Source organism: Desulfuromonas sp. CSMB_57, assembly GCF_020194955.2.
Classification (GTDB): domain Bacteria; phylum Desulfobacterota; class Desulfuromonadia; order Desulfuromonadales; family Syntrophotaleaceae; genus JAFCIY02.
Genome location: NZ_JAFCIY020000023.1, coordinates 114202 through 344887, shown reverse-complemented (window position 1 = coordinate 344887; position 230686 = coordinate 114202). Strand labels below are relative to the sequence as shown.

Annotated in this window: 217 protein-coding genes, 1 tRNA gene and 1 other RNA gene (2 of these 219 running past the window's edge); 117 read left to right on the top strand and 102 right to left on the bottom strand. The window is 60.1% G+C overall.

Features of this window, described 5'->3' with window-relative positions; translation table 11 throughout:
• The 6 genes from lnt to JQN68_RS07675 all read right to left on the bottom strand — a co-directional run.
• Positions 1-79 carry the beginning of an apolipoprotein N-acyltransferase gene (gene lnt / locus JQN68_RS07700; protein ID WP_225072273.1) on the bottom strand. 1454 nt of this gene lie to the left of the window's left edge, so 79 of the gene's 1533 nt are visible here — the first part of the coding sequence; it begins with the start codon at positions 77-79; its stop codon lies off the left edge, out of view.
• Positions 76-939 carry a hemolysin family protein gene (locus tag JQN68_RS07695; RefSeq protein ID WP_225072272.1) on the bottom strand — a complete coding sequence of 288 codons (864 nt, stop codon included), beginning with the start codon at positions 937-939 and terminating at the stop codon, positions 76-78. Before JQN68_RS07695 ends, lnt begins: the two co-directional genes overlap by 4 nt.
• A 299-nt stretch (positions 940-1238) precedes the next feature.
• Complete coding sequence (locus JQN68_RS07690; protein WP_225072271.1) at positions 1239-1943, bottom strand: diacylglycerol kinase; 705 nt, start codon at positions 1941-1943, stop codon at positions 1239-1241.
• Positions 1940-2410: an rRNA maturation RNase YbeY gene (ybeY, locus tag JQN68_RS07685; RefSeq protein WP_225072270.1), complete on the bottom strand. Its 471-nt coding sequence runs from the start codon at positions 2408-2410 to the stop codon at positions 1940-1942. Before ybeY ends, JQN68_RS07690 begins: the two co-directional genes overlap by 4 nt.
• Positions 2307-4673, bottom strand: a complete 2367-nt coding sequence (locus JQN68_RS07680) for an HD family phosphohydrolase (RefSeq protein WP_225072269.1) — start codon at positions 4671-4673, stop codon at positions 2307-2309. The genes ybeY and JQN68_RS07680 overlap by 104 nt, the downstream gene beginning before the upstream one ends.
• Positions 4651-5658 (bottom strand): PhoH family protein, encoded by a 1008-nt coding sequence (locus JQN68_RS07675; RefSeq protein ID WP_225072268.1) that lies wholly within the window; start codon positions 5656-5658, stop codon positions 4651-4653. The genes JQN68_RS07680 and JQN68_RS07675 overlap by 23 nt, the downstream gene beginning before the upstream one ends.
• Positions 5659-5857: 199 nt before the next feature.
• On the opposite strand from JQN68_RS07675, the gene eno reads away from it, so the two are divergent.
• Positions 5858-7147, top strand: a complete 1290-nt coding sequence (eno, locus tag JQN68_RS07670; protein ID WP_225072267.1) for a phosphopyruvate hydratase — start codon at positions 5858-5860, stop codon at positions 7145-7147.
• A 110-nt stretch (positions 7148-7257) separates the two neighbouring features.
• Here eno and ftsH read toward each other — a convergent pair whose 3' ends face one another.
• The gene (gene ftsH / locus JQN68_RS07665) at positions 7258-9186 is read right to left on the bottom strand and encodes an ATP-dependent zinc metalloprotease FtsH (RefSeq protein WP_225073555.1); all 1929 of its coding nucleotides are present in this window, start codon (positions 9184-9186) and stop codon (positions 7258-7260) included.
• 220 nt (positions 9187-9406) lie between these two features.
• On the opposite strand from ftsH, the gene tgt reads away from it, so the two are divergent.
• Positions 9407-10528: a tRNA guanosine(34) transglycosylase Tgt gene (tgt, locus tag JQN68_RS07660; RefSeq protein ID WP_225073556.1), complete on the top strand. Its 1122-nt coding sequence runs from the start codon at positions 9407-9409 to the stop codon at positions 10526-10528.
• A 133-nt stretch (positions 10529-10661) separates the two neighbouring features.
• On the opposite strand, the gene JQN68_RS07655 is transcribed toward tgt, so the two are convergent.
• From JQN68_RS07655 to JQN68_RS07590, 14 genes are all read right to left on the bottom strand, one after another.
• Positions 10662-10865 (bottom strand): hypothetical protein, encoded by a 204-nt coding sequence (locus tag JQN68_RS07655; RefSeq protein ID WP_225073557.1) that lies wholly within the window; start codon positions 10863-10865, stop codon positions 10662-10664.
• A gap of 78 nt (positions 10866-10943) precedes the next feature.
• Positions 10944-11705 (bottom strand): septal ring lytic transglycosylase RlpA family protein, encoded by a 762-nt coding sequence (locus JQN68_RS07650; protein ID WP_225073558.1) that lies wholly within the window; start codon positions 11703-11705, stop codon positions 10944-10946.
• An 82-nt stretch (positions 11706-11787) separates the two neighbouring features.
• The gene (accA, locus tag JQN68_RS07645; RefSeq protein WP_225073567.1) at positions 11788-12747 is read right to left on the bottom strand and encodes an acetyl-CoA carboxylase carboxyl transferase subunit alpha; all 960 of its coding nucleotides are present in this window, start codon (positions 12745-12747) and stop codon (positions 11788-11790) included.
• A gap of 62 nt (positions 12748-12809) precedes the next feature.
• Complete coding sequence (gene dnaE, locus JQN68_RS07640; protein WP_225073559.1) at positions 12810-16283, bottom strand: DNA polymerase III subunit alpha; 3474 nt, start codon at positions 16281-16283, stop codon at positions 12810-12812.
• 205 nt (positions 16284-16488) lie between these two features.
• Positions 16489-17073 carry a Maf family protein gene (locus JQN68_RS07635; protein WP_225073560.1) on the bottom strand — a complete coding sequence of 195 codons (585 nt, stop codon included), beginning with the start codon at positions 17071-17073 and terminating at the stop codon, positions 16489-16491.
• 105 nt (positions 17074-17178) lie between these two features.
• On the bottom strand, positions 17179-17490 hold the full coding sequence (locus tag JQN68_RS07630) for a hypothetical protein (RefSeq protein WP_225073561.1): 312 nt from the start codon (positions 17488-17490) through the stop codon (positions 17179-17181).
• A 68-nt stretch (positions 17491-17558) separates the two neighbouring features.
• A complete protein-coding gene (locus JQN68_RS07625; protein WP_225073562.1) occupies positions 17559-18584 on the bottom strand; it encodes a helix-turn-helix transcriptional regulator in 1026 nt (341 codons plus the stop codon).
• 4 nt (positions 18585-18588) lie between these two features.
• Positions 18589-20151, bottom strand: coding sequence for a glutamine-hydrolyzing GMP synthase (gene guaA / locus JQN68_RS07620; RefSeq protein ID WP_225073563.1), 1563 nt, complete (start codon positions 20149-20151; stop codon positions 18589-18591).
• Positions 20152-20221: 70 nt separating this feature from the next.
• Entirely contained in the window at positions 20222-21697 is a 1476-nt protein-coding gene (guaB, locus tag JQN68_RS07615) for an IMP dehydrogenase (RefSeq protein ID WP_225073564.1), read from the bottom strand.
• Positions 21698-22043: 346 nt separating this feature from the next.
• Positions 22044-23114, bottom strand: a complete 1071-nt coding sequence (locus JQN68_RS07610; protein ID WP_225073565.1) for a M42 family metallopeptidase — start codon at positions 23112-23114, stop codon at positions 22044-22046.
• A gap of 54 nt (positions 23115-23168) precedes the next feature.
• Positions 23169-23852: a histidinol phosphate phosphatase domain-containing protein gene (locus tag JQN68_RS07605; RefSeq protein WP_249621095.1), complete on the bottom strand. Its 684-nt coding sequence runs from the start codon at positions 23850-23852 to the stop codon at positions 23169-23171.
• The gene (gene miaB / locus JQN68_RS07600) at positions 23849-25240 is read right to left on the bottom strand and encodes a tRNA (N6-isopentenyl adenosine(37)-C2)-methylthiotransferase MiaB (RefSeq protein WP_502799352.1); all 1392 of its coding nucleotides are present in this window, start codon (positions 25238-25240) and stop codon (positions 23849-23851) included. Before miaB ends, JQN68_RS07605 begins: the two co-directional genes overlap by 4 nt.
• A gap of 47 nt (positions 25241-25287) precedes the next feature.
• Entirely contained in the window at positions 25288-25812 is a 525-nt protein-coding gene (locus JQN68_RS07595) for a hypothetical protein (RefSeq protein WP_225073907.1), read from the bottom strand.
• On the bottom strand, positions 25809-27116 hold the full coding sequence (locus JQN68_RS07590) for a M48 family metallopeptidase (protein WP_249621093.1): 1308 nt from the start codon (positions 27114-27116) through the stop codon (positions 25809-25811). Before JQN68_RS07590 ends, JQN68_RS07595 begins: the two co-directional genes overlap by 4 nt.
• 213 nt (positions 27117-27329) lie before the next feature.
• Here JQN68_RS07590 and typA point away from each other — a divergent pair, with 213 nt between their 5' ends.
• From typA to JQN68_RS07570, 4 genes are all read left to right on the top strand, one after another.
• Positions 27330-29138, top strand: coding sequence for a translational GTPase TypA (typA, locus tag JQN68_RS07585; protein WP_225071592.1), 1809 nt, complete (start codon positions 27330-27332; stop codon positions 29136-29138).
• 128 nt (positions 29139-29266) lie between these two features.
• On the top strand, positions 29267-29833 hold the full coding sequence (gene amrA / locus JQN68_RS07580) for an AmmeMemoRadiSam system protein A (RefSeq protein ID WP_225071593.1): 567 nt from the start codon (positions 29267-29269) through the stop codon (positions 29831-29833).
• A gap of 534 nt (positions 29834-30367) precedes the next feature.
• Positions 30368-30700, top strand: a complete 333-nt coding sequence (locus JQN68_RS07575) for a hypothetical protein (RefSeq protein ID WP_225071594.1) — start codon at positions 30368-30370, stop codon at positions 30698-30700.
• 186 nt (positions 30701-30886) lie between these two features.
• Positions 30887-32317, top strand: a complete 1431-nt coding sequence (locus tag JQN68_RS07570; protein WP_225071595.1) for a sigma-54-dependent transcriptional regulator — start codon at positions 30887-30889, stop codon at positions 32315-32317.
• A 34-nt stretch (positions 32318-32351) separates the two neighbouring features.
• On the opposite strand, the gene JQN68_RS07565 is transcribed toward JQN68_RS07570, so the two are convergent.
• The 11 genes from JQN68_RS07565 to JQN68_RS07515 form a co-directional block, all read right to left on the bottom strand.
• Positions 32352-33419: a hypothetical protein gene (locus tag JQN68_RS07565; RefSeq protein WP_225071596.1), complete on the bottom strand. Its 1068-nt coding sequence runs from the start codon at positions 33417-33419 to the stop codon at positions 32352-32354.
• A gap of 280 nt (positions 33420-33699) precedes the next feature.
• A complete protein-coding gene (locus JQN68_RS07560; RefSeq protein ID WP_225071597.1) occupies positions 33700-34155 on the bottom strand; it encodes a chemotaxis protein CheX in 456 nt (151 codons plus the stop codon).
• A 15-nt stretch (positions 34156-34170) separates the two neighbouring features.
• Positions 34171-34542 (bottom strand): response regulator, encoded by a 372-nt coding sequence (locus JQN68_RS07555; protein WP_225071598.1) that lies wholly within the window; start codon positions 34540-34542, stop codon positions 34171-34173.
• Positions 34543-34595: 53 nt separating this feature from the next.
• The gene (locus JQN68_RS07550) at positions 34596-35060 is read right to left on the bottom strand and encodes a chemotaxis protein CheX (protein WP_249621092.1); all 465 of its coding nucleotides are present in this window, start codon (positions 35058-35060) and stop codon (positions 34596-34598) included.
• An 11-nt stretch (positions 35061-35071) separates the two neighbouring features.
• On the bottom strand, positions 35072-35443 hold the full coding sequence (locus tag JQN68_RS07545) for a response regulator (RefSeq protein WP_225071600.1): 372 nt from the start codon (positions 35441-35443) through the stop codon (positions 35072-35074).
• 14 nt (positions 35444-35457) lie between these two features.
• Positions 35458-36324 (bottom strand): HDOD domain-containing protein, encoded by an 867-nt coding sequence (locus JQN68_RS07540; RefSeq protein ID WP_225071601.1) that lies wholly within the window; start codon positions 36322-36324, stop codon positions 35458-35460.
• 8 nt (positions 36325-36332) lie between these two features.
• Positions 36333-36821 carry a chemotaxis protein CheD gene (locus tag JQN68_RS07535; protein ID WP_225071602.1) on the bottom strand — a complete coding sequence of 163 codons (489 nt, stop codon included), beginning with the start codon at positions 36819-36821 and terminating at the stop codon, positions 36333-36335.
• Positions 36818-37879 (bottom strand): protein-glutamate methylesterase/protein-glutamine glutaminase, encoded by a 1062-nt coding sequence (locus JQN68_RS07530; RefSeq protein WP_225071603.1) that lies wholly within the window; start codon positions 37877-37879, stop codon positions 36818-36820. Before JQN68_RS07530 ends, JQN68_RS07535 begins: the two co-directional genes overlap by 4 nt.
• A gap of 12 nt (positions 37880-37891) precedes the next feature.
• Positions 37892-38767: a CheR family methyltransferase gene (locus JQN68_RS07525; RefSeq protein WP_225071604.1), complete on the bottom strand. Its 876-nt coding sequence runs from the start codon at positions 38765-38767 to the stop codon at positions 37892-37894.
• Positions 38760-39239, bottom strand: coding sequence for a chemotaxis protein CheW (locus JQN68_RS07520; RefSeq protein ID WP_225071605.1), 480 nt, complete (start codon positions 39237-39239; stop codon positions 38760-38762). Before JQN68_RS07520 ends, JQN68_RS07525 begins: the two co-directional genes overlap by 8 nt.
• A gap of 87 nt (positions 39240-39326) precedes the next feature.
• Complete coding sequence (locus JQN68_RS07515) at positions 39327-41966, bottom strand: chemotaxis protein CheA (RefSeq protein ID WP_225071606.1); 2640 nt, start codon at positions 41964-41966, stop codon at positions 39327-39329.
• Between the two features lie 548 nt (positions 41967-42514).
• Between JQN68_RS07515 and JQN68_RS07510 the strand changes: the two genes are divergently transcribed.
• The 70 genes from JQN68_RS07510 to JQN68_RS07165 all read left to right on the top strand — a co-directional run bounded on the left by JQN68_RS07510 (position 42515) and on the right by JQN68_RS07165 (position 106252).
• Positions 42515-44893: a tetratricopeptide repeat protein gene (locus JQN68_RS07510; protein ID WP_225071607.1), complete on the top strand. Its 2379-nt coding sequence runs from the start codon at positions 42515-42517 to the stop codon at positions 44891-44893.
• Between the two features lie 34 nt (positions 44894-44927).
• Entirely contained in the window at positions 44928-45335 is a 408-nt protein-coding gene (gene flgB, locus JQN68_RS07505; protein ID WP_225071608.1) for a flagellar basal body rod protein FlgB, read from the top strand.
• Between the two features lie 52 nt (positions 45336-45387).
• Complete coding sequence (gene flgC / locus JQN68_RS07500; protein ID WP_225071609.1) at positions 45388-45819, top strand: flagellar basal body rod protein FlgC; 432 nt, start codon at positions 45388-45390, stop codon at positions 45817-45819.
• Positions 45820-45827: 8 nt separating this feature from the next.
• Positions 45828-46124 (top strand): flagellar hook-basal body complex protein FliE, encoded by a 297-nt coding sequence (gene fliE, locus JQN68_RS07495; protein WP_225071610.1) that lies wholly within the window; start codon positions 45828-45830, stop codon positions 46122-46124.
• Between the two features lie 68 nt (positions 46125-46192).
• Positions 46193-47743, top strand: coding sequence for a flagellar basal-body MS-ring/collar protein FliF (gene fliF, locus JQN68_RS07490; protein ID WP_249621091.1), 1551 nt, complete (start codon positions 46193-46195; stop codon positions 47741-47743).
• An 83-nt stretch (positions 47744-47826) separates the two neighbouring features.
• Positions 47827-48849 (top strand): flagellar motor switch protein FliG, encoded by a 1023-nt coding sequence (gene fliG, locus JQN68_RS07485; protein ID WP_225071612.1) that lies wholly within the window; start codon positions 47827-47829, stop codon positions 48847-48849.
• Positions 48836-49528 carry a FliH/SctL family protein gene (locus JQN68_RS07480; RefSeq protein WP_225071613.1) on the top strand — a complete coding sequence of 231 codons (693 nt, stop codon included), beginning with the start codon at positions 48836-48838 and terminating at the stop codon, positions 49526-49528. The genes fliG and JQN68_RS07480 overlap by 14 nt, the downstream gene beginning before the upstream one ends.
• Positions 49528-50829 (top strand): FliI/YscN family ATPase, encoded by a 1302-nt coding sequence (locus JQN68_RS07475; protein ID WP_225071614.1) that lies wholly within the window; start codon positions 49528-49530, stop codon positions 50827-50829. Before JQN68_RS07480 ends, JQN68_RS07475 begins: the two co-directional genes overlap by 1 nt.
• A gap of 45 nt (positions 50830-50874) precedes the next feature.
• Complete coding sequence (gene fliJ / locus JQN68_RS07470; RefSeq protein WP_225071615.1) at positions 50875-51315, top strand: flagellar export protein FliJ; 441 nt, start codon at positions 50875-50877, stop codon at positions 51313-51315.
• Positions 51312-51830 (top strand): MotE family protein, encoded by a 519-nt coding sequence (locus JQN68_RS07465; RefSeq protein WP_225071616.1) that lies wholly within the window; start codon positions 51312-51314, stop codon positions 51828-51830. Before fliJ ends, JQN68_RS07465 begins: the two co-directional genes overlap by 4 nt.
• Before the next feature lie 73 nt (positions 51831-51903).
• Positions 51904-53751 (top strand): flagellar hook-length control protein FliK, encoded by a 1848-nt coding sequence (locus JQN68_RS07460; protein ID WP_225071617.1) that lies wholly within the window; start codon positions 51904-51906, stop codon positions 53749-53751.
• 18 nt (positions 53752-53769) lie between these two features.
• Complete coding sequence (locus JQN68_RS07455) at positions 53770-54426, top strand: flagellar hook assembly protein FlgD (protein ID WP_225071618.1); 657 nt, start codon at positions 53770-53772, stop codon at positions 54424-54426.
• Positions 54423-54797, top strand: a complete 375-nt coding sequence (locus tag JQN68_RS07450; RefSeq protein WP_225071619.1) for a TIGR02530 family flagellar biosynthesis protein — start codon at positions 54423-54425, stop codon at positions 54795-54797. Before JQN68_RS07455 ends, JQN68_RS07450 begins: the two co-directional genes overlap by 4 nt.
• 72 nt (positions 54798-54869) lie before the next feature.
• Positions 54870-56111 (top strand): flagellar hook protein FlgE, encoded by a 1242-nt coding sequence (locus JQN68_RS07445; protein WP_225071620.1) that lies wholly within the window; start codon positions 54870-54872, stop codon positions 56109-56111.
• A gap of 338 nt (positions 56112-56449) precedes the next feature.
• The gene (locus JQN68_RS07440; protein ID WP_225071621.1) at positions 56450-57220 is read left to right on the top strand and encodes a motility protein A; all 771 of its coding nucleotides are present in this window, start codon (positions 56450-56452) and stop codon (positions 57218-57220) included.
• A 9-nt stretch (positions 57221-57229) separates the two neighbouring features.
• A complete protein-coding gene (locus JQN68_RS07435; RefSeq protein ID WP_225071622.1) occupies positions 57230-57985 on the top strand; it encodes a flagellar motor protein MotB in 756 nt (251 codons plus the stop codon).
• 17 nt (positions 57986-58002) lie between these two features.
• Complete coding sequence (locus tag JQN68_RS07430) at positions 58003-58491, top strand: flagellar basal body-associated FliL family protein (RefSeq protein ID WP_225071623.1); 489 nt, start codon at positions 58003-58005, stop codon at positions 58489-58491.
• A 10-nt stretch (positions 58492-58501) separates the two neighbouring features.
• On the top strand, positions 58502-59500 hold the full coding sequence (locus JQN68_RS07425) for a flagellar motor switch protein FliM (RefSeq protein WP_225071624.1): 999 nt from the start codon (positions 58502-58504) through the stop codon (positions 59498-59500).
• A 215-nt stretch (positions 59501-59715) separates the two neighbouring features.
• Positions 59716-60024 carry a flagellar motor switch protein FliN gene (gene fliN, locus JQN68_RS07420; RefSeq protein WP_225071625.1) on the top strand — a complete coding sequence of 103 codons (309 nt, stop codon included), beginning with the start codon at positions 59716-59718 and terminating at the stop codon, positions 60022-60024.
• Positions 60025-60032: 8 nt separating this feature from the next.
• Positions 60033-60416 carry a flagellar biosynthetic protein FliO gene (fliO, locus tag JQN68_RS07415; RefSeq protein ID WP_249621090.1) on the top strand — a complete coding sequence of 128 codons (384 nt, stop codon included), beginning with the start codon at positions 60033-60035 and terminating at the stop codon, positions 60414-60416.
• Positions 60413-61156: a flagellar type III secretion system pore protein FliP gene (gene fliP / locus JQN68_RS07410; RefSeq protein ID WP_225071627.1), complete on the top strand. Its 744-nt coding sequence runs from the start codon at positions 60413-60415 to the stop codon at positions 61154-61156. The genes fliO and fliP overlap by 4 nt, the downstream gene beginning before the upstream one ends.
• A 10-nt stretch (positions 61157-61166) precedes the next feature.
• Positions 61167-61436: a flagellar biosynthesis protein FliQ gene (gene fliQ / locus JQN68_RS07405; RefSeq protein WP_225071628.1), complete on the top strand. Its 270-nt coding sequence runs from the start codon at positions 61167-61169 to the stop codon at positions 61434-61436.
• A complete protein-coding gene (gene fliR, locus JQN68_RS07400) occupies positions 61436-62212 on the top strand; it encodes a flagellar biosynthetic protein FliR (protein WP_225071629.1) in 777 nt (258 codons plus the stop codon). Before fliQ ends, fliR begins: the two co-directional genes overlap by 1 nt.
• 9 nt (positions 62213-62221) lie before the next feature.
• Positions 62222-63277: a flagellar biosynthesis protein FlhB gene (gene flhB / locus JQN68_RS07395; RefSeq protein ID WP_225071630.1), complete on the top strand. Its 1056-nt coding sequence runs from the start codon at positions 62222-62224 to the stop codon at positions 63275-63277.
• Between the two features lie 151 nt (positions 63278-63428).
• The gene (gene flhA / locus JQN68_RS07390) at positions 63429-65513 is read left to right on the top strand and encodes a flagellar biosynthesis protein FlhA (RefSeq protein WP_225071631.1); all 2085 of its coding nucleotides are present in this window, start codon (positions 63429-63431) and stop codon (positions 65511-65513) included.
• Complete coding sequence (flhF, locus tag JQN68_RS07385) at positions 65503-66804, top strand: flagellar biosynthesis GTPase FlhF (RefSeq protein WP_225071632.1); 1302 nt, start codon at positions 65503-65505, stop codon at positions 66802-66804. Before flhA ends, flhF begins: the two co-directional genes overlap by 11 nt.
• 11 nt (positions 66805-66815) lie before the next feature.
• Positions 66816-67724: a MinD/ParA family protein gene (locus JQN68_RS07380; RefSeq protein WP_225071633.1), complete on the top strand. Its 909-nt coding sequence runs from the start codon at positions 66816-66818 to the stop codon at positions 67722-67724.
• A complete protein-coding gene (locus tag JQN68_RS07375) occupies positions 67721-68488 on the top strand; it encodes a FliA/WhiG family RNA polymerase sigma factor (protein WP_225071634.1) in 768 nt (255 codons plus the stop codon). The genes JQN68_RS07380 and JQN68_RS07375 overlap by 4 nt, the downstream gene beginning before the upstream one ends.
• Before the next feature lie 9 nt (positions 68489-68497).
• Positions 68498-68872, top strand: a complete 375-nt coding sequence (locus JQN68_RS07370; RefSeq protein ID WP_225071635.1) for a hypothetical protein — start codon at positions 68498-68500, stop codon at positions 68870-68872.
• Positions 68873-68947: 75 nt separating this feature from the next.
• Positions 68948-69685, top strand: coding sequence for a flagellar hook-basal body protein (locus tag JQN68_RS07365; RefSeq protein WP_225071636.1), 738 nt, complete (start codon positions 68948-68950; stop codon positions 69683-69685).
• A gap of 37 nt (positions 69686-69722) precedes the next feature.
• The gene (gene flgG, locus JQN68_RS07360) at positions 69723-70508 is read left to right on the top strand and encodes a flagellar basal-body rod protein FlgG (protein WP_225071637.1); all 786 of its coding nucleotides are present in this window, start codon (positions 69723-69725) and stop codon (positions 70506-70508) included.
• Between the two features lie 9 nt (positions 70509-70517).
• The gene (gene flgA, locus JQN68_RS07355) at positions 70518-71249 is read left to right on the top strand and encodes a flagellar basal body P-ring formation chaperone FlgA (RefSeq protein ID WP_225071638.1); all 732 of its coding nucleotides are present in this window, start codon (positions 70518-70520) and stop codon (positions 71247-71249) included.
• A 1-nt stretch (position 71250) separates the two neighbouring features.
• The gene (locus JQN68_RS07350; protein WP_225071639.1) at positions 71251-71943 is read left to right on the top strand and encodes a flagellar basal body L-ring protein FlgH; all 693 of its coding nucleotides are present in this window, start codon (positions 71251-71253) and stop codon (positions 71941-71943) included.
• A gap of 140 nt (positions 71944-72083) precedes the next feature.
• Entirely contained in the window at positions 72084-73181 is a 1098-nt protein-coding gene (locus JQN68_RS07345; RefSeq protein WP_225071640.1) for a flagellar basal body P-ring protein FlgI, read from the top strand.
• Between the two features lie 23 nt (positions 73182-73204).
• Positions 73205-73549: a rod-binding protein gene (locus tag JQN68_RS07340; protein WP_225071641.1), complete on the top strand. Its 345-nt coding sequence runs from the start codon at positions 73205-73207 to the stop codon at positions 73547-73549.
• Between the two features lie 210 nt (positions 73550-73759).
• Positions 73760-74050 (top strand): flagellar biosynthesis anti-sigma factor FlgM, encoded by a 291-nt coding sequence (flgM, locus tag JQN68_RS07335; protein ID WP_225071642.1) that lies wholly within the window; start codon positions 73760-73762, stop codon positions 74048-74050.
• On the top strand, positions 74050-74409 hold the full coding sequence (locus JQN68_RS07330; RefSeq protein ID WP_225071643.1) for a hypothetical protein: 360 nt from the start codon (positions 74050-74052) through the stop codon (positions 74407-74409). The genes flgM and JQN68_RS07330 overlap by 1 nt, the downstream gene beginning before the upstream one ends.
• A gap of 1 nt (position 74410) precedes the next feature.
• Positions 74411-75790 carry a flagellar hook-associated protein FlgK gene (gene flgK, locus JQN68_RS07325; RefSeq protein ID WP_225071644.1) on the top strand — a complete coding sequence of 460 codons (1380 nt, stop codon included), beginning with the start codon at positions 74411-74413 and terminating at the stop codon, positions 75788-75790.
• 3 nt (positions 75791-75793) lie between these two features.
• Positions 75794-76684, top strand: coding sequence for a flagellar hook-associated protein FlgL (gene flgL / locus JQN68_RS07320; protein ID WP_225071645.1), 891 nt, complete (start codon positions 75794-75796; stop codon positions 76682-76684).
• Positions 76685-76765: 81 nt separating this feature from the next.
• Complete coding sequence (gene csrA / locus JQN68_RS07315) at positions 76766-77005, top strand: carbon storage regulator CsrA (protein ID WP_283775423.1); 240 nt, start codon at positions 76766-76768, stop codon at positions 77003-77005.
• Positions 77002-77424 (top strand): flagellar assembly protein FliW, encoded by a 423-nt coding sequence (locus JQN68_RS07310; protein ID WP_225071646.1) that lies wholly within the window; start codon positions 77002-77004, stop codon positions 77422-77424. Before csrA ends, JQN68_RS07310 begins: the two co-directional genes overlap by 4 nt.
• A gap of 4 nt (positions 77425-77428) precedes the next feature.
• Entirely contained in the window at positions 77429-78763 is a 1335-nt protein-coding gene (locus JQN68_RS07305; protein ID WP_249621089.1) for a motility associated factor glycosyltransferase family protein, read from the top strand.
• Positions 78748-79035 carry a hypothetical protein gene (locus JQN68_RS07300; protein WP_225071648.1) on the top strand — a complete coding sequence of 96 codons (288 nt, stop codon included), beginning with the start codon at positions 78748-78750 and terminating at the stop codon, positions 79033-79035. The genes JQN68_RS07305 and JQN68_RS07300 overlap by 16 nt, the downstream gene beginning before the upstream one ends.
• An 11-nt stretch (positions 79036-79046) precedes the next feature.
• Positions 79047-81539 (top strand): motility associated factor glycosyltransferase family protein, encoded by a 2493-nt coding sequence (locus JQN68_RS07295; RefSeq protein ID WP_225071649.1) that lies wholly within the window; start codon positions 79047-79049, stop codon positions 81537-81539.
• 421 nt (positions 81540-81960) lie between these two features.
• Positions 81961-83031 (top strand): UDP-N-acetylglucosamine 4,6-dehydratase (inverting), encoded by a 1071-nt coding sequence (pseB, locus tag JQN68_RS07290; RefSeq protein ID WP_225071650.1) that lies wholly within the window; start codon positions 81961-81963, stop codon positions 83029-83031.
• Positions 82992-84131: a UDP-4-amino-4,6-dideoxy-N-acetyl-beta-L-altrosamine transaminase gene (gene pseC / locus JQN68_RS07285; RefSeq protein ID WP_225071651.1), complete on the top strand. Its 1140-nt coding sequence runs from the start codon at positions 82992-82994 to the stop codon at positions 84129-84131. The genes pseB and pseC overlap by 40 nt, the downstream gene beginning before the upstream one ends.
• Positions 84128-84988, top strand: a complete 861-nt coding sequence (locus tag JQN68_RS07280; protein ID WP_225071652.1) for an N-acetylneuraminate synthase family protein — start codon at positions 84128-84130, stop codon at positions 84986-84988. The genes pseC and JQN68_RS07280 overlap by 4 nt, the downstream gene beginning before the upstream one ends.
• Complete coding sequence (locus tag JQN68_RS07275; RefSeq protein WP_249621088.1) at positions 84981-85781, top strand: SDR family oxidoreductase; 801 nt, start codon at positions 84981-84983, stop codon at positions 85779-85781. Before JQN68_RS07280 ends, JQN68_RS07275 begins: the two co-directional genes overlap by 8 nt.
• Before the next feature lie 5 nt (positions 85782-85786).
• Positions 85787-86719 carry an aldo/keto reductase gene (locus tag JQN68_RS07270; protein WP_249621087.1) on the top strand — a complete coding sequence of 311 codons (933 nt, stop codon included), beginning with the start codon at positions 85787-85789 and terminating at the stop codon, positions 86717-86719.
• The gene (locus JQN68_RS07265) at positions 86716-87444 is read left to right on the top strand and encodes a cytidylyltransferase domain-containing protein (protein ID WP_225071654.1); all 729 of its coding nucleotides are present in this window, start codon (positions 86716-86718) and stop codon (positions 87442-87444) included. The genes JQN68_RS07270 and JQN68_RS07265 overlap by 4 nt, the downstream gene beginning before the upstream one ends.
• Entirely contained in the window at positions 87444-88490 is a 1047-nt protein-coding gene (locus JQN68_RS07260; protein WP_225071655.1) for a PseG/SpsG family protein, read from the top strand. Before JQN68_RS07265 ends, JQN68_RS07260 begins: the two co-directional genes overlap by 1 nt.
• Entirely contained in the window at positions 88483-89175 is a 693-nt protein-coding gene (locus JQN68_RS07255; RefSeq protein ID WP_225071656.1) for a class I SAM-dependent methyltransferase, read from the top strand. The genes JQN68_RS07260 and JQN68_RS07255 overlap by 8 nt, the downstream gene beginning before the upstream one ends.
• A 33-nt stretch (positions 89176-89208) precedes the next feature.
• Positions 89209-89403, top strand: coding sequence for a hypothetical protein (locus JQN68_RS07250; protein WP_249621086.1), 195 nt, complete (start codon positions 89209-89211; stop codon positions 89401-89403).
• Between the two features lie 325 nt (positions 89404-89728).
• Positions 89729-90889: a class I SAM-dependent methyltransferase gene (locus JQN68_RS07245; protein WP_225071657.1), complete on the top strand. Its 1161-nt coding sequence runs from the start codon at positions 89729-89731 to the stop codon at positions 90887-90889.
• Positions 90890-90958: 69 nt separating this feature from the next.
• A complete protein-coding gene (locus tag JQN68_RS07240; protein ID WP_225071658.1) occupies positions 90959-92152 on the top strand; it encodes a polysaccharide pyruvyl transferase family protein in 1194 nt (397 codons plus the stop codon).
• Between the two features lie 303 nt (positions 92153-92455).
• Positions 92456-93262, top strand: a complete 807-nt coding sequence (locus JQN68_RS07235) for a transketolase (RefSeq protein ID WP_225071659.1) — start codon at positions 92456-92458, stop codon at positions 93260-93262.
• 2 nt (positions 93263-93264) lie between these two features.
• Positions 93265-94239 (top strand): transketolase family protein, encoded by a 975-nt coding sequence (locus tag JQN68_RS07230; RefSeq protein WP_225071660.1) that lies wholly within the window; start codon positions 93265-93267, stop codon positions 94237-94239.
• Entirely contained in the window at positions 94236-94979 is a 744-nt protein-coding gene (locus tag JQN68_RS07225) for a 3-oxoacyl-ACP reductase family protein (protein WP_225071661.1), read from the top strand. The genes JQN68_RS07230 and JQN68_RS07225 overlap by 4 nt, the downstream gene beginning before the upstream one ends.
• The gene (locus JQN68_RS07220) at positions 94972-96207 is read left to right on the top strand and encodes an ATP-grasp domain-containing protein (RefSeq protein ID WP_225071662.1); all 1236 of its coding nucleotides are present in this window, start codon (positions 94972-94974) and stop codon (positions 96205-96207) included. The genes JQN68_RS07225 and JQN68_RS07220 overlap by 8 nt, the downstream gene beginning before the upstream one ends.
• On the top strand, positions 96204-96881 hold the full coding sequence (locus JQN68_RS07215) for a PIG-L deacetylase family protein (RefSeq protein ID WP_225071663.1): 678 nt from the start codon (positions 96204-96206) through the stop codon (positions 96879-96881). The genes JQN68_RS07220 and JQN68_RS07215 overlap by 4 nt, the downstream gene beginning before the upstream one ends.
• Complete coding sequence (locus tag JQN68_RS07210; protein WP_249621085.1) at positions 96878-97822, top strand: methionyl-tRNA formyltransferase; 945 nt, start codon at positions 96878-96880, stop codon at positions 97820-97822. Before JQN68_RS07215 ends, JQN68_RS07210 begins: the two co-directional genes overlap by 4 nt.
• Positions 97819-99798 (top strand): polysaccharide deacetylase family protein, encoded by a 1980-nt coding sequence (locus tag JQN68_RS07205; RefSeq protein WP_225071665.1) that lies wholly within the window; start codon positions 97819-97821, stop codon positions 99796-99798. The genes JQN68_RS07210 and JQN68_RS07205 overlap by 4 nt, the downstream gene beginning before the upstream one ends.
• 227 nt (positions 99799-100025) lie before the next feature.
• Positions 100026-100874, top strand: a complete 849-nt coding sequence (locus JQN68_RS07200) for a flagellin domain-containing protein (RefSeq protein WP_225071666.1) — start codon at positions 100026-100028, stop codon at positions 100872-100874.
• 270 nt (positions 100875-101144) lie between these two features.
• Positions 101145-101990: a flagellin domain-containing protein gene (locus JQN68_RS07195; RefSeq protein WP_225071667.1), complete on the top strand. Its 846-nt coding sequence runs from the start codon at positions 101145-101147 to the stop codon at positions 101988-101990.
• Between the two features lie 80 nt (positions 101991-102070).
• Complete coding sequence (locus JQN68_RS07190; RefSeq protein WP_225071668.1) at positions 102071-102415, top strand: flagellar protein FlaG; 345 nt, start codon at positions 102071-102073, stop codon at positions 102413-102415.
• Positions 102416-102432: 17 nt separating this feature from the next.
• Positions 102433-103764 (top strand): flagellar filament capping protein FliD, encoded by a 1332-nt coding sequence (gene fliD / locus JQN68_RS07185; protein WP_249621084.1) that lies wholly within the window; start codon positions 102433-102435, stop codon positions 103762-103764.
• 84 nt (positions 103765-103848) lie between these two features.
• Positions 103849-104286, top strand: a complete 438-nt coding sequence (gene fliS, locus JQN68_RS07180; RefSeq protein ID WP_225071670.1) for a flagellar export chaperone FliS — start codon at positions 103849-103851, stop codon at positions 104284-104286.
• Positions 104283-104702, top strand: coding sequence for a hypothetical protein (locus JQN68_RS07175; RefSeq protein WP_225071671.1), 420 nt, complete (start codon positions 104283-104285; stop codon positions 104700-104702). Before fliS ends, JQN68_RS07175 begins: the two co-directional genes overlap by 4 nt.
• A gap of 76 nt (positions 104703-104778) precedes the next feature.
• The gene (locus JQN68_RS07170; protein ID WP_249621083.1) at positions 104779-105459 is read left to right on the top strand and encodes a PilZ domain-containing protein; all 681 of its coding nucleotides are present in this window, start codon (positions 104779-104781) and stop codon (positions 105457-105459) included.
• 97 nt (positions 105460-105556) lie between these two features.
• Entirely contained in the window at positions 105557-106252 is a 696-nt protein-coding gene (locus JQN68_RS07165; protein WP_225071673.1) for a hypothetical protein, read from the top strand.
• A gap of 14 nt (positions 106253-106266) precedes the next feature.
• Here the strand turns inward: JQN68_RS07165 and JQN68_RS07160 are convergent, their stop codons facing one another.
• Positions 106267-107238, bottom strand: a complete 972-nt coding sequence (locus JQN68_RS07160) for a diguanylate cyclase (protein ID WP_225071674.1) — start codon at positions 107236-107238, stop codon at positions 106267-106269.
• Positions 107239-107375: 137 nt separating this feature from the next.
• Here JQN68_RS07160 and fliK point away from each other — a divergent pair, with 137 nt between their 5' ends.
• Together fliK and JQN68_RS07150 are read left to right on the top strand one after the other, a co-directional pair.
• Positions 107376-108395 carry a flagellar hook-length control protein FliK gene (fliK, locus tag JQN68_RS07155; RefSeq protein WP_225071675.1) on the top strand — a complete coding sequence of 340 codons (1020 nt, stop codon included), beginning with the start codon at positions 107376-107378 and terminating at the stop codon, positions 108393-108395.
• A 4-nt stretch (positions 108396-108399) separates the two neighbouring features.
• Positions 108400-108681, top strand: coding sequence for an EscU/YscU/HrcU family type III secretion system export apparatus switch protein (locus JQN68_RS07150; RefSeq protein ID WP_225071676.1), 282 nt, complete (start codon positions 108400-108402; stop codon positions 108679-108681).
• A 130-nt stretch (positions 108682-108811) separates the two neighbouring features.
• On the opposite strand, the gene JQN68_RS07145 is transcribed toward JQN68_RS07150, so the two are convergent.
• Positions 108812-111199 carry a Cache 3/Cache 2 fusion domain-containing protein gene (locus JQN68_RS07145; RefSeq protein ID WP_225071677.1) on the bottom strand — a complete coding sequence of 796 codons (2388 nt, stop codon included), beginning with the start codon at positions 111197-111199 and terminating at the stop codon, positions 108812-108814.
• A 207-nt stretch (positions 111200-111406) separates the two neighbouring features.
• On the opposite strand from JQN68_RS07145, the gene ssrS reads away from it, so the two are divergent.
• Positions 111407-111586: non-coding RNA, 6S RNA (ssrS, locus tag JQN68_RS07140), on the top strand.
• Positions 111587-111673: 87 nt separating this feature from the next.
• On the top strand, positions 111674-112858 hold the full coding sequence (locus JQN68_RS07135) for a TraB/GumN family protein (protein ID WP_225071678.1): 1185 nt from the start codon (positions 111674-111676) through the stop codon (positions 112856-112858).
• A 135-nt stretch (positions 112859-112993) separates the two neighbouring features.
• On the opposite strand, the gene JQN68_RS07130 is transcribed toward JQN68_RS07135, so the two are convergent.
• Together JQN68_RS07130 and JQN68_RS07125 are read right to left on the bottom strand one after the other, a co-directional pair.
• Entirely contained in the window at positions 112994-114706 is a 1713-nt protein-coding gene (locus JQN68_RS07130) for a L,D-transpeptidase family protein (protein ID WP_249621102.1), read from the bottom strand.
• A gap of 181 nt (positions 114707-114887) precedes the next feature.
• Complete coding sequence (locus tag JQN68_RS07125; RefSeq protein ID WP_502799351.1) at positions 114888-116246, bottom strand: NAD-dependent succinate-semialdehyde dehydrogenase; 1359 nt, start codon at positions 116244-116246, stop codon at positions 114888-114890.
• Positions 116247-116533: 287 nt separating this feature from the next.
• Between JQN68_RS07125 and JQN68_RS07120 the strand changes: the two genes are divergently transcribed.
• From JQN68_RS07120 to JQN68_RS07105, 4 genes are all read left to right on the top strand, one after another.
• A complete protein-coding gene (locus JQN68_RS07120) occupies positions 116534-117340 on the top strand; it encodes a rhomboid family intramembrane serine protease (RefSeq protein ID WP_225071681.1) in 807 nt (268 codons plus the stop codon).
• A gap of 23 nt (positions 117341-117363) precedes the next feature.
• Positions 117364-117849 (top strand): Cys-tRNA(Pro) deacylase, encoded by a 486-nt coding sequence (gene ybaK / locus JQN68_RS07115; RefSeq protein ID WP_225071682.1) that lies wholly within the window; start codon positions 117364-117366, stop codon positions 117847-117849.
• 45 nt (positions 117850-117894) lie between these two features.
• A complete protein-coding gene (locus JQN68_RS07110; RefSeq protein ID WP_225071683.1) occupies positions 117895-119358 on the top strand; it encodes a nicotinate phosphoribosyltransferase in 1464 nt (487 codons plus the stop codon).
• A gap of 167 nt (positions 119359-119525) precedes the next feature.
• Complete coding sequence (locus JQN68_RS07105) at positions 119526-120038, top strand: peptidylprolyl isomerase (RefSeq protein ID WP_225071684.1); 513 nt, start codon at positions 119526-119528, stop codon at positions 120036-120038.
• 20 nt (positions 120039-120058) lie between these two features.
• Here the strand turns inward: JQN68_RS07105 and JQN68_RS07100 are convergent, their stop codons facing one another.
• The gene (locus tag JQN68_RS07100) at positions 120059-121258 is read right to left on the bottom strand and encodes a class I SAM-dependent rRNA methyltransferase (RefSeq protein ID WP_225071685.1); all 1200 of its coding nucleotides are present in this window, start codon (positions 121256-121258) and stop codon (positions 120059-120061) included.
• Positions 121259-121428: 170 nt separating this feature from the next.
• On the opposite strand from JQN68_RS07100, the gene JQN68_RS07095 reads away from it, so the two are divergent.
• Entirely contained in the window at positions 121429-122082 is a 654-nt protein-coding gene (locus JQN68_RS07095) for a hypothetical protein (RefSeq protein ID WP_225071686.1), read from the top strand.
• 157 nt (positions 122083-122239) lie between these two features.
• Complete coding sequence (locus tag JQN68_RS07090) at positions 122240-123070, top strand: class I SAM-dependent methyltransferase (protein ID WP_225071687.1); 831 nt, start codon at positions 122240-122242, stop codon at positions 123068-123070.
• Between the two features lie 42 nt (positions 123071-123112).
• Here JQN68_RS07090 and JQN68_RS07085 read toward each other — a convergent pair whose 3' ends face one another.
• The 7 genes from JQN68_RS07085 to JQN68_RS07055 form a co-directional block, all read right to left on the bottom strand.
• Positions 123113-123529 (bottom strand): secondary thiamine-phosphate synthase enzyme YjbQ, encoded by a 417-nt coding sequence (locus JQN68_RS07085; RefSeq protein WP_225071688.1) that lies wholly within the window; start codon positions 123527-123529, stop codon positions 123113-123115.
• Positions 123530-123612: 83 nt separating this feature from the next.
• Positions 123613-125061 (bottom strand): HD domain-containing protein, encoded by a 1449-nt coding sequence (locus tag JQN68_RS07080; protein WP_225071689.1) that lies wholly within the window; start codon positions 125059-125061, stop codon positions 123613-123615.
• Between the two features lie 66 nt (positions 125062-125127).
• Complete coding sequence (locus tag JQN68_RS07075) at positions 125128-125475, bottom strand: histidine triad nucleotide-binding protein (protein ID WP_225071690.1); 348 nt, start codon at positions 125473-125475, stop codon at positions 125128-125130.
• Complete coding sequence (locus JQN68_RS14630) at positions 125450-127558, bottom strand: ATP-binding protein (protein WP_283775422.1); 2109 nt, start codon at positions 127556-127558, stop codon at positions 125450-125452. Before JQN68_RS14630 ends, JQN68_RS07075 begins: the two co-directional genes overlap by 26 nt.
• A complete protein-coding gene (locus JQN68_RS07065; protein WP_225071691.1) occupies positions 127555-128661 on the bottom strand; it encodes a metallophosphoesterase family protein in 1107 nt (368 codons plus the stop codon). The genes JQN68_RS14630 and JQN68_RS07065 overlap by 4 nt, the downstream gene beginning before the upstream one ends.
• A 97-nt stretch (positions 128662-128758) precedes the next feature.
• Positions 128759-129517, bottom strand: a complete 759-nt coding sequence (locus JQN68_RS07060) for an SAM-dependent methyltransferase (protein ID WP_225071692.1) — start codon at positions 129515-129517, stop codon at positions 128759-128761.
• Positions 129514-130242 (bottom strand): TlyA family RNA methyltransferase, encoded by a 729-nt coding sequence (locus JQN68_RS07055; RefSeq protein ID WP_283775421.1) that lies wholly within the window; start codon positions 130240-130242, stop codon positions 129514-129516. Before JQN68_RS07055 ends, JQN68_RS07060 begins: the two co-directional genes overlap by 4 nt.
• A 513-nt stretch (positions 130243-130755) precedes the next feature.
• Here JQN68_RS07055 and JQN68_RS07050 point away from each other — a divergent pair.
• Entirely contained in the window at positions 130756-132519 is a 1764-nt protein-coding gene (locus JQN68_RS07050; RefSeq protein WP_249621082.1) for a putative bifunctional diguanylate cyclase/phosphodiesterase, read from the top strand.
• Positions 132520-132553: 34 nt separating this feature from the next.
• Here JQN68_RS07050 and purT read toward each other — a convergent pair whose 3' ends face one another.
• From purT to JQN68_RS14625, 3 genes are read right to left on the bottom strand one after another with little or no spacing between them, the layout of a single operon-like run.
• Positions 132554-133747, bottom strand: a complete 1194-nt coding sequence (gene purT / locus JQN68_RS07045; RefSeq protein ID WP_225071695.1) for a formate-dependent phosphoribosylglycinamide formyltransferase — start codon at positions 133745-133747, stop codon at positions 132554-132556.
• Positions 133748-133764: 17 nt separating this feature from the next.
• The gene (locus tag JQN68_RS07040; RefSeq protein WP_225071696.1) at positions 133765-134655 is read right to left on the bottom strand and encodes a phosphoribosylaminoimidazolesuccinocarboxamide synthase; all 891 of its coding nucleotides are present in this window, start codon (positions 134653-134655) and stop codon (positions 133765-133767) included.
• Positions 134652-136586 carry a SurA N-terminal domain-containing protein gene (locus JQN68_RS14625; protein WP_283775420.1) on the bottom strand — a complete coding sequence of 645 codons (1935 nt, stop codon included), beginning with the start codon at positions 136584-136586 and terminating at the stop codon, positions 134652-134654. Before JQN68_RS14625 ends, JQN68_RS07040 begins: the two co-directional genes overlap by 4 nt.
• A 206-nt stretch (positions 136587-136792) precedes the next feature.
• On the opposite strand from JQN68_RS14625, the gene JQN68_RS07030 reads away from it, so the two are divergent.
• The 14 genes from JQN68_RS07030 to mdh all read left to right on the top strand — a co-directional run bounded on the left by JQN68_RS07030 (position 136793) and on the right by mdh (position 154049).
• On the top strand, positions 136793-137836 hold the full coding sequence (locus JQN68_RS07030) for a rod shape-determining protein (RefSeq protein WP_225071697.1): 1044 nt from the start codon (positions 136793-136795) through the stop codon (positions 137834-137836).
• 90 nt (positions 137837-137926) lie between these two features.
• Positions 137927-138745: a rod shape-determining protein MreC gene (mreC, locus tag JQN68_RS07025; RefSeq protein ID WP_225071698.1), complete on the top strand. Its 819-nt coding sequence runs from the start codon at positions 137927-137929 to the stop codon at positions 138743-138745.
• Entirely contained in the window at positions 138742-139260 is a 519-nt protein-coding gene (mreD, locus tag JQN68_RS07020) for a rod shape-determining protein MreD (protein WP_225071699.1), read from the top strand. Before mreC ends, mreD begins: the two co-directional genes overlap by 4 nt.
• The gene (mrdA, locus tag JQN68_RS07015) at positions 139257-141215 is read left to right on the top strand and encodes a penicillin-binding protein 2 (protein WP_225071700.1); all 1959 of its coding nucleotides are present in this window, start codon (positions 139257-139259) and stop codon (positions 141213-141215) included. The genes mreD and mrdA overlap by 4 nt, the downstream gene beginning before the upstream one ends.
• Positions 141216-141220: 5 nt before the next feature.
• Positions 141221-142318: a rod shape-determining protein RodA gene (gene rodA, locus JQN68_RS07010; RefSeq protein WP_225071701.1), complete on the top strand. Its 1098-nt coding sequence runs from the start codon at positions 141221-141223 to the stop codon at positions 142316-142318.
• Between the two features lie 28 nt (positions 142319-142346).
• Entirely contained in the window at positions 142347-143252 is a 906-nt protein-coding gene (locus tag JQN68_RS07005) for an HDOD domain-containing protein (protein WP_225071702.1), read from the top strand.
• A 107-nt stretch (positions 143253-143359) separates the two neighbouring features.
• The gene (locus JQN68_RS07000) at positions 143360-143536 is read left to right on the top strand and encodes a hypothetical protein (protein ID WP_225071703.1); all 177 of its coding nucleotides are present in this window, start codon (positions 143360-143362) and stop codon (positions 143534-143536) included.
• Between the two features lie 46 nt (positions 143537-143582).
• Complete coding sequence (locus tag JQN68_RS06995) at positions 143583-145925, top strand: DNA internalization-related competence protein ComEC/Rec2 (protein ID WP_225071704.1); 2343 nt, start codon at positions 143583-143585, stop codon at positions 145923-145925.
• A gap of 55 nt (positions 145926-145980) precedes the next feature.
• The gene (locus tag JQN68_RS06990) at positions 145981-147363 is read left to right on the top strand and encodes a GGDEF domain-containing response regulator (RefSeq protein ID WP_225071705.1); all 1383 of its coding nucleotides are present in this window, start codon (positions 145981-145983) and stop codon (positions 147361-147363) included.
• Positions 147364-147595: 232 nt separating this feature from the next.
• Positions 147596-148834 carry a histidine--tRNA ligase gene (gene hisS / locus JQN68_RS06985; protein ID WP_225071709.1) on the top strand — a complete coding sequence of 413 codons (1239 nt, stop codon included), beginning with the start codon at positions 147596-147598 and terminating at the stop codon, positions 148832-148834.
• Positions 148835-148948: 114 nt separating this feature from the next.
• Positions 148949-150739: an aspartate--tRNA ligase gene (gene aspS, locus JQN68_RS06980; protein ID WP_225071706.1), complete on the top strand. Its 1791-nt coding sequence runs from the start codon at positions 148949-148951 to the stop codon at positions 150737-150739.
• Positions 150740-150827: 88 nt separating this feature from the next.
• Positions 150828-151478, top strand: a complete 651-nt coding sequence (locus JQN68_RS06975; RefSeq protein WP_225071710.1) for a LysM peptidoglycan-binding domain-containing protein — start codon at positions 150828-150830, stop codon at positions 151476-151478.
• A gap of 100 nt (positions 151479-151578) precedes the next feature.
• Positions 151579-152988, top strand: a complete 1410-nt coding sequence (gene icd, locus JQN68_RS06970; protein ID WP_225071707.1) for an NADP-dependent isocitrate dehydrogenase — start codon at positions 151579-151581, stop codon at positions 152986-152988.
• A gap of 101 nt (positions 152989-153089) precedes the next feature.
• Positions 153090-154049 (top strand): malate dehydrogenase, encoded by a 960-nt coding sequence (gene mdh / locus JQN68_RS06965; RefSeq protein ID WP_225072894.1) that lies wholly within the window; start codon positions 153090-153092, stop codon positions 154047-154049.
• Between the two features lie 267 nt (positions 154050-154316).
• On the opposite strand, the gene JQN68_RS06960 is transcribed toward mdh, so the two are convergent.
• Positions 154317-154655, bottom strand: coding sequence for a transcriptional regulator (locus JQN68_RS06960; protein WP_225072893.1), 339 nt, complete (start codon positions 154653-154655; stop codon positions 154317-154319).
• Positions 154656-155045: 390 nt separating this feature from the next.
• On the opposite strand from JQN68_RS06960, the gene nifJ reads away from it, so the two are divergent.
• The 6 genes from nifJ to JQN68_RS06930 all read left to right on the top strand — a co-directional run bounded on the left by nifJ (position 155046) and on the right by JQN68_RS06930 (position 162447).
• Positions 155046-158603 (top strand): pyruvate:ferredoxin (flavodoxin) oxidoreductase, encoded by a 3558-nt coding sequence (gene nifJ / locus JQN68_RS06955; protein ID WP_225072892.1) that lies wholly within the window; start codon positions 155046-155048, stop codon positions 158601-158603.
• Positions 158604-158673: 70 nt separating this feature from the next.
• Positions 158674-159171: a 5-(carboxyamino)imidazole ribonucleotide mutase gene (purE, locus tag JQN68_RS06950; protein ID WP_225072891.1), complete on the top strand. Its 498-nt coding sequence runs from the start codon at positions 158674-158676 to the stop codon at positions 159169-159171.
• Positions 159172-159471: 300 nt separating this feature from the next.
• Positions 159472-159663: a 4Fe-4S binding protein gene (locus JQN68_RS06945; protein ID WP_225072890.1), complete on the top strand. Its 192-nt coding sequence runs from the start codon at positions 159472-159474 to the stop codon at positions 159661-159663.
• Positions 159664-159839: 176 nt separating this feature from the next.
• On the top strand, positions 159840-160973 hold the full coding sequence (locus tag JQN68_RS06940) for a 2-oxoacid:acceptor oxidoreductase subunit alpha (RefSeq protein WP_225072889.1): 1134 nt from the start codon (positions 159840-159842) through the stop codon (positions 160971-160973).
• A gap of 2 nt (positions 160974-160975) precedes the next feature.
• On the top strand, positions 160976-161791 hold the full coding sequence (locus JQN68_RS06935; RefSeq protein ID WP_225072888.1) for a 2-oxoacid:ferredoxin oxidoreductase subunit beta: 816 nt from the start codon (positions 160976-160978) through the stop codon (positions 161789-161791).
• A gap of 107 nt (positions 161792-161898) precedes the next feature.
• On the top strand, positions 161899-162447 hold the full coding sequence (locus JQN68_RS06930) for a 2-oxoacid:acceptor oxidoreductase family protein (RefSeq protein WP_225072887.1): 549 nt from the start codon (positions 161899-161901) through the stop codon (positions 162445-162447).
• A gap of 32 nt (positions 162448-162479) precedes the next feature.
• On the opposite strand, the gene JQN68_RS06925 is transcribed toward JQN68_RS06930, so the two are convergent.
• Positions 162480-163433 (bottom strand): class 1 fructose-bisphosphatase, encoded by a 954-nt coding sequence (locus JQN68_RS06925; protein WP_225072886.1) that lies wholly within the window; start codon positions 163431-163433, stop codon positions 162480-162482.
• A 118-nt stretch (positions 163434-163551) separates the two neighbouring features.
• Between JQN68_RS06925 and JQN68_RS06920 the strand changes: the two genes are divergently transcribed.
• A complete protein-coding gene (locus JQN68_RS06920) occupies positions 163552-163911 on the top strand; it encodes a hypothetical protein (RefSeq protein WP_225072885.1) in 360 nt (119 codons plus the stop codon).
• A gap of 64 nt (positions 163912-163975) precedes the next feature.
• Here JQN68_RS06920 and JQN68_RS06915 read toward each other — a convergent pair whose 3' ends face one another.
• The 5 genes from JQN68_RS06915 to JQN68_RS06895 all read right to left on the bottom strand — a co-directional run bounded on the left by JQN68_RS06915 (position 163976) and on the right by JQN68_RS06895 (position 169812).
• Entirely contained in the window at positions 163976-164197 is a 222-nt protein-coding gene (locus JQN68_RS06915; protein ID WP_225072884.1) for a hypothetical protein, read from the bottom strand.
• A 233-nt stretch (positions 164198-164430) separates the two neighbouring features.
• Complete coding sequence (locus JQN68_RS06910) at positions 164431-165162, bottom strand: TorF family putative porin (RefSeq protein ID WP_225072883.1); 732 nt, start codon at positions 165160-165162, stop codon at positions 164431-164433.
• Positions 165163-165218: 56 nt separating this feature from the next.
• Positions 165219-166571: an ammonium transporter gene (locus tag JQN68_RS06905; protein WP_225072882.1), complete on the bottom strand. Its 1353-nt coding sequence runs from the start codon at positions 166569-166571 to the stop codon at positions 165219-165221.
• 34 nt (positions 166572-166605) lie between these two features.
• Positions 166606-166944 carry a P-II family nitrogen regulator gene (locus tag JQN68_RS06900; protein ID WP_225072881.1) on the bottom strand — a complete coding sequence of 113 codons (339 nt, stop codon included), beginning with the start codon at positions 166942-166944 and terminating at the stop codon, positions 166606-166608.
• Between the two features lie 450 nt (positions 166945-167394).
• Positions 167395-169812: a Lon protease family protein gene (locus JQN68_RS06895; protein WP_225072880.1), complete on the bottom strand. Its 2418-nt coding sequence runs from the start codon at positions 169810-169812 to the stop codon at positions 167395-167397.
• A gap of 225 nt (positions 169813-170037) precedes the next feature.
• Here JQN68_RS06895 and JQN68_RS06890 point away from each other — a divergent pair, with 225 nt between their 5' ends.
• The 5 genes from JQN68_RS06890 (at position 170038) to lat (ending at position 175049) form a co-directional block, all read left to right on the top strand.
• A complete protein-coding gene (locus tag JQN68_RS06890) occupies positions 170038-170757 on the top strand; it encodes a DedA family protein (protein WP_225072879.1) in 720 nt (239 codons plus the stop codon).
• A 78-nt stretch (positions 170758-170835) separates the two neighbouring features.
• Complete coding sequence (locus tag JQN68_RS06885; protein WP_225072878.1) at positions 170836-171861, top strand: agmatine deiminase family protein; 1026 nt, start codon at positions 170836-170838, stop codon at positions 171859-171861.
• A complete protein-coding gene (locus JQN68_RS06880) occupies positions 171858-172748 on the top strand; it encodes a carbon-nitrogen hydrolase (protein WP_283775418.1) in 891 nt (296 codons plus the stop codon). Before JQN68_RS06885 ends, JQN68_RS06880 begins: the two co-directional genes overlap by 4 nt.
• Before the next feature lie 130 nt (positions 172749-172878).
• Positions 172879-173529 carry an HAD family hydrolase gene (locus tag JQN68_RS06875; protein WP_225072877.1) on the top strand — a complete coding sequence of 217 codons (651 nt, stop codon included), beginning with the start codon at positions 172879-172881 and terminating at the stop codon, positions 173527-173529.
• A 158-nt stretch (positions 173530-173687) separates the two neighbouring features.
• Positions 173688-175049, top strand: coding sequence for an L-lysine 6-transaminase (gene lat / locus JQN68_RS06870; protein ID WP_225072876.1), 1362 nt, complete (start codon positions 173688-173690; stop codon positions 175047-175049).
• Between the two features lie 54 nt (positions 175050-175103).
• Here lat and JQN68_RS06865 read toward each other — a convergent pair whose 3' ends face one another.
• The 5 genes from JQN68_RS06865 to JQN68_RS06845 all read right to left on the bottom strand — a co-directional run bounded on the left by JQN68_RS06865 (position 175104) and on the right by JQN68_RS06845 (position 179474).
• The gene (locus tag JQN68_RS06865) at positions 175104-176432 is read right to left on the bottom strand and encodes a B12-binding domain-containing radical SAM protein (protein ID WP_225072875.1); all 1329 of its coding nucleotides are present in this window, start codon (positions 176430-176432) and stop codon (positions 175104-175106) included.
• On the bottom strand, positions 176417-177745 hold the full coding sequence (locus tag JQN68_RS06860) for a B12-binding domain-containing radical SAM protein (RefSeq protein ID WP_225072874.1): 1329 nt from the start codon (positions 177743-177745) through the stop codon (positions 176417-176419). Before JQN68_RS06860 ends, JQN68_RS06865 begins: the two co-directional genes overlap by 16 nt.
• A 4-nt stretch (positions 177746-177749) precedes the next feature.
• Entirely contained in the window at positions 177750-178466 is a 717-nt protein-coding gene (locus JQN68_RS06855; RefSeq protein WP_225072873.1) for a hypothetical protein, read from the bottom strand.
• A 151-nt stretch (positions 178467-178617) separates the two neighbouring features.
• Positions 178618-178884, bottom strand: a complete 267-nt coding sequence (locus JQN68_RS06850) for a hypothetical protein (RefSeq protein ID WP_225072872.1) — start codon at positions 178882-178884, stop codon at positions 178618-178620.
• A 92-nt stretch (positions 178885-178976) separates the two neighbouring features.
• Entirely contained in the window at positions 178977-179474 is a 498-nt protein-coding gene (locus JQN68_RS06845) for a TspO/MBR family protein (RefSeq protein ID WP_225072871.1), read from the bottom strand.
• A gap of 902 nt (positions 179475-180376) precedes the next feature.
• On the opposite strand from JQN68_RS06845, the gene JQN68_RS06840 reads away from it, so the two are divergent.
• Positions 180377-181948 (top strand): sensor domain-containing diguanylate cyclase, encoded by a 1572-nt coding sequence (locus tag JQN68_RS06840; RefSeq protein ID WP_225072870.1) that lies wholly within the window; start codon positions 180377-180379, stop codon positions 181946-181948.
• A 141-nt stretch (positions 181949-182089) separates the two neighbouring features.
• Entirely contained in the window at positions 182090-182302 is a 213-nt protein-coding gene (locus JQN68_RS06835; protein ID WP_225072869.1) for a hypothetical protein, read from the top strand.
• A 122-nt stretch (positions 182303-182424) separates the two neighbouring features.
• Here the strand turns inward: JQN68_RS06835 and JQN68_RS06830 are convergent.
• The 41 genes from JQN68_RS06830 to JQN68_RS06630 all read right to left on the bottom strand — a co-directional run bounded on the left by JQN68_RS06830 (position 182425) and on the right by JQN68_RS06630 (position 227807).
• Positions 182425-182511 (bottom strand) — tRNA-Leu (locus JQN68_RS06830).
• 21 nt (positions 182512-182532) lie between these two features.
• On the bottom strand, positions 182533-183387 hold the full coding sequence (locus tag JQN68_RS06825; RefSeq protein ID WP_249621081.1) for a menaquinone biosynthetic enzyme MqnA/MqnD family protein: 855 nt from the start codon (positions 183385-183387) through the stop codon (positions 182533-182535).
• Positions 183384-184913, bottom strand: a complete 1530-nt coding sequence (locus JQN68_RS06820; RefSeq protein ID WP_225072867.1) for a TolC family protein — start codon at positions 184911-184913, stop codon at positions 183384-183386. The genes JQN68_RS06825 and JQN68_RS06820 overlap by 4 nt, the downstream gene beginning before the upstream one ends.
• Before the next feature lie 157 nt (positions 184914-185070).
• Positions 185071-186408, bottom strand: a complete 1338-nt coding sequence (accC, locus tag JQN68_RS06815; protein ID WP_225072866.1) for an acetyl-CoA carboxylase biotin carboxylase subunit — start codon at positions 186406-186408, stop codon at positions 185071-185073.
• Between the two features lie 120 nt (positions 186409-186528).
• On the bottom strand, positions 186529-187020 hold the full coding sequence (gene accB, locus JQN68_RS06810) for an acetyl-CoA carboxylase biotin carboxyl carrier protein (RefSeq protein ID WP_225072865.1): 492 nt from the start codon (positions 187018-187020) through the stop codon (positions 186529-186531).
• 81 nt (positions 187021-187101) lie between these two features.
• On the bottom strand, positions 187102-188178 hold the full coding sequence (locus JQN68_RS06805) for a M24 family metallopeptidase (protein ID WP_225072864.1): 1077 nt from the start codon (positions 188176-188178) through the stop codon (positions 187102-187104).
• A gap of 20 nt (positions 188179-188198) precedes the next feature.
• The gene (aroQ, locus tag JQN68_RS06800) at positions 188199-188651 is read right to left on the bottom strand and encodes a type II 3-dehydroquinate dehydratase (RefSeq protein WP_225072863.1); all 453 of its coding nucleotides are present in this window, start codon (positions 188649-188651) and stop codon (positions 188199-188201) included.
• The gene (locus JQN68_RS06795) at positions 188648-189007 is read right to left on the bottom strand and encodes a roadblock/LC7 domain-containing protein (protein ID WP_225072862.1); all 360 of its coding nucleotides are present in this window, start codon (positions 189005-189007) and stop codon (positions 188648-188650) included. Before JQN68_RS06795 ends, aroQ begins: the two co-directional genes overlap by 4 nt.
• Complete coding sequence (locus JQN68_RS06790; RefSeq protein ID WP_225072896.1) at positions 188997-189785, bottom strand: tetratricopeptide repeat protein; 789 nt, start codon at positions 189783-189785, stop codon at positions 188997-188999. The genes JQN68_RS06795 and JQN68_RS06790 overlap by 11 nt, the downstream gene beginning before the upstream one ends.
• Positions 189786-189787: 2 nt before the next feature.
• On the bottom strand, positions 189788-190894 hold the full coding sequence (gene aroB / locus JQN68_RS06785) for a 3-dehydroquinate synthase (protein WP_225072861.1): 1107 nt from the start codon (positions 190892-190894) through the stop codon (positions 189788-189790).
• A 248-nt stretch (positions 190895-191142) separates the two neighbouring features.
• Entirely contained in the window at positions 191143-192303 is a 1161-nt protein-coding gene (gene aroC / locus JQN68_RS06780; protein ID WP_249621080.1) for a chorismate synthase, read from the bottom strand.
• A gap of 96 nt (positions 192304-192399) precedes the next feature.
• A complete protein-coding gene (locus JQN68_RS06775) occupies positions 192400-194685 on the bottom strand; it encodes a type IV pilus secretin PilQ (protein ID WP_249621079.1) in 2286 nt (761 codons plus the stop codon).
• A gap of 1 nt (position 194686) precedes the next feature.
• Complete coding sequence (locus JQN68_RS06770; protein ID WP_225072858.1) at positions 194687-195223, bottom strand: pilus assembly protein PilP; 537 nt, start codon at positions 195221-195223, stop codon at positions 194687-194689.
• Positions 195220-195825 (bottom strand): type IV pilus inner membrane component PilO, encoded by a 606-nt coding sequence (locus JQN68_RS06765; protein ID WP_225072857.1) that lies wholly within the window; start codon positions 195823-195825, stop codon positions 195220-195222. The genes JQN68_RS06770 and JQN68_RS06765 overlap by 4 nt, the downstream gene beginning before the upstream one ends.
• On the bottom strand, positions 195822-196400 hold the full coding sequence (locus tag JQN68_RS06760; RefSeq protein WP_225072856.1) for a PilN domain-containing protein: 579 nt from the start codon (positions 196398-196400) through the stop codon (positions 195822-195824). The genes JQN68_RS06765 and JQN68_RS06760 overlap by 4 nt, the downstream gene beginning before the upstream one ends.
• Positions 196397-197461: a type IV pilus assembly protein PilM gene (pilM, locus tag JQN68_RS06755; RefSeq protein ID WP_249621078.1), complete on the bottom strand. Its 1065-nt coding sequence runs from the start codon at positions 197459-197461 to the stop codon at positions 196397-196399. The genes JQN68_RS06760 and pilM overlap by 4 nt, the downstream gene beginning before the upstream one ends.
• 476 nt (positions 197462-197937) lie before the next feature.
• The gene (locus JQN68_RS06750; RefSeq protein WP_249621077.1) at positions 197938-198738 is read right to left on the bottom strand and encodes a prepilin peptidase; all 801 of its coding nucleotides are present in this window, start codon (positions 198736-198738) and stop codon (positions 197938-197940) included.
• Positions 198739-198980: 242 nt separating this feature from the next.
• On the bottom strand, positions 198981-199865 hold the full coding sequence (locus JQN68_RS06745) for a hypothetical protein (RefSeq protein WP_225072853.1): 885 nt from the start codon (positions 199863-199865) through the stop codon (positions 198981-198983).
• Complete coding sequence (locus tag JQN68_RS06740) at positions 199862-200674, bottom strand: ABC transporter permease (protein WP_225072852.1); 813 nt, start codon at positions 200672-200674, stop codon at positions 199862-199864. The genes JQN68_RS06745 and JQN68_RS06740 overlap by 4 nt, the downstream gene beginning before the upstream one ends.
• On the bottom strand, positions 200671-201414 hold the full coding sequence (locus JQN68_RS06735; RefSeq protein WP_225072851.1) for an ABC transporter ATP-binding protein: 744 nt from the start codon (positions 201412-201414) through the stop codon (positions 200671-200673). Before JQN68_RS06735 ends, JQN68_RS06740 begins: the two co-directional genes overlap by 4 nt.
• A gap of 22 nt (positions 201415-201436) precedes the next feature.
• A complete protein-coding gene (locus JQN68_RS14620; protein ID WP_349632302.1) occupies positions 201437-202018 on the bottom strand; it encodes a type IV pilin protein in 582 nt (193 codons plus the stop codon).
• Between the two features lie 152 nt (positions 202019-202170).
• On the bottom strand, positions 202171-202770 hold the full coding sequence (locus tag JQN68_RS14850) for a type IV pilin protein (protein ID WP_283775416.1): 600 nt from the start codon (positions 202768-202770) through the stop codon (positions 202171-202173).
• Between the two features lie 260 nt (positions 202771-203030).
• The gene (locus JQN68_RS06720) at positions 203031-204416 is read right to left on the bottom strand and encodes a sigma-54-dependent transcriptional regulator (RefSeq protein WP_283775415.1); all 1386 of its coding nucleotides are present in this window, start codon (positions 204414-204416) and stop codon (positions 203031-203033) included.
• A 500-nt stretch (positions 204417-204916) separates the two neighbouring features.
• Entirely contained in the window at positions 204917-206554 is a 1638-nt protein-coding gene (locus tag JQN68_RS06715; RefSeq protein WP_225072895.1) for a two-component system sensor histidine kinase NtrB, read from the bottom strand.
• A 5-nt stretch (positions 206555-206559) separates the two neighbouring features.
• A complete protein-coding gene (locus tag JQN68_RS06710; RefSeq protein ID WP_225072849.1) occupies positions 206560-207777 on the bottom strand; it encodes a type II secretion system F family protein in 1218 nt (405 codons plus the stop codon).
• 317 nt (positions 207778-208094) lie between these two features.
• The gene (locus tag JQN68_RS06705) at positions 208095-209219 is read right to left on the bottom strand and encodes a type IV pilus twitching motility protein PilT (protein ID WP_249621075.1); all 1125 of its coding nucleotides are present in this window, start codon (positions 209217-209219) and stop codon (positions 208095-208097) included.
• Positions 209220-209366: 147 nt separating this feature from the next.
• On the bottom strand, positions 209367-211067 hold the full coding sequence (pilB, locus tag JQN68_RS06700) for a type IV-A pilus assembly ATPase PilB (RefSeq protein ID WP_225073686.1): 1701 nt from the start codon (positions 211065-211067) through the stop codon (positions 209367-209369).
• A 149-nt stretch (positions 211068-211216) separates the two neighbouring features.
• Positions 211217-212101: a shikimate dehydrogenase gene (aroE, locus tag JQN68_RS06695; RefSeq protein WP_225073685.1), complete on the bottom strand. Its 885-nt coding sequence runs from the start codon at positions 212099-212101 to the stop codon at positions 211217-211219.
• Positions 212098-213081 (bottom strand): bifunctional riboflavin kinase/FAD synthetase, encoded by a 984-nt coding sequence (locus tag JQN68_RS06690; protein WP_225073684.1) that lies wholly within the window; start codon positions 213079-213081, stop codon positions 212098-212100. Before JQN68_RS06690 ends, aroE begins: the two co-directional genes overlap by 4 nt.
• Before the next feature lie 21 nt (positions 213082-213102).
• Positions 213103-215217 carry a ribonuclease R gene (gene rnr / locus JQN68_RS06685; protein ID WP_225073683.1) on the bottom strand — a complete coding sequence of 705 codons (2115 nt, stop codon included), beginning with the start codon at positions 215215-215217 and terminating at the stop codon, positions 213103-213105.
• A gap of 220 nt (positions 215218-215437) precedes the next feature.
• Entirely contained in the window at positions 215438-216787 is a 1350-nt protein-coding gene (locus tag JQN68_RS06680) for a DUF1015 domain-containing protein (RefSeq protein WP_225073682.1), read from the bottom strand.
• 154 nt (positions 216788-216941) lie between these two features.
• On the bottom strand, positions 216942-217340 hold the full coding sequence (locus JQN68_RS06675) for a type IV pilin protein (RefSeq protein WP_225073681.1): 399 nt from the start codon (positions 217338-217340) through the stop codon (positions 216942-216944).
• 13 nt (positions 217341-217353) lie between these two features.
• Entirely contained in the window at positions 217354-220836 is a 3483-nt protein-coding gene (locus JQN68_RS06670; protein WP_249621074.1) for a pilus assembly protein, read from the bottom strand.
• A 25-nt stretch (positions 220837-220861) separates the two neighbouring features.
• Complete coding sequence (locus tag JQN68_RS06665) at positions 220862-221194, bottom strand: hypothetical protein (protein WP_249621073.1); 333 nt, start codon at positions 221192-221194, stop codon at positions 220862-220864.
• 58 nt (positions 221195-221252) lie between these two features.
• Positions 221253-221765 (bottom strand): pilus assembly PilX family protein, encoded by a 513-nt coding sequence (locus JQN68_RS06660; RefSeq protein ID WP_249621072.1) that lies wholly within the window; start codon positions 221763-221765, stop codon positions 221253-221255.
• 8 nt (positions 221766-221773) lie between these two features.
• A complete protein-coding gene (locus JQN68_RS06655) occupies positions 221774-222868 on the bottom strand; it encodes a PilW family protein (protein ID WP_249621071.1) in 1095 nt (364 codons plus the stop codon).
• Entirely contained in the window at positions 222865-223344 is a 480-nt protein-coding gene (pilV, locus tag JQN68_RS06650) for a type IV pilus modification protein PilV (protein ID WP_225073741.1), read from the bottom strand. Before pilV ends, JQN68_RS06655 begins: the two co-directional genes overlap by 4 nt.
• Positions 223335-223877 (bottom strand): GspH/FimT family pseudopilin, encoded by a 543-nt coding sequence (locus JQN68_RS06645; protein WP_225073740.1) that lies wholly within the window; start codon positions 223875-223877, stop codon positions 223335-223337. The genes pilV and JQN68_RS06645 overlap by 10 nt, the downstream gene beginning before the upstream one ends.
• 195 nt (positions 223878-224072) lie before the next feature.
• Positions 224073-224630, bottom strand: coding sequence for a GspH/FimT family pseudopilin (locus JQN68_RS06640; RefSeq protein WP_249621070.1), 558 nt, complete (start codon positions 224628-224630; stop codon positions 224073-224075).
• A gap of 124 nt (positions 224631-224754) precedes the next feature.
• Entirely contained in the window at positions 224755-226122 is a 1368-nt protein-coding gene (locus tag JQN68_RS06635) for a sigma-54-dependent transcriptional regulator (RefSeq protein WP_225073738.1), read from the bottom strand.
• A gap of 185 nt (positions 226123-226307) precedes the next feature.
• Positions 226308-227807, bottom strand: a complete 1500-nt coding sequence (locus JQN68_RS06630) for a sensor histidine kinase (RefSeq protein ID WP_225073737.1) — start codon at positions 227805-227807, stop codon at positions 226308-226310.
• Between the two features lie 276 nt (positions 227808-228083).
• Between JQN68_RS06630 and JQN68_RS06625 the strand changes: the two genes are divergently transcribed.
• Together JQN68_RS06625 and JQN68_RS06620 are read left to right on the top strand one after the other, a co-directional pair.
• Positions 228084-229265, top strand: coding sequence for an MFS transporter (locus JQN68_RS06625; protein ID WP_249621069.1), 1182 nt, complete (start codon positions 228084-228086; stop codon positions 229263-229265).
• Positions 229266-229462: 197 nt separating this feature from the next.
• Entirely contained in the window at positions 229463-230002 is a 540-nt protein-coding gene (locus JQN68_RS06620) for an HD domain-containing protein (protein ID WP_225072021.1), read from the top strand.
• Positions 230003-230203: 201 nt separating this feature from the next.
• On the opposite strand, the gene JQN68_RS06615 is transcribed toward JQN68_RS06620, so the two are convergent.
• Complete coding sequence (locus tag JQN68_RS06615) at positions 230204-230374, bottom strand: hypothetical protein (RefSeq protein ID WP_225072017.1); 171 nt, start codon at positions 230372-230374, stop codon at positions 230204-230206.
• Positions 230375-230609: 235 nt separating this feature from the next.
• Positions 230610-230686 carry the 3' end of a bifunctional aconitate hydratase 2/2-methylisocitrate dehydratase gene (locus JQN68_RS06610; RefSeq protein WP_225072016.1) on the bottom strand. It continues 2455 nt past the right edge of the window, so the window shows 77 of its 2532 coding nt (coding positions 2456-2532); the start codon falls outside the window, past its right edge; it ends in the stop codon at positions 230610-230612.

Here is a 230686-nt window from a genome sequence, read left to right as displayed (position 1 = left end):
GACGGGGAAAGGCCAGCGCCAGGAGCAGGCCGGACAGCAGGCTCCAGAGCAGGGTTCGGTCAGAAATCCGAAATTTCATGACGGACCGGCCGCTTCCTGTTCCTCGGTCGGCGGCGGCAGGATGCGAATCTTGTGTATTTTGCGTTCGTCGCATTGCTCGATAAGCATCCGCAAACCGCAGGCGGGGATTTCCTCGCCCTTCAGAGGTACCCGCCCCAGCAGGTGACAGAGCCAGCCACCGACCGTGTCGAAACGCTCCCGGGGAATCCGCACCTCGAAATAATCTTCGAAATCGTCGATGTTGAGCCGACCATCGACCAGGATCCCCACCGCATCTTCCTGCAGCCAGTCCTCCTCAAGGTCGTACTCGTCCTGGATGTCGCCGACGATCTCCTCGATGAGGTCTTCAATCGTCACCAACCCGGAGGTGCCGCCGTACTCGTCGATGGCGATGGCCATATGCATCCGCCGGTCCCGGAATTCCTTGAACAGTTCCTCGATCTTCTTGGTCTCCGGAACAAAGTAGGGATCGCGCATGATATCCGCAATCTGCACTTCGGATTCGGGCCGACCCCAATATTTGAGAAGGTCCTTGGCGTATACCAGGCCGATGATCCGATCGGCGCTGCCCTCGTAGATGGGAATGCGCGAATGTCCGGAGGAGATAATCGCTTCCAGCACCTCCGGCACCGACGCCTCGGTACTGCAGCAAATCATGTCGGTTCGCGGCACCATGATTTCCCGAACAATGGTTTCACCAAACTCGAAGATGGACTGCAGCATCTCGCCCTCTTCCTCGTTGATGATGCCTTCCTCTTCATACTCGTCGATGACATCCTGCAGTTCCCGCTCGCTGCGAACCCGGCGCCGGCCCGCCAGCAAACGCTGGAGAACAAGACGCCACCAAGGGGATTTGTCACCGCTACTGTCGCCGTCCAAACACTACCTCCCTGTCAACCCGGCTCTGCCGCCGCGAACCGACCGGTGTTTCCATGCCCCCTTACAAAGGTAGGCCCGGAAACCCGCCGCAACGAAGTTCGCCAAACCATTAACAATACCGCGTCTCCGGCATCGATTTCGTGGTGAAAAGGGTGAAACGCAACCCGACTCAACCTTGCTGGACCAGCCAATTCGAATCGTCATGCCCGGGTGCTTCAGTCGGGCCTCCATGATTTCAAGACATTACAGGCTGGATTCCGGTCAAAAACACCTTGGGAATGACTTTTTTGCGAGACCGCTCAACCGCTGAAGATGAAATAAAACAACCAGGTGACCCCGGCGCCGAGGAACCCGCCGGCGATGACCTCCTGCAGGTTGTGGATCCCCAAATGAATCCGGCTATGGCCAATGATAGCCGCCAAAGCAAAAGTAAACAAGGCCACGATGGAACCGGCCGGAGACAGCTGCACGGCCATGGCCACGGCGAAGGCGAAGGCCGTGTGGCCGCTGGGCATGCCGCCCCGCAGGGGAGAACCGTGCCCCACCCAGGCTTTGAGCAGCACCGTCAGAATGACGACTGTCAGCACGCTGAACACCGCCAGTTCTCCGGGTGGCCGGGCTATTTTCTGCAGATCCTCGACGGTGGTGGGAAAAACCCGACCGGCAAGGGCCAAATAGCCCATGATGGCCGCACCGACACTGGCCAGCAAGACCGCTCCGGCCGCCACGTCCTTGGCGCGTCGGGCCAGGGGATGAAATGCCGGGCTGGCGAGATCCACCACCGCCTCGAGGGCGGTATTGATCAATTCAGCGAAGAACACCAGCACGATGGCGAACACCAGCAGGACGAATTCCAGCGCCGATACCCGCAGCAGCAACCCGGTCAGGACCACCAGCACCGCGGCCAGGCAGTGAAAACGCATGTGACGTTGGGTGCGCACCGCCCAGAGGATGCCTTCGATGGCGCAGTTGAAACTGTGCACCAGTCCGTTGCGGGCTCTCATGATGCGGCGGTACCGTCCAGGAACTCGGCTTTCACCACGTCGAAGAGATCCTCCTCCCGGGCTTCCATCTGCGCGGCCTGCTCCGCGCTGCCACGCTCATGGTCATAACCGAGCAGGTGCAGGATGCCGTGCAACAGCAGAAAATACAACTCGCTTTCAAATCCCAGGCCGGCTTCGGCCGCATCCCTGGCGGCGGTTTCCGCGGAAATGACCACATCCCCCAGCAGGTTCGGATGGAGTCCGGCCTGTTCGCCTTCCTGCATGGAAAAGGAGATGACATTGGTGGCACGGTCGCGCTGCAGGTAATCCCGGTTGATGATCCGAATCGCGGCATCATCCACGATGAGCACCGACAGTTCTCCGTCAGGACATCCCGAGGCGTTTAAGATCGTCTGTGCCACCTTTGCCAGAACCGCCGTCTCTATCTTTTGGCTCTTTTGCCGGTTCTCGATGTGAATCGTCACCATTCTTCCTTTTGTCGCCGGCCCGTTCCTTGTAGACCGGCTCGGGGTAATCGATGCGATGATGAAAAATTCCCGCCAGAATGCGATTGAAGCTCTTGGCGATATTGTGCAGATCCTTCAAGGTCAATTCACATTCATCGAGCTGACCGTCGATGAAGATGTTGTTGATGATTTTCTGCACCATCCCCTGAATCCGCGCCGGGGTCGGATCGGTCAGGGTGCGACTGGCCGCCTCGATGGCATCCGCCAGCATGATCAGAGCCGCTTCACGGGTCTGGGGCTTGGGGCCCGGATAGCGATAATCGCGCTCGTCGACCTGATGCACGCCGGGATCCGCCTGGTTTTTCGCCTTGTCGTAAAAGAACTTGATCAGCGCGGTGCCATGATGCTGGCGGATGATATCCACCAAGGTCTGGCCAAGCTTGTGCTCCCGCGCCATGTCTACCCCTTCCTTGACATGGGACATGAGGATCAGGGCGCTCATGGAAGGCGCGAGCTTGTCGTGACGGTTCTCCTGAGCGCCGATATTTTCAACGAAATACAAAGGCTTGCGGATTTTTCCGATATCGTGGTAGTAGGCGGCGACCCGGGCCAGCAGCGGGTTGGCGCCGATGGTCTCCGCTGCGCATTCGGCCAGATTGCCGACGATGATGGAGTGATGATAGGTGCCCGGAGCCTGGATCATCAGTTCCCTGAGCACCGGAGTATTCATGTTGGCCAGTTCCAGCAGCTTGATATTGGTGGTGTATTTGAACAAGGATTCGATCAGGGGCACCAACCCCGTTACCAGCAGGGCACTGATGAAGCCGCCCGCCACGGCGAAACCGGCCTTGTAGAACAATTGCTCGTCGAAGGGCCGGCCGGCCAGGAACTGGATGGCCAGCACCATCAGGACATTGGCCAGGGACAGCCACATGCCGGCCTGGTACAGGGTATTGCGTTCACAACAGTGCCGCACCCAGTGCGCCGCCGACAGGCTGCCGACCAGAACGTACATGGTCATGGGCAGGTTACTGCCGAACAGCAGCCCGACGGCCACGGCAAAAACGATGCTGAACAGCAGCGCAACTTCGGAATTCAGGGCGATGCGGACCAGCATGGCGCCGGCGGCAAAGGGAATGGCGTAATAATAACTGGTGGAATCGATGTACGGGAAGGCCCCTTCAAGGGCATTGCACATGAAGATGGCCAATTTGACCAGCACAAACAGGGTAAAGCAGGCCGAGGCCAAAAACAGCAGATCCCGCATCCGGGTACGGTATTTGCTGATGTTGCGGACGGCAAAGCGATGGCCGGTGAAGACCAGCAGCAGCATGGCCAAAGTCAATCCGGCCGCCAGCCGCAGAACCCCGAGATCGCCTCCCAAATCGCGAAAAGCGTTGAGTTTGGCAAGTTGTTCCTCGGTCACCCGTTCGCCCTCGCGGATGATCATCTCGCCCTTTTTGACTTGGAAGAGGACCGGCTTGACCGCCTCTTTCGCCGCCTGCCGGCGGTTTTCCGTCTCGTTGATGTTGAAGCTCAGGCTGGGCCGCAGCAGCTTGCGGGCCAACTCCAGCAGCGCCTGGCGGTGGCGGGCCTGCAGGCCATCCGTGGCGGCCAACTCCTGGCGCAACAGATCCAAAGCGTCATGGATGCCGATGACGGAGTCCAAGTCGACCAGGGTGCGTTCCTGTTGCGCCGTCAGATCCCGGATAACGATGCCGCGCTGGCCGCTGGTTTGAAAAAGCTGCAGATTGCCGACGACCTGTCCTTGAGCAGCCTGCTGCAGCAAACGGCTGAAACGCGCCGCCACCTCCGGCCGATGGGCGAGATAGCGCAGGGCCTCCTCGTCTTCTGCGGCCAACCCCACCCCAAGCAGGTTTTCCAGGGCGGCGCGATCCGGATCGGAGCGCTGCCCCTGGCGCAACTGCTGTAATACCTGATTCAAACGTTCGGCCGCATCCCGCCCGGCGCGAGGATCGAAATCGTACAGCGGCAACACGGCGTCGGCGGCCTCCTGACGCTTCTTTTCCGTCAGGACCTGATCGGCCACCAGCAGATCGCGGGGCGCCTTGACATTGCGCGAGGCCACATCGCCGGGCCGATAATACCCCGGCATGAAGCCCCCTTTGGGCAGAATGACGAAGGTCAGCAGCAAACTGAGAGCCACCAGCAGCAGACTGCGCTGACCGAATTCGCCGAGGGCAAGCTGCCGTTTCCAGAAAATGGCCCGTTGGCGAGCTTTGCGGGTGCCGTTTTCGCCTTTACGTTCCGTCTTGCCGGTCATGGTTTCCTGTCGCCGCCGCACCGGACGCCTGGGCCCGATCATAGGCCTGCACAATGGCCTGCACAATCGGATGCCGCACCACGTCACGGTCGGTGAAATAATTGAACCGGATCCCCTCAACGCCGCGAAGGATCCGGACTGCATCCATCAGCCCCGACGGCCGCCCGGTCGGCAGATCGATCTGGGTGATGTCGCCGGTGATCACCGCCCGACTGCCAAAGCCGAGACGGGTCAGGAACATCTTCATCTGTTCGACCGTGGTGTTCTGGGCCTCGTCCAGGATGACAAAAGCGTCATTCAGGGTACGGCCGCGCATGAATGCCAGGGGCGCCACTTCGACCACCCCTTTATCAATCAGGGCCTGGCCGCGTTCGTAATCCAGCATGTCGAACAGGGCGTCGTACAGGGGCCGCAGGTAGGGATTGACCTTTTCGGCGATATCCCCCGGCAAAAAACCCAGCTTCTCCCCTGCTTCCACCGCCGGCCGCACCAGAACGATGCGGGCCACCTGTTTTTTGAGCAGGCAGGCCACCGCCATGGCCATGGCCAGGTAGGTTTTGCCGGTACCGGCCGGACCGATGCCGAACACCACGTCACAACTGCGGATGGCATCGATATAGCTCTTCTGGGCCAGGCTCTTGGGGGCGATGACCTTGTTGCGGGCGGAGACGCAGACGGTGTCGAGAAAGATGTCGCGCAGGCGGGCCTTACGATCGGCACCGAGGACGCGCACCGCATAATCCAGATCGGCCGGATAAAGGGTATAGCCCTCCTTGAGCAGTCCGTACAGCTCGGACGTCACGCGCTCGGCCAGACGGACCTGCTCGGCGTCACCCTCAAAGGACAGCTCATACCCCTTGGAAGCGATGCGGATGCCGAGCAACTGTTCGAGCTGCTTCAGATTTCTGTTGGCCTCACCGAAAAGGAGGTTCGCCAGCTCCTGGTTGTCAGCGGCAAACCTCCCCTGGGTTGTGCTTGGTTTCAAAAAAGGTTCCTTTGATGGTGTGATCTGTCTTCTCTCATACCACTGTCGTCGGGTAAAAATCAATCTCTTTCCGAGTCTCGGCATACGCCTCGAGTGCCAAAAAAAAGGTTTCAAATCCGGGGCAATGTGCTATAAAAAGGGCGGCCGCAAGGCCGTGGTGAAGCTGTACTAATTTCAACCTTTCGCCAAAGGGAATGTCATGAGCGAGATTGTCGATGTCTATGCCCGGGAAATCCTCGATTCGCGGGGAAATCCCACCGTCGAGGTGGAAGTTTTTCTGGAAAGCGGCATCATGGGACGCGCCGCGGTGCCCAGCGGCGCCTCTACCGGAGAGCGGGAAGCACTGGAACTGCGGGACGGCGATGCCGGCCGCTATCTGGGCAAAGGCGTGCTCAAGGCGGTGGACAACGTCAACAGCGTGATAGCGGATGAACTGATTGGCTGGGAAGTGTCGGATCAGGCCGGCATCGACCGCAAACTGCTGGAACTGGACGGCACCGAGACCAAATCCAACCTGGGCGCCAACGCCCTGCTGGGGGTTTCCCTGGCCTGCGCCAAGGCCGCCGCGGAAGAAGCCGGACTCGGCCTGTTCCAGTACATCGGCGGTGCCAACGCCCGGGAACTGCCCCTGCCCATGCTCAATATCCTCAACGGCGGCGCCCATGCCGACAACAACGTGGATATCCAGGAGTTCATGATCATGCCGGTCGGTGCCCCCTCCTTCCGGGAAGCCCTGCGCATGAGCACGGAAATCTTCCACAGCCTGAAAAAGGTTCTCAAAGGACGCGGATACAGCACCTCCGTCGGCGACGAGGGTGGTTTCGCGCCTAACCTGAAGAGCAACGAGGAAGCCCTGGAAGTCATCATGGAAGCCATCAGCGCCGCCGGCTACCGACCCGGCGAGGACGTGCTGCTGGCCCTCGACGTCGCCGCCAGCGAACTGTACAAGGATGGCAGCTATACCCTCGCCAACGAGGCCCAACCGGTCAAGACCCCGGCCGAGTTGGTGGCTTTCTATGAGGACCTGGTCAACCGCTACCCGATCATCTCCATCGAAGACGGCATGGCGGAAAACGACTGGGACGGCTGGAAACTGCTCACCGAGCGCCTTGGCCGGCGCATCCAGATTGTCGGCGACGATCTGTTCGTCACCAACACCGTCATTCTGAAGCAGGGCATCGAGCGCGGCATCGCCAACTCCATCCTCATCAAGCTCAACCAGATCGGCACCCTGACGGAGACCCTGGATGCCATCGAGATGGCCAAGCGCGCCGGCTATACGGCGGTGGTCTCGCACCGCAGCGGTGAAACCGAGGATACCAGCATCGCCGATTTGGTGGTGGCGACCAATGCCGGCCAGATCAAGACCGGCTCCGCCTGCCGCACCGACCGCGTCTGCAAGTACAACCAACTGCTGCGCATCGAAGATGAACTGGGCGATACCGCCCGTTTCAATGGGCGCGGGGTGTTTTATAACCTCAAAGGCTGAAGGCTGAAGGCTGAAGGCTGAAGGCTGAAGGCTGAAGGCTGAAGGCAAGTGTATAGAAACCCGGGATGCGGTGCCAGCATCCCGGGTTTTTTTGATCGGGCCAATACTGGTCAGGAACCGGCCGGTGCCACTTCGGCCTTTTCCATTCCCAATGATGGTCGTTCCGGGGCCGGCGGCCCGGCCAGGCCGACCTCGGCCAACACCTGCTTGATACGTTCCCGATCCATGACTTCCTCCTCCAGCAGCGTATCCGCCAAGCGGTCGAGGGCAGCTCGATGTTCGGTGATGATCTGGTCGGCCCGGCCTTCGGCCTGCTTGATGATCTTCTCGATCTCCTGATCGATAATCCAGGCCATATGCTCGCTGAAACTGTTGTCGCTGGCCAGCTTGCGCCCCAAAAAGGGATGTTCTTCGCCGCGATCGAAGGTCATGGGTCCGATACGTTCGCTCATGCCCCATTGGCAGACCATCTTTTCCGCCAATTCGGTGGTTTCCTTCAGGTCATTCTGTGCCCCTGTGGACAGATCGTCGAACACCGCCCGTTCCGCGGCCCGTCCGCCGAGGTTGACCGTCAAGCGGGTCATGAGGTAGGAACGGGAATAGTGGTAGCGATCATCCACCGGCAACTGCTGAGTGACCCCCAAGGCCCGGCCCCGGGGAATGATGGATACCTTGTGCAGGGGATCGGCGCCGGGAGCCAGCCAGGCCAGCAGGGCATGGCCCGCCTCGTGAAAGGCGGTGATGCGCTTTTCCTCGACGGACATCATCAGTTTCCGTTCGGTACCCATCAGCACCCGATCCTGGGCGCGCTCGAGGTGCGCCATGTTCACCAGTGACGCATCTTCCCGCGCCGCGATGAGGGCCGCCTCGTTGACCAGGTTGGCCAGGTCGGCGCCGCACATGCCGGGAGTGCTGCGCGCCACCAGCCGCAGGTCGACATCCTCGGCCAGGGGCACCTTGCGGGTATGCACCTTGAGGATCGCCTCCCGGGCGCGCCAGTCGGGCCGTTCCACCATCACCTGGCGATCGAAGCGACCCGGCCGCAGCAGCGCCGGATCCAGTACATCCGGCCGGTTGGTGGCCGACATGACGATGACTTCGTCGTGGGGATCGAACCCATCCATCTCCGACAGCAACTGGTTGAGGGTCTGTTCCCGCTCGTCGTTGCCGCCGCCGAGCCCGGTACCGCGGGAGCGGCCGACGGCATCCAATTCATCGATGAAGATGATGCTCGGCGCATTGCGCTTGGCATTGCTGAACAAATCCCGAACCCGGCTGGCGCCGACCCCGACAAACATCTCGATGAACTGCGAAGCCGAAATGGAATAAAATGGCACCCCCGCCTCGCCGGCCACCGCGCGCGCCATCAGAGTTTTGCCGGTGCCGGGCGGACCCACCAGCAGCACACCACGCGGCGCCTTGGCACCCAGGCGCGTAAACCGCTTGGGGTTGCGCAAAAACTCGACAATCTCCATCAATTCCTGCTTGGCTTCTTCGAGCCCGGCCACATCCTGAAAGGTGACCTGGGAACGTTCCCGGGTATAGAGTTGGGCGCCGGATTTGGCGAAACCGCCCATCAGTCCGCCGCTGCCGGGACCCTGCCGGGTTCGCAGGTTGCGGAAGACGAACCACCAGACGGCGATGATCATCACCCAAGGCAGCAGATACAGCAGAGCCGTGGTCCAGGGGGAAGGTTTTTCTTCCGGAGTCACTCGAATCACTACCTTGGCCGCCTGCAGGAGGTTGAGCAGATCCGGATCGGCCACCGGCGGCAAATGGGTGCGGAAGGCCAGAAACCCCTCATCCGGAGCACGTTGAACCTCCTCCAGGTGGATGCGTTCCCGAAACTGGCCGGTCACCGTCTGGTCGGCAAAGGTCACCTCCTGGATATTGTGGTCGCTGAGTTCCTGACGAAACCGGCTATAACTGAGTTCGGCCACCGGGTCGGGCGTCTGTGGCTTGGCCAGGAGAAACAGATAGTTGAACATCACCACGACGGCCAACATGGCCAAGGCCTGCCACCAAAGATTTCGATTCATGCCGCCATCCCTTCCCGGGCTGCGCCGCCATCCCGGGGCCAAGGTTTAACCATCTAATTTTATTTGATTATACCAACCGCCTTACGGCTGGCAAGTCGGCGCTGCAAGACATCGTCGGCCGGTGGTTGCTTTCACCGGGGGCTTCTGTTAAAGTCCGGCATACAAACCATGCCGGTCCGGCTCCGCACTCCAAGTTCTCCTTGCAAGGATACCTCGCATCATGTTCGAATTCCAACTGCTGGCCGTCGATGCCGCAACGGCGGCCCGTCGCGGCCGTCTTACCACCCCCCACGGTGTCATCGAAACGCCGATTTTCATGCCCGTGGGCACCCATGGCGCCCTCAAGGCCCTGACTCCGGCCCAGGTGGAGGAGGCGGGCGCCCAGATCATCCTGGCCAACACCTACCATCTGCACCTCTCCCCCGGTGAGGGTCTGGTGGAGAAGGCCGGCGGCCTGCATCGTTTCATGCACTGGAACCGTCCCATCCTCACGGACAGCGGCGGGTTCCAGGTGTTTTCCCTGCCGAAGAAAAAGATCACCGAGGACGGCGTGTTTTTCCGCCATGAACTGACCGGCGAGGAAATCTTTCTGGGCCCCGCCGAAGCCATGGCCATCCAGAATACCCTTGGTGCCGACATCATCATGGCTTTCGACGAGTGCATCCCCTACCCCGCAACCCATGATTACGCCGCCCGCTCCATTCGCAAAACCCTGCGCTGGGCGGAAACCTGCCTGAAACAGCAACAGCGGCCCGACCAGGCTCTGTTCGGCATCGTGCAGGGCAGCGTCTACGAAGACCTGCGGCGCGACTGCGCCATGGCCCTGGCTGCCATGGACTTCCCCGGTTATGCCATCGGCGGGGTCAGTGTCGGGGAAGGGCTGGAATTGCTGAAAAAGGTGGTGGACTATACCGCCCACCTGCTGCCGGAGCACAAACCCCGCTATCTCATGGGCGTGGGGCTGCCCGAAGACATTCTGGAAAGCGTCGAACGCGGCATGGACATGTTCGACTGCGTGATTCCGACCCGCTACGCGCGCAGCGCCACCCTGTTTACCCGGCGCGGCCGCATCCGCCTGACCCATCGCCGCTACCGGCGGGATTTCTTCCCGGTGGACGCCTCCTGCGACTGCTACTGCTGCCGCAATTTCAGTCGCGCCTATCTGCACCACCTGTTCAAATCCAACGAAATCCTGTCGGCGACCTTGTCGGCCATTCATAATGTGCAATTCTATCTGAACATGATGGCCCAGGCCCGACAGGCCATCGAACAGGGGACCTTCAGGGAATTCAAGCAGGAATTTCTGGCGGAATACGGCAGCGCCGACGCCCCCCAGGACTGAGTACCAAAAAAATACGGGCTGACGGCATTGCAACCTTCACCCGCAAAGAATGGACTCTGCCCGCAAGAGAAACGTCCCAAAAAGCAGGGGGATGAAACCCTCTCATCCCCCTGTTGCCTTCAGCCTTCAGCCTTCAGCCTTCAGCCTGCCCCAACACCTTTCTTATTGCCTGATAGACATCCTCCTCGTCGATCCAGAGGACGAAACCGTTGCCATCGGCATCGCTGCCGGCCAGGTAGCCGACCCCTTCCGACTCGCCGCCGCAGGTTTTGCAGGACGAATGGACAGTCAAGGGCGTATTCGGCGCCATTTTCACGACAAACTGCTTTCGGTTCATCAATACCCTCCCGTTGGAAAATACGCAGCCCCTGCCTGTTGCTGACCGCAAGCAAGGGTTTGTCTGCCGACAATTGTATCAATCCACCGCCACGATATAGCAGTTGGCATAACCCGACCGGGCGAATTGGCCCATGGCACTGCGCGCCTCATCCAGAGAGGGGTATTTTCCTACCCGGACGCGATGAAACAGGGTGCCCCGGACATAACCGGTGGCAATGTCCGCCCACCCATGGCGCAGGCGCATATCTTGGGCCAGGCGCTGGGCATTGTCGGCGACGGCGAAGGAACCGATCTGCACGGCAAAGGGGCCGGCCGCATAGCGTGCCGGTCGGTAGACGACCCGCCCGGCGGCATCCAGTTCGCGAAAGCCAAGGGCTTCGATGCGCACCGGAACGGTGCCCGGGCCGACCACGCTCAGTTCCCGGGCCGCCGTATAGGACAGATCGATGACCCGGCCGGCCACGAAGGGCCCGCGGTCGTTGATGCGCACCACCGCTTCCCGGCCATTGTCGACATTGACCACCCTGACCCAGGTTCCCATGGGCAGGGTCTTGTGGGCCGCGGTCATGGCATACATGTCGTAGGATTCGCCATTGCTGGTCGGGCGGCCGTGAAAATCGGCGCCGTACCAGCTCGCGAGTCCCTGTTCGACAAAACCTTCGGCATCCAGAAGCGGCCGATAAAGTTGGCCGTTGATGACATAGGGTTTCTGATGTCCCTTGAGTCCGGCGGTTGCCGGGCTGTCCAGCACCCGGCTGCGATAGCCGCCGCTACAGGCCGGCAACAGCAAGGACAGAACCAACACTGGCAGGAGCGGGCGCAAAGCGGAAAAGGTCATGGTCGTCCTCCGTCGTGTTCGCGTCTGAGCATGGCGCTGGCAGGGGATGACGGCAATGGTCCGGCACGCAGGCTGCCGGGCGTTATTCCTGAACGATGGTCATGGCACGCAGTTTTTGGTAGCGCTGCTCCAGCAATTCGTCCGGCGAAAGCGCCTGCAAATCGGCCAGATGTTTGCGCAGGCAGAGACGGACCTGCTCGGCAGCAGCCTTGTGATCCGTATGGGCGCCGCCCATGGGCTCGGGAATGACCTCGTCGATGACGCAGCCCAGCTGACGGATATCCTCCGCCGTCAGCTTCAGAGCCTCGGCCGCCACTGGTCCCTGGCTGCCGTCCTTCCAGAGAATGGCGGCGCAGCCTTCCGGAGAAATGACCGAATAGACCGCATACTGCATCATCAGCACCCGGTTGCCGACGGCAATGCCCAGGGCTCCGCCGGAGCCGCCCTCGCCTGTCACCGTAGCGATGATGGGCACCTTGAGGGCGGCCATTTCCCGGAGATTGCGGGCGATGGCTTCGGCTTGGCCGCGTTCTTCGGCGCCGATGCCGGGAAAGGCGCCGGGCGTGTCGACAAAGGTGAAAATCGGCAAACCGAACTGCTCGGCCATCTGCATGACGCGCAGGGCCTTGCGATAGCCCTCGGGGTTGGGCATGCCGAAGTTGCGGTAGACCTTTTCCTTGGTGTCGCGGCCCTTCTGGTGGCCGATGACGGCGCAGGGCCGGCCCTCGAAGCGGGCAAAACCGCAGACCAACGCCGGATCGTCCCGATACAGGCGGTCGCCGTGCACCTCGAACCAGTCGGTAAAAATCTGCGCGATGAAATCGAGGGTAAAGGGGCGGTTGACATGACGCGCCAACTGAGCCACCTGCCAGCGGGTCAGATTGGAGAAAATTTCCTGCCGCAACTTCTCGGCCTTTTTCTCCAAGCGCAGAATTTCCGCTGTAAAATCCACCTGGTCGGTGGAAAAGCCCCGCAGTTCAAAAATTTTCTGTTCCAGTTCAACCAGGGGTTTTTCAAACTCCAGGTAATGATGCATGCGTATCTCCTGATCCGCCGCCCGGGCTCCGGATAGGCCCGGCACAGCTGGGGGGAAGCCCCGAAAGCCTAATCGAAAGTGACGACATTGTAGCCGAACAAGCGTTCGGTGTCTTCCAACATTTCATCGCTGGGGGCGATCTTCGTGCTTTCCGCCAAGCGCAAAACGGTTTCGCTGCGCCCGGGAATGACCAGATGCAACTGCACCGCGCAATTGCCGCGGTGGCGTTGAAAAATTTCCCGCAAGGCCCGTAATTGATCGGCTTCCAGACCCGGGGCCGTAAGCCGGAAATGAATCCGGCGGGTTTCGCGATGACTGACTTCCTGCAGCGCGACGATCTCCCTGGGCATGAGCTTCCGGTTCTCTTCGGCCACATCCAGAGTCCCGGAAACCAACAGGGGCTGGTCGCTGTGCAACAGTTCCGCGGCGCTGCGGTAGACTTCGGGAAACACCACCATTTCGACGAAACCGCTGAGGTCTTCGAGGGTGACAAAGGCCATCCGCTCGCCTTTTTTGGTCATCAACTCCTTGATGCCGCTGACCATGCCGCACACCTTGACCTCTTCCTTGTCGCTCCGTTCCGCCAGTTCCGCCGTGCTGCAGCTGGCAAAGCGGCGGATGGCATCCAGGCAACGATCCAGGGGATGGCCGGTGATATAGAAGCCGAGGGCTTCCTTTTCCATGGCCAGGCGGATCTTGTCGGGCCATTCCTCCAGTTCGGGCAACTGCCCGTAACTGGTGCCGCGCGGCGAGACAATCTCCTCGGTGCCGAACAGGGAAGCCTGGCCGTCGGCCTTTTCCCGCTGCAGCTTCTGACCCATTTCCATGGCTTCCTCCAACACCGCCAGGTACTGGGCGCGGCGGCCGCCGAGAGAATCCAGGGCGCCGCACTTGATGAGGGCCTCGACCACCTTTTTGTTGACCTTGCGCAGGTCGACCCGCTCGCAGAAATCATGCAGATTGCTGAAGGGTTGTTCCTGGCGGGCTTCGAGGATCGCTTCCAGGGCCGCGCTACCGACCCCCTTCACGGCGCCGAGCCCGAAGCGGATGGCCCGGTCATGCACCGTAAAGGAATTGCTGCTGGCATTGATGTCCGGCGGCAGCACCTCGATACCCATGGACCGCACCTCGGCGATATTTTTGATCACCTTGTCGGTGTTTTCCATGTCCTCGGTGAGCAGGGCGGCCATGAACTCCACCGGGAAATGGGCCTTGAGATAGGCGGTGTGATAGGCCACCAGAGCGTAGGCGGCGGAGTGGGATTTGTTGAACCCGTACTCGGCGAACTTGGCCATCAGGTCGAAGACGCCTTCGGCCTTTTTGGCGTCGAGCTGATTGTCGCGGGCCCCGGCAAGGAAGCTCTCCTTCTGTTTGGCCATTTCCTCGGCCTTTTTCTTGCCCATGGCGCGCCGCAGCAGATCGGCGCCGCCCAGGGTATAGCTGGCCAGCACCTGGGCGATCTGCATGACTTGTTCCTGGTAGACGATGACCCCGTAGGTATCCTTCAGGATCGGCTCCAGTTGCGGAAAATCGTAGACGATTTCCTTCTTGCCGTGTTTGCGCAGGATGAAGTCGTCGACCATGCCCGAACCCAGGGGGCCGGGCCGGTAGAGGGCGCAGACGGCGATGATGTCCTCGAAACAGTTGGGCTTGAGTTTGACCAGCAATTCCTTCATGCCCGACGATTCGAGCTGGAAGACGCCGGTCGTTTCCCCCGCCGACAGCAGCTGGTAGGTTTCCGGATCATCGTCCCGCACCAGTTTCAGATCGAAGTCGGAGTTTTTGCCCTGGCGGACCAGGCGCACCGCATTGGCGATGACCGTCAGGGTCTTGAGGCCGAGAAAATCGAATTTGACCAGGCCGATCTTCTCCACGTACTTCATGGGGAACTGGGTGACCTGGCCGCCGGACTTGGGATCGGTATAGAGCGGCAGGTATTCGGTCAGGGGCCGCGGCGTCACCACCACGCCGGCGGCGTGAGTCGAAGCATGCCGGGTAAGCCCCTCCAGGGCCAGGGAGATATCCAGCAACTGCTTGATCTGGCTCTCCTTGTCGGCCAGTTCGCGCAACCGCGGCTCCTGCTCCAGGGCTTCCCGCAGCTTGATATTGAGCACCGCCGGCACCAACTTGGCGATCTTGTCCACGTCGCCATAGGGCATGCTCAGGGCCCGACCGACATCCCGCACCACGCCTTTGGCCATCATGGTACCGAAGGTGATGATCTGGGCGACGTTGTCGGCACCGTATTTGCGCCGTACGTACTCGATGACCTCCTCCCGCCCGTAGATGCAGAAGTCGACATCGATATCCGGCATGGAAACCCGCTCCGGATTGAGAAAACGTTCAAACAGCAGGTTGTAGGGGATGGGATCGATGTCGGTGATGCGGATGGCGTAGGCCACCAGGGAGCCGGCGGCGCTGCCGCGCCCGGGGCCGACGGGGATGCCGTGATCCTTGGCCCAGTTGATGAAATCGGCAACGATGAGAAAATAACCCGGGAACCCCATGCTGTTGATGGTCTGCAGTTCCGTGGCCAACCGCTCCCGGTAGGCCGTTTCCTGCGCGGCGGAAAAATCGGGACGGATGCGCCGGATTTCCTTCAGCCGCTCCTCAAGGCCCTGGTGCGCCTGTTCCTCCAGGACCTCGGCGAGGGTTTTCTCGGCCGGTTTTTCATACTGGGGGAAATGATAGGTCTTGAAATCCAACTCCAGGTTGCAGCGGTCGGCTATGGCCAGGGTATTGGCCAGGGCCTCCGGCACCTGAGCGAACAGGGACTGCATCTCGGCCGGGGTCTTGACGTAGAATTCCTGGTTGGCAAACCGGAACCGATCGGGATCGTCCATGGTCTTGCCGGTCTGCACGCAGAGCAGGACCTCGTGGGCGGCGGCGTCCTCCCGGGTCAGATAATGGCAGTCGTTGGTCGCCACCAGGGGCAGCCCGGTTTCGCGGGCCAGGGTCAGCAAGCCGTCGTTGACCAGTTTCTGTTCCGGCAGATGGTTTTCCTGCAACTCCAGAAACAGCCGCTGCCGGTCGAAAACCCGCGCCATCTCCAGCAACCGGGTCCGCGCCTCATCCGGACGCTGCAGCTTCAACAGGGTCGGAATTTCCCCGCCCAGACAGGCGGTGAGGGCGATGAGTCCGGCATGGTGCTGCCGCAGCAGGTCCCAGTCGACGCGTGGTTTGTAATAGAAACCTTCCCGGTAGCCGGCCGACACCAGGCGACAGAGATTGCGATAGCCTTCCAGATCCTGGCACAGCAGAACCAGATGATAAGCGGCTTCCGACGACCCGCGGGCGTTGGTTTTTTCGAACCGGGAACCGGGCGCAACATAGACTTCGCAGCCGATCAGGGGCTTGATGCCGGCATCCTTGGCCTTGCTGTAGAATTCCACCGCCCCGAACATGTTGCCGTGATCGGTAATGGCCAAGGCCGGCATGCCGCAAGCGGCCGCATGTTTGACCAGATCGCCGATCTTGATGGCACCGTCCAGAAGGCTGTATTGGGTATGCAGATGCAGATGAACGAAGTCGTTGAGTGCCATGCCCTACCAGATCAAAGTTGCCGGCAAGCCTTCATGGCTGCGGCGGAAAACAAAAAGACCGATATCGCAACGTTCGGAAAAAGTGCGTACCGGTCAGCCGGAAATAAGTGCGTCACTGTAGCATTTTCGGAGCAAAAGCGTCAAGCATGCCCCGGCCGCCAAGCATCCCCGATTATCGGGCGGGAAGCGGGTGGAGATACACCGCCTATTGAAGGACGTGAACTCCGAAATAGGCGAGAAAGTCGGTGAGCTTGATGAGCGGCAATCCTATCAGGGAGGTATAATCCTCGCCTTCCAGGCGACTCATGAGGGCGATGCCCAACCCTTCGATCTTGAAGGAACCGGCACAATCGACGGGATTTTCCCGCCGCAGGTAGTTTCGAATCTGCTCCTCGCTCAAAGGCCGCAGGGTCACGCGATAGGTGACGAAATCGGTCAGGGCTTCGCCGCTGATGCTGTCATAGACGGACAGGCCGGTAAAAAAGGTATGGGTCTTGCCGGCCATGGAGCGCAGCTGCCGCACCGCCGTTTCGAAATTGCCCGGTTTGCCGAGGATGTGCCCCTGGCTGTTGACGAACACCTGGTCGGCACCGATGATCAGGGCATCCGGGTAACTCTCCGCCAGGCTGCGGGCCTTGTGGCCGGCCAGGTGTTTGACCAGCAACTCCGGCGCGATGGCCTGATCGATATGCTCCTCGAACTGGGGCGCGGCCACGTGAAAGGGAAAGCCCAACTGCCGCAGCAACTGCATCCGGTATGGGCTGGTCGAAGCCAGTACCACCATTTTCATGGCCGCTCTCCTGGAAGGAATTTGTCTCTTTTTACTGGAATTCAGGGGCAAAAGCAATGCCCTGGAACCCGTTCCGGGAGTTGTTGGGTGGTTGACCGGCGCTCGTCAGGCCGCCCAGGCCGACAGCTCACCATGGGAGGAAACATGGCGCACCGCCGTCACCAGGGCTTCGCGCAACCGTTCACGCCCCAGGCGCTGAAACAATTCGCCGATTTGCGGTCGGCCGAGCCATTCATCGGCAAAGGTGACTTCCGATTTTTCGCCGACCTCGACCAGCACCTCGCCCTCGTACCAGCCGTCGCCGAGCAGGCCGGAAACCGCCCAATGCGGCTTGTCCCGCTCCTGACGCCATTCCAGGTGATGGATATCGAAATAGATGGTTTCGCCGCTTTGTTCGCCCAGGGTCATGACCAGCATAAGTCGCCTCCTTTGACTGTGGAAGGGATCCGCAGTGTCAGGATACAGGACGACCGTGACAGAATATGTCACAAACCGGAAAGGTCCTTTTGCAGGGCCTGTTGCAGACCGTCGGCAAAGGACCGGCGCAACCCCTCGGGCGCCAGCACCTGCAGGTGCGGCAGCCAGGAATAAAGCCAGGCCAGGACTTCCTTTTCGCCGCCGGCCTGCATGGTCAGGATCAGGGAACCGTCGGCCTGGTCGTCGAGTTGCTGACTGGGATGCCAGAGTCGCTCGCGAACCAGATGAGCGACTTCGGCCAGAAACCGGATCCGGATCACCTCGGGCTGCTCGTCAACCAGGCCGAAAGCCGCCTGATGAACGGCAGCGGCGCTGAAGTCCTCCGGCATGTCGAACCGTTCGCCGCTGACGGTCACGGCTTCGATGCGGTCCACCAGCAGCCGGCGCAGGCCGCCGCGATTGTGGGCGAATACCAGCAGATAAAGGGCATCCTTGTAGAACAGCAGGCTGTAGGGATCGCAGAGATAGTCGGCCGCCGGCCGGCGGGCCGGCGCATAACGAACCGTGCAGCGGTACTGGTACAGCAGGGCCTGGCGCAATTGCTCGAGAATCTCACGTTGCCCCCGGTAATCACGCACCCCCTGGAAGCGCGGCGTCACGGCTTCGGCCAGACGCTCCAGGTGGGCGACGCTGCGCGGCGGCAGGCCGGCACGGATGCGGCCGAGAACGGCATCGAGGTCGTCAAGAAAGGGGGTACCCTGCAGAAAGCCGAGCTGACCTCGGCACAGGTAGAGGGTCATCAGTTCGGGCAGGGAAAAGGTGATGGGGGGGATGCGGGAGAAGCCGGTCAGAAATCGATACACAACCCGGCCGCGTTCGTCGCCGGCCGGCTCCCGCATCAAGGGGTAGCCGGCCGCTTCGATAGCCTGCAGATCGCGATAGACGGTACGACGGGTGACGCCGCACTCTTCGGCCAGTTCTTCGACGGTGGCACCGTTGCGGGCCTCCAGCAGCCGGATCAGGTCATGCAGCCGCCCCGCCTGGCTATAGCGGCGGGACGGACGACCCGCAGGGCGCGACGGGCGGTTCGCCACCGCCTCACTCCCACTCGATGGTCGCCGGCGGCTTGCTGGAAATGTCGTAGACCACCCGGTTGACGCCCTTGACCTCGTTGATGATCCGGTTGCTGATATAGGCCATGTCGGCGTAGGGCAGCGGGTACCAGCCGGCGGTCATGAAGTCCTTGGTTTCCACCGCGCGCAGAGCAATGACGTACTCATAGGTGCGGCCATCACCCATGACACCGACGCTGCGCACCGGCAGGAACACGGCGAAGGCCTGGCTGATCTTATCGTAATGGCCGGTACGATAGAGTTCCTCGATGTAGATGGCGTCGGCGCGGCGCAGAATATCGGCGTATTCCAGTTTGACTTCGCCGAGAATGCGCACGCCGAGGCCGGGTCCCGGGAAGGGATGACGGTATACCATCTGGTGCGGCAGGCCCAGTTCCTCGCCGATGGCCCGCACCTCGTCCTTGAACAGTTCGCGCAGGGGCTCCAGCAGCTTCAGCTTCATATGCTCCGGCAATCCGCCGACGTTGTGGTGACTCTTGATGTTGTGCGCCTTGCCGGTCTTGGCGCCGGCGGATTCGATGACGTCGGGATAGATGGTGCCCTGGGCCAGCCAGCGGGCATCCTCGATGCGGGCCGATTCCTCCTCAAAGATCTGGACGAACAGGTTGCCGATGATCTTGCGCTTGCGCTCCGGATCCGTCTCTCCGGCCAGGGCACCGAGAAACCGCTCCTCGGCATTGACCCGGATTACGTTGACGCCCATGTTGGCGGCAAAGGTGCGCATCACCTGATCGCCTTCGCCAAGCCGCAACAAGCCGTTGTCGACGAACACGCAGGTCAGCTGGTCGCCGATGGCGCGTTGAATCAAAGCCGCCGCCACCGAGGAATCGACGCCCCCGGACAGACCAAGGATGACCCGCTCGGAGCCGACCTGCCGGCGGATGCGGGCAATGGCGTCCTCGATGATATGGCCCGGCGTCCACTGACCGCTGCAGCCGCAAATCTGGCGCACAAAGCTATCGAGCAGCTGTTCGCCGTGGGGAGTATGGTTCACTTCGGGATGGAACTGCACTCCGTAGAGGCGGCGGGCGACATCCTGGATGGCGCAGACCGGGGCGTTTTCGGTGCGCGCCACCACCTCGAATCCGGCCGGGACTTGGGAAACATGGTCGCCGTGACTCATCCACACCGGGCTCTTGCCCTCGATGAAAAACTCTTCGAACAGCGGTCCCGGCCGACCCACGGCGTGCAACTCGGCGTGGCCGTATTCGCGCTTGCCGGCGGGCACCACCTCGCCGCCGAAATGGCGGGCCAGCAACTGCATGCCGTAGCAGATGCCGAGCACCGGCACACCGAGTTCGAACAGGGCCTCGGCCACCGCGGGAGCGCCCTCGTCATAGACCGACTTGGGCCCGCCGGAAAGGATGATGCCGCGCGGTGCGAAGGCCCGGATCGCCTCCAGCTCCATATCGAAGGGATGCAGTTCGCAATAGACATGGGCTTCGCGCACCCGCCGGGCGATGAGCTGGGTATACTGGGAACCGAAATCGAGGATCAGTATCTTTTCGCCGTGAATATCCTGGGACATGGAATCTCCAAAAAACGGTTCGGGGCCGGTGCGCCCCGCGACCCGTTGGTGAGCAGTGACTGCGCGCAGTCTAAAAACTGCGCTCCACCCGATAGTTGGGTGCCTCGTGGGTGATGGCCACGTCATGCACATGGGATTCCCGCAGGCCGGCGTTGGTGATGCGAATGAAGCGGCCGTTGTCCTGCAGTTCCCTGAGGGTGCGGCAGCCGGTGTAGCCCATGCCGGCCCGCAGCCCGCCCAACAATTGATGAACGTTTTCCGACAGGCTGCCGCGGAACGGCACCCGGCCTTCAATGCCTTCCGGCACCAGTTTGACCTCCGACTCCACCTCGCTCTGGAAATAGCGGTCCCGGCTGCCCTGCTTCATGGCGCCGAGGCTGCCCATGCCGCGATAGGACTTGTAGGTGCGGCCCTGGTAGAGAATGGTCTCGCCGGGAGATTCCTCGGTGCCGGCGAACAGGGAGCCGATCATGATGACGTCGGCGCCGGCGGCAATGGCCTTGGGCAATTCCCCGGAATATTTGATGCCGCCGTCGGCGATGAGGGGCACACCGGCCTTGCGGGTGACCCGGGCCACATTCATGATGGCGGTGATCTGCGGCACGCCGACTCCGGCCACCACCCGGGTGGTACAGATGGAACCGGGACCAATGCCGACCTTGACGGCGTTGACGCCGGCTTTGATGAGGGCCTCCGCGGCTTCGGGAGTGGCGATGTTGCCGGCCACCAATTGCAGATCGGGATAGGCGCGGCGAATATCGACCAGGGCATCCAACACGTATTGGGAATGACCGTGGGCGGTATCGATGACGACCAGATCGACTCCGGCCCGTACCAGGGCCTCGATGCGTTCTTCCCGATCGGGCCCGACACCGACGGCGGCGCCGACCCGCAAGCGGCCCAGGTCGTCCTTGCAGGCGAAGGGATATTTGCGCACCTTTTCGATGTCCTTGATGGTGATCAGGCCGCGCAACTGGTACTGGTCATCCACCACCAGCAGCTTTTCGATGCGGTGCCGATGCAGGTGGCGCTTGGCTTCCTCGAGGGTCGTGCCGGGCGGCACGGTGACCAGGTTTTCCTTGGTCATGACATCGGCAATGGGTTGATCGAGACGGGTTTCAAACCGCAGATCGCGGTTGGTCAGAATGCCGACCAGCTTCCCGGCACTGGTGATGGGCACGCCGGAAATACGGTATTTCTCCATCATCTCCAGGGCCTCGTAGATTTTCTGTTCCGGCCGCATGGTGATGGGATCGACGATCATGCCGCTTTCCGACTTCTTGACTTGGTCCACCTCGATGGCCTGCTCGGCGGGCGACATGTTTTTGTGAACGATCCCCAACCCGCCCTCGCGGGCCATGCCGATGGCGGTGCGGGCCTCGGTAACAGTATCCATGGCGGCGGACAGCAGGGGCACGTTGAGCTGGATGCTCGGGGTAAGAAATGTCGTCAGATCGACTTCCTTGGGGAGCACTGTGGAATGCGCCGGAAGAAGCAGCACATCATCAAAAGTCAAACCTTCGGAAATCTCGCCGGGAGCCTGCATCGCCGTGCCTCCTTGTCCAGGGGAAAAATATTAATCGCGCATTCTGACTGAACCGCCTGGTCGCTGTCAAGACTTATCGGGCGCACCAAAACCAAAGTCGGGTACACGCGGTGCACCGACCCTGGAGGAACCGTTCAGCAGTCGTGGAGCCGAGCCTCATGCCCCGTCGGCGAACTGATTTGTTCCTAGCGTCCCGTGCGGTTAGTCCTGTCTTCAAATTCCGGCCCTTTTGGTCGCCGGCTGCGTTCCGCCTTCTCGGCTTAACTCTGGCTAGGCCTGCGGCGGCGCGCCTTGCCGGCAACCAAAATTTCTCAGAATTTCTTGACACAACTAACCGCACGGGACACTAATTGGGGATGAAGCTGAAATCACGACTCAGGCGTTGCACCACCGCCACCAGCAGACGGATGGTGGCCTCGATATCGGCCAGGGACAGCACCTCCACCGGCGAATGCATGTAGCGCAGGGGAACCTGCAGCAGTGCCGTGGCAACCCCGGCACGGGACAGTTGCATGGCGTTGGCGTCGGTGCCGGTGCCGCGCGGCGACCCCATGATCTGAATGGCGATGTTCTCGTCCCGGGCCGTGGCCACCAGCAGGTCGAACAGCGCCGGATTGATGTTGGCGCCGCGGGATACGATGGGCCCGCCGCCGACCTTGAATTCTCCCAGCTCCTTCTTTTCCACCCCCGGACAGTCGCTGGCGAAACCGACATCGATGGCGATACCAACGTCCGGATTGACGCCGTAGGTACTGGTGGTGGCACCGCGCAGACCAACCTCTTCCTGGACCGTCGACACTCCGTACAACTCAACCGGCGGCGCGCCCCGGCGCCGCACCTCTTTGAGCACTTCGGCGACGATGAAGGCGCCCATCTTGTCGTCGAAACCGCGGGAGGAGACCAACTCGCCCTGCAGACGCTGGAATCCGGCGGCGAAGGTGATGGGATCGCCGACGGCAACCAACTCCCGGGCCGCCGCGCCGTCGGCGCAGCCGATGTCGATGAACTGGCTGGTCAATTTGACCACGGTTTCGCGGTCCTTGGGTTCCATGAGATGGATGGGTTTCTTGCCGACCACCCCCGGTACGATGCCCCCGGCAGCATGGATCTGAATCCGTTGACCGGGCACCAGGTGGGCATCGATACCGCCGATGGGAGCAAAGTAGATGAATCCGGCATCGTCGATATAGCGGACCATGAAGCCGATCTCGTCGCAATGGCCGGCCAGCATGACCCGCAGGGCATCGGCGGCCCCGGATTTCAGGCAGGCGATGACATTGCCCATGACATCGGTGTGCAGTTCATCCGCCACCTCGGCCAACTCGTGCCGGATGAGGCGCTGGACCGGCTGTTCAAAACCGGACGGGCTCGGGGTTTCCACCAGTGCCTGCAAAAAAGCGATGCTGCGTTCTTCCATATGGTTGATGTCCTTGTGGTGTTTTAGGCTGAAGACTGAAGGCTGAAGGTAGCCCTACTCTCGGCTTGGCGGGTTTGCCGGCCATTCCTGGCCGGTTATCCGGCGCACCAGCTGCTCGGCGTTGCGGCGGGCCTGTTCGAACTGGGCGGGGCTGAGGCCGGCGCCCAGGGCGATGCGGCGGGCCCGGTCCAGGGGCGTCAGATCGCCGGGCGCATGGCTGTCCGTATTGACCACCAGCGAGGCGCCATGCTGCAGCGCCAGCTTGGCGACATGGCCGTTGCACAGGGAGTGGCCGCCGCGGGTGGTAATTTCCAGGCAGATGCCGCGCCGGGCCGCCAGGACCACCTCGTCCGGTTCAATCAGACCAGGATGGGCGAGAATGTCGATATCCGCTTCCAGAGCGGCGCGGTTGGTGCCCGGCGCCACCGGTTCGACGATGGTTTCGCCGTGGCAGACCACCAGTTGGGCACCGAGACGGCGGGCTTCGGCGGCCGCAGCGGCAATCATGGCCGGCGGCACATGGGTCAGTTCGATGCCCGGCACCACGGTCAGGCCCCAGGCCGCACCCAACTCGGCGGCAACCCGAACCAGGCGCGGGATAATCAGATCCATGTTGGAAAAATCGCCGTGATCGGTGATGGCCATGGCCCGGTAGCCGGCCACTGCGGCGCGCCGCGTCAGTTCGGCCGGGATCAGTTCGCCGTCGCTGAAAATGGAATGGGTATGCAGATCGATCATAAGGAACCAGACTGAAGGCTGAAGGCTGAAGGTTGAAGGCGGTGCTCACATGCGGTACTGCATGGCACCACTTCGCCGATGTGAGAGTTGCGCTGGGCGGCGGTGAGTCGCACCGCAACCATCCGGCCGATGAGGGCCGGGTCACCGTCGAAGTTGACGATGCGGTTCCAACCGGTGCGGCCGAACAGTTGGCCGGCACCCTGGCGACTGGCGCCTTCGACCAGAACCGGGACCACACGCCCCAGGTCCGCCTCCCGATAGTCGCGACTGATCTCTTCCTGACGGGCGACCAGGCGCTCGAAACGGGCCTGGTGGTCCGCTTTCGGCGTTGCATCCTTAAGGCGGGCGGCGGCCGTCTCGGGCCGGGCCGAATAGAGAAAGGAATAGATTTCGGCGAACCGGGCCTGTTCCAGCAGATCCATGGTCTGTGCGAAATCCTCGGCCGTTTCCCCGGGAAAGCCGACGATGATATCCGAGGTAATGCGGATATCCGGACAGGCCCGGCGCAGGCGGGCCACCCGTTCGAGGTACTGGTCCCGTCCATAGCCGCGCCGCATGGCGGTCAGGATGCGATCGGAGCCGGCCTGCACCGGCAGGTGGATATGGTTGCAGAGCTTGGCCAGATCACCGAAGCAATCGATGAGTTCATCGGACAAATCCTTGGGATGGGAGGTGACGAAACGCACCCGCTCCAGCCCGGCGATGTCTTCGACCCGGCGCAGCAGTTCGGCGAAAGAGATCTCCCCCGCTTCCTTTCGACCGTAGGAATTGACGTTCTGACCGATGAAGGTGACTTCGCGCACCCCCTGTTCGACCAACTGCACCACCTCGGCCAGAATTTCGCCGTGGGGGCGGCTGACCTCGCGGCCGCGCACGTAGGGCACGATGCAGTAGCTGCAGAAATTGTCGCAACCCTGAATGACCGTGACGAAACGGGTGATGCTGTCCGTGGCAACGCGCCGCGGAAATAGCCGGCGTCGGGTTTCGGGGTCGAGAAATTCCACCGCTACGGGCCGCGCACGACGACTTTCCACCTGCCGGACCATTTCCGCCAGCCGGTGAACATTGTGGGTGCCGAAAACCATATCGAGATAGGGCACCTTCTGCAGCATCCGGGCCCCTTCCTGCTGGGCGACGCAACCACCGACGGCCAGGATCAGCTCGGGATTGCGCTCCTTAAGGGGCTTGAAACGGCCCAGATGTCCGTAAACCTTGCGTTCCGCCCGGGCTCGGATGGAACAGGTATTGAGCAGAATCAAGTCGGCAGCGGCCGGTTCCGACACCGACCGGTAGCCCAGTTGCCGCAGTTGATCCTCGATCTGCTCGGAATCAACCACATTCATCTGGCAACCGAACGTTTCCAGGTAATATTTTTTCATTTCGAACAGAGTCTTTGTTAGGAAAAGGGACAAGAGGGGTGAAGGATTGATGGTAATCAAGGGCCGGGCGCAGTGTCAATGTTTTTGTCCCGGGCCGCAGGCAGATTGTCCTGCAAGTGCCGCAGCAATCCCTGGGGGCCCTCCAGACACAGCAACTGCAGGGAACGGCTCGCGGCACGACCATGCAGCCGCAATGTAACCACCTGACCGGCAACCGGCAGCACCCTCCAACCGGCCAGGTCCTGGAGCAACAACTCCTCCCGGCGCCGCAAGGGCCAGCCACGGCTCACCTGCAGGCGGCTGCCGAACAGCACATACCGCACCCCGGACCATTCCAGCCGGGCCTGAAGCAACTGACCCAGACTGCCGTAGCCCGCTGCCAGCAGCGCCGGCAGCCAGCAGAAAAACATCGTCGAGGGAAATTCAGCGGTCGCCCTTGGCGCCAGGAAGAGCAGCCCGGCAAACGCCGGCAGGCTCGCCACGGACCAACGCCAGTGGCGGAAAGTAAAGGCCCGCGGCGCCGGGCAACCCTGCCAGAGCACCGGCTCCGCCGTCGCCGCGGGACTGGTTTTGGTCATCATCTGCGCTCCAACTCGCCGATGCGCTTGGCCGCCGCCTGACCGTATTGACCGCGCGGATCGGCCTCGGCCACCGCCTTGTACAACTCCAGAGCCTTGGTGCGATTACCCTGCTTCTCGTAAGCCCCGCCCAAAATATATCCGGCCTGGGTGGTCGGCATCAGTTCCATGCTGGCTTCCAACTCCCGCACGGCGTCCGCTACCCGATTCTCCTTCAGATGAATGAAACCGAGGCCGAAACGGGATTGAAAATAGCCGCCGTCCAGTTGCACGGCCCGTTGCAGATGGGGGCGGGCGGAGGCAACATTGTCGGCCCGCAGATAAGCCATTCCGAGTCCGGTCAGGATCAGGGGTTCGTCGGGCAAGGCCGTTGCCGCCTGCTGGTAGGTGGCAATGGCCTGGCTGAGCTGACCGCTGCGTTCCAGTTCCCGGGCCTTATCGTAAAGGTCATAGGCCGGCTTGGTCTGGCGCAGACGCGTCGTTGCCGAGCGAAAGGCATCCGTGTTCATGACGTAGCGCGGATTGTTGCGGGTATGGGCATAGCTCTGCTGGATATAGGCCTGCACGTTGTCCATGCGTTCCTTGGAAAAGGGATGGGTGCGGAACAATCCGGCCAGCCACATGGGCTCGGCGCCGCCTTCCAGTTTCCGGTAAAAGAATTCCTGGAGTTGCACTCCGCCCTGCGGGTCGTATCCGGCCTGCACCATGTAATCGATACCCAGTCGATCCGCCTGGCGTTCCTGTTCGCGGCTGTAGGAATTTTCCAGCAACCCGGCCGCCAGGGCGCCGGCCTGTTGGGCCAGGGCGCCATAGGCAGCCTGGCCGGTGGTCGCGCCCAAGACCGCCAGACCGATACCCATGAGAGTGCCGCGCTGCATGGCCTGCACCGAATCCCGCGCCGTCACATGACCTATTTCATGGCCCAGTACCGATGCGAGCTGGGCCTCGTTTTCCATGTTGACCAACAGCCCGCGGGTGATGGCAATGCTGCCCCCCGGCAAGGCGAAGGCGTTGGGGGTGGAATCGTTGACCACTTTGAACTGATAGGGCAACTCCGGCCGCTGGGACACCTGCCCCAGTCGCTGGCCGACCCGATCGACGTACTGCTGCAGGGCCGGATCCCGGAATTCACCGCCCATCTGCTGTACTGCCTTGGGAAACGCCTGCTGGCCGAGGGAGATTTCCTGGCTGGCGGAAACGGAGAACAGCGCCAACTCCTGCCGCCCGGTAACCGGGTTCACCGCACACCCGCTCGCCACCAGCATGCCGACCGAGGCTATCAGCAGTCCTAAGGATAACCGTGCCATGGCTTCCTCCTTGAAGGTTGCGGGCCGATGTAGCCACACGGCCCCGGGAAAGGTTCCGATTGTCAATCATAAATCCTCCCGGACCGGCATGCAAGCCATGGCTTTTTCAAGGGTCTGCATTTTTTCTTTGGTCCTGGGCGCGAATTTAATATAAAGTGCGAAGGTTTTGGAATTAATCCTCCGCATCACACTGAGACAGGAAAACATCACACTATGCCGCACAACATTCGCAACATCGCCATCATCGCTCACGTCGACCACGGCAAGACCACCCTGGTGGATGCCATGCTCAAACAATCCGGGGTCTTCCGGGAAAACCAGGCCGTGGCCGAACGGGTCATGGACAGCAACGACCTGGAACGGGAACGGGGCATCACCATCCTTTCCAAAAATCTCTCCGTGCATCACGGCGACCTCAAGATCAACATCATCGATACTCCCGGGCACGCCGATTTCGGCGGCGAGGTGGAACGCGTCCTGAAAATGGTCGACTCGGTGCTGCTGCTGGTCGACGCTTTTGACGGCCCCATGCCCCAGACCCGTTTCGTCCTGAAAAAATCCCTCGATCTGGGACTCAAGCCTATTGTCGTCATCAACAAGATCGACCGCCCCGGCTGCCGCCCCACCCAGGTGGTGGACATGGTCTTCGACCTGTTCTGCGAACTCAACGCCGACGAGGAACAGCTCGACTTTCCCATCGTCTATACCAACGCCAAGGCCGGCATCGCCAAGGGGGACCTGGCCGATGACAGCCAGGATCTGCAGCCCCTGTTCGACATGATCGAAAAGCGGGTGGCACCGCCGACGGGCGATCCGGAGCAGCCGTTCCAGATGCTGGTCAGCAACATCGATTACAACGACTACCTGGGCCGCATGGCCACCGGCAAAATCACCCATGGCCGGGTCGTCAACGGCGAGACCGTCGCCCTGATCAAGCGCGACGGCAGCGTGAAAAGGGGCCGCATTTCCAAGCTCATCGGCTACCAGGGATTGAAGCAGGTGGAGATGCCCGAAGCTCTGGCCGGCGACATCGTCTGCATCGCCGGCTTCGACGAAGTCGGCATCGGCGAGACCTTCGCCAGCACCGAATTTCCCGTCGCCCTGCCCTATGTGGCCATCGACGAACCGACCCTGGCCATGAATTTCATGGTCAATACCTCGCCGTTTGCCGGCCAGGAAGGCAAATTCGTCACTTCGCGCAACCTGCGCGAACGCCTGGACCGGGAACTGCGCACGAATGTCTCCCTGCGGGTCGAGGATACGGACAATACCGATTGTTTCAAGGTATCCGGCCGCGGTGAGCTGCACCTTTCCATCCTGATTGAAAACATGCGCCGCGAAGGCTATGAGTTGGCCGTGTCCAAACCGGAAGTCATCTTCCGCGACATGGACGGCCAGCAATGCGAGCCCATGGAATACCTGGTCATCGATGTTCCCGAGGAGTTTCAGGGCACGGTCATCGAGAATCTCGGCGGGCGCAGGGCGGAGATGCTGGCCATGCATCCCATGGAGGGCATCAATCGCCTGGAGTTTCTGATTCCGGCCCGCGGTCTCATCGGTTTCCGGACGGAATTCCTCACCGACACCCGTGGCACCGGCATCATGAGCCACACCTTCCAGGACTACGCGCCCTACAAAGGTCCCATCCAGGGCCGCAAGAACGGCGTCCTGATCGCCATGGAGGATGGCGAAACCGCTGCCTACGCCCTGTTCAGCCTGCAGGAACGGGGCGCCCTGTTCATCGGACCTGGAGTCAAGGTCTATGAAGGCATGATTATCGGAGAAAACGCCAAGCAGGACGATATGGTGGTCAACCCCTCCAAGGGCAAGAAGCTGACCAACGTCCGCGCCTCGGGCAGTGATGACGCCATCCGCCTGACTCCCCCCCGGCAACTGAGCCTGGAGCAGGCCCTGGAATACATCAACGACGACGAACTGGTGGAGGTCACCCCCCAGTCCATCCGGCTGCGGAAAAAGCTCCTCAACGCCAACGATCGCAAAAAGTTCGAGAAGAAAAAATAAAGGCAAACGGGGTTCGGCAGACCCGAAAACGTGCCGGCCGGACCCCGGCCGGCCTTCTTAATCGAAGCGGTTGTCACGGTCCGCTGTTGCGTTTATATTCTTGCCATGCAGGAAAAACGGGAGGGATCATGAATACGCCATGCCTGAATGACCGGGAAAAGGATATCCTGTTGGGGATTGCCCGCAAGGCCATCGAACGGGGTGTGCGCAGCGGCGAATTGTATATCGAGCCCCGGGAAGAAAAGGCCCTCAACATCCGCCAGGGGTGCTTTGTCACCATCAAGCAGAATCATCAACTGCGCGGCTGCATCGGCAATTTTCAGTCCAGCCTGCCCCTCTATCGTGAAGTGGCGGAGATGGCCCTGGCCGCGGCGACCAGGGATCCGCGTTTTTACCCCATGAAAGAGCTGGAACTGGGGTCCTTCCGCCTGGAAATCTCCGTCCTTTCACCCCTGCAACGCATCGACACCATTGAGGAAATCGAGGTCGGACGACACGGAATCTATCTGGAGAAAGGGTTTTACCGGGGCGTCCTGCTGCCTCAGGTGGCAACGGAACATGGGTGGGATCGGCTGACCTTTCTGAAACAGACCTGCCTCAAAGCCGGCTTGCCCACCGACGCCTGGCAGGCGGAGGATGCCGAGCTGTATATTTTCAGCGCCCAGATTTTCGGCGAGCAGGCGGATTGTCCGTAGCTGGTCGGATGCGGCTTCGGTGGAACCATGAGGCCCGAATGGGGCCACCTCTCTGCCCCGCTGTGGACAACCTGTTGATGCCAAGCCTTTGGTGTAACCCGACACGCTAAACAGGGCGCCATTTGCAGCCTTTTGTCGGCGACACCCCGTGCCCGGAACGTGACCGACGCATACCTTCCCGAGTGTTGAGGCCGCCTGCCGCAAGCTTAAGAAACCAGCAAACCAAGCCCATGAAACAGGCTTTCCAAAGCATATGGGCACAACAAAACAAGTTTACCAGAACCTGACACATTCTGCACATTATCCGTGCAATTTGCTAACTTGCTTGCCTTTTTCAACAGTTAAGCACCATCGACGGGCCCTTTACCGACAGTTCTCCACAACCGCTGTGGAAAAGCGCGGCCCGGGCAGCCTGATCGCACAGCTTCGAAGCGTCGAAATTATTCCATTGCCTGACTGTCTTCCTTCGGATATGCTTGAGGAAGACCAAGAAAAATCCTCCGGAAAACCCCATCATTCAGGTTTGGCGACGCCATGATCGACCCTCAGCGTCTCACCATCCAAATACCGGCCGACGCCACCTTGGCCCTGCAACAGGGCCGGAGCCCGGCACGCCCGGTGCTCGATAAGGATGCCTGCGGTACCTCCGACCGCATCAGCCTGTCAAATCAGGCCGTGCAACTCTCGGAACAAAGCCGGCAAGAAGCGCCCTCGCCGGCGCGGTATCCACTGGTGGCGGTCCGACAGACCCCTTCCACCGAAGAATCGCCTTCCATCCGCCAGACCGTGCGGCGGGTTTACGGGATGCCCTTCGAATGCCCCGCCGGCCCTCAGCGCCCCGGCAGCCGCCTGCATGTCATCGCCTGACAGCACCAAACTGGAACCCTGCGCCGCAAGGTGGAACATTTTTTCATCCCCCTGTTCCGTAATTATCCTTTATCTCCCCCAGCGATTTTGCTAAGATGTGCCGGCACCGGGCATTAAAATTTCACAATTGCCGCCAGGTGACAATTCAACCCGGTGGTACCGGGGGATTCTTTTGAGAAGGTGAACATGTTTTATTCCTTACGCAGCGTCCTGTTGGTCAATGACAATGAAGTCGAACGCAACCAGTTGGCCGGAGCCCTTCGCAAGGCCATCGACTGCACGGTCCTGGAAGCCGACAGCCCGGCCCAGGCCCTGGAAATCCTGGCGGAAGAGGATGTCTCCATCCTGCTCACCAACCTCTTCCCGCCGGATAACGCCGGCCTGCAACTGCTCCAGGATACCGCCAAACTGAATGCCCAGGTGGTGGTCATGGTCGGAGTGCCGGCCACGGATCGCCAAATGGCCCTGGAAGTCCTCAAATGCGGCGCCTTCTTTTCCCTCAACATGCCCTACTGCCAGGAAGAGGTCATCATCGCCGCCAGCCGCGCCCTGCAGTTTCACGACCTGATGACCAAGGGCGAGGTGCGGGGCCGCAAACTGCGCAAATCGGATGGATTCCACGGCATCATCGGACAATCCACCCGCATGCGAAAACTGTTCGGCTATATCGAGAAACTTGCCAGCGAGGGGGACACCTCCGTCCTCATCCTGGGCGAGAGCGGCACCGGCAAGGAGCTGGTGGCGCGCGCCATTCATGCTCACGGACCCCGCAGCCAGAAAAATTTCGTTCCGGTCAACTGCGCCGCCATCCCCGAAGATCTCCTGGAAAGCGAGCTGTTCGGCTACGTCAAGGGCGCCTTTACCGGGGCCAACCAGGCAAAAATGGGGAGGGTTCAGTATGCCGACGGCGGCACCCTGTTTCTGGATGAGATCGGCGACATGAAACCGGCCCTGCAGGCCAAACTGCTGCGGGTTTTGCAGGAGAAGGAATATGAACCGGTGGGGGGCATCAAACCGGTACCGGTCGATGTCAGGATCCTGGCCGCCACCCATCGCGACCTGGAAAAAGCCGTTGCCGAGGGCGCCTTCCGGGAAGATCTATATTACCGTCTGAACGTCATTCCCTTGCGGATTCCGCCCCTGCGTGAGCGTCGCGACGACATTCCCCTGCTCATCGAGCGCTTCATCACCATTTTCAACCGCAAGAAGAAGCAGGGGTTTCATGGTTTCGAGCACAACGCCCTGGAGGCCCTGTTGCGCTATCCATGGCCGGGCAACGTTCGCGAACTGGAAAACCTGATCCAGCGCATGGCCATCTTTTTTCCCGGGCAGAAAGTCGCCTTGGACGATCTTCCGGAAAAATATCGGCCGGCCGACTACCAGACGGCGCCTCAGGAAGAAACCGATGCCTCGGGGCCTGCCGTGGTTCTCGATGACAACGGCATCGACTTTAACCGGGTGGTCAACCATTTCGAGAATCAGTTGATTCAGCAGGCCCTTGATCTGACTGCCGGCAACAAGCGGGAAGCAGCCCGGTTGCTCAATCTGAAACGCACCACCCTGATCGAAAAGTTAAAGCGGAAAAACCTGCTGCTGACCGGCGAAACGGACTTCTGAGCCGCGCCCGTGGGAATGCGGGCGCCGGGCGCCCTTACCTGTCTGCCAGGAAATGCCGCTGCAGCAAAGCGGCAATCTCCTCGTGCGTTGCCGGCAGCAGAAGAATATCGCGAACGCCGTAACGGGCCGCCTGCAGCACTTGACTCTTGGTCCAACTGGCGCCAACCGCAATCAGCGGCAGCACCTCACCGAAGGTGGACCGAGCCTTGATAATCGCCGCCAGCCCCTGTTCCTTGCTCTCATCCATGACCAGCAAAATGCCCTGCAACGGTTGGTCCGGTTTCCTGGCCGACTGAAAGTCCCCCTGAAACGGCAGCAGCAGGCTCTGCAAGCCGGCGGTTTCCGCCTGCGCGGTGAGCATGGCCATGGCTTCCTGATTTTCCCCGACGATGAGCACACGCGGCCGAGGCGGCTCTACCGCCTTTGGCGGTTCCTCCGGCGGAACCGCGGGTTCCGCCCGCGGGGGTTGCGCCAACGGTGGCGGTTCGACGGAAACAGGCTCCGCAACCACCTCGGGCTCGACCTCGATGCGTGGCTCGACTCCGAAACAGGCAGGAGGGAACAGCAGATCGAGACTCTGCAGATCCTGGCCATCCATCCCGAGAACATAGGACAGCTGAAAATAGTCGGCGGCGGGAATCGGCTCGGCACTGTCCGGATCGACCTTTCCGGGGACCACCACCTGCTGCCCGAGTTTGCGGAAATGCAGCTTATCCGGAAATCCCTCTTCGAAGGCAGCGTTCAATTCGCCGGAGACAATGTTGCCGATTTCATTGTAGGCATCGGCCTCGTCTTCGGCGAACTCCTCCTTGGCGACCTTTTTCTCCAGTTCTCCCGGCGGCAGCATGATCAGGGTGCCGCCCAGAAGAATGGCATCCTTCAGGTGGCAGAAGATATACAGGGTCCCTTCCTTGCTGCCGCTGAGAGCCATGTCGGTCATGACCTGCTTCTTGCGACAGTGGAGGAAAAAGTCCTGCTTGGTGGTCAGTTGCCACCGAACCGGTGTCGTCGTAATGGAACAGCCCAGCAACTCGCTCAGACCGGTGCCGATGCGCTCGCCGAGGTTTTCCAGGAGTCTGTCAATGATGGGCTTTGAATACATCGCCAATCCGGTAATGCTGTGACATGGTTTTCAAACGATAATCATAGACCGAACACCGGCCCATAATTCCATACCGATCCACTTTGGGATTATTCCATCTTCCCCAGGCCGGTGCTCTGCACCGGAATTCTATCGGAGAAAGCCTTCGGAAAGCAATCTTTGTGGTCCCGCACCAGTGAAAAATGGGGCCGCACAGAGCGGCCCCATTGTCATCCCGGTATTTTTCAGCCCGAAATTCCCGGTTTTCAATCGGGGATGATTCCGGCTCTGGTCAAGGAGGCTATTTTTGCAAAAAGCACTCCACGAGAAATTCACCCCCCTCCAACTGGAAGGGCACCACGACACCGTCACCATCGGCCAGGCACTCGACCTCGTATTCGCGGCCGCAGACGGCCGACGGAATGGCGAGTTTAACATCTTTACCGTTATCCGTCAGCATGGATTTTACGCTGCCGGCCAACATATTGGCCAGTTCTCCGATGGCATCCTTGACATCATCGTCAATGTCCTCGACCTCGATGCAAAGGAAGGTGCTGGTGATGTTTTTGGCGATGGCGTTGGGGACATGAATGGCCAGCATGCCGCGATACAGACCGGCCATGCCCACCATGCCGCTGACCGTGTCGCGAAACATCTTCTGTCGCTCGACCAAGGGCGCGCCGGGCTGCACCTCGAAGGCCAGCATCGATTGGAAGATCTCCTGGGTCGCTTCGGAAATACAATTCATGAGGTCCATGATAAAGGCTCCTTCTTATAAAAATTTCCCCAGGACTTCCTGCACCTGCTCGGCGGTGAAGGGCTTTTTGATGGTTCCGACCGCGCCGAGTTCCATCGCCTCCCGCAGCACGTCGGTCCCCGCTTCGGTGGTGATCATGACCACCGGGATGCCCTTGATTTGGGCATCGGCATTTTTCTGGCGCAAAAATTCGATGCCGTCCATGACCGGCATATTGATGTCGCTCAGCACGATATCCACGGCTTCTCCGGCCAGCAGATCCAGCGCCGCCTGGCCGTCGGGCGCCTCCAGAACTTTTTCAAATTCAAAACCAGCCTGCCGCAGGGAGCGGGCGACGATTTTCCGCATGGTGTTCGAATCATCGACTATCAGAACTTTTTTTTCCATCTGTTAAACCTCCAAGGAACTGCGGACCTGGGTCCGCAACAAGATATCCAAGCCTAGCCGGCGAAAAAACCGTCACCCACCAAGGTCAGAACCAGGCCCTGGTCCTCGATCTGCAAGTTCCAGGCGCGGCTTTGCCCCTCGGAGCAATCCGGCAGGTCCCAACCGACTTCAGGCAATCCCAACCGATAGGACTGACTCTCCGGCAGATATTCCGTCAGCAACCGCCCGCCGATGGTGTTCAGCAATTCGCCGAGCATGTCGGACAGCATCGCCTCGACGACCGCCTCGTCGGGAAAGGCATGGACCACTTCAATGACATTGCGCAGCAACGCCGTAGTCGCCGCCAACTGAACTTCACCCTGGAAAGGCTCGAGCACCAGCATCCTGGCCATCATGCCGTTGTCCGAGGTCGGCACCTCGGTATCGGCCTGCACGGGTGCGATTTCCATGAAAGCCATGTTTTCCAGGGTCACGGCAATCGCCTGCCCGACCACCTGGTTCAATCTGTCTGCCATCATGCCCCCCTCTGTCACTGCATCAACGGTTCGAGTGTTTTCAACAAGGTTGCCGGAGAAATGGGTTTGTTCAGCACGGCGAAGGCGCCAATGGTGGTCAACTCCACCTCTTTGGCCGGATTGCCGGCGCTGGTCACGATGACCACCGGCAGATCCGTCAGGCGCGGGCTGCCCTTGACCCATTTCAACAGGGTTTCGCCGTCCATGACCGGCATATTCAGATCGGTGACCAGCAAATCCGTCGGTTCTTCCTTGAGGCGATTCAATGCTTCGCGGCCGTTGGGAGCCTCGACCATGTCGGCCTCACCCAACCCGATGATTTCCAGGCAGCGTCGAATGACCATCCGGGCCGTAGCCGAATCATCGGCAATGACGATGCGTTTCACGTGCGCAACCTCCTTTATTCAACGGCAAGCGATGCTTCCGCTTTTTTGAAGTGTTCCTCGGCATCCAGCATGATAACCGCCAGATCCTGGGAAGAAACATCGAAATATTGGGCATAATCGCCGTCCAGCTGATATTGCATGCCGTCGCTGCCCGTATCGGCACCGGCCATCATGGCCAGCATGTCGCCCAGATGGACCGCGTAGCTCAGCATTCGGAACTGTTCCGGAGCAAGCCCGGGAGCATGATGATAGCGTATGGCGGCCTGCAGGGCCTCGGGAAATTGCCAGTGCCGCGCCATGGCGAAGCCCACTTCCGCATGATCCAGGCCGGCCAGCAACTGTTCGGCCTGCAGATAATCGGTCACCTGGCCCTGCTCGATGCGCTCCAACGCCTCACCGGACGCCGCCGCCCAAAAGGGGGAGAAGACAAACTTGCCGATATCATGCAGAAGACCGGCAGTGAAGGCAAGTCCCGGTTCGCAGGCCAACCGTGCGTGTCCCGCCATCTCCCGGGAGGCAAAGGCACAAAACAGATCATGACGCCACAGGGCGCTCTGCTGCGCATCATAGCCGGGCAGCGGGCGGGTGAACATGTCACCGCACTGATCCGCCAGCACGATGCTGATGATGACCCGTTCCCCCAGATAGGAGATGGCCCGCTCCAGGGAGGTGACCGGATTCAACAAGCCGAAGACCGGGGAGTTCACCGTACGCAAGACCCTGGCGGTCAGAGCCGCGTCGTATTTGATGATCTGAACCACGTCGTCAATCTCATAACCGTCCCGGGCCAGAGTCTGCAGCAGTTGGGTCACGCTCGGCGAGAGCAGCGGCAGAACTTCGATGGCCTGCCGCACGGCCTGGCTATCCACCTTGGGGGTCATAGGCACCTCTATATTTCCCACTGCCCGCGCCCCGGACAGGATATGGTGATGAGTCCGCTGTCGACGGACATGGTTACGGTACGACTGTAATTGGCCCCCACATCTTCGGCGATGGCACCCATGCCCAGGGACCAGAGGGAGCGTTTCACCGCCAGGATATTGCGCTTGCCGATATTGAAGGTATCGTTGTGGCCCATGACGGAGGCACCCCCGGCGAGCTTGACGATGATTCCCCGCCCATTGCCGGGGCAACCCAGGCGCACCATTTCCCGCAACAACAGGGGTACCCCCAAATCGGCAAAATACCCGGGACAGGACTGCCCCTTGGCCGGATTGATGCTGGACTCGGGCAAGGCGACATGTACCATGCCGACGGCCCGCGTCTTGGGGTAGAGCATCATCACCGCAACGCAGGACCCCAAGGCATAGGTTTTGACCACCTCGCCCGGGGTGTTGGAAGCCCCCAAATCGCCGATGCCCAGGACGACCTGTCTCATATCTTTCGCTCCCCAAGCAAATCGACGATACGTCCAGCCATATGGTCGAGAGACACCAGGCTCTCCGCGCCGCCCAGTTCATAAGCGACCCGCGGCATGCCGAACACCACGCAACTGGCTTCGTCCTGGGCGATGTTGCGGGCGCCGGCCTTGCGCATGGCCAGCATGCCTTCGGCGCCGTCCGAACCCATACCGGTCAACATCACCCCCACGGCGTTGGCGCCGACATGACGGGCCGCCGAGTGCATCAGCACATCCACCGACGGACAGTGGCCCTTGACCGTCGGGCCCGCTTCGCAGCGCACCTGGTAATGGCCCCCGGAACGCGTCACCTCCATATGCAGGCCGCCCGGGCCGATGAGAATCCGGCCGGGCATGATCCGATCCCCGGAAACCGCTTCCTTGACTTCCATGGCGCACAACTGGTTGAGGCGCTCGGCGAACATGCGGGTGAAGCCGGCGGGCATGTGCTGAACGATCACCACCCCGGGCATGGTCTCCGGAAAGCGGGTAATGATTTTTCGAATCGCCTCGGTACCCCCCGTGGAAGCCCCGATGACGACAACCTTGTCCGTGGATTCGGCCAGGGCCCGCCGCTCGATGGTGCGCAACTGGGAGGTGACGGCGCGCCGATCCGCCTTCCAGTGAGCAACATTGGCCGTTGCCGCCATTTTGATCTTGGCCCGCAGTTCCTGCAGCATGTTTTTGAGGCCCTGAGCCATATCGGTGGTGGGCTTGGAAACGAAATCGACCGCGCCGGCATCCAGGGCATCCAAAGTGATCTGCTTGCCCTTCTGGGTCAGGGAACTGACCATCACCACGGGCAGAGGATACTGAGGCATCAAGCGTCGCAGAAAATCCACGCCGTCCATGCGCGGCATCTCCACGTCCAGGGTCAGCACGTCGGGCTGCAGGCGAACGATTTTGTCCCGGGCGATATAGGGATCTCCGGCACTGCCGACCACCTCGATGGCCGGATCCAGGGCCAGCCCCTGGGTGAGGATCTGCCGCACCAGAGCCGAATCATCGATGACCAGAACTTTTATCTTGGCTGTCATAGGCGTATCAAATCATTTCTTCTGGTACACAGCCGGACCCAGATAATGGAACAGGCTCTGGGCCCGGCCCAGGGTTTCGGAGTGACCGAGGAAAAAGTAACCGTTCGGCGCCAGATGTCGATGAAACTTTTCCACCAACCGGCGACGCGTCGGTTCGTCGAAGTAAATCATGACGTTGCGGCAGAAGATCACGTCAAAGGGTTTTTTGAAGGGAAAGGTTTCGTTCATCAGGTTGAAGCGGCGAAAGGTCGCTTCCTGACGCAATCCATCCACAACCGACCAGGTCCCGTCCGCAAGTCGCCGAAAATAGCGTTGCCTCAAGGATTCCGGGAGCATCCGCACCCGCTCGTCGGGATAAGTCCCCTGGCGCGCGATATCCAGCACCCGGGAAGAAATATCCGTGGCCAGCACGCCGGCATCCCAGCGGGCGTACTCGGGTCCGAAAAATTCATGCATCAGCATCAGCAGCATGTAGGCTTCTTCGCCGCTGGAGCACCCCGCGCACCAGACCCGCAGATCGCGACTGTTGGCCGTGCGTAAACGGGCGGATACGGCCGGCAGGACGGTTTGGGAAAAGAAATCGAAATGCGATTTTTCCCGGTAAAAATAGGTATGGTTGGTGGATATCCGATCCACCAGTTTGCTGAGAGCCGTTTCCGTCGGATCGCTGATCAGGCTTTCGTAGTAGTGCCGAAAGGACTGGACCCCCGCCTGGCGCAGAACCTTTTGCAGCCGCCCTACCAGCAGGGAACGTTTCTGATCCGTCAGATTGATGCCGAACCGATCGTAGATCAACCGTCGCAGAAGGTCGAACTCCTCGTCGCTGATCGCCATCATCACCCCGCTGTCGGGGAAGGCTTTCGGCATCGTCGGCAGGGACTCAGGCATGGAACAACCGTCCGACATCGAGCAGAATTTTGACTTCGTCGCCGACCTTGCCGATGCCCTGCACAAAATTCCCGGCTTGTCCGGCGGTGCGGGCCGGCGGCGGCTCGATGTCGGCCTGGGGAATTTCCGTCACTTCCTTGACTTGGTCGATAATCAGACCGGAGGTCTGCTCGCCGACCTGCACGACGATGATGCAGGTCCGCTCATCGTATTCGCGCGCCGGCAGACGGAACCGGGCGCGGATGTCCATCACCGGAATCACCCGCCCGCGCAGGTTGATGATGCCCTTCATATAGCCGGGCAGATCGGGGACCTCGTTGATTTTCTGAATACCGACGATCTCCGTCACGAACCGGATCTCGATGCCGTACTGTTCATTGCCAACCTGAAAGATCAGGTGCTTGCCCTGCATGGTATCTTCGGACATCTGGCTGTCGTCAACGGCCAGCCCGGTGCTGTACGGAATGCTCATAATCCACCTCTTTCTGGATGTTTTATTTTTCAACCCCTTCGGTATCCATCGGACCCGGGTCATGCATTGGGGTGCATCGTGAAAGGATTAAGCTCCCTGGGCCTGCAGCATGACCCGTCCGGCGGATTCCTCCACCAGGGTCGCCACATCCAGGATCAGACACACCTCCCCGTTGCCGAGAATGGTGCAGCCCGATGCGATACGTACGGTGCCGATAAAGTCGGACAGCCCCTTGACCACGGTCTGCTGCTGGCCGAGGATTTCATCCACCAGCAGACAGAGATGATTGTTCTGATATTCAAGGACCACCAGCACCCCGTCGGTAATGCCCTGATAATCGGCAGGCTCCTGCAGGATCCGGTCCAGATAGCGCACGGGGTAGAAATTGTCCCGAACCCGGACCAGTTCCTGGCCGTCGGGCATGATGGTGACGGCATCGGGGCTGGGCCGGAAAATCTCGCGGATGGACAGCAACGGCACGATGCATTTGGCTGTACCGATGCGCACCAGCATGCCGTCGATGATGGCCAGGGTCAGGGGAATGCGCAGCAGAATACGGGTACCGCGCCCCGGCACGCTGGTCACTTCGATTTTGCCCTTGATCTTTTCCAGGTTCTTTTTGACCACGTCCATGCCGACGCCGCGACCGGATACGTCGGTGATCTGATCGGCAGTGGAGAACCCGGGCTGAAAGATCAGGTTGTAAACCTCCTTGTCGCTGAGCTGCTCGCCGGTGCCCCGAATCAACCCCTTGCTCCTGGCCTTGGCAATGATTTTTTCGCGGTTCAGACCTCGGCCGTCATCCTCGACTTCGATCCAGACCTCGCCCTCCTGGTGGCGTGCCGACAACTTGACCGTCCCCTTTTCGGGCTTGCCGGCCGCCAGCCGCTCCTGGGGCGGCTCCAGGCCGTGGTCGAGGGAGTTGCGCAGCAGATGAACCAGAGGGTCGGAGATCTGCTCGATGACCGTCTTGTCCATCTCCGTATCCTGGCCGAACAGCTGCAGGTCGACCTTCTTGCCCGATTTCAGGGACAGATCGTGCACCAGTCGGATCATACGCCGGAACAGGCCCGATACCGGGACCATGCGGATGACCATAGCCATTTCCTGTAGATCCCGCACCAGCTTGCTCATCTGCTGAGCGGCCTTGTTGAAGTTGTCCAGCTGCAGCCCTTCCAGATCCGGGCTGCGCAACAACATGTTTTCAGCGATGACCATCTCGCCGATGAGGTTGATGAGATCGTCCAGTTTGCTCAACTCGACCCGGATATCCTGACGGTTGACCGCAGCCGTGTTCTTGGCGGCTTCGCCGCCGGCGGGCTTGACCGGCACCGGGGAACGTTTCTGCCGTGCCAGGGCTTCGTTTAACTGCTCCGGCTGGACCTTGCCCTGCTCCACCAGAAGTTCGCCGATGGGTTTGCGCTGGCATGCCAGGGCGGCATCCACCGCAGCAGCATCCACCATGCCCTCCTCGACCAGAATCTCCCCCAGCAGTCGATCATCGAGTTCCGCCGCTTCCTCGACCGCCGGATCCGCCCCGTCCGACTCCATCGGTATTCCTCCCGGAGCCGGCTCCGATGGCGGAGCACTGTCGAAAGCCGCGGCCGGGCCGGTCCCGGTCGGTGCGACCTCCGTCGCCTCCTCGTTGCCGGCATCGAGCAGATGCGCCGCCAGGTCGGCCAGGCGCTGGTCCAGATCGGCGATGGTTCCGGCGCCGCCCTGGGCGACCTCGGCTACCGCATCGCGCAGAAGATCGACGCACTGCAGCAGGGTCTCCGCCGGGTGCCCGCCGCGAAAGGGGCGCTCTTCCTTGGCCCAGTCGAGCACCGTTTCCATCTGGTGACTGAGCTTTTCCATGGCCTTGTAGCCAAAAAATCCGCAATTGCCCTTGAAACTGTGAACATGGCGAAACAATTCTCCGATGCCCTCGGCTTCCAGGGGACCGCTGGTCCAGGCCAGCAAAGCCTGTTCGGCATGCTGCAGCAATTCATCGGCTTCCTGAACGAAACGCTCCAGCATCTCCGGCGAGACCAGCATCTTCAAAAAAGCATCGTCGTCGACGGCTGGCTCCGCGGCCGGGGCCTCCGCTTTGGCGGCCGGCTCTGTCCCCCCGGCCACCTGCCCCAGCAGGCGGGCCAAGGCCGCATCGGCGGCTTCAGCCAGCATTCCGGCGATGTTGTCGGCGGCTTCCTGCATGGCCGTATCTTCCAGGCTGTTTTCAACCTGTTCCATGGCTTCGCGGGCAAAGTCGCAACTCTGGCACAACAAATTGACATGTTCGGAACGCAGGGCGATTTTTCCGGAGCGAATCAGATCGAGGAGGCTTTCGGCGGCATGAGCCACCCGGGAGATGTTGTCCAGTTCGAGAAATCCGGCACTGCCTTTCATGGAATGGAACAGCCGAAAAATGGCGTTCATGGTTTCCCCGTTGCCATTGGTGCACTGGAAAACCTGACAGGACCGGCACTCCTCGGCGGAGGAGGCATGCACACAGGTCTGCAGACCGTTCTCGATATAGCCGATCTCCAGCCAGCAAGGCATTTCAAGGGATTGACCATGCCGCGAACAGTCAACATTACCGCATCCCGTCGTGGCCCAACAGTCGACATTTTGACAACTCTGGCCCAACTCGATTATCGCCGGCTCCAACTGATCCAGCATTTCCCGGCTTTCCAGGAGGAATTCATTGATGATTTCAGCCTGTTCGGACATCAAATCCATACTCATCGGTGCCCCTTTGATTTGGTGGTACACATGCCGCCGGTTGCTGCGCAGCGGGCCGTTCATGCCGCGCCGGCCCGATTCTTCGTCAATTCAGCCAGAAACCGGCCCGGCCGAGAAATTAATGACGTTCCTGCCATCCGGGCTCGGCGTCGCCCGCCCCATCAGGCGCACAACCATCCTTCATCGCAATGGACCAATGCGACGGTGCGGCTGTCCCTGCAACCTATTTCAATTTTCAAGCCACATCCGGACCCATAGCGGTTTTTTTTGATGTCCGATCCGGCCGGTCCGCGACAACGCCCCATTGCAGGCCAGCTGACGCCCTCCCCCAGCTGGTGATGCCCGGAGCCAACGCCTCCCCCGCGGCGACACGACTGTTCCGAACCGCCGCTGTTTCCATGTCAAAACCTTGTCCGGACCGCCTCCTGAACCCTTTCAGGGATATTTCTTTCCCTAATTTCAAATGGATGCTCATTGGCACGCTAATCGCACATCTCAGTATCCGAGTTTTTTGACACCTCCTTCAACTCTTTGTCCCAGGTTCCCGACCCATGCGCATTGGTGCCTTGCTGATCATGTTGCTATTGTTGACCGGTCTCGGCCAGGTCGAAGCGGCAACGCCGCAACTGCAGCGTATGACCAAAAAGGACGAACTGGCGGTCAGCCGCATCCGCCTGCAATGCTCCGCCTTGCCGGAATTCCGCGTCGAGACCAACGGCCAGCGGATCGACGTTTTGCTGATGGGAACTTCCCTGGCACCCAACCTGTCCCTGCCTCCGGAAGACGACAAAATTGTCCGGGTTCTGCTCGCCAACAAACCCGGGGAACTGCTGATTTCCATCCTGGTGCACAGAATACCCCATCGGGTCGTGGCGACCCCCAAGACGGCCCTCTCGGAGATCGAGTTGGAAATCACCTGGCAGGAGCGGGGTCCTCGGCGACCGGCCATCGCCCGGCAACTGAGCGGTCAGCCGCTGCCCGGCAGCGAAGCCTGGCGCGCCACTCCTCGCCAGACTTCCGCTTATACCGGACGTTGGAGGGACTTTTTCAGCGACTTTGAGGTGCCGGTCGAAATTCGCATTCCGCTGCGTTATTCCTTTCCGGTTTTGCCGCCGCCGCGGGGAGAAAATGCAACGGAGAATCGCCAACCGGCCCTGCGACTGGCCGCTGCCGGACACTGGCAAGCTGCCATGGCCTGGCTCGAAGCCCGTCCGGGGGCCCTCTCCCAGAACCTGGAACGGACTCTGCGCGCCGAAGCGCTGCTACGCCTGGGTCAGGTTCGCCGCGGCCTGTCGGCCCTGCCTCCCGCCGGCGCAGACCTGCATCCGGAACTGCTGCAGCGCAGCGCCTATTTGCGCGGCCTCGCCCAGGCCACTCTGCAGCAACCCTACCAGGCGCGCATCACCCTGACTCCCCTGCTGGCCGCACCGGCCGCCCAGGGCCCCATGGGTCCGGCAGCCCGTCTGCTGGCGGCCGAACTCATGCTGACCATCGGCAAACCGGAAGCGGCCGGCAAGCTGCTGGCCGAGCACCCCTGGCCGACGCCCCTGCGGAACATCGCGGCCTTGCGCCAGGCCGAGATCCACACCCGCCTGGGTCGCGGGCCACAGGCGGCACCGGCGTTCCGTCAGTTTCTTGACCGCGACTTTCATCCGGCAAGACATCCGGCATCGCGCCTGCGGGCCGCTCAGTCCCTGTTTGCCGCCGGCGATTTTGCCGCCGCCGAGCAGCTGTTTTCCCAACTGGCGGAGCAACTGCCGCAACCCGGCGATCAGAACAAAGCCCGGTTCAGTGCGGCTCTGGCCGCCTATCGCCAGGGTAAACACCAGGACGCCATGCTGATCTGGGAGGAACTCCAGAGCGATGCGGCCGTCAGCGAGGCCGGGTTTCGGGCCGGGGGCAAAATCCTCGATCACCGCATGCTGCAGGATGAAGCCGAGGCTCGGCAGGAAATCGCCGACGGCTACGGGCATATCGCGCGCCGCGCGCCGCTGCGGTCCTTGCGTGAGGAAGCCGCCTTCAAGCAGGCGCTGGTCCATTACTTGCACGGGGAACAGAGCCAAGCCGCGGAACTGCTCAGCGCTTTTCGCCGGAACTTTTCCGCCGGGCCGCTGCGACCCGAAGCCGATGCCCTGCTGGTGGAACTGTTGCCGCCGTTGATCGGGCAACTCATCGCCGCCGGCGACGACCGCAAGGCCGCCGCCTTGGTGGAGATCAACCGCCATTTGCTGCTGAACGGCACCATGAACTGGGCCTTCCTGCCCGATCTGGCCGGTGCCTTCGTCCGCCTCGGTTTGTGGGACAAGGCCTGCAACAGCTACCTGTTCCTGCTCGACCAGCAGCGCGGCCGGGACACCGAACAGCATTATTACCTGCCCCTGGTCCAACTGCTCTACGATCGGGCGCAATACGACATGGCCGCCGAATTTGCCGGCCGTTACCGGCAGCGTTTCCCCCGCGGCGAAGATCGCTTCGACCTTTACCGGTTGCAATTGGCGGCGTTGCAAAGAGCCGGGCGACTGGATGATGCGGACGCCTTGATGAAACAGCCGGGTCAGCCCACGGATCAGGAAATTGCGCAGGTTGCAACCCATATCGGCTGGCAGCGCCAGGACCTATCCCAGGTCATCCGGGAAGCGGAGCGGCTCGACAAAACCGGCCAAGCGCTGCCCGCGCAAGGCATGCTGCTGCAGGCGGAAGCACTTTATGGCACCGGGCAGACACAACGGGCCCTGCCCCTTTACGAACAGTTGTTGAACGATACCACACACCGGGAACAGGCCCTGTTCCGCTGCGGGCAGATCAAACTGGCCCTCGGCGACCGGCGGGCCGCTCGTGAATTTTTCCAACAACTGGTCGATAAGGGGACCAATGCCCGCTGGCGGCGCCTGGCGCAGGATGCCCTGGCGGAATCGGCCGCCGGCCGCTGAAAAGGTCCGGATACCGGAGGAGGAACATTCAGCCATGTCCGAAATGATGATTTTCGACCGCACCATTGCGGTCCTCGGCAAAGCTCTGGACCTGCGCCACCGGCAGCAGACCGTCCTGGCTTCCAATATCGCCAATGCCGAAACCCCGGGCTACAAGCCGCAACGCCTCGAGTTCGAAGCGGACCTGCGCCAGGCTCTGCAGACGCCCGCCGGTGCAGGCCACCGCGTGACCGGCGGCAGCGGACCCCGGACGGCCCTGGCGCGGGTCGAGGGTCGCCTGCGGGAAGCACCCGATCGTGCCGTTCGCGCCGACGAAAACGGTGTCGATCTGGATCGGGAACTCATTGCCCAAGCCGAGAACCAGTTGCTTTACGAAGCCGCCGCGCAGATGCTCAACAAAAAACTGGGCCTGCTCAAGTACGTATCCCAGGATGGTCGCTGACCCGCCGTCGGCATTCCATCCGTTCTGAACCGATGGATTGAGGAGGAGATTCATGGACATATTCACCGCCATCCAGGTCAGTGCTTCGGCCCTGTCGGCCCAGCGCACCCGGCTCAACGTCATCAGTTCCAACCTGGCCAACGTCGGCACCACCCGCACCCCGGAAGGCGGCCCCTACCGCAAGCAGGACGTGGTCTTCCGCAGCAGCGAAAACATCTTCGACCGCCAGTTGCAGGGCGCCATGCAAGCGGGCGTCAAGGGCGTGGAGGTCGCTGAAATCCGGCCCAACGACCGCAGCTTCCGGACCATCTACCAACCCGGCCACCCTGACGCCGACGCCAACGGCATGCTGGTCCTGCCAAACATCAATGTGATGGAAGAGGTGGTCGACATGATGACAGCCACCCGTACCTATGAAGCCAACGTTTCCGCCATCAAATCCGCCCAGCGCATGGCTCTGAAAGCCCTGGAAATCGGGCGTTGAGGATTATCATGAAACCAATCGCTCCCCTTTCGTCCCTGAACTCCGCCGCCGCCACCGCGGCAACCGGCCCCCGCCAGAATGCCGCCGGAGGTTTCGGCAAAATGCTCGGCGACGCCATTCAACAGGTCAACGAGAATCAGGTGCAAGCCGACCGGGCCGTCGAAAAGCTCCAAACCGGCGAGGCCCGCAATATTCACGAGGTCATGATCGCCCTGGAAAAGGCCGATATCTCCATGCGCCTCATGGTGCAGATGCGCAACAAGGTCATCGAAGCCTATCAGGAAGTGATGCGCATGCAGGTCTAAGCGCCCTGCCGCTCAGGTTGATGTTACGCTTCGAGGCTTAATCTTCTGCGATGGAAAGGCACCTCCCGATGGCTGAAAAACCTTCGGCAACTTCGGTAAAGCATATGGTCGACGCGGTCCGCCAATGGCCCCGCAAACGGCAACTGACCCTGGCGGCGGCGACCCTGGTCAGCGTGGCCTTTTTCGCCGCCATCATTCTTCAGTCCCGACAGGCCGATTACCAACTGCTGTTCGGCAACCTGGACAGTGCCGACGCGGCCACCGTCATCGAACGCCTGAAGGAACAAAAGATCCCTTATCGCCTGGAAAAGGGCGGCCAAGCCATTCTCATCCCCGCCAACCAGGTCCATGAAACCCGCCTCAATCTGGCCGGATCCGGTCTGCCCCGCGGTGGCGGCATCGGCTTTGAGGTGTTCGACAAGCAAAGTTTCGGCATGACCGACTTCGCCCAGAAAATCAATTACCAGCGCGCCCTGCAGGGGGAACTGGCACGAACCATTGCTTCCCTCGAACCCGTGGAGGCGGCCCGGGTTCACTTGGTGTTGCCGGAAAAACGCCTGTTCCGCGAACAGCAGCAGAAGGCCAGCGCCTCCGTCATCCTGCAACTGGCGCCCGGCCAGAATCTGCGTGACAGCCAGATCACCGGCATTCTCAACCTGGTCGCCGGCAGCGTCGAAGGTCTCGACGCCGAACAGGTCGCCGTCATCGATTCGAGCGGCCGGGTGCTCTCCAGCCCGACGGGCGAACCGGCCGCCGGAGGACTTTCGCCGGACATGCTGACCTACCAGCAGAACATCGAGCGCAACCTCGAACTGCGCGCCCAGGCCATGCTGGACCGCGCCCTGGGCATGGGCAACTCCATGGTGCAGGTGACCGCCAGCGTGGATTTTTCCCAGCGGGAACGGGTGGAGGAAACCTTCGATCCCAATACCACGGCGGTGCGCAGCGAACATACGGTTTCCGAGCGGGGCAGCAGCAGTTCTACCCAGGGCGTGCCCGGCGTCCAGGCCAACCTGCAGGGCAATCCGGCCACCGCCACCACCACTCCCAGCAACCGCTCGGAGGAAAGTGTCAGCTATGAAATCAGCAAGGTGGTCAGCAAGCAGATCGATCCCGTGGGCCGGCTGAAAAACCTGTCCGTAGCGGTCCTGGTGGCGGACAAACCGAATCCCGAAAGTAAAGCCGACACTCCGGCCTATGTGCCGCGCAACGCCGCGGAACTGGCCGCCATTGAAAAGATGGTCAGCAACGCTTTGGGCATCGATCGGGAGCGCGGCGACCAGATTGCCGTGGTCTCGCGTCCCTTCGAGGCGGCCTTCAGCAGCGAACCGCCCATGACGGTGCCGACCTGGAATCGCGTCTATCAGGCCTTGCCCTTCATCAAGTATCTGCTCATGATCCTGGCCCTGGCCCTGTTCTATTTCCTGGTGTTCCGGCCCCTGCTGCAGATTCTGCGACAGGACGGCCGGTTGGTGGAGCATTACAAAACCGTCGAACAATTGGAATCGGAAATAGCCGGCCTGGAAGGACAAACACCACCCTTGCAGCTGCCCGGCGCACCGGGCATGGCCCAGACCGATCCGGCCCAAATCATCAAGGCCTGGCTGAAACAGAACTGAGGAACTCGGCATGAATACCTTCTCTGCCCATATACTCCCCTTCAGCCTTCAGCCTTCAGTCTGAAGTTACTGGTTTTGCCATTATGAATTTCAGTAAAATGACCGGACCGGAAAAAGCCGCCGTTCTGCTGCTCTGTCTGGGCGAGGAGGCGACGGCCAAGGCTTTCGAAACCCTCTCGGATGGTGAAGTGCGGGAAATCAGCCGCTGCATGTTGGCCATCGAGCATATTCCGGCGGATATTTCCCGTCAGGTGCTGGAGGAGTTTTCCCAGGCCCAACAGCAAAATTCCGGGATTTTCGTCCGCAGCAACGAGTTTGTCAAAAAGGCCATCGCCAACAGCGGCTCCCAGGACCGGGTGCAAAAACTCATGGAGCAGATGGCCCTCGGCCTCGACGGCGCGGAATCCGGCTACCGCCCCCTGGAAACCATCACCATGATGGAACCGCGCATGGTGGCCAGTCTGCTCGGCAGCGAGCATCCCCAGACCATCGCCGTGATCCTGTCCACCCAGCGCGTCGACCATGCAGCCAAGATCCTCAGTTTCCTGCCCGAGGACGCCCAATCCGACATCATGTACCGGGTGGCCAAAATCGACAAGGTTTCGCCGGAAATCTTCACCCAGATCGAGAGCGCCCTGCAGCAGGAAATCCGGGTCGTGGCGCACAAGGAACAGCATAAAATCGGCGGCATCGGTCGAGCCGTGGACATCATCAACCATCTTGGTCGGGGCGCCGACCGCACCATCCTGTCCAACATCGAGAAAAACGATCTCGAACTGGCGGAAAACATCCGCAAGCAGATGTTCACCTTCGAGGACATGGCGAAAATGGACGGCCGCACCCTGCAGTTGCTGCTGCGGGAGGTCAACAACAGCCAGCTGACCCTGGCCCTGAAATCGGCATCAGAATTGCTAAAGGAAAAGATATTCGACAACATTTCCGAACGTGCTGCGGAAATGATCCAGGACGACCTGGAAGCCATGGGGCCGGTCAAATTGTCCGAGGTGGAGATGGTTCAGCAGGAAATCGTCAAGCTGGCCCTGAAGCTGGAGGAGGAAGGCAAGATCATGATCCCCGGACGCGGAGGACAGGATGCTCTCGTCTAAAGTGCTGCGCATCAACGACCTGCAGGATCTCAAGCGCATCCAGTTCCGCGAATTCGGCAGCGAAGGCGCGGACGAGCAATCCTGGGTGGTCGCCGAACCGGCCGGCGCCGGTCATCCGGAAACCGCCGAGGAGGCTTTTCCGGCCCAGGATGCAGTGCCCGTGGCAACCCCGCCGGATCTGGAGGAACAGCTGGCCGTCGCCTACCGCCAGGGCCGCGAAGCAGCACTGCAGGAGGAGCGGGAACGCCTCGGCAGCGCGGCGGACATGCTGGCCCAGGTCCTGGACGAGGTCACCCGGCTGCGAGGTTCTCTGCTGCGCAACAGCAGTCACGACATGCTGCGCCTGGTCATGTCCGTGGCACGGCAGGTCATCCACTGCGAAGTCCGCTCCGATCCACAGATCATTCTGACCACCATCGAGCGCGCCATGCGTGCCGCCGTGCAGGCCGACAGCTATCACCTCCGGGTGCATCCGGACGATCTGGCCCGGGTGGCCGAACACAAACCCCTGTTTCTGGCGGGCATCAGCGGCCTGCAAAATCTGACCATGCAGGGCGATCCCGCCATCGCCCGGGGCGGCTGCCTGGTCGAATCGGAGTTCGGCGAGGTGGATGCCACCATCGACAGTCAACTGGAAGAAATCCGCCGCAATCTTCTCGCTACCCTGGACCAGCCCTGATGGATCGCCTGCTGCGCTGCTTCGACAATCTCAGTTCCTTTCAGGTCAGCGGCAAGATCACCCAGATCGTCGGCCTGGTGGTGGAAGGCTATTGTCCGGCGGCGACCGTCGGTACCCTGTGCGAACTTTTCCCCCGGGACGGCGGCCTGCCGATTCCGGCCGAGGTGGTCGGTTTCCGCGATTCCCGGGCTCTGCTCATGCCCCTCGGAGAACTGCGCGGACTCGGACCCGGCAGCCGCATCCGGGTGGTCCGCAACTGCGCCTCCCTGCCCGTCGGCAATGCGCTGCTGGGGCGGGTGGTGGATGCCATGGGTCAGCCCCTCGACACCGGGGAGGTGCCGGTCATGGACACGGAACTGCCCCTCTATGCGTTGCCGGCCGGTCCCATGGAACGGGACAATATCGATGCCCCCCTGGATCTCGGCGTCCGTGCCATGAACGGCCTGTTGACCTGCGGCCTGGGGCAGCGCATGGGCATCATGGCCGGCAGCGGCGTGGGCAAAAGCACTCTGCTGGGGATGATTGCCCGCCACACCCGGGCGGACATCAATGTTATCGCCCTCATCGGCGAACGGGGCCGGGAGGTGCGGGAATTCATCGAGCGGGATCTGGGCCCGGAAGGGCTGGCCCGTTCCGTGGTGGTGGTGGCCACCTCCGACCAGTCCCCCCTGCTGCGCATGCGCGGCGCCTTCGTCGCCACCACCATCGCCGAATATTTCTGCGGCCAGGGGCAAAACGTGCTGTTGATGATGGACTCCGTCACCCGCTTTGCCATGGCCATGCGCGAGGTCGGCCTGGCCATCGGCGAGCCGCCGACCACCAAGGGCTACACCCCCTCGGTGTTCGCCAGCCTGCCCAAGCTGCTGGAGCGGGCCGGCCGGTTTCGGGAGGCCGGCAGCATCACCGGCCTGTACACGGTGCTGGTGGAGGGGGACGACATGAACGAGCCCATCGCCGACGCGGTCCGCTCCATTCTCGACGGCCATATCGTGCTGTCCCGTCGCCTGGCGGCCCGCAATCACTATCCCTGCATCGACATTCTGCATTCGGCCAGCCGAGTCATGAACGCCGTCGTGGATCCGGACCATCGCGATCTGAGCGGCCGATTCCGGGAGGTGCTCGCCACCTACCAGGAGGCCGAGGAACTCATCAACATCGGGGCTTACAAAAACGGCAGCAATCCCCGCATCGACTTCGCCCTGTCCCGCATCGATGCGGTCAACGCCTTTTTGCGGCAGAGCGTCGACGAAACCGTCGATCTGGCCGGCACCGTCGAGCAGCTGCGCGGCTTGGACCTGTAACGACGGTTTGGACCTTTCGATTCCCTGCAACATGAGGCTTGCGTCATGACCCCGGCATTCAAACTCCAACCCCTGCTCAACTACCGTGTTCTGCTGGAAAATCGCGCCCGGCAGGAATTGCTGGAAACCCTCGCCCAGGAAGCGGAACTGGAGCGCACCATCAGTGCCGGCCGGCACGCTCTGACGGCACAGCAGGCGGAATTTGAAACCCGGCGGGATGACGGTATCGGGCTGCAGGAACTGCTGCTGTATGAAAACAGCCTGCGGCGCCAGGCCGAACAGCTGAAAAAATTGCTGGGCCAGGCCGAAAAATTGCGCCACACCATCGAACAGCGGCGCCAATCCCTGGTGGAAGCCAGCAAGGATCGCAAGCTGTTGGAGAAGCTCCGGGAAAAAAAGGCAGCAGAACATCGGCAGGAATTGCTGCGGCAGGAAATGGTGCAACTGGACGAACTGGCCCTGCGCCGCGACAAGGAGGTATTATGAACCACCGTCCCCTGGCAGTCCTCATGTTGGCCGGCGCCCTGTTGCTGAGCGCCCGCACCACCGCCTTGCAGGCGGACAATGCCGCTCCCGGTACCGCCGGCGGCATCGCCAACACCGCCGTGGCCGAGCGCCGCATGGATGTCGCCATCCGCACCGAACTGGAACGCCTCCGCCAGCGTGAACAGGCCCTCGATCAACGCGAATTAGAGCTAAAGACTTTATCCGCCGAAGTCGATAAGAGGTTAAGCGAGCTGGAAAAGGTTCGAGAGGAAGTGTCCCGGTTGACCCAGCGCAAAGATGAGCAGGAAGCCGGCAAAATCAAACTTCTCAGCCAGATGTACGAACGCATGGAGCCGGCCAACGCCGCCGCCGTGCTGGCCAAACTCGAACAACAGCTCGCCGTGGAAATCCTGCAGGGCATGAAGGTCAAGGCCGCGGGCCGGATCCTGGACAACATGGACCCCGCCTCCGCCGTGACCCTGAGCCGCTCCTTCCCCGCTCTGGCGCGGGATTAGGAGGCCGAGCCGAGCACCCGCCTGCTGCCTGGATTTTCACCTGCCAACTCCGTTTTGCGAAGGTGATCGATCCATGCAGATGCTATCCGCCATCCTGGCGCCCGTTGCCAACCCGGTTTCCCAAGGCGCCCAGCCTGCCGCTGCAGCGGAGGCCGCCGTCGATTTCGGCGCGCTGCTGAACGGGATACAGCAGGAAACAACTCCTGAGCCGACTCTGCAGGCGGAGCAGAGGCCGGTGGCCGCCGATTTCCCATCTGGTGCGGTTCCTGACGCGGGGTCCCATGGATTCCGGAAAAATCCGACCGGCACCTCGTCCGACAACGATCAGCGGCTGTCGCAAGCTCTCCCCGCGCAAGCCCGAACAAACAAGCAACCCCCTTCTCCGGAATCGGCCGGCGAGATGGCTTTCGGCCTGTTCCCTCCGTCGCCCGCACCGGCGCCGACGGCCACTCTGCCCGAAGAGGAAGCATGGACCGCCACCAAAAACGGCGATCCGGAACGTCTCCACCTGCCTGAGGGACAGACTCTCGCCCCGACCTGGGTAGAAAACAACTATCCGGCACCGGATGTCGCGACCGCCCCGCCAACCGCCGACCAGTCGTTCTCCACCTTGGACGAATCCCATAGCATGCCGTCCATACCGGCTGTCGCCGAAGTCCGGCCACGAGCCGCCGAACCTATCGCCGCGCCGGCAATCGGACCGCCCTCTGCCACAACGGAGTCCACAACGGAGTCCACAACGGAGGCCACAGCGTCCACAACGTCCACAACACCCCCGACAGCACCCTCCCTCGCCGAGGGCCGGTCCGGCGCCGCGATGGGCGCAACCGCCCAGCATTGGCCGACTTCCCGGGCAGCGGGCGCCGTTGCCGCCCCTCCCGCATTTCAAGATCAGGCCGCCGGCACCAAACAGGCCGCAGCTTTGGAAAGCAGCGGCAGCAACTCCCGGCCTGTCGCACCGCAATCCGTGGGTCTGAGCGACACCGGATCCGCCATCTCCCGCGACACCTCGGTCACGCACCTTCACACGGACGCAAGCCCCGCCGCGCCCCAAACTACGGCAGCAGAACCCCCGCCGGCGGTCATGACGATCATGGTCAACAACCCGGCGCCGTCGCAACCGGCCCGCCCCGGGACCCGTCCATCGGAGTTGTCCGAGACCCGTTTTGAGCAACTCCTGCAGGTCTCCCGCCCCGAGGCGGCCAGAGGCAACTCAGGACCGGCAGCAACGGATCTGCAGCCGTCCCCCATGTTCCCGGGTAGCAGCGCCGCCCCGGCTTTAATGACCGAAGCGGGTTCTCTCCAGGTCTCAGCTGCCATGGAGCAGGAACTCGGCGAAACGACGGGTTCCGTTGCCGCCGCCTCTCCCAGGGGGGATGTGGCCTGGCCGCTGCCGACCGGCCTCCGCCAGGCCGACGGTCCGGTTCCAACCCGTGAATCCGTACCGCCCCCATCGGCAGGAACCCCTTTCATGGCCGAACAGGAAATCCTGGATCAGGTCGTTCAGCGTCTTTCCCTGCGTTCTTTCCAGGGCGGCCAGAGATTGACCATGGACCTGCAACCGGCGGAACTGGGCCAGGTGCACCTGGAGCTGATTCAGGAGCAGGATCGCATCCAGGTCCGTCTGCTGGCCCAGAGCAGCGAGGTCCAGGGCGTCCTCGAACGCTCCCTGCCGCAATTGCAGGAAGCCTTGCAACAACAGGGGCTGCGCCTGGACAGCATTCAGATCGGCATCGATCAGCGGCAGGCCAGCGCCCACGGCCAGCAGCAGTTTCAGCAGCAATTCCAGCAGCAGGGCTCCGCCCACGGCCAAGGCCGCGGGTCCCGAGAACAAAGCGAGGGGAACCTACAGGCGCTCGCACCGGTTGCGGCGGCCGCCAACCCCTCTTCGACCGTCAGCGGGCTGAGCCTGCGAATCTAGAGAAAGGTCGTCAAAGCCATGACAGCCATCAATTCCGTGACCAGCACATCCAATGCCCTCACCAGCAGCGTCAGCGCCCTGGGCAAGGACGATTTCCTGCTGCTGCTGGTCACCCAACTGCAGAACCAGGATCCCCTGAACCCCAACGATCCCACGGAGTTCACGGCGCAACTGGCCCAATTCAGCACCCTGGAACAGCTGTTCGCCGTTAACAGCCAGTTGCAAAGCCTGGAAAGCGGCCAGGCCAACATGCTGCAGATGTCCGCGCTGTCCATGATCGGCAAACAGGTGGCGGTTGAGACCGGCCAGGTTACCCTGGGCGCCGCCGATACCCGGCTCGGCTACTATCTGACCGGTGCGGTGGACCAGGTGGAGTTGGTGGTGCGCAACAGCCATGATCAAATCGTTGCGGTTCTCGAAGGCAGCAATCTCAAAGCCGGCCAGCACTTTTTCTCCTGGGACGGCACCGACGGCAACGGCAAACCCCTGGCCGCGGGCAATTACCAACTCGAACTCCAAGCCTGGCTGGGCGGCGAGCGGGTCAGCGGCGGTGCCCCCCTGGTGCGAACCACGGTGAGCGGGGTCGACCTGACCGGTCTCGACGGCCAACTCACCACCGCCGCCGGCGCCTTCAGCATGAGTGCCCTGGCCACCGTCAGTGCAGTGAGCCAATGACCGGTCCCATCCGCATCCTGCCGCAGCCGCTGCTGCCGACCGCCGCCAAACCGACCGCAGGCGGCAACCAGAAGAACGGCGGCTTTGCCGAAATCTTGGAGCGGCAACTGGAAAGCAAGGCCGTGGGATTCTCCCGCCATGCCCGGGAGCGCATGGATGGTCGCGGCATCCACCTGAACGACACGGACCTGGCCCGCCTGGACGGAGCCGTGGACCGGGTGGCGGCCAAGGGCGGGCGGGAGGCACTGGTACTGCTGGACGACAAGGCCCTGATCGTCAGCGTCAAACATCGCCAGGTGGTAACCGTGTTGGACTCGACCCAGCTCAAAGAAAACGTTTTTACCCATATCGACAGCGCCATTATTGCCTAGCCGAACCGGTCCTCTCGAGGAGGTTCGCGGACCGCCGACCGACCGACGCGGTCCCCACAAGGAGCGAACGACATGTCCCTTTCCAGCGCACTGTACAGCGGCATCAGCGGCATGAACACCAACGGCACCGCCATGTCCGTCATCGGCAACAACATCGCCAACACCAACACGGTCGGCTTCAAGTCCAGCCGCACCATCTTTTCGGACCTGCTGGCCAGTTCCGTCAACGGTTCCGGCGGCGCCTCCCAGGTCGGTCGCGGCACCGGCTTGGCCAAGGTCGACACCCTCTTTGCCCAAGGCACCTTCGAAACCACCAAATCGGATACGGACCTGGCCATCGAGGGAGAAGGCCTGTTCGTGGTGCGGGAAGCGGGCAGCGAAAACCTGCTCTTTACCCGGGCCGGTTCCTTTCGTTTCGACGGCAATGGCTACCTGATCACCCCGGAAGGCTACCGGATGCAGGGCAAACCCTACAACAACGGGGTGCTCTCCACCGGCGGTTCCACCGACATCCGGGTGGATATCAATGATGGTATCCCGGCCAAGATGACCGGCACCATCAATCTGTCCACCAATCTCGACGCCAATGCCGCCACCGTTACCGGAACCTTCGATCCCGCCGATCCGAGTACCTACAACTATGCCCACTCGACGGACGTCTACGATTCTCTGGGCAACACCCATCTGCTGACCACCTACTTTTCGAAAACGGCGGACAATAATTGGGACTGGCACGTGGTGGACGCGAACAACACCACGGTGTTCTCCTCCGCTACGGACGGCGGCTCCCTGGTGTTCGACACCAGCGGCCGGCAAGCCGCCGGCGGCACCACCACCCTCGGCCCCCTCAGCCTCGGTGCCGGCACCGCCCCCCAGAGCATCAATTTCGCCCTGCAGAACACCACCCAGTACGCCAACGATTCGCAAGTCATTTCCCATTCCCAGGACGGCTATGGTGCGGGCAATCTGACCAACATCAGCATCGACAATTCGGGCAACGTGCTGGCCAAGTATTCCAACGGCCAGCAGGTCAGCGTGGCGCGCATGGTGCTGGCCAAGTTCTCCAACTTCGGCGGCCTGCAGAAGGAAGGCAACAACCTCTACTCGGCCACCACCGAATCGGGTTCGCCGCGCATCGGCCTGCCCGGCAGCGAACTGGGCAACATCTTCACCAACGCCCTGGAGCAGTCGACGGTGGATCTGGCGGCGGAATTCGTCAAGATGATCACCACCCAGCGCGGTTTCCAGGCCAACTCCAAAGTCATCACCACCACCGATGAAATGCTGGCGGAACTGATCAATCTCAAGCGTTAGTGTCCCAAGCTGGATCAGTCAAAATATTGCCTCATAAAAATGCCCCGATTTTCGGGGCATTTTTTTATAATCAGAGGCCATTTCCGGCGCCACTTCCCCATTCGTGGTTCAATCCCCAATTCCATGAGTCAATTTTTCGACAAATGCCACCTTCTGCCGGCTTGCAAGAAACAGGACTCTCTTTATGGGCCCTGCTCGAAGCCTGCGAAACGGCCTTATCACGGCCTCCGGACAATTACCCGCGACGGTTGGCAAACATGGCACAATCCTTGCCAATCCTAGGCACCGACGGAACAACCCCATAGCGAATCAACAGCTGCTTGATTTCGAGGACACCCATGGACCTGTCAACCATAGTCGGCATACTGGCCGCTTTCGCTCTCATGAGTATCGCCATCATGCAGGGCGGCGCCTTTTTCATTTTCGTCAACATCCCGTCCGCGGTCATCGTCATCGGTGGCACCATCGGCGCCACTCTGGTGCATTATCCCTTCAAGGAGATGCTGGGCACCATCAACGTCATCAAGAAGGCGTTTTTCACCCATCACTTTTCCGCCGCCGAACGCATCGAGCAGCTCATCCGCTATGCCGGCAAGGCCCGCAAGGAAGGCATCCTGTCCCTGCAGAGCGTAACCCAGGAGGTCAGCGACCCGTTCTTTCTCAAGGGCCTGCAGATGGCCGTCGACGGCCATGAACCGGAGAAGCTCAAAGAGGTCCTGGATCGGGAAATCGAATATCTGGAGGACCGCCACGATCAGGGGGCGGACATCATGGTGGCCATGGGCACCTATGCGCCGGCCATGGGCATGATCGGCACCCTCATCGGCCTGGTGCAGATGCTGCAGACCATGAACGACCCATCCACCATCGGCCCGGCCATGGCCGTCGCCCTGCTGACCACCTTTTACGGTTCGGTCATCGCCAACGTGCTGTGCCTGCCCCTGTCCGGCAAGCTAAAGTCTCGTTCCCAGCAGGAACGCCTGGACAAAACCCTGATTGCCGAAGGTCTGCGTTCCATCCTCGAGGGCGAAAATCCGCGCATCCTCGAGCAGCGGCTGCACGCCTATGTTGCCCCCAAGGAACGTCATTCCCACTTCGGCAAGCGTTAGGAACCGATCATGGCCGACACCCCTCGTCGCAGACCCAAAAAGAAAGCGGATGCCGGAGCCCCGGCCTGGATGGTCACCTACAGCGACATGGTCACCCTGCTGCTGACCTTTTTCGTGCTGCTGTTGTCCATGGCCAACCTCGACAAACGCAAATTCTTCGATGCCCTCGGCTCTTTGAAAGGCGCTTTTGGCTTCCTGCAGAGTTCCTCCGTCAGCGAGGTCAACAAACCACAGCTGATCAGCTACGCGCCCATGGACGACGACTATGTCAGCCGCCTCTACAACCGAATCCAGACCATGCTGACCCGGCTGCGCATCGATCGGGATATCGACCTGGTCAAGGATCGGGGCGCCGTGGTCTTACGGGTCAAGGACTCGGTGCTCTTCGACCTGGGACAAACCCAACTTAAACCCGAGGCCCATCCCGTCCTCCGGGAAATCGCCAATCTGGTGCGACCTTTGCCCATGCTGCTGCGCATCGAAGGCCACACGGACGATCTGCCCACCGGCAACCCCCAGCTCACCAACTGGGACATATCGGTGCAGCGGGCCGTTTCGACCCTCAAGTTTTTTGCCGCGGAGGGCCTGCTGCCCCTGGATCGGCTGTCCGCCGTCGGCTATGGCGACCAGCGACCCGTGGTCCCCAATACCGGTCCCGGCGATCGGGCCGTGAACCGACGGGTCGAATTTGTTCTGGAAAACCTCAATGATTACCGGGAAAAACTGCCTTATCTCATCGACGCTGCCGATCAGATGCCATTTTGACAGAGAGGGAAAATACCATGGCGGAAAAAAACCCCTTAGCTGAGGACGCCGCCGGCCGCGGCAAGAAGAAAATACTGCTGTTCGTCGTCATCGGCCTGCTGCTGTTGGCCGGCATCGGGGCCGGCGTGTTCTTCTACACCCGTTCCAAAACCCCAACGGAGGGCGAGGAGGCCGGCGCAACAGGTAAGTCGGGCAAAACCCGCTCCGGCCTGATGGTGGAAATCGAACCCTTCATCGTCAATATCCTGGATATCGAGGGTACCCGCTATCTGAAGGCGGCCATCACCCTGGAGGTGGACGGCAACGAGGCCATCAAGGAAGCCAACGAGCGCATGCCGCAGATCCGCGACGGCATCCTGCTGCTGGTCAGCAACAAGACCTTTGGCGAAGTCAGCGACCTGCAGGGCAAGCTGCAGCTGCGTGCGGAACTCATCAACGAGGTCAACAGCGCGCTGCGCCGGGGCAAGGTGCAGAAAATCTATTTCACGGAGTTCGTCGTCCAGTAGGGAGCCCGTCGTGGAACGTATTCTGTCCCGGGAAGAGATTGCCGAACTGCTGTCGGCGGTGCATGGCGGGGACCTCCCCGCCAAGACCGAAGAACCGTCGCCAAGCCAGGCCGGCGAGCGCCGCATCACCCGCCTCGACCTGGTTTCGCAACAGGGGCCGCGTCACTACAAGCTCGAAAACCTCGATCTGACCCTGGACGCATTTGCCCGCAATTTCGGCATTTCCCTGACCAATCGCCTGCAGCGCAGCGTTGCGGTACGCCGCGACGGCATCGAGGTGCATGACTTCGATGCCTATCTGGACCAACTGTCCGGAAGGGAAGCGCTGGCCGTCATCCGCCTCGATCCCCTGCGCTGGCGTGGCCTGATCATTCTCAGCGAAAACCTGTCCTTCTACATCATCGAGCACCTTCTGGGAGGGGTCCGGGATTCGGGACCCATCCTGCCGGGACGGCCCTTGACGGTAATTGAAACCAACCTGCTGCGCGGCGCCATCACCGATGCCTGCCTGGACCTGGACAAGGCCTTCCATCCCCTGGAAAACCTGGAGTGCTCGGTGGTGAAGATCGAAAGCTCGCCGCGCCTGGTCAACATCGTGCCGGCCGACGCCGCGGTACTGGCTTTGCGGTTCAGCGTCTCCGGGGAGTTCCGCACCGACGGCCTGACCCTGCTCATTCCCCAGGCCGCCATGGAACCCCTGAAGGAAAAGATGCGCGCCCGCAATGCCGCCTTTCCCGAAACCCAGGATCGGCCCTGGCAACTGCACCTGGAACAGGAAATCAAACAGATGGACATCGGCCTTTCGGCGCGCCTGACCACTCTGAATCTGACCGTGCGGGATATCCTCAATTTCCAGGAAGGCGACGTGCTGGACCTGGGATGCACGGTGAACGCGCCCCTGCAGGTTCTTGCCGAGGGCCAGAAAAAGTTTCTCGCGGCCGCCGGTGCCCACCAGGGTAAAAAGGCGGTGCGCATCATCGGCCGCGCCGGCCTCAACGGTCCGACCTGATGCTTCGGCTTGGTACCTGTTCGGCAAAGGGTCTCGGGGCCCCCGCACCGAGGGTGTCTGGCGCCCGGATGGCGCCGGTCAAGCCCCAGGGATGGGTTCATGCGGCCCTCGGCGTGGGGGTCGCGAGACCCTGCTCTCAGGTTGCTGAACAGTTGCTCGGATTCATTGTTTTCCCCGGATGCCCCTGACGGGTATTTTCATCCAACGAGGTACTCATGACCAACAGCCCGGACCAAACCAAAACCGCCGCCCAGGATCGCGAAGTCCGCGAGCTGGGTTTTCTGCTGGACATTCCCCTGGAGGTGTCCATCGAAATCGGCCGGACCCGCATTCTCATCAAGGACCTGCTGCAGTTGCAGGAGGGCACCATCATCGAACTGGACAAGCTGGCCGGGGAACCCCTCGATCTCTACGTCAATTCGCGCCTCATTGCCCGCGGCGAAGCGGTCATGGTCAAGGACCGCTACGGCCTGCGCCTGACGGACGTGGTCAGCCCGGCCGAGCGCCTGGAAAACCTGGGCTGAGGACGCCGATGATGGCGAGATGTCTGTTACTGTTTCTGCTGCTGGTGCCGACACCGGCCCGGGCCGCCGTCGAGTCGGCCGGCGGCGGCACCCTGTCCGCCGGTCTGCGCCTCTGGGGCGCCATGCTCCTGGTACTGGCCCTGATCCTGCTGCTCTACGCCGCCAGTCGCCGCTGGATGAAATGGCTGCCCGGCAATCGGGAAGCGACCATCCGGATCCGCGAGACCCGCCCCCTGGGACCGCGCAAGGCCCTCTGCCTGGTGGAAGTTCGCGGCCGGGAACTGCTGCTGGGGGTAACCGCCGAGCGCATCGAGTTGCTCTGTCGGCTGGACGACTCCCAGCCGGGTTCCTTTGATCAGACCCTGCAACAACACCTGGACCTGCCATCGTGAAACGCTCATTTTTCTACAGCCTGCTTTCGCTGCTGCTCCTGCTGCCCGCCACGGCCTGGGGCCAGAGCCTGGCCACCATCTCCATCGGCGTCGGCGATGCCGCCGGTCCGGGCCAACTCTCCACCACCATGCAGATTCTGCTGGCGCTGACCATCCTCTCCGTCGCGCCGGCCATCCTGCTCATGACCACGGCCTTCATCCGTCTCATCGTGGTGCTGTCCTTCCTGCGTCAGGCCATGGGCACCCAGCAGATGCCGCCCAATCAGGTGGTGGTCGGGCTGGCCCTGTTTCTGACCTTTTTCATCATGGCGCCGGTTTTCAACCAGGTTCATGAAACCGCCCTCAAGCCTTTTTTCGCCCAGCAGATCAACCAGCAGCAGGCCCTGGAACGGGCGGTCGTGCCCCTGCGCGAATTCATGTTCCGCCAGACCCAGGAAAAGGAATTGGCCCTGCTGATGGAAATCTCCGGGCAACCGGAACCCAACGGCCGCGAGGACGTACCGACCATGACCCTGATTCCGGCCTTCATGCTGTCGGAACTGAAGCGGGCCTTCATGATCGGCTTCATGGTCTACATCCCCTTTTTGGTCCTGGACATGATCGTGGCCTCAGTACTCATGTCCATGGGCATGATGATGCTGCCGCCGGTCATCATCTCCCTGCCCTTCAAATTGCTGCTGTTCGTACTGGTGGATGGCTGGACCCTGATTGTCAGTTCCCTGGTGCAGAGCTTCGGTTAGGAAAGAGACCATGTCCCCTGAATTCGTCGTCACCCTGGGCCGCCAGGCGGTGGAAACGGTCCTGCTCCTGTCTGCCCCCCTGCTGCTGTCCGGCTTGGTGGTCGGCCTGGTGGTAAGCATCTTCCAGGCCGCCACCCAGATCAACGAACAGACCATGACCTTCATTCCAAAGATCGTCGCCGTGTTCGTCACTCTGATCATTTTCGCCCCCTGGATGATCCGGGTCATGGTCAATTTCACCGCCCAGATCTTCCGGGGCATCGCCACGGTTGGCGGTTGATGCGCATCGAATTGTTCGAGATCGGCAGCATCCAGGGTTTTCTGGTCTGCGCCACCCGCATCGCCTCCCTGATCGGCACCATGCCGGTGTTCGGCAGCCCGCAAATACCGATTCGCATGCGCATCGGCCTGGCCCTGGCCGTGGCCCTGGCGATCTTTCCGGTACTGGCGCCAGGTCTGCCGACAGGCCCCCTGCCCCCCTTCGGCCTGTCCCTGCTGGTAGCCCAGGAAAGTCTGGTGGGTTTGATGATCGGCTTTGTCGCCCGCCTGGTTTTCAGCGCCGTGGAACTGGGCGGCTCCGTCATCGGCTACCAGATGGGCTTCGCCGCCGCCAACGTCCTCGATCCCCAGAACCAGCAGCAATCGCCCCTGATTGCCCAGTTCCAGAATGTTCTCGCCCTGCTCATCTTCCTGGCCCTGGACATGCACCACCTGTTCTTGCGGGTGATTGCCGATTCCTATCGGCTGTTGCCGGCCGGCACCCTGTCCCTGGGGGGCGGCGCGGTGCCCTTCATGATCAATCTGACGGGCGCCATGTTCAGCCTTGCCATCCGCTTCAGCGCCCCGGTTCTGACGGTACTGCTGCTGTCGGGCCTGGTGCTGGGTCTCATGGCCCGGGTGTTTCCCCAGCTCAACGTCTTCATGCTCTCCTTTCCCGTCAACATCGGTATGGCCCTGGTTGTCATGGGCTTGACCATGCATCTCATGGCGCAGATGCTGACCGTGGAGTTCGCCGCGCTGCAGAATCGCTTTCTGCAGCTGCTGAGCCTCCTGTAGGGAGAGGCCATGGCGGATACCGACCAGGAAAGAACCGAACAGGCCACCGCCAAGCGACGACAGGATTTTCGCGAAAAAGGCCAGGTGGCCCAGAGCAAGGAGATCAACAGCGCCGCACTCATGACCGCCACGGTCCTGCTGTGGCTGTTTTACGGCCCCATCTTCTGGCGGCGGCTGAGCAGCTTCATGGCCGGCTGGTGGCGGCGCGCGGCCTTTTTCGAGGTGACCGCCGTCTCCGTGGTGCGCCTGACCGTCGACCTGGTGAGCGAAATGGCCCTGCTGCTGGCGCCGGTGCTGCTCATGACCCTGGTGGTGGGCTTCTTCGCCAGTTACCTGCAGATCGGCTGGCTGCTGACCAGCAAACCCCTGGAGCCGGATTTCACCAAACTCAATCCCCTGCCGGGCATGGCCCGGCTGTTTTCCAAGCGCTCCCTGGTCGAAGCGACCAAGTCCGTGCTCAAGGTATTGCTGGTCGGCGTCGCCGCCTACAAGGTGGTGGCGGCCAATTTCGACCAGGCCCTGGACCTGGTGGCCATGGATGTGCCCGATACCGTGGCCTTCCTCGGCCGGGTGGCGCTGCGCATCCTGATGCAGACCTGCGGCATCATGATTCTGCTCGGCCTGTTCGATTTTCTGTTCGTGCGCTGGGAAATGGAACAGAAAATGAAAATGACCAAACAGGAGCAAAAAGAGGAATTCAAGGAGAGCGAAGGGGACCCCATGGTCAAGTCCCGCATCCGCTCCCTGCAGCAACAGGCCGCCCGACGACGGATGATGGCCGAGGTACCCAAGGCGGACGTGATCATTACCAACCCCACGCACCTGTCCGTGGCCCTGGCCTACGATCGCTCGCGCATGAACGCCCCGCAGGTGGTGGCCAAGGGCGCCGACGCCGTCGCTCTGCGCATCCGGGAAATCGCCCGCGAAAACCGGGTGCCCCTGGTCGAGAACGTCCCCGTGGCCCGCGCCCTGTTCAAGGTCGACCTGGGCCGGGAAGTGCCCGAAGAGATGTTCCAGGCCGTGGCCCAGATTCTGGCCTATGTGTACGGCTTGAAGAAAAGATAACTGCAGATAGAAGACTGAAGGCTGAAGGCTGAAGGCTGAAGACTGAAGGAAATCCCCAGGCAGACGTCCTGCTTTCGACATAAAGGGCAGTTCTAAGTCCTTAACTTCAGCCTTCGGTCTTCAGCCTTCAGCCTCCATTAAAGGACTTACAATGCCGACCACCAGCCTGCCCAACGATTGGAAATCCCTCCTGCTGCGCAGCGACGTCGTGGTCGCCGTGGGCCTGGTGGCCATCCTGATGGTCATGATTTTGCCCATGCCGTCCTTTCTGCTGGACATATTTCTGTCACTCAACATCACCGTCTCCCTGCTGATTCTGGTCATCTCCCTGTATACGGCCAAGGCCCTCGATTTCGCCATGTTTCCGTCGGTGCTGCTGGCCACCACCCTGTTCCGGCTGTCCCTCAACGTCTCCTCCACCCGCCTCATCCTGCTGCGCGGCAACGAGGGACCGGCGGCGGCCGGGTCCGTCATCCAGTCCTTCGGCCAGTTCGTGGTCGGCGGCAATTACGTGGTCGGCGTGGTGGTGTTCGTCATCCTGGTCATCATCAACTTCATGGTCATCACCAAGGGCGCCGGCCGGGTTGCCGAGGTGGCGGCACGCTTCACCCTGGACGCCATGCCCGGCAAGCAGATGGCCATCGACGCCGATCTCAACTCGGGATTGATCAACGAAAGCGAGGCCCGCACCCGTCGTCAGGAAATCGCCGGCGAGGCCAGTTTCTACGGCGCCATGGACGGCGCCAGCAAATTTGTCAAGGGCGACGCCATCGCCGGCATCATCATCACCGTCATCAATATCGGCGCCGGCTTCATCATCGGCGTGGTGCAAAAGGGCATGGCCGCCGGCCAGGCGGCGGAGACCTACACCATCCTGACCGTCGGAGACGGTCTGGTGGGCCAGATTCCGGCCCTCATCATCTCCACCGCCGCCGGCATCCTGGTGACCCGCACCGCCGGGCAGGAGGATTTCGGCAGTGCCCTGAAAAACCAGTTCACGGTTCATCCGCGGGCCTTGTGGGTGGTGTCCGGCATCCTGCTGCTGTTCGCCCTGATTCCCGGCCTGCCGCACATCCCCTTCTTTCTGCTGTCCGGCGTTCTGGCCTGGCTGGCCCATGTGGTGCAGAAACAACAGACGGCGGCCGCCGACGACCAAAGCCTCGAGGCGGCCCGGGCCCAGACGCCGAACGAAGACAATTACGAGGAAATGCTGTCCGTCGATCTGCTGGAACTGGAGGTCGGCTACGGCCTGATTCCCATGGTGGACGCCAATCAGAACGGCGAAATGCTGCCGCGCATCCGCTCCATCCGCAAGCAGTTCGCCCTGGACATGGGCTTCATCATTCCGCCCATTCACATCAAGGACAACCTGCAGCTGCGACCCAACGAATACGCGGTGCTGCTCAAGGGCACGCGCATCGCCGGCGGTGAGATCATGCCCGGCTATCACCTGGCCATGAATCCGGGCATCGCCACGGAGCCGTTGAAGGGGGTGGCGACCACGGAACCGGCCTTCGGTCTGCCGGCCACCTGGATCACCGAGGATCAGAAGGAACGTGCCCAGATCGCGGGTTACACCGTGGTCGACGGCACCACCGTGGTCACCACCCATATCAGCGAAATCATAAAACGGCACGCTTACGAGCTGATTGGCCGACAAGAGGTACAGAACTTGCTATCACAGCTTGGCAAGAACTATCCGAAGCTGGTCGAAGAATTGACGCCGAACCTGTTGCCCCTGGGTATCATCATGAAAGTACTGCAGAATCTGCTGCGAGAACAGGTTTCCATCCGCGACTTGCGGAGCATCCTGGAAACCCTGGCCGACTGGGCCGGCGCCACCCAGGATGCCGATCTGCTGACCGAACAGGTTCGGCAATCCCTGGCCCGCGGCATCAGCAGCCGCCTGGCAGCTGACGGCGAGACCTTGGAACTGCTGACCCTGGAGCGTTCCCTGGAGGAAACCATCGAAGAATCGGTCCACCGCACCAGCGACGGCAGTTATCTGGCCCTGAATCCGGCCACCGCCCAGGCGTTTCTGGAGAGCCTGGCGCGCACCCTGCAGAACGGCCACGGCGGCACGGCGCCCATCCTGCTCTGTCCGCCAACGATTCGTCCGCATGTCAAGCGATTGACCGAGCGTTACCTGCCCAACCTGATCTGCCTGTCCCACAACGAAATCGCGCCGCATCTCAAAGTGCGTTCCACGGGAACTGTGAGCATCCATGCTGGTTAGAGTCTTTGAAGCCGACACCATGACCGCGGCGCTGAAGAAGGTCAAGGAGGCCCTTGGCCCCGATGCCCTGATCCTCTCCACCCGCACGGTGCGGAAAAACGGCCTGGGCATGTTTCGCAAACCGATCTGCGAAATTACCGCCGCCATCGACGATCCCGCCGAAGCAGGCCGGGCCGCAGGTACGCCGCAACCGGAATCGCCGGGCGGCCCGCAAGCGGCCGTCCCGCCGGTGAATCTGGCGACCAGAGCGGATGCCGAGGCCCCGGAAGACACCCTGACCTACCAGGATCTGTGGCGGCAGCGCCGGGTCATCGACCCCTTGGAAGAGGAGGTCCGGGAACTCAAGCAACAGGTGAACGGCAACGGTCTGGCGGCGGTGCGCAGTGAAATCGACGAACTCAAGGCCATGCTCAGCCAATTGGCGCGCACCCATGTCCCGGCCGAAACCGCCTCACCGGCCGCTCCGGTTGATATCCCGCGCCCGGCGTCCCGCAGCGGCGCCGAGGTCCAGGAGATGGCCCTGCTGCAGGGGACACTGGCGCGGCTCGGCATCAGCGGCGAGGCGGCGGCGCAATTGGAGCAGTTCGCCTGGGAGCAGCTCTCCCCCCGGCAGCTGGCCGATCCCCAGCGCATCGAAGAGTTCCTGGCCGGTGCCGTGGCCCAGCTGATCCGGGTCACCGGCCCATTGCAGTCACGTCCCGGCCGTCAGCGCTGCATCGCCCTGGTGGGACCGACGGGGGTCGGCAAAACCACCACCATTGCCAAGATCGCCGCCGGACAGCGCATGGCCGGGCTGCAGCGCATCGCCCTGCTGACCATCGACACCTATCGCATCGCGGCGGTGGAGCAACTGAAGGTGTACGGCGAGATCATGGGCCTGCCCGTCGAGGTGATCCTCAACCCCGAGCAATTGCAGCAGGCCTTGCTGCGCCATGCGGACAAGGATCTGATCCTCATCGATACCGCCGGCCGCAGCCCCCGGGACGAAGCCAGCCTGGCGGAACTGGAACTGTTTCTCGGCCCTGAACGGGGCACGGAAAACTGCCTGGTCCTGTCCGCCACCACCCGCGATCTGGAACTGCGGGAGACCGTCCGCCGGTTCGGCCGTCTGCCCCTGCACAGCCTGATTTTCACCAAATTGGATGAGTGCGAACAGTGCGGCACCCTGCTCAACATCGCGGTGCAGCAGCGTTTGCCTCTGTCGTTTCTGACCAATGGCCAGCGGGTGCCGGAAGACCTGCTGGTAGCGGAACCGGGCGCCATCGCCCAATTCATCACCGGAGCCCAGTGAGAGAATCTGCCATGAATGTCCAATTCGATCAAACCGACCAAGCCGAAACCCTTCGCACCATGCAGGATCCGGCCGGCCAACCGAGGGTGTCGGCCGCGGCCGAAGCGCCGTGCCGGGTCATCGCCGTTTCCAGCGGCAAGGGCGGCGTGGGCAAAACCGCCATGGTGGCCAATGTCGCCATGGCCCTGGCGCAAATGGGCAAACGGGTACTGATCATCGATGCCGACCTGGGCCTGGCCAATATCGACGTGGTGTTCGGACTCAACCCGCCCTTCAACCTGAATCATTTTTTCGGCGGTCAGAAAAGCCTGCCGGAAATCATGGTGGAAGGTCCCCACGGCATCAAGATTCTGCCCGCCGGTTCCGGCGTTCAGCAGTTCACCCAACTCGAACCCATGCAGCGCATGCGGTTCATCGAGGACCTGGATGCCCTGCATGAAGACTTCGACGTCGTGCTCATCGATACCGAAGCCGGCATCTCCGAAAACGTCACCTACTTTACCGTGGCGGCGCAGGATATCGTCATCATCACCAGCCCGGAACCGACGGCCATCACCGACGCCTATGCCCTGATGAAGCTGCTGTCGACCCGCTATCACCAGAACCGGTTCCTGCTGGTGGTCAATTCGGTTGCCAATGTGGAGGAAGGGCTCGACATCTACCAGAAGCTGACCACGGTGGCCAACCGCTACCTGTCCATTTCCATCGAATATCTGGGCTGCATTCCCTTCGACAAGCGCATGCGCGAAGCCATTCAGCGACAGAGCCCGATGATGCAGCTCTATCCGGCCAGCAAGGTCGGGGAGTCCTTCATCAGCTTCGCCAAGAACTTCATCAGTCAGGGCAACGAGCCGCAAGCCAAGGGAACCTTGCAATTTTTCTGGAAGCGACTGCTCTCCTTCAATTCCAAGGACACATGATGAATCAGCTGCCGGTATACGAAACCCTGCGCGGGGACGACAAGGACCGCCTGATCAAAAGCCATCTGTACATGGTCAGCTTCATCAGTGAGCGCATGGTCAGCCAGGTGCCGTCCTTCATGAATCGCGAGGATATTGCCAGCGCCGCCATGGTCGGCCTGGTGGACGCGGCCAACCGTTTCCGGCCGAGCCTCGGCATCCTGTTCAAGACCTTTGCCGAAAAACGCATGCGCGGCGCGGTACTGGACGAGGTGCGGCGCATGGACTGGTTTTCCCGCACCCTGCGACAGAAGCAGTCCCGCCTGGCCGCCGTCATGGAAGACCTGGAGGGCAAGCTCGGCCGGCCCGCCGAAGAGGAGGAAGTGGCCGCCGCCATGCAGATGCGCCTGGAGGAGTACCGCGACCTGCTCGCGGAGGTCAGCTGCCTGGGCTGCATCAGCCTGCATGAAACCATCGACGACAGCGACAGCAGTCCGACCCTGATGGACAGCATGGTCGATCAGCAGAGCAAAAACGCCTTCGAGATGCTGGAAGAAAGCGAGCTGACCCGGGAACTGGCGGCCCAGATCGAACGTCTGACGGAAAAGGAGCGGCTGGTGGTCTCCCTCTATTATTACGAGGAACTCAGCCAGAAAGAGATCGCCGAGGTGCTGGAACTGTCGGAAGGCCGGGTCTCCCAACTCCACAGCCAGGCCCTGCTGAAGCTGAAGGTCGGCTTGGGACGCGAACGCAAACGGGCCGCCGCCGGCCGCAACCAGCGCTGAGGTTTCGCCATGAGCCTGCATCTGACCTCTATCCTGGCCGCTTTTTTCGCGGTGGCGACCCTGCTGCTGGCCCTGCGGCTGCGGCAGCTGGAAAAGCACCTGACCCGCCTGCAGCCGGCTTCCATGGCTGGCAAGGAGGCCCGCTCCGCCGTTCACGACCTCCGGGCCTTTGACGGTCCCCTGCTGCAGGCGGCCCTGCAACAACGACTGCAGCAGAATGGCGAACAGCGGCAGCCGCCGGAAATCTACCGTCAGGCCGCCGAACTGGCAGGCCGGGGTCTGTCGGCGGAGCGCATCAGCGAATTGCTGCAGTTGCCTGCGGAACAGGCCCGTCAGGTGGTGCGACTGCGGCGGCATTTGAGCTCCGGCCCGGAGCGGACCTGAACAATCCGGGCTAAAGATAAATCCTCCGCCTGCCGACATGGGAACTGTAGCGAAATTCCACCGACGAGGTTCAGCATGAGCTCAGGTACTTACACCGCCCTTTCCGGGGCCCTGGTTCGGGAGCGGCTGATGGATACCATCAGTCACAACCTGGCCAACAACCAGACGGTCGGTTTCAAAAAAGGCCAGGCGGTTTTCAAAACGGTGCTCGAACAGGCCAGCAACGGCCGCACCATCGAGCGCATCAATCTGGCGGAAATCGTGGAGGGCTTTACCGACTTCTCCCAGGGCACCCTGATGCCGACCCAGATCTCGACCCACTTGGGCATCGACGGGCCGGGCTTTTTCAAGGTGCAGGACGAAGCGGGCAACCTCTATTACACCCGGCAGGGAAACATGCGCCTCGACGACCAGGGCCGGATGATCAACAGCCAGGGCATGCTGCTGCTCGGCGAGGATCAGCGGCCCATCGTGCTGCCCGATCCGGAGGTCACCATCGGCCAGGACGGCACGGTCCTGCTGGCCGACGGCCAGACCCGCCGCATCCCCCTTTACACCTTCGAGGACATGTCCGTGCTGCAGCGCAACGGCGGCAACCTGTTTCAGGTTGAGAACGGCCGGGAAGACCAGCTCGAGGTGCGGGTCGCGGATCCGCAAATCCATCAGGCTCACCTGGAAAACGCCAATATCAACCTCATGGAGGAAATGAGCCGCATGGTCGAAGCGACCCGGGTTTTCGAAGCCTGTCAGAAAATGCTCAAGACCTACCATGCCCTGGCCGAAAAGGCCAACCAGCTTGGCACCTTGAGCTGACCTTTTACCTTACCCCGCAGCAAGGAGCAGATAAATCATGATCAGGGCACTGTGGACCGCCGCAACCGGAATGGAAGCCCAGCAGATCAACATGGACGTCATCGCCAACAACCTGGCCAACGTCAACAGCGTCGGCTTCAAAAAGAGCCGGGCCGACTTCCAGGATGTCCTCTACCAGACCATCAAGGTGGCGGGCACGGACGCCGCGGGCGGGGCCGAGCAACCGACCACCATCCAGGTCGGTTTGGGTTCGCGCGTGGCCGCCATCCAGAAGGTTTTTTCCACCGGCGATATTCAGCAGACCGGCAACAGCCTGGATCTGGCCATCGAAGGCGCGGGCTTCTTCCAGGTGCGCATGCCCGACGGCGAACTGGCCTATACCCGCGCCGGGGCCTTCAAAAAGGACGGTACCGGCCGCCTGGTGACCTCCAACGGCTACCCCCTGGAACCGGAGATCGTGATTCCGGAAAACGCCACCAGCATCGCCATCGGCCGCTACGGCACCGTCGAGGTGCTGCTCGACGGCCAGAGCGAACCGACTCAGGTCGGCACCATCACCCTGACCCGCTTCGCCAACCCCGCCGGCCTCATGGCCCAGGGCAGCAACCTCTACACCGAGACGCCCACCACCGGAGCGCCGGTGACGGGAAATCCCGGCGAGGAGGGTTTCGGCAGCCTTGCCCAGGGCTACCTGGAAGGCTCCAACGTCAGCATCATGGAGGAAATGGTCAACATGATCGCCGGTCAACGAGCCTATGAAATCAATTCCAAGGCCATCAAGACCGCCGACGAAATGCTGCAGATGACCAACAACCTGGTCTAGGACGAATTGATGAATACCCCCCTGCACCGGATTCTGCGCCGCGGCCTGCTGTCCCTGCTGCTGGTGCTGGCTTTGAGCCAGGCGGCCGGCGCCACCGGCGGCACCACGACCATCGGGCCGGAACGCATCCGTCAGGTTCTGAACAATTACCTGCGGCAGCAGCAGCCCCGCTTTCCCGGCGCCGACCTGCGGTTTCGGGAGATACAGACCCTGCCGCCCTTCACCGTTCCGGCCGGCCGTTTGAGTTGGGAAGTGACCCCCGGCCACCCCAACATCCTCAGCAGCCAACGCTTCAACGTGATCCTGCGGGCCGACGGCCAAGTAGTAAAAAACATCTCCCTGCGGGCGGTGCTGGAAGCCCTGGCGCCGGTGGCGGTGGCCCGTACCGACCTGCCCCGCGGCGCCATCATCGGCCCCGACGATTTCGACATGGTCACCATGGAAATCGGCAGTCTGCGCCAACCCTGCCTGGATGAAGATGCCTTGGTGGGCAAGAAACTGCGCCGCGGCATGACCATGGGCAGTGTCTTTTCCCAAGCCATGTTGGAAATCCCGCCCCTGGTCAAACGCGGCGAAATGGTCACCATCCAGGCCCGCAAAGGCCCGCTGCTGCTCACGGCCCGGGGCCAGGCCCAGGAAAACGGCCGTGACGGGGATGCCATCCGGGTGAAAAACCTTTCTTCCAACAAGGAAATCATCGCCACGGTTACCGCCCCATTGGCCGTGCAGGTGGAGTTCTGACATGATCCGAGGCTTCCTGTTTTTGACTCTGACAGTCGGCCTGCTGCCCACGGGCTGCACCGCCATTCCTCCCAAAACCCGCGATCCGGCCGCGTCGGCGGCCATCGCCCGGCAGGTACCCATCGAGCGGCCGGCCACCGCCGGCTCCCTGTGGACGGAGAATCGCGGCAGCCTGTTCCGGGATACCAAGGCCCGCCAAATCGGCGACCTGGTTACCGTCGCCATCTATGAGCAGGCCAGCGCCAGCAAGCAGGCCGCCACCTCCAGCGCCCGCAACAGCAGCAATGCCGCCGGCATTACCAATTTCTTCGGGCTGGAAAGCAACCTGAGCAACCTGGGCGGCGCCATCGATCCGACGAAACTTGTCAATACCAGCTACAGCAACAGTTTCGACGGCAGCGGCAGCACCTCGCGCAAAGAGGACCTGGTCGCCACCCTCACCGCCCAGATCGTGGAGGAACTGCCCAACGGCACCTTCCGCATCGAGGGCGGCAAAACCGTCACCGTCAACAACGAGGACCAGATCATCGTCCTGTCCGGCATCGTCCGGCCTACGGACATCAGCGCCCAGAACATCGTGAACTCCCGGCACATCCTCGACGCCGACATCAGCTACCGTGGCAAGGGGGTGATCAGCGACAAGCAGCATCCCGGCTGGATGACCCGCATCCTCGATCACGTGTGGCCGTTCTAGAAAAGCAGGCTGAAGGCGGATAAAAGACAGGCTGAAGACTGAAGTCCGAAGGCTGAAGGTAGGTCAAATGCTTTGATTTTAAAGATTTTTCTTCAGTCTTCAGCCTTCGGACTTCAGCCTTCCCTTTAAAGGAATTTTCCATGCTGCAACGCGTTCTGACCATAATCTTCGCTTTACTCCTGATGGCCCTGCCCTTCTCGGCCCAAGCCACACGCATCAAGGATATCGCCCAATTGCAGGGGGTGCGCAGCAACCAGCTGGTGGGCTACGGCCTGGTGGTGGGTCTGAACGGCACCGGTGACAGCGCCAGCACCCAGTTCACCACCCGCTCCCTGGTCAGCATGATGGAACGGCTGGGGGTCAATGTGGATGGCAACGTCAAGGTCGACAATGTGGCGGCGGTCATCGTTACTGCCGAGTTGCCGCCTTTCGCCAAGGCCGGTTCCAACATCGACGTGCTGGTTTCCTCCATCGGCGATGCCGACAGCCTGGCCGGCGGCACCCTGCTCATGACGCCCCTCAAAGCTCCCGACGGCAGCACCTACGCCGTCGCCCAGGGTTCCCTCATCGTCGGCTCTTTGGCCTTTGGCGGCAAGGCGGCCACGGTGCAGAAGAACCATCCCACTTCGGCCCGCATCCCGGGCGGCGCCATGGTCGAGCGCGAGGTGGCCTTCGCCCTGGATCCGGGGCAGGATCTCATCTACCAGCTGACCAGCCCCGACTTCACCACCATCAGCCGCATGAGCGCGGCCATCAACAACCATTTCCGCGCCCCCCTGGCCCAGCCCCAGGACAGCAGCAGCCTGCGCATCCAGGTACCGGAGCAGTTTCGCGGCCAGTTGGTCAACTTCATCGCCGGCCTCGAGAATCTGCCGGTGCAGCCGGATGCCGTGGCCCGTATCGTGGTGAACGAAAAAACCGGGACCATCGTCATGGGCGAAGGGGTTCGCATCGCCACGGTGGCCGTCTCCCACAGCAACCTGAATCTGGTGATCAGCGAGCGGGATCAGGTCTCCCAGCCGGCCCCCCTGTCCAAGGGGCAGACCGTGGTGGTGCCGGATACGGAGATCGAAATGACGGAGGAGGCGGGCAACCTGGTGGTGATGGAGATGGGCGTCAACATCGGCGACGTCGCCAAGGCCCTGAACGCCATCGGCGCCACCCCCCGCGACCTCATCGCCATCTTTCAGGCCATCAAGGCCGCAGGCGCCCTGCATGCGGAACTGGTGATTTTGTAAAAAGCTTTTTACAAGGAAATGCCATGAACTCCCCTATCCGACCCACCCTTACCACCGCCCCCGCTGCCAGCGAACGCAACACCGAAAAGGAGCGGCTGCAAAAAGCCTGTCAGGATTTTGAAGCCATCATGCTCAAAAGCCTTCTCAAGGAGATGCGCGCCAGCGTGCCCCAGGACGGTCTGCTGGGCACCGACAGCGGCCGCGAGATGATGCAGGATCTGATGGACCAGGAAGTGGCACTGCAGATGGCCCGCACCCAGGGCATCGGCATCGGCGACCGTCTTTACGAAACCTTCCGGCGCCACCTCGGCGCGACGGCGCCGCAACCGGCCACCCTGCCGCCCGCCGACTCCCCAAAGGATAAATAATCGCAGCTTGATCAGATACCGCATTGGCGCCGCTCGCCGTGCAGCCTGCCGGGATATTATCTCTGGACAGCCCATCCAAAAAACTTCTAAACTTTCCCGGCATACCCGCCGATATGGTGCCTAAGGGGGAATTTCTTCCGTAAGGATTCGCCCTTCGCTGCCCCGGCAGATGGCAGCTGAACATGGAAGTTCAAACCGCAGGGGACGAACATGACGATTAAAATTTACGGCAATAACGGCTTGGGCCCCATCCAGCAGATCAAACACGGCAAGAAGGCCCAGGGCAGTTCGCAGACGGAGAGCCAGAGCACCGACCGGGTGCAGTTCTCCTCGGTCATCAACGAGACCCTGCGCGCCCGCGAAGCGGCGCCGACCCAGGAAAGCCGGCGCTCGGAAAAACTGCAATCCCTCAAAGAGCAGATTGCCGAAGGCAGTTATAAGCCCGATGCCAACAAAGTCGCCGCCAGTCTGCTCAAATTCCTGGCTGAAAGTCAAAGCTGATGAACGCCTCGGCCCTGACCCGGCAACTGCAGCAGCTGCATGAGCTGATCCTCGAGGAGCGCGAGCACGCCAAAGCGCTGCGCGTCACCGAGATGCTGGCCGTCGCCGAGGTCAAGGAACAATTGCTGCAGCGGATCGAGTTGGCCGAGCCCGACGAACTGGATGGCGAGGTGCGGCAACTGGCCACGACGGTGCGCGAGGAAAACCGCCGTAACGCCTATCTGTTCTGGGCCGCCCTGAACTGGCTGCGGGAGCTGATGGGATTTTTCCGCCAGCAGGCCGCGCCGCCTGCCTATGGCTGCGGTGCCGTGCCGGTGCGCGCCGACAATCCCGGTTTGCTGCTGTCCGGGAGGATCTGATATGAGCGGGCTCTCCAGCGCCCTCAACCTGGGCAAAAGCAGTCTCGCCACCCATCAGAAGCTCATCGAGGTGGCGGGCAACAACATCGCCAACGTCAACACCCCCGGCTACTCCCGCCAGGTCGCCAACCTGGCTACGGTACCGGCCCTGAACATGCGCGGCTTTCTGGTCGGCCAAGGGGTCACGGTCAGTTCCGTACAGCGCGAGCAGGACGTGTTTTTGACCCGCCAGTTGCGGGACAAGAACGCCGCCCTGGGCGAGCAGGCCGCCAAGACCTCCCATCTGACTGAGCTGGAACGCATCTTCGATATCGGCGACAATAGTCTGAGCGGCCGCATCAACGAGTTTTTCGATGCCTGGCAGCAATTGTCGGCCAATCCCGGCGGCTCTGTGGAACGCAATGCCGTTTTGCAGCAGGGCGCCCTGGTGGCCGACGGTTTCCAAACCGCCCAGAAGGATCTGCAGCGCCTCGGCAGCCAGATCGATGACACCCTGGCTGCCAAACTCGGCGACATCAACCTCAAGCTGCAGCAAGTCGCCGACTTCAACCAGCGCATCAGCACCGTCGAAGCGACCGGCGTGAGTGCCAACAGCGACCGCGATCAACGGGATCTGCTGCTGCAGGAACTGTCCTATACCCTCGGCGTCCAGGCCTACGAGAACAGCAACGGTACCGTTTCCGTGCAACTGGGCAACGGCCTGCCACTGGTGGAAGGCAATCGGGCCATGTCCCTCGAAGCCGGCCAGGATGGCGACAAGATGACCTTCGCCGTCAATCTCGGCAGCACCACTCGACCCCTGGACGGCAACAGTCTGGGGGGCGAATTCAAGGGCCTGCTGTCCCTGCGGGACGAACTGATTCCCCAGGTTCAGGGGCAGCTCGACCAACTGGCCCATGCCCTGGTCACAGAGGTCAACGCTCTGCATGCCGCCGGTACCGGCCAGGACGGCTCCACGGGCGTGCTGTTTTTCCGGAACCTGACCAATGCTTCCGGTGCGGCGGCCGGCATCGGCGTCGCCATTACCGACAGCCGGCAGCTGGCCGCCGGTCAGAACGCCGGCGAGGGCGACAACCGCAACGCTCTGGCCATGGCCGCCCTGGCGGAAAGCAAGGTACTGGGAGGCACGGACACCTTTACCACCTTCTACGGCAACCTGGCCTCGCGGGTCGGCCTGGCCGGCGCCCAGAACCGGCTCTCCCAGACCGGCCTGGAAGATACCCTGGTGCAGCTGCAGAACCTGCGCGACAGCAAGGTCGGCGTCTCCCTGGAAGAAGAGATGATCAACCTGATCCAGTTTCAGCGCGGCTTCGAAGCCTCGGCCAAACTTTTGACCACCGTGGACGAAATGATGGAAACGGTGCTGTCCATCAAGAGGTAAGCCATGCGAACCACCCTGACCGCCACCTACCGCTCCCTGCAGGCCAACCTGAACCGCTCCGGCGTGCGACTCCAGGATCTGCGCCTGATGGCGGCCAGCGGCCGCAGGATCAACCGCCCCTCGGACGACCCGGCGGCCATCGCGCCCATGCTGCAGACCCAGGATCGCCTGCGCGCCGCCGGGCGCTACCAGTCCACCATCAGCACCACCCTGGGGCGCATGGACAATCTAGACAGCCGCATGGAGCAACTGGAAAATCTCATGGTCCAGGCCAAGGAGATTGCCATCGCCGCCGGCAACGGTTCGGCCAGCGAATCCGACCGCGCCAGCTACGCCCAACAGATTCAGTTGCTGCGCGAGGAGGTGTACCATCTGGCCAATGCCCAGGAGGACGGCAAGTACCTGTTCGCCGGTTATGCCCAGGGCAGCAAGCCCTTTCCGGATGCCGACGACCCGCTGACCTATGCCGGCGACGACGGCATCATCGAGATGGAGATCGGGCCCGGGGAAAAGGTCCGCACCAACCTGACCGGCGCCGAACTGTTTCAAGGCGCGGGCGGCGGCGTCAATCTGCTTGCCGTGCTGGCGGAACTGGAGCAGAACATCACCGCCGGCGATGCGAGCGCCCTGAGCAACCAACTCGACCGTCTCGACCAGGCCGCCGACCAGGTCCGCAGCCAGCGCAGTCTGATGGGCACCCTGGCGCAGCGGGTGGAACGGGCCGGCGACCGCATGGCGGATTACAAGGACGACATGACGGCACTGCTGTCCAATTACCGAGACGCCGATCTCATCGAAACCTATTCCCAACTGGCGCAGCAGGAGCAGGCCTTTACGGCCGCCCTCAGCGTCACGGGCAAAATCAGTCAACTTTCCATTCTCGACTACCTGTAAGGGGAGACGTTCCGGACCTCGGTTTTTAACCGCCATCAAGAATATCCCCATACCAGCGTTTCATCTGCCAGGGAGGGCGCCATGCTGGTTCTGACCAGAAAACCCGGTGAAGGCATCGTCATCGGGGACGACATCACCATCACCATCATCGAAGTCAAGGGCGGCGGCATTCGTATCGGCATCGACGCGCCGAACGACAAGAAGATCTTCCGCCAGGAAATCTATCAACGCATCTGCAGCGAAAACCGGGAGGCCAGCCAGTGGAACCTTGCCGATCTGGACATTTTGACCCATGCCATGGCGAAAAAGGAGCAACCGTGAAGCGCATCATCAAAAGCCGCTTTGGCGACATCGAATATGACCCGGCCAACACCCTGCACTTTCCGGAAGGGCTCATCGGCTTTGAAAACCTGCGGGACTTCATCGTCATGCCCAACCAGAAGCAGGGGCCGTTGTTCTGGATCCAGAGCGTCGACGACCCGGACATCGCCTTCGTCCTCACGGATCCGACCAACTTCTTCCTCGATTACCGGGTGCTGCCGGATCGCCGCGAGCGGGCCAAATTGGATATCGCCGACGGCGACGAGGTCCACTCCCTGGCCGTGGTCACCGTGCCCCCCGATCACAAGGTGACCCTGAATCTCATGGCGCCCATCCTGTTCGCCCCGGCCACCAACCGCGCCATCCAGGTGGTGCTGGAAAACAGTCCGTGGCAGACCCGGCAGCCGCTGCCGGCGTGAGGGGATGTTGACGATGCCGCCGACGGCACCCGGGTCCGCGCCGACCACCGATTACCTGGCAGCCAACTATGCCTCCCTCGCCCGCCGTTGGCCGCGCGTGGCCGCCGCCGTCGAAGCGGCCATCGGCAACCTGCCGGAGTTTGCGTGGCTGGAGAAGCCGTGTCCGACCCTGGTGATTGAGGGCATCCAACTGACCAGCGCCCATGATCGCGACAAGGAGGCGACGCTGCAGGCCACGCGGATACCCGCCGGAAGCCGCAGCGCCCGGGTCTACGGCATGGCCTTGGGGGACGTGCCCCGGTTGCTGTTGCAACGCCCGGAACTCCGGGATTTGCAGGTCGTGCTGTTCAACCCCGGCGTGGCTGCCCTGAGCCTGTACTTTTTCGACCATCGCGACTGGCTGGACGATCCGCGCGTCAGCCTGGTGGTTGCCGGACCCGACGATACCCTGCAGCAACCCTATGCCGCCCTGCCCGCCTGCCTGCACCTGGCCGACGATGCTGCCAGCCGACTGCGCGACCTGATCTGCCTGGATCTGGCCACCCCCTTTATTCGCAAACGCCATCAACCGGACAATCCGCACCTGCGGCAACGTCTGACGGACAATGCCGCTTATGTGGCGCAAGACCCGTCCATCGAGGCCCTGTGCGGTACCTTCCCGGGTCGGACGGCGGTGGTCGCCGGTGCCGGTCCGACCCTCAGCGACCATTACGGCTGGCTGAGAGACAGCAAACCGGGACCGCTCATCGCCGTCGACGCCGCGGTCCGTCCCCTGCTGGCCGCCGGCATCATCCCGGACGTGGTGGTCGGCATCGACGGGCATGCCGATATTTTCGACCTGTTTTTCAAGGATTTGGATCTGACCCTGTTGCGCCGCAGTGCCCTGGTCTATTTCCCCGTCGTGCAACCGGAACTCCTGAAATACTGGCCGGGCCAACGCCATGCCGCCTATTCCGATGCCCCCATATATTCGGAACTGGCGGTCCGACACCCCAAAGAGCGGCTGTTCTCATCCGGCAGCGTCATCCATCCGGCCACGGATCTGGCCACCCGACTGGGGGTGGAGCGAGTTCTTTTCGCCGGCGCCGACTTCTCCTTCCCCGGCGGCCAGAGCCATGTCGCCGGCTGCAGCCAGGCCCGCCCGGCACAGGGCAGTCATTGGGTCCTGAACGGTCACGGTGAACGCCTTCCGACCCTGCCCAATCTGCGCGCCTATCTGCGGGACCTGGAGGAATTCATCGCCGGGAAAACCGGCATTCAATTTCGCAATGCCGGCAGTCGCGGCGCGGCCATCCGCCATGCGCCCCTGCTTGAGGATCCGCCATGGACGGAAATTTGACACTCACGGCGTCAGGGCTGGTCGCCATCGCCGATGCCTTGCGAATGGGATTGGAGGCCGAAGGCAACGAACGCCTTGCGCAGCAGTACGAAATTCTCGCCCGGAAACTGGCGGACATTCCGCCTGGTCATCAAGCCGGCTTCACCGCCCTGCTGCAGAAGATCCTTGCGGCTCAATCCCGCCAGGATGTCATCGGTTTGGCCGACCTGTTGGAATACGAATTGCTACCACAATTGCGAATCCTTCAACTCCTCGCCGAAACCACTCAGTAAAAGAGGTTACCGTGGAATCCATCGCGCCCAACGATCTTGGTCCCATCGTCAGCAACGAATTCGGCGATCGTTACCTTTTTTCCATCAATCGCTACACGTTCCGGCAAACGGACGCCCACACCCTGTACAAGAAACAGTATGGCGATGGCATCTTCCAGGAAAACACCCTGCATATCCTGGTCGGCATGGATTCAGGTCTGCTCCTCCAATACCTCCACCGGATCGGCATTTCTCCGACATCCCGTTATGTCATAGTCGAACTGCCGAAAACCTTGGAACGGCTAAGGCAGGAAGGACTGCTCGACGCATCTCACGAGCGCGTCGCCTGCGTAACTGTTGACGAATTGCCGGCCATCGCCAAGAAGTTCGAGTTTGCCAACTATCTTTACACGGAAAAGATCAACATCTGGAAATCCTTTGCCGCGCTGGACGCCTTTCTGCCCGAATATGCCGAGTTGCACTTTGCGGCCAGGGATTTCATTGAAGCCTTTGCCTGGCAAATCAAGATCCAGCTAGGGAACGATGCCTTCATCGCCCGCCAACTGGAAAACCTCGCAGACAACCGCCACTCGGCGTCCTGTCTGATTGATCTTTTCGCGGGAAAAACTGCAGTACTGCTGGCGGGGGGACCTTCATTGGACCATATTCTTCCCTGGGTTCAGGAACACCGCTCGCAACTGGTCGTGCTTGCCGTCTCCCGCATCGCGAGGCGCCTGAAAGATGTCGGTTTAATCCCGGACATTTTTTTTTCCATCGATCCCCAGGAAGCCAGCTATGAGGTCAGTAAGGAAATGCTCTTTGGGGGCGAACGAACCTTGTTCGTCAACAGCTACCATGTCGTTCCGAGATTACTGAGCCAATGGCAGGGGCCTTCGGTTTTTGTCGGGCCCCGCTGGCCTTGGCCGGATGATGCCGACGAGATTTATCTGGACACTCCCGGACCCACGGTAACCAATACCGCTTTTGCGGTTGCTGTGGAAATGGGCTTTTCGCAAATCATTCTTGGCGGCGTGGATCTTTGTTTCAGCCCGCAGGGGGACTCCCACGCGCTCGGCAGTTATGAGCGACAGGCTGGCCCTCAGTTCGCCCTCTATGACACTCAAGTCGAAACCAATCTGGGGCAAAAAGCATTTACGACCCGGGCCATGGCTGAAGCGGTTACATCCTTTGCCCACCTGGCAACAATGGCTTTGGAAAAGGGTTGCAGAACCATCAACCCTGCTCCAACAGCAGCAATCATTCAGAATGTCGAGCATCTATCATTAGACAACCTGAGCTGGTCCCCCTTAGAACAACCTGCATGGGAAATAATTACCCAAGCTTTACCCTATGAAGATTGCCAAACTCGTATTGCTTACTATAAAAATACCCTTGAAAAACTGAATATTGCAGAAAAGGCGGTTAAAAAAATCAAAAAATTGGCTCAAAGTGGGCTCAAGTTCAATGATGGCCTGTTCGGCCGAAAAGGAATAAAATCTGATTTTAAATATAAGTACGCCATGGAAAAGATAGAAGACACTCTGCAACATCCTTCGTTTATCAACTACGCTACTGTTTTGAAAAAAGTCGGATTGCAGCATTTCATCAAAATTGCACGCCCCGATCAGGACAAGGAATGGAACGACCGTCAAATAGAAGAAACCGGCCGAATATATTATAAGGCTTATGAAGAAAGTGCTGAAACAATGCTGCAGTATTTGACTTTGGCAACTCATCGACTACAACTACGGTTAGCCGAAGAGAATCCTGATTCAGTACCAAGTTCCCTCTTCAAGGCTTGGGAAAAAGGTGGTGAAATCGGTCGCATCCTGATCTGGAAAAATCGCTGCGGGAAGGAGTTGCCAAATGAATCAGATGAAATTTCACTGCGTATCAAGGATTTGGAGTCCAGGTTCCGGAAAAGCTTGACCGAAAAGGCAGAATATCTTGCCGCAGGCTCAAAAGCCGGCAGCAGTCCCGAAATTGCCCATCATCGTATTCGATCGCTCTTTAATCATCGTGACAACGACACCTTATCAGGCCTTGTCAAGGGTATGGAAGGTTTAGAGCAAGAAGAAATGAAGCCTGTCTATTTTCTATCCTCCGGTTTTCTGGCTGAACTGGAAGGAGATTATGCAACCGCACTGGAGAAATATCAAAAAACACTCGAACTCGATTCAAATTCCATCAAAGAAGATGCCTTGAAAAGAATAGCTTCCCTGTCCCTAAAACTCGAAGATCTTGATAATTCATTTTTGGCACTGGATTGCTTGACGAACTTTTCTCCTCTATATTTCAAACAATATGGTGACCTTGCCAAAATAATGGGGAAAACCCATGTGGCCCTGGATGCTTATGCCGATTACCTGGAGCACTTTCCAAATGATTCTGTAGTTCTTCTAAAAGTGGGGCAACTTTACCAACAAGCAGGTGAAAATCGGTTTGCTTCAACAATCTATGAACACCTCCTGAAGATCGATCCCCATAACTCGATTGCCAAAGAGTTTCTTGCAACAATGAATTAGAGTGGCCATTCAAAAACCAGGAAAACAATTCTTTCAAAATATTGACCAAATAGGTATGCAAAATATCCAGAGATTCTATGATATTTCAGCATCTTGTTAAAATATAAAAAATTTCATATAAATTTGATTTTCGACCCTCTGTGATGCGACCATTTTCTTGACAAAATATTGACCATTTCATCGTATTTGATAGCCAAATCATGTCACGAAATGCCAATAGCAGGACATAACACCACTACCTTTCCCACAAAAAGCAGAACCGTTGAATTTCTAAACCCCCGATGACAGCATATTTGACTGCAGAGTTTCTGCATTTCTTGCCATCCTGGCTTCCTTATTGCAATAGACCCTCGCAATAACAGTTCAACCGGGCGCCAAAGCCGGATCGGATCATTCGATTTAATTCCGGAAGGAAAATCCCATGCTCAATGGCAAATGCGTGCTTATCACCGGCGGAACAGGTTCCTTCGGACGTGCGTTAACGCGCACCATCCTGGATCGCCACCCAGATATCCGCCGATTGGTAATCCTTTCCCGGGACGAACTGAAACAGTTCGAAATGGCCGAAGACTTCCCTCGCGAACGCTTTCCGCAGTTGCGGTTTTTTATCGGCGACGTGCGCGACAGCCATCGCCTGAAACGAGCCCTGGAAGGCGTTGACATCGTTGTCCACGCCGCCGCCATGAAACAGGTTCCGGCCGCCGAATATAACCCCTTCGAGTGCATCCAGACCAACGTCCTCGGCGCCCAGAACGTTATCGACGCCTGCTTCGACACTCAGGTGAAACGAGTGGTCGCCCTGTCCACGGACAAGGCCGCCGGACCCATCAACCTGTATGGCGCTACCAAGCTTTGTTCCGACAAGCTGTTCGTGGCCGCCAACAACATGCGCGGCAGCCGAGACATCCGCCTCTCGGTGGTTCGATACGGCAATGTCATGGGCAGCCGCGGCAGCGTCATCCCTTTCTTTCTGAAAAAGAAGCAGGCCGGCGAGCCCTTGCCCATTACCGATGAACGCATGACCCGTTTCAACATCAGCCTGCAGGAAGGCGTCGACCTGGTTCTTCGTGCTTTGGAGGATATGTGGGGCGGCGAAATATTCGTTCCCAAAATCCCCAGCTATCGCATCACGGATGTGGCCAAAGCCATCGCCCCCGAGCTTCCTACCCGTATCGTCGGCATCCGCCCCGGAGAGAAAATCCACGAGGAAATGATCACCGAAACCGATGCTTACAACACCATCGAACTCGAGGATTATTTCGTCATCCTGCCCTCCATGAAGCTCTGGGACGTCGATGCATTCATGGCTCATTTCAATGGCCGGCCCTGCCCGGAGGGCTTCCGCTATTGCAGCGGCACCAACACCCGCTGGCTGAGCGTGGAGGAATTGCGCGCCCTGACCCAGTCCTTCATCTGCTCCAAAGGCCAAAAAGACCAGGAAGCGTCGACCTCATGGACCAGCCCTTCATTCCCTATGGCCGCCAGCATATAGACGAAGAGGACATCGCCGCCGTCGTCGAAGTACTGCGCTCGGACTGGCTGACCACCGGCCCGGCCGTGGAACGCTTCGAGGAGGCGGTGGCCGCAACCGTCTCCGCCCCTTACGGCGTGGCCCTGTGCAACGGCACCGCGGCCCTGCACGCCACCATGTTTGCCTTGGGCGTCTGCCCCGGCGACGAAGTGATCGTCCCGCCCATGACCTTTGCCGCCACCGCCAACGCCGTCCTCTATCAGGGTGCACGGCCGGTATTCGCCGACGTCCATCCCGACACCCTGCTTCTTGATGCCGCGGCCGTGGAAAGTCTTATCACCGGCCGCACCCGGGCCATTATCGCCGTGGATTACGCCGGCCAGCCTTGCGACTATGACGCCCTGCGCGCCGTCGCCGACCGTTACGGCCTGAAGTTGGTCGCCGATGCCTGCCATTCCCTCGGTGCCGCCTGGCGCGGCCGCCCCTGCGGCGCCCTGGCCGACGCGACGGTGTTCAGCTTTCATCCCGTGAAGCCGGTGACCACGGGCGAAGGAGGCATGGTCGTCACCGGCGATGCTCATCTTGCGCAACGCCTGCGCACCTTTCGCAATCACGGCATCGGCAGCGATCATCGGCAACGGGCCGCAACCGGCGCCTGGCACTACCAGATGCTGCACCTCGGGTTCAACTATCGCCTGACGGACATACAGGCCGCCCTGGGTCTGGCACAACTGTCCAAACTGCCGCGCTTCACCAATCTGCGCCGCGACATTGCTGCACGTTATGATGCCGCCTTTAGCGATCATTCTCAGATATGGCCTCTCACCTGCCGGCCCGAAGCCAAACATGGTTACCACCTCTATGTGGTGCGGGTACCGCAACGCGACCGGGTATTCCAAAGGCTGCGTCAGTCTGGTATCGGCGCCAATGTTCATTATGTTCCCGTCCATTTCCACCCCTACTACCGGCAGCATCTCGGCACCGGGGAAGGTTTGTGTCCCAGCGCCGAGACTGCCTATCAGGAAATTCTGTCCCTGCCCATCTTTCCGGATCTCAGCACCGCTGATCAGGAACGCGTCATCAACGCCCTGTACGCGGCTGTTACCGAGGAGAACCCATGAAACCGGCCTTCATCGCCGAGGTGTCAAGCAACCACCACCGCGACCTCCAGCGCTGCCTAAATTTTATCGACTGTTCGGCCGACATAGGTTGCTGGGGGGTAAAGTTCCAGCTGTTTCGCATCGACGAACTGTTTGCCCCGGAAATCCTGGCCAACAGCGAACTGCATCGCCGGCGCCGTAACTGGGAACTCCCCGATGACTTCATCCCCCAGTTGGCCCGCCACTGCCGCCGGCGTGGCATAGCCTTCGGTTGCACGCCGTTTTACCTGCAGGCCATCGAGGTCCTGGCGCCGCATGTCGATTTTTTCAAGATCGCGTCCTATGAACTTCTGTGGACCGAGCTTCTGCAAAATTGTGCAGCCACCGGCAAGCCGGTGATTCTTTCCACGGGCATGGCCACCATGGATGAAATTGGCGATGCGGTAAAATGCCTGAAAAGTTCAGGCTGTACAGACCTTACCTTGCTGCATTGCGTTTCCAGCTATCCCTCCCCCGCCGCCGAATGCAACCTGGCGGCCATGGAGACCCTGCGTAATGCCTTTGGCTGCAAGGTCGGCTGGTCGGATCACAGCGTATCGCCGGGGGTGATCAGCCGAGCCGTACATCGCTGGCAGGCTTCCATGATCGAATTTCATCTCGATCTGGACAGTCAGGGCGAAGAATTTTCGTCCGGCCACTGCTGGCTGCCCGAGCAGATGGGACAAGTTATCCGGGACATGGAACAGGGTCTGTGCGCGGACGGCGACGGCCACAAACATCCGGTGGCCAGCGAATTGCCGGACCGTGAATGGCGGGCCGATCCATCGGATGGCCTTCGACCTTTCAAACATCTTCGACAAGGATATGGTCATGCCTGAAATGCAACAAGGCAGGCCCGTCAAGGATCTTTTCTGCCTTAAAGGGCGCGTGGCACTGGTCACCGGCGGCACCGGCAACGGCTACGGATCCCAGGCCGTGGCTGCGCTGGCGGAGGCCGGCGCGACGGTGTTCATCACCTCCCGCGACCAGCTCCGGGCACAGCAAACGGCTGCAATCCTGCGCGACAAGGGCCTGGATGTTCGCGGCCTGGCCCTCGATCTGGAAAGTGAACCAAGCATTGCCCAAGTTGTCGAGACCCTTGTCGGTGAAACCGGACGCATCGACATTTTGGTCAACAACGCCTGCAGCAATCACTTTGAATCATTCGAAACCATTTCACTGCAGGACTGGAACCAGGTACTGGCGGTCAACATGACCGGCACCATGCTGATCTCGCGGGCCACCGCCCCTCACATGTTGAAAAACGACGGTGGAGTCATGGTCAATCTCTCCAGCATTTACGGTGTGGTGGCCCCCGACCAACGCATTTACGGTGAGAGCGGCACCAACAGTCCCTTGGTGTACGGCATGACCAAAGCCGCCCTCATCCAGATGACGCGCTATCTGGCAACCTTCTGGGCACCCCGAATCCGGGTGAACTGTCTGACCCCCGGCGGTCTGTTCAACCACCAGGATGAGCAGTTCATCGGCCAGTATGTAGCCAAGACGCCCCTCGGCCGCATGGCCGGGGCCGACGATCTGAAAGGGGCGATCCTGTTCCTGGCCTCGGACGCATCGGCGTGGGTGACCGGCCAGAACCTCGTGGTGGACGGCGGTTGGACGGCATGGTGACCGCCATGGAATACCTGGAAATTCCTCGAGCCGGACTGCGCGTCTCCCGCATCGCCCTGGGCACCGTGGAATTCGGCATGGAATATGGCCTCTGCGCCCCCGGCAAAATCAACCGCCCCCAGGCGGCCGAGGCCGAAGCCATTCTCGGAACCGCGCTGGAACATGGCATCACTCTTCTGGATACGGCCCCGGCCTACGGCGAAAGCGAAATTTTCCTGGGCAAGGCCCTACAGGGATTGGGGCAACCCGAAGTCCATATCGCCACCAAGATCGGCCCCTTCGGCGAGGATGCCATCCGCGCCGATGCGGTGAGACAGAGCCTGGAACGCAGTCTTCGCAACCTGGGCCGCGAGCGCCTCGATCTGGTACAGATTCATAATGCAACCGCAAGCCAGCTGTTCAATTCGCCCCTGCTGGAGATTCTGGCGCAGGCCCGCGAACAGGGGACGATCGGCGCCGTCGGGGCTTCGGTCTATGGCGAAGAGGCGGCACTGGCGGCTTTGAACCATCCGGACATCGCCACCCTGCAGATCGCCTACAATCTTCTGGACCAGCGCATGGCCGACCGGGTGCTACCTGCCGCCAAAACCCGCGGCATTGCCGTTTTGGGCCGGTCGGTCTTTTTGAAAGGAGCTCTGACCTCGCGCCGCCGGTATCTACCGGAGAGATTGAACAAGCTCAAGGAACATGCCGAAACCGCCGCCAACTGGGCAGAGCACCATGCCCTTACCCTACCTGAGGCGGCCCTACGCTTTTGCCTGGCGGAAGAAGCTCCGGGTTCGGTGCTGATCGGCGTATCCTCGCTGCCGGAGCTGCAGGCTGCCTTGGCCGTGGCCGGCCGTGGTCCTTTGTCGGCCGAGCAACATGCCGAAGCAGCCGGACTCGCCGTAGCCGAGGAAGAAATAATCGACCCACGCTTTTGGGGGATAAACGGATGACCAACCCTGCCACCGCCACTCCGAAAAAGGTTGTTGCCATCATTCAGGCCCGCATGGGCTCGAGTCGGCTGCCGGGCAAAATGATGGAACCGATTATGGGGCAACCGCTCATGTATCACATTATCGCCCGCGCTTTGCAAATCCGTTGCGCCCAAGCGGTCTACCTCGCCACCACCGACCAACCCATCGATGATCCGCTGGTGGAAATTGCAGAGGCCATGGGGTTGAAGGTGGTAAGAGGCTCCGAAGACAACGTCATGCAGCGATTCTTCCTCGCCATCGATGATGCCGACGCCGATTACATCATTCGCATTTGCGGCGATGCGCCCCTATTCGACCCGGATTTCATGGATCAAACCACGGCTGCCATCGTGGATCAGGAGGCGGACTGCATCCGCCCGACCTGCAATGGACCTTCGGCCTATCAGGGTGCGGGCCCCATCTCGCGCCGAGCGTTGGAATGGTCACGCAAGGTTGCGCCGGACGATCCCCGTACCTACGAACATGTCACGGCTTACGCTTACGATCACATGGACCGGTTGAAAACCGTGCCGTTCCATATCGCCCCGGACTTTCAGGGGGAATATAAATTATCCATCGACACTCCGGCCGATCTTGAATTCTTCCGTGACCTTTATGCGCATTTATATAAACCCGGAAAGATCGTATCGCTGGAAGAAGCCGTGCAATTTATTAAACAATCAAAACCGGTGACGATAGGCTGATGTGCATTTTGACACCTCAAAACAATATGGACATCCTGATCCGGTGTGATGGTTCCGCCCAACTCGGTCTGGGACATATCATTCGCTGTTTAGCTCTGGCGTGCGAACTGCGTGATACGCACCAGATGCAGATCGGGTTTGCCACGATGCGCAGCGACGTAGCCGAAACCCTGATCACACGGGAAAATTTTCCCGTGTTTATAAAACCGGACGATTTTGAGGAAGCTCAGTGGATCGACTCCCTCCTGACAAACCAGTCCCCCAAAGGTTTGATCCTGGATATTCGCACTGAACTTTCCGCTTGCGAATTGCTTCGCTGGCGCAATTCCGGGATAACGGTCGCGGTTATCGATGATCCCAGCGACCGTCGTCAGGCTTCCAATCTTGCCTTCTATCCGCCGGTGCCCCAAATGACCAATGCTGATTGGAGCACATTCACCGGGCAAGCCTTTATCGGATGGGACTATATTCTGCTACGAAAAGAATTCAGCCATCCCCGGCTTCGCCCAAAGAACCCGATTCCGGTGTTGCTTGTTACCATGGGAGGGAGTGATCCTGGAGGGCTGACCATATTGTCCCTAAACGCATTGAGGCAACTGGATGAGGAGTTTCGTGTCAAAGTCGTGTTGGGTCGAGCGTTTATGCATAATGAGGAACTCGATCACATGCTATCTGAGTTGTCGGATAAGTACGAGTTCCTTAAAGATGTGACCGACATGCCATCATTAATGGCCCGTTGCGACTTCGCCATTGCAGCATTTGGCGGCACTGCCTACGAACTTGCAGCGGTTAATGTACCATCCATTCTTCTTGGGTTGACGCTTGACCATGCACGTTCAGCCGAGGCATTGGACAATGCTGGCATGGCCATCAATATGGGATATTACCAACACATATTGACCGAAAATCTGGCGACCACTATACGCTCCCTACTAAAGTCAACACATCGACAATTACGCATGTCCTCAGCCTGTAATACATTGGATGGCTTAGGTGCAAAGAGAATTGCCCGCATTATTTTTGAAAGGATCAATTTTCATGTCTGAGCACCGACAGTGGCAACAACACCTTGGTCTTTTAATAGACACGAAGGATGGCTTCGATATTATCGATTGTTCGGCCTGTGGTTTCCGACATATAGTGCCTATCCCCACCGACGAGGAACTTGAAAATATATACCGTAACGAATATTACAGTATTGAAAAGCCCATGTGCTTGGAAGGAATTGCACGCGACCTATCGTGGTGGAATCTGGTATTCCAGGATCGTTATGAAGAATTCGAACGCTTACTTCCTCCCGGGCGTCGTCGCCTGCTGGATGTCGGCGCCGGATCCGGATTTTTTCTTCAACATGGCCAACAGCAGGGATGGGATGTAAACGGCATCGAACCATCAAAGGAGGCCGCTACCCATGCTCGGAACCTCGGCCTTGATATCTATGAAGGCATGCTGGATAAAACCAGTGCGAAAAATTTGGGTCCTTACGATGTCGTGCACTTAAACAACGTTATGGAACATATTCCAGATCCCACGGAAATGCTGAATATTTGCCACGACTTGCTCGATCCTGACGGCATCCTCTGTGTAGGCGTACCAAACGACTACAGTCCATTTCAACAGGCCCTGCACAAAACCTGCGGTTATGAGCCTTGGTGGGTCACGACGCCATATCATATTAATTATTTTAATTTGGACAGCCTACACAGCATCATGGAACGCAATGGATTCTAGATTTTCCTGCGCGAAGCAACCTTCCCAATCGATATGTTTTTACTGATGGGGGACAACTATATCGGCGACAATACGCTGGGACGGGCCTGCCATGTCAAACGAATGACCTTTGAGCGTAATCTTGCAGCAGCAGGTCTCAACGGTATCAAACGGAAGATGTACCAGTCTCTGGCGGAATTGGGGTTGGGACGCGAGATCGTACTATTTGGACAAAAACGTAAAAAATAAGCCTTTTTCGCAGAATTTTCACTGTGGATACGTTCCATGGTCCCTGTTCGAATCGCGGCAACACACAAGGTTACCAGACTAAATACCTACATATCACGTCGCTCCGGTGTCTAAAAAACCGATGGTACACGGCTAAAAAAAAATTAGGATTCAGATCATGCCACGAATATGGGGACTATAAAAAAAGAATGCTAACTTGTTCTTGAAACGTGGGGACAAATTTTTACTATTGTGGTCAAAAAAAAGTCGAAATATAAGTTGTGTCGTTTAGGGAGAGAAAATTCTTTTAATATTCCATTACTATTGCAGACAATTGGGAACTACAATGATAAGACGTTGCGCCTTATGTTCATCTACACTTCAAATTCTTGCGCAGGATCAATGGCATATTCCTGGTTTGGGTAAGAAAATCATTGGATTTTCCCACTGTCCGGATTGCGGTATGATACAGCAAAGCCCAACGGTAACTCCGGATGAAATGACGCATTTCTATAAAACCACTGCAGTCTACAATTGTTTTTCTGACAACTATAAGCCGACTGAGGAGAAAATAATTAGCGTTACACGCAACATTAACGACCTACTTGGACTCGCCGGAAACGTGCCAAAAACGGTTTTTCAGGTGGGATGCTCTGATGGATATACCCTCAGTCGTTATCAGGAAGCAGGAGCTGACTCTGTATTAGGGATTGATCCTAGTGAGTTCAACCGAAAGATAGCCAAAATTTTTTATAACATCGATTCAGTCTGTATGGAGTTTGAAGAATTTGAAACAGATCAACGCTACGATCTTGCAATTCTTACTCATGTTCTTGAACATCTCTATGATCCAAAATTAATTTTGACGAAATGCAATGAGTTCCTCCATCCAGGTGGGTGGTTGCTCGCAGAAGTCCCCCTTTTGGAGAAAGAAGAATATTTTCCAACCGGATACCTGTCATTTGAACATATAAATTATTTCACAGCTGACTTATTCACTCAGATGATCGAGGCATGCGGTTTCGAGATACAATTACAGACTAAATTATACAAAGCCTGTCGTTACCCCGTTGTGACCGTTATTGCTAAAAAATTTAAAAGTCCTAACTTTCAGTATAAATATCGCCAAGACAGAAACAGCGCAGGAGTTATTAATAGATTTTTGAATTTCGATAAGTCGGAATGGTTGCGGATAAACAATCATTTATTGAAAAACATAAAAATAGGTTCAGACATTTTTTTATGGGGGGCCGGCATCCATACGAGCCAGCTATTATGTAATACAGATATTAAGAAAAACTACAACATTAGGTATATGCTTGATAACAGCGAGACCAAGTGGGGAAAAGAAATAGCCAACATTGAGTGTCGAAAACCAAGCTTAAATATTTTTAAAAATGGTGACATTGTAGTTATTTCCACGCGCGCCTCTGAAGAAGAGGTGTATCAGGCCCTATACAATCAATATGGGGATACCATAGAATTGATAAAGCTTTATAATTTGTAAGCAGAAAAAATTTCAATTCAATCGAATCGGAAATGGAATTTTTCAATCCTAACTTCGGAGAAGATCGACATGAGTAGGCCTTATTTCGTCTTGGCCGGTGGATATGATACCAAAAACGTTGGCGACTACGCCATGTTATCCTTTTTGCAAAGTATCCTTGATAATCGTGGATACGATGTAAAAATTCTTTCACGCCACCGCCATCAACACCTAGTTGATACTTATAGCGCATCAGAATTGATTGATAATTTTGAGTTTAATACCCGTGCCGAAAGCCTGGGAAAATTTTTCAATGGATTCAACTATGCGGACAACCCAGAGCATCTTCACAGGTTGCGCCAGCAATTGGAAGGGTCGAAGGGTTTAATTATCGGCGGTGGAAGATTACTTATCGACTTCAGCCTTGATGTAATGCGGGGCCCATTGATGTACTTCGCCACCTTGGTAACTTTGTGTCGGTTTTTAAATATTCCCGTTTATATCTATGCGATGACCATCGTGCCTAACAAAACGCGCGAAGGCGAGATGTGGCTTCGGTATATTGTCGACAATTCCGTACGCGTAGCAGTAAGGGATGAAGGTTCATCAAAATGCCTGCTGTTGGCTGGTTGCAATCAAAAAAACATTACAATTTTACCTGACCCTGCCTACGGTCTGGATTGGAGAAGAAACGAAGAGCCCAACACCACCATGCGTGCGGGACTTACCGTCAGATTAATCAACAACCGATGGGGAGGGGTGCCTGAGGAAGTATATCTTAAAAATATGGCAACGGTAGTCCGTTTGCTTCAAGAACGGAACGTGGAAGTGATTGGCATTCCACACCAATACTATGGCATAGATAATCCCAACTATGATGATCGAACAATTTTTGAAAAAATAAACAAGCTAATTTCGTTTCAGTATATTGATTATGAAATTTTAGATATTAGAGATTACGAAAAATTATATCGAAGTTTAAGGCTTTTGGTAGGTATTCGACGTCACTCTTTCGTATTCGCAGCACTAGCCGGTGTTCCAATTTTTCCTTTTTCAGAAAACCCAAATGCTTCGAGAGTTTGCGAAGAACTTGACACCATAAAGCCGCTTTCGTTAGATTGTGACTTAGAAATTCTTCCAAAAAACCTGGACATTTTTCTCGATAACTTAGATCAACACTTGCTTAGACAGGACATGGCATTAAATAATTCCTCCTTTAATCTACAAGAGCGCTACGCAAATTGGTTATTCTGTGAAGCAGAAGTTACCAGAGATATAATATAAGAAACTTAAAACAAAAATTTTTAAATAATTTATATTTTTTTATTTTTTCAAACTACCCTAGTAGCTTCCTCACACTTCGTTCGTTTCCGATGTTTCTGCTCTTTAATATTTTTAAAGTAGTAATTTATGAGGCAGAAGCCAGTGAAATTTGGATTAAACCTAGATGGTCTGTACTGATATAAAAAATATGCGGAACAAGTTGCTCACTAGAGGGTAACCTAAATTGAATTTTATTGAATTATTTTTTGTCGAATAATTTTCGTTTTCGTGATTTTTTAACAATTGATAAAAGAGAGAGGGATCATGATTGATTTGCATAATTGCGCCCGAAAGATTCGTAAACTAGCCATTGAGGCAATTTATCATGCCCGCTCCGGCCACCCCGGTGGCAGTCTGTCCGTAGCAGATATCCTTGCCGTACTCTATTTCCGTGAAATGCAGGTAGATCCCGCCAATCCTTTCTGGCCGGAACGAGATCGACTTGTGCTGGCAAAAGGCCACGCCTGCCCCGCTCTCTATGCAGCCTTGGCGCTTAAGGGTTTTTTTCCCCCAAAAGAAACCATCGGTTTGCGAAAGATCGATCACTTTCTTGAAGGACACCCAGATGTACGCATTCCCGGAGTTGATGCTCCTTCTGGGTCTCTAGGCATGGGCCTATCACAGGGATTGGGCATGGCGCTCGGGTCTCGCTATACGGGGAGGAATTTCCGCACCTATGTCATTTTAGGAGATGGAGACATGCAAGAAGGCAGCACTTGGGAAGCCTTCATGGCGGCCGGCCATCACAAGGTAGGGTCACTAACCGCTATCCTCGATTCAAATGGCCTACAGGGAGAAGATACGGTGGCAAACCAGATGAACTTTTCTCCGCTAGCCCCCAAGTTATCCTGCTTTGGATGGCAGGTCCTGGAAGTAGACGGGCACGACATGGGGCAGCTTTGCTCCGCTCTTGACAGCGCCAGAGAATCTGCGGATAAGCCATCGTTCATCCTGGCCCACACAACCAAGGGCAAGGGTGTACCTTTTATGGAAAATCAACAGATATGGCATGGCAGTTCCACCCTCACCGATGAGCAATTGCATCAATCGCTGCACGCTTTGGAGGCTTAGTGATGTCTGAATTGTCCTATTGGAACCTGGGTGAATCCATCTCCCTACGTGACGCCTTTGGCCGTGGATTGACGCATCTGGCCGGGAAACGGGACGATTTCGTCCTATTCGATGCTGACGTTGCGGGGGGTACCGGTGCCAAACCCTTCGTAAATGCGTTCCCGGAGAAAACCATCCAATTCGGCATTGCCGAACAGAACATGGTGGCAGCAGCCGCCGGTTTCGCCGATACAGGTATCATTCCGGTGGTGACAACCTTTGCCGCGTTTGGCGTCATGAGGGCGCACGAGCAGTTTCGCACCGCCATTGCCTACGCGGAGCGCAACGTCAAACTGTGCTGTTCACACTTGGGACTTGATGTCGGTCCGGACGGCGCCACCGCGCAGATGTTGGAAGACTTGGCTACCATGCGAGCCATCCCGAATGTAACCGTCGTTGTGCCGGCAGATGCCAATCAGTTGATGCAGGCATTGCCTGCCATACTGGATCACAAAGGCCCCGTATATATGCGTATCGGGCGCAGCCCGGCACCAATTATTACCGAACCTGCCGCAGGCTTTGCCATAGGCAAAGCCTACCGAATCAAAGAAGGAAATGATCTAACTTTGGTGGCCACCGGCGTCATGGTAGCCAGAGCCCTTGAAGCAGCCGAAAGGCTCCAACAGGAGGGTATCACAGCGCGAGTTATCAATCTGGCGACCATCAAGCCGCTGGACCGCAATGAATTATTTGCTGCGGCTCGTGAAACTGGAGCGATTTTGACTGCGGAAGACCACAACATGCTTGGAGGCATGGGCAGTGCTGTAGCCGAGTTGCTTTGCCAGACAATTCCGGTCCCGATGAAAATCGTAGGCGTTCAGGATCAATTCGGCAAGTCTGGTGAACCAGAGGAATTAGCCGAACGATTCGGTCTTACCGCCCGCCACCTGACATCAGCTGCCAAAGAATTACTCAAGCACAAGAAGAGCCCTCAATGAACAATAAACGTAACCACATTGTCCTAGTAACTGGCGGCAGTAGGGGAATAGGTTATGGTATTAGCCGACGCTTCCTACAGGATGGGTTTTCCGTTGCAGTGGGTTATTGCCATCATCCGGAGGGAGCGGAGAAACTTGCGCTTGAATTCCCTAACGCCCTCCCTGTACAGATCGATCTTGAAGAACGCAAAAGCATTCGCTCCGCTCTGGCTCGCATTCGCGAACATTTCCGAGCGCAAGTCGGGATTTTAGTCAACAATGGCGCTATCGCACAGGAAAAGCCGTTTTTGACCATTACCGATGAGGACTGGGACCGGATGCTAAAGATCAATCTGGCAGGCCCCTTCGCCCTAACACAAGAGACATTGCCATCCATGATAGAAGCCGGCTGGGGAAGAATTATCAACATCAGTTCTATCGGTGGCCAATGGGGAGGATTCAACCAAGTGCATTACGCGGCGGCCAAGGCGGGACTAATCAGTTTTACCCGTTCCATGGCCAAAATTTATTCTGCCGATGGCATCACCAGCAATGCGATCGCTCCCGGCTTGGTTGAGACGGACATGTCCTCCTCGGAACTGGCGACCCTTGCTGGCCAGGAAAAGGTCAAACTGATCCCATCCCGCCGTCTCGGCAACGTGGAAGAGGTCGCTGCCGCGGTTGCGTTTCTTGCCTCCGACGAAGCCGGGTATATTACCGGACAAACTTTAAACCTTAACGGGGGAATGTACTTTGTCTGAATATGCAGGCAAAACGTTGCTTTTTGTCGGCGGTGGCATGGAAGCTCTGCCGGGGATCGAAAAAGCCCGTGAACTCGGTTTGCACGTGGTGGTCAGCGACATGAATCCGCAGGCGCCGGGACTGCAGGCGGCCGATGGGCGTTTGATCGCCAGCACCTACGACGTCGGGGCCACCCTTACCGAAGCCCGGCGCTATAACCGGGAAGTCCGGCCGATCGACGGTGTCATGTGTCTGGCCACCGATGTACCGTTGACCGTCGCCGCGGTCGCCGCCGACCTCGGCTTGCCCGGCATCCCCGTCGAAGTGGCGGCCCGCGCCATGGACAAATTGGCCATGAAGGAAAAATTTGCCACCGACGGCGTGTCCATCCCCTGGTTCAGTGCGGTGGAATCGGCAGAGCACCTGCAAACCCTGGTGAAGGAACGGGGCTTGCCGTTGGTGCTTAAACCGGTCGACAGCCGCGGGGGGCGCGGGGTACAGCGTTTGACCCCGGAGGTCAATTTGGTTTCTGCCTATGAACGTGCCATCGTTCAATCGCCAGGCGGTCGGGTCATGGTCGAGCAGTACCTTCCGGGACCGCAGATCAGCACCGAAAGCATCGTACTGGACGGCATCTGTCATACGCCGGGTTTTGCCGATCGCAACTACGAATTTATCGATCGTTACGCCCCCCATTTCATCGAAAACGGCGGCACCATGCCGAGCTTTTTACCGGGTGAAGCGCGTGAATCGGTGCGCGATCTGGTGCAAAAGGCGGCGACCAGTCTTGGCGTTACCCGAGGCGTGGTCAAGGGCGATATGGTGCTCAGCGACGGCAAGCCCTACGTTATCGAACTGGCGGCACGGCTTTCCGGTGGCTGGTTCTGTACCCATGAAATCCCCCTCAATGTCGGTGTCGATCTGGTTCTGGCCATGATCCGCCTGTCACTGGGATTATCCGTAGAGGAAAAGGCTTTGCAACCGCAATTCGAACAGGGGGTGGCCTTGCGGCTGATTTTCCCGGAACCGGGACGCGTTATCGCCATCGAGGGCGAAAATACGGCCCGCGCCTTGCCGGGCATAGCCATGGTACGTCTGACGGTCAACCCGGGTGACATCGTGCGCTTGCCGACTGATTCCAACGCCTCGGCCGGATTGGTTATCGCCGTCGCGGACAACAGGGAAGAGGCAATTCGCCGTGCCGAAAAGGCGGTGAATGCTATCACCGTAAAAACCGAGGGCCTATGAACGTATTGGTGATTGCCGCCCATCCCGATGACGAAGTTCTCGGCGCCGGCGGGGCCATCGTTCGCCATGTTGCGAAGGGCGACAGGGTCAGCGTGCTGATCCTCGGCAGCGGCCTGTCTTCCCGGCTGGCCAATCCGCAAGAAATGGATCAGCGTGACTTGGCCGCCCTGCGCCGGCATGCCGAGCAAGCCTCGGCCATCCTCGGCGTTACCGATCTGCGTTTGCTCGATTTCCCCGATAACCGCTTTGACGGGGTGGACCTGCTCGATATCGTCAAAGCCATCGAGGCGGTTATCGGCGATGTTCAACCAGGAATCGTCTACACCCACCACCCTGGTGACCTCAACATCGATCATCAGCGCACCGCCATGGCCGTCCTGACCGCCTGCCGGCCGCTGCCGGCAAGTTCCGTGCAACGCATTCTGGCCATGGAAGTACCCTCCGCAACCGGCTGGGGCGATCCGGCGCTGCCGTTTGTACCGAATGTCTTCCTGGATATCACCCACGTGATAGCAAAAAAGCTCGAAGCCATGTCGATCTACCATGGAGAACTGCGCGACTTTCCCCACGCCCGTTCCCTGGAATCCCTGGAGGCGCGGGCCAAAGCCTGGGGCAGCCAGGTCGGCGTCAAAGCCGCCGAGCCCTTTGTTCTGCTACGCGAGATCCTTTCATGAAACCGGACTTCAGGAAGGTGCGCATCGTCTATGTAGGCGCCCGCATCGTCGGCCGTCGCTGTCTGCAAGCCCTGCTGCAGGCCGGCGCCCACATTGCCGGGCTGCTGTACCTGGATGAATCCAAAGCCGGAATCACCGTCGCCCATTGTGCCTTTGATGACCTGGTGCGGGACTACCGACTCAATGCGCGCCCTTTTACCACACTGCACGATCCTGAGATTCTGACCTGGACACAGAAGTGCCGTCCCGATGTCGGCATGGTGATCGGCGTTTCTCAGTTAATCGGAAAAGAGTTGCTGGCCGCACCACGCCAGGGTTTCATCGGCATGCATCCGACCCTGCTCCCCGAAGGCCGTGGCCGCGCTCCCATCCCCTGGACGCTGATCAAGGGCCTGGAGCGTACCGGCGTCAGCCTGTTCTGGTGCAGCCCCGAAGCCGATACGGGCGATATGCTGTTGCAGGAGGCCGTGCCCGTCCATTACGAGGATACCGCCGGGGTCCTCGGGGCGCGCACCGACGACGTGGCCGCCCGGTTGCTGGTGCAGAGCCTGCCGCTTCTGGCTTCGGGGCATCCGCCACGGATACCTCAGGATAATGACAGAGCAACGGTCTGGCCCCGGCGACAACCTGAGGACGGCCTGCTCGACTGGTCCTGGTCCCCACGCCGGATTTATGACTGGGTGCGGGCCTTGTCCCATCCCTATCCCGGCGCTTTTACCCTGGTCGACAACCGCAAACTCTTTATCTGGGCCTGCCGCGAATCCCAGGATCGCCGCCGGGCCACCCCGGGCACCGTCATCGACGTTTTGCCCCATGGGGTTCTGGTGGCTTGCGGTGAGGGCACCGTGCTGCTGACCAGCCTGCAGTGGGAACAGGACCAGGCAGTCCCGGACGCCATGGCAAGCCTTCCCGTCGGAAGCCGTCTAGGCAGGCCGACATGAAGCCTCTTGGGCTGTACTCCATCTTCCACCTCAACCTGATGTTCTCGTCCATCGAGGCCGAGCAGCGAGCGGAAGTGATTGCGCGCTGCTACTGGCCCCTACTTAAGCTGATCCGGCAGCGGCAACTGCCTATCGGCATTGAAGCGACCGGATATACGCTGGAAACCATCGCCGCCATCGATCCGGCCTGGCTCGTCGAACTACGCTCCCTGTGCCACTCTGGCCCGGCCGAGTTTATCGGCAGCGGCTACGCCCAGATCATTGGCCCCCTGGTGCCGGCCAGAGTCAACCAGGCCAACCAGCGCCTCGGCCTGCGGACCTACGAAAAACTGCTTGGTTTGCAGCCGCAATTGGTGTTTGTCAACGAACAGGCATTTTCAGGCGGACTGGTTCCCATCTATCTCGAAGCGGGCTACCAGGCCCTCATCATGGAGTGGGACAATCCCGCCAGCAATCATCCCGAATGGCCGGCGAACTGGAGATACCTGCCTCAATACGTCGAAGGGCCGGATAGTTCGGTCATGCCCGTGATCTGGAACAAATCCATCCCCTTCCAGAAATTTCAGCGATATGTGCATGGCGAAGTTGAACTGGAAGAGTACCTGGAGTTTCTGGCCGGCCACCATAGCGCCGAAGCACGCACCTTCGCCCTCTACGGCAATGATGCCGAAATCTTTGACTTCCGCCCCGGCCGGTTTCACACTGAAGCGGCCCTGGCGGAGCAGTGCGAGTGGCAGCGCATCGACGGACTCTATGCCGCCCTTCTTGCCGACCAGCGCTATTTCCTGCTCAAGCCAAAGGCCATCCTTGACTATCTACGGCTTCCTGGGGCAGGCAACCGACTGCGCCTGGAATCGGCGGCCCAACCGATTCCGGTAAAGAAGCAGGCCAAATACAACGTGTTGCGATGGAGCGTCAGCGGCCGTGATGACCTGGCGATCAACAGCGCCTGTTGGCGGATCTTCGAAACCATGGATGCAACCGGGAATGCCCGTGACGAAGACTGGAAAGAGCTCTGCTACCTGTGGAGCAGCGATTTCCGTACTCACATCACCTCCCGGCGTTGGCAGGCCATGCGCGTCCAACTGGATGCGATGCAACGCCGTATAGCACCCTTGCCGTTACCGGATGATTTGCCCACACCGACACCCCAGCCCGCGGATATTCGATTCTGGCATGAGGGCCATTTGCTGGTGGTTGAGACTCCGGCGCAAAAACTTCGTCTGAACCTGCGGCGAGGTTTGGCCATCCACGACTGGTGGGACAAAAAATTGGGCTCCATCTCCTTGTTTGGCACTTTGCCGCACGGCTATTTCGACGATATCCGCTTCGGCATGGACTACTACACCGGACACTTCGTCCTGGAAGTGGCCGGGCAGCACAAAACCACCGATCTGGTCCCCGTAAGCCCGGAGATAACCTTTGGCCGGGATGAAATCTGCATCAGGGCCGAAATCCAAACCCACCTGGGAGTCGTGAGAAAAACCATCCGAGCCAATCGAGCCATGGCCTTGCTTTCCATCAAATACACCTTTAATTGGCCCTCCTGCCCCCTTGGCACCCTGCGTTTGGGGCACGTCACCCTCAACCCCGAAGCCTTTTGCAAAAAATCGCTGTTCTTTCGCACCCATAACGGCGGACCGACACCTGAGACTTTCCATGTCAACGGCCAGGACATCAACCACCTGGCTCCGGTATCCACCCTGGTCTCCGCAACCGGTGCTCTTGGCATGACCTCGGGAATGGTGGAAGTCGGTGACCGCGAGCACTGGATCAGAATCGAAACGGACCAGGCTTCAGCGACTCTCTCTGGGCATATCCTGCATGCCCAGGTCAATGAAGGTTATCTGTACCGGGTGGTACTATCCGCCATGGAAATGGACGACACGGCCTGCAAGGTGAAAGAAAGGGACTGTTTCAACAATAGTTCCGTACGACTCACCCTGTCCTCTCATACGCCTTCGACAAGGGACTAAAGCTCCTTTCCCGCCCAAGAGAGAAATATCCTTCCTGGATTTGCAGTCTCAGGGACAACCGATCCCCTTCTTAAAAACCTTCCTCAAAAAAAATCTTCTAAAGTTTCCTCTGATGCAGTCGATATGAATACTGAACCCGGGGAACATCGTTCAGATCACCATATCGCAGCACCAATTTTTCCGGCAGGGCAAGGATGCCCGCGCCCCAACTTTCACGGAGGAAAACCATGGCTATCACCATTAACACCAACGTCCAGTCCCTCAACACCCAGCGTCACCTTGGTAAAGCTCAGGCCAACCTGGCCAATTCCATGCAGCGCCTGTCTTCAGGCCTGCGCATCAACAGTGCCAAGGACGATGCCGCCGGCCTGGCCATTTCCGACCGCATGACCTCTCAGATTCGCGGCATGAACCAGGCGGTACGGAATGCCAACGACGGCATTTCGTTTGCCCAGACCGCCGAAGGCGCCCTCGGCGAAATGGGTAACATCCTGCAGCGCATGCGCGAACTGGCCGTGCAGTCCGCCAACGGCAGCAATGCCACCGCCGACCGCACCGCCATTGATGCCGAATTCGGCCAACTCCGGGAAGAAATCGACCGCATCGCCAGCACGACCGAATTCAACGGCATGAAACTTCTGACCGGCGGATTTGAGACGACCGGCGCCAAGTTCCAGGTTGGAGCGAATGCCGGGACGGACGCACAGATTGAAGTCAAAATCGCCAAGGCCACGACCTCGACCCTGGGCGCCGCCGGCAATAAGCTGAGCTCCCTTTCCGTGGCCACGGATACCGGCGCTTCCACCGCCATTTCCAGCCTGGACGATGCTCTCAAAACCATCAATGACACCCGCGGCGAACTGGGTGCCAAGCAAAACCGCCTGGAATCCACCATCGCCAACCTGAACAACGTCTCGGAAAACCTCTCCGCCGCCCGCTCCCGAATCCGCGATGCGGACATCGCCACGGAAACCTCGGAGATGACCAAGATGAACATCCTGCAACAGGCCGGTGTGTCCATCCTGGCCCAGGCCAATCAGAGTTCCAGTCTGGCCCTGTCCCTGCTGCAGGGATAATCGGGCACCGTTCTGGCGGTTTCGGGGGCGGGCTCGTTGTACCACACTAGAATGACACTTGGTTCTTTGAAAGTTGTATTGCGAGCCACATCCGGGCTGTCCGCTGCTTTACCGCAGCGGCAACCCGGGGTTCGATAACCTTTATCGAAGCCCCCTTGCTCGCCATGGAAAGGGGGTGAAACCGGCAACGATATCTTAATCGCTTAACGGTTCTTCGCAGCAAAACCTTCGGGCACGGAAGCCCGGAAACACCTTTCATGGAGGATTACCATGGCATTAACCATCAATACCAACGTTCAGTCTCTGAACGCCCAGCGCAACCTGGCCAAATCCCAGTCCTCGCTGGCAAACAGCATGCAGCGTCTGTCTTCGGGTCTGCGCATCAACAGTGCCAAGGACGATGCCGCCGGTCTGGCCATTTCCGACCGTATGAGTTCCCAAATTCGCGGCATGAACCAGGCGGTGCGTAATGCCAACGACGGCATTTCGTTTGCGCAAACCGCCGAAGGCGCACTCGGCGAAATGGGCAACATCCTGCAGCGCATGCGCGAATTGGCCGTGCAGTCCGCCAACGGCAGCAATGCCACCGCTGACCGCACCGCCATCGATTCTGAATTCGGCCAGCTTCGTGACGAGCTCGATCGTATCGGGCAAACCACCGAATTCAACGGCATGAAACTGCTCACCGGTGATTTTGCAACCACTGGCGCCAAATTCCAGGTTGGGGCCAATGCCGGCACGGATTCGCAGATCGAAGTCAAAATCTCCAAGGTTACGACCTCGACTCTGGGCGCCACCGGCAACAAACTGAGCTCCCTTTCCGTGACCACGGCCACCGGTGCTTCTACGGCCATTTCAAGCCTGGACGATGCTCTCAAAACCATCAACGATACGCGCGGTGAACTGGGCGCCAAGCAAAACCGTCTGGAATCCACCATCGCCAACCTGAACAACGTTTCGGAAAACCTCTCCGCCGCCCGTTCCCGGATTCGCGATGCGGACATCGCCACGGAAACCTCGGAGATGACCAAGATGAATATCCTGCAACAGGCCGGTGTGTCCATCCTGGCGCAGGCCAACCAGACCCCGCAGCTGGCTTTGTCACTGCTCGGCTAAATCCATAACTTAACCAGGCGGGGGTGAGTTTCTCACCCCCGCCGCCATGCTGCCTGCGGGCAGGCCTTGAGGAGGACGACATGAGTGTGGAAATGACCGCCATCGGCAGCGCCAGTCCCAATCCGGCTCCGTCTCCGGCGGAAAATGTCGAGCGCAACCGGCATAAAATGGCCAGCGAGCCGGAACCGGCGGATCTGGAAAAGAAAATCAACCCCGAAGAGGTACTGGATAAAATCAAGGCTTTGACGGAAAACGGGGTTTATAGCGTCCGTTTTGAAAATGATGAGCGGAATGAAAAACTGGTGATAAGCCTGGTGGATGCGGATTCCGGCGAAGTGATCCGGCAGATTCCGCCCGAGGAAATCATGAGTGCCGGCGAGCAGTTGCAGAGCCTGCGCGGCAGCCTCATCGACGCGCGCACCTGAGGGTTGGGGAGGACAGCATGTCTTCAGTTAATTTCGGCGGGCTGGCCACGGGCATGGATACGGAAAGCATCATCACCCAGTTGATGAAGCTGGAACGCAAGCCCCTGGAGCGTCTGGAAAGCGACCAGACCTTCTGGAAAAGTCGTCAATCCGCCTTCAACACCCTGGACACACGACTCAAGACCCTCCTCGAGAAGTTCCAGGCGGTCGACACCAAGGGCGAGGTGAATGCCTATAAAGCCACCGCCGCTTCCAGCGACTACTACACCGCCACCGCCAAAGGCACGGCCGGTGCGGGCAGCTACAACATCGAGGTGCAGAGTCTGGCCCGGCAGCAGAAGGATGTCAGCGACGCGTCCTATGCCAGCAGTAGTGAAAAAAACTTTGTCAGCGGAACGCTGATGATCGGCGACACCGAGATCGCTATCGACAACGATTCCCTGAGCAGTCTGCGGGACAAGATCAATGCCGCCAACACCGGCGACAATCCGTCCGGGGTGGCGGCCAGCATCATCAACGACGGCAACGGCTTTCGCCTGGTGTTGACCGGGACGGATGCGAGCAAGCCCTTTAACGTCAGCATGACTGACGGGGTCACCGCCGAAGGATACGAACCGTTGGCTTTCAGTACCACCCAGACCCAGTCCCTGGCCACCATCGTCGTGGATGGAATCACCATCACCAGCGGCAGCAATACTTTTGAGAACGCCATCCCCGGCGTGACCCTGACCGTCACCAAGCCCCATGCCACGGCTGGAGACAGTACCTCCCTGACGGTGGAAGCGGACCGCGATGCCGTTAAGACCAAGATCAAAGATTTGGTGACGGCCTACAACAGCATCATGTCCTTCATTTCGGAGCAGAAGACCAGCGATTGGGGCCGGGATTCGAGCCTGACGGGTGTCCGGCGCAATCTCCAGAGCTTGCTGACCACCCCCGTCGCCGGCAGCGACAACTTCGCCACCTTGTCCCAATTGGGTCTGAAGACCCAGCGCGACGGCACTCTGGTGATCGATGATGCAGTGCTGAACAAGGCCATCGACCAAGACTTGGCTGGTATCGACCGTCTGTTGGCCGGCAGCGATGGAACCGATGGCGCAGCAGCAAATTTTATCAACTTCCTGAAGCAGGCCACCGACCGGGGCACCGGGTTGGCCGCAACCCGCCAAGCCGGCACGGACCGTACCCTAAAAAGCATTGGCGACAATATTTTGCAACAGGAAGCCCGCCTGGAAAAACGGGAGACCATGCTGCGGGCCCAATTTACCGCCATGGAAAAGATGGTCAGCAGTCTTAACAGTCAGGGAAATTATCTGTTGCAACAATTAAGCTTATTTTCCTTAAAGTAAACAAGTCGATTTGCCTGTCATGGCAAACAACTTGATACGCAATTGAAAAATCGGGAACCTCAACCAGGGAAGGATTGAGCCCATATGAACGCCTATTACAACCAATACCAAAGCAACCAGGTCACCACCGCATCGCGGGAGCAGATCCTGCTCATGCTCTACGATGGTGCCATCCGCTTCACGCGCCAGGCCCTGGAGGGCATCAGCAGCGGCGATCGCGGCGCCAAGGCGGAAGGCATCCGGAAGGCCATGGCCATCGTCATGGAGTTCCGCAACACTCTCGATCACAAGGTCGGCGGAGAGATCGCGGCCAACCTGGATGCCCTGTATGACTACATGATCCGGGAAATGATCCAGACCAACACCAGCAACGACCCCCAACCCCTGAGCCGGGTTGAGGGCATGCTGTGCGATCTGCGCAATACCTGGAAACAGGCCATCGACATCGCCCGCAACGAAACCCAGCCGGTGCCGGCGGCGGTGCCCGGGGCCGCCTACCAGCCCATGAAGGCCTGTCTGTGACGGCGCCGGGGCCGGACAGCGTTGCCCTGATGGCGGCTTCGGTGGCTGCCTACGCGGAACTGGAGGAGAGTCTGCAAGAGGTCGCCAGAGCCATGGAGACGGATCGACCGGAGGACTTGATCCAGGCTCAGGAACGCTGGCTGGCCCTGCAGGATCGCACCCGGGACCTGGATGCCCGGTTGGCCGGGTGCTGGCAGCAGGACCAGGAACTGCTGCGCCGTCGGCCCGAATTCAGCCGCCGGCTGGAGCTGATGGCGGCCATCGTCCGCCAATGCCGCGAACTGGAGGAACAGGCCCGCACCCGCAAGGCGCTCATCGGCGAGGAACTGCAGCGCCTGCAACAGGGACTGACGGCCCTGGGAGGATATAAGACCAGCCAGGAAGAAAAGGTTTCCAGAATTGTTGGCAGCTGGTAATATCGGCGCAGTATTCACCCGGATGCCCGGTACTCCGTGCATCGGGTCCCATGAACCCCTGAACTGTGCCTTGCTCATGGAAAGTATATCGGAGACCATGGAACACTTTCGCGACGGCCGCACCGTGCGCATCATGCTGCCTGCCACGGAGAACGGCTCAGCCACCATCGATGTCATGGTCCGCTATCGCAGCGGCAACCTGTTGGAAGTAGCCTTGCCGACCAGCCGTTCCTGGCATCACCAGTTTCACCGCCATGCCGAATGCCTGCTGCTGTACGGGGTGCAGGGCCGCCCCTTCAAGCTGCAGACCCGCATCGAAAAGATTTTGGGGCCCTGCGACCTGCTGGTCAAGGCCCTGGCCCCGCCCAAACCCTTGCGGGAACGGGAGTTCTTCCGGGTCGACATGGAAATGGAGGTCGGCTACCGCCCGGTGGCGCCGGATCAAGAGGAACCGCCGCCGTTCCAGATCCTCAGGACCATGGTCAACCTCAGCGGTTGCGGCATCCGCTTGCCCCTGCCCGAGGAATGGAGCCGCTTCGACCAGCTCGAGTTGCAGCTGCAGTTGCCGGCCTCCGGGGAGGTGCTGACCTGCCGGGCCGAGGTGGTGCGCACCTGTTACGGCGAGGACGGGGTGCTGCAGGTAGCCCTGCAGTTTTACGAACTGGCCTCCGCCGACCGGGACAAAATCGTTGCCGGTTGCCTGGCCCGTCAGCGGGAAATACTGCGCAACAAGGTCCGGACCCGTGAGTGGCATTGAATCGGGTCCATCCGCCGCTTCCATGAGATGAAAAAGCGCATCCCTGGCAGGCACCGGCGGTTTTCACCAGCCGTAAAAGGGGGCATCTGTCAAATCCATGACTTGGCCTGAAACCCTGCGCCCCATCTTCGATGACTGGCATCTGGTGGAAATCAGAGTGCCGACGGACGAGAAATCACCCATGGTGGTGGATGGCCTGGCCCGCAAACTGGGTGATGGCCAGATGGACGTCCAGATCTTCCCTCTCATGTGGCCGATTCCCGGCCTGGACCCCAACGGCGAGTGGCAGTTGCACTGCGAGCAGGGCATGCAGTATCTGTCCCTGAAGGGTCGGGCCCTGTCCCTCTCCCATCCCCGTCAGATTCGCCTGCAAATCCTCTCCAGCCAGTCCGGCACTCATACCCGTAACAACCTGCGGGTCGACACGGAAATCTATCTGAGCTGTCGGCCGAACGCTGACCGGCCTGCCGCAGCCCGGGTCCGGCCACCGGTGCGGCGACGGGTGAGTCTGAGCAGCAACGGCCTGGGTTTTTTCAGCGAGGAGTGTTTCAAGCTGGAAGAGCAGGTGCGGCTGAGCATGATTCTGCCTGCCGCCACCCTGGAACATATCGACTGCCTGGGGACGGTGCTGCGGATGGGGGCCAAAACAGAAAAGGGCCATAAAACGGCCCTGGCGTTTGCGGATATTCTGCCCCTGGATACGGAGCGCATCGAGTTGTTCTGCCTGACGGAGCAGTTCAAGAACATGCAAAGCCGGGCCCGCTTTCTGGGCATGTTGCTGGCTTCGTCCTGAAAATCCCGTTAGAGTCAGGCCGAAGCCGCCGCCGGGTTGAACCTGCGGAAAAAGCTCAGATCCGGCATCAGTCCCTGACTGAACAGAGAGGCTTCGCTGCGGTTGCGGCCGCGGCGCTTGGCCTCGTAGAGGGCGGCATCGGCTTCGGCAATGAGGTGTTCCGGCAGCAGGGATTTGTAGCCCTTGGCCGAACCGACACCGATGCTGACCGTCACCGGAAAGCCGATATGCATTTCGTTGATCGCCTCACGGATGCGCTCGGCCACCACGCAGGCGCTTTTCAGGGGCGTTTCCGGCAAAATCAGGGCAAACTCTTCCCCCCCGAACCGGCACACGGTGTCGGAAGTCCGGCTGCAGGCGGTCAGGACCTCGGCGACCTTTTCGAGCACCTTGTCGCCGGCCAGATGACCATGGGTATCGTTGATGCGCTTGAAATGGTCCAGATCGACCATCAGCAGCGACAGGGGCTTGCCGGTGCGTACGCACCGGGCCACTTCCTGCTGCATGGTGGCATCGAAATAGGCGCGGTTGAACAGTCCGGTCAGGCCGTCGGACAGGGCCATGCGCGCCAGCTTGGACTGGGACTGGTGCAGGGATTGGATGCGTTCGCGGTTTTTCAGATGCCAGCGCAGCTTGACCTGCAGTTCTTCTTCCGGCGCCGTCCGGCTCAGGCAGTCACAGACCCCCAGTTCCATGCCCTCGAGCCACAACTGGCGATCATCGCCGGCGGTAAACAGGACCACCGGCAGGTCCATCCACTCGGTGCGCCGCCGCAGAACGGCCAGCAACTGCACCACCTCGGTGCGGTTTTCCGGACGCCAGTCACAGCAAATCATATCGATGGTGTGACCCTGCAGCCAGCGGATGGCCCGCCGGGCATCCACGCAATAAAGCTTGCGCCGGAACAGGGCGGTGTCCTTGAGACAGGCGGCCACCCCTTCCCGAGTGGGGGCCGACTCGCCGATAATCAAAGCGGTATAAAGCATGGGGACCTCGTTTCCTCTTCGAGCAGGTTTAGCATTCATATCGACCTGAAATCACAAATGCTTTAGAGTTTTCAGGTCGGTTTTTCCGGTTTCAAAAAGATTTAAGCAATCAGCCCTGACCGCCGAAAAGAAACCATATGAAAATTCCTGCCTCTTCCCTGACCATCCAACCAACCAGTCCGACACCGGCCTTGCCCGGCTCGGACCGGAAACCGCCCCTCGATCTACGCCCCGGCCAGGTTGTGCAGGCGACGGTTCTGCACAGTGACGGGGATTCGGCCTTGCTGGAACTGGGACGGCATCAGGTTCGAGCTGAAAGCCGGTTACCCCTGCACGCCGGGGAACAACTCTCCCTGCGTGTTACCAGCACCGCGCCCCACATCGAACTGCAGCGCCTGGTCACACCCCAGGACGCCGGTATGACCACCCTGTTGCAGCTGCTGGTCGGCCAGTGGCGGCAATTTCCTAATATGCATAAACTGTTCCAACTATTAAAAAATGGCGCAACAGGCTGGAATGAAACAACAAAAAGCCTTTTGGCGGAGACGGCAAGGCAACTGGATACCATCCCTTTGGAGGCTGACGGGCAGAGCCTGGCTGTGCTGCTGGAAAATTTAGGGGTGGTTTTGCAGCCGGACCAGCAGGACAGCCGCGCCACCCTGCAGTGGGCCTTGCAGCAGGCCGCGGCTTCCCTGGCGGGGGAGGAATCGGGCGGTGGTCCGGAGGGACGGGAACTGCAGCAACTCCTGGATCACGCCCGCAGCCTCAACTTGCAGTTGCTGCCGGAGGGTGCCTTGCTGCTGCCGTTGCCCCTGCCCTTTCTCAAGCGCGGACTTTTGCTGGTCGAACAATCGCCTTCGGGACGCCGCCAAGACGGGGAAAAGCCGTGCCGCCTGAGCCTGTTTCTGGATCTGACGGAACTGGGTGAAATGCGCGTCGATGTGCTCTGGGCGGAGGGAGATATCCTGGTGAAATTCACCTGCGCCAGGGATGAGACGGCCGCCCTGCTGGAAGCCTGGTCCGGCGACCTGCGGCAAAGGTTGGAAGCCGAGGCCTCCGCGTCCTTGCTGTTCGCCGTCGGGGACGTTGCGCCCGGGGAGGAACTGTTGCGAAAATTGCGCCCCGAGGGGCAGGGTCTGCTTGACACCCGGATCTGAGGCCATGGACAAAAACACCAAAAAAAGGGCCGTCGCCCTCAAATACGATCAAAATCGCGCCGGCGCGCCGGTGGTGGTGGCCAGCGGCCATGGCGCCGTCGCGGAAAACATTCTCGCCAAGGCCCGGGAAGCCGGCGTGGAAATCGTTGCCGACCCGGATCTGTCGGAGCTGCTGGCCCGCATCCCCCTCGGCCGGGAAATCCCTCCGGAACTCTACCAGGCCGTAGCCGAAATCCTCGCCTTTGTGTATCGGGTGAATAAAAGCAGACTGAAGCCCGAAGGCTGAAGTCTGAAGGGAAAGCGAAAACCTTTAATCACAGCCTTCAGCCTGCCTTTGAACCTCCTTCAGCCTTCAGCCTTCAGCCTGCTTCTGATCTTCCTTCAGTCTTCGGACTTCAGCCTTCAGCCTGCCTTTCTCAGCTTCCCGTCAGCATTTCGGAAATATCCGTGCGCACCAGAGGATTGGCGCGCACCACCATGATCTGGCTGTTGCGCAGCAGTTCCGGATGATAGTACTCCAGGCGGTTGCGGCCGCCCTGTTTGGCGGCGTACATGGCCATGTCGGCGCGTTGCAGCAGGGTATCCACATCCTGACCGTCGCGCGGGAACAGCACGATGCCGATGCTGGGGGTGACGGACAGCTGCTGCCCCTGCAGATGGAAGGGCGCCGACATCACCTTGAGAATCTTTTCGCCGACGGGCCGCACCTGGGCCGCATCATCGATGCCCGGCAACAGCACAATCATTTCGTCACCGCCCAGGCGCGCCACCGTATCGCTGCGACGGATGCAGGCGCTCAGGCGGCGGCCACAGGCCTGCAGCACCAGATCGCCGACCGCATGACCAAAGGTATCGTTGATGTCCTTGAAATGATCGAGGTCGATGAACATCAGGGCCAGCTGGCGCTCATCACGTTGCGCCTGGGCCAGGGCCTGCTCCAGCCGGTTGAGGAACAGGGCCCGATTGGGTAATCCGGTCAGCACATCGAAAAAGGCCAATTGCTGGACCCGCTCCTCCGCCTGTTTGCGATCGCTGATGTCCAGCAACACGCCCTGCAAATGGGTCACGGCGCCGGCATTGTCCCGCCGCAGCCAGATGCGGCCCTCCACCCAGCTGACATTCGCCGAGCGCTGCACCAGACGAAACTCCAGGGACAGATGATCCCCGGAATTCTGGTCGACATGTTCCTGCAGCTGACTTTGGACGCGGGACTGATCGGCGGGATGGATCAGATTGAGCAGGGCCAGGCGGCCGCTGGTAAACTCGTTGGGCGAATAGCCGAATTGGCGGATATTTTCCGAAACGTATTCCAGGGGCCATTCCTCCACCACCCGCCCCAGAAAGGCCACTGCCGGACTGCTGTTGACAATGGTCTCCAGATCCTGACGACGATCGGAAATGGCCCGCAGTTCCGCCTCGATGCGCGTCCGTTCGATAATCTCGCGATTCAGTTCATTGCGCGAAGCGGTTACGCTTTTCAGATTGCCGACCATACGGTTGAAGGACCGCGCCAGTTGGCCGATTTCATCCCGCGCCTCCAGGTCGAGATGCTGGTCCAGCCGCCCCTGGCCGATACGCTCGAACATGCGGATGGTCTGCTCCAGGGGCCGCACGATGCCGCCCGCCACGAACCGGCCCGCCAGCAGGGAAACCAGGGTGATGGCCAGAGCGGCCAGGCCGACGCGGAAAATCATCGAATCCAGGGAATCGGCCAGCCTCTGCCAGGTCCCGGCAAAGTCATCCTCATAGGCGGTGGCGGCAATCACCCAGTCCCAGGGTTCGAAATAACTGAGGGCGGCCACTTTCCTGCGCGCCTCCTCTTCGCCCTGGTTGCGCCAGCGATAACGCTCGAAATGCACCGGGATCCCGTCGCCGGCCGCGGACGACTCCAGTTGCGCCCCCTTGTGCAGCAGGCGTTCCGCTACTTGACGGGTTTCCCAGTGATGGGATTGCAGCAGGGAGTCGCCCACCTGCCGTCCCGGTTGCGGCACGATGAGCCGGCCGCGGCCTTCGCCATGCCCGCCCATGACGAACACATAGCCGGTCTTGCCGACCACGGTGTCGGTGATGCCCTGGCGCAGGGCGGCGATGCTGTCCTGCTTCTGGCCGACATACAGGGCGCCGACCACCCGGGTGCCGGTACGGTCCCACAGGGGACGATAGCGGGCCATGTACCAATCGTTGACCACGAACAGCCGACCGCTGTGTTCACGCCCGGCCAACAGACTCTGAATGAGGGGATTGGCGCTGCCGTCGCGCTGGCGGGCCGGGATGAAACTGCCCAAGGCCCGCCGGCCATGGGCATCGGGCACGTTGGTCGCCACCCGCAGCATGTCCCCGGCTTCGTTGATGCGCTGAAATACGGTACAGGTGACGCCCTGAAGTTCCCGGACCCGGTCGACCAGAGGCATGGGGCGGGCCATGCTGACATCCTGACCGGGCCAGGTGTTGCCGATGAGCAACTCCGGCAAGACCACCGGACGCCCTTCTCCGGTCAATTGATTGACTGCCTGCCAGCTCACCTGACGCGGGCCGAAGCGAATGCCGCCGGCCGCATCCAGAGCCGTGACGGCCACTCGCATGCTCTTGGTCAGCATTAAGTCCAGGGACTCCTGCATCATCCGGCACATCAGGTAGACGTTTTGGGCCGCCTTTTGGGTCTCCATGCGCATCTGCTGATCGACTTCAGCAACCAGGGCATTCGACAGGCGGCTTTTTTGTACGCCGACAATGCCGACCATGGTTGCGGCCGTCATGAGTACCAGCAATACGCCCATGCCGTTGATTTTGGTGCGGATCTTCATAATACAAAAACTCTCGACCGGGCCCCTGTTTCCTGGCCGGCAGCGGTGACAGGAAGCACGCAGGAAATGTCTTGAAAGCGCGCAGCCCTGACAAGGGTTGCGCTTCATTCTCATTAAGCAAGAACGGGGCCAGAACCACCTGTTTTTTCGGCCACAGATTGCCCTTGCCTGCAACGAATTTTTTGACTATATTGAGGTCAGGTAAAAAGCTCTCTACCCTGCATGTGAGGTTGGTAAGCCCTAGCGGAATAATTTTGATCCGGGAGGGGTTCAGAGGCGCGGTGAGCCAGCCCAACTTTGATTGGGACGCCTGATGTGCCAACAATCCTTCCCCCCTTTTAGGACTCGCTTTGAGGCCTAAAAACCCACGGCAGGTGTGGAGAGTCAGTAAAGAAAAAAGCGCAGGCACAATGCCGGCGCTTTTTTCGTTGGCACGCCTTTCATCCTCAAATCTCAAGGATGCGATTCCATACGATGAGTACCAATGACGCCCTGCAGACCACCGACTGCCGCCGCCTCAATCTCGACGGTCGGGAGATCATTCTGATCGGCACCGCCCATATATCCCAACAATCCGTTGACACCGTCCGTCAGGCCATCGAACTGGAGCAGCCCGATGCGGTCTGCGTCGAACTGGACCAACAGCGCTTCCAGGCTCTGCAGGACCGGCAGCGCTGGCGGAATCTGAATCTGGTCCAGGCCCTGCGCCGCGGCCAGGGTCCCTATCTATTGGCCAACCTGGCCCTGGCTTCCTTCCAGCGCCGCATGGGAAGGGGCACCGGGGTGCAACCGGGCGCGGAACTGGCCGCCGCCGCCGCCGAAGCCGAACAGCGCGATTTGCCCCTGCATCTGGTCGATCGGGAGATTCGCACCACTCTGCTGCGAGTCTGGCGCAAAACCGGCTGGTGGAAAAAAATGCACCTGCTTACCGCCCTGTTGGCCGGGCTGTTCGACGGCAGCGAAATCGACGAAGAGCAACTGGCCCGGCTGCGCGACAGCGACACCCTGACGGCGCTCCTCGACGAAATGGGGGATGCTCTGCCCATTGCCAAGCAGACCCTGGTCGACGAGCGGGATCAATACATGGCGGCCCGGATTGCCGAAGTTCCCGGCCGGAAAATTCTGGCCGTGGTCGGTGCCGCCCATCTGGACGGCATCTGCCGTTACCTGCAGGACCCCCTGCCGGCGGCGGAACTGGCGGAGTTGGACAGCATCCCGCCGCGCCACGGTTTTTCCCGGCTGCTGCCCTGGATCATACCAGGCCTGGTCATGGCCCTGTTTGTCTTCAGCTTTTTCTACGGGGACCGCAGTCGCTTGACGGAAACCGCCCTGGCCTGGGTGCTGGCCCACGGGCTGCTGTCCGCCCTCGGCGCGGCCGGCGCTCTCGGCCATCCCCTGGCCGTAGCCGCGGCCTTTGTCGCGGCCCCCTTCACGTCCCTCAATCCCGCCATCGGCGCCGGCTTTGTCAGCGGCACGGTCCAGGCCATGCTGGCCGGTCCGACAGTCCAGGATCTGGAATCCATCAACGATTCCCTGGCCACCCTGGGCGGCTGGTGGCACAACCGCCTGACCCGGGTCCTGCTGGTGTTTTTTCTTTCCAACCTCGGCTCGGCCCTCGGCACTCTGGTGGCCTTCGGCTGGCTGAAAAATCTTATTTAAAACTGCACAGTCTGAAGGCTGAAGGCTGAAGGCTGAAGACTGAAGCACAAAGCCGATTTGGGGTTAGGCATCCTAACCGCCGCATCGGCTTTGTTTTATGATCTGAAGTTCCTAAAAATTCAACCCGAAACCGGCTTACGGTTGCCCGCCGGCCCGGTTCTGCCGCTGAAAAATCTTCTGCAGCACCGCATCCCGCTGATAGATATCCCGCCGGAATTGCACTCTTCCCGCATCATCCACCCAGGCGGTGCGATAAAGAATGTGCACCGGAATGGGGCGGCGCAGCCATACCGTGCGCGGCGCCTGGCCGCCCATGGCTTCCACGATCTTCTCCCGACTCCAGTCGGCCTGGCCGGTGAGCAGGTATGCGGCCAGGTCCTCGGCCCGCTCCAGGCGGATACAGCCGGAACTGAAGGAACGCTGATCCTGCAGAAAAAGCTCCTTGGACGGGGTGTCGTGGAGGTAGACCGCGTAGGAATTCTCGAACAAAAATTTGACCCGGCCCAGAGGATTCCAGGGCCCCGGCTTTTGCCGCAACAGTCCCGGAAAGTTGTTGACCGTAACTTTGCTCCAGTCGATGGTGGCCGGATCGATGACACGGCGTCCCTTGGCACTGCGGGTCACGATTTCATAGTTGTGCCTTGCCAAGAAATTGACATCCGCCTGGATCAACGGCCACTTGTCTTCCTTGAAGATGGTCGGGGGTACGGTCCAATAGGGCGCGAACTCGATATGAGTCAGCATGGAGGAAAATACCGGCGTCCGGCGAAAGGCCGTGCCGACCACCACGGCCATGCGCATGGCCTCCTGTCCGCCATCCTTGACCACCAGGCTGTAATCCGTGACATCCACCAGGATATGGCGACTGCCGGGCTCCCGCGGGGTCCAGCGGCGACGTTCGAGATTGAGTTCGATCTGGTCGGCCCGCTGGCGCGCCGGAACATTGATCTCCTGCACCGTTTCCTGGTTCAGCACACCCGTCGCCGGCAAGCCATGACGTTGCTGGAAACGCCGCAGGGCGACCGCCGTTCCCTCATCCAAAAACACCTCGCGGCTGACCTGATTGACATCGAGATCGCCCAGGGTCACCAGGATGCGACGCAGCAGGGGCAGACGTGGATCCTCCTGGCCCGGCGCGACATCCGCCCCGTCCGGCAGACGCGGCCAGCCCCCGCCCGCCGCCAATTGCCGATAGCGGGCCATGGCATGGGCCAGTTTGTCATAGCCCTGGTCGGCGGGACGCAACGGATGCAAAGCCTGGCGGACTTCCCCGGCCGCCAGGGCATCGTTGAGGACGACCACCGGATCGGGTGCGTGCTTGGGAGCCTGCCATTCGGACGCGTAAACCTTCATGGGATTGAACCGGCCCACGGACAGATGGGTGGCCAACCGCAGAAAGGAGTTGGTCAGCAGCACGTCCAGGCGGGCCAGGCCGCCGGCATCGCTGCCGGCCTCATAGGCCTGGAACACGCGGGCCAGTTCGAGTCCGGTCAGAATGCATTCCAAATGGTATTCCGCCGGCTCCAACCCTTCGCGGGAGATTTCTCCCAAAAAGGCCACCAAATCCTGGGCCACCGGCGCAACGCCCCCTTCATCGATCCAGGCCGGCCGGAATTCACGCTCACGATAAAAACGAATCGTGTCTGCTTCCAGCCCCAACCGCCAGGTCCCCACCACCAATTCCGCCTGGCCCTCGGCGGATGACAGCATTTCCTCGATATAGTCATCGATGATGGCCGTGTCATCCTCCGTGCCGATGGCCTGCCGGATGGGCAACAGCAGAGCGCCGCTCAGAATCAGAGTCAGGACCAGCAGCCATTTGGTCGTTTTCAACATGTACCGGGTCATTCTGCTCACAAGTAGAAATCCTTTTTTTTATACAGACTGAGACTTGAAGGCAGACTGAAGGCTGAAGTCCGAAGACTGAAGTAAAACCTCTAAAATCCCCGTCGAAGAGCCGCCTGAGTTTCCTTTTTTGCCTTTGCCTGTTCTTCAGCCTGTTTTTGCTGACTTCAGCCTTCGGCCTGCTTTATCTCACCCACACTGTCTGAATATTGACGAATTCCCGCAGGCCGTAGCTGGACAGTTCCCGTCCGTAGCCGGAATCCTTGATACCGCCGAAGGGCAGGCGCGGATCGCTTTTGACCTGGCCGTTGACAAACACCGCGCCGGCCTCGATGCGGGCCGCCAGAGCCTCGCCCCGAGCGGCATCCCGGTCCCAAACAGCCGCGCCCAATCCGTAGGGGGAGTCATTGGCCACCCGCAAGGCCTGTTCGGCATCGGCCACGCGAATCACGGCGGCAACGGGCCCGAACAGTTCCTGGTCGTAAGCCGGCATGCCGGGGCGCACATCCGCCAGAATCGTCGGCGGATAATAGCAGCCGGGCCCCTCCGGAGGAACACCGCCGAGCAGCAAGCGAGCACCGGCGGCCACTGAGGCCGCGACCTGCTGCTGCAGTTCGTCGCGCAGATCGGCCCGGGCCAGGGGGCCGATTTCGGTTTCCTCCTCCAGGGGCGGGCCGACCCGCAATGCCTGCATGGCGGCCAGGAAGCGGTCCAGGAAAGCCTCATAGACCGCGTCATAGACGATGAACCGCTTGGCGGCGATGCAGCTCTGTCCGGCATTGATGCAGCGGGCCCGCGCGCCCACCGTCGCCGCCAGATGGAGATCGGCGCCATCGGTGACGATGAATGGATCGCTGCCGCCCAATTCCAGGACGGTTTTTTTCAACACCGAGCCGGCCAGGGCCGCCACCTGGCGGCCGGCCGGTTCACTGCCGGTGAGGGCCACGGCCCGTACGGCCGGATGCCGAATCACGGGTTCGACCTGGCGCGAGCCGACCAGCAGAGTGCGAAACAGGTCGGCGGGAAATCCGGCTTCGGCAAACAGTTTTTCCAGGGCCAAGGCACAGCCGGGCACGTTGGAGGCATGTTTCAGCAACAGGCCGTTGCCGGCCATCAGGGCCGGGGCGGCACAGCGAAACACCTGCCAGAAGGGGAAGTTCCAGGGCATGACCGCCAGCACCACGCCCAAGGGGCGAAACGCGACATAGGAGCGGGCAGCATCGCTCGGCGCCGCTTCGGGGGCCAGCATGCCGGCACCCTGTTCCGCATAATACTCGCAGACTGCGGCACATTTCTCCAGTTCGCCGCGCCCCTCGGTCACCGCCTTGCCCATTTCGCGAGCCATCAGTCGCGCCAGTTCGTCTCGCTGTCGGCGCACCACCATGGCCAATTCCCGCAAGCGGGCCGCACGTTCATCGAGCCCCGTCGAGCGCCAAGCCAGCCAGGCCTCCTGAGTGCGAGCCACGGTCTCCGCCACCACCTCCGGCGCCATACTCTGATAGGCATCCACAACAAGGCCAGTGGCCGGATCCACAGAGGTCATCAAAGTCATTGGGGGTCCTTTGAAGGATATGGAAGACTGAAGACTGAAGGCTGAAGGCTGAGGAAAAACCTTCAAATCCCCTCGAAAAGCAGGCTGTGTTTTCTTAATTGCCTTTGCCCTTACTTCAGCCTTCGGACTTCGGCCTTCAGCCTATTTTCAAGGCCATTATACTGACGGCGACCGGCGGTGCAAAACGAATTTCACCGGCATGAAAACCGAGCGAGCATTGAACCCGGGATTGTTTTCTGCCATAGTAGCGGCATCCCGCACCGAAAGGACTTATCCTCGTGTCCGATTTTTCTACCGCGAAGCCCCTGCAATGCAGCCGTCTGCACTGGCACTGGCGCCGCCAGCGCTGGCAACGCCGCGCTGCCGAACTGTTCGGCGACGACCGTCTGCCGGGCCAGACCCTGTCCGTCGCCCGGGTGCTGATCTGGATCAACCTGCTGTGGTTTACCCTGATGATCCTGGTTGGCGTGACCCAGGGCCGCGGGCTGCAGATTCTGTTGTCCCCAAGCGTCGATCTGCTGTTGCGCTTTGGCGCCCAGCTCTGGCAACCCCTGGTACTGGTTTACCAGCAGTGGTGGCGCTGCCTGACCTACGCCTACACCCACGGCGGACTCATCCATCTGGCCTTCAACATGGTGGTGCTGTACCAGGTCGGCCCCCTCATCGAGGGGGAAATCGGCTCCCTGCGCTTTTTCACCCTCTACACCTTTACCGCCCTGACGGCCACCGCCCTCGGTCTGTTCTGGCATCCCGGCATCCCCGTGGTCGGCGCCTCCGGTTCCCTGTTCGGCCTTATCGGGTTTGCCGTCGCCTACTATCATCGCCTGGGGCCCCAGGCCCGCCCGCTGCGGGATTTCATGTTCCGTTGGGCGCTGTTCGCCTTCGTTTTCGGCCTGCTGGTGGGCGCGGACAATGCCGGTCATCTCGGCGGCGCCCTCGGCGGTGCCGTTTTCGGCCTGGCGATTCCCATGGGTGTCCGCAACCGTCGCCTGGCGACGCCCCTGTTCCAAATCCTGGCCGGACTGAGCGCCGTCGCCACCCTCGGCAGCCTGGCCCTGCAAGGCCTGATAGCCCTGCTGGGTTAACCCTTTTTTCATCGACAACGATCATGGCCAAGGAAAAATTGCCCGTAACCCCAGCCATCCGCCACCTGCGTCAACATCAGGTCCCTTTCACCGGCCACCTGTATGCCTACCAGGAACACGGCGGCACCGCCGTCTGCGCCCGGGAACTGCGGGTCGATGAACATGCCGTCATCAAAACCCTGGTCCTGGAAGACGAGAGCGGCAGGCCGCTGTTGATGCTGATGCACGGCGATCGGCAGATCAGTACCCGCGAACTGGCCCGGCAGTTGGGCGTGAAAAGCATCACCCCTTGTTCGTCCCAGGCGGCGCAGAAGCATACCGGTTACCTGGTAGGCGGCACTTCGCCCTTCGGCACCCGGCACGCCCTGCCGGTCTATATCGAAGGGAGCATCCTCAATCTGCCGCTAATTTATATCAACGGCGGCAAGCGCGGCTTTCTGGTAGCGCTGCAACCGGCCGATCTGATACGGGTGTTGCATCCCCAATCGGTTTCGGTCGCCACGGCTTGAAAAACCACTGGCTCCCGCTCCCTGTTATAATGGAAAAACAACATTATGGCGAGCAAGCTGAAGGGAGACGAAGCCATGCATGACTGCCGTTATTCGGCCCTGATGACGGATCTTTACGAATTGACCATGCTGGCCGGCTATCTTGAGCAGGGCATGGTGGAAAAGACGGCGGTCTTCGACCTGTTTTTCCGCAAAAACCCCTTCCGCGGCGGGTACGCCGTCTTTGCCGGGCTGGAAACGGCCCTGCGCTACCTGCAGCAACTGCAATTCAGCGACGCCGACCTGGCCTATCTGCAATCCCTGGGCGACTTCAAGCCGGCCTTTCTCGATTACCTGCGGCAGTTCCGATTTCGAGCGCGGGTCACGGCGCCTCCCGAAGGCACCGTGGTGTTTGCCAACGAGCCCATCGTCACCGTGGAGGGGCACCTGGCGGAAGCGCAACTGGTGGAAACCGCCCTGCTCAACATCCTCAATTTTCAAACCCTGGTGGCGACCAAGGCGGCCCGCATCACCACCGCGGCCGGGCCCGGCACGGTAGTGGAATTCGGTCTGCGCCGCGCCCACGGCCCGGACGGGGGACTCAGCGAGGCCCGGGCCGCCTTTATCGGCGGCGCCCGCAGTACCAGCAATACCTGGGCCGGCCAGGTATTCGGCATCCCCGTCAAAGGCACCCATGCTCACAGCTGGGTCATGGCTTTCGACGACGAATTGGCTGCCTTTCGAGCCTATGCCGGCGTTTTCCCGGACCAGTGCATCCTTTTGGTGGACACCTACGACACCCTTAAAAGCGGCCTGCCCCATGCCATTGCCGTGGCCCGGGAATTGCGGGAATCCGGCCATGAACTGGTCGGCATCCGCCTGGATTCAGGCGATCTGGCCTACCTGAGCAAGGAGGCCCGACGCATGCTTGATGAAGCGGGTTTTCCCCAGGTCAGGATCCTGGCTTCCAACGAACTGGACGAAACGGTCATTCAGTCGGTCCGCAACGAGGGCGGCTGCATCGATATCTACGGTGTCGGCACCCGGTTGGCCACCTGCGCCGGCGAGGGGGGCGGTGCTCTGGGCGGGGTCTACAAGTTGGTGCGTTTCGACCAGCAACCCCGTCTCAAGGTGACCAGCGACATCACCAAGGCCACCCTGCCGGATCGCAAGCAACTGCTGCGCGCCACCTACCCCGACGGCAGCTTCTGCATGGACATCATCGCTCGCGAGAAGGAACACCCGGCCATCGGTCAGGCGGTCTTCGACCCGACCAACCCATCCCGCCAGACCCACATTCCGGAAGGCGTCTGCCTGACGGATCTACGCCGGGACGTCATGGCCGAGGGGCACATCCTCATGGATTTTCCGTCCCTGGATGAATTGGCGGATCGCTGCGCCGAGCAGTTGCGGCGGCTGCCCAAGGGCACCCTGCGCCTAACCAATCCCCATATCTACAAGGTCACCATGAGTCAGGGCATGCATCGACTCCGCACCCGCCTGATGCAGGACGCTCTGGCGGTACCTTAAACCGCCGGCCGTTCGGAGCGGGCCTTGCAAAAGGGCGGCGGGCATGTTATACAGCCTGCCCTGAACCATTCCCGGCCTGCGGGCCGCCAACAGCCGGCCGGCCCCAGGTCGGAAACCTGTTCAACGTCATCATGGGCGAACGCCCTTCGCCCCACAGGAGCATACCCATGGAACAGACCAATCCCGTCATCCGCATGGAAACCAGCCTCGGGCCCATCACCCTGGAACTGGCCGCCGATGTGGCCCCTCTCACCGTCGCCAATTTTCTCGAATACGTGGCGGACGGCTTTTTCGACGGCACCATCTTTCATCGCGTCATCCCCGAGTTCATGATCCAGGGCGGCGGCATGACCGCCGACATGGGGCAAAAACCGACGCGCGCGCCGATCCGCAACGAAGCGGCCAACGGCCTGAAAAACCTGCGCGGCACCATTGCCATGGCCCGTACCTCGGTGATCGACAGCGCCACCTGTCAGTTCTTCATCAACGTCGCCGACAACGCCTTTCTGGATCACCGCGACACCTCGGCCGGCGGTTTCGGCTATGCCGTGTTCGGCCGGGTCACGGACGGCATGGAGACGGTGGACAAAATTCAGCAGGTGGCCACGGTCAACCGGGCCGGCCATCAGGACGTACCGGCCGAGCCGGTGGTCATCGAGCGGGTGGTCCTGCAAGACTGACCGACCCGCCGGTTTTCCGTTCAGCCCTTGACGCTGACCAGGTATTTGAGATAACGACCCTCGGGAAAGGTCACCGGATAGAGGAAATCGGCGCCCTGCCCGCAGCTGGCCAGCACGCGCAGTTCCGCACCGGCCGCCAGGGCGCCGCGTCGCAGCTCTTTGAGGTAATCGGCCAGGTCGACCTTCTGGTGGTTGCTGGAGGTAATCAGCAGCCCGCCCTCCTCCAGCAACGGCAGCGCCGCGGCGACCAGATCACTGGTGCCGCCGCCGGTGGTGAAGCGGCTTTTACCGACGGTGGAAAAACTGGGCGGATCCATGAGCACGATATCGAACCGGCGCCCGGCCTGAGCCATCTGCTGCAGAATGGCCAGGCATTCGCCGGTCACGAATTCGTGGCGTTTGGGATTGATGCGGTTGGCGGAAAAATTGTCCCGGGCCCACTCCAGGTAACGGGCGGAGGCATCGACACTGGTCACCTGCCGGGCTCCGGCCGCTGCCGCCGCGACGGAAAAGGCCCCGGTATAGGCGAACAGGTTGAGGACCCGGCGCCCCTTGGCACGATCCATCAGGTCCCGCCGGTTCCGGCGCTGGTCGCAGAACAATCCGCAGTTGAGACCCGCCTCCAGTTCGACCAGATAGGTCAGGCCGTTCTCCTGAACGGCCAGGCGACCCGGTGCCGGCGCGCCCTGCAACAGACGACTCAGGGAACGAGAATGGGCCGCCAGCTTGCGGGTCTCCTGGGGCCGGAACTTGCCGTAGATACCGGCGGGCTGCAGCATTTTCTGCAACCCGCCCACCAGCAGCGGCAGATGCGGCTCCCAGGACCGGCTGAACAGCTGCAGCAGCAGATGCTCGCCGTAGCGGTCCACGGTCAATCCCGGCAGACCATCGCCTTCGGCATTGACCAGCCGATAGGCATTGGTGCCTTCCAGATCGAGATGGGTGTGCCGCCAGGCCAGGGCCTTTTCCAGGCGACCGTTCATCCAGGCCTGATCGAGAAGCATGGCGCCATGTTTCAGAACCCGGGCCACGACGCGTTCGCCCGGATCGAGCAGGGCCGTGGCCAACGGGCGCCGCTGGTCGTCCACCAGAGTCACCACATCGCCCGGGCGACCCTCGGGCCAGCGTCTGGTATAGGCATCGGCCACCACCCAGGGATGGCCGAGGGACAGCATGCGGGCGGTTTCGGGACTCACGACATACTTTGCGTAAGTATTCATGGTTCTGACACTCTCAACCTTTCGGGATGGGCGGAATCCGGCGCCGCCGCCTCGTATTCCTTCCGGAGTGTCTTTTGCCGGCAGGGCGACGGGGAGGCGGCATTGTACCCGGAAACGCCGAATCCGCCAACATTTCAATGTCGCAACACCTTAAGGATGGAGCCAGTCTCATGGACGAAACCGTGAAAACCGCCGGCGAGGCCCATATCGAAACCCTGCTGCAGCAACTTGAGCCCGGCTCCGATCGCTATCTGGTCCTGCACACCGCGCGGCGCTTCAAATCCTCCTGGGTGGAACTCGGCGAGGCCCTCTTCAAGGTCAGCAGCCGTCACCTGTACCGGGAATGGGGCTTCGAATCCTTCGAGGAGTATTGCCAGCAGGAAATCCGCATTCGCAAACCCACTGCGCAGAAACTGACCCAGGCCTATCGCTTTCTGAGCCGGGAAGAACCGCAACTGTTGCAGGAGGAGACAGCCCTCAAGCCGCTGCCCGATTACCGGAGCATCGATCTGCTGCGCCAGGCGCGGGAGGAAAAGCAGTTTTCCGATGCAGATTACGCCACCCTGCGCAGTGCCGTTATCGAGCAGGAACGCAGCCACCCGACAGCCCTGAAATGCTTTCAAACCCTGGCGGGGGAGGAACCCGGCGCAGAACAGCGGAATCCCCGCCGCTTCAAAGCGGCCCTGACCTCGGTCCGCCGCCTGGCCGGCAGCCTGCGGGAACTGGAGGAAATCCCGGAGCATCATCACGCCGCCCTGGCCGAGTTGGCCGCCTACCTGGAATCCGCCCTGCAGCCGACCACGACCGAACCGATTGAAGAATAGACGGGGGGTTCGGCCCACGACTGTTTCAGCCACTTCCCAAAACGTTTTTTTCGTGCTATCCTCCCCCGTTCAAAACTCCAGGAGGGATCCCAAAGCGATTCGACCGGGAGCAACACTGCGCAACAGTGTTATAATCGTAACGTTGCAGGAGCAACCGATGCGCAAAAACTTCAAGGACAAAGTCAGGGAACAGTTCAGCCGCACCGCGGAGAGCTATGTGCGCAGCCCGGGCTTCGCCAAAGGCGAGGACCTGGTCGAAGCGGCGCGCCTGCTGGCACCGACCACGGACGACATCCTGCTGGATGTGGCTTGCGGCGGCGGCCATACGGCCTTGTATTTCGCGCCCCTGGTACGCAGTGTGGTGGCTTCCGACCTGTCCATGCAGATGCTCAAAAAAGCTCAGGAATTCATCAGCGAAGAGGGCGGGGTGGAAAATGTCACCTTCCGCGAGGCCGATGCGGAAGACCTGCCCTTTCCGGCCGGCGCCTTCACCCTGCTGACCTGTCGCATCGCGCCGCACCATTTTCCCGACGTGCCGCGTGCTTTGGCGGAATTCCATCGGGTGCTGCGCCGCGGCGGCCGCATGGTTATCATCGACACCCTGTCTCCGGATGACGAGGACATCGCCGAGTTCATCCAAAACTTCGAGCAACTTCGCGATCCGACCCATGTCCGCAACTACACGGAAAAGGAGTGGGCCGATATGATCACCGCCGCCGGTTTCGATCTCCACGAGATCAAAACCATCAAAAAATCTCACGATTTTCAGGAATGGGCGCGACGCGCCGGCCTGACCCGCGACGGCGTTCAACAGCTCAACAAACTGTTCATCGAGGCCTCGGACAAGGTTCAGGACTATTTCCAGGTGGAAACCTTCGCCGGCGAAGTGGAAAACTTCACCGATCAGAAGATCCTCATCTACGCCAGCCGACCGGCCAAGAAGCCCGCCCCGGCCACGCCCGCCAAGGATACCGCACCCCCGGCATAAAAAAAAATTATCGGGACGCCCCGTCCGGGGCGTCCCGAAACCCTATTCGCCGATAATCTTCACCAGCACCCGCTTGCGGCGGCGGCCGTCGAACTCGCCGTAAAAAATCTGCTCCCAGGGGCCGAAATCCAACCTGCCTTGAGTAATCGCAACCACCACCTCACGCCCCATGATCTGTCGTTTCAGGTGGCCGTCGGCATTGTCTTCCCCCACGTTGTGGCGATACAGGCCGACCGGATCGTGGGGCGCCAAGGCGTCCAGCCAGTCGTCGAAATCCTGGAGCAAACCCTTTTCATCATCGTTGATGAACACCGAGGCGGTGATGTGCATGGCATTCACCAGCACCAGTCCCTCGCGGATGCCGCTGTGCCGCAGGCAGCTTTCCACTTGCGGGGTGATGTTGACGAAGCCGCGGCGGGCAGGGATTTCAAAAAACAGTTCCTGGCGATAGCTTTTCATGGTTGTAATCAAGGCTGAAGGCTGAAGACTGAAGGCTGCAAAACCCTCCTCGGTAAAAACAACTGCTCTCTGCGAAAGAGCCGTTACTTGTCGCCGCCGGTGCTGTCCTTGACCTTGCTGCGCAGATAGCGGCGGATGTGGTTGTGGGCCCGGGGGGTTACGGACCATTCGAGCCATTTGGGCATGACCATGGGGTTGAGACTGCGTTCGATTTCGACCTGATCGCCGTCCATGAGGCGTGATTTGAGCAATCGGGTTTGGCCGTTGATGCGGGCGCGCCAGGCGAACAGGCCGACCTTTTCATGGATGGCGAAGGCAAAGTCCAGGGCGCTGCTGCCCTCGGGCAAGGTGCAGATTTCCCCCTGGGGGGTATAAACCTGGATGGTGGCCGCCGCCAGCTTGAGGCTCTCGGTGTCGAAGGCCGACTCCCCTTCCAACAGGGAATTCATCAGATCCTTGAAATTGTCGCGCCGGAATTCGAAACCGGGGGTCAACACCCCGGCTTCGTTGAAGCGGGCCAGCTTATGGGTGGTAATCTCGATGCGCAGACGATGCTCGCCGGCTTGGACCGTCGTCTTCAGGGCCTGATAGCCGAAGGGGGATGGGACCGTGAGATGATCCCGCAATTTGCCCGGGATGGGAAGATACAAACCGTGCACCACCCCCAGCGCCAGGTAGACATCCATGGTGCGGGCCACCTGGATTTCCAGGGTATAGAGGCTGGAAAGGCCCCGATTCATGGCCCGGGTCGCGGCGATGGAAAAGGGCCGCCAGCGATCCTTGAGGGTACCGGACAGTTTGTGATGCTCGAAGGTTTGGTTGATCTCTGCCCGAACTTTACGAAGATGGGGTTCCACCTGGGTGCGCAACGACTGCACGGTACGACGATAGCGGCTGGCACGAGCCGGGTAGAGAATGCGCAGGGACAGGGCTTCGAGGTTCGAGGCCACGTAACCCATGCCCAGGTGCCGCGCCAGGGGGACATAGACGGTGCGGGTTTCCTGGGCGATAAGGGCCTGTTTCTGCGGGTTGAGGGCGCTGATGGTTTGCAGGTTGTCGACCCGGTCCCAAAATTTCAGGCACAGCACCCGGACATCTTCCATGGCCAGCAGCAACTGTTTGCGGTAGGTCTCGGTCTTGAGGGCATCCCGGCTGAATTCCTCGGCGGAAACCTTGGTCAAACCATTGACCAGGCGGGCCACCTCCTCGCCGTATTGCTGCCGAATTTCTTCGAGGGTGACCGGAGTGTCTTCGACCACATCGTGCAGCAACGAAGCGGTAATCGAAGCAAAATCCATCCAATAACGGGCGGCCAGGTGGGCGACCCGCAACGGATGGATGAAGAAGGGTTCCCCCGATTTGCGGTACTGCCCTTCATGGGCCGCGGCGGCAAACTCGATGGCACGGGACAGGGAGGCCAGCTCCTTATCCAGCTCCTCTTCCGTCAGGCCGCCGCCGTAATGGGTGACCAGCAACTCCAGGATTTCGTTGATCAGGCGTCGCTGTTTCTGTTGGTCGTAATCGTGGTCCACACAAACTCCTGACGAAAAGCAGGATCGGGCATAAAATCATGGGCAAGCCGCCCCGGACGCAACACCTCAACCCGGCGGCCAGGTCATCTTGCGCCCCCCCAGCAAATGGAAATGGAGATGCCAGACCGTCTGCCCGGCCCCGGCATTGCAATTGTTCACCACCCGGAAGCCCTCCTCGGCAAAGCCCATTTGCCGGGCCAGGCGCGCCGCGAGGCGGAAGACCCGGCCGATGAGAGCCTCATCGACTTCCGCCATATCGAGAGTGGTCGGAATATGTTTGCGGGGCACAATCAGATAATGGAATGGGGCCTGCGGCGCGATGTCTTCGAACACCACCAACTCTTCATCCTGATGAACGATTTTTCCCGGAATCGCTCCGGCGATGATTTTACAGAAAAGACAATTGTCCGTCATCCTGCCTCCTTTCCGGACGCGATCCGGTGGCCACGCGGCGGGCGGCAGCAAGGCGGATCACCGTCCAGCCCTCCCGCTCGGCCCGTCGTTTCAGTTGTTCGTCATGACTGCAGACAATGAATTGCTGTCCCTCCGCCATCCCTTCCAGAACCCGCAGCAGTTCACTGCGCCGGTTGCGATCGAAACAGGCCAGCGACTCATCGAGCAGCAGGGCCGGCGGCGCAGTGGGCCGCGCCAACCGGACCAGGGCCAAGCGCGTCGCCAGAACGGTTATTTCCTGAACGGCCCGGCTGAACTGTTCCAGGGGATGCCAGCTCTCCTCGGCATCGGCCAACTGCAACAGACCTTCTCCATCGAGCCGGATCCGGTTCAGGCGACCGCCGCTGAGCCGCTCCAGACAATCGCCGATGGCGACCGCCAACTCCTCCCCATCGGCCTGTTGCACCTCGGCCAGGGTTCCGCGCAAAAGGTCCATGGCCGTGGCAAGCACATCCCGCCGCCGGCGCAGGCGCAGATCCTCGTCCCGCAGGATTTCCCCCCGCTCCTCGATAGCCGGCAGGGCCGCCCAGGCCGACTGCAGTGTCTCTGCCTGTTTCTGGAGCGTTTGCAGTTCCCCTTCACGGCGACGAATCCCGGCACCGAACTCCTCGAGTTGCTGCTCCGCCACCGCCAGATCCATTTCGTGGGGTCCGGCGTCGACGGCCGGCCCAGACTCCGGAATGGCGTCATCCAGTGCTCCATTTGCCTCTTTCGGCCCCTCGTCGAGAGCCGCCAGTTCCGCCAGAAGGGCACGGTGGCGGGGGAGATTTTTGCGCATGCGCACCAATTCGATGGGGGCCGCCGAAAGCCCGAGACATTCCAGGCGCTCCTCCAGATCCTGACGTTGTTCGTGGAGTTCGCTGCGCTGCTGCTCGATATTCTGCCTGGGCTGTTTCAACTGCCGGCGACAGGCATGCAGACGCCGCCACCGACAACCGAAAAACCCCCCGGCAGCCGCGCTGGCCAGGCCTACGGCCACCAACAAAACCATATGTCCGGGCATTTTCAACCAGGTTGCCGGCAGGGCCAGAACCCAGGCGGCACCAAGGCACCCGGCCAGACGCCGCCAGGGAGGCAGGGTATGGCGGCGCAGTTGCTCCTGCAGACCGGCCTCCTCGCGCTGCAGCACCACCAACTTTTGGCGCAGCGCTTCGGACTCGTCCAGCAGGTCCGGCAATCCCGGCGGCAATTCCCGCGGCAAGCCGGTTTTGGCCAATTCGCGCTCCAGTTCCTGACGACTGCCCGCGTTCGCCAGCCACACCTCGGGCGCTTCCTCTTCGCCCTCGACATCCGATCCCCGAAGATGGGACAGCAGCGATGCTCCGCGGGCGTAATCGTGACGGTCCTGATCCAATTCCGCCGCCAGATCGGCTATCCGGGCCTGCAGTCGGGCCAGTTCCTTGGCGGCCTGCCGGGCCTGATACCATTCCTTTTCCACGGCTTCCAACTGCCCGGCCAGAATATCCAGAGCGCCATCCCGCGGGGCCGACCAGCCCCAGGAATTGTGCCGTGTCAAGGCCAGATAGTCATCGGCCAGGGCCTGCTCGAGCTGTCGGCCATCGACCCCGTCCGGGGCGCCGTCGGTCCGGCCCAGGGGCGTCTCGAGTCCCGGACGGGCAGCAGATTCCGCCACGGCCTGCAGACAGAGCGGCACCAGGGCCGACGCGCAGCCCAGCCGAGCCGCCCACAGTTCATGCAACTGCCGGCGGCCCGGCGGGTCGTCCGTCAGACGTACCTGCCCAAATGCCTGCCCCCGGCCATCGAGGGCCTGCCAATCCAACTGCCCCGACGCCAGATCGCGCCGCAACAGGAGCTCGCCCTGCCCATCTTCCAACAGCAGGGCGACGCTGGTCGGACCGGCACCATTCCAGGGCCGGAACGGCCGACCGGCAGCGGCTCCGCAGAAGATTGCGGAGACCGCTGCAACGAGGGTCGACTTGCCCGCTTCATTGGCTCCATAGAGAAGGTTCATGCCCGGGCCGAATTCCACGGACAGGTTTTCGAACTTGCCGAAATGTCGAACCTCGAGACGTCGCAGCCTCATGACTCGCCCCCGTTCCGGAGGCCGGTGCGCAGCAGCAGTTCCCGTAGCGCGGCATCCACTACCGGCCGTTGCTTGACCTCCACCCGTTTCCAAAGCTCCTGCGCGCGGCGCACCAGCAAACCTTGAAAATCGTTCCCGGCGGCCAGCCGATGGGCCAACCGGCCGCCGACAAACTCGGTCTGGTCCTGCAGCTGCAGATAATGGAATTTCCCCGCGGCGGCCATGGTCAGCGCGCCGCAATCCAGGGGCGTTTCCACCTGACCGGTCAGGGTCAGCCGCAACAGGAGTTCCCCGTCGGCCAGGGCGAAAATCTTCTCCAAAGCATCAGCCTGACTGTCGCAGCCATTCAGGTCCAGGTGTCGTTCGGTCAGTTGCCGTCGGCAGGTAGTCAGAGTTTCAATGCCTGTCGCCGGTCCACCCACGGTGGCCAGCACCGCGCAGCGCACCCCCGACTCCCGAAAATCGCGACCTTCCGGAGACCCGGCCAAGCAACCTAGAATTTCGCCGTCATCCTGCAGTTCCTGCATCCGCCGGGCATAGCCGCCGGCCACGTAGTCGAGCCCCCAGCGTCGAATTTCGGACGCGGGCAGGACCGAGGAACCCGGCGCGGAGCCCTCCGGCTCGTGCACCAGGCCGATATGAAAGCCCTCTGCATCGCTCCGGTTCAGCCCGCCCTCTGCAGCACCGGAACCCAGTCCGAAACGGGACCGGCCATACAGCCAGACCCGGTGCTCGCCCACCTGCAGCGGGACCGGCTGCGGAGCGGAGCGCAACACGGTGCTGCCGGGAAATGCTTCGCCGCGGTACACGGAATCACCGACCAGCAGGCTGTCGTGGCTGCCGGGCAACAGCACGGCATGAGTCCCCTGCTCCCGCAGGGCATCAAGACCGGTACGAACCCGTTCGACGGCAGCGGCGGTCGGTCGCGGCGAATGGAACAGATTGCCTGCCAGCAGCAACAGATGGGCCCGGTGCCGTGCGGCCAGTGCCAACAGGGTCTCGAAGGCGGCCCAGAAATCCTCGCGACGCGCTGCCGCCGAAGCGCCCCATTCCGCCAGGGGCGCTTCCAGGTGCAGGTCGCCGCTATGCAATATGCGAATCACGTTTGGCTTTGCTCCCTCGATGACATCCCGGCACAGACAGGCAATGCAGCACATCCACCTGTGGGATTTTCCAGGTTGCCGCTCCGGCAGGGGGTCCTCACGACTCCAACTCCCCGCGGCATGCCGCCCGCTGATCCCACCAGATCTCATCGGCCGTCGCCGTCAGGGCTTCGCCGGCGACAATCAGGGTCAGGGAACTGCGTACGGCACCGGAGATGGCAAAATAATCGCGTCCGGCGACGCGCCGGACAAGACTGTCCAAATCGGCCACGAGAATGTCCTCACCGGGCAGACCAAGGCGGTGCAGCAGGGCGATAGGCACGTTGCCGCCGTAGCCGCGATGCAACTGCGCCACCAGTTCGGTCACCGGCAGGGTATTCATGTAGAGCAGCAGAGTGGTTCCGGGGCCGCACAATTGAGGTAACTGCAGACCGTCGGGATGTTTCGCCAGGTGCCGGCCGGAAACCAAAACGGTACGGCTGCAAACACCGGAAAGATTTAGGGTGCGCTTCAGGGCGGCGGCCGCAGCGTTGGCATTGCCCACCCCCGGAACGACTGCCGCCCCCTCGCCCAAGGCATCGATGAGGGGTTGAAACGGGCAGAAAAATGCCAGGTCCCCAGGCACCAGGAAGACCACTTCACCATGCTGCAGCAGGGAGTGCAGCAGATCCAGCAGCCCGGCAAAAGAATAGTCGAAGGGATCCCGGATGGTTTTTCCCTCCAGCAACGCGCCAAAGGTTTCCCCGAAGGGAGGAAAAGCGAACACCTCCCGGCTATGCTGCAGCAGTTGGGCGCCGCGCAGGGTCAGAAGTTGCGGATCCCCCGGCCCGGCGCCGACAAACCAGACGCGGTTCATCGGGCCTCTCCCTTGCGCAGGTGAATGAGAAACTCCCGGTTCCCCTTGGGGCCGAGAATGGAACTTTCCACCATCCCCAGCACCGCACAGCCGAGGCCCGCGGCCAAAGCGGAGATCCGGGCCACCACCTCGGCATGCTGCTCGGGGTCCCGCACCACCCCCCCCTTGCCCACCGCGCCGCGTCCAACTTCAAACTGCGGCTTGATCAGGGCCACCAGTTCGGCCCTGTCGGCGAGCAGCGCCAGGGTCGGCGGCAGCACCTTGTCCAGGGAGATGAAGGATGCATCGATGACGGCCAGATCGGGACGTTCCGGCAACTGGCCGGGCTGCAGATGACGAATATTGGTGCGCTCCAGATTGATGACCCGGGCATCCTGGCGCAGTTGCCAGGCCAATTGGCCGTATCCCACGTCTACCGCATAGACCCGCTGCGCGCCGCGCTGCAGCAGACAATCGGTAAAACCGCCGGTGGAAGCGCCCACGTCCAGCGCCACGCGGCCCGCCACCGGAATGTCAAAGGCATCCAGCCCGCCGGCCAGTTTCAACCCGCCCCGACTGACATAGGGGAGATCTTCGCCCTTCAGACGGATGTCGGCGGTCAGAGCCACCTGCGCTCCGGCTTTGTCCAGGGTATGCTGGTCGACCACTACCTGACCTGCCAGGATCAAGGCCCGTGCCCGCTCCCTGGATGCGGCCAGACCGCGGGTTACCAGCAACTTGTCCAAACGCTCTTTGTGGCCCAATCGATCCCCGCTTTTGCAAACGTGAAAACCTCGCTTCAACCGCCTCCACGACGGCTTCCAAGCCTAGCACAGGGTTCGGGGCCGAGCAACCGTTTTGCCTTCGACCAGGCCTACCGCCCCCGTGGGACAAAAAGGCTGGCCGGATTCCGTATCGCACCACGACAGCCGATAACGGCCCACAACTTGCAGGAATTTTAGTTAAACATATTGCATTCAACACCGCTCACCATGGCCGGCTTCCGGCATCCGACGCGGCAACCGGCAGCCATCGCATTCGTCATAACACGCGGAGGTCGTGACAAAAAATGTTCCAAACCGTAGCCTGTCATAATTATGAATCCGCCTTGGCGGCCGACCATGGGGGCATCCCCCAATGCCGATGATGCCGGTCAAGTCCGAAGCCAGGATGCCATCCCGCATCACCTTGACTCCCCTTGGTCCGTGCCGGCGTGGCCCATTCCAAGCCTCCGGATGGGTCAACCCTGCGAGAGTCCCATGACGCCGACATTTGACCTGGAAGCGCCCCTGCTGCTCATGGCCGTCACCGATCCCTGGACTCGAACCAAGGTCCGCCGAGCCCTGCAGACGGCAGGTTACCGCCTGGTTGAAACGGCCAGCGCCGCAGCGGTCCTGGCAAACTTGCGGCAGACCCGGCCGGCCCTGATATTGCTGGATTGTGCCTTGGCCGACCAGGATGGGTTTCAAACCTGCGGCCAATTGCGTAGCCTCATCGAAGTCGCCAATCTACCCATCCTGCTGCTGACGGAGCGCACCGATCTGAGGGGTGCCCAAAGGGCGTTTGATGCCGGCGCAACAGACTCCATGGTCAAGCCAATCAGCGGCCGGCAGCTTTGTTTTCGAGTCAAAACCCTGCTGCAACTGCAGCAGGCCGTCACCGACCTGCAAAATGCCCAAAGCCGGATCCGCCAACTCAGACGCACCGACCATCTCACCACACTGGCCAATTCCAGCCGATTTCGGACCCACCTCAACCGATTTTTGGCTTCGGCCCCAACCAACACAACGTTAACTTTGCTATACCTCGATCTGGACCGCTTCAAGCGGATCAACGACACCCTTGGCCATCTCACCGGGGATCGGGTGCTGATCCAGATCGCCCAGCGGATTCAAGGGGCCCTGGCATCGGCCATCGCGGAGGGCCTGCTCCCCTGCGCCTTGGAAGAATGTTGCTGCGCGCGCTTTGGCGGCGATGAATTCGCCGTCATGCTGCCCGGAATCGACCCCCAACAGGTTGCCCCGCAACTGGCCCATCAATTGTTATCCTGCCTGACCCAACCCTTTGCCGTGGACGGCTACGAAGTGGTCATGACAGCCAGCCTGGGTATCAGCCATTTTCCCGGCGACACCCGGGATCCGGACACCCTGCTGAAAAATGCCGCCACCGCGGCCTATCACGCCAAACAGCAAGGGGGCAACAATAGCCAGATTTTTCAACCCAATCTGCTGGGGGGAAGCGCCGGCCGACTGCGCATGGAAAACGAACTGCGCAAGGCTTTGCACAACGGCGAACTGGCCCTGTATTTTCAACCACAGGTGGCCTTGAAGGATCATCGACTGTTCGGGGCCGAAGCGTTGCTGCGCTGGCATCATCCGCGTCTCGGCACCCTGCTGCCGGGTTCGTTCCTGCCCATCGCCATGGAATCGGGACTGATTGTGGACATCGACGAATGGGTTTGGAAGCAAGCCTGTCGGCAACTGGCGGATTGGCAGAAGCAAGGCTGGGGGGATTTGCATCTGTCCGTCAATCTTTCCGGTCAACTTTATTGGCAAAGCCGGTGCATTGAATCCCTGCTTTGCATCCTTCGCTCCTCCGGTGCCGATCCCTGCCGCCTGGAAATCGAACTGACCGAAAACACCCTCATGCGCAGGGACCGGGTCACATTGGATTTTCTCGGCCATTTCAAAGCACTGGGGGCACAGATTGCCATTGACGATTTCGGTACCGGTTTTTCATCCCTCGGCTACCTGAAGGATTTTCCGGTCGACACCCTGAAAATTGATCGTTCATTCATTCGGGGCCTGGATGAAGAGGGAGACCCCTGCCCCATCATCGATGCGATCCTGGCCATGGGCAAGAGTATGGGGCTGAGGGTGGTATGCGAGGGAATCGAAAACAAGTTTCAACTGGCGGCATTGAAGGAACTGGGGTGCCCCTTCGGCCAAGGATTCTATCTGGGACGTCCCATGCCGGATGCGCTCTTTACCCGGCATTGGCACCTGCATAAAGCTTCGGTGTAAAAAAACCGGCCGATATTTACCGGCCGGTTTTGTGTCAATCCTGGGAGCCTGCCGCCGGCATGACCCGAATGGCAGCGGCTGCCCGGGCTGCCCGCTCGCGGGCCGAAGCTACGTCGTCGGCAACCGAGAGCGCCACCGCCATGCGCCGTCCCGGCCTGGAATCGGGCTTGCCGAACAGGCGCACCTTGGTATCGGGCACCTCCAGCGCCGCTGCCACACCTTCGAAGGTGACTTCCGCGGCACTCTCGGCAGCCAGCACCACGTGGGACGCGCCCGGTGCCAGCAGCTTGATTTCGGGCACCGGCAAACCGAGTACCGCCCGCACATGCAACTCGAATTCGGACAGGTTCTGGGTCACCATGGTGACCATGCCGGTATCGTGAGGTCGCGGCGATACCTCACTGAAAAACACCTGGTCGCCGCGAATGAAAAATTCCACCCCGAAGATGCCGGTACCACCCAGGGCCTCGGTCACCGCTTTGGCCTGGCACTGCGCTTCGGCCAGGGCCGCCGCCGACATGGCCATGGGCTGCCAGGACTCCTGGTAGTCGCCCTTCTCCTGGACATGGCCGATGGGCGGGCAGAAGCTGGTGCCGCCCGCATGGCGGACCGTCAGCAGGGTAATCTCGTAGTCAAAGGCGATGAATTCCTCGATGATGACCCGTTCCCCGGCGCCGCGGGCGCCCTGCCGGGCGTAGTCCCAGGCGGCCGCCACATCCTCGGCCCGCCGCACGGTGCTTTGACCCTTGCCGGAAGAACTCATGATGGGCTTGACCACGCAGGGCAAACCGATGGCTTCGATACTCCGGGCAAATTCATCGAAACTGGAGGCAAAGGCATAGCGGGCCGTGGGCAGGCCCAGGGTTTCCGCCGCCAGGCGCCGGATGCCTTCCCGGTTCATGGTCAGGTTGGTGGCCCGGGCGGTAGGGATGACCCGGAACCCCTGCTGCTCCAGTTCCAGCAGATATTCCGTATTGATGGCCTCGATTTCGGGAACGATGAGATCCGGCCGTTCGGCCCGGATGACCCGCTCCAGTTCGGCGCGGTCCAGCATATCCACCACATGGCTGCGATGGGCCACCTGCATGGCCGGTGCGTTGGGATAGCGATCGACGGCGATGGTTTCAATGCCCAGACGCTGGGCCTCGATGATGACTTCCTTGCCCAGTTCGCCGCTGCCAAGCATCAGCAGACGCGTGGCGCTGTTTTTCAAAGGGGTACCGATCATGTCAGGCTCCGTTGGATTCAGACCTCGCGGCCGGTGATCCGCTTCAGGGCTTCAAGATATTTTTCCGAAGTCTTGCGTACGATTTCCTCCGGCAGGCGCGGCGCCGGCGGCTGCTTGTTCCAGTCCAGGGTTTCCAGGTAATCGCGCAGAAACTGCTTGTCGAAACTGGGCTGAGCGGCGCCGGGGCAATACTGGTCGCGCGGCCAGAAGCGCGAGGAGTCGGGGGTCAGTGCTTCATCGATCCAGATCAGCTTGCCGTCCACCAACCCGAATTCGAATTTGGTGTCGGCCAGAATGATGCCTTTGGCTTCCAGTTCCCGACGACCCAGATCATAGATCTTCAGGGCCGCATCCCGAGCCTGTCCGGCCACCTCCTCGCCACACAGTCCGACGGCCTGGGCAAAAGAGATATTTTCGTCGTGAGCACCCAGCTCGGCTTTGGTCGAAGGGGTGAAGATGGCCTCCGGCAGCCGATCGCCGTCGCGCAGACCGGCCGGCAGCGGAATGCCGCACACGGTTCCCTGCGCACGGTATTCTTTCCACCCGGATCCGGCCAGATAACCGCGAACGATGCATTCGATGGGCAGCGGACGGGCTTTGCGCACCACCATGCTGCGGCCGGCGAGTTGCTCCCGGTAGGGCTGCAGAACGGCCGGAAAGTCATCCGTTTCCGTCGCCAGCAGATGGTTGGGGATGATATCGGCCATGTGCTCGAACCAGAAACGGGAAATCTGGGTCAGCACAAAACCCTTGTAGGGAATCCCCTCGTTCATCACTACGTCAAAGGCGGAGATGCGATCGGTGGTGACAATGAGCAGGGACTCGCCCAGATCGTAAATGTCGCGGACCTTGCCTCGATTGACCAGATTCAATCCCGGCAGTTCACTTTGTAACAGCAGCGGCATCATAATGCTTTATTTCCTCCCAAGGCATTCTGTAACACTGGATCGATTTCGATACGGGCTTCGGCCCGCAAGGTTTTCAAGCGTTCTTCGAGTAATTTGCGTTGCTGGCGGGCCAGCAGTTCCTGTTCCAGGGCCTGTCGCACCGTTGCGGTCAAACCGGTCATATCCGTCGGGCGCCAATCCTTGCGTTGCACCACCACCCATTGGCCGTCGATGGCCAACACCTGTTCGACCAGGGGTTGTTTTTCGGACAGTTTGAACACCGCCTCGACCAAGGGAGCGGAAACCCCCAGGCCGGGAATATGTTGATCCTCGCCAACCACAAACAATCCCGTTTCGTCCGCCGACACACCGGCCTGCCGGGCGGCCTCGGCCAGGGGCTTGCCGCCCTTGACCGCGTCCAGCAGTTGCTGGGCCGCCGCGCGCGCCAACACCACTCCCTGGCTGCGCCGATAATCCTTTTCCACCGTCTCCCGCACCGCCGTGAAGTCCGGAATCCGGCTCGCCTGCCGCTCGTGCAATGCAAACAGGTACACCCCCTGGGCGCGGTTCATGGGGCGCCCCAACTGCCCTTCACGCAGAGTGAACAGAGCTTCAACCAGTTGGGGATCGGCCAGTCCTTCAGGTTGCTCGCCACGGGCAAACAGTCCGGTCTGCTGAACCTGCAACCCGTCCGTCGACTCCAGGCGGCCCTCCTGACGATGACGCTGATAGGCATCCATGGCCTCTTCCATGGCCAGTTGCCGGGCCCGGTCCTGCCGATAGCCGGCCAATACCTGTTCGCGAACCTCGGCCAGAGGGCGACTGCCGGCTGCGACATGATTTTCGACTCGGATGATATGGAAACCGAGGCCCGTCACCACCAAATCGCTGATTTCGCCGGGCTTGAGGGAAAAGGCCACGTTCTCGAATTCCGGCACCATGGTGCCGCGCGAGAAAAATCCCAAGGCGCCGCCGTTGCCAGCCGTCCGCGCGTCGTCGGAATGGCGCCGGGCCAATTCGGCGAAGTCCTTGCCCCCACGAGCCTCCGCCAGGATCCTGGCGGCCAGTGCCCGCTTTTCAGCACGTTCCTCATCCGGCATGTCGGCACCGACGCGAACCAGGATATGCGCGGCCCGGACCTGCTCCGGAACATAAAACCGATCCTGGTGTCGGCGGTACCAGTCGGCCAATTCAGCGTCGGATGCCTCGACCTGACCGGCAAACCGCTCCGGATCAAAACGCAGATAACGCACCGCAATCCGCTCCGGCAGCCGGTACTGCTCTCGGTTTTCCTCGAAATAGCCGCGCAGCACCTGGTCGTCGACCTTGGCCCGGGCTTGGAAAACCTCCGGCATGAAACGCACGTAAGTCAGATTGACCTGATCGTGACGCCGCCGGTACTCCTGCTCGATATGGGTTTGCTCCACCTTGGCGCCGGCTTCAATGCGGGCCTTGACCTTGTTGAGCAGCAACTGCCGGCCCATCTCCTCCTCGAAGCGATCGGCGGTCATCCGCTGTGCCGCCAGCATGCGCAGATACTTGGCCTTGCTGAAGGCACCCTCTTCCTGAAAATAGGGATTTTCGGCGATGGCGGCAATCAGCTCCTGCTTGCCGACCTTCAGCCCCAATCTGTGGGCTTCCTGAAGCAGCAGGGTCTGCTCGATGAGCGCATCGAGGGCTTGCCGCTCGAGTTGCAGTTGCTGTTCAATCTCGGGCGTGAAACGTTCGCCATACATGCCCAGGTAAAGCCGGCGCAGGTTGTCGTAAGCGGTCTGATAGGCCTCGTGGCTGATGTGGTCGCGATTGACCCGGGCGATGCCCTCACCGCTGCCGCCTGGACCGCCGCCCTTGCCCCAGACCAGAAAGATGGTGCCGACAAAAGCCGCGATAATGGTCCAGAACACGACTTTTATCAACACCGACCGCTGCTTTTTTCTAATCAGGTCAAGCATTACCCATAGGCTCCTTTACTGCGGAAAATGCAACCAAAAATGAAAAGGGAATGTTAGACAATCGGACCCTGAATTGCAACTGGTTTTTCCCTTTTGGCCCTTGAAAAACCGACGGCATTTTGGTAGGGTGAAGCCCATTTTCCTTCCTCACCGTCAACAGACCGGTACCCCGCACGGCAACCGGACGAAAGGAGCCATACTCCGCCATGTTTCACTTTATCGATGCCATTCTCGGCCTGTTCTCCAACGACCTGGCCATCGACCTCGGCACCGCCAACACCCTGGTCTATCTCAAGGGCAAGGGAATTGTGGTCAGCGAGCCTTCCGTGGTCGCCGTCCAGAAGGACCGAATGGGCCAGAGCAAGGTTCTGGCGGTCGGCATGGAGGCCAAAAAAATGCTCGGTCGCACCCCGGGCAGCATCGTCGCCATCCGCCCCATGAAGGACGGTGTCATCGCCGATTTCGATATTACCGAAGAAATGCTGCGCTATTTCATCCAAAAGGTCCACAACCGCAAGACCCTGGTGCGGCCGCGCATCATCATCTGCGTGCCTTCCGGCATCACCCAGGTGGAAAAACGCGCCGTCAAGGAATCGGCCGAATCCGCCGGCGCGCGTGAAGTCTACCTGATTGAAGAGCCCATGGCCGCCGCCATCGGCGCCGGACTGCCCATCACCGAAGCCTCCGGCAACATGATTGTCGACATCGGCGGCGGCACCACGGAAGTGGCCGTCATCTCCCTGGCCGGAGTGGTTTATGCCAAGAGCGTGCGGGTCGGCGGCGACAAACTGGACGAAGCCATCGTCCAGCACCTGAAACGCAAATACAATCTGCTCATCGGCGAACGCACCGCCGAACAGATCAAGATCGAAATCGGCAGTGCCCTGCCCGACAAGGAAATCCGGCGCATGGAAGTCAAGGGCCGCGACCTGGTTTCCGGCATCCCCAAAACCCTGGAGATCGATTCGAGCGAAATCCTCGAAGCCCTGACCGAAACCGTCAACGCCATTGTCGAAGCGGTGCGCGTGGCCCTGGAGCGCACTCCGCCGGAGTTGGCCGCGGACATCGTCGACAAGGGCATCGTTCTGGCCGGCGGCGGCGCTTATCTGCGCAACCTCGATTTGTTGCTGCGTGAAGAAACCGGCCTGCCGGTGGTCATCGCCGAGGATCCCCTGTCCTGCGTCGCCCTCGGCTCGGGCAAGGTCCTGGATGAGCTCGATCTGCTGCGCCGGGTCACCGTCTCGTCCTGACGGTCGTTCTTTTTGCCACCCATCCATTGTCGATGATTCTGTCAAAAGGGGGCCGATGCCCTCTTTTGCGTTGGCGCTCCGGAATGTGACATGCTGGAATTCCTCAGAAAATACCGGACTCCGCTGACCGTGCTCGGCCTGCTGCTGACAGCCTTGCTCATCTACTCGGCCAACCTGCGGGAAAAACCCCGGACCAGTGCGGTGGAGCGTACGGTCCTGACCGCCATGGGTCCGCTGCTGCGCGGCGTGGACGCCGTCACCGGCAGCATCGGCCAGGTCTGGACCCGTTATTTCTGGCTGGTTGAAACCGCCCGGGAAAATGAGCGACTGCGGGCCGAAAACCGCCGTTTGCGGGCCGAGTTCAAAACCCACAGCGAGTTGCGCCTGGCCAACCAGCGTCTGCAAAAACTCCTGGGACTGCGACAGGAAGCAGGTCTGAACGCGGTCGGCGCGCGGGTTATCGGCGAGGACGCGAGCAGCCTGTTCCGCACCGTCGTCATCGACAAGGGTCGCCGTGACGGGTTGCGGGAAGGCCTGCCGGTGATCGTCGCCGAAGGAGTGGTGGGCCGCATCATCCGCTGTGCCGAGCGGGAAGCCCGGGTACTGCTGGTCACCGATGCTTCCTCGGCCATGGCCGTCCTGGTCCAACGCAGCCGGGCGCGTGCCATCTGCCGCGGCCACGGCAACGGCTTGAGCATGGATTACGCCCTGTTGCAGGAAGATATCGTGCCGGGCGACCTGGTGCTGACTGCCGGAACCGGTGGAATTTTCCCCAAAGGCCTGCCGGTGGCCACGGTCCTGCGCATCGACGAGAGCAAATACGGCCTGTTCCAAACCATCCGACTTGTTCCGGCGGTGGACTTTTCCCGCCTCGAAGAGGTTTTGGTGCTGCTGGATCCGCAACCATGAAGAAGCTTTTTTGGGTACTTCTGCTCGGGTTTTTGCTGCTGTTCCTGGAAACCCTGCCTCCTTCCCGTCTGGCTTGCAAACCGGATCTGCTGCTCCTGCTGGTCATTTCCCTGGGGCTGCGACAGACTTGGCTGACGGGAGGGACCGCCGCTCTGCTGTTGGGCATTCTGCGCGACTGCATGAGCGGATCGGAACTCGGCCTGCACGGCCTGGTGTTCCTGCTGCTGTTCTTCACGGTCCGCGCCATGGCCGAGCACCTCAACAGTGAAAGCCCTTTGCTGCTCGTGTTTCTGGTGCTGACCGGCACCTTGTGGCAATCGCTGCTGCTGATTTTCATTTTTGCATTTCTGACCGAAGCCAACGGCTATTGGGCTCTGCTGCTGCGGCAGTATCCCCTCCAGGCCCTGGTCAATCTGGCCGCGACCACGGCCTTCCTGATGCTGGTCGGATTCTGGCGGCGCGGCCGCCAGCGCGGCTCCCGACGTCCCGGCAGCCTGCTGCGGGGGCGGCCATGAGTCTCAATTCCGGTTGGACCGGAAATCCCCTGCTGAAAAAGCGGTTCGTCGTTCTGGCTCTGTGCGCAACCGGTTTTTTCCTGCTGCTCGTCCTGCGCCTCTGGTACCTGCAAATCATCCGGGCGGACCATTATCGGAATCTGGCCGAGCGCAATCGAACCCGCTACATCCCCATCGTTGCGCCGCGCGGCGGCATTTACGACCGGAACGGCCAACTCCTGGCCGACAATCGGCCGGCTTTTGATATCTCTGTTCTGCGCCAGGAGGTGGACGATCCCGAAGCACTTCTGAATCGTCTCAGCGTCTTGTTGGAACTGGATGTCGAGGTTCTCAAGGAGCGCTGGCAGGCAGGACTGCGCGGCCCTCGTTTCCGCCCCGTACCCCTGGCTCGGGATGTCGAGCGCCCGGTCCTGGAACGGGTCATGGAAAACACCGTCGATCTCCCCGGCGTCCTGGCAGAGGTGCGGCCGGTACGCTCCTTTCCCCTCGGTCCTCTCGCCCCCCACCTCATCGGCTACCTGGGAGAGGTGACCGAAGAGGAACTGCGCTCCCAAAGCTTTGCCCATTACCAGCCCGGCGATTTCATCGGCAAATCCGGCCTGGAACGAGGCCTGGAGTCCTGGTTGGCCGGCCAGGACGGGGAGCGCCGGGTCGAGGTGGACGTGTTGGGCAAAACCCTGCGCATCCTGCGCACCCAGGAACCGGTTTCCGGGCATCGGGTCTATCTGACCTTAAGGGCCGATGTCCAGGAAGCCGCCCAGCAGGCCTTCGGCGACCGGGCCGGCGCCGCCGTGGTCATGGATGTGCGCACCGGCGAAATACTGGCCATGGTCAGCAAACCCGATTTCGATCCGGCCCAGTTCGCCCGCGGATTGACCAGCAAGGAATGGCAGGCGCTGCAGAATGATTCCCGCCACCCCCTGCAAAACAAATCCCTCCGCGGTCAATATCCGCCGGGCTCGGTGTTCAAGATCGTCACCGCCCTGGCCGCCCTCAAGGCCGGGGTCGCGACGGCCGACACCCGGGTCTACTGCACCGGTGCCAGCAAACTGGGCAACCACACCTTTCGTTGCTGGAAATGGGAAGGCCACGGAGTGACCGATCTCAAAAAGGCCCTCAAGGAAAGCTGTGATGTCTGGTTCTACGAGGTAGCCCAGCAGTTGGGCATCGAACGCCTGGCGGCAACCGCCCGCGAGTTCGGCCTGGGCGAGGAACTCGGCTTTTTGCTTGGAGGAGAACGCAAGGGACTGATTCCCGACCGCCAATGGAAGCGGGCCCGCTTCAACGCCCCCTGGTATCATGGCGAAACGGTCATCGCCGCCATCGGCCAGGGCTATGTATTGACCACCCCCTTGCAGTTGGCGAGCATGATGGCGGCGGTGGCCAACGGCGGCACTGTCTACCGACCGCAGATTGTGCGCCGCATCGAAAATGTTGAAGGCCGGGTGGTCCGCTCTTTCCAACCGCAGATCCTGCAGCGTCACCCGGTGGCACCGGCCCACCTGAAGGCGGTTCATGAAGCCCTGTGGGCGGTGGTCAACGAGCCCGGCGGTACGGCCTGGCAACAGCGCCTGCCGGATCTGCCCTACGCCGGCAAGACCGGCACGGCCCAGGTGGCACGCATGGGCGCCGTGCGCCGGCGGGAGTCGGAGATCCCCTACCATCTGCGCGACCATGCGTTGTTCACGGCCTTTGCACCGGTCGGCAACCCGGAAATCGCCGTCGCCGTCGTGGTGGAACATGGCAGCCACGGCAGCAGCGCCGCCGCGCCCATCGCGCGAGCCATCATCGCCCGTTATTTCAAACTCGAGCAGGACCGGGTGCCGACCCCGCGCACTGCGCTGCCGGCGCCCGCAACGGCCGCCGGTCCTCCCGACGGAACAGATGAAGTTCCGGGCGCGGAACCGCCGGCAGCGGCGGAAGCCGCAGCTCCTTTCACCTCGACCAGCGAGTGATTGCCATGTTCGACCGTCGTTTGCTCACCCATTTCGACTGGGCCCTGCTGTTGGTGGTACTGGTCATTGCCGCCTTGGGCGTGCTCAACCTGGTTGGCGTCACGGCCTCCTGGAGCAGTTCCGCGCTGCCCTACTATCTTAAGCAGATAGCTTGGCTGGGTGTCGGACTGATCATCGTCCTGATCATCTGTTCCGTCGATTACCGGCGTTTGGAACACATGGCCTTTCCTCTCTACGGCATCACCCTGCTACTGCTGGTTTTGGTCCTGGCCGTCGGCCATACCTCCATGGGCGCCACCCGCTGGCTCAACCTGGGGTTTATCAAACTGCAGCCCAGCGAACTGGCCAAGGTCGTCATCATCATTACCATGGCCTGCTATTTTACCCGACACGACCAGCCGCTGCCCTTTTCCCTCCGGGAACTGGCGATTCCCGCGTTGCTCCTGGCTCTCCCGACGGCACTCATCATGAAGCAGCCGGATCTCGGCACGGCCATGATCGTCCTGGCCATCGGCGGCACCATGGCCCTGTTTGCCGGCATCGGCACCCGCACCTTGCTGTTTCTGGCCGCCACCGGCCTGGCGGGAGCCGGCGGCGGCTGGTTCCTGCTGCACGATTACCAGAAGCAACGCATCCTGACATTTCTCAATCCCGAAGGGGACCCCTTGGGTGCCGGCTATCACATTATCCAATCCAAAATTGCTGTCGGCAGCGGCGGTTTTTTCGGAAAAGGATTCATGAAAGGCTCACAGTCGCAACTGTCCTTCCTGCCGGAACGGCATACCGATTTCGCCTTCTCGGTGTTCGCCGAAGAATGGGGTTTCTGGGGCTGCCTGGTTCTGCTGGCACTGTTCCTGCTTATCGTGCTCTGGGGCTTGCGCAGCGGCCGCCATGCCGCCGACCGCTTCGGCACCTTCCTGGCCGTGGGTGTCACCGCCATGCTGTTTTGGCATATCGTCATCAATCTCGGCATGGTCATCGGCCTGTTGCCGGTGGTCGGGGTCCCCCTGCCCCTTTTCTCCTACGGCGGAACCAGCATGATCACCACCATGATCGGAGTCGGCATGCTGCTCAACGTGAGCATGCGACGCTTTAAATTCTGACCATTTTTTAGGAAAGCAGAATCAACAGATGAGCATCAGCCACCTCACGGGGGAAACCTTTTCTCAATGGGCCGAGCAGGATGGGGAACTGGCCAACGCCTTGGCCGCCGTTCAGGACTTGCCCGCCATGACCAATATCCTGAGCGAATTTCTCTGCGCCGTTCAGGATGATGATTGGGAACCGCGCCACATCGCCGCCATCATCACCAGGGATCCGGCCATCACCGCCTGCATCCTGAAGGTTGCCAACAGTTCCCTTTACAGCCTGCAGCGCCAGATCAGCACCCTGGAGGGCGCCATTGCGGTGCTGGGTCTGACCACCATCAAAAGCCTGGTCATGGCGGCCAGTGTGAAAAGCATGAGCCGCCGCTTCGGACTGACCGAGAAGCTGTTGCTGGAAGACGCCATCGGCGGCGCCCTCTGCGCCCGGGCCCTTGCCCGCAAAACCGGCCGTTACGATTCCGAGGAAGCTTTTCTCGGCGGCCTCTTCCGGCATATGGGCAAGATTGCCATGAACAACCTCGCTCCGGACAACTACTCCCGGCTCATCCAGGCGGTTTACAATGGCGAGGGGAATCTGGCGGCCTTGGAACGGAAATATTTTCCCTTCTGCCACGCCGCTATCGGCGCCGCGCTGCTGGACCATTGGCATTTCGCACCAGCCCTGGTAGCCAGCACCCTGTACCACGGCGACCCGCCACCCGAGAACCCTATCGGCCAGGCTGCCGGCACTCTGGCACGCATCGTCGCCGTCGCCGATCACTGCTGCCGACGCCTTGGCATCGGCCTGCGCACGCCCCAGCCCGACCTGGATATTGTCGGCTTGGCGGCCAGCCGGGAACTGGGGCTCGATGCCGATGACATCGAGGCCCTGATCGAGGAAACCCGGGACGCCTTTGAGCAAACTCGTGATTTGTTCCTCGGCTCTGCCTGAGGATCCCGGCCGATCGCAGACCGTTTCCTGCTGCCGCGCCACGGATCTGTGACATATTCTGTCACAATCGCCTCCTATACTGGGGACACCACATCAGGAGGTGTCCCATGATGGAATTGCTGCTACTCCTCGGCGCCCTGTACGCCAGTTGCATCGTACCCGTTGCCGGTCCGGAAAAGCCTGCCAGATCCGAGCCTCATGACCACCTGACCGCAGCCGGTCCCAGTCGGCCGAAGCGACGGTCAGCCGAGCCGGAAACCGTAGCCACGCGTCACCTGGCCTGATCCCGCGGCATTTTCCGGGCGGCCGGCGCAACCGGATGATTTGCGGATGAACCTGATCGCGGTCCTGTCATGTTACGTCACAGGCTTGTTGCTGGCCGCTGTTGCAACCGCCCCCCTGCCGCCCCTGCTGCCCCTGGTGCTGTGGTTGCCGTTGCGGCACCAGCGCCTGGCCGCGGGTTTGCTGGGCCTGTTTTTTATTGGGCTGGGCGGCTCCATGTACGGATTGGTCCGCACCCCGCCGACAGCGACCGACCATGTGCTGACCTATGCGGATGGCGACGCCGCCACCTTTTTCGGCCGGATCGAAAACTTCAACTACGGTCCGGCAGAAGAGTTCCAGGCAGACGTGCAGGTGTATGGCGCCCGGCAGCGGGACGCCATCAAACCCCTGCACGGCAGATTGCGCCTGCGTGGTGAGGCAAGTCCCGGCGACCTGACCGCCGGCGATCGGGTGGCCTTTTCCGCCCGTATCCGGCGCCCCCGAAGCTTCGGAACGCCGGGCGAATTCAATTATCCGCGTTATCTGGCGGCACGCGGCATTCATGCCACCGCCTTTTTGCCCGACCCGTCCTCCATGGTACTGCTGCACCGACCGCCGCCGCAGGGCATGGCCCAGCGCCTGTCACGCCGGCGCGCCCGCCTGGGCCGTACCATCGACCAAACCTTGCCCGAACCTCAGGCGGCCCTGGTACGCTCCCTGGTCATCGGCGACAAATCCGCTCTGAGCAGCGAGCAACGCCAGGTGTTGGCCCGGGCCGGCCTGTCCCACCTGTTCGCCATCTCCGGACTGCATCTCGGTCTGGTGGCCCTGCTCTGCTATGCGCCGGCTCGCACCCTGTACCGGCGCAGTTCCCGGCTCATGCTGCTGGCACCTCCGATAAGGCTGTTGCCGCCCCTCCTGCTGCCCGGATTAGGGTTCTATCTCCACCTGACCGGCGCGGCCCTGGCCACCCAACGGGCTTTGCTGACGGCGGCGGCAGGCACCTGGCTGCTGTGGCGCGGACGCGTCAGCCGCCCCCTCGACGTGCTGCTGGCAGTGTCCCTGCTGCTGCTCGCCTGGCATCCCCTGGCCCTGTTCGAGGCCGGATTTCAGCTCTCCTTTGCCGGCGTACTGGGCATGGTCGTGCTGTTGCCGCGCTGGTCCAGACCCCTGCGGCGGCTGCCCCTCTGGCCGCGACGCCTGCTGCAGGTGCCCCTGGCCACCACGGCTGCCGGTCTGACCACTTTGCCCCTGGTCCTGTGGCACTTTCACATGCTGGCACCGGCCGCTCTGCTGACCAATCTCTGGGCGGTACCTTTCATCGGTTTCGGTGCCGTACCGGCCGGTCTGGGAGGGACGCTCCTGAGTTCCGTCTGGCCGGCTGCCGGGCGGTTCTGTTTCGTCCTGGCGGGAATGCTGACCGAAGCCGCCCTGCGCCCGGCGGCCGCCTTGCTGAATTGGCCGGGCCTGGCCGGTTCCCTGGTGTTCTGGCCTACCAGTCGCCTGGTGGGGCTGAGCCTGCTGGTTCTGGTGCTGCTGCTCCCCGGCGCATGGCGCCGGCGCCGGGCGGCCTGCCTCTGCACCGCCGTGCTGCTGTTTCTATGCCCCCTGTGGCCGGCATCGAACCTGACCGTAACCGCTCTCAGTGTCGGCCAGGGCAATGCCAGCCTGGTCACGGACACTGCCGGCAGGCGCTATTTGATTGACGGGGGCGGCTTTGCCCACAGCCCCTTCGATGTCGGCGAACGCCTCGTGGCACCGGCCCTCGGCCGCCTGGGCGGTCGCCCCCTGTCGGCGGTCATCCTGACTCATGACCATCCCGATCATCGCAACGGCTTAGTGTATGTCCTGGAGCACTATCCGGTGGCTGCTTTCTGGAGCGCCATCCCTTCGGAGCAACTCTGGCCGCCCCTGCGCGAAGTGCTGGAGCGGCGCCGCATTCCCCTGCGCACACTGACCAGGGGCTGGCATACCGTCGCCGCTGCCGAGGCTTCGGCCATTGAACTGTACGTGCCTTGTCAGAACCAGGCCAAGGTAAATGACCGTTCCGTGGTCTTTTACGCCCGCCATGGCCGTGATGGAGTTTTGTTGACCGGCGATTTGGAGGAGGATGGTGTCAGGGACCTGTTGGAACACCGCGGATCTCGGCCGGTAACCCTGCTCAAGCTGCCGCACCATGGCAGCCGCTTTTCCCGCCCCGGTCTGCTGCTGGATGCATTCCGGCCCCAACAGGCCTTTGCCAGCCTCGGCCACCGCAATCCCTTCGGCTTTCCCCATGGGGAGGTCGAACGGGACCTGGCACGGCATGACCTGAGCTTGTGGCGCACCGATGCCCACGGCACTCTGCGATTTACCACCCACGGCGCGGGATGGCGCCCCGCTCATTGGAGCAAAGGGCTTTTCCGTTGACAGTATGATGGCACTTTGCTAGGTTTATCCATCATTTATCCAGGAGAAAAGCCGGATGAAAAAATCAACCGTTCTGGTTGTGGATGACGAGCTTTTCTTTCGCCGACTGTATGCGGATCTATTGATCAGCAACGGTTACCAGGTGGAAACCGTGGCGTCGGGAGAGGACGCCGTGGTGCGCCTGAGAGCCGGCGGCATCGACCTGGCCGTGATCGATCTGGTCATGCCGGGCATCGATGGCCTGGAAGTCCTGGAGCAAGCGCGGCAACTTGAAAATCCCCCCGAGGTGATCCTCGCCACCGGCCATGCCACGGTGGAAACCGCCATTACCGCGCTTAAAAAAGGGGCTCGGGATTACCTGGTCAAGCCCTTCGATCCGGCCGAATTGCTGCATGTGGTGCGCACCTGCGTCGAGCAGCGGCATCTGCTGGATGAAAATACTCACCTGAAAAGCCAGATCCGCCTCTACGAAAAGGGTCAGATCCTCGCCTCCCGCCTGGACTTCGAACAGTTGTTCACTGAAGCCCTGGCCGCCGTGCTGCATGAGACCCAAGGAGGGCGCGGGTTTGCCTGGCTGATGCCGGAAAACGGCGAAATCGAACTGGCGGCCCTGCAGGACCTGCGGGACGAGGAGGCCTTGACGCTGCTGGAAGGGTTGGCTCCGTACCTGGAACAGCCCGGCAAACTGCAGATTCTGACGACGGAGCGGATTTCGAGCCTGCCCCTCCAACCCCCGGGGATGCAGACCATCGGCCTTTTTCCCCTCAGCTCCAGTTACGGATTGTGCGGGGCATTGGCCTTTTGCAACCCCGTCGAGGGGGAATTCCGCAGCCCCCTGCCGAGGGAAAACCTGCTCTTTCTTCTGGAACAGACGGCGTTGGGGTTTGAAAACGCCTGCCGCTACAAAAACGCCCGCGACCTGATTTTCATCGACGATCTGACCGGTCTGCACAATTTTCGCTATCTGCAGGTCATCCTCGATCAGGAGATCCACCGCGCGGAGCGCTATGGTCTGGAATTTTCCCTGATCTTCGTCGATATCGATTTCTTCAAACAGGTCAACGATACCCGCGGACATCTGGCCGGCAGCCAGGCCCTGCGCGAAATCGCCATCCTGCTTCAGCAAAGCGTTCGCGATTCGGATCTGCTGTTCCGTTACGGCGGCGATGAATTTACCGGTTTCCTGGTCGAGACCGGAGCCCAGGGCGCGGCCATCGTCGCGGAACGCATTCGTGCCAGCATCGAAAAACACGAGTTCCTGGCCGGAACGGAGCATCCGGCCCGCCTGACGGCGACCATCGGCTATGCCACCTTTCCCGGTGATGCCAACAGCAAACAGGCCATCATCCACCTGGCCGACCTGGCCATGTATGAAGGCAAGAAGAACCGCAACGTGGTGCGCGGCGCCTGGCAGTTGCAGGCCGAAAAGGACCATTGAGCAACCAGGACTCCTGTTTCGGCTTGCGGGCTGAAACAAGGTCCACGGATGAATTTTTCTAAAATTTCATCCTCCGCAGTTCCGACCCGCCCACCCCTTTCCATAGGAGCGCGGGTCTTATATTGTCCAGAGCGCCGCGGACGGAGGCCGGCCGCATCCTTGCCGGACGCCGTCGCAGGGGCCGTTTTTGATTTCAAGGGGAGCATCCGTGAGCATTACTGGCATCAAGGGAATGAACGACATCCTGCCGGACGAAGTCGGTACCTGGCAGTTTCTGGAACGGGAAGCGCATCGTATCTTCGGACTCTACGGATTCAACGAAATCCGCGTCCCGGTTTTGGAAAAGACCGAGCTGTTCTGCCGCTCCATCGGCGAGGCCACGGACATCGTGGAGAAGGAAATGTATACCTTCGAGGACCGCAGCGGCAACTCTCTGACCCTGCGCCCGGAAGGCACCGCACCGGTCATGCGATCCTTTATCGAACATCGGCTGCATGCCCAGGATCCGGTAGCCAAGCTCTATTACATGGGCCCCATGTTCCGCTATGAACGACCCCAGAAGGGGCGCTACCGTCAGTTCCACCAGATCGGCGCCGAGGCCGTCGGCATCGACGACCCGATGATGGATGCCCAGGTTCTGGCCATGCTCTGCCACTACTTCAAGGCGGTCGGCATCGACCAGGTTTCCTTGCAGATCAATTCCCTCGGCTGCCCGGAATGCCGACCGGCGTATCGTCAGGCCCTGGTGGCATTTCTCGACGAACGCCGGAGCGTCCTGTGCAGCGACTGTCAACGCCGCTGCCAGACCAATCCCCTGCGGGTGCTCGACTGCAAGGTTCCGGCCTGCCAGGAAGCGACGACGGCGGCCCCCTCGGTGCTGGATCATCTGTGCGGCGGCTGCGCCGGGCACTTCAGCCAGGTGCGCAACTACCTGGAAGCCCTTGAGCTGGATTACAGCGTCAATCCTCGCATGGTCCGCGGCCTGGACTATTACACCAAGACCACCTTCGAGATGGTCACCGGCCAACTGGGTTCTCAGAATGCCGTCGCCGCCGGCGGCCGCTATGACGGCCTGATCAGCGATCTGGGCGGACCGGCCTTGCCGGGTATCGGCTTCGCCATGGGCGTCGAACGCCTGGTGCTGCTGAAAAGCCAGAATCCCGCCACCGCCCAACGGCCGGAACTGTTCCTCGCGGCGCTGGGCCAAACCGCCGCCCGTCACTGCTTTCTGCTCATGAACGATTTGCAGCAGCGCGGGCTGAAGGTGGAGATGGATTTTTCCGGCAAAAGCCTCAAGGCGCAAATGCGCCGGGCCGGCAAGCTCAACGCCCGCTATGCCCTGATTGTCGGTGACGACGAACTGGCAGCCGGACAGGCGCCCCTGCGCAACATGGACGATGCCAGCCAGGAAACCGTGGCCCTGCAGGAACTGGCGGCGGTTTTGAACTCCCGCCTGGCGGACTGCTCTTGACGCTGCCGCCCGGCCGCCCTTATACTTGCAAATTCTTCACGTCTGATGACCGTGGCGAATTCCTGTATTCTTTTTGCCGACCCGTAACGGGCCGAACCAATTTAGGAGTTGAACTTGACTGACATACTGGGTGATTGGAAGAGGAGCCACTACTGCGGCCGGATTTCTACGGCCGACATCGGTCGTGAAGTGTGTCTCATGGGCTGGGTCCAGAGACGCCGGGATCACGGCGGCCTGATCTTTATCGATCTGCGGGATCGGGATGGCATCGCCCAGCTGGCCCTGGATCCGGACCGCGATCCCGATGCCCACGGCAAAGCCGAGCGGGTGCGCGGCGAATTCGTCGTGGCGGTGAAAGGCATAGTTTCCGCCCGGCCGGAGGGAACCGTCAATCCGAAGATGGCGACCGGCGAAGTCGAGGTGGAAGTCCGGGAATTGCGGGTGCTCAACAGCGCCCAGACGCCACCCTTCATGATTGAGGATTACGCCGATGTCGCTGAAAACGTACGACTCAAGTACCGCTATCTCGATCTGCGGCGGCCTTCCCTGCAGGGCAACATCCTGCTGCGCCACCGGGTCTCCCAGACGGTCCGCAACTATCTCAACGACCACGGCTTCATCGATATCGAAACCCCGATTCTGACCAAAAGCACCCCGGAAGGCGCCCGCGACTACCTGGTTCCCAGTCGGGTCAATCCCGGCACTTTCTATGCCCTGCCGCAGTCGCCGCAGCTCTTCAAGCAGCTGCTCATGGTTTCCGGGTTCGACCGCTATTACCAGATCGTCAAGTGTTTCCGCGATGAAGACTTGCGGGCCGACCGTCAACCGGAATTCACCCAGATCGACTGCGAAATGAGTTTTGTCGATCGCCAGGATATCATGGACATCATGGAAGGCATGATTGCCAAGGTCTTCCGCGACGCCCTGGGCATCGAACTGACCCTGCCCATGTCCCGCCTGACCTATGCCGAAGCCATGGCCCGCTTCGGCGTGGACAATCCCGATCTGCGTTTTGGCCTGGAACTGGTGGAAATCAGTGCACTGGTCAAGGATTGCGGATTCAAGGTGTTTGCCGACGTGGTCGCCGGCGGCGGCATCGTCAAACTGCTCAATGCCAAGGGCTGCGCCGGGTTTTCCCGCAAGGAACTGGATGATCTGACCGAATTCGTCAAGATCTACGGAGCCAAGGGGCTGGCTTATGTCAAGGTCCAGGCGGACGGCAGCTGGCAGTCGCCCATCGCTAAATTTTTCACCACCGAGGAAATGGACCGCATCGGCAGCGCCGCCGGCCTTGAACCGGGCGATCTGCTGCTGTTCATGGCCGATACCTGGAAGGTGACCAACGAATCCCTGGGCCGGCTGCGCAATCTGCTCGGCCAGAAACTGGGACTGGCCCGCAAGGACGACTACCGATTTGTCTGGATCACCGACTTTCCCCTGCTGGAATGGGATGGGGAAACCCGTCGCCACGTTGCCGTGCACCATCCCTTTACCGCTCCCCTGGACGAGGATCTGCCCCTGCTTGCAACGGAGCCGGGCAAGGCCCGCGCCAAGGCCTACGACCTGGTTCTCAACGGCTCGGAAATCGGCGGCGGCAGCATTCGTATCCACGACCGGGACGTCCAGAACAAGATGTTCTCCCTGATGGGCATCGGTGCCGAGGAAGCCGAGGAAAAATTCGGTTTCCTGCTCAACGCCCTGGCCTATGGCGCCCCGCCCCATGGCGGCATCGCCTTCGGCCTCGATCGACTGATCATGCTGCTGACCGGCTCCGATTCCATCCGTGACGTCATCGCCTTCCCCAAAACTCAGAAGGCCACCTGCCTGATGTCCGAAGCGCCGGGTGAGGTGGACGACCTGCAGCTGCGGGAACTTTCCATCCGTCGGGCGATTCGCAGCAAGTAATGCACCAAACCGGTCCGGCGCCCTGCATGTTGCGGGGTCGCCGGGCTCAGGCGAAAACGGGACCATGGCCGGATACTCTTTGCTCTTAGTGGGACTGCTGCTTCTGGCAGGCGGCTGCGCCAAGCCCCCGAGCCTGCAACTGCAGGCCGCCCGGACGGCTATTGAAGAGGCGCGGGCCGCCGAGGCCCCGGTGTTGGCCCCCACGGAATATCGCTCCGCCCAAGAGGCCTTGCGCAGCGCCGAGGAGTTGATCCAACAGAAAAAATATCGCATGGCCGAAGAGGTGTTGCCCTTTGCCGAAGACTATGCCCGACGGGCCATGCGCATTGCCGAACAGGAACAAGCCAATCGCGAACTGCAGACAATTCGCGCCCAGGAAATTTTGCGTTCCCAGCAACTTCCGGAGGAAAAACCCATCCGGCCGACACCCCAGACCAAGCGCGCCATAACCGCCCGTCCCGTGCCGCCGCCCCAACCCCCCAAACCGCCACCGCCGCCCCTGTATTACCGGGTTCGCGAGGGCGAAACCCTCTGGACGATTGCCGCACGCCGTGAAATTTATGGCGATGCTCTGCTGTGGCCCCTGCTGTACCAGGCCAACCGCGATCAGATTCGCGATCCGCGCCAAATCCACGGCGGACAAACCCTCAACATTCCTCGGGAACTGAAGGAAAGCGAAAAACGGGCTGCCCGGGAGAAAGCCCGACGATCCAAGATTTTTCCGGCTGCCGCGGAGTGACGGTCCGTTCCCGCAGCGCGAGGCCGGCCAAAAAAAAATTATTCCAGCCGCCATGGCACCAAGGTATTTCGACGCCATGCCCAGCAAAGGAAGGTTTGCAATGACTTATCAACACTGCCAGGTTCCCCAAGGTGAAAGCATCAAACTTGAAAACGGCCGTTTGCAGGTTCCCGACCATCCCATCATCCCTTTTATCGAGGGCGATGGCACGGGTCCGGACATCTGGCGGGCCGCGGTGCGGGTGCTTGACGCCGCCGTGGACAAGGCCTACGACGGCCGGCGGGCCATCAGCTGGATGGAAGTCTTCGCCGGCGAAAAGGCCTTCAACCTCGGGCTGGGATGGCTGCCGGAGGAAACCCTGCGCGCCTTCAAGGAGTTCCTGGTCGGCATCAAGGGCCCCCTGACCACCCCCGTCGGCGGTGGTATCCGCTCTCTCAATGTGGCTCTGCGTCAAGAGCTGGATCTCTATGTCTGCCTGCGGCCGGTGCGCTATTTCAATGGCGTTCCGTCCCCGGTGAAACGCCCCCAAGACGTAGATACGGTCATTTTCCGCGAAAACACCGAGGATATCTATGCCGGCATTGAATGGGAAGCCGGTTCTCCGGAAGCCCGAACCGTCATCGAATTCCTCCGTGAGCAGATGAAGGTCGCCAAGATTCCCTTTCCCGACGCCACCGGCATCGGCATCAAGCCCATCTCGCGCCCGCGCACCGAGCGTCTGATTCGCGCCGCCATCGAATACGCCTTGAAGCACGGTCGCCAATCCCTGACGCTGGTGCACAAGGGCAACATCATGAAATATACCGAGGGCGCCTTCAAAAGCTGGGGCTATGAGTTGGCGGCACGGGAATTCCGCAGCCAATGCGTTACCGCGCGGGAAAGCTGGATCCTCGACAACAAGGATCGCAATTCGGCCCTCAGCGACGAAGAGATCGCGCGCATGATCGATCCCGGCTACGACATGATGACCCCCGACCAGCAGCAGGCGGTGCGGGAGGAAGTCGGCGCCACCCTGGCGTCCCTGATGGCCACCCACGGCAATGGCCAATGGCGCGACAAACTGATGATCAAGGATGCCATCGCCGATATCGCCCTGCAGCAGATCCTGACCCGGGCCAAGGAATTCGACGTCATCGCCACCATGAACCTCAACGGCGATTATCTCTCCGACGCCCTGGCCGCCCAGGTCGGCGGCATCGGCATCGCGCCGGGCGCCAATATCAACTACCTGACCGGGCACGCCATCTTCGAAGCCACCCACGGCACGGCCCCGAAATACGCCAACCTCGACAAGGTCAACCCGGGTTCGGTCATCCTGTCCGGGGTGTTGATGCTCGAACATCTCGGCTGGCAGGAGGCGGCCGACATGGTCATTCGATCCATGGAGCAGACCATCGGCGCCAAACAGGTGACCTACGATTTCGAGCGTCTCATGGAGGGCGCCACTCTGCTCAAATGTTCGGAATTCGCCGGGGCGCTGATTGAAAATATGAAAAAGGCTGAAGGCTGAAGGCTGAAGGCTGAAGGCTGAAGGCTGAAGGCTGAAGGCTGAAGGCTGAAGGTATTTTGTCGGGATTGCAACAGCGGCGCAACAGCTGCAATGGAGTTTGCATGGCTAAACCGAAAATCGCCCTGATCGGCGGCGGCCAGATCGGCAGCACCATGGCCACCCTGGCGGCCTTGCGGGAATTGGGCGATGTTGTCCTGTACGATATCGTTCCCGACCTGCCGCAGGGCAAGACCTTGGATCTGGCCCAGGCGGGGCCGGTGGAAAATTTCGATATCCGCCTGACGGGCAGCAACCGCCTGGAGGACATTGCCGGTGCGGCCATCGTCGTGGTCACCGCCGGGGTGCCGCGCAGACCGGGCATGAGCCGCGAGGACCTGGTCGAAACCAATGCCCGCATCATGGCCGCCGTCGCCGCCGGCATTCGTCAGCATGCACCGGAAGCCGTCGTCATCGTGCTGTCCAATCCTCTGGATGCCATGGTCACCCTGTGCCAGCGCCTGACCGGCTTTCCGGCCCATCGCGTCATGGGCATGGCCGGAGTTCTGGACTCGGCCCGCTTCGCCACCTTCATTGCCTGGGAACTGGGCGTATCGGTACGGGATGTGAAGGCCATGGTGCTGGGCGGGCATGGCGACACCATGGTTCCCATCGTGCGGTTTGCCAATGTCAACGGCATTCCGGTCCTGGACCTGTTGACCCGCAAGTACGGGGACGAGGGCCGGGCCCGGGAGGTCATGACGCAACTGGTGGCACGCACCCAAAATGCGGGCGGCGAGGTGGTGGATCTGTTGCGCACCGGCAGCGCCTTCGTCTCGCCGGCCGCCAGTGCCCTGGCCATGGTGGAAGCAGTGCTGCACGATCAGAAACGACTACTGCCGGTTTGCTGCCTGCTGGAAGGCCAGTTCGGGGTACAAGGCTATTATGTCGGAGTGCCCTGCGTACTGGGGGCCGGCGGAGTCGAGCAGATTGTGGAATTCGATTTGACGGATGAGGAACGGCAGCTTTTCCATCATTCCGTCGCGGAGGTGAAAAAACTGGTAGACAGTCTGCCCAGGCTGTAAAAATTCCATCTACGGCGTCCGACCCATCTCCGGCAGGGGCGAACTTTGTTCGCCCCTGTGATATCCATGCGAAAAATCCGGATGCCCCATTCCCCCCTGACCCCGGCTAGTGTCTCGTACGGTTAGTCGTGTCAAGAAATTCTGAGAGATTTTGGTTGTCGGCAAGGCGCGCCGACGCAGGCCTAGCCAGAGTTAAGCCGAGAAGGCGGAACGCAGCCGGCGACCAAAAGGGCCGGAATTTGAAGACAGGACTAACCGCACGGGACACTAGCGTCCCCGCTCCATTTCTTCCGAAGTCAGAAACATGGCCAGCAACTCGCCCACGGTATGCTGTTTTTCCAGCGGATGCCGCAGAGGATGTGCGAAATTGATCCGGTAGCGGTTGCAGCGGCCTTGGCGATGGCGCTGCAGCACCTCACAATCCACCAGATCCTTGATGATTTTCTGGGTTGCCCGTTCCGTAATTCCGACCCGTTGCGCCACTTCCCGCAGCACCGCATCCGGATAACGACCGAGACAGATCAGCACATGGGCATGGTTGTTCAGAAAGGTCCACTGCTTGGGGACCGACTCGGAATTGGTATCATTGTGTACAGCAACATCCACCGTCACCACATTCCTCCGCAGGCAAGGGATGCAAAGCGCCCGGTCTGCAGGACATGACGCCAAGACCCCGTGGTTGGGCCGGGCGCCGACCAGGATTCGGTCCGCCCGACAAGGAGTTTCCGCCCTTTCAAAACCTGTCCTTCAGAAAGGTTGCGGTCATTTTTGGCCATCGGCAAAAATCTCTTGACGGGCGCCGATGGTTTCCGTTAACTTACGAATCAAAATATACGAAGTTTTTTACGCGAAAGAAGAAGTACTACTTCTCGAGGGAATTGTCAAGTCTTTCGCTGAAGCGGCAACACAGGACAAGTTTTTCCGATTTCGGGACAGAACGAAACCACGCTCTCATAGAGCCGCCATACCAAAATCCGACCAGCAGGAGGAGACTTCATGACGCGCAGACTGAACACCATTGACGGCAACACCGCCGCCGCGCACGTTGCCTATGCGACCAACGAGGTGATTGCCATCTACCCCATCACCCCGTCGTCCAACATGGGCGAAATTTCCGATCTGAAAAGCGCCAAGGGTGAAAAGAACATCTGGGGCACCGTGCCCATCGTCACCGAGATGCAGTCCGAAGCGGGTGCCGCCGGTGCGGTGCATGGCGCCCTGCAGGCCGGCGCCCTGACCACGACCTTTACCGCCAGCCAGGGCCTGTTGCTGATGATTCCCAACATGTTCAAGATCGCCGGCGAACTGACGCCGACGGTGTTTCATGTTTCGGCGCGGGCCCTCGCCGCGCAGGCCCTCTCCATCTTCGGCGACCATTCCGACGTCATGGCCTGCCGCTCCACCGGCTGGGCCATGCTGTGCTCCAACAATGTCCAGGAGGTCATGGACCTGGCCCTCATCGCCCAGGCCTCGACCCTGCGCAGCCGGGTGCCCTTCATTCACTTCTTCGACGGTTTCCGTACCTCCCATGAAGTGCAGAAGGTCGAAGAACTGAGCCACGACGACATGCGCGTCATGCTCGACGACGACCTCATCGCCGACCATCGGCAGCGCGCCCTGTCGCCGGACCATCCCGTCATTCGGGGCACCTCCCAGAATCCGGACGTCTATTTCCAGGGCCGTGAATCCGTCAACCGCTACTATCAGGCGACGCCGGCCATCGTCGCCGAGGAGATGGAGCGCTTCGCCCGCCTGACCGGCCGCCAGTATCGCCTGGTCGATTACGTCGGCGCGGCGGATGCCGAACGGGTCATCATTCTCATGGGCTCCGGAGCGGACACGGTCCATGAAACCGTCGAAGCCCTGGCCGCCCGGGGCGAGAAGGTCGGTCTCCTCAAGATCCGTTTGTACCGGCCGTTCCCGGCCGAGGCGCTGCTGGCCACCCTGCCGGCGACGGTGCGCAAGATTGCCGTGTTGGATCGGACCAAGGAACCGGGTTCCCTGGGCGAGCCGCTCTATCTGGATGTCTGCGGCGCCCTCGGCGAGGCCTTCGCCGCCGGCCACAGCGCCCTGTCCGCCATGCCCCGGGTGGTCGGCGGCCGCTACGGCCTCGGCTCCAAGGAATTCACCCCGGCCATGGTCAAGGCGGTATTCGACAACCTCAAGGACGATGTGCCGAAAAACCATTTCGTCATCGGTATCGAGGACGACGTCTGCGGTACCAGCCTGAGTTACGATCCGGCCTACTCCAACGCCAAGAGCGATCTCTACTCGGCCCTGTTCTACGGCCTGGCCTCAGACGGCACCGTCGGCGCCAACAAGAACTCCACCATGATCATCGGCGAAAAGACCGACTACCAGGTACAGGCCTATTTCGTCTACGACTCCAAGAAGGCCGGCACCATCACCACCTCCCATCTGCGCTTCGGCAAGGCGGCCATCCGCTCGCCCTACCTCGTGGACCGGGCCGATTTCGTCGCCTGTCACAACTTCACCTTCCTGGAGAAGTGCGACATGCTGTCCAAGGCGCGGGAGGGAGCGACCTTCCTGCTCAACTCCCTGTATGATCAGGATCAGGTGTGGAATCAGCTGCCGCGCGAGGTCCAGGAGCAGATCATCACCAAAAAGCTGCGGTTGTTCGTCATCAATGCCGGCAAGATCGCCGATGACATCGGCCTGGGCGGCCGCATCAACGTCATCATGCAGACCGCCTTCTTCAAGATTTCCAACATCATCCCCTTGGAAAACGTGCTGCCGGCCATCAAGGACGCCATCCATAAAAGCTACAGCAAAGCCGGGGACAAGGTCGTCGCCATGAACTGCCAGGCGGTGGATGCCGCCCTGGAGAACCTTTTCGAGGTGCCGATTCCGGCCGCCGCCGACAGCGCCCTGCAGCGTCCGCCCATGGTGGCGGCCAATGCGCCGCCCTTCGTGCAGGAGGTGCTGGCCACCATCATCGCCGGCAAAGGGGACAGCCTGCCCGTCTCCCGCATGCCTTCGGACGGAACCTTCCCGACTGCCACCTCCCGGTATGAAAAACGCAACATCGCCCTGGAAATTCCGGTCTGGGACGAAGAACTGTGCGTGCAGTGCGGACTCTGCTCCTTCGTCTGCCCCCATGCCACCATCCGCATGAACATCTACGCTCCGGAATGCCTGCAGGGGGCGCCGGCCACCTTCAAATCCGCCGAAGCCCGGGGCCAGGAGTACGCCGGCATGCGCTGCTCGGTGCAGGTGGCGCCGGAGGACTGCGTCGGCTGCGGCATCTGCGCCGAGGTCTGCCCGGCCAAGAGCAAGGAAAATCCGGAGCATAAAGCCCTGACCATGGCCTTCAAGGTGCCCCTCAGGGAGCAGGAAGCCCACAACTGGGATTTCTACCTCGGCCTGCCGGCCCTGGATGCCGCTCGGATCAAACGGGACACCCTCAAGGGCAGCCAGCTGATTACCCCGCTGTTCGAGTTCTCCGGAGCCTGCTCCGGTTGCGGTGAAACGCCCTATCTCAAGCTCATGTCGCAGCTGTTCGGCGATCGGGCCCTGGTGGCCAACTCCACCGGCTGCACCTCCATCGTCGGCGGCAATCTGCCCACCACCCCCTGGGCGACGCGTCAGGACGGTCGGGGCCCGGCCTGGTCCAACTCCCTGTTCGAGGACACGGCGGAATTCGGTTTCGGCATGCGCCTGGCCGTGGACAAGCTGACCGTGTCGGCCCGCGAACTGCTGGCCCAGCTGCAGAACTGCGGATGCCGCGTCTGCGGAGCCATGCGGCCGCTGATGGCCGAGATCCTGGCGGCCGTACAGGACAGCCAGAGCGCCATCGAAGCCCAGCGGGAACGGGTCGCCAACCTCAAGGAGAAACTGAAGGACTGCACCGAACCGGCGGCGAAAAAACTCCTGACGGTAGCCGACTACCTGGTTCAAAAATCGGTCTGGTGCGTGGGCGGCGATGGCTGGGCCTACGACATCGGCTACGGCGGTCTGGACCACGTCATCGCTTCGGACAAGAACATCAACCTGCTGGTCCTCGATACCGAGGTCTATTCCAACACCGGCGGCCAGGCCTCCAAATCCACGCCCCTCGGGGCCGTGGCCCAGTTTGCCGCCGGCGGCAAGAATACCCCGAAAAAGGACCTCGGCCTGATGGCCATGGCCTACGGCACCGCCTACGTGGCCGGCGTCTCTCTGGCCAACCCGGCCCAGGCCATCAAGGCCTTCCTCGAGGCGGAGGCATTTGACGGACCGTCGCTGATCATCGCCTATGCCCACTGCATTGCCCACGGCATCAATATGACCACCGGTATCGACACCCAGAAAAAGGCCGTCGCCTGCGGTCACTGGCCCCTGTTCCGCTACAATCCGGCCCGTGCCGACGAGGGTCTGAACCCCCTGCAGTTGGACAGCAAGGAACCCACCCTTTCCTTCGAGGATTTCGCCAACACCCAGAATCGTTTCCGGGTCTTGCGGCGCAGCAATCCCGAAGCCGCTGCGGAGCTTATCGCCCGGGCCAACGCCTGGACCAAGCGCCGGCAGGCGCTGTATCGCAAACTGGCTGAATAACGACGGAACCGAATTATCAACCACCTGCGGGTGAGGCGCGCCTCGCCCGCAGGTTCAAGGAGATCAATAGATGAATCCCCAAGTCATGATTGTCATGGGCAGCGACTCGGACTACCCGGTCCTGCAGGAAACCGAGCAATTGCTCAAAAAGTTCGACATTCCCTTTGAGACCCATGTCGCCTCGGCCCATCGTGCACCGCACAAGGTTGCGGCCCTGTCCGAACAGGCAGCGGCACGCGGCATTCGGGTGATCATCGCCGCCGCCGGCCTGGCTGCCCACCTGCCCGGCGTGGTGGCGGCCGGCACGGTCCTGCCGGTCATCGGCGTGCCCATGGGCGGCGGCCCTCTGAATGGTGTGGACGCCCTCTACTCCATCGTGCAGATGCCGGCCGGCATCCCCGTCGCCACCATGGCCATCGGCAAGAGCGGAGCCCGCAACGCGGCCCTGTTGGCGGCTCAAATGCTGGCCCTGGCCGATCCCGCCCTGACCGAAAAACTGCTCGCCCATCGTCGGCAAATGGCCCTGGAAGTGGAAGAAAAAGACCAGCAACTTCAGCAGTCCCGGTGAAGTTCCTTCGTCACCGGGAATGTGCTCACCAGCTCAATAAAGCCACGGCATTTAGCCGTGGCTTTAGCTTAACAGAGCGGTTCGGAACAGGGGGTTGCAAGACCCTGTGCCACTGCGGCTGATTAGTGGCAACGGAACCGCGGCAAAAAAAATTGGCACTTTGCCCGGCAGCGTGCTAGCATGCGCGATGGGCCTGGGATGGCCGCTGCCTCGAATCGGCAGGTCGGCGGTACCCGGATTACCATGTTCACCCCATCCGGAAGGCCCGGATGGCAAACGGGTTGGAAGGAGATATGGGCCATGAGCAGCCCGAGACTGGAAATTATCGAACGCTACTGCAAGGGATGCAGTATCTGCGTGGAGTTTTGTCCCACCCATGTTCTGGAAATGGATGGCTTTCTGGCCACGGTGGTGCGCCCCGAGGCTTGCATCGGCTGCATGCAGTGTGAACTGCGCTGCCCCGACTTCGCCATCAAGGTATATAAGGAGTAACCGTTCACCCGCCGCGGAGAAGGGGCTCGCGCCCCCACGCGAGGGCCGCATGCCGCCATGCCTGGAGTTTGGCCGGCGCCATCCGGGCGCCGGACACCTTCGGCATGGGCGCCCCGAGCCCCTTGCTGAACAGTTGCTAAAAGGATTGACAGCTTTTCCGACAGGAGGTTTCACAGGTGGCAAAAAAGGTTGCTCTGCTCCAGGGAAATGAGGCCAGCGCATACGGAGCCTTGTACGCCGGATGCCGGTTTTTCGGTGGTTACCCCATCACGCCATCCACTGAAGTGGCCGAAGTCATGGCCGTCGAACTGCCCAAGGTCGGTGGCAAATTCATCCAGATGGAGGATGAGATCGGTGCCATGGCCTCGATTCTGGGCGCGTCCCTGACCGGCGCCAAGGTCCTGACGGCCAGCTCCGGCCCCGGCATGTCCCTCAAGCAGGAACTCATCGGCTATGCCTGCATCGCCGAAATTCCGTGTGTCATCGTCAATGTCATGCGCGGCGGACCCTCGACGGGCATGCCCACCGGGCCCAGCCAATCGGATATCATGCAGGCCCGCTGGGGCACCCATGGGGATCATCCGACCATCGCCCTGGTGCCGGCATCCTGCCAGGAAATCTTCACCGAGACGGTCCGTGCCTTCAACCTGGCCGAAATCTACCGCATGCCGGTACAGGTGCTGCTGGACGAAATCAACGGCCACATGCGCGAACGCATCGAGCTGCCGGAACCCGGCGAATTGGAAGTCCTCGACCGGGCGGCGCCGTCGGTGCCCCCCGAGCAATATCTGCCCTTTGATCCCAGCGTTGGGGATGTCCCGCCCCTGGCTGCCTTCGGTTCCGGCTACCGGTTTCACGTCACCGGCCTGAACAAGGCCCCCGATGGATTCCCGACCACCCGGGCGGAACTGGTGGATGCCGAAGAACGCCGCCAGCTGCGCAAGATCGAGGCGGCCCGCGATCTCATCGAAAAGAACGAGGAATATCTTCTGGACGACGCCGAAGTGGCGGTCATCGCCTTCGGCACCATCAGTCGCTCGGCCCGGCACGCGGTCAACGCTTTGCGTGAGCAGGGCATCAAGGCCGGCCTGTTCCGTCCCATCACCCTGTGGCCCTTCCCGGAGCGACGCGTAGCGGAATTGGCCAAACAGGTCAAAGGCATGCTGGTTCCGGAAATGAACCTCGGCCAACTGGTGTTGGAGGTGGAACGGGTGGTCAAGGGAGCCTGCTCCGTGTCCAGCCTCACCCGGGTCGACGGCGAGCCCATCACGCCGGACCAGATCATGGAACAAATCAGGGAGGTGTGCTAGCCATGGCCTTCAATTACGAACAATATCTGCGACCGGGCAAATTGCCCCACATCTGGTGTCCCGGATGCGGCCACGGCATCGTCCTCAAGGGACTGCTGCGGGCCATGGACGCCTGCCATCTCGACAAGGATCGCACCGCCGTGGTATCCGGCATCGGCTGCGCCAGCCGTCTGCCCGGCTATGTCGATTTCAATACCCTGCACACCGCCCATGGCCGAGCGGCGGCGTTTGCCACCGGCATCAAGCTGGCGCGGCCGGAAATGACGGTTTTGGTGGTCGGTGGCGACGGCGACGGCGTGGCCATCGGCGGCAACCATTTCATCCATGCCTGCCGCCGCAACATCGACATGACCTACGTGCTGTGCAACAACTATATCTACGGCATGACCGGCGGCCAGTTTTCGCCCTGCACCCCCATGGGCGACAAGGCCTCCACCACCCCTTACGGCAATCCCGACCCGACCTTCGACATCGCCAAGCTGGCCATTGGCGCCGGCGCCACCTTCGTGGCCCGCACCACCGCCTTCCATGCCACCCAGATCGACAAACTGATCGCCGAGGGCATCCGTCACAAGGGCATGTCGGTCATCGAGGTGCTGGACGACTGTCCCACCGCATTCGGTCGGCGCAACAAATTCCGTTCCGTGGTGGAAATGATGAAGCGCTTCAAGGAGACCGCCGTGCCGGCGGCCACGGCCGCCAAGATGAGTGCCGAGGAATTGCAGGGCAAAATCGTCACCGGCATCCTGCACCGCGAAGAGCGTCCCGAATACTGTGAGCAATACCAGCAGGTCATCGATCGCGCCCGGGGCGCATGAAATATTCCAAAGCAGCAGGTGCCTCATTCAGCAGTCATGGAGAAGGGTCTCCCGTCCCCCAGACCGAGACCTTTTCGTGAACAGTTCCACAGAGCAAGGAGCAAGTCGTGTCCAGACGCTATGAATTGCGTTTTTCCGGAGCCGGCGGCCAGGGCCTGATCACCGCCGGCATCATTCTGGCCGAAGCCGCCGCCATCATCGAAAATCAGTATGCCGTGCAGTCCCAGAGCTATGGTCCCGAAGCGCGCGGCGGAGCTTCCAAATCGGAGGTCATCGTTTCCGACGGCCCCATCGACTATCCCAAGGCCACCCTGGTCGATGCCTGCCTGGCCCTGACCCAGGAAGCGGCGGACAAGTATTCCGACACCATCAAAAGCGGTGGCCTGCTGCTGGTGGATGAGGATTTCGTCAAGGCTCCACCCCAAGGAGATTTCAAGGTAGTGCGCCTGCCCATCATCAACACCGCCAAGAACGATTTGGGCCGGGCCATCGTCGCCAACGTCGTTGCGCTGGGAGCGATGGTCGCTCTGACCGGCGTGGTGCGGCGCGAGTCAGGCGAAGAGGCGGTGCTGCGCAAGGTGCCGGCGGCTTTCGCGGAACTCAACAAGAAGGCCTACAATGCCGGCTACGACCGGGTCAAGGCCCTGCTGGGCTGAGGGCATGGCGGGGGCGGGTCCGGGACCCGCCCCTACAATTCGCCGCGGCCTTCCTGGGCGATGAAAGTCTCGGCCAGGGTCACATCCTCCCGGCAGCCGCAGAAGAAGGGCCGCACCTCATCCAGTTTCTCCGGCACCACTTCCAGCACCCGCCCGCGACCGGTGGACGCCGCGCCGCCGGCCTGTTCCACCAGCAAGGCCATGGGGTTGAGTTCGAACAGCAGGCGCAATTTGCCCTGAGCCGCACCCTGCAGATGGGGATAAAAAAAGATCCCGGAGCCCTTCATCAGCAGTTGGTTGATATCCGGCACCAGGCCGCCGCTGTAGCGCAGTTTCACCCCGTTCGCCTCCAGTTCATTGACCAGACGCGTGGTTCCCGCCGTATACCGGCTGCGCAGGCCGCCCGGCGCGTAGATGGTGGCCTTCGGCGCCATACGGACATTGCGCCGTAGCAGGGTATATTCCATCAGCTGGTTCATGCCGAACTCATGCACCCCTTTGCCTGTGGTATATACCAGGGTGGTGCGCGGACCATAAAGGATATACAAGGCCGCCGCCTGGCGGATGCCGGGCTGCAGCACATCGGCACCCAGGTAAATGGAAGCGATGGTACCCACCGCCAGGTTCACATCCACCAGAGAAGAGCCGTCCAGGGGATCGTAGGCGACGGAATAATTGCCGGAGCGATGAGGGGCGACGGCCACGATTTCCCGGCCTTCTTCGGAAGCGACATTGGTCACCACCCCGGACTGGGCGAGGCGCTTGCGCATGATGCGATCGGACAGCACATCGAGGGTCAGTTGCTGTTCGCCATACAGGTTGGAGGTACCGGCCACGCCCAGATCGCCGGTACGGATGGAGTTGATGATGTACTTGGATGCCTCGGCGATTTCGCAGATGAGATGAATCAGGGCCTCCTCTTCGCCCTCCTCACGCAGGTAACGACGCAGATCGATATGGAACTTGGTCTTGCCGGCCTCCAGCATAAACGCCTCCCTTTCCTGCCGGGCCTGCACCGCAGGGGCCGGCCCGGCTTGACGGCTCCATTGCGGATGCTAATATTTTTATCATATTTTCCCCATTTGCCAAAAACCGGGAGGCAGCATGGACGAACCCTTCGATAACAACGGCAGAAAAAAAACCACTTCCGAGAAAATCTGGGATTCCACCCGCAAAACCTTGCACATGGCGACTTTTCAAGCCGGCAAGTACAAGCGCATCGTCCAGAAAAAGATCGATCTGGCCGCCCTGCATCGCAAAATCGATGCGTCCCACAACGATTTGGGTCGCTTGATCGACGAGTTGCGCGAGCAGCAAATCGCCGACCTGCTTGCAGCGGAAGAGGTACAGGCCCTGTTCTTCCGCCTGGACGGGCTGAAACAGGCCGCAGCGGAAATCGAAGCGGAAATCGAGGACATCAAGGAAGAGACGGAGGAACGCCCACCGGAACCGGGTGAGCAATGACCGGGCAGAAAAATAGATGAAAAAGACCGGCGACCTCCACTCAGGGGTCGCCGGTCTTTTTTTATCAGCGGGTGTGTTTCAGAGGTCTCGGTATGCTGTGAAGTCGATTGTCCTTGATTTCACGGTCCTGCTTTTTCATGGCGGATTGAATTTCGTCCTCCACTTCCGCCAATTCCTCGGCATGCCGTTCCATGATTTCCAGGTCGGCATCGAGACGTTCCACATCCTTCTTTAAAGCTTCTTCAGGTGTTGGGCGGTTCGTGTCCGATTTTTTCCCTTGGGTCATAATTCCTCCTGCTGACGGCTGGTTGTTCGGTCCCGGGCAACATGCCCGGGTTATGCAACAGTTCCGGTTCGCGAGGCTTACCCTGGTACGACGAGTATACCACAGGGTTGCGAAACAAGGGGCAAGGGGATGGAAAAGCCCGCACCGCAGCTTGGATTTCGGAGTGAACCCGACATGAGAAGGGGCCGCCTTCCCGTTTCGGAAAGACGGCCCCGCATCCATGGTAGGAAGGGTCAGAAGTTGAAGGTGAGGTTCAGTGCACCGATGGTTTCCGTATTCACTCCGGCGTCCTTGGCGGCGCTGCAGATGCCGGAGGAGAAGATGAAGGTCGGGCTGAGGGTCAGTTGGTCGGTGAGGGCGTAATCCAGGCTGGCGCTCAGTTCGTAGTTGTGGAATCCGGAATAATCTCCGACACTGTAATCGGAATGCAGATTGTAGGAGACCAGGGCCCCCAGGTTGAGGGCCAGCTTGTCCATCAGCTCGAAGGTGTGACTGACATCAAAGGTAAAATAAAGACCTTCCTCGTCTGCGGCGTCCCAGTCCCAGTAGAGATTTACGGTCGGAGCCAGCAGAGTATTGACGGTCAGCCCGGCGAACAGTTCATTGGTGTCCTCGGCGCCATCCAGGCCATACCAGATATTGCCGACGTTCACGGAAACCAGGTCACCGAAATCGTGGGCATAGCTGATAATGACGTCGGTTTCGTTCATTTCTCCGGACTTGTAGTTGTCGCCGCTGGTCAGCTGCCAGTTGTGCCAGGTGCTCAGGGTCCAGCCGCCGGAGGTGAGGTCGATGCCGCCCTGAATGGTTGGCCGGCTGTCACTGAGATTGAATCCGCGCCACAGGTATTTGCTCCAGACTCCGACATAGACATCGCCCTCGACTTCGATGGCGGCCGCGGCCGGCTGGCTCAATCCCAGACCGAGTACGGCGGCGAACAACAGAACAACGCTCCATTTTTTCATTTTCAAGCCTCCTTGATGGAAATGTCCCGAGCGGCGCACCGCTCGGGAGCGGATGATCATTTGGTGGTGCCGTTGACATTCTCCTGACCGGGAGAGAACACCGTACCGAGGCGTACGGTCTGGAAGTCCGCATAGGCATTGGCGCCGTGCTCGGTGAAGTCGAGGCCGGCCATCTCCTCTTCCTTGGACACCCGCATGCCGATGACCAGGTCGATGAGTTTGAAGAGAATCAAGCCGGTGCCGAAGGCCCAGACGAATATGGCACCGATGCCCAGGAGCTGCACGCCGACCTGGTTCAGAGAGAAACCGGCGCTGTCGAACAGACCCGCGGCCAGGGTGCCCCAGGCGCCGCAGACGCCATGCACCGATACGGCGCCGACGGGGTCGTCCACCCGGATGCGGTCGAAGAACAGGACCGAAGCGAACACCAGCACCCCGGCGATGGCGCCGATGATGATGGCGGATACCGCGCTGACATTGGCGCAACCGGCGGTGATGCCGACCAGGCCGGCCAGGGCGCCGTTCATGGTCATACCGATATCGCTCTTGCCGAACTTGATCCAGGTCGCAAACATGGCGGTGATGGCGCCGGCGGCGGCGGCCAGGGTGGTGGTTACCGCAATGATGGCGATGGAGGTATCCCCGACCGTTGTGGAACCGGGGTTGAAACCGTACCAGCCGAACCAGAGCAGGAAAACGCCCAGAGCCGCCAGAGGGATGTTATGACCGGGAATCGGCTTGACCCGGCCGGCCTTGTCGTATTTGCCGAGACGGGGGCCGACGACGATGGCCCCGGCGAGGGCCAGCCAGCCGCCGACGGAGTGCACGACCGTCGATCCGGCAAAATCGATGAAGCCCAGGTTTTCCAGCCAGCCGCCGCCGTGGAACAGCCCGCCCCAGGCCCAGGAGCCGGAGATGGGGTAGATGATGGCCGATACCAGGGCGGAATAGACCAGATAGGCGCTGAACTTGGTCCGCTCGGCTACCGCCCCCGAGATGATGGTGGCCGCCGTCGCGGCAAAAACCACCTGGAACATCCAGAAGGCAAAGTTCCAGGGTGCATCATCGCCCGTGGCCCCACTGAAAAAAAAGTCGGTAGTGCCGAAAAAGCCGTTGGAAGTACCGAACATCAGGCCGAACCCCACGGCCCAGAAGGCGATGGAACCGACGGAAAAGTCCATCAGATTTTTCATGATGATGTTGCAGGCGTTCTTGGCCCGGGTGAAGCCCGTCTCGACCATGGCGAACCCGGCCTGCATGATGAACACCATGAATGCCGCTACCAGGGTCCAGACGAAATTCAAATTGTTCTGTACATCTTCCGCCGTAACCGGTACTTCGTCCGCCAGACCGGTGGCCGGAAGGGCCAGCAGCAGCGCAACCGCCAGATATTTGCTGAATCGTTTCACGTCGCTACCTCCTCGGATTATGTGAAGCCTGGCTTTACAGGGCTTCCGGACCGGTTTCGCCGGTACGAATGCGAACCACCTGTTCCACGTCGTAGACAAAAATCTTGCCGTCGCCGATGGTTCCGGTTTTGGCCGCATTCTGCACGACCGTCACGACTTCCTTGGCCTGATCGGCGCGAATCACCAATTCGATTTTGATTTTGGGAATGAAGTCGATCTGGTATTCAGCGCCACGATAGAGTTCGGTATGCCCCTTTTGCCGGCCGAAGCCGCGAACCTCGCTCACGGTCATGCCGCTGATCCCCATGCCGGCCAGAGCTTCCTTGACATCTTCGAGCTTGAAGGGCTTGATGATGCATTCGATTTTTTTCATGGGCTGCTATCCTTCCTTCCAATTACCCCGGTGGTGCCGGGAGAGAGGTGGTGGTCCAGGCGCTCCGGATACGCCTGGCTCCTTGGCAAAAACGGTAATGGGCGAATGCTTTCGGAAAGGTCCGCAGGACTTGCGCTCCCAGACATTTCCGCGTTTTGAGCTCGTGTCTTTCCTATCGCACAGCATGTGCCAAAATATTTTCTATAATAATTTCGTACACTTAAAGTTTTTATAGGGAATTTATTGATGAATAATTAAGCAAATCGGAAGGAAGATTTCAGGAATGCTGAGCATTTATGCGGCAGGTTTCAAAGCCTCGACAGCAGCTAAGCAGAAATGCAGGCGGGAAGGGACCTCAAACGGGCGGCCGACGGCCCAAACCGTCGACCGCCCGGGATGGAGCGGAGGGGCCGACGGTTTGGAGAAAGCCACGCCGCCGGCGGCATGTTATCAGGTAGTGGGACGTTCGTTCTTTTCCTCTGGTCGGCCAAAAGTACGCACGGTTTCGGCCATCCTGAGCAACCGCTGATTGACCAGATCGTTGACCGACCCTTCGGGCCAACTACCATCGTCGAGTCGTTGCCCGGTCGGCATGCCGGTCAGAATTTCGAGACCCTCATCGACATGGCTGACGGCCCAGATGCTGAACCGGCCCTGTTCGACGGCATCGATGATCTCCTGTTTCAGCATCAGGTTCTGCACATTTTGCACCGGGATGATCACCCCCTGGCGGCCCGTCAGTCCCTGCGCCTTGCACACGGCGAAAAAACCTTCGATTTTTTCGTTCACTCCACCGATGGGCTGCAACTGCCCCCGCTGGTTGATCGATCCGGTGACGGCAATGCCCTGCTGCAGAGGCTTATCCGCCAGGGACGACATGATGGCAAAAAACTCCGCCGCGGAGGCGCTGTCACCCTCGACCCCGCCATAGGACTGTTCGAAACAGATGGAAGCCGCCAGAGTCAAAGGCTTGTCCTGGGCGAAGCGATCCCCCATCAGGCCGCCCAGAATCATCATTGCCTTGTCGTATATGGGGCCGGACAGCTTGGCCTCCCGTTCGATGTTGATCACACCGCCCTTGCCGAGAAAGGTCCGGGCGGTGATGCGGGACGGTTTGCCAAAGGAATAATCTCCCATCAGGTACACCGACAGACCGTTGACCTGACCGACCACGGCGCCGTCCGTATCCACCAGAATGCGGCCCTCTTCGATATTTTCCTGGATCAGGTCCTCGATTTTGTTGGAACGATAGACTTTCGCCTCTACGGCCAGGGCCACATGGTCCGCGTTGACCAGGGCGGCATCCTGCTGCCGCGCATAGAAGGACGCCTCCCGGATCAAATCGGTGAGATCGATGAAGCGGCAGGACAGGCGTTTCTTGTCCTCGATGAGGCGGGCGGCATGCTCCACGACCCGCGCCACCCCCTCCGGACCGAAGGGCAGCAACTCTTCCTTGCGGCACTGGGTGGCGACGAACTGGGCGTATTGATGGACGTTCTCCCAGGTATTTTTCATCATGCCGTTGAAATCGGCCTTGACCTTGAACAGCTTGCGAAAATCGGGGTCCAGCTGATACAGCAGGTAATAAAACAGGGGGATGCCGATGAGAATGACCTTGCATTGCAGAGGAATCGGCTCCGGCTTGAGGGACACCGTGGCAATGAGTCGATACTGCTCGGCCATATCCTCAATCTTGATGACCTGGTTGCGCAGGCAGCGCTTCAAGGCCTCGTAGGAAAACAAGTTGATTAACACTTCTCGGCAATCGAGGATCAGGTAGCCGCCGTTGGCGCGGTGCAGGGCACCCGACTTGATCATGGTGAAGTTGGTGGTGGCGTTGCCCATCTGGATAATGTGCTCGATGCGCCCGAACAGATCGAAGTAGGTCGGGTTCGTCTCATAGATGATGGGCGCGCCCTTGAGTTCGCTGTTGTCGACCAGCAGGTTGATCTGGTAGCGCTCGAAAGACGGTTCCTGGCGGGCCATGCGACCCCCGGGCAGGGCGATCTGCGGCCCTCCGCCGGGGCGAAATTCCTCCACCCGGCCGAGGAGATCCTGCCGGGTGTTCTCGAAATGCGCCAGCACCCGCTCATGGCCCTGATAGGTTTTTTCAAGGTCCTCGAACAGGTGGGCCAGGGCGTTGTCGAGCAATTTTTTCTCCATTTCCAAGGTGGCGGCCCGCATTTCCTTTTCGAGTTCGACGATCTGCCGCAGGGTGTCGTTAAGCAGGCCCTGCAGTTCACTGCCCTTGTTTTCGTAAGTGTTTCGTTCCTCTTCGGACAGGTCGGCGAACTCCTGCTGGGACAGCGGCTCGCCGTTGCGGACCGGCACCAGCACCAGGCCGCCGACGGTGCGCTGCAGCAGGAAACTTTCGGCATTGACCCGCTCTTCCAGGGCCTGAACCAATTTCTTGTTTTTTTCCTGGGATTCGCTGGCAATGGCGTTTTTCGCCTGTTCGTATTCCTTGCTCTCAAAAACCTTCGGGATGGCTTCCCCGAAGTGGCTGATCAATTCTGCCATGTCCGTCTGCAGCGCTTTGCCCAAGCCGGCCGGCAAGCGAATCCAGCTCGGCCGGTCGCCATCCCGAAAATCATGGACATAGCACCAGTCGTCCGGCACCGGTTCGTCCGGCGCCCGGCGCTCCAGAATCCGCTTGATGGTCGAAGAACGACCGGTACCCGGATCGCCGAGGATGAAGACATTGAATCCCGACGAATCGATGCTAAGTCCGAATTCGATAGCCGTCAGAGCGCGATCCTGGCCGATGGTTTCGTCGGGACACTTCAATTCTTCCGTTGATGAGAATTCGAACTGGGCCGGGTCACAACGCCAGGTGAGTTCCTGGGTAGCCAATCGATACTGTTCCATGCCAAACCCTCTCTGTCTGATACCCGGCACGCCTCGCGGAAACCCCGCACTTTGCATGCCCAAGGGAAACCTGCATCAAAAACGGTTGCCTGCCGCCAACGATTACCTAATAATATCTAGATACTATCAACTCGCATCCATCTGGCAAGCCGCACCCGCCAAGAGAAATCGTCTATAGCCGCCGTTGACCCCAATCCGGCGCTTTTTCGGAAGGTCATTGCCCCGATGCTCGAATGGGTTATCCATTGGTGGACCCTGCTGCCCGACGGCGCCTCCTACTACCTGCTGGTGGCCCTGGTGGCCGGACTGGAATCCCTGGTCATGGTCGGGCTGCTGGTACCGGGCAGCGTGCTGGTCGGCTTGGCGGGGTTCATGGCCGCCCATGGCCAAGGCCGCCTCGCCGGGATCATGTTCGGCGCCGCCGGCGGTGCTCTGCTCGGCGATACTCTCAGCTACATCATCGGAGCCCGCCTCGGGCCGCGCCTGCTGTTTTCCCGCCCCTTCCAACGACGTCGGGAATTGTTGCAGAAGGGTCAGTTGCTGTTGCGCGAACACGGCCGCAAAAGCCTCTTTTTCGGCCGCTTCATCGGCCCCCTGCGCGGCATGATGCCGTTTCTGACCGGGACCGCCCGCCTGGCGCCCAAACCTTTTCTGGTCACCACCCTGCTCAGCTGCCTGCTCTGGGGGCTGGTCTATCCGGGCATCGGTTTTTTGGGAGCGGCAAGTTGGCGCCAGGTTGAACGTCTCAGCGGCCAGTTGAGCCTGGTCGTGGCACTCCTGCTGGTTGTGACCGTCGGCAAAGGGTTTTGGCCCCGTCTGCGCATCTTCCTGAAGGAGCCGAGCCCGGTTGCCCTCAGCCGCCGAACCCTGTTCCTGCTGCTCCTGATCCTTGGCGCCCTGTTCGGGGGCATGGTCCTGATCATTCGTTGTTACCTGCGCGGATAACTCAGGAACCGCTTGCTCTCCCATGGCCTTTTGATTATCATGAGCGGCCCTGATTGCCCTGAATAGGAGACACGCGACATGCCCCTGCGACTGCCGGCGGAATGGGAAGAACAGGACGGAGTGCTGCTGGCCTGGCCCCACGAAGAAAGCGACTGGCACCCCTGGTTGGAGGTGGTGGAACCGGTATTTTTACGCCTTGCCAAGGAAATCAGCCGCTTTGAAAAGGTCTTGATCGTGGCCGGCGATGCGCACACATTGCTGCCTCGGCTACAGACCGTCGGCATTGATCCGGAGCGGGTCATGGTGGTGGAATTGCCCACCAACGATACCTGGACCCGCGACTTCGGCCCGATTACCGTTTTAGAGGACGGCCGCCCGCACCTGCTCGATTTCGGCTTCAATGGCTGGGGCTTGAAGTTCCCCGCCCATCACGACAATCAGGTCACCCAGGGCCTGGTCCGCAGCGGAGTTTTCGGCGCCCTGCCCATCACCGTTCCCGGCCTGATCCTGGAAGGCGGCAGCATCGAATCCGACGGCGCCGGCACCCTGCTGACCACCACCACGTGCCTGCTCAACGCCAACCGCAATCCCCATCTGACCCGGGAGCAGTTGGAACAGGAACTGCGCAGCCTGTTGGGCGGCCGACATTTCCTCTGGCTGGAAAACGGCTACCTGGCCGGGGACGATACGGATTCGCATATCGATACCCTGGCGCGCCTGGCACCGGACAACACCATTCTTCATGTCACCTGCGACGATCCGGCGGACGAGCATTTCGAGGCCCTGGCCCGCATGGGCGAGGAACTGGGCGCCCTGCGCACCCCCGAAGATCAGCCTTACCGGCTCATCCCCCTGCCCTGGCCCAAAGCCTGTTTCGATGAAACCGGCCAACGGCTGCCGGCGACCTATGCCAATTTTCTGGTCATCAACCGGGCTGTGCTGGTTCCCACCTATGACGATCCCCGGGACGCACAGGCCCTGGCGGCCATCAGCAACGCCTTTCCGGGACGCAGCATCATCGGCATCGATTGCCGGCCCCTGATTCGCCAGCACGGTTCCCTGCATTGCGTCACCATGCAGTTGCCGAAAGGAGTCCTGTCATGACCACCGAACTGCGCATCGGCCTGGTACAACAAAGCTGCAGCGGCCATCGCCAGGACAACCTGGCCCGCAGCATGGCCGGCATCCGCGAAGCGGCGGCCGCCGGTGCCCAACTGGTGGTGCTGCAGGAGTTGCATGCCGGCCTCTACTTCTGCCAGACCGAAGATACGACCTGTTTCGACCAGGCGGAAACGATTCCCGGTCCCGCCACGGAACAACTCGGCGACCTGGCCCGGGAGTTGAATGTGGTCATCGTCGCCTCCCTGTTCGAACGTCGCGCCCCGGGACTCTATCACAATACGGCGGTAGTTCTGGAGCGCGACGGCCGCATCGCCGGACGCTATCGCAAAATGCACATTCCGGACGATCCGGGCTATTACGAAAAATTCTATTTCACCCCCGGCGATCTCGGCTTCACCCCCATCGATACCTCGGTCGGGCGCCTCGGGGTGCTGGTGTGCTGGGATCAATGGTATCCGGAAGCCGCCCGCCTCATGGCGCTGGCGGGAGCGGACCTGCTCATCTACCCGACGGCCATCGGCTGGGATCCCGCAGATTCTTTGGAAGAGCAGCAACGGCAGCTCGATGCCTGGCTCACCATCCAGCGCTCCCATGCCGTGGCTAACGGCCTGCCGGTGGTGGCCGTCAACCGGGTCGGCTTCGAAGCCAATCCCGCCAACGCCGAGCAAGGCGCCATCTTCTGGGGCAACAGCTTCGTTGCCGGCAGCCAGGGGGAAATCCTGGCCCGGGCGAGCCAGGACCAGGAACAGGTATTGGTGGTCACCGTCGACCGCCGGCGCAGCGAACAGGTGCGTCGCATCTGGCCCTTTCTGCGTGATCGCCGCATCGATGCCTATCACGGCCTGGTAAAACGCTATCTGGACGACTGACCGGTTTCACTGACGACCGCTGTTGCCTTTCCCCTCCCTCACCAGCTACAATGGGCGGCACAGGAAGAAGAACCATCGGCCCGTCGGTGGTTTCCGGCAGCGGGCCACCCCTTTGGAGGCAACCCTAAGCATGGTGCGCGGCCTTATTTTCGATTGTGACGGGGTGCTGCTCGACAGCCTGAAAGCCAATGTCGCCTTTTACAGCGCGGTGTTGCGGGAATTGGGACTGCCGGCCATCGCCGACGACGACCACGAAAAGGTCTACCTCTGCCATACCGTCACGACCCCGGAGGTGTTTGCCGCCCTGCTGGGCCCGGAGCAGGCGGAGAGGGCCGTAAAAATCGCCGCCGCCATCGACTACCGCCAGTTCATCCCCCTCATCGTTCCCGAGCCCGGCATCATGGACCTGCTGGCCGAACTGTCTTCCACCATGCCCCTGGCGGTCGCCACCAACCGGGGCAACAGCATGCACGATTTGAGTGCCTATTTCGGCTTGGATCGTTACTTTTCCGCCATCCTTACCAGCCGCGACGTGGTCAACGGCAAGCCCCACCCCGATCTGTTGCTGCTGGCCTCCGAACGTCTCAAGCTGCCGGTGACCGACCTGCTGTTCGTCGGCGACATGGATGTGGATCGGGAAGCGGCGCGCCGCGCCGGCATGGCCTTCGTCGGCTATAAAGGCCATTTCCCTGATTCCCTCACCATCCAGCATCATCAGGAACTGCCGCAGATCATCCGCAGCATCTCCACCGGCAGCGGCCTGCCGGCGTCAGTTGTATAAGCCCACCGGACCACACCGTTTCACCCGCGGATTGCACCCGGCACCACGTTTTCCAGGCAGGGTGCCTTTTGGTACCATTGCCGAAGCCGGCGACCTTGTTAAACTGAAATGGTACATTGCATCGATGCAAGTCTGCCGTTTCCACCAAGGAGGTGCCGGTGATTCAGCCCCAGGATGTCAAAGCGCAGTTGTCCCGCCATCTGTTGACGGAAGGTTTCGATATCATCCTCGATCTGGAGCGCTCCCGGGGCAGCTGGTTCGTCGACCAGCGCAACGGCGATCGTTACCTCGATTTTTTTTCCATGTACGCCTCCATGGCTGTCGGCTACAACCATCCGCGTCTGCTGGCCGCCTGTGAAGATCTCGGCCGCCTGGCGGTCAACAAGCCGTCCAACTCCGATGTCTATACCACCGCCATGGCGGAATTCGTGGCCACTTTCTCCCGCCTCGCCATGCCCGACCATCTGCCCCACGCCTTCTTTATCGACGGCGGCACCCTGGCGGTGGAAAATGCGTTGAAAACCGCCTTCGACTGGAAAGTGCGTAAGAACCTGGCCGCCGGTCTGCGCGGCGAAAACGGCTCGCAGGTCATTCACTTCCGCCAGGCCTTTCACGGCCGCAGCGGTTACACCCTGTCCCTGACCAACACCTTCGATGCCCGGAAAACCAAGTTTTTCCCGAAGTTTTCCTGGCCGCGTATCAGCATTCCCAAGATTTCCTTCCCTCTCGACGAGCCAGGTCTGGCAGCCGTCGAGATTTTGGAAAATCAGTCCCTGGCAGAGATCCGCAGCGCTATCGCAGAGCATGGCGCCGATATTGCCGCCCTGATCATCGAACCCATCCAGGGCGAGGGCGGAGACAATCATTTCCGGCCGGAATTTTTTCAGGCCCTGCGCGCCATCTGCGATGACCATGAGATCATGCTGGTTCTGGACGAGGTGCAGACCGGAATCGGCCTGACCGGACGGTTCTGGGCCTATGAGCACTTCGGCATTCAACCCGACCTTTTGGCCTTCGGCAAAAAAACCCAGGTCTGCGGCATGCTGGCCTCGCGCCGCGTGGAGCAGGTCGGCTGCCACGTCTTTCAGGAGCGCAGCCGTCTCAACTCGACTTTCGGCGGCAACCTGGTGGACATGGCCCGTTGCCGCTACATTCTGGAAATTATCGAGGAGGAACAACTGGTCGAAAATGCCCGCCGGCAAGGGGCTCTGCTGTTGGCCGAATTGCGGAAACTGGCCGCGGAATTTCCCGAAACCCTGCTCAATCCCCGCGGCCGCGGACTGATGTGCGCCTTTGACGCCCCCGACTCCCATACCCGCGACCAGTTGCTCAAAGCCTTTTTCCAGGCTCGACTGCTGCTTAGCGGCTGCGGCGAATGCGGCATCCGCTTTCGGCCTCATCTCATCGTCAGTGCGGAGGAGATTGGGCAGGGCATCGACATCATCCGCAACGTGCTGCGGCGCGGTGATTTCCGCAAGCTGGAAATCCGGCAGGATCCCTGCCTGCTGACAGGAATTTGAATTGGCTTGCGCAGTTCGGCACCTGTTTCGGAAACACTCTTTCTGACCGCGGGACTATCCCAGGCCGAAACGCATGCCCTGTTTTTTGAACAGCTCGCGCCGAAAAAGCCGGCTGTAAATCAGGAACTGGGCCACCCGATAGAGGGACAGCAGATTTCCCTGCAAACCGATGAAACGCCGCAGCAAGGCCCCCGGACTGTTGAACCGCGCCCGAACCTGGAACGCGGCTTCGGTCAAGGCCTCGGCGGACATGCCGCGCGGTAGGAAGGCGGCATGGTTGAAACGGTAGTCGGGATGCAACCACCAGCAGCCGTCGTACAGCAGGCGCCCGGCAGCGGCCAGTTCGTGGTACCAGGGCGTGTTGGGATAGGGCATGAGGATATTGAAGGCGGCATAGGCGAAGCGGCTTTCCAGGGCAAAATCCAGGATGCCCCGAATGGATTCGAGGGTATCACCGTCATGGCCCAGAGTAAAGGCGGCCCAGATCTGCAGACCGTACTCACGCAGCACGGCCAGTTCGTGTTGATACCGGGAACCGGCGCCGGAATTGGGGGTTTTGCCCATGACGCGCAGGTTTTCCGGCCGCAGGGATTCAAAACCCATGACGTGCCCCAGACAACCGCTATCCGCCATAAGCCGCATCAATTCCCCATCGTTGACCATATCGAGACTGCCCTGAGAAACCCAGCGCATCTTGAGAGGAATCAACTCCCTGAACAGTTCCTTGGCACTCTCCGGGCTGGCGACAATGTTGTCATCCACAAAGAACAGCAGTTTGCGCTCCTGCGCGTCGATTTCCCTCAATACCTCGTCGATTCGCCGCACCAGATGACGCCCACCGAAAAAACGGCTGGTGGCACAGAACCGGCAGGTGTAACGACAGCCGCGACTGAACTGCAGGAGGGTGATGGGGAGATATCCCTTGCCCCGGAACAGATCCCGGCGGGTCAGGCTTGCCGGCTGGGGAAGGTCGCATGTGCCCTCGTAAAGCGGGCGCAAGACTCCCCGCCGGGCATCCTCCAGAATGTGCTTCCAGACCGGTTCGGCATCGCCGATGCAGACGGCATCGGCATGGCGGCCAACTTCCTGCGGCAGGAGGGTGGCATGCATGCCGCCCATCACCACCGGAACTCCCTGGGCCCGGTAACCGGCGGCGATTTCATAGGCGCGCCGGGCGGTAAAGGTTTCGACGGTGATGGCTGCCAGATCCGTTGGCCGTTCATAGGGGATCGCCTCGATCCGATCGTCGACCAGTTCCACCTCCACGTCGGCAGGCGTCATGCCGGCCAGCACACCGAGTTGCAGGGGCTCCATGCGCCCTTCATCGACGTACAGGCTATGTTCCATCCGGCCGATATTGGGTTTGATCAGGGTGATTCGCATAAACCGCCATCGGGCCCGAGGGCCAGCCCTTGTTTGCGGAAAATTTCCCGCCGCGATGTCAGATTGGCAGCTAGAAACAGAGCCAGTTGCTGCAGATTATGCCCGTTGGCCTGCCGGTCCAGGGCCCGGCGGACAATGGTGCCCAAGGCATTGAAACGTTTGCGAGCCCAAAAACAGCCGGCGGTAAGTTCCGCTTCGGTCATGCTCCGGGGACGAAAGGTCGCCATGCCGTAGCGATAGTCGGGCGCAAGCCACCAGGCGGGAAACAGCAAACGCCCTTCCGCGGCCAGGCGCCGGAACAGTGGGGTTCCGGGGATGGGGACCAGAGGATTGAAGTTGGCCAGACACAGCTTGTTGCGAATGGCAAAATCCGCCGCTTCGGCGAATACCGTTTCATCGTCGGCATCATAGCCGAACACAAAGGTGCCATAGACCATCATGCCCCGGCGCCGGATTCGGGCCACGGCGGAATCGTAATCGGGCAGCGCGAGGTTGGCGGCTTTGCCCATCTGCACCAGGTTGCCGCGCCGCAGGGATTCAAAACCGATGAGGACGCAGCAGCAGCCGCTTCGGGACAAAAGATCCAGCATGGATGCATCGGCCGCGACATCGATGCTGGCTTGACAGACCCAGCGCAATCCGAGTGGAGCAACGGCCTGCAGCAGTTCCCGGGCACGGGCCGGATCGGCGAACAGGTTGTCGTCCACCAGAAAAACCATCCGCCCCGACAATGCGGCCAGCTCGGCAACCAGGTCGGCAACCGGCCGATAACGCAGCGACGTGCCGTAAAAGGCATGCACGGAACAGAAGTCACAGGCATAGCGGCAGCCGCGACCGAACTGCACGGGATGGATGGGAAGATATTTCTTGCCGGCAAAAATGGTACGGTCCGGAATCAGGCCGGAAGTCAGCGGCGGCTGCGGCCCGCGGTAGAGACGGCGCAGGCGACCGCTGCGGGCATCGGCCAGCAGTTGCGGCCAGATCCCCTCGGCATCCCCCATGACCACCGCATCGACATGCCGGAGCACTTCTTCCGGCAGCAGGGTTGGATGATGGCCGCCCGCAACCACCGGGATGCCGCGACCCCGAAATTGGGCCGCCAGTTGATAGGCCCGGCGGGCGGTAAAAGTCTGGATGGTCATGGCCACCAGATCGGCCGATTCCTCATCCGGAATCGGCTCCACCCGTTCATCACGCAGAGCCACTTCGACATCCGCCGGAGTGAGGCTTTTCAGAATGGCAAACACCAGCGGCTCCATGGCATCCGCGGAGCGTACATCGGCCAGGTTGGGTTGCAGAAAAAGTACCTTCACCGTCTCACTCCACCCAGGGTACGGCCTTCTCCCGTTTTATCTCTCCGTCTTGGTCACGCTTGGCCTGCGACGGTTTCGGCAACAGATAGAGCAGAGCCATGAGCAGCAGGATGGTGATGGGCTGGTAGGCCGCGCCGACCAGAGCCCATGCCAGCAGGGCCAAAAACGGCAATGCGAGAATCATGACGTGCAGACGCACGATCTCTCTCTGCAAGGGCAATCGGACTCGCTGCCAAGGGTTGCCGCCGAGAAAGTCCTGCCAGTTCGCAATCAGCACGCCGACCACCATGGGCCAGAAACGCTCAAGCAGAAAAAACACCGGGGTAAAAAAGTCCGAGTTGATGAAGCCGTTACGTCCGAACAGGGAATAGGGTTCCAGTTCGGCGAATACGGAGAGAAACAGACCATAGAAACCGAACAAAAAACTGTAAAGGCGGAAGGTCAGCCACCCCAGGGACAGACTGAGCAGAATGGCGCCAAACAGAAAGACCGCAGGAGAGAAATGCCGTAGCAAGGGCAAACGCTCCTCGATGGCTTTCCGATGGGAGCAGGCGGCGAAAACGCCTTGCACCGAGGCCGTGGCAATGCAACCCCAGGCATAGACCAGACCCGCCAACCAGGTGCTCCAGCAGAACTCCGGCAGGGACCAGGACCCAAGCAGCGCATAAGTCGAGGCCAGGCCGAAACCGATGGTTCCATAGGGATTGATGGCCAATCTCAAGACTTGTGTCCCGTACGGTTAGTCGTGTCAAGAAATTCTGAGAGATTTTGGTTGCCGGCAAGGCGCGCCGCCGCAGACCTGGCCAAGGTTTCCCCTGTAGGTTTCAAACTCCGGCGACGCGCATTGGTGTTCGCCTCACGAAAAATCCGCCTCAGCGAGAAGGTTTGCGCAAGTTTTGCTCAGGACGGTGTCGGGCCAGATCCTCTCGAACCTGTTGCACGCTGCGTTCGTAGACGATTTCACGGCCCATGACAGTGCCCGCATAGGCCCGACCGGTACGGGTCGGAGTCAGTTTGCACTTGATACTGTGCGCCCCTTCGCCCAGTACCACCCAGATGGCATCGGACTTTTTGCCGGCCACCTCCACTTCAAGAATTTGCCCGGCTTCGGTACGAATCTGTATTTTTTCACTTTCCATGGGGTGCTTGCTCCTCTTCCAGCAGGAAAAAAATGGTGCAACTATCCAGCAGCCTTGGAGCAAACACTCGCACTCCTCGGTTCATGGGAATATCAGCCCAGGATCGAGGGGTTGAGTTGCCAGATGGCATGGCTCAGAACCGCGGCAAAACTCACCCACAGCAGATAGGGAACCAGCAGCCAAGCGGCGGCGGCTCTGACTCGCCAGAAGGCCAGCAGCGTTGCCAGGATCAGCAGCCACAACAGCCATATTTCCAGAAATGCCAGGGCACCGCGATTCCAGGCAAAGAACAGCCAACTCCAGAGTGCATTAAACGCAAGTTGAATCAGAAACAGGCACAGCGCGCCGCGCGCCGCACGAAATCCCCCAACCCGCCAGACCAGCCAGGCCGCCACCGCCATCATGGCATAAAGCAGGGTCCAGACTGGGCCGAAAACCCATCCCGGCGGCGCCCAGGCCGGCAAAACCAGTTGGGAGTAGAAATCCCGGGCATTCATGGTCGCGACGCTGCCGACAGCCGCAGCGGAAAAGGTGATGACCAGCCAGATGACGAAGCCGAGACTCTGTTCCAAAAGGGATTTAGGTGTCATGGATACTCCTTGGAACACCGCCTTGGCTGATGGGCACCAAACAGCGGCGATGCAACGGTCACGCCGAAGTGCTCACGAAGGTCTGGCTGCTCAGGGGCATGACGCAACGGCCGCTCTCGGCTCAACTATACCATTCGCCCAAGGGATCAGAACCCTATGCAAGAAGAATTTTTGGAGGTGGGAAGACCTATCGTGCTTGGCACTGAGCCAGCATGGCCTCGATTTGATGCAGGGATTCCAGTAGGTGGGAGCTTTCGAACCGGGTTTCTTGACAACAATGCGGGCAGCAAAACGTCGCCTGCAGTCGCACCTCCCTTGGCAGAACCCGGACCAGGGCCTGGCAGCAGGGACAATGCAGTTCGACAAGGTGTTTGGACTCGGAGAAGCCATTTCCGGGCATCCCGCCCTCCTTTTTAAAGGTGGACACAAAGGCCCGGCAGCAGGCCTTATAACGAAAGACACATAACGTCCCGCATGGATCACAAAATAAATCTCATTCTTTTTCATGTCAAGATTTCTAATTGTTTACGATATATACAATGCGCTAAACTTGACATTCATTAAGGCCCATTCTTTGCATACACCAAGTCGATTAAAGAAAAGCCTTTCTGCAAAGCCGTCTTCATGTTCTGTGATACCTTGGAAAAGAAAAAAACGTAACTGCTCAGCCCAGGAGTTTGGGGGCCCGGCACGGCTTTTCCCAGGGATAGGGTTTTTCATTTTTGGCCATCTTCCTGGAGATTCAGCACAATGACAGCCAGCCAAAAATTTGACTGGAACCGACAACACTCTGTTAGCTGGCTATTACGCACACCAGCTTCAGGAAGATTTTCAATTGCCTGCCGAAAGCCGGTTCGATAAGCGGCCGACTGCCCTTCGGCCTGCCGGAGAATATGCACTCTATGGATGGAAATCGGAATACCTCCGGATCTGAAGGGAAGGCCTCCGCCCTCCCCCTGCGCGACATTCATGCCGTCCGGACTCTGATCGGTCAAAAAGTTGAACTTCCCTCTCCACCGGGGATTGTCGTCCGCATTCTGGAAGCGGTCCAAAATGATGACCAATGTTTTGCCAATCTGGGTCGCATCGTCGCCGCCGATCCAGCATTGGCGGTCAAGCTGCTGAAGGTGGCCAATTCCTCCATGTATGGCTGTAACGGCAAAGTGCAGAGCATTGAAAGCGCCCTGACCATTCTCGGCATCAGCGCCCTGAAAAACATTGCCCTGACCTTCATTATTGTCCGCACCATGCACAGCGATGCGGATGGTTTTTTCGATTTCAAGTATTTCTGGAAGCGTGCGGTAACCGCGGCCGTTGCCGCCAGGACATTGGCCCAACAGGTTGGGCAGGACAGTGACACCCTGTTTGTCAGCGCCCTGCTACAGGACATCGGCGTACTGGTGCTTTTTCACCACTGTACGGACACCTACATGGAAGTGCTGGTTCAAAAGAACAGCCGCGCACGCTCCGGCCACGATATTGAGCATGAACTGCTGGGCTTTTGCCATGCCGGCCTGGGTGGCACTCTGCTAAAGGATTGGGGTCTCCCGGAAAACATCTACCTGCCGATTTTTTATTCCCATCGGCCGCAATCTGTTCCTGACAGCCATCGGACAACGTTGGACATCCTGAATCTGGCCGACAGAATTTCTGCGACCTATCATGGCAGCCAAAGCAGCGTCAATATGGTTGAAGTTCTTGATGTGCTTACCCTCCGTTACAATCTGACGGAGCAGGAAGCTAAAAACCTCATCGACAGTCTGGCCGGCCAAGCTAACGAAGTCATGGATTTTTTCGACATTCCGAACAACAAGATCAAGCCATTTTCGGAAATGTTGCAGGAAGCCAACCAGGAACTGGGCAAACTCAACATCGGCTACGAGCAGTTGTTCATGGACCTGAAGCAGTCCAAGGAGGAATCGAGCATCTATGTCACCAAACTCCTCGAGGCCAACAAACGCTATCGCCAACTGGCCTATCGCGATGAGTTGACCGGTCTCTACAATAATCGCTATTTCCAGGAGGCTATGGAAAACGAACTGGACCGAAGCAAACGCTACCAGCGGCCTCTGTCCCTGATCTTTTTCGACATCGATCTATTCAAGGAAATCAACGACAGGTTGGGACATTTGGTCGGCGATGTCGCCTTGCGTGAAGTCGCCAAGCAGGTGTCACAGGTCATGCGGACCTCGGACATCGTGGTTCGTTATGGTGGCGACGAATTTGCCATCATCATGCCGGAAACCGACAAGGCCGGTCTGGAAGCTTTCGCCGAGCGTATCCGGCACAGCATCGAAGCCATGACCATAACCGTCGACGGGGTGCCGCTGCAACTGACCATCAGCGTGGGTGGAACGGCCACCAGCGGAAAACAGAAAAAGGTGAACGAAATGGCCATTATCGCCGCTGCCGACAAGGCCCTTTACCAGGCTAAACGCGCCGGACGCAACGGGATTCTGGTAGTCGAACTGTAACCGGCACAAAGCGGGACGACCAGAGCAGGCAGGTAAAAGAGTGGTAAACTTCACCGTGTGACTCTTTGCGCAGGCGGGCTGTTTTGACTTGGCCGTGCAAGGGCAGTACCAGATTTTCATGATTTTGGATAGGAGGCGACGATGAAGGATACCGTTATTTTTCAGGGCGTAACCCAGTTCACCACGGAAACCGGAACCGCCGTCCGGGCCATCAATCAAGGCGGCGGGCAATTCGAAATCCAGATCAGGGAGGGCGACGTGTTTGTCCATTCCGGCGTCGTCTGCATTGTCGGCAAAGCGACCCCGGCCAAAATCTGGGCGGCCTATCAGGATCTTTCCGTGGCGGAGAAGTGATGCCGGCGGTCGTACGCAAGAAGGGGGATCACACTTAATACCTGAGGCATTTTTCGTTATTTCCGGACAGCGCATATAAAAAAGGCGAATCAGCATAAAAGCTTGATTCGCCTTGGTTTTTTTGGTGCCCGGGACGGGGGTCGAACCCGTACAGCCATACGGCCGAGGGATTTTAAGTCCCTTGCGTCTGCCAGTTCCGCCACCCGGGCCGGTGTGAATGGTTCGCCAGTTTATGTTATTCCTTTGAAAGCGTCAACGGAAAAGGGGTCGCCAAAAAAGCATAATGGCGGCGCTTCAGGCAACAGGCCGTGGCGGACGGCGAGGCGGAAAAACAGTTCCAAGCCCTGGCGGTGGGTTTCGCCGAATTGGAAGGACATGGCCTTCCAATAGGCCACCAAGGCGGTCGCGTTGAAACCACAATCTGTTGCCAAATGCCGCGCCAAGGCAGCGTAATCCTGTCGGGATCGCTGCAGGGAGGCCTGCAATTGGACGGCAAAGGCCTGAATTTCGGCAGCCTTGGTCTCCGCCGCCCGTTGGTGAACGATCCACAGGGCGAAAACGAAGGGCAGGCCGGTATATTCATGCCAGAGTTGACCAAGGTCGTAGATGCATGGCGCCGAGCCGGAGAGTCCGGCACGCAGGGCCCGGTCGCCGATGAGCAGGCCCGCGCCGCCGGCGGCGATAATGCGTTCCACTTCGTTGGTAGGATACACGGCAAGCCGGCCGGTCCAGCCATACCATTCCCGCAGCAGCACCCGCAGCAGGGCGACGGAGGTTGCCGAGGCGTCGGTGACGGCAATGGTGCCATCGCGCAGGCTTTCGATGGAATCGGAAGCCAACAGCAGCACGCTCTGCACCGCTCCCATGGAACTGATGGAAAGAGCAGGCAACAGGCGATAACGGTCGGCGCGGCAACCGTATTCGAAGGAGGAGGCCGGCGCCACATCGATGCGGCCCGCGGCAAGCAGGGCGTTCAGCCGCGTCGGAACATCTCTGACCAGTCTGCCGGAAAACCCGAAATCGGGCAGATGGTGAAAGAAAGGCGCGCAGTTGAGATAGGGAATATGGCCGACGAGCAGACTCATGGCTGGTGCGGGGCCAACAACGGTCGGCTCTCGTCCCGGAACTCACCGCTGAAACGTACCCCCTGAATTTCGAGCAACTGCCCGGAAACCTGCCAGTAGACGGTGACGGCATTGTGATAATCGGCCCGTGATGCCGATTCGTCCGTGCGCGCCTGGGCCAGGTCCTCTTCGGCTTCGAGCACTTGGCGGGTGGTGGCCAGCCCGACCTCCTTGCGCTTCATGACGTTGCGGAGCTTTTCCTCGGCAAAGGCCAAACCGCTGGCCGCCACCTCGAGTTTTTTACCGCTCACTTCCAGCAGCCGGATGGCGGCCATGATTTCCGTCCGCACCTGGCTGTGCAACTGCGCCAGCAGGGCCTGGCGGCTCTGCTGCAGAAACGCCAGGCGCCGGGCTTCATGCCGGGCCTCGCGGTTGCCAAGGGGATAGGACAGGGTCAGCCCGACCTGCCAGTTGGGGAAATCGCCCCCGCCGAGATCGGACAGGTTGTTGCTGTATTCCCGCCCCAGGCCTTTGTGCCCGTAACTGGCGCCCAGATCCAGGGCGGGTAACCGGGCGTTGCGAGCCACGCGACGCTGGATGTCCAAACGCTCGATTTCCCGCTGCCGGCGCTGCACATCCGGCCGCTTTGCCAGGGCCTGTTGGGTATCGGCCTGGAGGTCGGTCTGCACGGCATTTTCCATGGGCACGGCTGCCACCGTCACCGGCTCCGGGCTGTCCAGCAGCAGCGCCAGCAAATCCAGGGCATCCAGATAAGCCCGCTCGGCATCGAGCAAATCCCTCTCGCGCTGTTTCAATCCGAATTCCGCTTCCAGCACATCCAATTGCGGCAACATCCCGACCCGAACCCGCTCGCGGTTTTCGGCCAAGAGGGTCTCGGCCAAAGCTACCGAGGTCTGTCGGGCCAGCACATTGCGCCGCAGGCGCAATGCTTCGAAATAGCCGTTTCGCACTTCCGACAGGACGGCAAAGGCCTGTTCCCGCAGGTTTTCCACCGCCACGTCCCGGTCTTTGGCTGCCAGCAGAATTCCCTGCTCCGTCACCGTGCTGCCCAGGCCCTTCAGCAGGGGCTGCACCAGGCTGAACCGTACCTCGCCGCGATAGGCGGGATTGATGCCGGGAGCCGGGCTGCTGTCCTGCCGCCGGTTATCGAAGTCCAGGCTGAGTGCGGCGCCCGTCGGCAGCTTCTGATCCAGGGACACCCCGAACTCACGGAAGCGAACCGCGTTGCTGGCCTCAAAAAACACCTGGTTGGAGCGTTCGTTGCTCTCACCCTCGTTAAAATACAGACCCAGGCGCGGATCGTAGAGGCCGTAGGCCCGGCTCAATTCCGCATCACCGGCGCGGGTTTCAAAGCTCTGGGCCTGCAGGGCGAGGTTGCGGGTCAAGGCCAGCCGGACGGCCTCTTCCAGAGCCAACACCTTCCGCCCGGCATCCGCCGGAATGACCGGCGCAAGCGAGTCGTCTTGAGCAGCAAGGGCGCTTGCGACCGACAGCAGCAGGCCCATTGCCAGGATGAGGTGGCGCATGACGGTTCCCCTTTTTTCCGGTCCCATGGACAACGGGCCGGGCCTTGTGTGCCCGGCCCGTGCCGATTACAGATCACGGACCGGATAGCGTCCGTTGCATGAAGATTTATTCAACCGAGCCGGCTGAATAAAACCGGCCGATTGCCGAATGACCTGGTCAGATTTCGAGTCGTTCCATGAAACCTGTATCCACCAGTCCCTGCATGAAATCCTTGTTCTTCATGATTCGCTGATGCAGTTGAATGGAGGTCCGGATACCGCCGATGATGTATTCATCCAGGGCCCGCTGCATGCGCAGAATGGCTTCCTCGCGGGTATCGGCGTGAACAATCAACTTGGCGACCAGCGAGTCGTAATGAGGCTGCACGAAATATTGGTCATAGACCGCGCTGTCCACCCGCACGCCCAGTCCTCCCGGGGGGTGATACCCCTCGATTTTGCCCGGCGAGGGCGTGAACTTGAAAGGATGCTCGGCATTGATGCGGCATTCGATGGCGTGACCGGTGATCTTGATGTCCGACTGCTGGTAACGCAGCGGCAGGCCGGCTGCGGAGCGGATCTGCTCCTTGATGATATCGATGCCGGTAACCATTTCCGTCACCGGATGCTCCACCTGCACGCGGGTATTCATTTCCATGAAATAGAAATTGCCCTCCGCATCGAGCAGGAATTCCATGGTGCCGACGCTGGAATAGTTGACCGCCTTGGCCGCCGCCACCGCACAGTCGCCCATGCGCTGGCGCAGTTCGGGGGTCAGCACCGGACAGGGCGCCTCCTCCAGCAGTTTCTGATGACGGCGCTGGATGGAACAGTCGCGTTCACCCAGATGGATGACGTTGCCGTGCTGGTCGGCGAGGATCTGCACTTCCACGTGGCGCGGATTCTTGCAGAACTTTTCGATGTAGACATCCGGATTGCCGAACCCGGCCTGGGCCTCGCTGCGCGCCGCGGCAAAGGCGTTGCCCAGGGATGCGGGGGAGTGCACCACCTTCATGCCGCGCCCGCCGCCGCCGGCCGTGGCCTTGATGATGATGGGATAGCCGATGTCGTGGGCAATCTTCTTGGCCTCCTCCACCGTCGCCACGCCTTCCGTGGTGCCGGGCAGAATCGGCACGCCGGCCTTGGTCACGGTCTGCCGGGCACTGATCTTGTCCCCCATGAGCCGCATGTTTTCCGGGGTGGGACCGATGAAGGTCAAACCGCAGTCCTGGCAGATCTCGGCGAATTCGGCATTTTCGGCAAGAAAACCGTAGCCGGGGTGAATCGCTTCGGCATCGGTCACCTCGGCGGCGCTGATGATGGCCTTGATGTTCAGATAGCTCTTGGCGCTGGGCGCCGGGCCGATGCAGATGCTTTCGTCGGCCAGCTTGACGTGCAGGGATTCGCTGTCGACATTGGAATGCACCGCCACGGTCTTGATCCCCAGCTCCTTGCAGGCCCGAATCACCCGAAGCGCGATTTCGCCGCGGTTGGCAATGAGAATTTTATGAAACATGCGATTTTATCTCCGATGCTATGCAGTGCCAGGCAGTCCGATGAGGCTCATATGCTGCCTGAAAAGGGACAGGCAGGCTGCATGGCATTGCCCTGCCCCCCAAACGGATCCGGCCGCCGATTAAAGAGGTTCCACCAGGAACAGGGGATCGCCGAATTCCACCGCCGTGGCGTTTTCCTTGAGAATCTGAACCACGCGGCACTTGAATTCCGCCTCGATCTCGTTCATCAGCTTCATAGCCTCGACGATGCACATGATCTGCCCTTTTTCCAGCACCGTACCGACCTCCACATAGGCGTCGGAGTCGGGCGAAGGGGAACGATAGAAGGTCCCGACAATGGGCGACACCACCGTCTCGTAACGCTCGTCGGCAGAGCCTTTCCCTGTCGGAGCGGCTTCCGGTACCGCCGGAGCGGCTGCGGCCGCCGGAAGAACGGAAGGCGCCGCGGCCGGAGCCGGCGCAGCCACGACCTGCGGGGCCGGAGCGGCAACCATGACCGGCGCCTGGCCACGGCGAATCACCAGCTTTTCGCCGCCGCTTTCCATTTCAAAATCGGTGATATCCGACTCGGTGACGATCTTGATGAGAACCTTGATATCCTTGATATCCATAAGGCTTTGCCTCCTGACAGTTGATGACCAATTCCAGGTTTCTTCCACACCGGCCCGGCCCTTCGCGGGCGGCATTGATGCTCAGACCGGCAATACGCTATATTCCTTGGGCAAGCAGGTCAACCGCCGATAGCCGTCGGCGGTCACCTGGATGGTATCCTCAATTCGCACCCCCCCGGCGCCCGGCAGATAAATGCCCGGTTCGATGGTAAACACCATATCGATCTCAGCAACGGCTTCGGAACGCCCGGAAACCAGCGGTTGCTCATGCACTTCCAGGCCGACGCCATGCCCCAGGCCGTGGCCGAAAAAGGGTCCGTAGCCGCTGGCGGCGATGTGGTCGCGGGCCACCCGGTCCAACTCGCGCAATGCCACCCCCGGCCGGACCTGTTCCAGGGCCAGTCTCCGGGCGGCCAATACGACGTGGTAAACCTCTTCCAATTGCGCCGGCACCTCGCCCAAGGCGAGAGTTACCGTTTCATCTGAGCAGTACCCCTGCCAGCGAGCGCCGAAATCGAAGGTGACCAGTTCTCCTGCAGCCAACCGGCGCTGGGAAGCCACCCCGTGGGGCAGGGCACCGCGCTCACCGGAAGCGACGATGAAATCGAAGGACTTATCCTCCGCCCCGCGGCGCTTCATGGCAAACTCCAGAGCCAGGGCCAATTCCCGCTCCGTGACTCCGGGCCGGATGGTCGGTCGAATTTCCTCGAAGGCATCTCCGGCCAGGCGCGCCGCCGCCGCCATGATGCGGATTTCCTCGGCATCCTTGCGTTGGCGCAGGGCCTGAACCTCCTGCCCCAGAGGCTGCCAGTCACATTCCTGTGGCGCCTGCCCTTGCAACCGCTGAGCCAGGGCAAAGGAGATTGCCTCCGCCTCGAAGCCGACACGGTGCCAACCCTGTTCGCCGATGAGCCCGGCGATGCCCTCCACCTTGCCGGAATATTGGCGGATATGGTCGGCGACGACTTCCTGGCCGGCCTGGCTGGTATAACGGGAATCGGTCAGGAAGATGACTGCGTCGGCGCTGACCATCAGGGCGCCGTCGGACCCGGAAAAGCCACAAAAATAGCGCAAGCTCGCCGAACCGGCCAGCAGCACGGCATCCAGTTCCCGGGTTTCGAGCAATTGCCGCAGCCTGGCTATCCTGTCCTGGCGCATGAAGGGAAAGCCCTTGTCCTTTAAGCCCCGAATCGGCCGCAAAGGCCCCGCAGGGCAAGCTGATAGCCCATGGCGCCGAAGCCGCACAACTGGCCGACAGCCACGGGCGAGATGAAGGAATGATGACGAAAAGATTCGCGGGCAAAGATATTGGAGAGATGCACTTCGACAGCGGGAATGTCCACGGCCACCAACGCATCCCGCAGGGCGACACTGGTATGGGTCAACCCGCCGGGATTGATGATGATACCGTCGATGTTTTCATGGCGGGCCTGATGCAGACGGTCGATGAGGGCCCCTTCGTGATTGGACTGAAAAAAGAAAAGGTCAACACCCAGTTCCTCGGCCAGGCGCTGCAGCCCGGCATGAATTTCATCGAGGGTCTCGCGACCGTAAACCTGGGGTTCCCGGGTACCGAGCAGGTTGAGATTGGGGCCGTGTACAATCAGCACCCGATGACGGACACCGCTCATGTCAGGGCCTCGCGCAAGCGGCCCGCTTCGCGGTTCAAAAGATAGCGCGCCTTGCCGAAATTCCCATCCCGATGCAGGGTCAGGGTGACGAAATAGTCCTCGGACAGGGCTCGAATCAACACCCAAAAACGCTGGGTGCCGATGGCGACCTCCTCCATGACGCCGGCATTGAGAATCCCGGCGGTCTGCTTGATTTCCTTCAGCACATTGGCATATTCTACGGCCACCAGTTGCAGGTCGATGCCGTCGCAGGGTTGCTCGAACTGCTCGATGGCGATGCCGTCATAGCCCATCAGCGAGGCGCTGATGCCGCCACCCGCCTCCTCGACGATACCCTGCAGAATTTCACCGAACATGCTCCCTCCTTTTTCGGATGGCGGTCAGCCATGCACCCAAAGCCGTTGCGGCCGATTCGTCGGTGCCCTCGGCAGTCGGAATGGGCGCGCCCGCCGGTTCAAAAACCTCTAAAGAGGCGGCCTGTTGGTCTGCTTGTTCTTCAGCGACTGCGGACAAGCGATTTTGCAGGTCGGCACATGCCGCCCGCAGGCGCGGGTCGTCCGGATGCACGCCGAGCAGTTGCTGGTAGATATCCAGCGCCCGCTGAAAATGACCCTGGCGAACATACAACTCGGCCAGGGTGGTCGTCGCGATTGGCGCTGCCGCAGGCTCGACAACCGGTTCGGTGTGTTCGCTGCAGGCACCGGCCTCGGCTCCTTCGGGACGCAGGGAACGCAGCAGGTTGACGAAAACCAGTTGTTCCGGAGCCAGTTGCACCGCTCGTTCCAGCAAGGCGACGGCCTGGTCCTTTTCGCCGCGCAGCAGATGCAACCGCACCAGCGACTGCATGGCGGCGATGCTGTCTTCATCCAGTTCCAGGGCCTTGCGGAAGGAATGCAGCGCCTCTTCCAGATCGCCCTGCTGCATCTGCACCCGCCCCAGGGCCACGAAACCGGGGCCGAACCAGGGCAGAGTCCGCACCCCCCGCTGCGCCAGAGACAAGGCGTCATCAAGCATCCCCAGCCGCCGATAGGCGTCGCTCAAGGGCACAAACACCGTCGAGCGCGGATCTTTGCCGAGGATTTCCAGATAGCCGGCAATTTTCGCCAGCAGTCGGGTTGCCTGATCCTTGTCCATGGTCACATCGACGGCCCTCCGGGGGCGGTCGCCAATACGGGCCCAAAAACATCTGCAGGGTCGAACACGTCGCGCAATTCGCAGTCACCGATGCCCCGGTTCAAAACCAGGCGCAACCTTCCCTCATGCATCTTTTTGTCCCTGCGCATGGCCTGCAGATAACTTTGCAAAGGGAAATCCGGCGGCGTGACCGGCAGATCGAACGCCTCGAGAAGGGCTTTGAGAGCGGCGGCATCCTCTGCGGAACAGAGACTCAGACGATGGGCAACGGCGGCTGCGACCACCATGCCGATGGCCACCGCCTCACCATGCCGATACTGCCGATAACCGGTCAGGGTTTCGACGGCATGGCCAAAGGTGTGACCAAAGTTGAGGATAGCCCGCTGGCCCTTTTCCGTTTCGTCAATTTCTACAATATTCGCCTTGATTTGGCAAGACCTCTTTACCGCGGCGATCAAGGCCTGCGGGTCCCTGCGACGCAGGGCTTCGCGATGCTGCCTGAGCCACTGAAAGAAATCGCGGTCGCGAATCACCCCGTATTTGATGATCTCGGCCATGCCGGCGGCGAAATCGCGATCATCAAGATTCCGCAGGGTGGCGACATCGACATGCACATGGCGCGGCTGATAAAAGGCGCCGATAAGATTTTTACCCAACTCGTGATTGATGGCGGTTTTGCCGCCGACGGAACTGTCGACCTGGGCCAGCAGGGTGGTCGGCACCTGCACAAAGGGAACGCCGCGCAAAAAGGTCGCGGCGGCGAAGCCCGTCATATCGCCAATCACGCCGCCACCTAATGCGATCAAGCCGCAATGCCGATCGAACTCCTGCTCGATGAGGGTGGTGTAGATGCCCTGCAGAACCTGCCAGTTCTTGTATTGTTCGCCGTCGGGTACGGTTATGGGCTGGACCCCATAGCCCGCATCCCGCAGGTTGCCGATTAATTCCTCGCCAAACAGACCCATGACACGCGGATTGCTGACCACGGCCACGCGGCGAGGAAAAGCTACCTCCCGCAGAGCATCGGGCAGGCACGGCAAGATACCGTGGCCAATCCAGATGGAATAACTGCGCTCGTCCAGCCCTACGGTTAAATGTTCCAGTTGCATAAAAGGTAAGGTCCTTAATAAAGACAGAAGGCTGAAGACTGTTAGAAGGCTGAAGGCTGAAGACTGTTAGAAGGCTGAAGGCTGAAGACTGAAGACTGAAGTAAAATCCAACCCCAAAAACAGCCTAATAATCATATAGGCTTTGCTTTGCCTTGCCCTTCCCTTGCCTATTCTTCAGCCTTCAGTCTTCAGCCTTCAGTCTTCAGCCTTCACCCTTCAGTCTTCAGTCTTCAGCCTGCCGCCACAAATCAAAACCCTTTAACATATTCCATATAAGCCGCCAAATTTCCCTGCAGGTCCTCCATGGCGTCGCCGCCGAACTTTTCCAGCACCGCCCGCGCCAGTTCGATGGCCACCATGGCTTCGGCCACCACGGCGGCGGCCGGCACGGCGCACACATCGGAACGTTCGATAGCGGCGGCGAAGGGTTGTTTGGAGACGAAGTCGACGCTCTGCAGGGGCTGATACAGGGTCGGGATGGGCTTCATGGCGCCACGCACCACCAGCGGGGCACCGTTGGTCATGCCGCCTTCCAGGCCGCCGGCACGATTGGTCAGGCGCACGAACTGTTGGCCCTGCCAGGCGATTTCATCATGCACCTGGGAACCGGGGCGCCGCGCCGCCTCGAAGCCGAGGCCGATCTCCACCCCCTTGAAGGCCTGAATGCTCATCATCGCGGCGGCCAAGCGGGCATCCAGCCGGCGGTCCCAATGCACGTGACTGCCCAGGCCCAAAGGAGCGCCGAGCACCGCCACCTCGACCACCCCGCCGAGGCTGTCGCCGGCCTCCCTGGCCTGGTCGATGGCCGCCATCATGCGCTGTTCGGCATCGACATCGAAGGTGCGGCAGGGCGATTCCTCGCTGCGCTGAAAACGTTCACGGAAGGGCACGGCATCGCCCACGGCAACAATCCCGCCGATTTCGGCCACGTAGCCCAAGACCTCCATGCCCAGTTCCGCCAGCAGCCGTTTGCAGACCGCGCCCACCGCCACCCGGGCGGCGGTTTCGCGGGCGCTGGAGCGCTCGAGAATATTGCGGCAATCGTCCTGATGGTATTTGATGACCCCGGTCAGATCCGCATGACCGGGACGCGGCTGGGTAATGGCCTGATCCGTCATCCGGTCCTCGGAACGGGGCGACATTTTCTGCGACCAGTTCTCCCAATCCCGGTTCCGAACCGAAAGGGTCAGAGGCGAGCCCAGGGTCTTTCCCCAGCGCACGCCGGACAGAATTTCGACCTGATCCCGCTCGATCTGCATGCGGCCGCCGCGCCCGTAGCCCTCCTGGCGGCGGGCCAGATCCCGGTTGATGTCGGCTTCCGCCAGGTCAAGATTGGCCGGCAGCCCCTCGATGATGGCGGTCAGTACCGGGCCGTGGGATTCCCCGGCCGTCAAATAACGCAATTCCATGGTCAGCCTTCCCGTTTTCAGGAAAAAAAAGGACAGGTTCAGCACCTGTCCTTTGAATTTTCGGTGAAATACCTTACCGAAAAATGTCTGACTTGACTAGTCCAAAATGCGCGGCGTGATGAAGACCAGCAGCTCGCGACGCTCCTCGCTCACAGAGGTGGATTTGAACAAATGGCCCAGAACCGGCACGTTTTTCAGGAAGGGAACCCCGGCGCTGCTCTCCTGCCGATCCTGGATGAAGATGCCGCCGATAACCGTGGTTTCCCCGTCTCGAATCAGCACCTTGCTGGTTGCCTGTTTAGTGTCGATAGCCGGTGCATTACCCAACCCCACGGAGACATCAGCTCCACGCGAGTCGTTTCTGGCTTCGATATCCAGTAAGATAGAACCGTCAGGATTGATTTCCGGAGTCACCTTGAGGCTCAGTTCAGCTTTCTTGAACTCAGTCTTAGTTCCTTGGTCGCTAGTCGTAAGGTACGGGATTTCAGTGCCCTGGGCAATCTCCGCTTCCATGCCGTTCAGGGTGGTGATGCGCGGAGTGGAAACAATACGACCGTGACCGGAAGTCTCCAGGGCAGCGAGGCGCAGGTCCAATACAGCCTTATCGATTCCAACACGCCCGAAAGTCAATCCGCTAACCAGTCCCCCAGTAACCGTACCGGGACTGATAGGTATCCCGATCAATGTGCCACCACCACCGATACTAGCCTTGTTGCCCGTGGCATCACCCGCAATATTGTTATAGGTAAGGCCCCAATTGACCCCAAGGTTCCGTGAAAAGGTAGCGCTAGCCTCAACAATCCGCGCTTCAATGAGAACCTGACGCTCCGGCGTATCCAGAAGTGAAGCCAATTTCCTGATTTCCGCCACCACCGATGGGATATCGGTAACAATCATTTTCTTGTCGCGGGCATCTGCGACAATTTTGCCACGTTCCGTCAGCAGCTTCTTACCGTTTTCCGCCACGGAATTAACGTCCGAATAATTGACAGTCACCACCTGGGTGGTCAAGTCTTCCAGCTTTTCCAGAGCCCGGGCGGCGGCGAACTGCTCCTGCTGCATCTGCCTGATTTTCTCCCGGGGCATGACCCGCACCACATTGCCTTCCCGGATCTGGCCCAAGCCGCGGGTTTCCAGCACCAGATCGAAGGCCTGATCCCAGGGTACATCCACCAACCGCAGAGTGACGGTGCCCTGCACATCATCGCCGACGATGATGTTCAATTTACTGACTTCGGCGATCAACTGCATGATGCTGCGGATGTTGGCGTCATCGAAGATCAGGTTGATTTTCTGCCCGGTGTAGCGTCGGGCCGGGCCGCGGTCGATGGACGGCACCCCAGAAGTCAAGGTTCCGGGTGCGGTATCGGCAACACCGCGGGCCACTGCGGTAGCGGGACGGGTCGCAACGGGCACCACGCGCTCGCTGCGAGCCGCCGGCTTGGCCTCGGCGTAAGGTCCGTCCTCAACGCTGAACAGCACCCGATTGCCGACCTGTTTCAGCTCATAGGGCATCGGCCCCTTGAGTTCGATGGCGAACAGGACGTCCTGACCGGAACCGGCACTGACCGTGTAGGGCGTAATCAAACGGATGGCGCTGGGAAACGCCGAGGTGTCGATGGCCCGCCGCAACGCTCTGCTGATGGAAGCGTTCTTGACGCCGATGCGCACCATGTCCCCGGCCGCCAGCACCGGCAGCAGTTCGGCCCGGCCCGAAAGCCCGACGGCCAAGACGGAACGGCCGTTTTGCTGGCTGAAATCGACGGAGGTAATGCTGACCGCCTTATTGATCACCGGTTTTGCGGCTGGTTCCGGCGCCGCAATCGGGGTCGCAGCGACAGTCGGGGCCATCGGTGCGGCCACAGGCTCAGGAGCAACCACCGGAGACGCGGAAGCAACCGCCTCGGGTACCACAGCCGCCGCAGGCCGGGAGTTGGGCCAGGTAATGATCACGGCGTTGGCCTGGCGATCGATGGCGTAGTCAGGCAGCCCGCTACGCGGCGCGTCCAGAACAAAACGCAACCGGTCGGAAGATTGTCCCACCCGAATGGTCTGAAAGCCGGCCGGCACCGAAAAGGACTGGGCATCGAAACCGGGCTTCAAACCCCGCAGATCCACGACCAGGCGGGGCGGCCCATCCATGGTGAAGTAGCGATAATCGCGAATGTTGCCATCAGCAACAAAGGCGATGCGTCCGTCGCGGATTTGCACCTGTTCGACGCGACGGGCCCGGGAATTTGCCGGCACCGGCGGGATAACATCCTCGACCACGGCATCCTGGCCGATACCCAAAGCCGGCCAGAACAACAAACTTGCCAGCATTGCCAGACAAAGCCCGGCACAAATCCTGCCTCCAGTCATTTTCAGCGGCAAAGGTCGCATTTCAATTATCTCCTGCCTTATTGGGGAATCGGATCTCCTGCCTGTCCCTGCGCAATTCACCGGCAAAATCGTAGTAACGTTCCTCCACGACAATGCGGTCTTGTTCGATAGCGATGATGGTACCCCCGTTTTTGCCGATCTTGACGCCTTTTTTCACGACATAGGATTTGCCGCCGGGCGCCATGACCATGGCGGCCGGGCCGGACGAATTGCGAATCACGCCGGTCAATCGGAACTGGCCCAGTTCATATTCCTGCAAGGGGGTTTGCGGCTGTAACTGCCGTGCTCCGACCGGCTTTTTCACCGCCAGCAAGCCGAGAAAGGGATCGCGGCGACCGCTGGGATTATAGACAAAAACCGGCGCTGCTGCCGTCGATTGAGACTCTTCGGCAACGGCATTCTCGCCGGACTTGGGGGATTGAACCTTGATTTTTTGCGGCGCCGCAGGTTGAGGGGGCGGTGCGGTACCATCACTGCAACCCGCCGCCAGCAGCACCAGCCCGAAAACGGCGACCATCCGGAATCCGGCCCGGCTCATGACTTCCCACCTTTCTTGGCTGCCTCCTGCGCGGCCTTTTCAATAAAGCGGAAGGTGGTGGCCACACAATCCACCGACAACAGGTTGCGCGACTCCTCCAGCTTGGCATTATCCAGCTTCAATTCGCCGATGTTGACAATCCGCGGCAAATTACCCACTTGGTAGCAGAACATGGCAAATTCATGATAGGTTCCGCGCAGTTTGAGGGACACGGGAACTTCGGCATAGAAATCGCGAGGCACTTCCCCGCCCGGCTTGAATTCCAGCACCTCCAGACCGTTGTTCCGTGCCAGATCGGCGATGCTGGTCAGCAGGGAAGCGATCTCCTTGCTGTCGGGCAACTCCTGCAGGGCCGCTTCCAGCTTGGCCTGCATGCGTTCATATTCCGCCTTGAAGCGGGGCAGATCAGCAGCAATACGCCGATCTTCCTCCAATCTCGCCATCAAGGTCTCTTTCTGCTGGAGCTGCTCCTTTAATTCCTGCCGCTTGGGCCCGTAAAAGCCGAACCAGAACAGCGCCACCACCACGGCACAGATTCCCCCCAGAATGAGATACTGCTGTTGTCGCGGCAGGTTGAGAATCTTTTCAACTCTGGGATTCATCGTCCCACCTCCCCGGATACCGCCACGGCAGGCTGCGGAATGGCCACCCCGCTGGTAATTTCAAATTCATGCAACTTGATACCCTCCTGCACTACCTGCCGGGTGACGGTCAGATCCACTTTCTGGTAGTAGGGGGAGCTTTCCAGGTCACGAATAAAGGTGGCGACGATGTTCTCGTTGAGACCGATGCCCTTGATGTTTATCTGGCCGCTTTTCTCCGTGAAGGAGGTCAGCCACAATTTGTCGGGCAACACCCGGCTCAATTCGTCCAGCAGGTGGACAGGCCCGGTTTTCTTGCGTTTCAAATCCTCGAGCACATCCAACTTGCCCTGCAGTTCAGCCTGCAACTTCTTGAACTGGGCCACTTCGCCGATGGCCTTGCGCAGGGAATTCAGTTCTGTCTGAATTTCGGCGATCTCCGCCTTCTCCCGGGCCACGCGGGCCACCAGGGCCAGATGGAGCCCGGCGCAGGCCAACACCATCAGTCCCACCGCCAATCCCGCAACCAGAAGTTGGCGCTGCGACTTGGCTCGCTTCTGCGCCACCCTGACGGGCAATAGATTAATTCGGATCATTTGTCCCCAACCCTCCTTGTGGCAAGGCCCACGCCGACCGCGAACAGGGGCCGCACAGCTTCAACAAATGCCGGATCGAACCGGTTTTCATCCATAGTGATGCGTCGGAACGGATTGAGAATTTCCACCGGAATGCCCAATTGCCGACCGAGGACGGAATCCAGTCCGGCGGTGCGGGACACTCCTCCGGCCAGATACAGTTTGCCGGCCTTGCCGTCGGTGGAGGTGGCGGCAAAGAAATCCAGGGAACGTTGGATCTCCTGGGCAAGGGTTTCCGATGCGTAGCGCAATACTTCGGCGACGGTGGCTGCATCGACCTCTCCCGTCCTTTCCCCCAATTTGACGCGCTCCGCCTCTTCGCCGTTCAACCCGAGACGCTTCTGCAGTTCCTCGTTGAACAGGTTGCCGCCGTTCTGAATATCGCGGGTAAAAACCGATACCCCGTCCTTGAGAATGTTGATGTTCATGGAACTGGCGCCGACGTTCACCAGGGCAATCAGGCCGTTCTCGGGGTCATAGTTGAGTTGATAGGCGTTTTCCAGGGCGAAGCAGTCGACATCCACCACCACCGGGGTCAGACCGCACTCGCCGAAAACCGTCAGATAATCCTGAATGAATTCCTTCTTGGCGGCCACCAGCAGCACCTTCATCTGGGCGGGATCCTTGCTGTCCGGACCGAGAATCTGGAAATCCAGGTTGACTTCGGAAATTTCAAAGGGGATATATTGTTCGGCTTCCCATTCGATGGAAGCCTCGACCTCGTCGGAGGTCATGTTGGGAAGGTAGATATTGCGGATAATGACGGAATGGCCGGAAACGGAGGTAGCGACATTTTTTGTCTTCACCTTCTGGTTTTCCACCAGACCGCGCAGGCAGTCGACCAGCGTGACCGAGTCCATGACCGAATGATCGACAATGGTTTCCGGGGGCAAGGCCGCCACCCCCAAGTGAACCAGTTCATACCCCTCTTTGACCTGACGAAGCTGGATCAGCTTGACCGAACTGGAACCGATGTCAATGCCGACCAGATCATCCTGCTTGCTGAACAGTCCAAACGCCATCTCGATGACCCCGCCTCTTTGAATTAAAAAACAACATCGCTGCCCGTTGTGACAACCTGACGAAACAGCAAGGGCCGTGCCATCCGGCCCTAAATGGTTTTATTTTGCTCTTTTTCGACAACATCGGAACCCTGCCGCGAACCCCATCCTTGTCTTTCCCGGGCTGAAACATGGTTCCAAAAGAAAAACGGCTTTTATCGCCACCACTTCGTCCACAAAACGTATCGAAAATTCTGGGTTAATTATAGGTGTGGCAACAATAGTGTCAACAAAATAATTTAATGGACTTTCGAGGATTGGGATCAATGGCAATGCCCCATCTACATGCTGTAGGCGAGACCCGGCAGGGTGCCAGATATTGGGGAGGGGGGGGAAGACTGAAGACTGAAGACTGAAGACTGAAGACTGAAGGAAAATCTCGCCTTAATGGATTCTTCCCATATCCCGTCTTATCAAAAGAGTTCCCCCATCCCCTATCAGCGCCCGAGTTGCATCCGTGGCTCCATCCCCACGGTGACAAGGTACCAATCGATGATCTCCTGACCCCAGAACAGGTAAATGACTGCGCCAAGTGCCAGAAAAGGTCCGAAGGGAATGGCCAGCTTGCCGCCGGTGCGCTTGACCAGCATCAGGGGCACCCCCACCAGGGTTCCGGCCAGGGAACTGAGGAAGATGACCGGCAGCACCGCCTGCCAGCCCAAAAACGCGCCCATCATGGCCAACAGTTTGACATCACCGCCACCCATGCCCTCGACGCCGGTCAGCTTTTCATAGCCCCAGGCCACCAGGAACAGAATGCCTCCACCGAGCAAAACTCCGAGCAGCGCCGCCCACCAGGTCAGCCAGGGCACCACCAAAGCCGCCAACAGTCCCACCACGATGCCGGGCAGGCTGATGACATCGGGGATGATGCGGTGATCCAGATCGATAAAGGTAATGACCACTAGGGCCGCCACGAAGACCAGGTAAACCAGCCCCACCCAGGACAAACCGAAACTGCGCACCACCAGCACGAACAGACCGCCGGTGAGTGCCTCGACCAGGGGATAACGCCAGGAAATGGCCGCTCCGCAAGCGGCGCAGCGGCCGCGCAGGGCCAGAAAACTGAGGATGGGAATATTCTGGTACCAGCGGATGGGGGCCTGGCAATGGGGGCAGCGGGAGGCCGGCGAAACGATGGAAAGGCCCTCAGGGATGCGGGCGATGCAGACATTGAGGAAGGAACCGATGACGGCCCCGAGGATGAAAATGGTTACCGGACTGTATAAAAATGCCATATTTTCCACTCCACGTTCTGACAGTCAGCAATCCCGCCCCATATGGCGGGACACCGGACTTAATTGCATCAACAATGCCATGCGCTTGCGGGATGCGCAATAGAAATCCCGGCCGAAAGAATCCTGTTACCGCTGGTGAACATTTTTCAAGGAAGGATGAAGGAGAAAATTTCTACAAGCATGATGAGGGAACCCCACCATGGGAAACCTCAGCCAGCCACGCCAGGAAAATTCAAGGGTTTTCAGTTGGCAGGAATTTCGTTCGAAGTGCCACCTTTGGCATAGGTCAGTTCGCTGGTGGATTTCACGCTGCCGTCCGCATCCAGATAGAAGGTCCCTCCATAAGGGTCTTCGGGAATGGCTGAAATCACTCCTCTTTCCTGCAAGACATTCAAAGTCCCGGGCATTTCCCCGTAATGTTGTCGGTAGACCAGTACGGCTTGCTCCAGATAATGGATCTTTTCCAGCGCCTCCAGGCGCACCTGGTACAACTCCCGGGTGCGTTCATCCTCGGTCCGGCTGAGAATACCGCGCAAAAAAACAATGGCATTTTCGGTGCGGTTTTCCTGGTAGGCCAACCGGGCAGCCAGGGTGGCCAGCAGCGGCATGGCGTCGGGACGTTGAGCGCCTAGCATGAGATATTCGGAGGCGCGACCGCTGTCCTGCAGGTAATAAAAATGATTGAATCCGAGATAAAAGGGCAGCAACCAGTCCCAGTCCCGCCACTCCAGGCCCTTCTCCAGCAACTGGTTGATACGCGGAATCATTTCCGGATTGCGACTCAAAACCGCATTACCGAAATAATAAGGGTCGAAAAAATAGGGATCCAAATCCGTGGCCGCGTCGAGAAGCCGGTAGACCCGCTGCCAATCACTGTCCCGAGCCTGGCTTGGCCCGGCACTTTCAAGGAGTTTTCCGTAAGCGGTCAAACCCTGCAGAAAACAGAAATCCGCCGCCAGACCGCGGAATTCTCCCGCCACCACCCGCAACAGGGGCCCCGGCAACACGTAGCTGTGATCCTCCGGCAAGGGCAAATCCTGTCGGGCGCCGGCCGCCCACCACAGGGTTGCGACCTGACCCGCGGCCAGAGCCGCCACCAGCACCAGGGTCGCCAGCAGGCGTCTCACGGAAATTCCCTCCGCGAAAACACCAGGCCGGCCAGGGTGACGGACAGGGCCGTATAAAACAGGCCATAGGCCACGGTTCCTGCCAGGTAGGTCCAGGACACCGGCAAATTATGGGCCGCCTGGACCTTGATGTCGAACAGGGACAGGTTGGGAAACAGGTAATAGGCCGCCTTCACCACACGCACCGTGGTGGCGGACACCTCGATGCCCACCGCCGCCGGCGACTCCACCAGGGCCTTGATGGCCGCCACGCCATGGCCGATGAGATAACTGACCACCGTCAGAATGAGGGTCACGAAGGAACTGGTGGCAAAGGACGCAAACAGAAAACTCATTCCGGCCAGCAATACCAGCATCAGGGTGATGAGCATCAGGGCCAACAGAACGGGGCTCCAGGCGAATCGCGGGAAATAGCTGGGGAAGGCCCACCTGACGGAGCCGATGGACAGCAGGGCGCAGCCTCCCAGCATGGCGGTGGCCGTGACGATGAGCATGGCCATGCCCAGGAACTTGCCCCAGATATAATGCCGCCGGGAAATAGGCCGCGCCAACACCATGTAGATGGTGCGGCGGTCCAGATCCTTGGCCAACAGGTTGATGCCCACGAACAGCACCAGAAGCAGACCGGAAAAGGACACCGCCGACAAAGCCACATCCACCGCCACCTTGCCGACCTCCTGCATGATCATCCCGCAGATCAGAAAGTTGGCGACGAACAGCAGCAGGGCCAGCAGAAAGATACCGTACAGGGCCCGGTTGCGGATACCCTCCTTGAAGGTGATGACGGCCAGGGGCCAAAGGGGTCTCATGACGGCAATCCTCCAAAATCATCGGCAATGGCGCGCAGAAACAGTCCTTCCAGAGTTTCGCCGGCCGGTACCACCTTATCCAACTCGCCTACCAGGCGCAGGCGACCACCGGCAATGATGCCGATGCGGTCGCAGAACCGCTCGATGTCATTGAGGATGTGGGAGGAGAAAAAGACCGTCTTGCCCTGATGCTTGAGATCCAGGATCAGGTCCCCGACCATCTTGCGACCGACGGGGTCGAGACCACTCATGGGTTCATCGAGTATCACCACGGCCGGATCGTGGATCAAGGCCAGGGCCAGCCCGGCGCGCTGCACCATGCCCTTGGAATAGGTACGCAGGGGCCGTTTACGGGCCTCCAGCAAACCGACCCGTTCCAACAACGCCGGAGTCTTGTGACGCAGATCGTCGGCGGTCATGCCGGAGGAACGGCCACCGAACCAGAGCAGTTCGTCGGCGTTAAGGTAGTCATAAAAATAGGGGTTTTCCGGCAGGTAGCCGACCTGCCGCCTTACCCGCCGGTCCGAAACGTCGCGGTCAAGAATAGTAGCCTTGCCGTCGTCGGGCCGGATGAGATTGAGCAGCACCTTGATGGAGGTCGACTTTCCGGCGCCGTTGGGGCCGAGAAAGCCGAACACCTCACCACTCGCAATCTCCAAAGTCAATCTTTGCAAAGCTTGAACCTTTCGACTGCTTAACCCTTCGCGAAAGGTTTTACTTATTCCTTGGATTGAAACCATCACCTATCCTACTATCAATAATTTACAAATTTTCCCAACCGTTCCCGGCCAAATCATCCATGTCAGTTACTACCAGAGCAATTCCGGCCTCAGCCAACGTTTGACCGCGCTGCCCTGGTCGTTGATATAAACCACTGGCAGCATTATCTGCGCCAAATATGCGAGTACCCCCCATATGCTTTACCATGGCACCAAAATGAGTTCCGTCAGGCGCGTTGGTATGTGCTACCAAATGAACGCCCGTACTCAATCCAACGGGTGAAAATTGGACAGGCCCCGCAATCACGGCTGTATTTGATGGGCCAATAAGTATAACCCCAAGGCCGTGTGAAGCGGCAGCGCTAGCATTATTGCTGCGACCATATTGCTGAAAATCGCTAAAAAAAGCCGCCTCAGCAACACATAACTGGCCCAAGTCCGCCATTGCAGATCCGTTTTGAGCTCTTGCAGTTAACTCCTGATAGCGAGGAATGGCAAGGGAGGCAAGTATGGCAATTATCAGCACGACTAGGATCAATTCAATCAGGGTAAAACCCTCGATTCCCAAACTGACCCTATCAAATTTTCCTTCAATATTTTCTGTTTGCGCACTGCCACTGACCACCTTTTCCTCCCCAAAAGTCCATTAGCATTCAGACAGCATTCTAAGAAGTTTCTTTAAAAAGAAAAACGAATCCGCAAACATCACCAACAAGAACTCTAATTTAAACTAAAAAGGGCCGGCATATTGCCGGCCCTTTTTAGTATCCATACTGATTACATCATGGACCATGCAGCAGCGCCACCAGCCGGGGTGACACCGGTAAAGTCATCTGCTGCTGTCACGTTCGGGCACACAGCGAGTGCCATTGCCCCAGGACCAGCAGTGGAACGAACCTGATATTGAGCGGTAATGTCGCTATCAATGCCGTAGAAATTAATCCCTTGAAGATGCTTACTAGTTGCATTGAAACCAGTACCGGTTGCAAGCGTATGAGCCACCAAGTTGACATTGTTGCTCAAACCAATGCGCATGGCATTCGTGGCGCCGTTGAGGCCCCCTGCAATAAACGGCAACGCATTGCCTGCGCCGGGCCCAGTAAGCAGGACTCCGGTATTTGCTCCTGAAACAGCAGCAGCACCAGCCTCATTAGCACCAAGCGCACTCTGACCAAAAGTCTGCCAATCACTGAAAAAGGCAGCCTGGGACTTTTGCAGATTGTTGAGGTCCGACAGGGCCGCAGAGTTGTAGGCCCGCTGCCGATAAGCCGCGAACTGCGGGATGGCGATGGCGGCCAGGATGCCGATGATCGCGACGACGATCAACAGCTCGATGAGGGTGAAACCCTTCTCGCTCTTACGAAGCGCCTTGAACATGATGAAACTCCTTTCAAATGGTTGAGTGTTCGGAACCGTAGATTCGGCACCGGATGAATGAACGGGAAAATCGTTCCGCTTGGCCAAATTAACTTGCAGCGGCCGTGCCAAATTTTCCAAAATCCAAAAATAAATAAAAAAGCTTGAATCTTCGGCCCATTAGCCAAACGGCCCGGCAAGCGCGAAGCAGTTTAACAGATAGTCCGGCCGGGGAGCAACAATGCGCGTCAATATGAGTGACGTTTTTTGGCACCAAGGCCCTACTCCTCTTCCCCCACCTCCAACCCGTACTTGGCCAAACGATAGCGAATGGAGCGGAAGGAAATGCCCAGCAACTCGGCGGCGCGCTTGCGGATGCCGCCGGTGCGGTCGAGGGCTTTGAGGAGAATGCTTTTTTCGATATTGCCGAGGTAGTTGTCAAGATCGAGCCCCTCTTCCGGCAGATCCTGCATGGGGGCCTCCACCGGATCGGCGCCGGTCCGGATATGGCCTGGCAGGCTGTCGACGGTGATGGCCCCGTCGCCGCACAGCACCACGCAACGCTCGATGGTGTTCTCCAACTCACGGATATTGCCCGGCCAACCGTAATCGAGGAGGCGGCGCAGGACGCCGTCGGCAAGGGTCAGGGACACGGTCGGACTGTATTTGCCGAGAAAATGCTCCACCAGCAGGGGGATGTCCTCGCGCCGCTCGCGCAGGGCCGGCAGGGCCAACTGGATGACGTTGAGGCGGTAGAAAAGATCCTCGCGGAACTGGCCGCAAGAAACCAGGCGGTTCAGATCCTTGTTGGTGGCCGCCACCAGGCGCACGTCCACGGGCAGGGTGCGGGTGCCGCCGACCCGGCGCAGTTCCCGCTCCTGCAGCACCCGCAGCAGCTTGACCTGCATCATGGCCGGCAATTCGGCAATCTCGTCGAGGAACAGGGTACCGCCGTCGGCCACCTCGAACAGGCCGGCCTTCTGGGCCACGGCGCCGGTGAAGGAACCCTTTTCATGGCCGAACAGTTCGCTTTCCAGCAGATTCTCGGGGATGGCGCCGCAGTTGATGGCCACAAAGGGCTGGTCCCGGCGCTCGCTGTTGAAATGGATGGCCTTGGCCACCAGTTCCTTGCCCGTGCCGCTCTCGCCGGTGACCAGAATATTGACCCGGCTGCCGGCCACCTTTTCGATGAGATCATACACCGCCTGCATGGGACGGCTCTTGCCGATGATGCTGCCGAAGGAAAATCGCTGCTCCAGTTCGCGCTTGAGCTGCCGGTTCTCCTTGCGCAATTCCATGCGTTCCAGGGCGTTCTGGACAATGAGGCGGATTTCGTCGTTCTTGAAGGGCTTGGTGATGTAATCGTAGGCGCCCTTCTTCATGGCCTCGACGGCCTGTTCGGTATTGGAGAAGGCGGTGATCATGATGACGGCGGTGCCCGGAGCACGGGCCATGACATGCTCCAGCAGACTGAAACCATCCAGCCGGGGCATCTTGACATCGCTGATCACCAGATCGAAATGCCCGTCCCGCAGGCAGGCCACGGCCTGCGCTCCGTCCACGGCGGTTTCCACCTGATAACCGTCCCGCCGCAGCAGGATGGACAGAAACTCCCGCATGCTTTCTTCGTCGTCAACGACCAGGATGCGATGGGCTTTTTCGGGCAAGGTTTTTCCTCCGGGGTTGGAGGCAGACTGAAGACTGAAGTCCGAAGGCTGAAGGAAAAAACTCAACAGCCAAGACAAGGGCCTTTCCGCCACCAGATGTTCAATTTGTCATTGTACAGATTTTAATGGGCTTGCCAATGCCTTTATTGATTACCCTTCAGTCTTCGGACTTCAGTCTTCAGACTGCTTCACCTCAGACTGAAGACTGAAGTCCGAAGACTGAAGGTAAAAACTCGACAGCCAAGACGAGGGCCTTCCCGCCACCAGAGATTCAGATTGTCATTGTACAGATTTTAATGGTCTTGCCAATGCTTTATATGACTTTTCTTCAGTCCTCGGACTTCAGCCTTCGGACTGCTTCACGTCAGACTGAAGACTGAAGTCCGAAGACTGAAGGTAAAAACTTTACAGCCAAGGCATGGGCCTTCTCGTCACCTGTAGCTCAGCAAGCCCATTTTACATATTTTAATGGGCTTGCCAATGCCTTTAATGATTACCCTTCAGCCTTCAGCCTTCAGTCTGATTATAAACTTCGCGCCTCCCAGGGGACTGGTGCCCAGATCGAGGGTGCCGCCATGGGCGGTCACGATGGCATAGACGGTGGCCAATCCCAGGCCGGTACCGTGATCCTTGGTGGTGAAAAAGGGATCGAAGATTTTTTCCCGCAGGGCATCGGCCACGCCGTGGCCGCTGTCCTCGACGATGAGACTTTGGGTTTGGGGCTCGTAGGCCAGGCGCAGGGCGCCCCCCGACGGCATGGCTTCGGCGGCATTGATGAGCAGATTCCAGAGGGCCTGCTGCAATTGCCGACGGTCACCCAGCAGCACTTCTCCGCATGGCGCATCCACCTGCAATGTGATGTGCGTAAAACGTGGGTCGCCCCCGACCAGACCCTGCAAATCATCCAGCATGGCAGCAGGCTCAAAGGGCGCTTGGTCCGGGCGCACGGGACGGGCGAACTGCAGAAAATCGCTCAGCAGTTTGTTGAGGCGATCGGCTTCGCGCACCACGATGGCCAGCAGGTGACGATCCTCCTCGCCGGCGGCCAGGCTTTCGGAAAGGAGTTGCACCGAGCCGCTGATGGAGGCCAGGGGATTGCGGATCTCGTGGGCCATGCCGGCGGCGAGATGACCGACGGCCGCCAGACGATCGGCGCGCTTGAGACGCTCTTCCATCTCTTTGAGGCGACTGAGATCCTGAAAAGTCACCAGCAGGCCGCGCAATTTGCCGTCCGGATCATTGACCAATGAGGTGTTGTAACCGATGGGCCGGGTCAGCCCGCTGCCGTTGCACAAGGTGCCTTCGGCCCGCTCCACCAGTCGAAAACGCCCCTCCTGAGGCACTTCCAGAGCCGGGAAAAATCGACCGGCAGGATGGTCCTTCAACTGCTCCAGGGTCACGCCCAACATTTCCTCCGCCGCCGGATTCACCGATTGTACGCGTCCCTCGAGGTCGATAATCATCAGTCCGCTGGGCATGTTGGCCAGAATGGTGCGGTTGAGCAGCCCCAATTGGGCAAAGTCATCCTCGGCCTGCCGGCGCGCAACTTCGCTGTAACGCAGGCGTCCGACCAGGCTGGCGGCCAGCATGGCCATGGCGAAAAAAGCCGAAACGTGGACAAAGACGGCATACAGGGCCCGGTATGGCGCCACCCGTTCCACAAAGGAGATGCCGGGCAGTACCGGCAGGAATCCGAAATACTGCAAATCCACCAGGCTGCCATAGAGGATGGCGGCGGCGGCGGCGACAATCAGTACATCGCGCCGGGTCAGCAACAGCGCGGCGCTGAGAATCACCAGCAGGAAAAGAAAGGGGAAGGGACTATCGATACCGCCGGTCAGATAGAGAATGGCGGTGATGAACAGCAGATCCCAGGCAATCTGAACCTGAACCAGGCCGCGGAAACGCCGCAACCAACGCAATGCCAGCAGGGACAGCAGGGCCTGCAGGTAGGAAGCGGCGATGAGGGAGTACAGATATTGGGGATCCGGCCAATGTCCGGGCGGCCGGCCTTTGACCTGGTACAGCAGAGTGCCGCCCAGCAGCAGGGTCAGCACCAGCACCCGCAGAGCCAGGTAGCCCTGCAGCAGGCGGCGGTAGCCCTCGTCCTGATTCAGGCCGGGCAGGCCATGGGTCATCACGGTCAGCCGCCCACGGCTCCGGCAATCTTGAAGATGGGCAGGTACATGGCAATAACCAGACCGCCGACGGTGGTGCCCAAAAACAGCATCAGCATGGGCTCCATCATGGCGGTCAGGTTGCCGACGGCTTCATCCACCTCGTCGTCGTAGAAGTCGGCGATTTTGGCCAGCATGGCGTCGATGGAACCGGACTGCTCCCCGACCGCAATCATCTGGCAGACCATGGGTGGGAAAACGCTGGTTTTTTCCAGGGGTTCGGCAATGGTCTTGCCCTCGCTGATGCTCTGCTTGACGTTATAGATGGCCTTCTCGATGGTGCGATTGCCGGCGGTCTTGGCCACGATATCCAAACCATCGAGAATCGGCACACCGCTGGAAATCATGGTGCCGAGAGTACGGGAGAACTTGGCCACCGCCACCTTGCGGATGAGGACGCCGAACACCGGCAGTCGCAGAGCATAGGCATCCACCAATTCCCGCCCCCGGGGCGTGGCGTAAAAACGTTTGAAGAGAAAGATGATGACAACAATGGCGCCGATAATGGCAAGAATATAGCTGCGAACGAAGTTGCTGAAATTGATGACAATCTGGGTCGGCACCGGCAGGGAACTGCCGAAGTCGGCGAACATCTTCTCGAATGCCGGTATGACGAAAATCAGAATGACGGAGATGACGATGAGAGCGATGCCGACCACCGTGGCCGGATAGGTCATGGCGCCCTTGACCCGTTTCCTCAGCTTGTGGGCCTTTTCCAGGTAGGCGGCCAGGCGGTTGAGGATGGTATCCAGGATACCGCCGACCTCGCCGGCGGCCACCAGATTGACGAACAGTTCGTCAAAGACCTTGGGATGCTTTTTCAAAGCCTCGGCAAAGGTCGCACCGGATTCGACGCTCTCCTTGACCTCGGCCAGCACCTTTTTAAAAAGCTTGTTGTCCTGCTGACGGCTGAGAATATCGAGGCATTGCACCAGGGGCAGGCCGGCATCGATCATGGTGGCGAACTGGCGGGTGAACACCACCTTGTCCTTGATGGTGACCTTGCCGCCGAACCCGGGGATCTTGAGTTCCACGTCCAGGCCCTTGCCGCGCTCCTTGACCTTGGTGGGCATGATGCCCTGACGGCGCAACTGGGCCATGACGGCGGCCTCGTTGGAAGCCTCCATCTCGCCCTTCTGCACCTGACCGCCGCGGACCTTGCCTTCCCATGCGAATTTAGCCATATTTGGGACCTCTTTAAATCAGGCTGAAGGCTGGGTAAAGCAGGCTGAAGACTGAAGTCCGAAGGCTGAAGTAAAACCTTCTTGCCTCAGTGTTCCGCTGACTTACTCGCCGCCGCAGCCCAACCCCCTCTGTTGTCTTAAAATGATGCAGACTGAAGACTTCAGCCTGTTTTTCTCAGCCTTCAACCTGCCTTTTACGCCTTCACTTCAGTCTTCAGTCTTCAGCCTTCAGCCTGTTTTTCTCAGCTTTCAACCTGTTTTTTACGCCTTCACTTCAGCCTTCAGCCTTCAGCCTTCAGTCTGCACTTACCCAGCCTTCAGCCTGCCTTATGCGGCATTCGCCGCAGGTGGGCGTTGGGATTGGCGATCATCTGCCGCAGTTCGTCCGGATCCGAGGATCGCGACAGGGCGGTCTCCAAGGTGACCTGTTTTTTGTGGTAGAGCAGGAACAGGGCCTGATTCATGGTCTGCATGCCGAACTTGTCCTGCCCCATCTGCATCTGGGAGTAGATCTGGTGCACCTTGTCGTCTCGTATCAGAGCGCGGATGGCGGTGTTGGGCACCATCACCTCCAGAGCCAGAATCCGGCCGTGACCGCTGGCCCGGGGCAGCAGGGTCTGGGACAGCACCCCTTCGAGCACAAAGGACAGCTGGGTGCGCACCTGGGTCTGCTGGCTGGTGGGGAACACATCGACGATGCGGTTGATGGTCTGCACGCAGGAGTTGGTGTGCAGAGTGGCGAAGCAGAGGTGGCCGGTCTCGGCAATGGTCAGGGCCGCCTCGATGGTTTCCAGGTCCCGCAACTCGCCCAGCAGTACCACGTCCGGATCCTGGCGCAGAATGTACTTGAGGGCCTTTTTGAAGGAATGGGTATCCGCCCCCACCTCCCGCTGGTTGACGATACAGTTCTTGTGGGGGTGGATATATTCGATGGGGTCTTCGATGGTGATGATGTGTTCCTGCCGCTCCATGTTGATGGAATCGATGATGGACGCCAGAGTGGTGGACTTGCCGCTGCCCGTCGGCCCCGTGACCAGCACCAGGCCGCGCGGCTTGCGCGAGATTTCCCGCACCACCGGCGGCAGGCCCAATTCCTCGAAGGTCATGAACTTGTACGGGATCATGCGGAAGGCGCCGGCCAGGGCTCCGCGCTGCAGGTAGACGTTGCCGCGGAATCGCGCCAGACCCTTGACGCCGAAACTCAGGTCCAGTTCGCTTTCCTCCTCGAACTTGCGTTTCTGGGCATCGGTAAGGATGCTGTAGCAGAGCTGCTTGGTCTCGGCCGGCTGCAGGGGCGGAAATTTCAGGGAGCGAATCTGTCCGTCGATACGCACCTGGGGCGGTGTTCCAGTGGTGATGTGCAGGTCCGAAGCCCCCATCTCCACCATGGTTTTGAGCAACTCCCGGATGCCGACGCTGACGGCCGGCGCTTCTTCGGACATGATTGGCTCCATTTAAAGCAGGCTGAAGGCTGAAGGCTGAAGGCTGAAGAAAAATTCAAACCCAGCCTGCAAATTACAGCTCGGTGTTCAACTAATAGCAAGAAGTACGCCAGCCGTCGGCGAAACCGATTAATATCTACCGCCCCCTCAGTCGTCGGCGACGGTGCAGCGCAATACCTCTTCGAAGGAGGTGACGCCTTCCTTCAGCTTGCTCAGGGCCGATTGGCGCATGGTCTTGACGCCGAGGCGCATGGATTCCCGCTTGATTTCAGCGGTGTTGGCACCGGAAAGCACCAATTCCCGGATTTCCTCGAACATGGGCATGACCTGGTAGATGCCGACCCGGCCCTTGTAGCCCGTGTTGTTGCAGGTCGGGCAACCCCGGCCGCGATAACAGACGTACTGATCCACCTCTTCCGGCGCCACGCCGGCTTCGATGAGGGCCTGCTTGGGAATATCCTCGGCTTCGCTGCATTCCTTGCAATTGCGGCGGCCGAGACGCTGGGCGGTGATGAGATTGACCGCCGAGGCCACCAGAAAGGGCTCGATGCCCATGTTCAGCATGCGGCTGATGGTGCTGGGGGCATCGTTGGTATGCAGGGTGGAAAGCACCAGGTGGCCGGTCAAAGCCGCCTTGATGCCGATCTCCGCCGTTTCAAAATCGCGGATCTCGCCGATCATGATGATGTCCGGATCCTGACGCAGAAAGGAGCGCAAAGCCGAGGCGAAGTTGAGACCGATCTCCTCGTGCATCTGCACCTGGTTGATGCCGGCGAAGTTGAATTCGACCGGATCTTCAGCGGTGGAAATGTTGAGGGTGCTGTCGTTAAGTTCCGCCAGGGCGGAATAGAGGGAGACGGTCTTGCCGCTGCCCGTGGGGCCGGTGACCAGCACCATGCCGAAGGGTTTGTGGATGGCCTCCTTGAACCAACCGAGGGGCTTTTCCTCGTACCCCAGCTTGGTCATGTCCAACTGCAGGTTGGATTTATCCAGGAGACGGCAGACCACCTTTTCGCCGAACAGGGTCGGCAGGCAGCTGACGCGGTAGTCCATGTCCTTGCCGCCGGGCAGTTTGATCTTGATGCGGCCGTCCTGGGGCAGGCGCCGCTCGGCGATATCCATTTCCGCCATGATCTTGAGGCGGGAAATAATGGCCGCCCGCAGTTTCATGGGCGGCTTCATCTGCTCGTAGAGCACGCCGTCAATGCGATAGCGAACCCGAAATTCCTTTTCGTAGGGTTCAACATGGATGTCGGAAGCTTTCTTTTTGATGGCGTCGGTGAGAATGAAATTCACCAGCTTGACGACCGGCGCATCTTCCGTGGCCCGTTCCAGATCGCGCAGGTTGACGTCATCGTGTTCATCGACGACTTCGAGATCGATATCATCCAGGTCGTCCATGACCATGGCCAGGGAAGAACTCTGGTCATAATACTTGTCGATGGCGGCCTTGATGGATGACTCCGTTGCCACCACCACCTCGATGTTGAAACCGGTCATGAACTTGAGATCGTCGATGGCGAACAGGTTCGACGGATCGCTCATGGCCACAATCAAGCTCGCGCCGGCCCGGTTGACGGGCACCACCTGGTATTTTTGGGCGATTTCAGGAGCCACCAGGCGAATGATTTCGTGTTCGATTTCGAAATCGCTCAGGTTGATGGACGGCATGCCGTACTGCTTGGCGAGAAAGGCCGACAGCTCCTCCTCCTTGGCAAACCCCAGCTTGACCAGGCTGGTGCCGAGACGCCCGCCTTGGCTTTTCTGGTCCTCCAGGGCCTGATTTAATTGCTGGTCGCTTACCAGTCCATGTCGAACCAGCAATTCTCCAAGTCTGCTACCGGTCATGCCGCTACCTTTCCTGCATGTATCGCAGCAAATTACCGCGCGTCATCAAACGTTTATGGTCACGAAAGAGAAAAGACGTCATAGCATTAAATGGGGTTCAAAACGTAAACAAAAAAACCTCTAACCTCAGCGGCATGTTAACGATGGCTTCATGTGCTGTCAAGATGCCAATTCTGCACCCCCAGGCAATCATAAAGGGTTCTTTTCATCAATCCCGGTTCGGGCCGGCGCCCGGTCCACAGGGCAAAGGCCTCCTCGCCCTGGCCGACCAGCATACCGAGGCCATCCGCAACCCGGTACCCGTGTTCACGAGCCATGGCAACCAGAGGCGTCGAATCGGCGCTGTAGACCATGTCCAGCACCACGGCCCGCGGGGCCAGGCGGTGCCAGGGCAGAACGTCGAAACCTTCCCCGTGCAAACCCAGGGAGGTACTGTTGATCACCAGGTCGACGGCGGGAAAAACCCCTGCCAACTCCGCCGTCGACAATCCCATCGCAGCAAATTCCGTTCCCGGAAAGACCGCCCGGAAATTTTCCACCAGTTGCTCGCCCCGCACGCGGGTACGGTTGGCGACGCCGATCCAGACGGCACCGGCCTCAGCCAGAGCCACCAGAGCGGCCCGGGTCGCCCCGCCGGCACCGAGCAGCAGCACTCGACGGCCAACCGGCAAAAAAGCCAGATCTTCAGCCAGGGAAGCCAACAGGCCCGGCGCATCGGTATTGAAACCGGTCAGGAGTCCATCCCGGTTGACAATGGTGTTGACGGCGCCGATCCTGGCGGCGAGGGGATCCAGCGCATCCAGATACGGCAGGACCTGTTCCTTGTGGGGGATGGTCACGTTGACACCCCACAGATTCAGGGCCCGCAGGCTCTGGACGGCGCCGGCCAATTCCTCGCTACGCACCCGGAACGGCAGGTAGACGGCATCGATGCCGGCCCGTTGCAACGCGGCGTTCTGCATCACCGGCGACAGGGAATGCCGGACGGGATCGCCGAAGATCCCCAAAACGCGGGTTTCGCCGGTGATGTTCATGGGCAATCCCTCTGCCCACGGCCGCAATCCAGATATTCCTGGTACTGGATCAGTCGGGCCACGGCCAGTATTTCCCGGCCACGGGCAATATCGTTGTTGATGGCACGCTTGAGCTGTTCCAGTTCCGCGAAACGGATCTCGTCCCGCAACCGCTCGACGAAATAGACCCGTAGTTCTTCGCCGTACAAGTCGCCCGAGAAATCCAGCAGATGGACTTCGATGAACAGGCCGGCGGCATTGAAGGTGGGATTGCGACCGATATTGAGGACCCCGTCGAGAATCTCCTCGCCCCGCTTCACCTTGACCGCATAGACGCCGGGACAGGGCAGCAACTCCTTGTCCGTGGCCAGATTGGCGGTGGGAAAACCCAGCTTCGAACCGCGGCCGAAGCCATGCACCACCCGCCCGGAAAAGTTGTAATTGCGTCCCAGCACCTTGGTCACGGCCCGCACCTCTCCCTCGCGAATCATCTTCCTGACCCGGGTGGAACTGTAGACTTCGCCGTTTTCCCGGATGGGATCCAGTACCTCGACGGCAAAGCCGAGATATTCCCCCATGCGGCGCAACAGATTCACATCCCCGGACCGATCCTTGCCGAACAGGTAATCGTAACCCACCACCAGATGGGAAACGCCAACCTTTTCCACCAGAATTTCACGCACGAATCGATGAGCCGGCAGATTGGCCAGTTCCCGGGTGAAGGGCGCGCTGATCAACACATCGATACAGGAGGCTTCGATGAGGATCTCTTTCTCATCGTAGGTGTTGATGAGGGGGGGCGCGTGTTCCGGCGCCAAAATCTTGAGGGGATGAGGCACAAAGGTATAGACCACGGATTGGCCGCCGATTTCCCGCGCCCGGCGCACCACCCGGCGGAAAATTTCCCGGTGGCCAAGATGGATGCCGTCGAAGTTGCCGAGGGTGAGCACGGCATTTTCGAGGGGAGTTTTGAGTTCGTCGAGATTGTGAAATATTTTCATATATTAAGACTGAAGGTTGCCTCACATCAACTCAAAGTCGAGCTCACGTCGATCCAGATTGACGCGAACCAATTTCACGCGTACCGCGTCACCGATGCGGAACAGGCGCCGGCGGCGCTGACCGACAAGGCGGTGGAGATGTTCTTCGAACTCATAATAATCGTCATCCAGGCTGCTGACATGCACCAGACCCTCGACGAAAACATCGATCAATTCCACGAAAAACCCGAAAGGCTGGACATCGGCGACCAAAGCTTCGAATTCCTCGCCGATCTTGTCCTCCATGAACTGGCAGCGCTTGAGGGCGACGCTGTCGCGCTCGGCCTCCATGGCGCGCCGTTCACGTTGGGACGTTACCTCGCCCAAACCCGGCAGATTGCGTTCGAGATTTTGCTTGAATCGGGCGGAAACGCCCTCTTCGGACAAGGCCTGGCGCAGGATGCGGTGCACCACCAGGTCGGGATAACGGCGTATGGGTGACGTAAAATGGCAGTAGCAGTCCGCCGCCAGACCGAAATGCCCGGCGTTGTCTTCACTGTAGCGGGCCTGCCGCATGCTGCGCAACAACAACTGGTTGACCATCCGCTCCTCGGGATGACCGGACACCCGGTCCAGCACCGCCTGCAATTCACGCGGATTGACGGTGTCATCCTGCAACTCCAGACCGATATTGAAATGGCTGAGGAATTCCTGGAATCGCTGCAATTTTTCCAGCTCCGGCGGTTCGTGGATGCGGTACAGCAGAGGTATTTCCCGGTCGGCCAGAAAACCGGCCACGGCCTCGTTGGCGGCCAGCATGAATTCCTCGATGATGCGGTGCGCCAAGGTCCGCTCGGAGCGCAGGATCTGGTCCGGACGGCCCTGCAGATCCAGCACGATTTCCGGTTCCGGCAAATCGAAGTCGAGACTGCCGCGCCGACGGCGCATGGCCATGAGACGTTCGGCCAATTCGGCCATGACCTGAAACTGGTCACGGCGCAGCACCAAGGGGGAATCCGCGTCAAGCCGATCCTCCAGGGCGGCGGCAACTTCCCGATAGGTCAGGCGTGCACAACTGCGCATGACAGCCGGATAAAAACGGGCCTCCAGTCTCCGACCATCCCCACTGAAGAGCATTTCGGCCACCAAGGCCAACCGATCCTCATCAGGTCGCAGGGAACAGATGCCGTTGCTCAACGTTTCCGGCAGCATGGGGAGACAGGCACCGGGAAAATAGACGCTGGTGGCCCGTTCCAGGGCCTCGACGTCGATGGGGCCGCCCTCCGGCACATAGTGGCCGACATCAGCAATGGCCACCCACAGGCGAATCGTGCCCCGCTCTTCGCGCTTTACGGCGACGGCGTCGTCGAAGTCCTTGGCCGTTTCGCCGTCGATGGTCACAATGTCGAGTTGGCGGAGATCGGTGCGTCCCTGGCACTCTGCAGCAGTGACGACTTGCGGAATTTGGCGGGCCAGGTCCTCAACCTGCCGGGAAAAGCGATGGGGCAAGTCAAACTTGTGGGCAATGGCGAGAATTTCGACCTGCGGGTCGGCGGGATCGCCCAACACCTCCACCACGGTGCCCAAGGGACCGCCGGTGCGATCCGGATAGCGGTCGATACGCACCAGAACCAGGAATCCCGGGAGCGCCTTATCAGGCGGCGGGGCCGCCAGGGGAATGGCGAAGGACAAGGCCGGATCGCTGGGTATCACCATCCCGTGGCGACCGCCCTCTTGCAACCGGCCGAGCAACTGCTGGTGGGCACGATTCAACACCCGAACCACCTGGCCCTGCACGCCGCCGCGAGGCGCGGGACCGACCTGGATGGCGACCCGATCGCCGTTCATGACCCCGCGCAAGTAGCGGGCCGGGATGAAAACATCCGACCCCTGCCCTTGTTCCGGCGCGACAAACCCGTAACCGTCACGATGCACCGATACGATGCCGGTCACCACCTGCCCGGAACGGGCCGCCAGGTAGTGCCCCTTGCGGGCCCGTCGCAACAATCCCTCCTCAACCAGAGCATCAAGCAGCGCCAAGGTCTCCTGGCGTTCCTTTCGGTCCAGGTCGAAGTGGGCCAGAACCTGCCGCCCGGAAAGGGGTTTGCCCTTTTGGCGCCTGAACAAATCGAGGAGAAGATCCGGGGTGGGAATCATTATAAGGCAGTCCGAAGGCTGAAGACGTTAACTACAGACTGAAGACTGAAGACTGAAGGCTGAAGAAAGCCAGGCACTACAGACTGAAGACTGAAGGCTGAAGGCTGAAGAAAGCCAGGCACTACAGACTGAAGACTGAAGGCTGAAGACTGAAGAAAGCCAGGCACTACAGACTGAAGGCTTAAGAGTGAAGGCTGAAGACTCATAATTCGTATATCGTTCATTCTTCGATCGTTTCACCGTCGGCGATGGGATTGATCACCAAACCGGTGAGCAACTTGGGATAGAAATAGGTCGACTTCTGGGGCATTTTTTCGCCGGCATTGGCAACATCCCGGACCTGGCTCATGCGGGTGGGATTCATCAGGAAAGCCAGTTGGCATTGGCCGGACCGCACCAGGCTGAAGGGTTCGTCGAAGTTCTTGACATAAGTGAGGTGAGTCTGCGCTTCCTGGGCTTCGAGGGAAATGTGCAGCCCCTTTTCCAGAACCACCCGATGCAGGACGGAAACATCCAGGGTGCGCAAGGCCTTGGAGGTTTTGGCATCGAAAAAACCGTCCATGAGTTTTTTGTCCTTGAGGATCAACAGGTACAATGTATCGCCGCCGCCATACAAGCCCAACGCAACTTTGTCCTCCCCCCTCTGTTGCAACAGGGAACGCATCTGCTGACGGGATTCGGCGTCATCCGGGTCAAAGGTATGCGCTTCGACCTGAAAATACTCACCGACTGAGGTCAGCAAGGGTTCCAGCCGAAAATCCTGCAGACCATGCACCAAGCGATGGGTCGGGAAGATGAGCATGCCCTGGTCTTCCATGTTGGCGAAATACATCAGGACATAATTATACAATTCCTTGCCGCTGAAATCCGGGTCCTGGTCGCGGCGCAAGTTTCGATAATTCAGGGCCGTTTCATAGCGATGATGGCCATCGGCGATGAACAGCGGCTTATTGTCGAGCATATCACGAATCTTTTTGAAAACGGTGCGGTCCGTCACCTGCCAGAGGCGGTGAACAACGCCATCGTCATCCATCACCTCCAGATCCGGCACCCTTTTCTTTATTTCCCAGGTGAGGGCTTCCTGTACGCAGCAGGGATCGGAATACAAGCCGAAAATGGGACTGAAGTTGGCCCGACAGGCCTTGGTCAGTTCCAGACGATCCGCCTTGGGACCGGACAGGGTTTTCTCGTGGGGCTTGACCACTCCGGTAGCAAAATCCTCCAGACGAGCCAGAGCAATGAAGCCCTGCCGCACCACCTTGCCGATGCCCGTTGCCTGGTATTCCTCGTCATAGAGATAGAGGGAGGGGGTTTCATCCCGGACCAGCACCCCTTCTTCCCGCCACTGACGAAAAAAGGTCGCGGCCCGCGTGTAGCGGTTGTCCGTCGCCGTATCGGCCGGGTCCGTCTTGCCCAGGATCAGCCGGACCACGTTGAAGGGGCTGCGCTGGTAAAGAGTTTCCTGTAATTCGGGAGAAATAACATCATAAGGAGGGGCCATGACCCGGGCAGGATCGGCCAACTTGTCAAGATTGTAACGAACAGCCCGAAACGGAGCGATCTTAGCCATGCGTTGCATCTCCCTTGGGTAGGTGTGGGTTCTTCAAAGGTTTCACTATAAGCAAGCCGGAAGGGAGGTGGCAAGGAAAAAGCTGGAAAGGCGCGGAAACGGCAACGGGCGACGCATGCGTCGCCCGTTGCAAGGTGGATATTTCAGAACCAAACTACCAGCAACCGTCCTGGGCCGCCCCGCGCGCGCCGGCCTGATTGATGGTGAGCTGACCGCATTCGTCGCCGGTCTGGCTACCCTGTGGAGTGGCGGAGATGGTAAAGGTGGTGGCCGTACGATTGACAAAAGCGATAGCGTAAAGGCCGTGAGGGGACCTATCGCGGATGTCATCGGCAACATTCGGGCCGATGGTAACATTCATGTAGGTATTATTGCGCACGAAGGACCGCTCGGCTATTTGCGCCGCCTCGACCAGGGTCGCGCGCCCTTCGGCGCGATTGGCCCGGCGGCGGTACTGGTTGTACATGGGAACGGCGATGGCCATGAGAATGCCGAGGATGGCCATAACCACTAGCAACTCGATAAGGGAAAAGCCCCTGATATTTCGACGCATATGTGTCCCTCCCTTATTTCAATTGCCGCCAGGAACGGCGCCCATAACCGCCATCCGGGTCAGTAGGTTCGGTTGCGATAAACAGGTCCCCATCCGATTTGCCGAAATATTTCTTTTCCGTCGCTCCTGCAGTGATCACCGCACCGGTCTTGATGATGCCGTCCACCTGCACGCCGGATGGGAAGTTCGAGGCATTGTCGGTTCCCCAGGCCACAACATCCGAGGCATCGATCCGGCCGTCCCGATTCACGTCAAACACCGCGTAACCAACTCGATTTCCGGTACGTGCGTCGAGTTCCATCAGCCAGCTTTTGCCGCCGGCCGAACAGGGATCCTGGGATGGAATCAGGGTAGTGAAAATGACGCGACCATGCCGTAGCAAAGGCACGCTGACCACCCGCTCACCCTTGCGCACATTCACCGGCGTCAGGAGATCCAGGTACCAACCCCGCTTGCCGGCAAACGCGGCATCGGACTTATGGGATGTAATCCTCCAAGTCAGCCCGCTAAAGGTGACTTCCGCCAGGATATCCTGCTTGACGAGGGAGCTGCGATCCAAAACGGAGATGCGGGTGCCGGTATCCTCGATGGCATAGAAGGTCTGAACATCCGGATTGCTGCCGACCAGGTTGTCACCGACCTCGAAGTATTTGCCGGTGCCGAAATAGATCATGTAATTGCCGTTGGGATGTAACCCAATATCCAACGGCGCCGTAATCGGTTGCACCTGGGTGCTTCCGTATCGAGCGGTGAATAAGGGATAGCGATTGGAGCCAGAGGTAAAGGCTACATTCCATTGGCCGGTATTCGAGGCGTGAGAAAGGTCGAATTTCCACAGATTGCCGAGGAGATCGCCGGCATACCCGGTGGTCAGGGTCCGTTGGCTGTTGGCCACCATGGCCGGCGTCGAAAGGCCATTTCCAGGACCTGTCCCGGCGCTGATTACCCTTCTAAGCGTTGTGCCGCCAGTCTTAACGTCGAGAATGAACAACCTGGATTCGCCAAGGTTGCTGCCGTAACCGTTGCCGAAAATCACGGCCCAGGCACCGTTGGCCATCCTGCCGATCACCGGCTGCGCAAAAGAATTCCCCAGTTCGGGGTCAGCAAATTCCCACATTACATTACCGGCATTGAAGTTATCCGGATCGGTCACATCCAGGGCAAAAACGCTGCGCCCACCGCCCCCGAGGGTCCCGATCAGAATGGTTCGCCATTGGCCATCGATATAGGCGTCGCCGACAAAGGGAGAGCCATCCACGTAATATCGATGGGTGTAGGCGGGATCGGTCAGATACGCCAGATTCTGGTACACGCCCCCAGGGACATAGGCGAACACCTCCTCACCAGAATTGGCGTCAAATGCATGCAGCATACCGTCATTGGCCCCGACGTACACCATCCGCCGGCGGGTTTTGTTGGCTTCGACGAAAGCCGCATAGGTATCTTGTCCCGGCGTCCCGGCCGGCAGGTTTTCATATCGGAAATTTAGGACACCCACTACAACCGGGTCGGAATTGACGATATCCCCCAAAACTTTACTACGTTTGCGCAAATATCCGCCAGCTTGGCCCTCTTCTTTGCTCTGTTGACCTCGAATCCAGTTGAGGCGATCTTTTCCTTGCTGTACGGTCCCACCAGCCTGTAAGGCGGTACGCTGGGCCACCGAAAGAGAATCCCAGGAACTCTCCGAGAACTGGAGCCCTGCACTCCCATTCCACGTGAAAATCCTGCGTGACTCATGACTGGGAATCCTACCCGCATCATCCGTGGTCCATGCCGTACCGTCGACATAGCCGGTATCAGGGTCCAGGCGATAACAGACCAACTCACCGCTCCAGTCAGTGCTATCGAATTTAGCCTGGTAAATCAGGGCGCCATCCACCAAACGCGTCGAGTTGGTAGCGATGGCCGCCGCTGTCCCCATCGATTGGGAAACAATGCTATCCAGTGTCTCCCCCAGACGCTCGGCAAACACATCCGGATCGGCAGCACTGAAAAAGCCGCCACGACTATTTACCGACGCATGCCATAGATCATCGACGTTGGCGGGGCCGGCATCTGCGTAGGGCTGCGGCCATTGCGTGGTACCGGCCACCAGACCGGCAAAATCATTTTCTGGATCGAGGGTCCCGGCAACCCCAAGACCGACTCCGAAGGTGACCATATGTTGCCAAAAGGCTTCGTTGGAGGTAGAAGTTGGCACATTGTTGTCCAGGTCCGGCCGCAGATCGCGGTTCCAGTAATACATGGCAATATCGGCCAGAGTATTGGACCAGGCATCTTCATAGGGAGGTTTCGGGGAATATTGAAAGTTACTTTTGGACGGATTTGGATTGATAATCAACGAACCAGCCTGCCCATCGACATTGTCCCTCGCGGCCGCAGTTGCAGCAGCAGAACCGTTCCAATACCCATCAGTCATAAGCACCGTGTAGTTCTGCCGACAGGAGATATCATCCCCGCCGGATTGGCCAGGAGTCGTGCTGCATGGCCCACGGGAGTCGGTTCGCATATAATATTGTCCCGCAGCGTCCAGAGCCCGTCGCAACGGTGTTCCCGACGTAGGGATAATGTGGTTGTAGAGCCTGGTAAAAAAATCCTCTCGATCGGAACCACTGAAGGGACGCACACCACGAATGATGGTCGTGGTACTTACGTTATCAACAGAGGAGGCCTCCTTGTTGATAGCACCGAAACCAACCCTGATCGACTCTCCCTGAGCGGCAAATGCCTTGCCGATACCCGCGCGAGAAGCCAGAATCCTTGAACGATAGTATTGGTACCAGTTGGCAAAATTCTGAATTTCCTGATCGCGGGTGCGGATTGTTCCGTTTGGACTGGTAAACGTTGACGTGGAAGGCGTAGAACTCGTGATTTGCACCCGAGTATAACTGGAACGCAAAGTTCTACTTCCGCCAACATAATTATAGTAGGTGATAGGCCAAAAAGTATGATTAGACCAGTTACCCCATGCCTGACTTAAATCTTGGTTGCTTGTATTATAAAACCAGAGCGCATATTTTGTGTTTTGATCTTTCAGATTCATGCAGCCCAAGCCTGTAGAAGCTGGATTATAGTAGGCGCATGTTGGGTTTGCGTCAGCCATTGGCGTGCCATCATGATTATGCCATGGTTTATAAGTGATATCAGGATTGTAAAAAACCTTATTGTTTTCACTAGAACGACTAAAAAAATTATGGAGATTATTGTCATCAAAATTTGGAACCTGATTTGTATAAACAGATCCCCCATATACATTGTTTACGACAGGAAAAACATAAATAGAAAAATGCATTGTTTCATCAGGCATAAACTCCCATTGCATTGAACCTGAATCATCAATAATAAACATAATATTAGGATCGATATCAGCCCCGGATATAAATAAGGGGGCTTGCGAAATGGTCCCTGCCAAAATCGGAGAACCACCAAAAAAAGCAAAAAATACCAGGAGAAAAAGCCTTTTGATATTTATCGCTAAAAAATTTTTATTCATTATTTTAATTCCTCAAATAGAAAAATTATTTGGAACTTTCCACCAAAGGAACAATTCGAACCGGATCAATTGGGTTGTCAAAAATTCTCAATTCGACAATTTTATTTTTATACACTCTATACATAACGTAATTATTTATACGAACAGAATTGATATTTTCTGTATTTTTTTCAGAAAAACCTCGATAAATCTTGGCCTCGCCTGATACTTCGCTTAACCGACCATCAATCGCCACCATGTTCAACAAAGGCTCTACCCTAGTAATATATCCACTCGATTGGGCGGAAAATGAAGCACTGGCACAAAAAAGGATAAACTGCGTTGCGATAAAAATCTTCAAAGCAGTTAATTTTGACATTTTTGTCCTATTTAGAATCATATAGCCTCCGAATTTTTACTAATTTATAAATTACAATCTAACGAACAAATGTGGTCTGCAAAATAACTTCTACCAACCCGTTGGGGCTGATTCCACGACTGATAATTCTGTAAACACCTGCCCCCTCCTCAGGAACCGGTGCAAATTTTACTGAATCGCTACCCGTTATGTTGGTATTTGCCACATGTTCGATAATATACCGGGCAGAGATATTGCCTTCCTGGTAGGTGCGATATTTGGCCGGATTGTTCCAATCCAGGGTTTTCCACCATACCGTGCCATCGGTTTTGGGCTTGCAGAGGCCGTTATTGCAGGTACTGTCGAAGGCAGGCAAGATAACGACGCTGTTAAGCCATTCCTCGGCGCCCCGCAAACCGGCTTCGGCCGCCTGAAAAGCCGCATCACGCTGTTCCAGGTTGCCGGCCATGCGCTCCTGCAAGGTGGTACTCTGCATGGCGACCAGACCAATGAGGGACAGCACCACCAGAATAATCAGGCCGGTGACCAACACCGCGCCCCTGTTGTTGGCTGCACTATGAAGCATCATCATCTCCCCCATTAACGAAGGCGGTTGCGCAAGCCGACGGTGCCGCTCATGACCAATCGCAAGCGCCGGTCGCCAACCGGTCCGAAATCGTCATTGCCATCGCCGGAAACATCGTAGACATTATTGTCAACGGGTCCACGCCCCGCTTCGGCCGTGCTGCGCAACAGCAAGCCGATGCGAACGCTGCGCACCCTCTCCCAGTTTCCGACCTGATTGGCATTGACATAAGTATCGACCGTACCGTCGTTATTGGTATCCTCACCGTAGCGAATCTGCATGCTTTCCACACCCTCGACGAGCTCGACGGCAGGAGCGACGCCTTCTTTCATATATAAGGCAGGTTGATTGCCAGGATTGAGTCGGATGAAAAATACCGCGCTGCGGATTCGGACAATCTCAGCTCCGATTTTATAGTCATGACCCAGAATTTTGGTGGCATTCCCTGGAAACCCCGCATCACCCAGAACGTAATTGCCGCCGGTATTGTAAACGAGGTTGCCGTTATTTGGATTAAAACTGCTCACTTGAAAAACGGATGCATGGCTGCAGTCCGAGATCATCAGAATGTCATTGTCGTTAATAATGCCAGCAGCGTTCGCAACTTTCATATCCGCCGAAGGAGGAGGCATTTCCGTATACATGGTAATATTGCCACCGAAAACACCTCGAATAACGACAATATCACTTCCACTCAGGGGAGTATCGATGGCCAACTGGGTCCCGAGTTGCGCCTGGGTGAAACCTTGGGAATTGTCAGCCCAGGTATTGTTGCCGGTAGCTTCAAGGCCGTAAATGGCGTTGTTGAACTCAAAGAGATAGAAATTTGAATTGTTGAGCAACGAGGTATAGGCGTCCACATCCTGTGCACAGCCCAGGTAACCCGCACCGCGAATTTCCTGCCGCAGGAGTTGCATGGCAAAGCGACCGCTCTCCTGCACCCGCGCCAGTTGCGTGTTCAGTTGATAGCTTTCCGAACTGCCGACAAATACTTGGTAAATACCGCCGGCCAGTATGAGCCCAATCACCATTGCCACCAGCATTTCCACCAAAGTGATGCCGGTCTGCGACACCAGGCGCCTGAAAAACATTTTTTGACAGTTCATCATAACCTCGTCACCACAGTTACGGTTTGCGCCTCGCCCGATTCGGTCCACTGCACCACGACGGTCGTAAGGTTGCCGTTGACCGCCACCGAACCGTCGCCTTCGGGCAAGGATTGGGCGAGGCTGAACTTCCATTCGCCCAAGTCAGTCTGAACGATTCCTGCATAACCGCTCAATTCAGCAAGCAAGCCATCCATATCATCCCATTCATCGGGCCCGGGCGCGCCGATACCGACAGCATAAGCTCCGGCATTGGCCCGATTGGCCCGCATGCGATCCAGAATATCTTCGGCGCATTGCACGGCCCGGGAACGCACCAGAGCGCTTTGGCTGTCGCGGAGTCCCCGCCCCTGCAGGCCGGCCAGACCAAGCAAACCGACCGTCAGTATCATCAACGCAACCAACACCTCGACCAGGCTGAAACCGGACTCCTGGGAATAGCGGCGGCCGACGGCGGCATTATGAAGCCTCAAGGACATACTGCCCCCCTTTGATTATTAATCCGGCCAGATGCGGTGACATTGACGGTCCAGCGGTTCAACCCCGAACCGCAAACAATATAGTTGCCACTACCCGCGATGGCCGCGCCTAAATTCGTGAATGCGACAGCAGGATTGGCACCGGCGAGGGTCAAATCGCCGCCAATAGGCCCAGCCACACGCAACAGAGTATCGTTGGCAGCCTGGTAGGTGTTATTTTCGTTGCTATCTAAAAATACCAGCCATCCGGTCTGCCAATTGGCGTTGTTACTGCAGGCGGGCGGATTGGCCATGGGGTTGCTGCTGGCGCAGGCAACCACCCTGGCGCCGCGAGTTACCGCCTCGCTGCGGGCATAATTGAGAGCGGCAACAAAAGAATTGGCGGAAGAGGTCAGGTTGGTGCTGCGAACCAAGGGGCGCATGAGGGGAATGGCAATGGTCAGCAGAATGCCCAATATGACTAGGGTGACAATCAGTTCGATGAGGGTCAATCCGGCCGGCGATCTTGAAAATTTTCGCAGGGGATGACGCATGGATCGCATCATGGGAGCTCCTCGGATGGATTTTGGAAATCAAAAATTACAATTCATTATTTAAGCAAAATTCGAGCCAAAGGGGGTGAGGCAGACTGAAGGCCGAAGACTGAAGGCTGAAGGCGCGGCCAAGGCTCTGCTCAGTTCGTCGTGCCGTGCAAATATTGCGCACCGGCGACGGCAATTGTCAACCGGTTACGGGCATTGGCTGGTGCCTCGGTCCCGCCGGACTCGCCCGCCGCGAGCGATGATGAGGGATATGCCGCTATTCGCGCCACGACTGTCGCAGATGCGGAAAGTGCCGGTGGCCAGGCCGGTCCGGCCGAGACTGTTGCCCAGGGGCAAATAGGCCAACCCGTCGCGGAAATTGGCGCTGGTGCGCAGGGTGGTTCCGGCGCCGCCGGGGTTGCCGACCCGCAGCAGCTCCTCGTTTGGAGCGCGGATAAAATCCTCATCGTCGTCGATGAAGACGATCCAGCCCTCTTCCCAGCGACCCGTGCCGGTCACACAGTTTTCGCCATCGACACTGGGGCACAAAGCGACCCGTCGACAGCGGGTGACGGCTTCCTGTCGGGCATAGGCCAGCGATACAGCCAAGTTGTCCGCCGTAGTGGCCGTCGCCTGTCCCTGGAGCAGGGCGTTGAGATTGGGCACGGCAATGGTCAACAGGATTCCGACTACGGTCAGGGTGACGATGAGTTCCAGCAGGGTCAGTCCGGAACTTCTGCCATGAAAAGAACTTTTCGAGGGCATCGCTTCCTCCCGGGTGCGTTTTGGTCGAACACGCGCGACAGCAGGAGACGATTATACATTAATTTTTTTAATGGACAAGTTTTTTAAATTATTTGCAATTGATCAAAGTATCTTACCCTTTCCATCAGAGCCCGTATTCCTTGAGCTTGTATTGCAGGTTGCGCAGGCTGATTTCCAGCAATTGGGCAGCCTGGGTGCGGTTGCCGTCGCAATGCCGCAGGGCCTTGAGAATGTATTCCTTTTCCAGACGGTACAAAGCAGCTTTCAGAGAGTAGTCGTCCTGAACGGCCCGTTCCCGGCGTCGGAGTTCCCATGGCAGGTCTTCCGCCTTGAGTTGGCCGCCACGACAGAAGATCATGGCCTTCTCCATGAAATTGGCCAATTCCCGAACATTGCCCGGCCACGGGTAGTTCTGCAGCAGGGCCAGGATGTCCGACTCCAGAGCGGGCGCGGCCCGGTTTTCACGCAATGCGATGCGGTGCAGAAAATGTTCGGCAAGCAGGGAGATATCCTCACCCCGTTCCCGCAGAGGCGGCATGTTGATTTCCACCACGGCCAGACGGTAAAACAGGTCGCGACGGAAGCGCCCGCCGTCGATTTCGGCGCGCAGATTCCGGGCCGTGGCGGCCACCACTCGGACATCGATGCGCCGGGACTGGACGCTGCCGACGGGCCGCAATTCACCCTCCTGCAGCACCCGCAGCAGCTTGGGCTGCATCTCCATGGGCAGTTCGCCGATCTCATCCAAAAACAGGGTGCCGCCGTGGGCGGCGCCGAACAGCCCGGCGTGGGCCTGCTCGGCACCGGTAAAGGCGCCGCGGGCGTGGCCGAAAAACTCGCTCTCCACCAGCCCGGGACTGATGGCGCCGCAATTGACCGCGACAAATGGGCGATGGGCCCGAGGGCTCTGCCGGTGCAGAGCGCGGGCCACCAGTTCCTTGCCCGTGCCGGTTTCACCGCAGACCAACACCGACGAGGGGGTGGGCGCCACCCGATGCACCAGGCCCATGACCTCCGCCATGACGGGGCTGCCGTAGAGCATCTCCTGCTCACCGGCCTTGCCGGCCAGTTCCTGGCGCAGCAGGGCATTTTCCTTTTGCAGACGCAGGCGCTCCTCCGCCTTGCGCAGAGTCACCACCACTTCGTCGGGCTTGAAAGGCTTGGAAATATAATCGAAGGCGCCCAGTTTGAGGCATTCGACGGCCGTATCGATGGTGCCGAAGGCGCTCATCATGATGACCGGCACCGCCAGTCCCCGGGCCAGGGCCTGGCGCAGGAAGTCAAGACCGTCCATTTCCGGCATGCGGATGTCGCACAGCACGGCATCCCAGGATTGTCCTTGCAGCAGATCCAGAGCAGCCGCGCCGTTGGCGGCCTCACCGTATTGGAATCCGGCTCGTTCCAGCACCAGTTGCAGCATGTGCCGCATGGCGGGTTCGTCGTCCACCACCAACACGTTTTTCAACGCCATGCCATCCTTCGCAACCTTCATGAGTTCTTTCCCGCCCGCAGAGGGCTCACAAAAGCATTGTGCAATCTGGCCAGCATGGGGACTCGGGGCGCCCATGCCGAGGGTGTCTGGCGCCCGGATGGCGCCGGCCAAGCCACAGGGATGGGTTCATGCGGCCCTCGGCGTGGGGGTCGCGAGCCCCTCTGTACAATTGAGAAATCGCCGCCTCATGCCGGCGGCAGCCGGAGGGTGAAGCGCGTACCCAGACCGGGTTGCGATGCGACGCTGATCCGCCCGCCGGCGCTGTCCATAATCTGCTGGCAGACGGCCAACCCCAAGCCGCGGCCCTTGCCCGGCGCCTTGGTGGTGAAGAAGGGATCGAAGATGTGGGCCTGAATATCCGGAGCGATGCCGGCTCCCTGGTCGGCCACCGCCAGCCAGACGTGGTCGGAATCGTGGCCGCCCTCCAGGCGGATGCCGCCGCCGGAGGAGACACAGGCATCGCGGGCATTGAGCAACAGATTGATGACCACCTGCAGCAACTGGTGGCGGACCATGGTTATCGGCGGCAAGGCCTCGGGCAAGGCATTGTCGACGGGCAGGCTTTCCAACAGCCCCTGCCCGCCGACCACCGACAAGGCTTCGGCGGCCACCGTTATGGGGTCGAAGGTCTCTTTTTGACTGGCTGCCGGCGCGGCGTAATCGAGCAGGTCCCGCACCAACCGCTGGATGCGTCCGGCTTCGCCGGAAGCCCGTTCTGCCAGGTCCGCCACCCCCTGGTCGGTCCCGGTTTTGATCAGATCCAGGTAGCCAACGATGGCGGCCAGGGGATTGCCGATTTCATGGGCCATGCCGGCGGCCAGATGGCCGACGGTGGCCATCTTGGCCGATCGCACCAGTTCGTCCCGGGTCTGTTGCAACTCGCGGTTGGCGGCCTGCAGGGAGAAGATATGCTCCTCGGTGCTCCGGCGGCTGTCGCGCAGAGCACCGACCATGGCGTTGAAGGACGCGCCCAGGTCGGCGATTTCTCGCGGCCCCTGTTCCGGGACCAGGACGGTGAGATCGCCGGCGGCAACCTGGCGAGTGGAATCAAGCAATTTCCGCGTCGGCTTTACCACATGGCGCTGCAGCAGATAGAGGCCGCACCATAGGACCACAACGGCATACAACAGAGCATAGAGCAGCACCAGGTGCTGCCCGCGCCGCAACCGGCCGGCGACATCGGCCAGGGAGAAATGCGCCCGGGCCAGACCGACGGAACGCCCGCCTTGGGACAGGGGCAGCATGATCCGGACCCCCGGTGTTCCGGACCCGAATCCCGGCAGCCAGAGGGTCGGATAGACGATTTCCATCCTGGGACCATCCAGCCAATAACGCATTGCCGCGGATTCACCGGAGTCCCTGCCCGGCGGTGGGACCGGCAGACCATCCAGTGGCTGATAGCCTCCCGCCGCCGCCTGCCAGAGTTCCAGGGAAATCAGTCCCGGCAAACCATGGAAGCGGCTCGCCACCTGGCGCAAACGCATTTCATCAGAGTGATTAGCATCGGTTTCAAGGGGCAGCTCGGCCAACTGTTGCATGGTACCGGTCAGCATGGCGGCACGCTGGTCGACCAGCTCCCGCTCACCCAAACGCAGCAGCAGAAAACCGCCCATGAGCAGGGCCGCTCCAACCAGAAACACCAGATGCAAGGCGATTTCCGCCCGCAGGCCATGGGTACGCGGCATGGCTTGAACCATTCAAAAGCAGAACGGGAAAGGGAACTTCGCGACAACGTTCAGACCATAGCACAGGAAGACTGAAGACAGAAGACTGAAGACTGAAGACTGAAGACTGAAGACTGAAGACTGAAGGCGGAAGGCAAGGGCCAAGAGAAATCCCGTCGCGAGGCAACAAGCCTCTTTCGACGCACCGCCGGAATGGACTATAGTGGTTATACTTCAGCCTTCGGACTTCAGCCTTCAGCCTGTTTTCATCAGCCTTCAGCCTTCAGCCTGCTTATTATGCCCCTCGACACCAACATTTCTCGTCTCTACGTTTTCGCCTTCCTGAAGATGACCCTGTTTCCCATGGCCATCATCACCCTGTTCTGGAAGGACCATATCGGGCTGAGCCTGACAGAAATCCTGGTTTTGCAGGGCCTGTTCTCCGTAGCCAGCGTGGTGATGGAATATCCGTCCGGGTATATCAGCGATCGTCTCGGCTACCGGGCGTCCCTGCTCATCGCCACCCTGTTCGGCATACTCGGCTGGAGTTTTTACCTGGTGGCGGCGACCTTCACCGGGGTTCTGCTGGCGGAACTTATGCTGGGGGTCTGTTACGCCTTTATCAGCGGCTCGGACAGCGCTCTGCTGTTCGAAACCCTGCGCGCCGGAGGTCGTGAAGAGCAATATGCCCGTTGCGATGGGCGCATGACCGGCTGGGGTCAGATCGGCGAAGCCGGCGGGGCGCTGTTCGCCGGTCTGCTGTATGCCACCGCGCCGCTGTTGCCCTTCGTGCTGCAGATCGGGGTCTGGAGTCTGGCGCTGCTGCTGGCCCTGTCCCTGTGCGAACCGCCGGTGGAAGAGGTTCCGGCCATCAAATCGCACCTGGCCGAGGCCCTTTCGGTCTGCCGCTATGCCCTGTGGGACAATCCCGCGGTGCGCAATACCATGCTGTTCGGCACCCTGCTGGGCCTGGCCTCCTTTTATACCGTCTGGCTCATCCAGCCCTACATGCAGCAGACCGGGGTCCCCCTGGCCTGGTTCGGCCCGGCCTGGGCCGGCGCCAACCTGATGGTGGCAGCGGGCTCCCTTGCCAGCCATCGCCTGCGCAACCTGTTCGGCCTGCGTTTCATGGCCGGGCTGTTCATCCTGCTCATCGTCACCGCCTACGCCGGCCTGGGTCTGACCGCCGCCGTGGGCAGCTTCCTCTTTTACTTCCTGCTGACCTTCATGCGCGGCCTGCAAGGTCCCCTATTGCGCCAGCAACTGCAGCAGGCCGGCAGCCGCCGCAACCGCGCCAGCATCCTGTCCCTGCACAGCCTGTTGTTCCGGGTCGGCTTCGTCGCCACCGGCCCCCTCATCGGCCACCTGGCGGATCAGCAGGGACTGGGACCAACCTTCCTGTTGCTGGCCCTGCTGTTCGCCCTGCTGCTGCCCCTGGCGGCAAAAGGGTTTTTGGGAAGCAGGCTGAAGGCTGGGTAAGGCAGGCTGAAGGCGGAAGGCGGAAGGCGGAAGGCGGAAGGCGGAAGGCGGAAGGCGGAAGACTGAAGGCGGAAGGCGGGCAAAAACATTCGGCGGATCGGTCAGATCCGTCAGAGCGGCACCGGCCGCTTGCAGCCTGCTCAAGGTGCGGAGTATACTTGTCGGACTACCTTTACCGGACAAGGCCCAACGTCGCCATGAATCCCCTTGCTCTGCTGGAAAAATATTACCCGCCCGACGGCGCTGCTTACCGTATTCTGCTGGACCACAGCGAACGGGTTGCCGCCAAAGCCAGGGCCATCGCCCGGACTCTGGGAGCGGACGTGGATTTCGTTCACGAGGCGGCGCTGCTGCACGATATCGGCATCCTGCATACCGCCGCGCCGGAATTGGGGTGTAACGGCGACTTGCCCTACCTGTGCCACGGCATCAAAGGCCGTGAACTGCTGGAGGCCGAGGGCTTGCCGCACCATGCCATGGTTTGCGAGCGGCATATCGGCGTCGGGCTGACCGCCGATGAAATCGCGGCCCAGCAACTCCCCCTGCCCCATCGGGACATGCTGCCGGTCACTCTGGAGGAACAGCTCGTCGCCTATGCGGATCTGTTTTTTTCCAAGAACCCCGCCAAACAAGGGCAAGAGCGCAACCCGGACCAGGTGCGGGCTTCCCTGGCCCGGTTCGGAACGGACAAGGTGGCCATCTTCAACCTCTGGCACGCGCGTTTCGGAGTATTCTAGGAGGCTGTCGGACTATCCGGGTTGAAGCGAAAATTTGGATGTTTGAGCACAGATTTTAGCTCGTTTGAAGGTTCATAGCCGTAGCTATGGGCCGAAAAGGAGCTGAAATATGGGCCGAATAGCCGAATTTGCAGCCAGCGCATGGATAGTCCGACAGCCTCCTAAATCTTTTCAGTGATCGGCACCCTGGCCGCGCGAACCCTATGCATCCCTTTGCGACCCGGAAGATGCCCCATCCACATAGCATTCCAGCCTTTGCGCCACATTTTCGCGTTCAGCGACAAGCCTGCGCTCGACCAAAATAACCACGACAACCATGATGATTGCGACCAATGCCAGCAGAATCAGCCAAAGTGCATAATTCGCCATCATAATCTCCTCCGGAGCGACACATCGCCGGTTTACGGTGCCATCCGCTGCCTTGGTTGGGAATTCACCCAACGGCCCAGAATTTTTGTGAGAACATCAACCTGGCTTGAAATGATTTGTTATGGTTCATTGAAAATATCACCTTGAATAATTTTTTCAATATTTTTAATTTTCGACCGCAAAAAAAGGGCCGCTCTTCTGTGGGAAGGCGGCCCTGAAAATTTACAGCGATTGCTGTTCAGACATATTCCGGCAACTGGTCGAATTGCAGAAAGCGATAGATCTCCGCCTTCCGCGGCTCTATACAGCGGGCAA

Bases quoted from the DNA above. Each gene is read 5' to 3' on its own strand.
- fliJ (WP_225071615.1), top strand. From the start codon at position 50,875: ATGACCCCGGCATTCAAACTCCAACCCCTGCTCAACTACCGTGTTCTG.
- accB (WP_225072865.1), bottom strand. From the start codon at position 187,020: ATGGATATCAAGGATATCAAGGTTCTCATCAAGATCGTCACCGAGTCG.
- rodA (WP_225071701.1), top strand. From the start codon at position 141,221: ATGTTCGACCGTCGTTTGCTCACCCATTTCGACTGGGCCCTGCTGTTG.
- JQN68_RS07380 (WP_225071633.1), top strand. From the start codon at position 66,816: ATGAATGTCCAATTCGATCAAACCGACCAAGCCGAAACCCTTCGCACC.
- dnaE (WP_225073559.1), bottom strand. From the start codon at position 16,283: ATGGCACTCAACGACTTCGTTCATCTGCATCTGCATACCCAATACAGC.
- JQN68_RS06900 (WP_225072881.1), bottom strand. From the start codon at position 166,944: ATGAAAAAAATCGAATGCATCATCAAGCCCTTCAAGCTCGAAGATGTC.
- JQN68_RS07050 (WP_249621082.1), top strand. From the start codon at position 130,756: ATGACGCCGACATTTGACCTGGAAGCGCCCCTGCTGCTCATGGCCGTC.
- JQN68_RS06880 (WP_283775418.1), top strand. From the start codon at position 171,858: ATGACCACCGAACTGCGCATCGGCCTGGTACAACAAAGCTGCAGCGGC.
- flgG (WP_225071637.1), top strand. From the start codon at position 69,723: ATGATCAGGGCACTGTGGACCGCCGCAACCGGAATGGAAGCCCAGCAG.
- JQN68_RS06660 (WP_249621072.1), bottom strand. From the start codon at position 221,765: ATGATGATGCTTCATAGTGCAGCCAACAACAGGGGCGCGGTGTTGGTC.
- JQN68_RS06620 (WP_225072021.1), top strand. From the start codon at position 229,463: ATGAATCCCCTTGCTCTGCTGGAAAAATATTACCCGCCCGACGGCGCT.
- aroC (WP_249621080.1), bottom strand. From the start codon at position 192,303: ATGGAATTGCGTTATTTGACGGCCGGGGAATCCCACGGCCCGGTACTG.
- accC (WP_225072866.1), bottom strand. From the start codon at position 186,408: ATGTTTCATAAAATTCTCATTGCCAACCGCGGCGAAATCGCGCTTCGG.
- JQN68_RS06920 (WP_225072885.1), top strand. From the start codon at position 163,552: ATGGACGAACCCTTCGATAACAACGGCAGAAAAAAAACCACTTCCGAG.
- JQN68_RS06735 (WP_225072851.1), bottom strand. From the start codon at position 201,414: ATGGTTTCAATCCAAGGAATAAGTAAAACCTTTCGCGAAGGGTTAAGC.
- flhB (WP_225071630.1), top strand. From the start codon at position 62,222: ATGGCGGATACCGACCAGGAAAGAACCGAACAGGCCACCGCCAAGCGA.
- JQN68_RS07265 (WP_225071654.1), top strand. From the start codon at position 86,716: ATGACCAACCCTGCCACCGCCACTCCGAAAAAGGTTGTTGCCATCATT.
- JQN68_RS06790 (WP_225072896.1), bottom strand. From the start codon at position 189,785: ATGGACAAGGATCAGGCAACCCGACTGCTGGCGAAAATTGCCGGCTAT.
- JQN68_RS07445 (WP_225071620.1), top strand. From the start codon at position 54,870: ATGTCCCTTTCCAGCGCACTGTACAGCGGCATCAGCGGCATGAACACC.
- fliK (WP_225071675.1), top strand. From the start codon at position 107,376: ATGAAAATTCCTGCCTCTTCCCTGACCATCCAACCAACCAGTCCGACA.
- JQN68_RS06665 (WP_249621073.1), bottom strand. From the start codon at position 221,194: ATGTCAAAATTAACTGCTTTGAAGATTTTTATCGCAACGCAGTTTATC.
- JQN68_RS07275 (WP_249621088.1), top strand. From the start codon at position 84,981: ATGCCTGAAATGCAACAAGGCAGGCCCGTCAAGGATCTTTTCTGCCTT.
- JQN68_RS07000 (WP_225071703.1), top strand. From the start codon at position 143,360: ATGATGGAATTGCTGCTACTCCTCGGCGCCCTGTACGCCAGTTGCATC.
- JQN68_RS06995 (WP_225071704.1), top strand. From the start codon at position 143,583: ATGAACCTGATCGCGGTCCTGTCATGTTACGTCACAGGCTTGTTGCTG.
- JQN68_RS06635 (WP_225073738.1), bottom strand. From the start codon at position 226,122: ATGAAGGTTGCGAAGGATGGCATGGCGTTGAAAAACGTGTTGGTGGTG.
- JQN68_RS06690 (WP_225073684.1), bottom strand. From the start codon at position 213,081: ATGAAAATATTTCACAATCTCGACGAACTCAAAACTCCCCTCGAAAAT.
- pseB (WP_225071650.1), top strand. From the start codon at position 81,961: ATGCTCAATGGCAAATGCGTGCTTATCACCGGCGGAACAGGTTCCTTC.
- flhF (WP_225071632.1), top strand. From the start codon at position 65,503: ATGCTGGTTAGAGTCTTTGAAGCCGACACCATGACCGCGGCGCTGAAG.
- aroB (WP_225072861.1), bottom strand. From the start codon at position 190,894: ATGCAACTGGAACATTTAACCGTAGGGCTGGACGAGCGCAGTTATTCC.
- JQN68_RS07460 (WP_225071617.1), top strand. From the start codon at position 51,904: ATGCAGATGCTATCCGCCATCCTGGCGCCCGTTGCCAACCCGGTTTCC.
- JQN68_RS07225 (WP_225071661.1), top strand. From the start codon at position 94,236: ATGAACAATAAACGTAACCACATTGTCCTAGTAACTGGCGGCAGTAGG.
- hisS (WP_225071709.1), top strand. From the start codon at position 147,596: ATGAACGACATCCTGCCGGACGAAGTCGGTACCTGGCAGTTTCTGGAA.
- JQN68_RS07535 (WP_225071602.1), bottom strand. From the start codon at position 36,821: ATGAGACAGGTCGTCCTGGGCATCGGCGATTTGGGGGCTTCCAACACC.
- JQN68_RS06865 (WP_225072875.1), bottom strand. From the start codon at position 176,432: ATGCGAATCACCCTGATCAAACCCAATATCGGCCGGATGGAACATAGC.
- JQN68_RS06740 (WP_225072852.1), bottom strand. From the start codon at position 200,674: ATGAGACCCCTTTGGCCCCTGGCCGTCATCACCTTCAAGGAGGGTATC.
- JQN68_RS06820 (WP_225072867.1), bottom strand. From the start codon at position 184,913: ATGCGCCACCTCATCCTGGCAATGGGCCTGCTGCTGTCGGTCGCAAGC.
- JQN68_RS07255 (WP_225071656.1), top strand. From the start codon at position 88,483: ATGTCTGAGCACCGACAGTGGCAACAACACCTTGGTCTTTTAATAGAC.
- purT (WP_225071695.1), bottom strand. From the start codon at position 133,747: ATGATCGGTACCCCTTTGAAAAACAGCGCCACGCGTCTGCTGATGCTT.
- JQN68_RS06645 (WP_225073740.1), bottom strand. From the start codon at position 223,877: ATGCGTCATCCCCTGCGAAAATTTTCAAGATCGCCGGCCGGATTGACC.
- pilV (WP_225073741.1), bottom strand. From the start codon at position 223,344: ATGTCCTTGAGGCTTCATAATGCCGCCGTCGGCCGCCGCTATTCCCAG.
- fliN (WP_225071625.1), top strand. From the start codon at position 59,716: ATGACCAACAGCCCGGACCAAACCAAAACCGCCGCCCAGGATCGCGAA.
- ybeY (WP_225072270.1), bottom strand. From the start codon at position 2,410: ATGGTGACGATTCACATCGAGAACCGGCAAAAGAGCCAAAAGATAGAG.
- JQN68_RS06705 (WP_249621075.1), bottom strand. From the start codon at position 209,219: ATGTCCGAAGAAGCGCCGGCCGTCAGCGTCGGCATCCGGGAGTTGCTC.
- JQN68_RS07650 (WP_225073558.1), bottom strand. From the start codon at position 11,705: ATGACCTTTTCCGCTTTGCGCCCGCTCCTGCCAGTGTTGGTTCTGTCC.
- JQN68_RS07655 (WP_225073557.1), bottom strand. From the start codon at position 10,865: ATGAACCGAAAGCAGTTTGTCGTGAAAATGGCGCCGAATACGCCCTTG.
- pilB (WP_225073686.1), bottom strand. From the start codon at position 211,067: ATGACCGGTAGCAGACTTGGAGAATTGCTGGTTCGACATGGACTGGTA.
- JQN68_RS06915 (WP_225072884.1), bottom strand. From the start codon at position 164,197: ATGACCCAAGGGAAAAAATCGGACACGAACCGCCCAACACCTGAAGAA.
- JQN68_RS06775 (WP_249621079.1), bottom strand. From the start codon at position 194,685: ATGCGACCTTTGCCGCTGAAAATGACTGGAGGCAGGATTTGTGCCGGG.
- JQN68_RS07465 (WP_225071616.1), top strand. From the start codon at position 51,312: ATGAACCACCGTCCCCTGGCAGTCCTCATGTTGGCCGGCGCCCTGTTG.
- nifJ (WP_225072892.1), top strand. From the start codon at position 155,046: ATGACGCGCAGACTGAACACCATTGACGGCAACACCGCCGCCGCGCAC.
- JQN68_RS07105 (WP_225071684.1), top strand. From the start codon at position 119,526: ATGGAACAGACCAATCCCGTCATCCGCATGGAAACCAGCCTCGGGCCC.
- JQN68_RS07480 (WP_225071613.1), top strand. From the start codon at position 48,836: ATGCTCTCGTCTAAAGTGCTGCGCATCAACGACCTGCAGGATCTCAAG.
- JQN68_RS06835 (WP_225072869.1), top strand. From the start codon at position 182,090: ATGAAGGATACCGTTATTTTTCAGGGCGTAACCCAGTTCACCACGGAA.
- JQN68_RS07520 (WP_225071605.1), bottom strand. From the start codon at position 39,239: ATGAGCATTCCGTACAGCACCGGGCTGGCCGTTGACGACAGCCAGATG.
- JQN68_RS07635 (WP_225073560.1), bottom strand. From the start codon at position 17,073: ATGAAAATGGTGGTACTGGCTTCGACCAGCCCATACCGGATGCAGTTG.
- JQN68_RS07110 (WP_225071683.1), top strand. From the start codon at position 117,895: ATGGCGAGCAAGCTGAAGGGAGACGAAGCCATGCATGACTGCCGTTAT.
- flgC (WP_225071609.1), top strand. From the start codon at position 45,388: ATGGACATATTCACCGCCATCCAGGTCAGTGCTTCGGCCCTGTCGGCC.
- JQN68_RS07575 (WP_225071594.1), top strand. From the start codon at position 30,368: ATGATCGACCCTCAGCGTCTCACCATCCAAATACCGGCCGACGCCACC.
- JQN68_RS07515 (WP_225071606.1), bottom strand. From the start codon at position 41,966: ATGAGTATGGATTTGATGTCCGAACAGGCTGAAATCATCAATGAATTC.
- ftsH (WP_225073555.1), bottom strand. From the start codon at position 9,186: ATGAATCGAAATCTTTGGTGGCAGGCCTTGGCCATGTTGGCCGTCGTG.
- JQN68_RS07630 (WP_225073561.1), bottom strand. From the start codon at position 17,490: ATGCTGGTCATGACCCTGGGCGAACAAAGCGGCGAAACCATCTATTTC.
- JQN68_RS06670 (WP_249621074.1), bottom strand. From the start codon at position 220,836: ATGAATAAAAATTTTTTAGCGATAAATATCAAAAGGCTTTTTCTCCTG.
- flgL (WP_225071645.1), top strand. From the start codon at position 75,794: ATGCGAACCACCCTGACCGCCACCTACCGCTCCCTGCAGGCCAACCTG.
- JQN68_RS07195 (WP_225071667.1), top strand. From the start codon at position 101,145: ATGGCATTAACCATCAATACCAACGTTCAGTCTCTGAACGCCCAGCGC.
- JQN68_RS07430 (WP_225071623.1), top strand. From the start codon at position 58,003: ATGGCGGAAAAAAACCCCTTAGCTGAGGACGCCGCCGGCCGCGGCAAG.
- JQN68_RS07100 (WP_225071685.1), bottom strand. From the start codon at position 121,258: ATGAATACTTACGCAAAGTATGTCGTGAGTCCCGAAACCGCCCGCATG.
- JQN68_RS06895 (WP_225072880.1), bottom strand. From the start codon at position 169,812: ATGGAACAGTATCGATTGGCTACCCAGGAACTCACCTGGCGTTGTGAC.
- fliR (WP_225071629.1), top strand. From the start codon at position 61,436: ATGCGCATCGAATTGTTCGAGATCGGCAGCATCCAGGGTTTTCTGGTC.
- JQN68_RS07085 (WP_225071688.1), bottom strand. From the start codon at position 123,529: ATGAAAAGCTATCGCCAGGAACTGTTTTTTGAAATCCCTGCCCGCCGC.
- JQN68_RS14625 (WP_283775420.1), bottom strand. From the start codon at position 136,586: ATGCTTGACCTGATTAGAAAAAAGCAGCGGTCGGTGTTGATAAAAGTC.
- JQN68_RS06945 (WP_225072890.1), top strand. From the start codon at position 159,472: ATGAGCAGCCCGAGACTGGAAATTATCGAACGCTACTGCAAGGGATGC.
- JQN68_RS07440 (WP_225071621.1), top strand. From the start codon at position 56,450: ATGGACCTGTCAACCATAGTCGGCATACTGGCCGCTTTCGCTCTCATG.
- JQN68_RS06750 (WP_249621077.1), bottom strand. From the start codon at position 198,738: ATGGCATTTTTATACAGTCCGGTAACCATTTTCATCCTCGGGGCCGTC.
- purE (WP_225072891.1), top strand. From the start codon at position 158,674: ATGAATCCCCAAGTCATGATTGTCATGGGCAGCGACTCGGACTACCCG.
- JQN68_RS06630 (WP_225073737.1), bottom strand. From the start codon at position 227,807: ATGCCGCGTACCCATGGCCTGCGGGCGGAAATCGCCTTGCATCTGGTG.
- JQN68_RS06680 (WP_225073682.1), bottom strand. From the start codon at position 216,787: ATGGCTAAGATCGCTCCGTTTCGGGCTGTTCGTTACAATCTTGACAAG.
- JQN68_RS06885 (WP_225072878.1), top strand. From the start codon at position 170,836: ATGCCCCTGCGACTGCCGGCGGAATGGGAAGAACAGGACGGAGTGCTG.
- mrdA (WP_225071700.1), top strand. From the start codon at position 139,257: ATGAGTCTCAATTCCGGTTGGACCGGAAATCCCCTGCTGAAAAAGCGG.
- JQN68_RS07170 (WP_249621083.1), top strand. From the start codon at position 104,779: ATGGAAAGTATATCGGAGACCATGGAACACTTTCGCGACGGCCGCACC.
- JQN68_RS07030 (WP_225071697.1), top strand. From the start codon at position 136,793: ATGTTTCACTTTATCGATGCCATTCTCGGCCTGTTCTCCAACGACCTG.
- JQN68_RS07125 (WP_502799351.1), bottom strand. From the start codon at position 116,246: ATGACCTCTGTGGATCCGGCCACTGGCCTTGTTGTGGATGCCTATCAG.
- JQN68_RS07215 (WP_225071663.1), top strand. From the start codon at position 96,204: ATGAACGTATTGGTGATTGCCGCCCATCCCGATGACGAAGTTCTCGGC.
- JQN68_RS07340 (WP_225071641.1), top strand. From the start codon at position 73,205: ATGAACTCCCCTATCCGACCCACCCTTACCACCGCCCCCGCTGCCAGC.
- amrA (WP_225071593.1), top strand. From the start codon at position 29,267: ATGAATACGCCATGCCTGAATGACCGGGAAAAGGATATCCTGTTGGGG.
- JQN68_RS06795 (WP_225072862.1), bottom strand. From the start codon at position 189,007: ATGTTCGGTGAAATTCTGCAGGGTATCGTCGAGGAGGCGGGTGGCGGC.
- guaA (WP_225073563.1), bottom strand. From the start codon at position 20,151: ATGTCCCAGGATATTCACGGCGAAAAGATACTGATCCTCGATTTCGGT.
- JQN68_RS07370 (WP_225071635.1), top strand. From the start codon at position 68,498: ATGAGCCTGCATCTGACCTCTATCCTGGCCGCTTTTTTCGCGGTGGCG.
- JQN68_RS07230 (WP_225071660.1), top strand. From the start codon at position 93,265: ATGTCTGAATTGTCCTATTGGAACCTGGGTGAATCCATCTCCCTACGT.
- JQN68_RS07540 (WP_225071601.1), bottom strand. From the start codon at position 36,324: ATGACCCCCAAGGTGGATAGCCAGGCCGTGCGGCAGGCCATCGAAGTT.
- JQN68_RS06760 (WP_225072856.1), bottom strand. From the start codon at position 196,400: ATGATCCGAATTAATCTATTGCCCGTCAGGGTGGCGCAGAAGCGAGCC.
- JQN68_RS06910 (WP_225072883.1), bottom strand. From the start codon at position 165,162: ATGAAAAAATGGAGCGTTGTTCTGTTGTTCGCCGCCGTACTCGGTCTG.
- JQN68_RS06935 (WP_225072888.1), top strand. From the start codon at position 160,976: ATGGCCTTCAATTACGAACAATATCTGCGACCGGGCAAATTGCCCCAC.
- aroQ (WP_225072863.1), bottom strand. From the start codon at position 188,651: ATGAGCGGTGTCCGTCATCGGGTGCTGATTGTACACGGCCCCAATCTC.
- guaB (WP_225073564.1), bottom strand. From the start codon at position 21,697: ATGCAGGCTCCCGGCGAGATTTCCGAAGGTTTGACTTTTGATGATGTG.
- JQN68_RS07095 (WP_225071686.1), top strand. From the start codon at position 121,429: ATGGACGAAACCGTGAAAACCGCCGGCGAGGCCCATATCGAAACCCTG.
- JQN68_RS07530 (WP_225071603.1), bottom strand. From the start codon at position 37,879: ATGACAGCCAAGATAAAAGTTCTGGTCATCGATGATTCGGCTCTGGTG.
- JQN68_RS06675 (WP_225073681.1), bottom strand. From the start codon at position 217,340: ATGCGTCGAAATATCAGGGGCTTTTCCCTTATCGAGTTGCTAGTGGTT.
- JQN68_RS06770 (WP_225072858.1), bottom strand. From the start codon at position 195,223: ATGAGCCGGGCCGGATTCCGGATGGTCGCCGTTTTCGGGCTGGTGCTG.
- JQN68_RS07205 (WP_225071665.1), top strand. From the start codon at position 97,819: ATGAAGCCTCTTGGGCTGTACTCCATCTTCCACCTCAACCTGATGTTC.
- JQN68_RS07040 (WP_225071696.1), bottom strand. From the start codon at position 134,655: ATGATGCCGCTGCTGTTACAAAGTGAACTGCCGGGATTGAATCTGGTC.
- JQN68_RS07210 (WP_249621085.1), top strand. From the start codon at position 96,878: ATGAAACCGGACTTCAGGAAGGTGCGCATCGTCTATGTAGGCGCCCGC.
- JQN68_RS07350 (WP_225071639.1), top strand. From the start codon at position 71,251: ATGATCCGAGGCTTCCTGTTTTTGACTCTGACAGTCGGCCTGCTGCCC.
- JQN68_RS07005 (WP_225071702.1), top strand. From the start codon at position 142,347: ATGAGCATCAGCCACCTCACGGGGGAAACCTTTTCTCAATGGGCCGAG.
- JQN68_RS06655 (WP_249621071.1), bottom strand. From the start codon at position 222,868: ATGATGAACTGTCAAAAAATGTTTTTCAGGCGCCTGGTGTCGCAGACC.
- JQN68_RS07610 (WP_225073565.1), bottom strand. From the start codon at position 23,114: ATGGAAGAACGCAGCATCGCTTTTTTGCAGGCACTGGTGGAAACCCCG.
- JQN68_RS06625 (WP_249621069.1), top strand. From the start codon at position 228,084: ATGCCCCTCGACACCAACATTTCTCGTCTCTACGTTTTCGCCTTCCTG.
- JQN68_RS07525 (WP_225071604.1), bottom strand. From the start codon at position 38,767: ATGCCTGAGTCCCTGCCGACGATGCCGAAAGCCTTCCCCGACAGCGGG.
- JQN68_RS14630 (WP_283775422.1), bottom strand. From the start codon at position 127,558: ATGAGGCTGCGACGTCTCGAGGTTCGACATTTCGGCAAGTTCGAAAAC.
- JQN68_RS06640 (WP_249621070.1), bottom strand. From the start codon at position 224,630: ATGCCCTCGAAAAGTTCTTTTCATGGCAGAAGTTCCGGACTGACCCTG.
- fliE (WP_225071610.1), top strand. From the start codon at position 45,828: ATGAAACCAATCGCTCCCCTTTCGTCCCTGAACTCCGCCGCCGCCACC.
- JQN68_RS06925 (WP_225072886.1), bottom strand. From the start codon at position 163,433: ATGCTGGAGGCCGGCAAGACCAAGTTCCATATCGATCTGCGTCGTTAC.
- JQN68_RS07240 (WP_225071658.1), top strand. From the start codon at position 90,959: ATGAGTAGGCCTTATTTCGTCTTGGCCGGTGGATATGATACCAAAAAC.
- JQN68_RS07245 (WP_225071657.1), top strand. From the start codon at position 89,729: ATGATAAGACGTTGCGCCTTATGTTCATCTACACTTCAAATTCTTGCG.
- JQN68_RS06765 (WP_225072857.1), bottom strand. From the start codon at position 195,825: ATGAATCCCAGAGTTGAAAAGATTCTCAACCTGCCGCGACAACAGCAG.
- rnr (WP_225073683.1), bottom strand. From the start codon at position 215,217: ATGATTCCCACCCCGGATCTTCTCCTCGATTTGTTCAGGCGCCAAAAG.
- tgt (WP_225073556.1), top strand. From the start codon at position 9,407: ATGTTCGAATTCCAACTGCTGGCCGTCGATGCCGCAACGGCGGCCCGT.
- aroE (WP_225073685.1), bottom strand. From the start codon at position 212,101: ATGAACATCACCGGCGAAACCCGCGTTTTGGGGATCTTCGGCGATCCC.
- JQN68_RS06615 (WP_225072017.1), bottom strand. From the start codon at position 230,374: ATGATGGCGAATTATGCACTTTGGCTGATTCTGCTGGCATTGGTCGCA.
- JQN68_RS07475 (WP_225071614.1), top strand. From the start codon at position 49,528: ATGGATCGCCTGCTGCGCTGCTTCGACAATCTCAGTTCCTTTCAGGTC.
- JQN68_RS07550 (WP_249621092.1), bottom strand. From the start codon at position 35,060: ATGATGGCAGACAGATTGAACCAGGTGGTCGGGCAGGCGATTGCCGTG.
- JQN68_RS06875 (WP_225072877.1), top strand. From the start codon at position 172,879: ATGGTGCGCGGCCTTATTTTCGATTGTGACGGGGTGCTGCTCGACAGC.
- JQN68_RS14850 (WP_283775416.1), bottom strand. From the start codon at position 202,770: ATGTTCAAGGCGCTTCGTAAGAGCGAGAAGGGTTTCACCCTCATCGAG.
- JQN68_RS07150 (WP_225071676.1), top strand. From the start codon at position 108,400: ATGGACAAAAACACCAAAAAAAGGGCCGTCGCCCTCAAATACGATCAA.
- JQN68_RS06990 (WP_225071705.1), top strand. From the start codon at position 145,981: ATGAAAAAATCAACCGTTCTGGTTGTGGATGACGAGCTTTTCTTTCGC.
- JQN68_RS06845 (WP_225072871.1), bottom strand. From the start codon at position 179,474: ATGACACCTAAATCCCTTTTGGAACAGAGTCTCGGCTTCGTCATCTGG.
- fliQ (WP_225071628.1), top strand. From the start codon at position 61,167: ATGTCCCCTGAATTCGTCGTCACCCTGGGCCGCCAGGCGGTGGAAACG.
- JQN68_RS07560 (WP_225071597.1), bottom strand. From the start codon at position 34,155: ATGGACCTCATGAATTGTATTTCCGAAGCGACCCAGGAGATCTTCCAA.
- JQN68_RS07270 (WP_249621087.1), top strand. From the start codon at position 85,787: ATGGAATACCTGGAAATTCCTCGAGCCGGACTGCGCGTCTCCCGCATC.
- flgM (WP_225071642.1), top strand. From the start codon at position 73,760: ATGACGATTAAAATTTACGGCAATAACGGCTTGGGCCCCATCCAGCAG.
- JQN68_RS07075 (WP_225071690.1), bottom strand. From the start codon at position 125,475: ATGACGGACAATTGTCTTTTCTGTAAAATCATCGCCGGAGCGATTCCG.
- JQN68_RS07345 (WP_225071640.1), top strand. From the start codon at position 72,084: ATGCTGCAACGCGTTCTGACCATAATCTTCGCTTTACTCCTGATGGCC.
- fliD (WP_249621084.1), top strand. From the start codon at position 102,433: ATGTCTTCAGTTAATTTCGGCGGGCTGGCCACGGGCATGGATACGGAA.
- JQN68_RS07130 (WP_249621102.1), bottom strand. From the start codon at position 114,706: ATGACCCGGTACATGTTGAAAACGACCAAATGGCTGCTGGTCCTGACT.
- JQN68_RS07595 (WP_225073907.1), bottom strand. From the start codon at position 25,812: ATGATGACCAAAACCAGTCCCGCGGCGACGGCGGAGCCGGTGCTCTGG.
- pseC (WP_225071651.1), top strand. From the start codon at position 82,992: ATGGACCAGCCCTTCATTCCCTATGGCCGCCAGCATATAGACGAAGAG.
- JQN68_RS07305 (WP_249621089.1), top strand. From the start codon at position 77,429: ATGTTGACGATGCCGCCGACGGCACCCGGGTCCGCGCCGACCACCGAT.
- flgA (WP_225071638.1), top strand. From the start codon at position 70,518: ATGAATACCCCCCTGCACCGGATTCTGCGCCGCGGCCTGCTGTCCCTG.
- JQN68_RS07680 (WP_225072269.1), bottom strand. From the start codon at position 4,673: ATGACCGGCAAGACGGAACGTAAAGGCGAAAACGGCACCCGCAAAGCT.
- JQN68_RS06710 (WP_225072849.1), bottom strand. From the start codon at position 207,777: ATGGCTAAATTCGCATGGGAAGGCAAGGTCCGCGGCGGTCAGGTGCAG.
- JQN68_RS06890 (WP_225072879.1), top strand. From the start codon at position 170,038: ATGCTCGAATGGGTTATCCATTGGTGGACCCTGCTGCCCGACGGCGCC.
- icd (WP_225071707.1), top strand. From the start codon at position 151,579: ATGACTTATCAACACTGCCAGGTTCCCCAAGGTGAAAGCATCAAACTT.
- JQN68_RS07280 (WP_225071652.1), top strand. From the start codon at position 84,128: ATGAAACCGGCCTTCATCGCCGAGGTGTCAAGCAACCACCACCGCGAC.
- ybaK (WP_225071682.1), top strand. From the start codon at position 117,364: ATGGCCAAGGAAAAATTGCCCGTAACCCCAGCCATCCGCCACCTGCGT.
- JQN68_RS07450 (WP_225071619.1), top strand. From the start codon at position 54,423: ATGACCGGTCCCATCCGCATCCTGCCGCAGCCGCTGCTGCCGACCGCC.
- fliF (WP_249621091.1), top strand. From the start codon at position 46,193: ATGGCTGAAAAACCTTCGGCAACTTCGGTAAAGCATATGGTCGACGCG.
- JQN68_RS07605 (WP_249621095.1), bottom strand. From the start codon at position 23,852: ATGATCGATCTGCATACCCATTCCATTTTCAGCGACGGCGAACTGATC.
- JQN68_RS06850 (WP_225072872.1), bottom strand. From the start codon at position 178,884: ATGGAAAGTGAAAAAATACAGATTCGTACCGAAGCCGGGCAAATTCTT.
- JQN68_RS07375 (WP_225071634.1), top strand. From the start codon at position 67,721: ATGATGAATCAGCTGCCGGTATACGAAACCCTGCGCGGGGACGACAAG.
- JQN68_RS07555 (WP_225071598.1), bottom strand. From the start codon at position 34,542: ATGGAAAAAAAAGTTCTGATAGTCGATGATTCGAACACCATGCGGAAA.
- flhA (WP_225071631.1), top strand. From the start codon at position 63,429: ATGCCGACCACCAGCCTGCCCAACGATTGGAAATCCCTCCTGCTGCGC.
- JQN68_RS07165 (WP_225071673.1), top strand. From the start codon at position 105,557: ATGACTTGGCCTGAAACCCTGCGCCCCATCTTCGATGACTGGCATCTG.
- mdh (WP_225072894.1), top strand. From the start codon at position 153,090: ATGGCTAAACCGAAAATCGCCCTGATCGGCGGCGGCCAGATCGGCAGC.
- JQN68_RS07690 (WP_225072271.1), bottom strand. From the start codon at position 1,943: ATGAGAGCCCGCAACGGACTGGTGCACAGTTTCAACTGCGCCATCGAA.
- JQN68_RS06840 (WP_225072870.1), top strand. From the start codon at position 180,377: ATGGATGGAAATCGGAATACCTCCGGATCTGAAGGGAAGGCCTCCGCC.
- flgK (WP_225071644.1), top strand. From the start codon at position 74,411: ATGAGCGGGCTCTCCAGCGCCCTCAACCTGGGCAAAAGCAGTCTCGCC.
- fliS (WP_225071670.1), top strand. From the start codon at position 103,849: ATGAACGCCTATTACAACCAATACCAAAGCAACCAGGTCACCACCGCA.
- fliO (WP_249621090.1), top strand. From the start codon at position 60,033: ATGATGGCGAGATGTCTGTTACTGTTTCTGCTGCTGGTGCCGACACCG.
- JQN68_RS07235 (WP_225071659.1), top strand. From the start codon at position 92,456: ATGATTGATTTGCATAATTGCGCCCGAAAGATTCGTAAACTAGCCATT.
- JQN68_RS07300 (WP_225071648.1), top strand. From the start codon at position 78,748: ATGGACGGAAATTTGACACTCACGGCGTCAGGGCTGGTCGCCATCGCC.
- JQN68_RS07455 (WP_225071618.1), top strand. From the start codon at position 53,770: ATGACAGCCATCAATTCCGTGACCAGCACATCCAATGCCCTCACCAGC.
- JQN68_RS07200 (WP_225071666.1), top strand. From the start codon at position 100,026: ATGGCTATCACCATTAACACCAACGTCCAGTCCCTCAACACCCAGCGT.
- JQN68_RS07190 (WP_225071668.1), top strand. From the start codon at position 102,071: ATGAGTGTGGAAATGACCGCCATCGGCAGCGCCAGTCCCAATCCGGCT.
- flgB (WP_225071608.1), top strand. From the start codon at position 44,928: ATGTCCGAAATGATGATTTTCGACCGCACCATTGCGGTCCTCGGCAAA.
- mreD (WP_225071699.1), top strand. From the start codon at position 138,742: ATGAAGAAGCTTTTTTGGGTACTTCTGCTCGGGTTTTTGCTGCTGTTC.
- csrA (WP_283775423.1), top strand. From the start codon at position 76,766: ATGCTGGTTCTGACCAGAAAACCCGGTGAAGGCATCGTCATCGGGGAC.
- pilM (WP_249621078.1), bottom strand. From the start codon at position 197,461: ATGGCGTTTGGACTGTTCAGCAAGCAGGATGATCTGGTCGGCATTGAC.
- JQN68_RS07135 (WP_225071678.1), top strand. From the start codon at position 111,674: ATGAGTACCAATGACGCCCTGCAGACCACCGACTGCCGCCGCCTCAAT.
- JQN68_RS07330 (WP_225071643.1), top strand. From the start codon at position 74,050: ATGAACGCCTCGGCCCTGACCCGGCAACTGCAGCAGCTGCATGAGCTG.
- JQN68_RS07565 (WP_225071596.1), bottom strand. From the start codon at position 33,419: ATGTATTCAAAGCCCATCATTGACAGACTCCTGGAAAACCTCGGCGAG.
- JQN68_RS07510 (WP_225071607.1), top strand. From the start codon at position 42,515: ATGCGCATTGGTGCCTTGCTGATCATGTTGCTATTGTTGACCGGTCTC.
- JQN68_RS07435 (WP_225071622.1), top strand. From the start codon at position 57,230: ATGGCCGACACCCCTCGTCGCAGACCCAAAAAGAAAGCGGATGCCGGA.
- JQN68_RS06805 (WP_225072864.1), bottom strand. From the start codon at position 188,178: ATGCGCCAGGACAGGATAGCCAGGCTGCGGCAATTGCTCGAAACCCGG.
- JQN68_RS07145 (WP_225071677.1), bottom strand. From the start codon at position 111,199: ATGAAGATCCGCACCAAAATCAACGGCATGGGCGTATTGCTGGTACTC.
- fliG (WP_225071612.1), top strand. From the start codon at position 47,827: ATGAATTTCAGTAAAATGACCGGACCGGAAAAAGCCGCCGTTCTGCTG.
- JQN68_RS07260 (WP_225071655.1), top strand. From the start codon at position 87,444: ATGTGCATTTTGACACCTCAAAACAATATGGACATCCTGATCCGGTGT.
- eno (WP_225072267.1), top strand. From the start codon at position 5,858: ATGAGCGAGATTGTCGATGTCTATGCCCGGGAAATCCTCGATTCGCGG.
- JQN68_RS06715 (WP_225072895.1), bottom strand. From the start codon at position 206,554: ATGACCCATGGCCTGCCCGGCCTGAATCAGGACGAGGGCTACCGCCGC.
- JQN68_RS07090 (WP_225071687.1), top strand. From the start codon at position 122,240: ATGCGCAAAAACTTCAAGGACAAAGTCAGGGAACAGTTCAGCCGCACC.
- JQN68_RS07250 (WP_249621086.1), top strand. From the start codon at position 89,209: ATGTTTTTACTGATGGGGGACAACTATATCGGCGACAATACGCTGGGA.
- JQN68_RS07570 (WP_225071595.1), top strand. From the start codon at position 30,887: ATGTTTTATTCCTTACGCAGCGTCCTGTTGGTCAATGACAATGAAGTC.
- JQN68_RS07160 (WP_225071674.1), bottom strand. From the start codon at position 107,238: ATGCTTTATACCGCTTTGATTATCGGCGAGTCGGCCCCCACTCGGGAA.
- mreC (WP_225071698.1), top strand. From the start codon at position 137,927: ATGCTGGAATTCCTCAGAAAATACCGGACTCCGCTGACCGTGCTCGGC.
- JQN68_RS07590 (WP_249621093.1), bottom strand. From the start codon at position 27,116: ATGGCACGGTTATCCTTAGGACTGCTGATAGCCTCGGTCGGCATGCTG.
- JQN68_RS07365 (WP_225071636.1), top strand. From the start codon at position 68,948: ATGAGCTCAGGTACTTACACCGCCCTTTCCGGGGCCCTGGTTCGGGAG.
- JQN68_RS07060 (WP_225071692.1), bottom strand. From the start codon at position 129,517: ATGAACCGCGTCTGGTTTGTCGGCGCCGGGCCGGGGGATCCGCAACTT.
- JQN68_RS06825 (WP_249621081.1), bottom strand. From the start codon at position 183,387: ATGAGTCTGCTCGTCGGCCATATTCCCTATCTCAACTGCGCGCCTTTC.
- typA (WP_225071592.1), top strand. From the start codon at position 27,330: ATGCCGCACAACATTCGCAACATCGCCATCATCGCTCACGTCGACCAC.